Origin of the sequence: Halodesulfovibrio aestuarii DSM 17919 = ATCC 29578 (assembly GCF_000384815.1) — a bacterium.
GTDB classification, from domain to species: Bacteria; Desulfobacterota; Desulfovibrionia; order Desulfovibrionales; family Desulfovibrionaceae; genus Halodesulfovibrio; species Halodesulfovibrio aestuarii.
Map to the genome: position 1 here is coordinate 115,344 of NZ_ARQF01000021.1, position 230,686 is coordinate 346,029.

Annotated in this window: 219 protein-coding genes, 2 tRNA genes, 1 pseudogene and 2 riboswitches (2 of these 224 only partly in view); of the genes and pseudogenes, 126 read left to right on the plus strand and 96 right to left on the minus strand. The window is 45.1% G+C overall.

Going from position 1 to position 230,686, the window contains the following annotated elements:
- On the plus strand, positions 1 to 278 hold the 3' portion of the coding sequence (locus tag F461_RS0111210; RefSeq protein WP_020001254.1) for a YaiI/YqxD family protein. 181 nt of this gene lie to the left of the window's left edge; 278 of the gene's 459 nt are visible here — the last part of the coding sequence; its start codon lies beyond the left edge, outside the window; its stop codon occupies positions 276 to 278.
- 114 nt (positions 279 to 392) lie between these two features.
- On the opposite strand, the gene F461_RS18725 is transcribed toward F461_RS0111210, so the two are convergent.
- The 16 genes from F461_RS18725 to F461_RS0111295 form a co-directional block, all read right to left on the minus strand.
- Complete coding sequence (locus F461_RS18725) at positions 393 to 1,946, minus strand: DUF697 domain-containing protein (protein ID WP_020001255.1); 1,554 nt, start codon at positions 1,944 to 1,946, stop codon at positions 393 to 395.
- Positions 1,947 to 2,272: 326 nt separating this feature from the next.
- Complete coding sequence (leuS, locus tag F461_RS0111220; RefSeq protein ID WP_020001256.1) at positions 2,273 to 4,762, minus strand: leucine--tRNA ligase; 2,490 nt, start codon at positions 4,760 to 4,762, stop codon at positions 2,273 to 2,275.
- Positions 4,763 to 5,319: 557 nt separating this feature from the next.
- Positions 5,320 to 5,787: a transcription antitermination factor NusB gene (gene nusB, locus F461_RS0111230; protein ID WP_020001258.1), complete on the minus strand. Its 468-nt coding sequence runs from the start codon at positions 5,785 to 5,787 to the stop codon at positions 5,320 to 5,322.
- A 3-nt stretch (positions 5,788 to 5,790) separates the two neighbouring features.
- On the minus strand, positions 5,791 to 6,261 hold the full coding sequence (gene ribH, locus F461_RS0111235; RefSeq protein ID WP_020001259.1) for a 6,7-dimethyl-8-ribityllumazine synthase: 471 nt from the start codon (positions 6,259 to 6,261) through the stop codon (positions 5,791 to 5,793).
- Between the two features lie 135 nt (positions 6,262 to 6,396).
- Complete coding sequence (locus F461_RS0111240; protein ID WP_020001260.1) at positions 6,397 to 7,614, minus strand: bifunctional 3,4-dihydroxy-2-butanone-4-phosphate synthase/GTP cyclohydrolase II; 1,218 nt, start codon at positions 7,612 to 7,614, stop codon at positions 6,397 to 6,399.
- 64 nt (positions 7,615 to 7,678) lie between these two features.
- Positions 7,679 to 8,341, minus strand: coding sequence for a riboflavin synthase (locus tag F461_RS0111245; RefSeq protein ID WP_020001261.1), 663 nt, complete (start codon positions 8,339 to 8,341; stop codon positions 7,679 to 7,681).
- 1 nt (position 8,342) lies between these two features.
- Positions 8,343 to 9,458, minus strand: coding sequence for a bifunctional diaminohydroxyphosphoribosylaminopyrimidine deaminase/5-amino-6-(5-phosphoribosylamino)uracil reductase RibD (ribD, locus tag F461_RS0111250; RefSeq protein WP_020001262.1), 1,116 nt, complete (start codon positions 9,456 to 9,458; stop codon positions 8,343 to 8,345).
- A complete protein-coding gene (locus F461_RS0111255; protein ID WP_020001263.1) occupies positions 9,445 to 9,921 on the minus strand; it encodes a deoxycytidylate deaminase in 477 nt (158 codons plus the stop codon). The genes ribD and F461_RS0111255 overlap by 14 nt, the downstream gene beginning before the upstream one ends.
- 197 nt (positions 9,922 to 10,118) lie before the next feature.
- Positions 10,119 to 11,357 (minus strand): serine hydroxymethyltransferase, encoded by a 1,239-nt coding sequence (gene glyA, locus F461_RS0111260; protein ID WP_020001264.1) that lies wholly within the window; start codon positions 11,355 to 11,357, stop codon positions 10,119 to 10,121.
- 74 nt (positions 11,358 to 11,431) lie between these two features.
- Positions 11,432 to 12,679, minus strand: a complete 1,248-nt coding sequence (fabF, locus tag F461_RS0111265; protein ID WP_020001265.1) for a beta-ketoacyl-ACP synthase II — start codon at positions 12,677 to 12,679, stop codon at positions 11,432 to 11,434.
- A gap of 171 nt (positions 12,680 to 12,850) precedes the next feature.
- On the minus strand, positions 12,851 to 13,081 hold the full coding sequence (gene acpP / locus F461_RS0111270; protein ID WP_020001266.1) for an acyl carrier protein: 231 nt from the start codon (positions 13,079 to 13,081) through the stop codon (positions 12,851 to 12,853).
- An 82-nt stretch (positions 13,082 to 13,163) separates the two neighbouring features.
- Entirely contained in the window at positions 13,164 to 13,904 is a 741-nt protein-coding gene (gene fabG, locus F461_RS0111275; protein ID WP_020001267.1) for a 3-oxoacyl-[acyl-carrier-protein] reductase, read from the minus strand.
- A gap of 135 nt (positions 13,905 to 14,039) precedes the next feature.
- Positions 14,040 to 15,029, minus strand: coding sequence for a beta-ketoacyl-ACP synthase III (locus F461_RS0111280; protein WP_020001268.1), 990 nt, complete (start codon positions 15,027 to 15,029; stop codon positions 14,040 to 14,042).
- A gap of 53 nt (positions 15,030 to 15,082) precedes the next feature.
- Positions 15,083 to 16,123, minus strand: coding sequence for a phosphate acyltransferase PlsX (gene plsX / locus F461_RS0111285; protein WP_020001269.1), 1,041 nt, complete (start codon positions 16,121 to 16,123; stop codon positions 15,083 to 15,085).
- Positions 16,116 to 16,292, minus strand: a complete 177-nt coding sequence (gene rpmF / locus F461_RS0111290) for a 50S ribosomal protein L32 (RefSeq protein WP_020001270.1) — start codon at positions 16,290 to 16,292, stop codon at positions 16,116 to 16,118. Before rpmF ends, plsX begins: the two co-directional genes overlap by 8 nt.
- A gap of 51 nt (positions 16,293 to 16,343) precedes the next feature.
- Positions 16,344 to 16,874 carry a YceD family protein gene (locus F461_RS0111295; protein WP_020001271.1) on the minus strand — a complete coding sequence of 177 codons (531 nt, stop codon included), beginning with the start codon at positions 16,872 to 16,874 and terminating at the stop codon, positions 16,344 to 16,346.
- 196 nt (positions 16,875 to 17,070) lie between these two features.
- On the opposite strand from F461_RS0111295, the gene rpmB reads away from it, so the two are divergent.
- Positions 17,071 to 17,280 (plus strand): 50S ribosomal protein L28, encoded by a 210-nt coding sequence (gene rpmB, locus F461_RS0111300; RefSeq protein WP_020001272.1) that lies wholly within the window; start codon positions 17,071 to 17,073, stop codon positions 17,278 to 17,280.
- Between the two features lie 436 nt (positions 17,281 to 17,716).
- A complete protein-coding gene (locus F461_RS0111305) occupies positions 17,717 to 18,253 on the plus strand; it encodes an FxsA family protein (RefSeq protein ID WP_020001273.1) in 537 nt (178 codons plus the stop codon).
- A 72-nt stretch (positions 18,254 to 18,325) separates the two neighbouring features.
- Here F461_RS0111305 and F461_RS0111310 read toward each other — a convergent pair whose 3' ends face one another.
- Positions 18,326 to 20,803, minus strand: a complete 2,478-nt coding sequence (locus F461_RS0111310; protein WP_020001274.1) for a glycosyltransferase family 39 protein — start codon at positions 20,801 to 20,803, stop codon at positions 18,326 to 18,328.
- A gap of 478 nt (positions 20,804 to 21,281) precedes the next feature.
- On the opposite strand from F461_RS0111310, the gene F461_RS0111315 reads away from it, so the two are divergent.
- Entirely contained in the window at positions 21,282 to 22,682 is a 1,401-nt protein-coding gene (locus F461_RS0111315; RefSeq protein WP_020001275.1) for an MATE family efflux transporter, read from the plus strand.
- A gap of 47 nt (positions 22,683 to 22,729) precedes the next feature.
- On the opposite strand, the gene F461_RS0111320 is transcribed toward F461_RS0111315, so the two are convergent.
- Complete coding sequence (locus F461_RS0111320; RefSeq protein WP_020001276.1) at positions 22,730 to 23,026, minus strand: MTH1187 family thiamine-binding protein; 297 nt, start codon at positions 23,024 to 23,026, stop codon at positions 22,730 to 22,732.
- A gap of 196 nt (positions 23,027 to 23,222) precedes the next feature.
- Between F461_RS0111320 and F461_RS0111325 the strand changes: the two genes are divergently transcribed.
- On the plus strand, positions 23,223 to 24,176 hold the full coding sequence (locus F461_RS0111325) for a calcium/sodium antiporter (protein WP_020001277.1): 954 nt from the start codon (positions 23,223 to 23,225) through the stop codon (positions 24,174 to 24,176).
- Between the two features lie 68 nt (positions 24,177 to 24,244).
- Here F461_RS0111325 and F461_RS0111330 read toward each other — a convergent pair whose 3' ends face one another.
- Positions 24,245 to 24,775 carry a DUF2844 domain-containing protein gene (locus F461_RS0111330; RefSeq protein ID WP_020001278.1) on the minus strand — a complete coding sequence of 177 codons (531 nt, stop codon included), beginning with the start codon at positions 24,773 to 24,775 and terminating at the stop codon, positions 24,245 to 24,247.
- Between the two features lie 72 nt (positions 24,776 to 24,847).
- A complete protein-coding gene (locus F461_RS0111335; protein WP_020001279.1) occupies positions 24,848 to 25,672 on the minus strand; it encodes a nitroreductase family protein in 825 nt (274 codons plus the stop codon).
- A 429-nt stretch (positions 25,673 to 26,101) separates the two neighbouring features.
- Here F461_RS0111335 and F461_RS0111340 point away from each other — a divergent pair, with 429 nt between their 5' ends.
- Positions 26,102 to 28,258, plus strand: coding sequence for a hypothetical protein (locus F461_RS0111340; protein WP_020001280.1), 2,157 nt, complete (start codon positions 26,102 to 26,104; stop codon positions 28,256 to 28,258).
- A 158-nt stretch (positions 28,259 to 28,416) separates the two neighbouring features.
- Here F461_RS0111340 and trmFO read toward each other — a convergent pair whose 3' ends face one another.
- Complete coding sequence (gene trmFO / locus F461_RS0111345; protein WP_020001281.1) at positions 28,417 to 29,766, minus strand: methylenetetrahydrofolate--tRNA-(uracil(54)-C(5))-methyltransferase (FADH(2)-oxidizing) TrmFO; 1,350 nt, start codon at positions 29,764 to 29,766, stop codon at positions 28,417 to 28,419.
- A gap of 147 nt (positions 29,767 to 29,913) precedes the next feature.
- Positions 29,914 to 32,493 carry an alpha-glucan family phosphorylase gene (gene glgP, locus F461_RS0111350; protein WP_020001282.1) on the minus strand — a complete coding sequence of 860 codons (2,580 nt, stop codon included), beginning with the start codon at positions 32,491 to 32,493 and terminating at the stop codon, positions 29,914 to 29,916.
- 296 nt (positions 32,494 to 32,789) lie between these two features.
- Here glgP and dut point away from each other — a divergent pair, with 296 nt between their 5' ends.
- From dut to F461_RS0111385, 7 genes are all read left to right on the plus strand, one after another.
- On the plus strand, positions 32,790 to 33,278 hold the full coding sequence (gene dut, locus F461_RS0111355) for a dUTP diphosphatase (protein WP_026364741.1): 489 nt from the start codon (positions 32,790 to 32,792) through the stop codon (positions 33,276 to 33,278).
- A gap of 45 nt (positions 33,279 to 33,323) precedes the next feature.
- Positions 33,324 to 34,523, plus strand: coding sequence for an aspartate aminotransferase family protein (locus tag F461_RS0111360; RefSeq protein ID WP_020001284.1), 1,200 nt, complete (start codon positions 33,324 to 33,326; stop codon positions 34,521 to 34,523).
- A gap of 637 nt (positions 34,524 to 35,160) precedes the next feature.
- Positions 35,161 to 35,889: an amino acid ABC transporter ATP-binding protein gene (locus tag F461_RS0111365; RefSeq protein WP_020001285.1), complete on the plus strand. Its 729-nt coding sequence runs from the start codon at positions 35,161 to 35,163 to the stop codon at positions 35,887 to 35,889.
- A gap of 57 nt (positions 35,890 to 35,946) precedes the next feature.
- Entirely contained in the window at positions 35,947 to 36,759 is an 813-nt protein-coding gene (locus tag F461_RS0111370) for an ABC transporter substrate-binding protein (RefSeq protein WP_020001286.1), read from the plus strand.
- Positions 36,760 to 36,827: 68 nt separating this feature from the next.
- A complete protein-coding gene (locus tag F461_RS0111375) occupies positions 36,828 to 37,529 on the plus strand; it encodes an amino acid ABC transporter permease (protein WP_026364742.1) in 702 nt (233 codons plus the stop codon).
- Between the two features lie 11 nt (positions 37,530 to 37,540).
- Positions 37,541 to 38,233: an amino acid ABC transporter permease gene (locus tag F461_RS0111380; protein ID WP_020001288.1), complete on the plus strand. Its 693-nt coding sequence runs from the start codon at positions 37,541 to 37,543 to the stop codon at positions 38,231 to 38,233.
- A 7-nt stretch (positions 38,234 to 38,240) separates the two neighbouring features.
- Complete coding sequence (locus F461_RS0111385) at positions 38,241 to 39,092, plus strand: 50S ribosomal protein L11 methyltransferase (protein ID WP_020001289.1); 852 nt, start codon at positions 38,241 to 38,243, stop codon at positions 39,090 to 39,092.
- A 109-nt stretch (positions 39,093 to 39,201) separates the two neighbouring features.
- On the opposite strand, the gene F461_RS17765 is transcribed toward F461_RS0111385, so the two are convergent.
- On the minus strand, positions 39,202 to 41,169 hold the full coding sequence (locus F461_RS17765) for a protein-disulfide reductase DsbD family protein (RefSeq protein WP_020001290.1): 1,968 nt from the start codon (positions 41,167 to 41,169) through the stop codon (positions 39,202 to 39,204).
- A gap of 83 nt (positions 41,170 to 41,252) precedes the next feature.
- Positions 41,253 to 42,497, minus strand: coding sequence for a M24 family metallopeptidase (locus F461_RS0111395; protein WP_020001291.1), 1,245 nt, complete (start codon positions 42,495 to 42,497; stop codon positions 41,253 to 41,255).
- A 240-nt stretch (positions 42,498 to 42,737) separates the two neighbouring features.
- Here F461_RS0111395 and F461_RS0111400 point away from each other — a divergent pair, with 240 nt between their 5' ends.
- From F461_RS0111400 to F461_RS0111410, 3 genes are all read left to right on the plus strand, one after another.
- On the plus strand, positions 42,738 to 43,157 hold the full coding sequence (locus F461_RS0111400) for a CoA-binding protein (RefSeq protein WP_020001292.1): 420 nt from the start codon (positions 42,738 to 42,740) through the stop codon (positions 43,155 to 43,157).
- Positions 43,158 to 43,601 carry a YkgJ family cysteine cluster protein gene (locus F461_RS0111405; RefSeq protein ID WP_020001293.1) on the plus strand — a complete coding sequence of 148 codons (444 nt, stop codon included), beginning with the start codon at positions 43,158 to 43,160 and terminating at the stop codon, positions 43,599 to 43,601.
- A gap of 339 nt (positions 43,602 to 43,940) precedes the next feature.
- Positions 43,941 to 44,786, plus strand: a complete 846-nt coding sequence (locus F461_RS0111410) for a J domain-containing protein (RefSeq protein ID WP_020001294.1) — start codon at positions 43,941 to 43,943, stop codon at positions 44,784 to 44,786.
- 75 nt (positions 44,787 to 44,861) lie between these two features.
- Here the strand turns inward: F461_RS0111410 and F461_RS0111415 are convergent, their stop codons facing one another.
- On the minus strand, positions 44,862 to 45,311 hold the full coding sequence (locus F461_RS0111415) for a metal-dependent hydrolase (protein ID WP_020001295.1): 450 nt from the start codon (positions 45,309 to 45,311) through the stop codon (positions 44,862 to 44,864).
- 938 nt (positions 45,312 to 46,249) lie between these two features.
- Between F461_RS0111415 and F461_RS0111420 the strand changes: the two genes are divergently transcribed.
- From F461_RS0111420 to F461_RS0111450, 7 genes are read left to right on the plus strand one after another with little or no spacing between them, the layout of a single operon-like run.
- Positions 46,250 to 46,819 carry a 4Fe-4S dicluster domain-containing protein gene (locus F461_RS0111420; RefSeq protein ID WP_020001296.1) on the plus strand — a complete coding sequence of 190 codons (570 nt, stop codon included), beginning with the start codon at positions 46,250 to 46,252 and terminating at the stop codon, positions 46,817 to 46,819.
- Positions 46,819 to 47,694: a CoB--CoM heterodisulfide reductase iron-sulfur subunit B family protein gene (locus F461_RS0111425; RefSeq protein WP_020001297.1), complete on the plus strand. Its 876-nt coding sequence runs from the start codon at positions 46,819 to 46,821 to the stop codon at positions 47,692 to 47,694. Before F461_RS0111420 ends, F461_RS0111425 begins: the two co-directional genes overlap by 1 nt.
- A gap of 12 nt (positions 47,695 to 47,706) precedes the next feature.
- Positions 47,707 to 49,680: a CoB--CoM heterodisulfide reductase iron-sulfur subunit A family protein gene (locus F461_RS0111430; protein WP_020001298.1), complete on the plus strand. Its 1,974-nt coding sequence runs from the start codon at positions 47,707 to 47,709 to the stop codon at positions 49,678 to 49,680.
- Positions 49,656 to 50,180: a hydrogenase iron-sulfur subunit gene (locus F461_RS0111435; protein ID WP_026364743.1), complete on the plus strand. Its 525-nt coding sequence runs from the start codon at positions 49,656 to 49,658 to the stop codon at positions 50,178 to 50,180. Before F461_RS0111430 ends, F461_RS0111435 begins: the two co-directional genes overlap by 25 nt.
- A complete protein-coding gene (locus tag F461_RS0111440; RefSeq protein WP_026364744.1) occupies positions 50,180 to 51,136 on the plus strand; it encodes a 4Fe-4S dicluster domain-containing protein in 957 nt (318 codons plus the stop codon). Before F461_RS0111435 ends, F461_RS0111440 begins: the two co-directional genes overlap by 1 nt.
- Before the next feature lie 2 nt (positions 51,137 to 51,138).
- Positions 51,139 to 52,197, plus strand: a complete 1,059-nt coding sequence (locus F461_RS0111445; RefSeq protein WP_020001299.1) for a 4Fe-4S dicluster domain-containing protein — start codon at positions 51,139 to 51,141, stop codon at positions 52,195 to 52,197.
- Positions 52,197 to 53,036: an FAD/NAD(P)-binding protein gene (locus tag F461_RS0111450; RefSeq protein WP_020001300.1), complete on the plus strand. Its 840-nt coding sequence runs from the start codon at positions 52,197 to 52,199 to the stop codon at positions 53,034 to 53,036. Before F461_RS0111445 ends, F461_RS0111450 begins: the two co-directional genes overlap by 1 nt.
- Positions 53,037 to 53,324: 288 nt before the next feature.
- Here the strand turns inward: F461_RS0111450 and gap are convergent, their stop codons facing one another.
- The 3 genes from gap to surE form a co-directional block, all read right to left on the minus strand.
- On the minus strand, positions 53,325 to 54,326 hold the full coding sequence (gap, locus tag F461_RS0111460; protein ID WP_020001302.1) for a type I glyceraldehyde-3-phosphate dehydrogenase: 1,002 nt from the start codon (positions 54,324 to 54,326) through the stop codon (positions 53,325 to 53,327).
- Positions 54,327 to 54,350: 24 nt separating this feature from the next.
- Positions 54,351 to 55,274 carry a class II fructose-1,6-bisphosphate aldolase gene (gene fba, locus F461_RS0111465; RefSeq protein ID WP_020001303.1) on the minus strand — a complete coding sequence of 308 codons (924 nt, stop codon included), beginning with the start codon at positions 55,272 to 55,274 and terminating at the stop codon, positions 54,351 to 54,353.
- A gap of 511 nt (positions 55,275 to 55,785) precedes the next feature.
- The gene (gene surE / locus F461_RS0111470) at positions 55,786 to 56,544 is read right to left on the minus strand and encodes a 5'/3'-nucleotidase SurE (protein WP_020001304.1); all 759 of its coding nucleotides are present in this window, start codon (positions 56,542 to 56,544) and stop codon (positions 55,786 to 55,788) included.
- Between the two features lie 367 nt (positions 56,545 to 56,911).
- Between surE and F461_RS0111475 the strand changes: the two genes are divergently transcribed.
- The 6 genes from F461_RS0111475 to sucD all read left to right on the plus strand — a co-directional run bounded on the left by F461_RS0111475 (position 56,912) and on the right by sucD (position 64,834).
- Entirely contained in the window at positions 56,912 to 57,988 is a 1,077-nt protein-coding gene (locus tag F461_RS0111475; protein ID WP_020001305.1) for a 3'-5' exoribonuclease YhaM family protein, read from the plus strand.
- Between the two features lie 170 nt (positions 57,989 to 58,158).
- A complete protein-coding gene (gene tmk / locus F461_RS0111480) occupies positions 58,159 to 58,815 on the plus strand; it encodes a dTMP kinase (protein ID WP_020001306.1) in 657 nt (218 codons plus the stop codon).
- 55 nt (positions 58,816 to 58,870) lie between these two features.
- Positions 58,871 to 60,211, plus strand: coding sequence for a histone deacetylase family protein (locus F461_RS0111485; protein ID WP_020001307.1), 1,341 nt, complete (start codon positions 58,871 to 58,873; stop codon positions 60,209 to 60,211).
- Positions 60,201 to 61,562: a tetratricopeptide repeat protein gene (locus F461_RS18730; protein ID WP_020001308.1), complete on the plus strand. Its 1,362-nt coding sequence runs from the start codon at positions 60,201 to 60,203 to the stop codon at positions 61,560 to 61,562. The genes F461_RS0111485 and F461_RS18730 overlap by 11 nt, the downstream gene beginning before the upstream one ends.
- Before the next feature lie 3 nt (positions 61,563 to 61,565).
- Entirely contained in the window at positions 61,566 to 62,222 is a 657-nt protein-coding gene (locus F461_RS0111495; protein WP_020001309.1) for a lactate utilization protein, read from the plus strand.
- 515 nt (positions 62,223 to 62,737) lie between these two features.
- Positions 62,738 to 64,834: a succinate--CoA ligase subunit alpha gene (gene sucD, locus F461_RS0111500; RefSeq protein ID WP_020001310.1), complete on the plus strand. Its 2,097-nt coding sequence runs from the start codon at positions 62,738 to 62,740 to the stop codon at positions 64,832 to 64,834.
- Between the two features lie 140 nt (positions 64,835 to 64,974).
- On the opposite strand, the gene F461_RS0111505 is transcribed toward sucD, so the two are convergent.
- Positions 64,975 to 68,178: a DEAD/DEAH box helicase gene (locus tag F461_RS0111505; protein WP_020001311.1), complete on the minus strand. Its 3,204-nt coding sequence runs from the start codon at positions 68,176 to 68,178 to the stop codon at positions 64,975 to 64,977.
- A gap of 209 nt (positions 68,179 to 68,387) precedes the next feature.
- Here F461_RS0111505 and F461_RS0111510 point away from each other — a divergent pair, with 209 nt between their 5' ends.
- The 10 genes from F461_RS0111510 to F461_RS0111555 all read left to right on the plus strand — a co-directional run bounded on the left by F461_RS0111510 (position 68,388) and on the right by F461_RS0111555 (position 82,518).
- On the plus strand, positions 68,388 to 70,082 hold the full coding sequence (locus F461_RS0111510) for a peptide-binding protein (RefSeq protein WP_020001312.1): 1,695 nt from the start codon (positions 68,388 to 68,390) through the stop codon (positions 70,080 to 70,082).
- A gap of 3 nt (positions 70,083 to 70,085) precedes the next feature.
- The gene (locus F461_RS0111515) at positions 70,086 to 72,239 is read left to right on the plus strand and encodes a RelA/SpoT family protein (protein WP_020001313.1); all 2,154 of its coding nucleotides are present in this window, start codon (positions 70,086 to 70,088) and stop codon (positions 72,237 to 72,239) included.
- A 401-nt stretch (positions 72,240 to 72,640) separates the two neighbouring features.
- A complete protein-coding gene (locus tag F461_RS0111520; RefSeq protein ID WP_020001315.1) occupies positions 72,641 to 73,693 on the plus strand; it encodes a protein-glutamate methylesterase/protein-glutamine glutaminase in 1,053 nt (350 codons plus the stop codon).
- Between the two features lie 37 nt (positions 73,694 to 73,730).
- Positions 73,731 to 75,653 carry a HEAT repeat domain-containing protein gene (locus F461_RS0111525; protein WP_020001316.1) on the plus strand — a complete coding sequence of 641 codons (1,923 nt, stop codon included), beginning with the start codon at positions 73,731 to 73,733 and terminating at the stop codon, positions 75,651 to 75,653.
- A 13-nt stretch (positions 75,654 to 75,666) separates the two neighbouring features.
- Positions 75,667 to 76,545, plus strand: a complete 879-nt coding sequence (locus tag F461_RS0111530; protein WP_020001317.1) for a CheR family methyltransferase — start codon at positions 75,667 to 75,669, stop codon at positions 76,543 to 76,545.
- Between the two features lie 36 nt (positions 76,546 to 76,581).
- Positions 76,582 to 77,358 (plus strand): ParA family protein, encoded by a 777-nt coding sequence (locus tag F461_RS0111535; protein WP_020001318.1) that lies wholly within the window; start codon positions 76,582 to 76,584, stop codon positions 77,356 to 77,358.
- The gene (locus tag F461_RS19515) at positions 77,352 to 78,305 is read left to right on the plus strand and encodes a chemotaxis protein CheW (protein ID WP_020001319.1); all 954 of its coding nucleotides are present in this window, start codon (positions 77,352 to 77,354) and stop codon (positions 78,303 to 78,305) included. Before F461_RS0111535 ends, F461_RS19515 begins: the two co-directional genes overlap by 7 nt.
- A gap of 12 nt (positions 78,306 to 78,317) precedes the next feature.
- Positions 78,318 to 78,686 carry a response regulator gene (locus F461_RS0111545; protein ID WP_020001320.1) on the plus strand — a complete coding sequence of 123 codons (369 nt, stop codon included), beginning with the start codon at positions 78,318 to 78,320 and terminating at the stop codon, positions 78,684 to 78,686.
- A gap of 211 nt (positions 78,687 to 78,897) precedes the next feature.
- Positions 78,898 to 81,786, plus strand: coding sequence for a chemotaxis protein CheA (locus F461_RS0111550; RefSeq protein ID WP_020001321.1), 2,889 nt, complete (start codon positions 78,898 to 78,900; stop codon positions 81,784 to 81,786).
- A 108-nt stretch (positions 81,787 to 81,894) separates the two neighbouring features.
- Positions 81,895 to 82,518 carry a YigZ family protein gene (locus F461_RS0111555; RefSeq protein ID WP_020001322.1) on the plus strand — a complete coding sequence of 208 codons (624 nt, stop codon included), beginning with the start codon at positions 81,895 to 81,897 and terminating at the stop codon, positions 82,516 to 82,518.
- A 56-nt stretch (positions 82,519 to 82,574) separates the two neighbouring features.
- Here F461_RS0111555 and pgl read toward each other — a convergent pair whose 3' ends face one another.
- Positions 82,575 to 83,309: a 6-phosphogluconolactonase gene (gene pgl / locus F461_RS0111560; RefSeq protein WP_020001323.1), complete on the minus strand. Its 735-nt coding sequence runs from the start codon at positions 83,307 to 83,309 to the stop codon at positions 82,575 to 82,577.
- 106 nt (positions 83,310 to 83,415) lie between these two features.
- Positions 83,416 to 83,913, minus strand: coding sequence for a hypothetical protein (locus F461_RS0111565; protein ID WP_020001324.1), 498 nt, complete (start codon positions 83,911 to 83,913; stop codon positions 83,416 to 83,418).
- 222 nt (positions 83,914 to 84,135) lie between these two features.
- Here F461_RS0111565 and F461_RS0111570 point away from each other — a divergent pair, with 222 nt between their 5' ends.
- The 3 genes from F461_RS0111570 to yjgA all read left to right on the plus strand — a co-directional run bounded on the left by F461_RS0111570 (position 84,136) and on the right by yjgA (position 85,444).
- On the plus strand, positions 84,136 to 84,462 hold the full coding sequence (locus F461_RS0111570) for a hypothetical protein (protein WP_020001325.1): 327 nt from the start codon (positions 84,136 to 84,138) through the stop codon (positions 84,460 to 84,462).
- A gap of 76 nt (positions 84,463 to 84,538) precedes the next feature.
- The gene (locus F461_RS0111575) at positions 84,539 to 84,844 is read left to right on the plus strand and encodes a hypothetical protein (RefSeq protein ID WP_020001326.1); all 306 of its coding nucleotides are present in this window, start codon (positions 84,539 to 84,541) and stop codon (positions 84,842 to 84,844) included.
- Positions 84,845 to 84,922: 78 nt separating this feature from the next.
- On the plus strand, positions 84,923 to 85,444 hold the full coding sequence (yjgA, locus tag F461_RS0111580) for a ribosome biogenesis factor YjgA (RefSeq protein WP_020001327.1): 522 nt from the start codon (positions 84,923 to 84,925) through the stop codon (positions 85,442 to 85,444).
- Between the two features lie 111 nt (positions 85,445 to 85,555).
- On the opposite strand, the gene F461_RS0111585 is transcribed toward yjgA, so the two are convergent.
- The 4 genes from F461_RS0111585 to F461_RS0111600 form a co-directional block, all read right to left on the minus strand.
- Positions 85,556 to 86,668, minus strand: a complete 1,113-nt coding sequence (locus F461_RS0111585) for a response regulator (protein ID WP_020001328.1) — start codon at positions 86,666 to 86,668, stop codon at positions 85,556 to 85,558.
- 71 nt (positions 86,669 to 86,739) lie between these two features.
- On the minus strand, positions 86,740 to 87,198 hold the full coding sequence (locus tag F461_RS18735) for a hypothetical protein (RefSeq protein ID WP_020001329.1): 459 nt from the start codon (positions 87,196 to 87,198) through the stop codon (positions 86,740 to 86,742).
- A gap of 241 nt (positions 87,199 to 87,439) precedes the next feature.
- The gene (locus tag F461_RS0111595; protein ID WP_020001330.1) at positions 87,440 to 88,942 is read right to left on the minus strand and encodes an amidohydrolase family protein; all 1,503 of its coding nucleotides are present in this window, start codon (positions 88,940 to 88,942) and stop codon (positions 87,440 to 87,442) included.
- Positions 88,943 to 88,978: 36 nt separating this feature from the next.
- Entirely contained in the window at positions 88,979 to 89,632 is a 654-nt protein-coding gene (locus F461_RS0111600) for a histidinol phosphate phosphatase domain-containing protein (protein WP_020001331.1), read from the minus strand.
- A gap of 281 nt (positions 89,633 to 89,913) precedes the next feature.
- Between F461_RS0111600 and rbr the strand changes: the two genes are divergently transcribed.
- Entirely contained in the window at positions 89,914 to 90,498 is a 585-nt protein-coding gene (gene rbr / locus F461_RS0111605) for a rubrerythrin (RefSeq protein WP_020001332.1), read from the plus strand.
- Positions 90,499 to 90,590: 92 nt separating this feature from the next.
- Here rbr and F461_RS0111610 read toward each other — a convergent pair whose 3' ends face one another.
- From F461_RS0111610 to F461_RS0111635, 6 genes are all read right to left on the minus strand, one after another.
- The gene (locus tag F461_RS0111610) at positions 90,591 to 91,442 is read right to left on the minus strand and encodes a hypothetical protein (protein ID WP_020001333.1); all 852 of its coding nucleotides are present in this window, start codon (positions 91,440 to 91,442) and stop codon (positions 90,591 to 90,593) included.
- A gap of 120 nt (positions 91,443 to 91,562) precedes the next feature.
- Positions 91,563 to 91,895: an SMR family transporter gene (locus F461_RS0111615; RefSeq protein ID WP_020001334.1), complete on the minus strand. Its 333-nt coding sequence runs from the start codon at positions 91,893 to 91,895 to the stop codon at positions 91,563 to 91,565.
- Positions 91,888 to 92,226 (minus strand): DMT family transporter, encoded by a 339-nt coding sequence (locus F461_RS0111620; protein ID WP_020001335.1) that lies wholly within the window; start codon positions 92,224 to 92,226, stop codon positions 91,888 to 91,890. The genes F461_RS0111615 and F461_RS0111620 overlap by 8 nt, the downstream gene beginning before the upstream one ends.
- 216 nt (positions 92,227 to 92,442) lie before the next feature.
- A complete protein-coding gene (locus tag F461_RS0111625) occupies positions 92,443 to 93,027 on the minus strand; it encodes a bifunctional nuclease family protein (protein ID WP_020001336.1) in 585 nt (194 codons plus the stop codon).
- Positions 93,021 to 94,373, minus strand: a complete 1,353-nt coding sequence (gene miaB, locus F461_RS0111630) for a tRNA (N6-isopentenyl adenosine(37)-C2)-methylthiotransferase MiaB (RefSeq protein WP_020001337.1) — start codon at positions 94,371 to 94,373, stop codon at positions 93,021 to 93,023. The genes F461_RS0111625 and miaB overlap by 7 nt, the downstream gene beginning before the upstream one ends.
- 64 nt (positions 94,374 to 94,437) lie before the next feature.
- Positions 94,438 to 94,659 carry a hypothetical protein gene (locus F461_RS0111635; protein WP_020001338.1) on the minus strand — a complete coding sequence of 74 codons (222 nt, stop codon included), beginning with the start codon at positions 94,657 to 94,659 and terminating at the stop codon, positions 94,438 to 94,440.
- Between the two features lie 199 nt (positions 94,660 to 94,858).
- Between F461_RS0111635 and F461_RS0111640 the strand changes: the two genes are divergently transcribed.
- Entirely contained in the window at positions 94,859 to 95,062 is a 204-nt protein-coding gene (locus F461_RS0111640; protein WP_020001339.1) for a heavy-metal-associated domain-containing protein, read from the plus strand.
- A 444-nt stretch (positions 95,063 to 95,506) separates the two neighbouring features.
- Here the strand turns inward: F461_RS0111640 and F461_RS0111650 are convergent, their stop codons facing one another.
- From F461_RS0111650 to cutA, 3 genes are all read right to left on the minus strand, one after another.
- Positions 95,507 to 95,986: a ferritin-like domain-containing protein gene (locus F461_RS0111650; RefSeq protein WP_020001341.1), complete on the minus strand. Its 480-nt coding sequence runs from the start codon at positions 95,984 to 95,986 to the stop codon at positions 95,507 to 95,509.
- A 451-nt stretch (positions 95,987 to 96,437) separates the two neighbouring features.
- The gene (locus F461_RS0111655) at positions 96,438 to 97,364 is read right to left on the minus strand and encodes a carbohydrate kinase family protein (RefSeq protein ID WP_020001342.1); all 927 of its coding nucleotides are present in this window, start codon (positions 97,362 to 97,364) and stop codon (positions 96,438 to 96,440) included.
- Positions 97,365 to 97,377: 13 nt separating this feature from the next.
- Positions 97,378 to 97,689, minus strand: a complete 312-nt coding sequence (gene cutA / locus F461_RS0111660; protein ID WP_020001343.1) for a divalent-cation tolerance protein CutA — start codon at positions 97,687 to 97,689, stop codon at positions 97,378 to 97,380.
- Between the two features lie 265 nt (positions 97,690 to 97,954).
- Between cutA and nth the strand changes: the two genes are divergently transcribed.
- Both nth and F461_RS0111670 read left to right on the plus strand, forming a co-directional pair.
- On the plus strand, positions 97,955 to 98,593 hold the full coding sequence (nth, locus tag F461_RS0111665) for an endonuclease III (RefSeq protein ID WP_020001344.1): 639 nt from the start codon (positions 97,955 to 97,957) through the stop codon (positions 98,591 to 98,593).
- A gap of 151 nt (positions 98,594 to 98,744) precedes the next feature.
- On the plus strand, positions 98,745 to 99,308 hold the full coding sequence (locus tag F461_RS0111670) for a hypothetical protein (RefSeq protein WP_143154741.1): 564 nt from the start codon (positions 98,745 to 98,747) through the stop codon (positions 99,306 to 99,308).
- 199 nt (positions 99,309 to 99,507) lie between these two features.
- On the opposite strand, the gene F461_RS17785 is transcribed toward F461_RS0111670, so the two are convergent.
- The 4 genes from F461_RS17785 to panC all read right to left on the minus strand — a co-directional run bounded on the left by F461_RS17785 (position 99,508) and on the right by panC (position 103,349).
- The gene (locus tag F461_RS17785) at positions 99,508 to 100,284 is read right to left on the minus strand and encodes a DUF4344 domain-containing metallopeptidase (RefSeq protein WP_020001346.1); all 777 of its coding nucleotides are present in this window, start codon (positions 100,282 to 100,284) and stop codon (positions 99,508 to 99,510) included.
- A 329-nt stretch (positions 100,285 to 100,613) separates the two neighbouring features.
- Positions 100,614 to 101,783: a methionine adenosyltransferase gene (gene metK, locus F461_RS0111680; RefSeq protein ID WP_026364747.1), complete on the minus strand. Its 1,170-nt coding sequence runs from the start codon at positions 101,781 to 101,783 to the stop codon at positions 100,614 to 100,616.
- A 16-nt stretch (positions 101,784 to 101,799) separates the two neighbouring features.
- On the minus strand, positions 101,800 to 102,489 hold the full coding sequence (locus F461_RS0111685) for a DUF502 domain-containing protein (RefSeq protein ID WP_020001348.1): 690 nt from the start codon (positions 102,487 to 102,489) through the stop codon (positions 101,800 to 101,802).
- 11 nt (positions 102,490 to 102,500) lie between these two features.
- On the minus strand, positions 102,501 to 103,349 hold the full coding sequence (gene panC / locus F461_RS0111690) for a pantoate--beta-alanine ligase (RefSeq protein ID WP_020001349.1): 849 nt from the start codon (positions 103,347 to 103,349) through the stop codon (positions 102,501 to 102,503).
- 174 nt (positions 103,350 to 103,523) lie between these two features.
- Between panC and F461_RS0111695 the strand changes: the two genes are divergently transcribed.
- Together F461_RS0111695 and F461_RS0111700 are read left to right on the plus strand one after the other, a co-directional pair.
- Complete coding sequence (locus F461_RS0111695) at positions 103,524 to 104,123, plus strand: hypothetical protein (RefSeq protein WP_020001350.1); 600 nt, start codon at positions 103,524 to 103,526, stop codon at positions 104,121 to 104,123.
- 354 nt (positions 104,124 to 104,477) lie between these two features.
- Entirely contained in the window at positions 104,478 to 104,741 is a 264-nt protein-coding gene (locus F461_RS0111700; protein ID WP_020001351.1) for an RNA-binding regulator, read from the plus strand.
- A 49-nt stretch (positions 104,742 to 104,790) separates the two neighbouring features.
- Here the strand turns inward: F461_RS0111700 and F461_RS0111705 are convergent, their stop codons facing one another.
- Complete coding sequence (locus F461_RS0111705) at positions 104,791 to 105,471, minus strand: substrate-binding periplasmic protein (protein WP_073020874.1); 681 nt, start codon at positions 105,469 to 105,471, stop codon at positions 104,791 to 104,793.
- Positions 105,472 to 105,682: 211 nt separating this feature from the next.
- Between F461_RS0111705 and F461_RS0111710 the strand changes: the two genes are divergently transcribed.
- On the plus strand, positions 105,683 to 106,294 hold the full coding sequence (locus tag F461_RS0111710) for a DUF2238 domain-containing protein (RefSeq protein ID WP_020001353.1): 612 nt from the start codon (positions 105,683 to 105,685) through the stop codon (positions 106,292 to 106,294).
- A 147-nt stretch (positions 106,295 to 106,441) separates the two neighbouring features.
- Here the strand turns inward: F461_RS0111710 and F461_RS0111715 are convergent, their stop codons facing one another.
- Positions 106,442 to 107,659: a permease gene (locus tag F461_RS0111715; RefSeq protein WP_020001354.1), complete on the minus strand. Its 1,218-nt coding sequence runs from the start codon at positions 107,657 to 107,659 to the stop codon at positions 106,442 to 106,444.
- Between the two features lie 13 nt (positions 107,660 to 107,672).
- Positions 107,673 to 108,014, minus strand: a complete 342-nt coding sequence (locus F461_RS0111720) for an ArsR/SmtB family transcription factor (RefSeq protein WP_020001355.1) — start codon at positions 108,012 to 108,014, stop codon at positions 107,673 to 107,675.
- A gap of 200 nt (positions 108,015 to 108,214) precedes the next feature.
- Here F461_RS0111720 and F461_RS0111725 point away from each other — a divergent pair, with 200 nt between their 5' ends.
- Positions 108,215 to 108,847: an HD domain-containing protein gene (locus tag F461_RS0111725; protein WP_020001356.1), complete on the plus strand. Its 633-nt coding sequence runs from the start codon at positions 108,215 to 108,217 to the stop codon at positions 108,845 to 108,847.
- Positions 108,848 to 108,956: 109 nt separating this feature from the next.
- On the opposite strand, the gene F461_RS0111730 is transcribed toward F461_RS0111725, so the two are convergent.
- The 3 genes from F461_RS0111730 to F461_RS0111740 form a co-directional block, all read right to left on the minus strand.
- Positions 108,957 to 109,199, minus strand: coding sequence for a hypothetical protein (locus F461_RS0111730; protein WP_020001357.1), 243 nt, complete (start codon positions 109,197 to 109,199; stop codon positions 108,957 to 108,959).
- A 24-nt stretch (positions 109,200 to 109,223) separates the two neighbouring features.
- Positions 109,224 to 110,966: a YeiH family protein gene (locus F461_RS0111735; protein WP_020001358.1), complete on the minus strand. Its 1,743-nt coding sequence runs from the start codon at positions 110,964 to 110,966 to the stop codon at positions 109,224 to 109,226.
- Between the two features lie 494 nt (positions 110,967 to 111,460).
- Positions 111,461 to 113,176 carry a YcaO-like family protein gene (locus F461_RS0111740; protein ID WP_034606387.1) on the minus strand — a complete coding sequence of 572 codons (1,716 nt, stop codon included), beginning with the start codon at positions 113,174 to 113,176 and terminating at the stop codon, positions 111,461 to 111,463.
- 169 nt (positions 113,177 to 113,345) lie between these two features.
- On the opposite strand from F461_RS0111740, the gene F461_RS0111745 reads away from it, so the two are divergent.
- From F461_RS0111745 to F461_RS0111760, 4 genes are all read left to right on the plus strand, one after another.
- Positions 113,346 to 114,197, plus strand: a complete 852-nt coding sequence (locus tag F461_RS0111745; RefSeq protein ID WP_020001360.1) for a deoxyribonuclease IV — start codon at positions 113,346 to 113,348, stop codon at positions 114,195 to 114,197.
- A gap of 525 nt (positions 114,198 to 114,722) precedes the next feature.
- Complete coding sequence (locus F461_RS0111750; protein WP_143154742.1) at positions 114,723 to 115,247, plus strand: YgjV family protein; 525 nt, start codon at positions 114,723 to 114,725, stop codon at positions 115,245 to 115,247.
- A gap of 225 nt (positions 115,248 to 115,472) precedes the next feature.
- Complete coding sequence (locus F461_RS0111755) at positions 115,473 to 116,030, plus strand: cytochrome c3 family protein (RefSeq protein ID WP_020001362.1); 558 nt, start codon at positions 115,473 to 115,475, stop codon at positions 116,028 to 116,030.
- 44 nt (positions 116,031 to 116,074) lie between these two features.
- The gene (locus F461_RS0111760) at positions 116,075 to 117,466 is read left to right on the plus strand and encodes a multiheme c-type cytochrome (RefSeq protein ID WP_026364748.1); all 1,392 of its coding nucleotides are present in this window, start codon (positions 116,075 to 116,077) and stop codon (positions 117,464 to 117,466) included.
- 114 nt (positions 117,467 to 117,580) lie between these two features.
- Here F461_RS0111760 and F461_RS17790 read toward each other — a convergent pair whose 3' ends face one another.
- Positions 117,581 to 118,030, minus strand: coding sequence for a hypothetical protein (locus F461_RS17790; RefSeq protein WP_020001364.1), 450 nt, complete (start codon positions 118,028 to 118,030; stop codon positions 117,581 to 117,583).
- Positions 118,031 to 118,137: 107 nt separating this feature from the next.
- Positions 118,138 to 118,776 (minus strand): hypothetical protein, encoded by a 639-nt coding sequence (locus F461_RS0111770; protein WP_020001365.1) that lies wholly within the window; start codon positions 118,774 to 118,776, stop codon positions 118,138 to 118,140.
- A gap of 229 nt (positions 118,777 to 119,005) precedes the next feature.
- A riboswitch (TPP riboswitch) is annotated at positions 119,006 to 119,110 on the plus strand.
- Between the two features lie 87 nt (positions 119,111 to 119,197).
- Positions 119,198 to 119,300: riboswitch (TPP riboswitch) on the plus strand.
- A 64-nt stretch (positions 119,301 to 119,364) separates the two neighbouring features.
- Between F461_RS0111770 and thiS the strand changes: the two genes are divergently transcribed.
- The 7 genes from thiS to F461_RS0111805 all read left to right on the plus strand — a co-directional run bounded on the left by thiS (position 119,365) and on the right by F461_RS0111805 (position 127,121).
- Positions 119,365 to 119,565: a sulfur carrier protein ThiS gene (gene thiS / locus F461_RS0111775; protein ID WP_020001366.1), complete on the plus strand. Its 201-nt coding sequence runs from the start codon at positions 119,365 to 119,367 to the stop codon at positions 119,563 to 119,565.
- Positions 119,565 to 120,353, plus strand: coding sequence for a thiazole synthase (locus F461_RS0111780; protein ID WP_020001367.1), 789 nt, complete (start codon positions 119,565 to 119,567; stop codon positions 120,351 to 120,353). The genes thiS and F461_RS0111780 overlap by 1 nt, the downstream gene beginning before the upstream one ends.
- Position 120,354: 1 nt before the next feature.
- Positions 120,355 to 121,461, plus strand: coding sequence for a 2-iminoacetate synthase ThiH (thiH, locus tag F461_RS0111785; RefSeq protein ID WP_020001368.1), 1,107 nt, complete (start codon positions 120,355 to 120,357; stop codon positions 121,459 to 121,461).
- Positions 121,462 to 121,479: 18 nt separating this feature from the next.
- The gene (gene thiF / locus F461_RS0111790; RefSeq protein WP_020001369.1) at positions 121,480 to 122,091 is read left to right on the plus strand and encodes a sulfur carrier protein ThiS adenylyltransferase ThiF; all 612 of its coding nucleotides are present in this window, start codon (positions 121,480 to 121,482) and stop codon (positions 122,089 to 122,091) included.
- Between the two features lies 1 nt (position 122,092).
- Positions 122,093 to 122,731: a thiamine phosphate synthase gene (gene thiE / locus F461_RS0111795; protein WP_020001370.1), complete on the plus strand. Its 639-nt coding sequence runs from the start codon at positions 122,093 to 122,095 to the stop codon at positions 122,729 to 122,731.
- 211 nt (positions 122,732 to 122,942) lie between these two features.
- Entirely contained in the window at positions 122,943 to 123,941 is a 999-nt protein-coding gene (locus F461_RS17795; protein ID WP_020001371.1) for an efflux RND transporter periplasmic adaptor subunit, read from the plus strand.
- A 9-nt stretch (positions 123,942 to 123,950) separates the two neighbouring features.
- Positions 123,951 to 127,121, plus strand: a complete 3,171-nt coding sequence (locus tag F461_RS0111805; protein WP_020001372.1) for an efflux RND transporter permease subunit — start codon at positions 123,951 to 123,953, stop codon at positions 127,119 to 127,121.
- On the opposite strand, the gene F461_RS0111810 is transcribed toward F461_RS0111805, so the two are convergent.
- The 3 genes from F461_RS0111810 to F461_RS0111820 form a co-directional block, all read right to left on the minus strand.
- Entirely contained in the window at positions 127,108 to 128,121 is a 1,014-nt protein-coding gene (locus F461_RS0111810) for a zinc-binding alcohol dehydrogenase family protein (RefSeq protein ID WP_020001373.1), read from the minus strand. The two genes, F461_RS0111805 and F461_RS0111810, sit on opposite strands and share 14 nt — an antisense overlap.
- 279 nt (positions 128,122 to 128,400) lie before the next feature.
- Positions 128,401 to 129,354: a glycosyltransferase family 2 protein gene (locus F461_RS0111815; protein WP_020001374.1), complete on the minus strand. Its 954-nt coding sequence runs from the start codon at positions 129,352 to 129,354 to the stop codon at positions 128,401 to 128,403.
- A 17-nt stretch (positions 129,355 to 129,371) separates the two neighbouring features.
- Entirely contained in the window at positions 129,372 to 129,935 is a 564-nt protein-coding gene (locus F461_RS0111820) for an HDIG domain-containing metalloprotein (RefSeq protein WP_020001375.1), read from the minus strand.
- Between the two features lie 214 nt (positions 129,936 to 130,149).
- On the opposite strand from F461_RS0111820, the gene F461_RS0111825 reads away from it, so the two are divergent.
- The gene (locus tag F461_RS0111825) at positions 130,150 to 131,229 is read left to right on the plus strand and encodes a PSP1 domain-containing protein (protein WP_020001376.1); all 1,080 of its coding nucleotides are present in this window, start codon (positions 130,150 to 130,152) and stop codon (positions 131,227 to 131,229) included.
- A gap of 180 nt (positions 131,230 to 131,409) precedes the next feature.
- Complete coding sequence (gene metG / locus F461_RS0111830) at positions 131,410 to 133,356, plus strand: methionine--tRNA ligase (RefSeq protein WP_020001377.1); 1,947 nt, start codon at positions 131,410 to 131,412, stop codon at positions 133,354 to 133,356.
- Positions 133,357 to 133,532: 176 nt separating this feature from the next.
- Here the strand turns inward: metG and proC are convergent, their stop codons facing one another.
- The 8 genes and pseudogenes from proC to F461_RS19660 form a co-directional block, all read right to left on the minus strand.
- Positions 133,533 to 134,306, minus strand: a complete 774-nt coding sequence (gene proC / locus F461_RS0111835) for a pyrroline-5-carboxylate reductase (protein ID WP_020001378.1) — start codon at positions 134,304 to 134,306, stop codon at positions 133,533 to 133,535.
- A gap of 1 nt (position 134,307) precedes the next feature.
- Positions 134,308 to 134,727, minus strand: coding sequence for a nucleoside-diphosphate kinase (ndk, locus tag F461_RS0111840; RefSeq protein ID WP_020001379.1), 420 nt, complete (start codon positions 134,725 to 134,727; stop codon positions 134,308 to 134,310).
- 91 nt (positions 134,728 to 134,818) lie between these two features.
- Positions 134,819 to 136,012, minus strand: coding sequence for a divergent polysaccharide deacetylase family protein (locus tag F461_RS17800; protein WP_020001380.1), 1,194 nt, complete (start codon positions 136,010 to 136,012; stop codon positions 134,819 to 134,821).
- Between the two features lie 127 nt (positions 136,013 to 136,139).
- Positions 136,140 to 137,429 carry a S41 family peptidase gene (locus tag F461_RS0111850; protein WP_020001381.1) on the minus strand — a complete coding sequence of 430 codons (1,290 nt, stop codon included), beginning with the start codon at positions 137,427 to 137,429 and terminating at the stop codon, positions 136,140 to 136,142.
- 305 nt (positions 137,430 to 137,734) lie between these two features.
- Complete coding sequence (locus F461_RS0111855; protein WP_020001382.1) at positions 137,735 to 138,859, minus strand: murein hydrolase activator EnvC family protein; 1,125 nt, start codon at positions 138,857 to 138,859, stop codon at positions 137,735 to 137,737.
- A gap of 494 nt (positions 138,860 to 139,353) precedes the next feature.
- Complete coding sequence (locus tag F461_RS0111860) at positions 139,354 to 140,031, minus strand: endonuclease III domain-containing protein (RefSeq protein ID WP_020001383.1); 678 nt, start codon at positions 140,029 to 140,031, stop codon at positions 139,354 to 139,356.
- 809 nt (positions 140,032 to 140,840) lie between these two features.
- A complete protein-coding gene (locus F461_RS0111865) occupies positions 140,841 to 141,110 on the minus strand; it encodes an AraC family transcriptional regulator (RefSeq protein WP_082208212.1) in 270 nt (89 codons plus the stop codon).
- A pseudogene (locus F461_RS19660) lies at positions 141,044 to 141,331 on the minus strand (helix-turn-helix domain-containing protein); the annotation flags it as partial. The gene F461_RS0111865 and the pseudogene F461_RS19660, both read right to left, overlap by 67 nt.
- A 256-nt stretch (positions 141,332 to 141,587) precedes the next feature.
- On the opposite strand from F461_RS19660, the gene F461_RS0111870 reads away from it, so the two are divergent.
- Both F461_RS0111870 and F461_RS0111875 read left to right on the plus strand, forming a co-directional pair.
- A complete protein-coding gene (locus tag F461_RS0111870) occupies positions 141,588 to 143,156 on the plus strand; it encodes an ATP-binding cassette domain-containing protein (RefSeq protein ID WP_020001385.1) in 1,569 nt (522 codons plus the stop codon).
- A 112-nt stretch (positions 143,157 to 143,268) separates the two neighbouring features.
- The gene (locus F461_RS0111875; protein WP_020001386.1) at positions 143,269 to 144,081 is read left to right on the plus strand and encodes a competence/damage-inducible protein A; all 813 of its coding nucleotides are present in this window, start codon (positions 143,269 to 143,271) and stop codon (positions 144,079 to 144,081) included.
- Positions 144,082 to 144,299: 218 nt separating this feature from the next.
- Here F461_RS0111875 and hrpB read toward each other — a convergent pair whose 3' ends face one another.
- Positions 144,300 to 146,825 (minus strand): ATP-dependent helicase HrpB, encoded by a 2,526-nt coding sequence (gene hrpB, locus F461_RS0111880; RefSeq protein ID WP_020001388.1) that lies wholly within the window; start codon positions 146,823 to 146,825, stop codon positions 144,300 to 144,302.
- Positions 146,826 to 147,393: 568 nt separating this feature from the next.
- On the opposite strand from hrpB, the gene F461_RS0111885 reads away from it, so the two are divergent.
- From F461_RS0111885 to fdhF, 5 genes are all read left to right on the plus strand, one after another.
- A complete protein-coding gene (locus F461_RS0111885) occupies positions 147,394 to 149,193 on the plus strand; it encodes a formate--tetrahydrofolate ligase (protein ID WP_020001389.1) in 1,800 nt (599 codons plus the stop codon).
- Positions 149,194 to 149,277: 84 nt separating this feature from the next.
- Complete coding sequence (gene folD / locus F461_RS0111890; protein ID WP_020001390.1) at positions 149,278 to 150,168, plus strand: bifunctional methylenetetrahydrofolate dehydrogenase/methenyltetrahydrofolate cyclohydrolase FolD; 891 nt, start codon at positions 149,278 to 149,280, stop codon at positions 150,166 to 150,168.
- Between the two features lie 179 nt (positions 150,169 to 150,347).
- Entirely contained in the window at positions 150,348 to 150,830 is a 483-nt protein-coding gene (locus F461_RS0111895; protein WP_020001391.1) for an NADH-quinone oxidoreductase subunit NuoE family protein, read from the plus strand.
- Positions 150,831 to 150,840: 10 nt separating this feature from the next.
- Positions 150,841 to 152,688, plus strand: coding sequence for an NADH-quinone oxidoreductase subunit NuoF (gene nuoF, locus F461_RS0111900; RefSeq protein ID WP_020001392.1), 1,848 nt, complete (start codon positions 150,841 to 150,843; stop codon positions 152,686 to 152,688).
- 10 nt (positions 152,689 to 152,698) lie between these two features.
- The gene (fdhF, locus tag F461_RS19080) at positions 152,699 to 155,395 is read left to right on the plus strand and encodes a formate dehydrogenase subunit alpha (RefSeq protein ID WP_082208213.1); all 2,697 of its coding nucleotides are present in this window, start codon (positions 152,699 to 152,701) and stop codon (positions 155,393 to 155,395) included.
- Positions 155,396 to 155,560: 165 nt separating this feature from the next.
- On the opposite strand, the gene F461_RS0111915 is transcribed toward fdhF, so the two are convergent.
- The 6 genes from F461_RS0111915 to F461_RS0111940 all read right to left on the minus strand — a co-directional run bounded on the left by F461_RS0111915 (position 155,561) and on the right by F461_RS0111940 (position 161,679).
- Positions 155,561 to 156,025 carry an Lrp/AsnC family transcriptional regulator gene (locus F461_RS0111915; RefSeq protein WP_020001395.1) on the minus strand — a complete coding sequence of 155 codons (465 nt, stop codon included), beginning with the start codon at positions 156,023 to 156,025 and terminating at the stop codon, positions 155,561 to 155,563.
- Positions 156,026 to 156,274: 249 nt separating this feature from the next.
- Positions 156,275 to 156,955, minus strand: a complete 681-nt coding sequence (locus F461_RS0111920) for an ABC-type transport auxiliary lipoprotein family protein (RefSeq protein ID WP_020001396.1) — start codon at positions 156,953 to 156,955, stop codon at positions 156,275 to 156,277.
- An 8-nt stretch (positions 156,956 to 156,963) separates the two neighbouring features.
- A complete protein-coding gene (locus F461_RS0111925) occupies positions 156,964 to 157,887 on the minus strand; it encodes an MlaD family protein (RefSeq protein ID WP_020001397.1) in 924 nt (307 codons plus the stop codon).
- Position 157,888: 1 nt separating this feature from the next.
- Positions 157,889 to 158,665, minus strand: coding sequence for an ABC transporter ATP-binding protein (locus F461_RS0111930; protein ID WP_020001398.1), 777 nt, complete (start codon positions 158,663 to 158,665; stop codon positions 157,889 to 157,891).
- 2 nt (positions 158,666 to 158,667) lie between these two features.
- Entirely contained in the window at positions 158,668 to 159,801 is a 1,134-nt protein-coding gene (locus F461_RS0111935) for an ABC transporter permease (protein WP_020001399.1), read from the minus strand.
- Between the two features lie 180 nt (positions 159,802 to 159,981).
- Positions 159,982 to 161,679, minus strand: a complete 1,698-nt coding sequence (locus tag F461_RS0111940; protein WP_020001400.1) for a SulP family inorganic anion transporter — start codon at positions 161,677 to 161,679, stop codon at positions 159,982 to 159,984.
- A 717-nt stretch (positions 161,680 to 162,396) separates the two neighbouring features.
- On the opposite strand from F461_RS0111940, the gene F461_RS0111950 reads away from it, so the two are divergent.
- Complete coding sequence (locus F461_RS0111950) at positions 162,397 to 163,572, plus strand: amino acid permease (protein WP_020001402.1); 1,176 nt, start codon at positions 162,397 to 162,399, stop codon at positions 163,570 to 163,572.
- A gap of 90 nt (positions 163,573 to 163,662) precedes the next feature.
- Here the strand turns inward: F461_RS0111950 and proX are convergent, their stop codons facing one another.
- A complete protein-coding gene (proX, locus tag F461_RS0111955) occupies positions 163,663 to 164,682 on the minus strand; it encodes a glycine betaine/L-proline ABC transporter substrate-binding protein ProX (protein ID WP_235633747.1) in 1,020 nt (339 codons plus the stop codon).
- A 442-nt stretch (positions 164,683 to 165,124) separates the two neighbouring features.
- Here proX and F461_RS18740 point away from each other — a divergent pair, with 442 nt between their 5' ends.
- Positions 165,125 to 165,688, plus strand: coding sequence for a DUF2867 domain-containing protein (locus tag F461_RS18740; protein ID WP_020001404.1), 564 nt, complete (start codon positions 165,125 to 165,127; stop codon positions 165,686 to 165,688).
- A gap of 287 nt (positions 165,689 to 165,975) precedes the next feature.
- On the opposite strand, the gene dsrP is transcribed toward F461_RS18740, so the two are convergent.
- The 7 genes from dsrP to F461_RS0111995 form a co-directional block, all read right to left on the minus strand.
- Entirely contained in the window at positions 165,976 to 167,139 is a 1,164-nt protein-coding gene (dsrP, locus tag F461_RS0111965) for a sulfate reduction electron transfer complex DsrMKJOP subunit DsrP (protein WP_020001405.1), read from the minus strand.
- Between the two features lie 10 nt (positions 167,140 to 167,149).
- A complete protein-coding gene (gene dsrO / locus F461_RS0111970; protein WP_020001406.1) occupies positions 167,150 to 167,926 on the minus strand; it encodes a sulfate reduction electron transfer complex DsrMKJOP subunit DsrO in 777 nt (258 codons plus the stop codon).
- Entirely contained in the window at positions 167,926 to 168,306 is a 381-nt protein-coding gene (gene dsrJ / locus F461_RS0111975; protein ID WP_020001407.1) for a sulfate reduction electron transfer complex DsrMKJOP subunit DsrJ, read from the minus strand. The genes dsrO and dsrJ overlap by 1 nt, the downstream gene beginning before the upstream one ends.
- Positions 168,307 to 168,308: 2 nt before the next feature.
- Positions 168,309 to 169,871, minus strand: a complete 1,563-nt coding sequence (gene dsrK / locus F461_RS0111980) for a sulfate reduction electron transfer complex DsrMKJOP subunit DsrK (protein WP_370735303.1) — start codon at positions 169,869 to 169,871, stop codon at positions 168,309 to 168,311.
- 57 nt (positions 169,872 to 169,928) lie between these two features.
- Positions 169,929 to 170,924, minus strand: coding sequence for a sulfate reduction electron transfer complex DsrMKJOP subunit DsrM (gene dsrM, locus F461_RS0111985; protein ID WP_020001409.1), 996 nt, complete (start codon positions 170,922 to 170,924; stop codon positions 169,929 to 169,931).
- Between the two features lie 30 nt (positions 170,925 to 170,954).
- Complete coding sequence (locus F461_RS0111990) at positions 170,955 to 171,491, minus strand: RsbRD N-terminal domain-containing protein (protein ID WP_020001410.1); 537 nt, start codon at positions 171,489 to 171,491, stop codon at positions 170,955 to 170,957.
- 243 nt (positions 171,492 to 171,734) lie between these two features.
- A complete protein-coding gene (locus F461_RS0111995; RefSeq protein ID WP_020001411.1) occupies positions 171,735 to 172,652 on the minus strand; it encodes a hypothetical protein in 918 nt (305 codons plus the stop codon).
- Positions 172,653 to 172,821: 169 nt separating this feature from the next.
- On the opposite strand from F461_RS0111995, the gene F461_RS0112000 reads away from it, so the two are divergent.
- Positions 172,822 to 173,583, plus strand: coding sequence for a M48 family metallopeptidase (locus F461_RS0112000; RefSeq protein ID WP_020001412.1), 762 nt, complete (start codon positions 172,822 to 172,824; stop codon positions 173,581 to 173,583).
- Between the two features lie 145 nt (positions 173,584 to 173,728).
- Here the strand turns inward: F461_RS0112000 and sat are convergent, their stop codons facing one another.
- On the minus strand, positions 173,729 to 175,006 hold the full coding sequence (sat, locus tag F461_RS0112005; RefSeq protein ID WP_020001413.1) for a sulfate adenylyltransferase: 1,278 nt from the start codon (positions 175,004 to 175,006) through the stop codon (positions 173,729 to 173,731).
- 669 nt (positions 175,007 to 175,675) lie between these two features.
- Here sat and rpsL point away from each other — a divergent pair.
- The 42 genes from rpsL to F461_RS0112215 all read left to right on the plus strand — a co-directional run bounded on the left by rpsL (position 175,676) and on the right by F461_RS0112215 (position 204,046).
- Positions 175,676 to 176,047, plus strand: coding sequence for a 30S ribosomal protein S12 (rpsL, locus tag F461_RS0112015; RefSeq protein WP_020001415.1), 372 nt, complete (start codon positions 175,676 to 175,678; stop codon positions 176,045 to 176,047).
- 24 nt (positions 176,048 to 176,071) lie between these two features.
- Entirely contained in the window at positions 176,072 to 176,542 is a 471-nt protein-coding gene (gene rpsG, locus F461_RS0112020) for a 30S ribosomal protein S7 (protein WP_020001416.1), read from the plus strand.
- A 15-nt stretch (positions 176,543 to 176,557) separates the two neighbouring features.
- A complete protein-coding gene (fusA, locus tag F461_RS0112025) occupies positions 176,558 to 178,633 on the plus strand; it encodes an elongation factor G (protein ID WP_020001417.1) in 2,076 nt (691 codons plus the stop codon).
- A gap of 732 nt (positions 178,634 to 179,365) precedes the next feature.
- Entirely contained in the window at positions 179,366 to 179,683 is a 318-nt protein-coding gene (gene rpsJ, locus F461_RS0112030; RefSeq protein WP_010938597.1) for a 30S ribosomal protein S10, read from the plus strand.
- Positions 179,684 to 179,695: 12 nt separating this feature from the next.
- Positions 179,696 to 180,325, plus strand: a complete 630-nt coding sequence (gene rplC, locus F461_RS0112035) for a 50S ribosomal protein L3 (protein WP_020001418.1) — start codon at positions 179,696 to 179,698, stop codon at positions 180,323 to 180,325.
- Positions 180,326 to 180,337: 12 nt separating this feature from the next.
- Positions 180,338 to 180,958, plus strand: coding sequence for a 50S ribosomal protein L4 (gene rplD, locus F461_RS0112040; protein ID WP_020001419.1), 621 nt, complete (start codon positions 180,338 to 180,340; stop codon positions 180,956 to 180,958).
- A 12-nt stretch (positions 180,959 to 180,970) separates the two neighbouring features.
- Positions 180,971 to 181,261, plus strand: coding sequence for a 50S ribosomal protein L23 (rplW, locus tag F461_RS0112045; RefSeq protein WP_020001420.1), 291 nt, complete (start codon positions 180,971 to 180,973; stop codon positions 181,259 to 181,261).
- Positions 181,262 to 181,264: 3 nt separating this feature from the next.
- Positions 181,265 to 182,095, plus strand: coding sequence for a 50S ribosomal protein L2 (gene rplB, locus F461_RS0112050; protein ID WP_020001421.1), 831 nt, complete (start codon positions 181,265 to 181,267; stop codon positions 182,093 to 182,095).
- 9 nt (positions 182,096 to 182,104) lie between these two features.
- A complete protein-coding gene (rpsS, locus tag F461_RS0112055; RefSeq protein WP_020001422.1) occupies positions 182,105 to 182,386 on the plus strand; it encodes a 30S ribosomal protein S19 in 282 nt (93 codons plus the stop codon).
- Positions 182,387 to 182,401: 15 nt separating this feature from the next.
- The gene (gene rplV / locus F461_RS0112060; RefSeq protein ID WP_020001423.1) at positions 182,402 to 182,734 is read left to right on the plus strand and encodes a 50S ribosomal protein L22; all 333 of its coding nucleotides are present in this window, start codon (positions 182,402 to 182,404) and stop codon (positions 182,732 to 182,734) included.
- Between the two features lie 9 nt (positions 182,735 to 182,743).
- Positions 182,744 to 183,385, plus strand: a complete 642-nt coding sequence (gene rpsC / locus F461_RS0112065) for a 30S ribosomal protein S3 (RefSeq protein WP_020001424.1) — start codon at positions 182,744 to 182,746, stop codon at positions 183,383 to 183,385.
- Positions 183,385 to 183,798, plus strand: coding sequence for a 50S ribosomal protein L16 (rplP, locus tag F461_RS0112070; RefSeq protein WP_020001425.1), 414 nt, complete (start codon positions 183,385 to 183,387; stop codon positions 183,796 to 183,798). Before rpsC ends, rplP begins: the two co-directional genes overlap by 1 nt.
- A gap of 1 nt (position 183,799) precedes the next feature.
- Entirely contained in the window at positions 183,800 to 183,988 is a 189-nt protein-coding gene (rpmC, locus tag F461_RS0112075) for a 50S ribosomal protein L29 (RefSeq protein WP_020001426.1), read from the plus strand.
- A 1-nt stretch (position 183,989) separates the two neighbouring features.
- On the plus strand, positions 183,990 to 184,256 hold the full coding sequence (rpsQ, locus tag F461_RS0112080) for a 30S ribosomal protein S17 (protein WP_020001427.1): 267 nt from the start codon (positions 183,990 to 183,992) through the stop codon (positions 184,254 to 184,256).
- 9 nt (positions 184,257 to 184,265) lie between these two features.
- The gene (gene rplN, locus F461_RS0112085) at positions 184,266 to 184,634 is read left to right on the plus strand and encodes a 50S ribosomal protein L14 (RefSeq protein ID WP_020001428.1); all 369 of its coding nucleotides are present in this window, start codon (positions 184,266 to 184,268) and stop codon (positions 184,632 to 184,634) included.
- An 8-nt stretch (positions 184,635 to 184,642) separates the two neighbouring features.
- Complete coding sequence (gene rplX / locus F461_RS0112090) at positions 184,643 to 184,966, plus strand: 50S ribosomal protein L24 (protein WP_020001429.1); 324 nt, start codon at positions 184,643 to 184,645, stop codon at positions 184,964 to 184,966.
- 11 nt (positions 184,967 to 184,977) lie between these two features.
- A complete protein-coding gene (rplE, locus tag F461_RS0112095) occupies positions 184,978 to 185,517 on the plus strand; it encodes a 50S ribosomal protein L5 (protein WP_020001430.1) in 540 nt (179 codons plus the stop codon).
- Between the two features lie 12 nt (positions 185,518 to 185,529).
- Positions 185,530 to 185,715: a type Z 30S ribosomal protein S14 gene (locus F461_RS0112100; protein WP_020001431.1), complete on the plus strand. Its 186-nt coding sequence runs from the start codon at positions 185,530 to 185,532 to the stop codon at positions 185,713 to 185,715.
- A gap of 17 nt (positions 185,716 to 185,732) precedes the next feature.
- Positions 185,733 to 186,113, plus strand: a complete 381-nt coding sequence (gene rpsH, locus F461_RS0112105) for a 30S ribosomal protein S8 (RefSeq protein ID WP_020001432.1) — start codon at positions 185,733 to 185,735, stop codon at positions 186,111 to 186,113.
- 11 nt (positions 186,114 to 186,124) lie between these two features.
- Entirely contained in the window at positions 186,125 to 186,661 is a 537-nt protein-coding gene (rplF, locus tag F461_RS0112110; protein WP_020001433.1) for a 50S ribosomal protein L6, read from the plus strand.
- Between the two features lie 14 nt (positions 186,662 to 186,675).
- Positions 186,676 to 187,032: a 50S ribosomal protein L18 gene (gene rplR / locus F461_RS0112115; RefSeq protein ID WP_020001434.1), complete on the plus strand. Its 357-nt coding sequence runs from the start codon at positions 186,676 to 186,678 to the stop codon at positions 187,030 to 187,032.
- Between the two features lie 17 nt (positions 187,033 to 187,049).
- Positions 187,050 to 187,541, plus strand: a complete 492-nt coding sequence (gene rpsE / locus F461_RS0112120) for a 30S ribosomal protein S5 (protein ID WP_020001435.1) — start codon at positions 187,050 to 187,052, stop codon at positions 187,539 to 187,541.
- A gap of 8 nt (positions 187,542 to 187,549) precedes the next feature.
- Positions 187,550 to 187,720, plus strand: coding sequence for a 50S ribosomal protein L30 (rpmD, locus tag F461_RS0112125; RefSeq protein WP_020001436.1), 171 nt, complete (start codon positions 187,550 to 187,552; stop codon positions 187,718 to 187,720).
- Positions 187,720 to 188,169, plus strand: coding sequence for a 50S ribosomal protein L15 (gene rplO / locus F461_RS0112130; RefSeq protein ID WP_020001437.1), 450 nt, complete (start codon positions 187,720 to 187,722; stop codon positions 188,167 to 188,169). Before rpmD ends, rplO begins: the two co-directional genes overlap by 1 nt.
- 7 nt (positions 188,170 to 188,176) lie before the next feature.
- The gene (gene secY / locus F461_RS0112135) at positions 188,177 to 189,490 is read left to right on the plus strand and encodes a preprotein translocase subunit SecY (protein ID WP_020001438.1); all 1,314 of its coding nucleotides are present in this window, start codon (positions 188,177 to 188,179) and stop codon (positions 189,488 to 189,490) included.
- Positions 189,491 to 189,492: 2 nt separating this feature from the next.
- A complete protein-coding gene (gene map / locus F461_RS0112140) occupies positions 189,493 to 190,260 on the plus strand; it encodes a type I methionyl aminopeptidase (RefSeq protein WP_020001439.1) in 768 nt (255 codons plus the stop codon).
- A gap of 121 nt (positions 190,261 to 190,381) precedes the next feature.
- A complete protein-coding gene (gene rpmJ, locus F461_RS19085) occupies positions 190,382 to 190,495 on the plus strand; it encodes a 50S ribosomal protein L36 (protein ID WP_020001440.1) in 114 nt (37 codons plus the stop codon).
- 18 nt (positions 190,496 to 190,513) lie between these two features.
- On the plus strand, positions 190,514 to 190,885 hold the full coding sequence (gene rpsM / locus F461_RS0112145) for a 30S ribosomal protein S13 (protein WP_020001441.1): 372 nt from the start codon (positions 190,514 to 190,516) through the stop codon (positions 190,883 to 190,885).
- Between the two features lie 161 nt (positions 190,886 to 191,046).
- The gene (gene rpsK / locus F461_RS0112150) at positions 191,047 to 191,436 is read left to right on the plus strand and encodes a 30S ribosomal protein S11 (RefSeq protein WP_020001442.1); all 390 of its coding nucleotides are present in this window, start codon (positions 191,047 to 191,049) and stop codon (positions 191,434 to 191,436) included.
- 17 nt (positions 191,437 to 191,453) lie between these two features.
- Complete coding sequence (rpsD, locus tag F461_RS0112155; protein WP_020001443.1) at positions 191,454 to 192,080, plus strand: 30S ribosomal protein S4; 627 nt, start codon at positions 191,454 to 191,456, stop codon at positions 192,078 to 192,080.
- A 13-nt stretch (positions 192,081 to 192,093) separates the two neighbouring features.
- Positions 192,094 to 193,137: a DNA-directed RNA polymerase subunit alpha gene (locus tag F461_RS0112160; protein WP_020001444.1), complete on the plus strand. Its 1,044-nt coding sequence runs from the start codon at positions 192,094 to 192,096 to the stop codon at positions 193,135 to 193,137.
- Positions 193,127 to 193,582: a 50S ribosomal protein L17 gene (rplQ, locus tag F461_RS0112165; RefSeq protein ID WP_020001445.1), complete on the plus strand. Its 456-nt coding sequence runs from the start codon at positions 193,127 to 193,129 to the stop codon at positions 193,580 to 193,582. Before F461_RS0112160 ends, rplQ begins: the two co-directional genes overlap by 11 nt.
- A 105-nt stretch (positions 193,583 to 193,687) precedes the next feature.
- Positions 193,688 to 194,593: a selenium metabolism-associated LysR family transcriptional regulator gene (locus F461_RS0112170; RefSeq protein ID WP_020001446.1), complete on the plus strand. Its 906-nt coding sequence runs from the start codon at positions 193,688 to 193,690 to the stop codon at positions 194,591 to 194,593.
- A gap of 14 nt (positions 194,594 to 194,607) precedes the next feature.
- Positions 194,608 to 195,669 (plus strand): selenide, water dikinase SelD, encoded by a 1,062-nt coding sequence (gene selD, locus F461_RS17810; protein ID WP_082208214.1) that lies wholly within the window; start codon positions 194,608 to 194,610, stop codon positions 195,667 to 195,669.
- Between the two features lie 202 nt (positions 195,670 to 195,871).
- Positions 195,872 to 195,956 (plus strand) — tRNA-Leu (locus F461_RS0112180).
- Positions 195,957 to 196,037: 81 nt separating this feature from the next.
- Positions 196,038 to 197,351 carry a trigger factor gene (gene tig, locus F461_RS0112185; protein ID WP_020001447.1) on the plus strand — a complete coding sequence of 438 codons (1,314 nt, stop codon included), beginning with the start codon at positions 196,038 to 196,040 and terminating at the stop codon, positions 197,349 to 197,351.
- A gap of 262 nt (positions 197,352 to 197,613) precedes the next feature.
- Positions 197,614 to 198,216 (plus strand): ATP-dependent Clp endopeptidase proteolytic subunit ClpP, encoded by a 603-nt coding sequence (gene clpP / locus F461_RS0112190; protein WP_020001448.1) that lies wholly within the window; start codon positions 197,614 to 197,616, stop codon positions 198,214 to 198,216.
- Between the two features lie 11 nt (positions 198,217 to 198,227).
- Positions 198,228 to 199,478, plus strand: a complete 1,251-nt coding sequence (clpX, locus tag F461_RS0112195; protein ID WP_020001449.1) for an ATP-dependent Clp protease ATP-binding subunit ClpX — start codon at positions 198,228 to 198,230, stop codon at positions 199,476 to 199,478.
- Between the two features lie 154 nt (positions 199,479 to 199,632).
- Positions 199,633 to 202,101, plus strand: coding sequence for an endopeptidase La (lon, locus tag F461_RS0112200; RefSeq protein WP_020001450.1), 2,469 nt, complete (start codon positions 199,633 to 199,635; stop codon positions 202,099 to 202,101).
- A 171-nt stretch (positions 202,102 to 202,272) separates the two neighbouring features.
- Positions 202,273 to 203,091 carry a FlgO family outer membrane protein gene (locus tag F461_RS17815; protein WP_020001451.1) on the plus strand — a complete coding sequence of 273 codons (819 nt, stop codon included), beginning with the start codon at positions 202,273 to 202,275 and terminating at the stop codon, positions 203,089 to 203,091.
- 8 nt (positions 203,092 to 203,099) lie between these two features.
- Positions 203,100 to 203,396, plus strand: a complete 297-nt coding sequence (locus F461_RS17820; RefSeq protein ID WP_020001452.1) for a hypothetical protein — start codon at positions 203,100 to 203,102, stop codon at positions 203,394 to 203,396.
- Between the two features lie 11 nt (positions 203,397 to 203,407).
- Positions 203,408 to 204,046, plus strand: a complete 639-nt coding sequence (locus F461_RS0112215; RefSeq protein WP_020001453.1) for a FlgO family outer membrane protein — start codon at positions 203,408 to 203,410, stop codon at positions 204,044 to 204,046.
- A 73-nt stretch (positions 204,047 to 204,119) separates the two neighbouring features.
- Here the strand turns inward: F461_RS0112215 and F461_RS0112220 are convergent, their stop codons facing one another.
- From F461_RS0112220 to F461_RS17830, 3 genes are read right to left on the minus strand one after another with little or no spacing between them, the layout of a single operon-like run.
- Positions 204,120 to 204,920, minus strand: a complete 801-nt coding sequence (locus tag F461_RS0112220) for a metal ABC transporter permease (RefSeq protein WP_020001454.1) — start codon at positions 204,918 to 204,920, stop codon at positions 204,120 to 204,122.
- A 5-nt stretch (positions 204,921 to 204,925) separates the two neighbouring features.
- Positions 204,926 to 205,741: a metal ABC transporter ATP-binding protein gene (locus F461_RS17825; protein WP_020001455.1), complete on the minus strand. Its 816-nt coding sequence runs from the start codon at positions 205,739 to 205,741 to the stop codon at positions 204,926 to 204,928.
- Positions 205,742 to 205,743: 2 nt separating this feature from the next.
- The gene (locus F461_RS17830; protein WP_020001456.1) at positions 205,744 to 206,724 is read right to left on the minus strand and encodes a metal ABC transporter solute-binding protein, Zn/Mn family; all 981 of its coding nucleotides are present in this window, start codon (positions 206,722 to 206,724) and stop codon (positions 205,744 to 205,746) included.
- Positions 206,725 to 207,467: 743 nt separating this feature from the next.
- Here F461_RS17830 and ispG point away from each other — a divergent pair.
- The 7 genes from ispG (at position 207,468) to dxs (ending at position 215,938) form a co-directional block, all read left to right on the plus strand.
- Positions 207,468 to 208,547 (plus strand): flavodoxin-dependent (E)-4-hydroxy-3-methylbut-2-enyl-diphosphate synthase, encoded by a 1,080-nt coding sequence (ispG, locus tag F461_RS0112235; RefSeq protein ID WP_020001457.1) that lies wholly within the window; start codon positions 207,468 to 207,470, stop codon positions 208,545 to 208,547.
- Between the two features lie 2 nt (positions 208,548 to 208,549).
- Positions 208,550 to 210,277 (plus strand): proline--tRNA ligase, encoded by a 1,728-nt coding sequence (locus F461_RS0112240; RefSeq protein ID WP_020001458.1) that lies wholly within the window; start codon positions 208,550 to 208,552, stop codon positions 210,275 to 210,277.
- A 257-nt stretch (positions 210,278 to 210,534) separates the two neighbouring features.
- Positions 210,535 to 211,935 carry an exodeoxyribonuclease VII large subunit gene (gene xseA, locus F461_RS0112245; protein ID WP_020001459.1) on the plus strand — a complete coding sequence of 467 codons (1,401 nt, stop codon included), beginning with the start codon at positions 210,535 to 210,537 and terminating at the stop codon, positions 211,933 to 211,935.
- Positions 211,932 to 212,789 carry a M23 family metallopeptidase gene (locus F461_RS0112250; RefSeq protein WP_020001460.1) on the plus strand — a complete coding sequence of 286 codons (858 nt, stop codon included), beginning with the start codon at positions 211,932 to 211,934 and terminating at the stop codon, positions 212,787 to 212,789. The genes xseA and F461_RS0112250 overlap by 4 nt, the downstream gene beginning before the upstream one ends.
- A gap of 11 nt (positions 212,790 to 212,800) precedes the next feature.
- Positions 212,801 to 213,040 (plus strand): exodeoxyribonuclease VII small subunit, encoded by a 240-nt coding sequence (xseB, locus tag F461_RS0112255; protein WP_020001461.1) that lies wholly within the window; start codon positions 212,801 to 212,803, stop codon positions 213,038 to 213,040.
- A gap of 12 nt (positions 213,041 to 213,052) precedes the next feature.
- Positions 213,053 to 213,958 carry a polyprenyl synthetase family protein gene (locus F461_RS0112260; protein WP_020001462.1) on the plus strand — a complete coding sequence of 302 codons (906 nt, stop codon included), beginning with the start codon at positions 213,053 to 213,055 and terminating at the stop codon, positions 213,956 to 213,958.
- Positions 213,959 to 214,024: 66 nt separating this feature from the next.
- On the plus strand, positions 214,025 to 215,938 hold the full coding sequence (gene dxs / locus F461_RS0112265; RefSeq protein ID WP_020001463.1) for a 1-deoxy-D-xylulose-5-phosphate synthase: 1,914 nt from the start codon (positions 214,025 to 214,027) through the stop codon (positions 215,936 to 215,938).
- 185 nt (positions 215,939 to 216,123) lie between these two features.
- Here dxs and F461_RS0112270 read toward each other — a convergent pair whose 3' ends face one another.
- The 4 genes from F461_RS0112270 to dnaE all read right to left on the minus strand — a co-directional run bounded on the left by F461_RS0112270 (position 216,124) and on the right by dnaE (position 221,390).
- Positions 216,124 to 216,429, minus strand: coding sequence for a hypothetical protein (locus tag F461_RS0112270; RefSeq protein ID WP_020001464.1), 306 nt, complete (start codon positions 216,427 to 216,429; stop codon positions 216,124 to 216,126).
- 493 nt (positions 216,430 to 216,922) lie between these two features.
- Positions 216,923 to 217,537 (minus strand): MarC family protein, encoded by a 615-nt coding sequence (locus tag F461_RS0112275; protein ID WP_020001465.1) that lies wholly within the window; start codon positions 217,535 to 217,537, stop codon positions 216,923 to 216,925.
- A gap of 3 nt (positions 217,538 to 217,540) precedes the next feature.
- The gene (locus tag F461_RS0112280) at positions 217,541 to 217,927 is read right to left on the minus strand and encodes a 6-pyruvoyl trahydropterin synthase family protein (RefSeq protein WP_020001466.1); all 387 of its coding nucleotides are present in this window, start codon (positions 217,925 to 217,927) and stop codon (positions 217,541 to 217,543) included.
- Positions 217,920 to 221,390 (minus strand): DNA polymerase III subunit alpha, encoded by a 3,471-nt coding sequence (gene dnaE, locus F461_RS0112285; RefSeq protein WP_020001467.1) that lies wholly within the window; start codon positions 221,388 to 221,390, stop codon positions 217,920 to 217,922. The genes F461_RS0112280 and dnaE overlap by 8 nt, the downstream gene beginning before the upstream one ends.
- Positions 221,391 to 221,638: 248 nt before the next feature.
- Between dnaE and F461_RS17835 the strand changes: the two genes are divergently transcribed.
- Genes F461_RS17835 through F461_RS0112300 form a run of 3 tightly spaced genes read left to right on the plus strand, consistent with a single transcriptional unit; the run spans position 221,639 to position 223,312 of the window.
- Positions 221,639 to 221,926 (plus strand): hypothetical protein, encoded by a 288-nt coding sequence (locus F461_RS17835; RefSeq protein ID WP_020001468.1) that lies wholly within the window; start codon positions 221,639 to 221,641, stop codon positions 221,924 to 221,926.
- Between the two features lie 8 nt (positions 221,927 to 221,934).
- Entirely contained in the window at positions 221,935 to 222,741 is an 807-nt protein-coding gene (locus F461_RS17840) for an HD domain-containing protein (RefSeq protein WP_020001469.1), read from the plus strand.
- A gap of 1 nt (position 222,742) precedes the next feature.
- Positions 222,743 to 223,312: a class I SAM-dependent methyltransferase gene (locus F461_RS0112300; RefSeq protein WP_020001470.1), complete on the plus strand. Its 570-nt coding sequence runs from the start codon at positions 222,743 to 222,745 to the stop codon at positions 223,310 to 223,312.
- 204 nt (positions 223,313 to 223,516) lie between these two features.
- On the opposite strand, the gene F461_RS0112305 is transcribed toward F461_RS0112300, so the two are convergent.
- The 3 genes from F461_RS0112305 to F461_RS0112315 form a co-directional block, all read right to left on the minus strand.
- Entirely contained in the window at positions 223,517 to 225,508 is a 1,992-nt protein-coding gene (locus F461_RS0112305) for an alkyl/aryl-sulfatase (protein ID WP_020001471.1), read from the minus strand.
- Positions 225,509 to 225,631: 123 nt separating this feature from the next.
- Complete coding sequence (locus F461_RS0112310) at positions 225,632 to 226,294, minus strand: HAD family hydrolase (protein ID WP_020001472.1); 663 nt, start codon at positions 226,292 to 226,294, stop codon at positions 225,632 to 225,634.
- A gap of 338 nt (positions 226,295 to 226,632) precedes the next feature.
- A tRNA-Met gene (locus tag F461_RS0112315) sits at positions 226,633 to 226,709 on the minus strand.
- A 184-nt stretch (positions 226,710 to 226,893) separates the two neighbouring features.
- Between F461_RS0112315 and fsa the strand changes: the two genes are divergently transcribed.
- The gene (gene fsa / locus F461_RS0112320; protein WP_026364752.1) at positions 226,894 to 227,547 is read left to right on the plus strand and encodes a fructose-6-phosphate aldolase; all 654 of its coding nucleotides are present in this window, start codon (positions 226,894 to 226,896) and stop codon (positions 227,545 to 227,547) included.
- Positions 227,548 to 227,636: 89 nt separating this feature from the next.
- Here fsa and F461_RS0112325 read toward each other — a convergent pair whose 3' ends face one another.
- From F461_RS0112325 to F461_RS0112340, 3 genes are all read right to left on the minus strand, one after another.
- A complete protein-coding gene (locus tag F461_RS0112325; RefSeq protein WP_020001474.1) occupies positions 227,637 to 228,806 on the minus strand; it encodes a YibE/F family protein in 1,170 nt (389 codons plus the stop codon).
- A 78-nt stretch (positions 228,807 to 228,884) separates the two neighbouring features.
- Positions 228,885 to 230,369: an alkaline phosphatase gene (locus F461_RS0112330; protein ID WP_020001475.1), complete on the minus strand. Its 1,485-nt coding sequence runs from the start codon at positions 230,367 to 230,369 to the stop codon at positions 228,885 to 228,887.
- A 293-nt stretch (positions 230,370 to 230,662) separates the two neighbouring features.
- Positions 230,663 to 230,686: the 3' end of an amino acid ABC transporter ATP-binding protein gene (locus F461_RS0112340; protein ID WP_020001477.1), read on the minus strand. It continues 750 nt past the right edge of the window; the window shows 24 of its 774 coding nt (coding positions 751-774); its start codon lies off the right edge, out of view; the stop codon is at positions 230,663 to 230,665.

The window sequence follows — 230,686 nt, forward strand, 5'->3', positions numbered from 1 at the left end:
TTGTGAAACTTGCGAGTATGGGAGATCTTGTTGTTACAGCTGACGTTCCACTTGCAGATAAAATTGTGGAGAAGGGGGCAACCGCATTGAACCCTCGAGGTCAACTGTACACAGAAGACAATATTAAAGGTTTGCTTCGTATGCGTCATCTTATGGAAGAACTTCGAAGCGGCGGTATGGTCTCTGGCGGCCCAGCCCCACTTGGTGCGCGTGATAAGCAGGAATTTACTAACCAGCTTGATAAATTTGTAACGCGTAGGCTGAAAGAAGAAGAGTAGACATTTATTTTTAGAATGATCATGAAGCTGCGTCACATGGGAGATTCCGGTGTTGCAGCTTCCTCTTATAAAAAATTTAAAAGGCTCCTGAATATGTATTCAGGAGCCTTTTGTCTATTCAGAGGATGGGGGTTCGTCTTTCTTGCGTTTTTTCTTCGAAAAGGGATGGGATAGTAACTTTTTCGTTTGTACTGTGACGGAAGACATTTTCTTACCGGATTTTTGTACACCCCGTTTAACTTTTACATCTGCATTGCTCATAGCGGTTCCAGCCTTTTTACCAACGAAGAGTATTCCATTTACTGTTGATGAGGCAGCAACGCTTACCCCGTTTGTTGCTGAACTTGCGACGGAAGAGGCAGCAGAGGCCACACTGGAAATACCTCCGGTTACTGTAGTTGCAGTAGCTGAAAGTCCCTTGCCAGCACCTTCTGCCGCTGCGGCTGCACCTTTCGTAGCTGTTGTTGCAGCAACTGAAACGCCTTTTGTTGCTGCGGAGGTTGCTGTTACAACCCCGCTTGCAACGCTACCGACTGCACTTCTGGAAGTCTGTTTGAGCACTTTTCCTGCATTTGATGCTCCTGTCATAACTTTTTCAGTGGTGCCGGAAACCCTTTCACGTGTTGTACGAAGTTTTTCCTTTTTTCCTTTTATAGGTTCAGATGTGCTATCTGAACAATTTTTAGTTGCACTGTCTAAGTCAGACTGAGAAGAAGAGGCGATACCACGGACAGCATCCCAGGCTTTTGCCATACTGCGTTTTACTGTTTTGGATGCTCCGGAAATAAGTGATTGAGCAACTGTCGAAATAGTATCTCCGGATGTTCGCATGAACATGGCCGCAGCTTCCCGTGTGGCAGACCTGCGCTGTTCTTTTTTGCTGAGTAAGTCTTTGTCGGTATAAATGCTCATATAATTACGGGCGATAATACCGCAGCGCATGGTGAGGAGAGCATTCATTGAGCCATCAAGGATAGAGGCCGTAACAACAGATGCAACAGCCTGTGCGCCCGGAATACTTCCCATAACAGAGGTCGCTACGAGCGGACCGACTATTTGTTGCGTGTATTCTTCCACAACAATATCTTCTATCGCACCAGCAAAGAAGGCCGTTGCAGCAACGTTTTTATAGAGTGATATGAGGTCGCCCATGTGCGGACGCTGTGCATACAGTTTCGTAATTTTGTAGATAAGGTGTGTAATAAGGGCGAACACAATAAGTGTGTCCAATTTCCCGTTTTGTGCCGTTGCTGTACCGACGAAGACTCGTTTAGAGGTTTCTTCAATAAGACGATTTGCTTCAGTTTTAAGCGCAGTAATACTATCTTCAATTTCTTGTTCTGTTTTGCATGAACATCGCTGATTTTTGAGAAAGAGATTTTGTTGCAAACGGTCAATATACGCATGACGATACTCTTGGATTTGCTCTTCTGTCGGGTCTTGAGGAATAATAAGCGGTTTCGGAAAGACAAATAAGGAAAGGCCGAAATAGGTGAGTACCCCGAAGCACAGGGTAGAGAGTGACCAGAACACTACAGAAACATACGCAGGATTAATGTAAGCAACCACGTCTGCAATTGTGCGAATACCGGAAAGCAATAACGAAGCAAAAGCTATGGAAATAATAGCGCAAAAAATGAAGAGAATAATTTTGATTTTTGAATGCATTGGTGGAATCCAAAATGTCCATGCTGTAAAGCACGGGATGAAATTGTGCGTTCTATTTCTAATACCTCGCGCATTGCTTTCAGAAAGTGAAGTACTTTTTTGTCCCTGAAGACTGGGGTGATTCGTACGCGAACAAGAGTTCTTCCTAGTACGCTATTTTATGCGCACCCCATCCTTTATCTTATTTTCAATGTGGTGAAAACTTTCTGAAATGAACAATAAAAAAGAGCTACCCTATACAGTTAGGGCAGCCCTTTTTATATTCAGAAAGAGTCGTAGTTCGCCAGAGGTTCGCCGGAAAAACGCCGAGCCGAAGGCAATATAGACTAGTTTGCTACGATGTTGACAAGCTTGCCGGGAACAACGATCACTTTGCGGATAGTTTTTCCTTCGATGTGCTTCATAACGTTTGTGTCGTTTTTAGCGAGTGCTTCGACTTCGTCTTTGCTTGCAGATGCAGGCACTTCAAGGCGAGCACGAACTTTACCGTTGACCTGTACAACAACGGTAAGCACATCTTTGACCATTGCTTCTTCGCTGTATGTTGGCCACAGAGCGTGTACGAGACGTTCGCTGTGTCCAAGCTGTTCCCAAATTTCTTCACAAAGGTGTGGGGTGAATGGGGACATCAGGTTGATAACGGTACTGATTGCAGAGGAGAGAACTTTGCGACCTTTTTCGTCATCTTTTAGCACGTCTTTAGCGAGGTAGAGCTCGTTCACCAGTTCCATGATTGCTGCAATAGCGGTGTTGAACTGGAAGCGCTGTTCGATGTCATCGCCAGCTTTTTTAACGGTTTCATGCTCTTTAAGACGGATAGCTTTTGCTTCTTTGCAAGTGCAGTCATCAGCAGTGGAAGAACAAGGGGTAACCGCAATCAGTTCGCCTTCGAGTTCTTCAATGAGACGCCAGATACGGTTTACAAAACGGAAAGAGCCATCGATACCCGTTTCAGACCATTCGAAGTCACGTTCAGGTGGCGCTGCAAAGAGACAGAAAAGACGAACCGTGTCCGCACCGTAGCGTGCGATCATTTCGGTCGGGTCAACAACGTTACCTTTAGACTTGGACATCTTGGAGCCATCCATGAGTACCATGCCCTGAGTGAGCAGGTTCGCAAATGGTTCGTCAAAATCTAAGTAGCCGCAGTCACGCAGAGCTTTTGTAAAGAAGCGTGCGTAGAGCAGGTGAAGAATTGCGTGTTCAACACCACCGATGTACTGATCAACTGGTGCCCAGTAGTTAAGAGCTTCCGGAGTAAACGGAGCTTCGTGATTCTGCGCGTCAGTGTAACGTGCAAAGTACCATGAGGATTCGACAAACGTATCCATGGTGTCAGTTTCGCGACGTGCAGGTTTGCCGCATTTAGGGCAGGTGCAGTCTACAAACTCAGGAGTGTCTGGAAGCGGAGATCGACCATCTGTATGAGTCTGTACGTTCAGTGGCAGTTCAATAGGAAGATTTTCTTCTTTTTCAGGAACAATGCCACACTCGTCACAGTATACAACAGGGATTGGAGCACCCCAGTAGCGCTGACGGGAGATGTTCCAGTCGCGCAGGCGGTAGTTGACTGTTTTTTCGCCACAGTTGTTTTCCTGCAGCCAAACAGCAACTTTTTCTTTGCCCTCTTCGTTAGTCAGGCCGGTGAATTCGCCGGAGTTTATCATCATGCCCGGTGTAGAAACTGCTTCGGTCATAGTGGCCGGATCAAGTTCTTCACCTTCTGGTTGAATAACTACGTGAAGAGGCAGGTCGTATTTACGGGCAAATTCAAAGTCACGCTGATCATGTGCCGGCACTGCCATAACAGCACCTGTGCCGTAATCGACAAGGACGAAGTTCGCAACGTATACAGGAACCTTTGCGCCGTTTACCGGGTTGATGCAGTAGGCACCAGTGAAGATGCCTTCTTTTTCGAGATTGTCAGAAGTACGCTCAATGCGATCCATATTGGTGATTCGTTTTACGAATGCGCGTACGTCATCAGCATGCTCTGTACCTTCAATAAGTTTTTCCACCATTGGGTGTTCTGGTGCGAGGCTCATGAAGGAAACACCGAATACGGTATCCGGACGGGTTGTGAAGACTGGGATAATTTCTTCGGAATTTTCAACTTTAAACTGGATTTCAGCACCGATAGATTTACCGATCCAGTTTTCCTGCATGGAGATAACGCGATCCGGCCAGCCACCTTTAAGCTTTTCAAGGTCGGCAAGCAGTTCTTCTGCGTAGTCTGTGATTTTAAGGAACCACTGTGCGAGGTCACGTTGTTCTACAACAGAGTCGCAACGCCAGCAAAGGCCGTCTTCAACCTGCTCGTTAGCAAGAACAGTGTTACAAGTAGGGCACCAGTTCTGAGCCTGACGCTTACGGTAGAGCAAACCCTTTTCAAGGAATTTGAGGAAGAATAACTGTTCCCAGCGGTAGTATTCTTTATCGCAGGTGGCAAGCTCTCGACGCCAATCGAAAGAGTAACCGAGGCGTGAAAGCTGGTTACGCATATTGTCGATGTTGGAGTGAGTCCACTTTGCAGGGTGGATGTTGTTTTTGATAGCGGCGTTTTCTGCAGGAAGACCGAAAGCATCCCAGCCCATAGGATGCATTACGTTTTTGCCTTTCATACGCATAAAACGTGCTACGACGTCACCTAGGGAGTAGTTGCGAACATGACCCATGTGAATGTTGCCCGAAGGGTACGGGAACATCTCCAGCACATAGTGTTTAGGTTTGTCCGATGTGTGATCGGTGTGAAAATCGCCGTTGGTAGCCCAAGTTTGCTGCCACTTAGTTTCTATGGCTTGCGGATCATATTTCATTGCCGACAGTTCCTTTGATCTTTCGCTCATTAAAAAGGTCTGTTGCTGATGATGTGGCTTAGAGAGATGGCTTCTGCGGCAAGGACTTTGCCCTGCATCCGCAAGGGGGATGCCCTCTTAACCTCGTCTACAAAAGGTTCCAGCGTGAAATTGTGCATGGGGGCCTTTATGTATGTAAACAACAGATTTTGATTCTTATAAAATATATTTAGTTACGCAGATATTTTTTTGTCCGTTTGGAACAATTTAAAGAGTCTGGAACTTCATATTTATTTTTAATGCCTTGCAATACAAAACTACCTGTCCTTCGGCAAGAGAAGGAAGAGCTGTTTTACGCAAAAATGTTATTTTTAACAGGAGATGCCCGGACTTCTTGAAAAAGGAGTCCGGGCATAAAAAACGCTATATATGAAGGCGACTGAAAAAAAGATACATAAGGAAGCCTACGTCGTAATTATCGGGGAGAAGCCTCGTGTAATTGCGGTCGAGAGTTTTTACTCTTGCAGGTCTAGGGCAGAGCCAGCCGTTGGAGACGTTCTTATGTATATTTTAATTTCTTAGTACTTAAGTTCCAGTGTGCCTTCTTCTAAAGCTTTTGCAGCAGCGTCTAGTAGACCGTTAACAAAAGGACGAGAACGGTCATCACCATACTGCTTTGCAAGTTCGATAGCTTCGTTAATTGCAACTTTGGGTGGAATATCTTCACGGTAGAGCATTTCAAAAACTGCAAGGCGAAGCAGAGTGATTTCAATTTTACCAATACGTTCCACTTTCCAGTGGCGGGAAAATTGAGAGATCACATCATCGAGAGCGCGGTAGTTGCTCCATACGCCTTCGATAAGTTCCCAAGTGAAGCCTTCCGGCTGGCACTGGGCTTCCGGCTTGTCAGCATTGTCAGGGGAAGTCATGTAGGCTTCCTGCAAAGCTTCAATAGTCATAGCCGGAGAGAAGTTTAAGCCGTACAAAAATTGGAAAGCTTGTGCACGTGCCAACTTGCGTGGTATTTTCTTTGGTTTATTAGCCATATATTACAATTGCTCCAGAACACGGTATGTTTCAAGCATGGCGGAAGCGGCTTCAACGCCTTTGTTACCACCTTTGGAGCCTGCGCGTTCAATTGCTTGTTCGAGGGAATCACAGGTGAGCAGACCGAAACCGACAGGAATGCCGGAATCAAGGCTTACCTGAGCAAGGCCCTTTGCACATTCATTACATACGAAATCAAAATGAGGAGTGGCGCCGCGAATAACTGCGCCGAGTGCTACTATGCCATCATATTTACCGCTTGCAGCCAGCTTTTTAGCAGCGATTGGCATTTCAAATGCTCCCGGAAGCTTAACAATAGTCATATTTTCGCGGTCACCGCCATTACGGGCGAGGTAATCTACTGCGCCACCAACAAGACGATCAACAACAAAGTCGTTGAAACGGGTTGCGATGATTGCAATTTTAAGACCTTTAGCGTCGAACTGACCTTCGATAGTTTCAATATGCAGCATGGTATAATCTCCTTCTTGAGACCTACTTTTACTCCAGCAGCAAAAGTGGGTCGATAAGTATAGAACAAGCTCCCTAGCCCTGAAAAGAACTATTTTTAGGGCTAGGGAGCATATTGTTAATTTGAACGATGGTTATTACTTGGAATCATTAAGATGTTCAAGCATGTGTCCCATTTTTTCTTTTTTGGTGCGCAGGTAGTCTTCGTTGAATTCGCAGGCGTTCATTTCAATCGGAACACGTTCTACAACTTCAATTCCGTATCCTTCAATACCAACAATCTTTTTAGGGTTATTGGTCATCATGCGCATCTGGCGTACGCCGAGGTCAACCAGCATCTGTGCGCCGATACCGTAGTCACGAAGATCAGCTTTAAAGCCGAGTTTCTCGTTTGCTTCTACGGTGTCGTAGCCCTGATCCTGAAGGTTGTATGCTTTAATTTTGTTGGCAAGTCCGATACCGCGTCCTTCCTGACGCATGTACAGAATGATTCCCTGATCTTCTGCCTGAACTTTACACATTGCGTTTGCAAGCTGGTCGCCGCAATCACAACGCATGGAACCAAGTACGTCACCAGTGAGGCATTCACTATGTACACGAACGAGTACTGGCTTACTGGAGTCAATTGGTCCTTTAACAAGAGCAAGATGAGTTTCCGGCTCAAGTTCGTTTTCGTATGCGATGACTTTGAATTCACCATACTTGGTAGGCAGTTCTGCTTCTGCAACGCGTTTGACGGACAGTTCGTCAGGGCGCATGCGGTGGCGGATCAAATCACGGATGGTTGCGATTTTCATATCATGCTTTTTAGCAAATTCAACGAGATCTGGCATGCGTGCCATTTCGCCGTCATCTTTCATGATTTCGCAAATTACTGCTGCACCTTTTAGGCCGCCAAGTTTTGCAAGGTCCACAGAACCTTCTGTTTGGCCAGCACGAACAAGAACGCCGCCTTTCTGGGCGCGTAGTGGAAAAATATGACCCGGTGTGACAATGTCATCCGGTTGTACGTCGTTTGCAATAGCTGCAAGGATAGTTGTTGCACGGTCTTTAGCGGAGATCCCAGTGGTTACGCCAGTACGCGCTTCAATGGAAACGGTAAAGTTGGTGCCGAATTTGGAACCGTTGCGCTGGGTCATCATAGGTAAGTCAAGCTTGTCCACCCATTCCGGGGCAAGTGCAAGACAAATAAGTCCGCGACCATGTGTTGCCATAAAGTTGATAACTTCTGGTGTTACATGCTCAGCAGCAATAGTAAGGTCACCTTCGTTCTCGCGGTCTTCGTCGTCTACGAGAATAAGCATCCGACCTTTTTTGATCTCTTCAATGGCCTCTTCGGCCGTACACATAGGCATTGTCGCACCTCGTTGTATGTTCTTAAACTGCATGTCCCACGAAGCAGATTAATGAATGCGAAAATTAGAATCCATTCTTTCTGAGAAACTCTTCAGTAATAGAGCTGGGAGCAGATTTCTCCTGCGTCGCATTGGGCTGCCATGCTCCAAGCATACGCTGAACGTATTTTCCAATAACGTCCGTCTCTATATTAACACTGTAGCCCGGATTCCACTGAGCTATTGTGGTAATTTTTTGAGTTTCGGGGATTATGTTTACTTCTAGAAAACTGTTTCCACAAGCATTAACTGTAAGGCTGATTCCGTCCAGAGTCACAGAGCCTTTAGGAATAACCTGTGTCTCGAACTCCTGCGGGAAAGTAATCCTGTAGATTTTGGAAAGCCCTGCCGGACGAACAGAATCTACAGTGCCGATACAGTCAACGTGTCCACTTACAATGTGTCCGCCGAGACGGTCTCCCATTGCAAGAGCGCGCTCAAGGTTTACTTTGCTGCCGGATTTGAGTTTACCAAGGTTGGTAAGCCCCATTGTCTCAGCAGATGCATAAACAGTAAACCAGTCTGCGCCGAAATCTTCAACAGTAAGACACACACCGTTAGTCGCGATGGATTCACCGAGTACGTAGTCGGTTAATTCGCAGCGTGGCTTAATTGTAAGGCGAGTTTCTTTGCCCATATTCTGAACAGAGCGGACTTCGCCTTGCCCAAGAATGATTCCTGTGAACATGCTAAATTTCCTGTCGACGTAATGTTAGTATAACATCCTCGCCGCTAAGTTCCGTTTTGATAATTCGCAAGCGGAGCGCTTCGTCCATGGTTGCAATGGTTTTACCAGAAAAAATATCGGGTGCGCTGTGATCTCCGACAATTTTTGGAGCCATATGCAACTGAAATTCGTTAACAAGATTGTTCTCAAGAAGCGATAGTGCCAATTTTCCCCCGCCTTCGCAAAGGGTGTAGAGGCAGTTTTTTTCCTGACGCAGCCAGATAAGTCCTGCTGCAATATCAAGCTTGCCTTCGTGCTCCGGCAAACTGGTAACTAAACACCCGAGTGATGTTAGTCTGCTTGCAGCATCAGATAAGGCTGATTTTTCATTTGTCCAGAAAATAACTTGCTCAGGGCGCTCTTTCAAAAGTGTAAATTGTGCAGGATCTTCGGGAAGGTGCTTGGTAACAATTACAGCAAGCGGTTGCCGCTCAACACCTTCGAGACGACAGGTAAGTTGTGGATTATCTGCGTAGAAGGTGCCACCACCCACAATTACTGCATCAACTTTTTTTCTGAGTTCATGAACCCGTTTGCGGGATTCTTCACCGCTGATCCACTGGGAGTGACCTGTCCGTGTGGCAATTTTGCCGTCTAAAGTGGAGGCAAGCTTTAGTGTCGTGAACGGGTACGGGGTTTGAATCCAGGTGAGAAAATCGGAGACGAGGGTACGGCATTCTTCTTCAAGCATCCCTGTTTCAACAGAAACTCCGTTTTCCCGTAAAAACTCTGCGCCGCCTTTTGCTTTCGGATTCGGATCCTGCAAGCCGATAATTACACGTTTAATTCCGGCTTCCAAAATAGCTTTCGAGCACGGTGGTGTTTTGCCGTAGTGGTTGCATGGCTCAAGTGTAACATACATTGAGCAATTCTCTGGGGAAATGCCTTTCGCAGCCGCATCGTTGAGGCATTCTATTTCAGCATGTGGTTTGCCACAGGCAGTATGGTAGCCTTCGGCAACAATCTGTCCATGCTGAACAAGTACAGCACCGACTGTTGGATTGGGGGCTGCTGCACCGCGTCCTTTTTCAGCAAGAGCAATTGCCCAGCGCATAAAATGAGCATTAGGATGCTGCATCTGCGCCTCGAACTACGTGGTCGATTTTAATAAACGGTACCCCGGCTTCTTCAACCATGCCTGTGGCAAGTTCATCATTGTAGCCCTCAACATAGTAAACAGCTTTAACACCACAGTTCAGGAGCATTTTGGTGCAGATGAGGCAAGGCATTGTGGTGCAGTAAATTTCTGCTCCGGCAAGTGATACTCCGTGAACAGCAGCTTGAATGATGACATTTTGCTCTGCATGGAGTCCCCGGCACATTTCATGACGTTGACCGGAAGGGATGCCAAGTTCTGCGCGAAGACATCCAATATCAAGACAGTGGGATGTGTTTGCAGGGGCACCATTGTAGCCTGTTGCAAGGATGCGCTTGTCCTTAACTGCGATTGCACCGACTTTGCGGCGAGTACATGTGGAGCGCTCGGCAACCATATAGGTGATGTCCATGAAATATTGAGGCCAAGGAAGTCGCTGTTGCATTGGTATTAACTCCAACAGGGGGTGTTTCTGATAAGATAGTATCTAAAAATTTTTCAGTGACAGATACGATAGTGGTGTCACATGCCGCAGTCAAGGCACCATATATAATTTAAAAATACACCCGAAGTATAAAGGCTGATAAATTGAAAAGTTGGACAAAAAAAAGGCCGGGGAGGCAATCCCCGGCCTTGTGCTTTTTACCAAGCAAAAAGCGGGAATTGGCGCGCAAACGCCGTGACCTGCTTGTGGATGTCAGCAAGGTATGTATCGTTGTCGATGTGCTTGAGCGCATCAATCATCCATGCTGCTACTTTCTGCATGTCTGCTTCTTTCATGCCGCGGCTGGTAAGTGCCGGAGTACCGATACGGATACCGGAAGTCACAAACGGGCTGCGAGTTTCAAAAGGCACAGTGTTTTTGTTGGTAGTAATGCCAGCTTTATCAAGCGCAAGCTGTGCATCTTTACCAGTGATGTCTTTATTGGTGAGGTCGATAAGAAGAAGGTGGTTATCTGTACCGCCGGAAACAAGGTCAAAGCCTTCATCAAGAAGAGATTGGCCAAGAGTCTTAGCGTTAGCAAGAACCTGCTTCTGATAAACCTTGTACTCAGGACGTAATGCTTCGCCGAAAGCAACAGCTTTAGCAGCAATTACATGCATGAGTGGTCCACCCTGGATTCCAGGGAAGATCTGGCTGTTTAACTTTTTCCCCAGATCTTCAGTGGAAAGAATCATACCGCCGCGTGGACCGCGAAGGGTTTTATGGGTGGTGGTTGTCGTTACGTGCGCATGTGGAACAGGAGAGTTATGCAAGCCAGCTGCAACTAAGCCTGCAATGTGTGCCATATCCACAAAAAGCTTTGCACCTACTTCGTCTGCAATTGCACGGAACTTCGCAAAATCAATTTCTCTAGGGTATGCACTCGCGCCTGCGATGATAACCGCCGGCTTGTGTTCTTTTGCAAGTTCGAGAACGTTATCATAGTCAATACGACCAGTTTCGCGGTTTACACCGTACGCTTTAACGTCAAAGAACCTGCCGGAGAAGTTCACAGGACTGCCGTGTGTAAGATGTCCCCCGTGAGAGAGATCCATACCAAGTACAGTATCGCCTGCGTTGGCGATGGCATAGTAAGCTGCCATGTTAGCCTGACTGCCGGAATGCGGCTGCACGTTAACATATTCTGCACCAAAAATTTCTTTTGCACGTTCGATAGCGATGGTTTCAGTTACGTCAACGTACTCGCAACCACCGTAGTAACGTTTGCCCGGGTATCCTTCAGCGTACTTGTGAGTGAGTACGGAGCCCTGAGTTTGACGTACAGCTGTTGATACGAAGTTTTCTGATGCGATTAATTCAAGCCCACCGGTCTGACGATCGATTTCCTGAAAAATGGAACGGCCTACTTCGGGATCTTGGATAAAAACTTCATCCATGAGTGATGCCCCTTACTATTTAAATGAGGAAGAAAAAGGGCGTACATAGCTACAAGCTGCATACGCCCCCACATTTACCCGTTGAAACGCTTGAACAGCACACTTGCGTTGGTGCCGCCAAAGCCGAAGTTGTTGCTGAGCACGTACTCAGCTTGATACTTCTCTGAACCATTCCCCATGTAGTTCAGATCGCATTCAGGGTCAGGTGTATCATGGTTTGCTGTGCCCGGAACAAGACCTTTGTCAAGTGTCAGGCAGGAGAAAACTCCTTCCATACCACCAGCAGCACCTAAAAGGTGTCCAGTCTGAGACTTGTTCGCAGAAATACGCAGTTTGTACGCATGATCACCAAAGACTTTTTTCATCGCGCCGGTTTCTGCCTTATCATTAAGAGAAGTAGAAGTTCCGTGTGCGTTGATACAGTCCACAGCATCAGTCGTGATACCAGCTTCTTCAATAGCGTCGATCATTGACTGAGCCATTCCTTCGGAATCTTCACGTGGTGCTGTCATATGGTAAGCATCACCGGTAGAACCGAAGCCCACAACTTCTGCGTAAATTTTTGCACCGCGGGCCTTTGCAGAATCATATGATTCAAGCAAGAGAAGGCCAGAGCCTTCAGCAATGATAAAGCCGGAGCGTTCTCCGTCAAATGGACGGGAGGCTTTTGTAGGCTCATCGTTACGGTTGCTGCAAAGCGCTTTAAGTGCTGTAAAGCCGGACACTCCCATAGGGGTGATAGTGGATTCTGCACCACCGGTGATGATTGCATCACAACGTCCGCTTTTGATATCTTCGTATGCATGGCCGATTGCGTGGGTACCGGATGCACAAGCACTGGTAAATACAAGGTTTGGACCCTTTGCACCAGTAAAAATAGAAACTTGCCCCGGTGCCATGTTAGAAATCAGCATTGGGATCCAGAATGGGCTGATTTTGTTCGGTCCTGCGTTTGTGAGTTTGCTATGGAAAGTTTCGATGGTGTTAAGACCACCAAGACCTACACCAAGCATAACTCCAACGCGTTTAGCATTTTCGTCTGTGATTTCGTATTTGGAGTTTTCCATGAGCTGTTTTGCACATGCAACCGCAAACTGTACGAAACGATCCATGCGGCGGGCCTGTTTTGCAGGGATATGGTCGGCCGCATTAAAATCTTTAACTTCGCCTGCAATCTGTGAAGTAAACTCGCTTGCATCAAACTGGGTGATTGGGCCGATACCGGATTCACCGGCAATCAGCTTTTCCCAGCTTGTGTCAACATCGTTCCCAAGTGGGTTAATGGTGGCAACGCCAGTTACTACTACTCTTTTTTCAGTCATATGCTTCATTCCTGGGAAAAGTGCGCTGTATAAGAGATTAATTCACCCCGCTTTTCTTTTTCGGTGCGCTGACAGCACTACCTCATTTATGTGCCATCAAAATAAGCGGGTAAGGCGTCTTATGCAGTAATGCACAAGACGCCTGTATATAAAACGCTGTAACAGTGCGGACTACTGCTGTTTTGTGATGTAGTCGTATGCATCCTGAACTTTCAAGATTTTCTGTGCATCGTCGTCGTCGATTTCAACGCCGAACTCTTCTTCCATAGCCATGATGAGTTCGGTGAGGTCGAGGGAGTCAGCGCCGAGGTCTTCTACGAAAGAAGCATCGTTTTTAACTTCTTCTTCAGACACGCCGAGCTGGTCAATGATGATCTGTTTTACTTTTGCTTCTGCAGACATGGATTCCTCCAATGGATTGTTTCTTTTTTTGTTATTTTGCCTTCCCGAAAGAAAGCAGTAAAGTTTTTAGGGGTGCTAGCCCCTAGCAGTACATACCGCCGTTAACGGCAATAACTTGCCCGGTGATGTAGCCGGCACCATCTGATGCGAGGAAAGCTACTGTATTTGCAATGTCCTCTACGTCGCCCATGCGTTTAAGAGGGATTGCCTTTTCGTATTCACTGCGCACGTTTTCTGGAAGAGCGTTAGTCATATCGGTGTTGATAAAACCAGGGGCAACAGCATTTACGGTGATATTACGTGCACCGAGTTCTTTTGCCATAGATTTTGTCATACCGATGATTCCCGCCTTAGCAGAACAGTAGTTAGCCTGACCTGCGTTGCCCATCTGACCTACTACGGAAGTAAGGTTGATGATACGGCCGCAACGCTGTTTGCTCATGATTTTTGCTGCCTCTCTACAAGCAACAAAAGCCCCGCGCAGGTTTACGTTAATGACACGATCAAAGTCTTCATTCTTCATGCGGAGGAGAAGACCATCTTTAGTGATGCCTGCGTTGTTTACTAGAACATCAAGCTTCACTTTGTCTTTAATTTCTTCTTTAAAGAATGCAGCAATCTCTTCAGGGTTGCCAACATCTAATTTGAACGCTTTTGCTTTACCACCAGCAGCTTCAATGGAAGCTGCAACGTTTTGAGCCTCTTCCGGCTTAGAAACGTATGTGAGGTAAACCTGAAATCCGGCTTTACCAAGCTGCTCAGCGATTGACTTGCCAATCCCGCGCGAGCCGCCGGTAACCAGTGCTGTTGAAAGTAATTCCATATTTATTCGCTTCTGGTTAGGTGTTAAAAGCAATGCCTTATACCCTAAAGAGAGTATAACTTCAATTCCCAAAACTGCCTGTGTAACATACAAGAATAGTTAGTTTTTAGAAAGAGAGGGCACTAAATAAGATATCTAGGTTCTCAGCAGTGCTGCGCCCCAGGTAAATCCACCGCCGAATGTAGTCAGCAGAATGTTCTTACCAGGTTCAAGTGTGCCGGCTGCTTTGGCTTCTCCCAGTGCGATTGGAATGGAGGCTGCGGATGTGTTACCCATTTTGTTTACGTTAACATACACCCGTTCACTATCAATAGTGAGTTTCTTGCCGACTGCTTCGATGATTCGCATATTGGCCTGATGCGGAATGAGAATATCAATGTCGTCTGGAGAAAGGCCGTTGCGTTCCATAAGAGTGTTGCACACGCCTACCATGCTGCGTACCGCATGTTTAAAAACTTCGCGTCCTTGCATCATAACAAAGTGCTCTTCGGGAACGGGCTGACCAACTTTGTACGGGTGGGATGAGCCCCCCCCGCGGATTGTCAGCAGGTCGCATAAAGAGCCATCAGAGGAAAGTTCGATATCTACAATAGTTGTAGAGTCTTCAGTAGGAGTGGCGGAGATGACTACCGCGCCAGCGCCGTCGCCGAAAAGAACGCAGGTATTGCGATCTTCCCAGTTAGTACGGGACGACATTGTCTCGCCACCACAGAGAAGAATGTTGGAATCTTCTTCTGTATGGGCGAGAGAGCTAGCCAGTTTTAATCCGTACACGAAGCCGGAACAGGCTGCGCTCAGGTCAAGTGCCATAAGGCCTTTTAAGCCAAGCTTGTCTTCCATGATACATGCTGTGTTAGGACAGTAAGCATCTGGAGTACAGGTCGCCACAAGAATATGGGATAACTCTTCCCGGTTCATTTTCGCATCGGCGAGTGCAGCTTCAGCTGCCTGAGTAGTAAGGTCGGAAGTTGACTGACCTTCTGCCACAATGTGGCGCTGCTCGATCCCCGTGCGAGTTCTGATCCATTCGTCGCTTGTGTCGACCATCTTTTCGAGGTCGAAGTTGGTTAGAACCTTTTCAGGAACATATGCTCCAAAACCCCGGATGTAACATTTCTTTTTCATTACAGTTTCCGGAAAGCTACAAAGCGGCACAGTAGCACTGCACCGCCTCAGCTTTAGTTCTTAATAGCTCTGCCAAAGCTCGTCAGCTCTTCATTAGCGCTGATAGCTTCGACTAGGCGCTCATTTGTTTTTTTGCGTACGAAAGTAGATGCCATTTTTACGGCGTTGAAGATAGCTTTATCATTCGATGCGCCGTGACATACAATCGCGATCCCCTTGAGACCCAGAACTGGTGCGCCACCATATTCGGCGTAGTCTACTATTTTTGCAAACTTTTTAAACGCTTTTTTAGCCAGTAATGTGCCTATCTTGGCAATTGTACTTGACATTAGCTGTCGTTTTAATAGCCGGCCCATAGAAGTACTAAGCCCTTCGCTGAGTTTCAAGGCTACGTTGCCTACAAAACCGTCGCAGACCACAACATCGACTTGACCAGTGAATAGGTCACGTCCCTCAACGTTTCCAAGGAAGTTGATATCGTTGGCCAGCTTGAACAAGTCGTAGGCTTCTTTTACCTGTGTGTTTCCTTTGCCTTCCTCTTCACCGATGGAAAGAAGACCGATTCGTGGAGAATCATACTCCAGAAGATCTTTGGCAAAGGCATTGGCCATAAGGCCAAACTGGAACAGATGCTGAGGCTTACAATCTACGTTGGCTCCTACATCAAGAAGAACGATAGGGTGCTTCTCTGTAGGCATTACGCTCGCAAGGGCAGGGCGTTCAACGCCGGCAATGCGTCCAATAATAAACATTCCGCATGCGACAGTAGCGCCGGAGTTTCCAGCGCTGACTATGCCATCAGCCTTACCTTCTTTGACAAGGCGGCATGCGATTTGAATTGACGCATTTTTTTTACGGCGAAGAATATCGGAAGGCTTTTCGTCCATCCCTGCCACCTCGTCGGTGTGCACTACTTCATAGGCTACCCCTTTAAGGGGTAGCCTATCGAGTTCGGCATTGATTAGCTTTTCGTTACCGACAAGAATAACCTTTATACCGAAGGTGCGAGCAGCCTTAATAGCACCTGGGACATTAACGGACGGACCAATATCTCCGCCCATTGCATCCACGGCTATAACAGGAATGCTATGCATCGTCCTTACTGATCTGGCGACCGTTGTAAGTGCCACAAGCTGCGCAAACGCGGTGTGGGAGTGCTGCTTCGCCGCACTCGCAGTATACTACGGAAGGTACAGCCACACGGTGGTGGGAGCGACGCATGCCCTTGCGGGACTTGGATTTTCTTTTCTGTGCTACAGCCATGACAGACCTCTCTTTAATCTGCTTTCGAACGAATTCCGAAAGACGTAATCGTTATTTATTCACTTTAAGGTTTCTAAGAACCGCAAAGCGTGGATCGAGTGTTGAATCTTCACACTCGCATTTTCCAGTATTTAAATCTTTGCCGCACTCAGCACAAAGACCCTTACAGTCTTCCTTGCATAAAGGCTTAACTGGAAGGGCAATGACAAATTCTTCCCAAAGAACGCCTGCAACCTCAATTTCGATTCCAGTACTTTCATTGGCGATGCGAACATTAGGTTCGGTATCGTCCGAACTTAGCTCTTCGTCAAGTATGAATACTTCATCAAAATTTTGATTGATGCTAATGGTTGCGTCTTGAGTGCAACGGTTGCAAGGCAGATTAACAGCACCTGTCATGCTGCCGTGCAGAATACATCCCTGTTCTTGAGGGATGAGAAATAAACGGGCTGCAAGCTCTTCCTTTATAGTGTAGGGAAGAGCGAATTCATCAATGGGACCTTGCCATATGGATTGGTCGTTGATGATTATTTCCTTGCCTTCTGGAGGCAGATCCTTGATTGCTAGCCAAAGTTGTTTCATATTGATGTCCTCTTGCGGAAGGGGATTTCTACATGCGAGAGTGTTTGTTTGTCAAGAAAAGGGTTGCCTTTTTTGTACCGAGGGTATAATACACCCATCTCTTTGCTTGCGCATTTGTAGTAGGTCTTTTAGATGAGTTCTGCTTGCGTGACAATCAAAGTAATAAATTTTTTTCTTTAATATACGGAGAATCGCCATGGCTAAAGAATGTGCTATTTGCGGTAAAGGCCCACAGGTCGGTAACAATGTTTCTCACTCACACATCAAAACTAAACGTCGCTTTCTGCCTAACCTCCAGCGTGTACGTCATCAGTTCCCTAATGGTCAGGTAAGAGCTATCAACGTTTGTACCCGTTGTCTGCGCTCTGGCGCTGTTGTGAAGCCTGTAGCAACTAAGAGTGCTTAAGCTTTTTCGGCGATCCAGAATGGACAAGAAAAGAAAAAATCTCACCAGAAATGGTGAGATTTTTTTTTCTCAAAATTTATTTCATAATAAAAACTCTCACTTCCACATCACTTCCACATCGATACGCTGTTTTTCGCATTAGTTTCTTTACTAATTAGCGTAGATAGTGAACTCTACTTTTCGAAGATTCTATCTGTTTAATATATTTTTGTAGTGCGTTGCTGTGTGCAACATAATAGCATTTTTCCAGTTGGAAAGTTATTTGTTTCCATGGGTTACCGCAAATGGTGGTGATTTGCCGGGAAAATCCTGTATACTGGGGATATTGCACTATCGAGGTGGGGGACGTGACCATAAAGGGCTTGTCATTTCATTTAGAGTGACTAGTTTCTTAGAGGTACGGATAGATTGCTTAGAATTTGAAGGGCACAACAATATGTTTGGAAGATTATTTTTACTGTTTACTCTCATCCCGATTCTTGAACTATATATGCTAGTTTCAGTAGGCTCCGTCATTGGCGGCTTACCTACGATCGGGATCGTAATTATTACTGGTATCGCCGGTGCATGGCTTGCCCGAATGGAAGGGTTTAATACCATGCAGAAAGTGCGGCAGTCTTTAAATGAAGGCGCTATGCCAGCAGATGAAATGGTAGAAGGCTTGTTAATTCTTATTGCAGGATTGCTGTTGCTTACCCCGGGCTTTGTTACCGATTTCGCAGGGCTGGCATTGTTGCTTCCGTTAACGCGAAAGCCTTTTGCCCGTTGGTTACGTAAACAATTTAGTGAAGCGGCAGTGCGTGGGGGATCACAGAACCACGCAGGATTTACGTACTACACATGGCACTCTTCCGGAGGCCAGCAAAAAGATGAACAAACCGTGTACAGCAAAATTAAAAATGATGCACAGCATCAGGCTCCGCGGCAGGCAATCGTGATTGATTGTGAACCTGTCGATGATGAGCAAAAGTAGTTTTTAGTCAACGAAAAGCGCTCTTCACATTTTATGTGAAGAGCGCTTTTTTTTGTTTAGAATGAGCACAGATTAATTTTTAGGTACAACATGTTCCGGTGTGATCGGGATTGCCATTGCTGCCTCTTGTTTCACCTTGGAATCAGCAGACGTAGCTGTTGTGCTGTTGTCATTCAGTGGCTCATCAAGCGGTGCAGGCTCTTCTTCATTGTCAGTCTGCGGAGTTTCTAGCGAAGGCTTGGATGGGGCTGGAGTCACCTTTGGCTCTTCCTCAACAGGCTGCTGTGTTTCAGGTGAGACTGATTCCGGTTGCGGTTCAACAGGCTGCGGAGCAATGTATCGGCTCGCTTTCTTTTCCTGAACCGCGAGGACAAACCCTTGACCAAGATGTGGAACAACAGGGGGTAGGGTTCCAACCAGTTCTAGAGACTCAGGCTTAGTGAGCCAATTATTCCAGTCTGTAGCATGCATAATGAGCACGACATTTTTCTTGGAGTTCAGGATGGTTGTCAGTGAATGTAGATCAAACACATGCGTGATCGGAGAGGTTACAAAGTATGCAAACGGTGCAGGATCAGCATTGTAAACAACAGGTTCAAAATCTTTTTCCGCGTATTCTTCCATAGTCATGGAAATGTCTTTAGTGGAGATTAAACCGCTAATTGCAGGGGCTGACATAATAAACAGTGGCTGTATAAGCAGCGTTGCTGTCAGTGTCAGACCGATTACGCCGGCTCTGCTATTGAGTGGGGAACGGATCCAGAAAATACCGGCAGCAGCCAGCATAATTGCAGAAATGTACATCCAGCCTTGGATTTCAAACGGGATAAGCGTCGAAAAGTTAACAAGGCCGATAAGTCCTGCACCTGCACCAAGGAATACAAGGGCAAGGAATCTGTAAAAGACTTTACTGCGTAACGGTGAGAAGTTTTTAATAGCGCGTGCTGCAAGAATGGCAATCTGTGGCAGAAGTACAAGAAGCCAGACAGGCGTCATGTAGTCCAGAATACAATAGAGAGCACATGTCAGCAGAGCAGAAAGCCATAGGTAGGCTACGCCAACGTTTTCAGGATTTCGGGTCGCCAGAATGTTTTTATAGAATGTAATGCTGAATACTTTTGTCCATGGAAGCACTAGAATAACAATGAGCCACGGCAGCAGCATAAATGGCAACATGGCAAGCATATGCCACCAGTACGGTAAGTGCGTCAGGACTCCTTTGAACGGTGCTGCCAGAATGTTCGGGACAAGATTGAGCAGGTACTCCGGCTGAACTGCAAAATAAACATAGGCAAACCAGCTGAAAACAATTGTGAGGTAGATGCCGAAGCCGCCTGCAACATCCCATTCTCCAAATCTGGTAGGACGCTTGCGCCAGCAACTAATGAACATGATGCTGAACAGCGGAAGGAACAATCCGGGGAAGCCTCCGGTAAGTGTGGCTGCTGCTGCACAGATGAATCCGGCAATGAGCCAGAAGAAAGAGCGCTGGCGTTTCCAGCCCATAACAAATGCTGCATGGGAAAAAGTTACCAAGGCTGCGAAGAGCGTTTCCAAGCCATTAAGCTGCATAGTGACTGCTGGCAGAAAGGCTGCCATTGTCAGCAATCCTGCTGTCAGGCTTGTTTTTTTCCCGATGCCAACAGCACGGGCAAAAAGGTATGTTGAGAGTACAAACAGAATGCTGCTGAGCACAGTGCAGGCTTTTACCGCAAAGGTAATAGTAATGTCCGGAATTAACGCAACGGCACTTGAGAACCAGAAGTAGAGCGGCATTGCTGCGCTGTATGGTTTCCCATCCAGCATAGGGGTAAGCCAGTTTGCGGCTGTAAGGGTGTCTTTTACAACGGCAGCAGCCTGTGTCTCCTGCAATGGCCACAGGTCTCTGAAGAAGATTGCTATGCCGCCTTGCAGTGCTGCAAAAATAAAAAGCGTGAGCCAGGGCAGAAGGGCAAGACTGTTAAGAAACTTGCTTTCCGGTGCAACGTCAGGAAGCGGTTCTTTTGGCTTTTTTTCTTTCTTTGCTTTCGATTGAGGAGGAACCTCAGCTGAAGCGGTATCGTGCGAGAGCGTGGCGGTTGCAGAACTCGTAGATTCTGTTTCAGGCCGGATGGCTTCTACGCGTGTACCACCAAAACGACTGCTTACTTTGGATGCTGCTGCGGGAACAAATACTTCGTCATCGGTGTCGGATGTATCATTCTTTGTCGTCCCGTCTTCGGCCGTATCTCTTGCGTCGTCTGGTTCAATATCATCTACCTTTGAAGCGTGAGCTTCTTCAGCATCGTTGGATTTGTTTTCATATTCAAAACTTGTTGGTGGCTCAATATGTTCTGGCGAAGAAGATTGGGTGTCAGCTACTTTTTTAGAGGAGTCATCTTCTGGTGCAGGTGGTTCTTCTGAAAGAATATTCTGTGAAACAACCTCGTCTACAGTTTCTTCCTGTTCAAAAGGGGCTTCTGTCGTGTCCTTTTGCGTAGTTGCTGTAGGTCCCTCTTCAGTACCTTTTGGTTTTTCTTGTGACTTTGTAGAGTCAGAAAAGTCGCTCATGATATATCCTGTATGGTTGAGTAGCTTCAAAAAAACTAGGTTGTGCATTCAAAGTTAGCATAAAATAAACTTGATTGGATGAGAAACTCAAGAAAATACTAGGGTTAAAATGCATACGGGAAAAAGTCGAACACGTATTTAATTTACATATACAGATAACATGTTGTGCTCACAGGAAAAAGTTTTGTGTTCATCTTTTCCTTGTAAAATAAAAATTGGTTGCGTAGAACGTGTCTTCTTAAATCAATAAAAATTGATTTTACCAATTCTATTTTTATTGATTTAACTAAAGTAGCAAAAATTGATACAAGGTGTGCCGTGTAGAGTGCTTGCGTACAACAGTGCAGAATCACAACAATTGGCTTGTAGTTATATCGGGGCTTGAGTATTGGTTTCGCAACATATATTACCACGTCCTGTTTTCGTACGACTTTATTGTATTGTGTACGGTTACAGGGGATTACCTTAGGAGAAGAGAATGTTGTCTCGGTTAAAAAAACGTTGGAGCGAACCTTTCGGGTATCGTGATGTTCTAAATATTGGTCTTCCACTTGTTGTCAGTCTCGGTTCAACAACAGCAATGGAATTTACTGACAGGGTTTTTTTAAGTAATTATTCACTGATTTCTATTGCTGCTGCGTTACCGGCAGCTATGGTGAATTTGGTGTTTTTGTTATTCGCACTTGGTATTTCTGCCTATAGCTCTGTGTTTATTGCGCAATACTATGGCGCATGTAAGTATGATAAAATTGGCTCCATTGTCTGGCAGGCAATTTATTTTTGCTGCTTTGCATGGGTGTTTCTTGCAGCTCTGGCTTTGCTTGCTGAGCCATTTTTTACTTTTATTGGGCATGGGCCGGAAGTACAAAAAGAAGAAATTATTTACTTTTCCATACTTACAATCGGCTCAGGGTTTGCTTTGATCGCAAATGCAATAGGCTGTTTTTTCACTGGATTGGGACAAACGCGTCCGAATATGGTGGTAAATATAATCGCAGTGGTCATAAACATACCGCTTGATTATATGTTGATTAACGGGGTGTGGATTTTTCCGGAAATGGGCATTGCGGGTGCCGCATTGGCAACAGTTTCTTCATGGGCAATGCAGCTTGTGATGTATGCTCTGTTGGTTTTTAAGCCTAAAAACGAGACTGTTTATAATGTGATAAGCTCATGGCGTTTCGATAAGGCTCTTTTTGGACAAATGATGCGCTATGGTGTCCCAAGCGGCGTAAACAATTTTTTTGATGTGTTTGCTTTTACAGTCTTTGTTATGGTTATTGGCCGATTGGGTGAGACAGAGCTTGCGGCATCAAATATTGTGTTGTCTATCAATTCACTGGCGTTTTTACCTGTTATAGGTCTCCATATTGCAGCCTCTATTCTGGTAGGACAGGCCATGGGACGCCATGATGTTGAACAGGCGACAGTGGCTACGCATAGTGTTCTGCATATGGCCTTACTCTGGATGGGGACTTTTGGTGCAATCTTTTTGTTGTTCCCATATCAGCTGACATCGTTTTTTAAACCGGCTGATATTTCTGCCGAGCAGTTTTTCCTTATTCAATCAATGTGTCAGGTCTTGTTGGCGTATGTAGCTTTTTTCTGCATTCAGGATGCGATTGCGTTAATATTCTTCGGAGCCTTGAAAGGTGCAGGAGACACAATGTACGTAATGTGGACAATCGCATTGTGTGCCACGTTTGGGCTCGGCGTACCTATTTTTATTAGCCGTTTTGTCTTTGATGCAGGATTGCATACCCTCTGGGTAATGTTGATAGTCTATGTTTGTATTCTTGCTCTTGCTGCTTACACTCGATTCCGTTCTGGTAAGTGGAAAGAAATCCAGTTGATAGAAAGCGAAGCAACCTCCTGTTGATATTAGCTGAACGGTTGGGTGTCCCCAACCGTTCAGCTTACTAAAAACTATGTAAGTTTGGCAGTTACAGATTCTTTTTTTCCCTTCAAGCCGTTTGTCCTGCCTTTTCGGGAATCTACTTTGAGTGTGAGGTAGATTCTGTCGCAGTCCTGCTCAAGCTCCTTGTAACATGCGGAGACTGTCTGCATCACGTCCTCCCATTCTCCCTCGACCGTAGTACCCATTGGCCCGAAATCGTAGGCAAGGCCGCTTTGTTTTATGACGGTAACGACTCGCGCAACATAGGGGCTCATGCTGACGCCTTTGTCCATCGGAAAGATTGAAAGTTCTGCTATCACAGACATGGCATATCCTTTTGAGTAAAGTTAACGTACGCTTGTAATGATACGCTTGCTCGTCATATCCTTCAACATTCATCAGAATGGAAATGCAAGCAAACTCTAGACAAGTGGTGTAACTCATCATACATGACCACTTTATTTATAAGTGTGTTCAGCATCTTTTTTGCAATGCACAATAACCTTATTACTAGGTAACTACATGCTTTTACATATTGCGTATCTTTTGGCTGGCGGCCTCCTTTTATGGAAAGGGGCAGACTGGGTTGTGGATGCAGCCTCTGCCATCGCCCGTCGTTTCGGGATATCAGAACTCGTTATCGGATTGACCATTGTGGCAATGGGCACCAGTTTACCGGAGTTTTTGGTAACACTGACCGCAGCGTTGAAAGGAATTCCATCCATTTCATTCGCGAATATTGTCGGTTCTAACATTTTCAATCTCGGCATCATTCTTGGTGCCGTTGCGATGATTAAAAGTGTGTCCGGCAGTAAGTCGTTACTCCTTCGTGATATTCCGATTTTATTCGGTGTGGAATTGTTTGTACGAGTTATGGTGTCCGGTGGGCTGTTGGGTAGGTGGTCCGGTCTCATTTTAACAGGCGTATTTGTTGGCTACCTTGTTTGGATGTATCATCGCTGCAAACAGCCTACAGATCCTGAAGGCAGGGGGTTATGTGATGCGACAAGTGATAGCGAAGTAGCAACTTGGAAAGATTACATGCTGCTACCTGTTGGTCTTATTGCTGTAAGTTTTGGTAGTCAGTTTGTGGTTGATGGAGCTTCTGGCGTCGCACGCATTTTTGGTTTGAGCGAATGGCTTATTGGTATGACTATTGTTGCAGCAGGCACTTCGCTTCCGGAATTGGTGACTTGTCTCTCTGCCTCTGTGAAGGGAAAGAGCGATATGATTTTGGGTAACCTTGTCGGCAGTGACTTTTTTAATTTTGCCGGTGTACTCGGAATTACCTCTATTATTCAACCTATCGCGGTAAAACAGAGTGAATTGCTTAATATGAGCTTTGCGGTAGGTGTCGTCGGGTTGCTATGGCTGCTTATTCGAACTCAGGGAAAGGTTTCCCGCAATGAGGGAATGCTACTCTTCGCCGTGGGTATTGGCCGATGGGGGCTGGAGATATGGCGGGCTGCAATGTAATTCATAACTAAAAAGCGGGCGAATCTATATGATTCGCCCGCTTTTTTATGACTTTTTTTAAGGAAGGACTACAGCAGACCAAGCGGCTCGAGAACGTTTTCAATGAGATCGTCGGGTTCTTTCCAGCCGTGGAGGATAAAGTGGAGTGATGCCAGCATGTGTGGCTCAAGTTCAATGAAATCCGGTCCGATTTGTTCGCGCCCCTGTTCTGCATCAAGCCCGAGATTATGGGCGAGGTGCAGCAACTCGGTCATCAGATAGAAGACTTTTCCTTGTTCGCGCAGGGAATTCCGGACTTCGTCAATGCGGATTGCTGACTGAGGAATAACAATAATGCTGCCGGTATGTTCACAAAGTTTTTGTAGTTCAGCCTGAGACGAAATTGTTTCAGGAGCTTGCACGGACATTTTTAGTCTGGAAGCAAGGAGATCTGCTAATTGGCGGCGTTTACTTCCTGAGAATCCGATAAGAAAGATAATACCGTCTTGGGTTGAAAAGGTGTCGAGCTCAGTTTTTTTACCAAAAGTCATGGTTGCGTTCGCATCCGCAACTTCGGCTTTATCCTGAATAAAGTGGTCCGTACCGTTAATAACTGCCATTTTGCTTTCTCCGGTTCTGGGTGTCCATTTGTGTATGTATAATTCAGCAGCACATATTCACAGCAGAAACGGCTACAACCAGTTTACGGAAAGCTTTTTGCGCATTGGAATCCGTGGATAGGTGAATTTCGGGTAGCCGAGCATGTGACCACCACAGCAAATGTGGTTTTCTTGTAAGCCTAACAATTCTCTTAGCGGCATATAATCGTTGGCACAATAGGTAAAAAATCCTGCAAAACAGGCGCCTACACCTCTGGAGTGCGCAGCAAGTTCAAGGTAGGAGAGTGCAATAGCACTGTCTGTGTCATGCCATGTTTTGGCTTTATCCATATAAGAGACAGCAAGATGCGGAGCACCTCGCAAAATTAAGTCCTGCCCCTTTTTCCATCCGGCAATCAAGCCTGCCACGCTGTATTTTTTAGCGAGGTCAGGGTCGTTTTTTCGGATATACATCATCCAGTCAATAGTCATTTCTGCCAGTCTTCGCACCGTCTCAGGTGATTCAACCATGATCCATTGTACAGGCTGTTTGTGGCTTGCTGATGGTGCGTAGTTTGTAAGTGATGCAATATCCTGTAGCGTTTCGTGAGAAACCGGTTTGGATTTAAAAGCCCTGATAGAACGTCGGGAGCGGAGGAACTGGTCTGCCTGCTCTGTAGAAATCGTAAGTGATGCATCAATGGGAACGAAGTTCTTGTTTGGCATTGGTTCCAGTTTAACACAGTCCGCCGGACAGACTGCTACACAGTGCCCGCATTGAAGACATGCCGCTTCAGTGCCGATACGCATTTTGGGAATGCCTGTTTCTTTATCTTTGATAAGGAGCTTGTTCGGGCAAACCTCGGCACATATGAGGCATTTTTTACACTTGGTTTCATCTACAGAATAAAAAGACACGGATTTTCCTCGTTTGCTTTAAATATACAGCTTCGCATTTTTCGACGCACAAAAATAAAGTGTATTGGGGTGAATACACGTAATACCGGCGTCGGTTAACCGGTGACACGGTAGCGTTAAGAGAGTGCTACAGTGAGCACGGTTGGGAGCGAAAGAAAGAGTGTTGCACGCGAAGCAGATAGGTTGATTGAACACTTTTTTTATTCTGTAAAGAAAAAATATAGCAACACTCTTTTCCTTTATTTGTATTTTATTGATACTAGGTTTTTTTTTTGAATAATTTCAAGGAGATTTATGGAATTTAAAAAATCCTGACTTTCTCCACCTCTAAAGCACTTGCGTGTTCGAGCTTTTCCTAGCAGTGTATGCGACAGCTGATATTGTGGGCTGTTTATATAGATAGCGCCCGATTTTACTGTGGAGATTTTTGTGAAAATGAAAAAAAATATATTGTTGACTCTTTTGCTCGCAAGCATTTTGTCCGGTTGCAGCACTCCAAATCTGGTTCGCTCGAAAGCGCCTTCTGGATTGTCTATGGAAGCTGAAACAATGGGCAGGGCAAATCCCGGATACATTCAATGGCTTGAAAAGCAAGCGATGCTTACAACTTCAGGAAAATTATCAACGGTTGTTTCCGGTACAAATTTGTTTTGGCTAGGTCCGTATGAAAAGCCGCGTGTTGAGATGATGCTTAACATTGCTCCTGTATGGTTGACCTTTGATGCCACCCGAACTCTCCCTGCAGGATCCAGTTCTGTCCTTTCTGCACTCCAAAGCGAGAGATACCTGCGGACAATGCAGGACCTCGGCATACGGGGTATTCATATTAAATCCATGCGGGAAAGCGGGCTTATATGGGGAAGCCCTTCAAAACAACGTCAGCTCGGTGATGATACCGTGAGCTATCTATTTTCTAGAGGATTCGGTGACGAAAAAGGTTTTGATGCTTTTTTACAGAAAGCGAATAAGCAAGGGATGATAGTTGGTGATACCGTAGTCCCGTTTGCAACAGGACGCGGCGCTGACTACTTTTTGAGTGTCCGGGGGGTGGATACATACAAGGGATTATATTGTATGGTCGAGGTGCCGCGTGAGTTCTGGAAGAACCTTCCTGAAATAACTACACGTAGTCGTGCAGTTCTGGTGGACGATGTCTCGTTGCGCGCATTACGTAGTGCACGCATTCTGCCACCGCCTCTTGTGCGTGATTCTCTTGATCTCTCGTTAACTCCATTGAATTGGTATGCCACAGGAGTAGTACACGGGCTGGACGGAAACGGTCGTCGTTTTGTTTATCTTGGGTATGGCTCAGAAGCGCGTCCGATCTTAAACTGGAATGATCCTTCCAAGTCTGCACGTCGTCTTATTTCCGGTTCGCTTATTCAGGAGATCGGTATGCTTCATGCCGCAATGACAAGCGTGCATGTTTCCCCGTTGTATGGAGTAGAACCGACATATCCGAATGCCGATATATCCGGATTTGGTGTGGGTGATACTGCTGTGCAGGCAGCCAGAGAGATTGCGCAGGAAGTCCGGCGTTATGGTGGTTGGACATTCTTGCAGGACAACCTTCCGCTTCCGGATGTTAAAGCAGCAATGGAGCGTGGTGTTGATTTTACGGTGAACCATTCGTTTTCAACCGGGGCTCTATATGCCTATGCCACCGGCGACACGTCTATGCTCACTCAAAGCCTCTATACTGTGCTGCAGATGGGGATTAATCAAAAAAGGTTTATTAACTGTATTCAGCCGGAACAGTATATAGACTTTTCACTCCCTTTTATGTTCAATCCTAATCAAAAACAGAACTCTGAAATCAGAAGCAAATACTTAGATAATATTCGAGAAAAACTCACTGCGACTGGCGGGGATGTTTTCTTTTCCGGTCGTAAACTTTATCTGACACCGGCAGCATATGTGGCAAATATTCAAGGCATCCGTGATTACCGGAACCTTACAGAAAAACAACGGCAAGCAATAAGCGATGGTTTAACGTTACTTGGACATACTCAGGCAATGCAGCCGGGGATATTTATGCTCTCTGCTGATGAACTGCTGGGTGTATTTCCACTGCCGGCAGGGATACTTGATTATACAACTGAAGAAGATGCCTTACGCCAGAATGTTTCCGGTGCGTATGATCTGACATCTCGCGGAGGGAATAATATTCTCACTGAGATAGGGCTTCCAAAGGCGCCGACTGCTTTTGATAACATCGACACAGAAGTACATATGGCAGAATCCTTTGTCGGTAATATGCGTCGGATTATTAAATTGCGTAATGCGTTAGGAATGCAGAACGCAACATTAATGCAGATTCCGAAGGTAAAGAATAAGGGCGTGTTGATTCAAGTTTTCCAGTTACCTTCAAACAATAGTCTGAGTGCTACAGCAGCAGTGAATGTCATTAATTTTGGAGATTCGCCAGCATCGGAAGAGTTCTCTTTATTAAAAACTTTGGCCAGTGGAAACGTCGGGCTTGAAGATCTGCTGACTGGTGAAAACGTGAGCGCTGCACATAATGCTTTTTCTGTGTCAGTTCCACCGCGGACTGCACGAACTTATGTTGTTCGCAGTATAAAGTAAGAACGTTCAGTTATTGGAAAAGGGGCTTTTTGATAAGCATAATGGACTGTTGGCTGCTTATGTTTCATAGTTTCTTGATGTGACGCTAGCGCACTGCGACTTTTATTTATTCACAAAAAAAAATGTGATTCCCTAGGGAATCACATTTTTTTTGTTTGTTACAAACAGCAGTCTTCGAGTGTTTTTTTCTGTTCTTCAAACCATGCTGTAAAGGCTTCGCGTGCACGCTGTGCGTAGAGTGCTTTGCGATCCTTTTTGCGGGCTTTGCGATTCAATGCCGGTGTGAGGCCGAATTGAACATTTGCAGGCTGGAAGTTTTTCTGCTCTGTGCGTAGGTGAGTAAGCAGACCACCGAGGCAGCTTTCTGCCGGAGGTTCTGCAAGCGGCAGTTGTTTCGCTTTTGCGGCTAGCAAGGTGCCAACCCACAGACCGCATGCCGCAGACTCTACATATCCTTCCACACCAGTAATCTGACCTGCAAGATAGATTTTGGGATGAGTTTTAAGTGCAAGTTCGTTGGTCAGAGTTTTGGGCGCATTCACATACGTGTTGCGGTGGACACTGCCGTAGCGGATAAATTCTGCATTTTCCAGACCCGGAATCATGCGGAAGATTCGATCCTGTTCTTTGTACTTGAGTTTTGTCTGGCAACCTACAAGGTTGAACATGGACTTGTTCAAGTTTTCAGTACGTAATTGAACCAACGCAAAAGGACGTTCGCCTGTGCGCGGGTCTGTAAAACCTACCGGTTTGAAAGAACCGAAAGCAAGAGTCATTTCGCCGCGTTCTGCAAGCGCTTCAATCGGCATGCAGCCTTCAAAATGTATTTCTTTTTCGAAATCTTTTGTCGGGGCTTTTTCGCCTGCAATAAGTGCTTCGCGAAGCGCATGATACTCTTCTTCGTTTAATGCGCAGTTGAGATAGTCATCATCATCCGGATTGTAGCGGGAACCCCAGAAGGCAATATCCATATTAATGGAATCCGCTGCGATGATTGGAGCAATTGCATCATAGAAGTACAGATGTGTTGCATCAACGGCTTTTGCAAGGGATTCACTGAGTGCGTCACTGGCCAGTGGCCCTGCAGCAAGGACAACTGCATCGAAATCTGCAAGTTCTTCAGCTTCAAGGGATGTAATTTCTTTATGTACGAGGGTGATATTTTCATCCTCGTTGATTGCTTTGGTGATGTAGTCACTAAACAGTTCACGGTTTACAGCCAACGCTTTACCGGCAGGAACATGCGTAGCTTCTGCTGCTTCGAGCACAAGGCTGTCGAGTTCACGCATCTCCTGTTTCAGAACGCCTACAGCAGCGTCTGGCTGGTCGGAGCGGAAGGAGTTGGAACAAACAAGTTCTGCAAGTCCTTCATAGCTATGTGCAGGAGAGTATTTCTCCGGTTTCATTTCAAATATAGTAACAGCGACTCCGGCTCGGGAAAGCTTGCGGGCACATTCACAGCCGGCAAGACCACCGCCGATAATAGCAATATTGGATAGTTCTGACACAGAAGCCTCCTATGGGAATGTGCGTCAAATAGACCATTGGCTTCACTTTAGCAACTGTTTTAGAAAGGGCGAAAGTGCTGTGCATGCACCTTCGCCCCTATATATAATGTTATGATTACGTTCTTCCGCAGTGTGATATGTCGAATGTCAGGATGTTTCCTGTGGAACTGCCCAGCGAATTAATCCCAATGACCGAGGGTCAATGAGTAGCGGGTTTGTCGGGATAATACGGATTGTATAACCGAACCTGCCGGGTTTTGTCGGTGAGACTTTCCCTTCAAAATGTTGCCAGCCTTCAGGGTCAGTGTCGCCTATCGGAGTAAGCTTACGGATGTTACGGGAGGCAAATTCTCCGTTCTGTTGTACTTGTCCAAAGTAAGCTTCGGTAGAAATGCTGTCACAAGGAATGCCGTTAAGTTTAACATCAACACTTATACGGATGGATTCTCCTACAAAGGTTTCATCCATAATTTCTATGTTGGCGTTGCGCAAATCAATACCACCCCATTTCGTCATGATATCATTACGCCATTCTGCAAGTTCCCGTGCCGGCTGGAAATCATATCGGGCCAAGTTATTGTAGTTGTCGTATGCCGGTTTGTAGGCTTTACGGACGTAGTCCATGACCATGCGGTGTGAGTTGAACTCAGGTCCCAGTGTGGTGAGTGCTTTTTTCATGCGGTGAATCCACTGTCGGGGAAGACCACCGCGTCCACGATCGTAAAATTCAGGAATAATTTCAAATTCAAGTACATTGAAGAGCGTGCGGAGCTCAACATAGTCCTGATAGTCAGGATCGGAATACTCTTCGCCTTTGCCGATAGCCCATCCAATACTGTTGTCCGGTATAAATGCTTCGTCCCACCAGCCGTCAAGAGTACTGAAGGTGAGTACGCCGTTGAAAATTGCCTTCATTCCGCTGGTTCCACATGCTTCATAAGGTCTTCGTGGTGTGTTGAGCCATATGTCACAGCCTCCCAGCATATATTTGGCGATATCTATGTCATAGTCTTCCAAAAAGACCATGTGGAAGCGGTAGTCTAAGCTACGACAGGTGGATACGACTTCTTTTATGTATTTTTTGCCTTCGCTGTCCGCGGGATGCGCTTTACCTGCAAAAACGAACTGAATAGGTCGATCGACATCTTTAAACAAACGAAGCAGTCTGTCCTTTTCACGCATTATAAGGTTTGCGCGTTTGTAGGTTGCAAAGCGTCTGGCGAAGCCTATTGTAAGTGCTTGCGGGTTCAGGATTTCGTCTGCATTTTGAATGTCCTGTTTACGTGCACCGTACGCCTGTAGTTGCTTGCGAAGACGATGACGGGCAAAGTCTACAAGGCGTGCGCGAAGCCGCTCATGAGTACGCCATAATTCAGCATCGGAAATGTTGGCTGCGCGGCTCCATATTGTCTTACAATCCGGATCTTCCCGCCAGTTTGTTCCTAAATATCTATCATAAACTTCGCGCATATCATCAGCCGTCCATGTTGGGGCATGGATACCGTTTGTAAGCGCAGAAATCGGAATGTCATCATGCGGGTAGAGCGGCCAGAGTGATTTCCACATTTTTCGGGAAACGTGTTTATGTAGTTTGGATACTCCGTTGTTGAAACGGGACAGCTTGAGAGCAAGGACGGTCATGCAGAATTCTTCCTGATCATCGAACGGATTTTCGCGTCCGAAGGAAAGAAAAACTTTGAAGGCCAATCCCAAATCGCGCGCGTATTCTCTGAAATACTTCTCCATAAGTTCCGGGCTGAACCTGTCGTTTCCCGCAGGAACAGGTGTATGTGTTGTGAAGATAGAACTTGAAGCAACTATTTCTGATGCCGATTCAAAGGAAAGTCCTTTCTGCATATATGAGCGGATACGTTCAACGCCGGCAAAGGCAGAATGTCCTTCGTTCATATGGATTACTTTAGGATGATAGCCGCAGACTTCGAGCACTTTCATGCCGCCGATTCCGAGCAGGATTTCCTGCCAAAGACGCATCTCTTTATCACCACCATACAGGCTTGCGGTTATGGCGCGATGCTCGGGCCGGTTCTCAGCCATTTCGGTATCCATCAGTAACAGAGTAATGCGGCCAACTTGTGCTTTCCATATTTGTGCTCGAAGTTTTCGCCGGCCAAGGGGAATAGCAATCTGTATCTGTTTGCCGTTTTCATCTTCCATAGGAAGAATTGGAATCTGATTGAAGTCGAGGTCTGGATAGGATTCCTGTTGCCAACCGTCCGGTGTGAGGTACTGGTGATAGTAGCCGTGTTTGTAAAGCAGACCGACGCCTACCAATGGAATATTTAAATCTGACGCAGACTTAAGATGATCGCCCGCAAGAATTCCTAACCCGCCAGAGTAAATTGGCATACAGCTGGCTATACCGAATTCGAAACTGAAATATGCAACTACAGGATTCTCCGGTGATGCCTCCTCAATGATAGGTGATGGCCGTTCTTCAAAATATTCTTTGAGCGTATCGACTGTAATCTTGAGTTGCGATTGGAAAAATGGGTCGCTCGCAACTGTTTTTAAACGCTGCGGGTCTACCTGCTGAAGGAACAGTAGCGGGTTATGACTTGTTGTAGCCCATAATTGCTGGTCTATCTGTTTAAAGACATTGTCGGTATGCCCACACCATGTGAAACGGAAGTTATAGGCGAGTTTCCATAATTCTTCCAAACCTTCTGGCAGCTTTGGAATTACGTTGAATATTTTTAACGGCTGCATGCTGTTTCTCCTGCGTACAATTAGAGCATTCAAACCTTGTTATGCCATAGAGTTGCTTTTTTCGCAGCGTTTTTGATGATTAATCAAAGTGTATCAGTAACGGTTGTAGGGCTAATTAGCTGGACTTTTTTTATTTACTGCTAATATCATCTGTACTTATACCGTGAATGATGGAAACGTATCTTCGTTTCTTTACTCTCTGGCTTGTCTGGAATATTGGTTATGTTTGTTTGAACAAATACCCGAAAAGTTTTCTGGAGTTATCCGTGAGTGATCAGGAATCGTTACAGAATACAATGAGTTTGCAGTTGAACGTTCGTTTTTTACGTAATTCAGCTGCTGAATTATATGGTTCTGGTGTTGATATAAACGGCGCGTGTGGTCTGGCATATGCGACCCCGTGTTCTGCGGGCCTCGATTTGCGAGCCTGCTTTGAGGAAGAAGAAATTATGATTCCTGCCGGTGGTCGTTATGCTATCCCTGCCGGTATTGCCATTGACCCGCAGTGCAACACCGTGGCTGGATTTATTTATTCCCGCAGCGGTCTAGGTACAAAAAAAGGGTTAACCGTTAGTCAGGGTGTCGGAGTTGTTGATCCTGATTATCGTGGCGAAATTTTTATTTCTTTATTGAATACTTCCGGAGAAGATCGTGTGATTGCACGTGGTGAACGTGTCGCGCAGTTGGTTTTTCAGCCATTTTTCCGTGCTCAGATCTCCGTAGTGGATTCACTGGAGGACACTGAGCGTGGAGAAGGTGGTTTCGGACATACCGGAACTATGTAACACAACTTTATAACCCGCAGTGAGCGGTAAAAAGCGGATGATAGAATGAGTACTAGTTTTGATGCGTTGAAACATCGTGAAGAAAAGCTTTTATGCCGCACCTACGGGCGTTATCCACTTGCTATTAAGCGAGGCGAAGGCGCTCGTTTGTATGATTTCGATGGCAAAGAGTATATTGACCTGTTAGCCGGAATTGCCGTGACCAATGTAGGCCATTGTCGACCGGAACTGGCAGATGTGATGGCGGAGCAGGCTCGAAAGCTCGTACACGTGAGCAACCTGTTTTATCAGGAAGAGCAGCTTGAACTTGCAGAAAAAATTCTTGCAACATGTCATTTAGATAAAGCATTTTTCTGTAACTCCGGTGCGGAAGCGAACGAAGCCGCAATCAAAATTTGCCGACGATATACACAGCGGGTTAAAGGGCGTGATGCAGGTGAGATAATTACTTTTACCGGTGCGTTTCATGGTAGAACTCTCGCAACGGTAGCGGCAACTGGACAGGAAAAATTTGCTGATGGATTTGCTCCAATCCCTCAAGGCTTTAAGCAAGTTGCCTGGGGTGATCTGGAAGCGTTTGAAGAAGCCATCACTGACTCTACCGCTGGCGTTCTTGTTGAAGTTGTTCAGGGCGAGGGCGGAGTTCGGCCAATGACTGCCGAGTTTGCAAAAGGTGTTGAACGCATTTGCCGTGAGAAGGGTATTCTTTTTATGGTGGATGAGATTCAGACAGGGCTGTGCCGTACGGGTAAGTTCTGGGCGCATCAGCTGTTTGGACTCAAGCCGGATGTAATGAGTTGCGCAAAGGCGTTAGCCAATGGCCTTCCAATGGGCGCAATGCTGTGTACAGATGAAGTTGCAAAGGGGTTTGAACTGGGAAGCCATGCAACAACGTTTGGTGCCGGTGCCGTTCTCTCTGCTGTTGCGGCAAAAGTTATTGATATTATGGTGGACGAGAAACTTGCAGAGCGCGCTCATGAGCTTGGAGAATATGCCATGAACGCGTTTCGTGAGATAGGTAAGCGCCATCCGGGTACTATTGATGAAGTGCGCGGGTATGGTCTTATGATAGGTATTGTCCTTGCTGAAGATGGTAAGGCAATATGGGAAGCACTTATTGAAAAAGGCTTCATTTTAAACCTTACACAAGGAACTGTTTTGCGCCTTGTGCCACCACTGGTAATTTCTAAAGAAGATATTGATGTTTTTGCCGAAGTTTTAGAAGAGCTTCTCTCTCAAAAATAACAGCAATACCTTTTTTCCATTACTGCAAATCCCTGTCTTGATAGAGACAGGGATTTTTTTTTGATTCTTTATATTTTTTTTTGGAAGGAAAATTTGTAACAGTCCAATTTGTATGAATTGTTGTGTTGTTGCCGCAATTGTCGACAAATTTGTTGTTGATAACTTGCTAAAATAGCACGTCTGTTTTGAAAAACAAGGATAAAATAACAAATTTGTAAAACTAGCAAGCAGTGCTGTTTTGGGATGTATTTTGTCTTTAGCTGGTATTGTAAGAAAGGAGAAATCTTTTGAATAATCAGGAGAAGAAAGCTTTATACACTTTTTCATACAACATGTTATAATACAAAAGAAATAGTTATAATGATTGTGTAAGCAGATAGCTTAAAAAATAAAGTTTTTTACAAGAAACTTAGGTGAGTTGACAAAAAATAAAATACTCATGTAATAAGATTGGGAGGTTAGGAAGAGTTGCGTTCAAGGGGGAATTGGGTGTTATTTTTGTGAATTTTCCAGAATAGTACCCAATATTGTCCGCATCATAAAAAATCCTTCTTCTTTTAAACGTCTTCTCCTTCTTTTTATAAATAACAAAAATGGAAACAGAGCACTTTTGTGTTCGATATAGGATGTATTCATCATGGCGATGATTGAAATTAAAGATATCAACAAATGGTATGGCGACTTCCACGTACTTAAAAACGTGAGTGAAAAAGTTGAACAGGGTGAGGTGCTTGTTATTTGTGGCCCTTCAGGATCTGGTAAATCAACTTTTATTCGTTGTATCAACCGCCTTGAAGAAATCCAGAAAGGCGAGATTTTGCTTGAAGGACATTCTATCCATGCAGATGATGTTAACGTAAACGATTTGCGTACTGAAGTGGGTATGGTTTTTCAGCAGTTCAACCTGTATCCGCACCTGAGCGTTCTTGAAAACGTAACACTTGCACCGATTAAAGTTCGCAAGATGCCTAAAGGACAGGCTGAAGAACTTGCTATGAAATTGCTTGAGCGTGTCGGAATTCACGATCAGGCAAGCAAATTTCCTATTGAATTATCAGGTGGTCAGCAGCAGCGTGTAGCAATTGCCCGCGCACTTGCCATGAAACCTAAAGTCATGCTGTTTGACGAGCCTACTTCTGCTCTTGATCCTGAAATGATCAACGAAGTGCTTAACGCTATGAAAGACCTTGCGCGTGAAGGAATGACGATGCTCTGCGTAACTCATGAAATGGGCTTTGCCCGTGAAGTTGCTGATCGAGTAATCTTTATGGATGCCGGTGAGATTGTGGAAGAAGGGACGCCGGAACATTTCTTCAGAAATCCGCAGCATGAGCGAACAAAGGCTTTCCTGAAGGAAATCCTCTAGAATAATACGAGTTTGTGATTTTTACAAATTCTGGACCAGCTAAATAGGAGTAAGTATATGAAACGTTTTGTGCTGATGGCGTTGACACTATGTCTCGTACTGGCCTGCACTACTGCTTTTGCGGGTAGAATTGACGACATAAAAGCACGTGGTGCTTTGGTTTGTGGCGTTAAAGATTCCGTAGTTCCTTTTGGTTACGTTGATCAGGCATCCAGCCAGCTTGTCGGCTTTGATGTAGATATCTGTCGCGCAATTGCAAAAGATCTTGGTGTAGAATTACAGCTTAAGACTGTTACTTCCTCCACACGTATCCCGATGGTTGTAAACGGACAGGTTGATATTGCCGCTGCAACCATGACTCATAAGCATGCTCGTGATGAAGTTATTGACTTCTCCCTCACGTATTTTATGGACGGTCAAAAACTGCTTGTAGCAAAAGATTCCGGCATCAAATCTGCTGCTGATCTTGCTGGTAAAAAAGTTGCAACCGTAAAAGGTTCCACTTCTGAAAAAAATATTAAAACTGCTCAGCCTAAAGCACGCGTACTCTCTTTTGACGAGTACCCGCAGGCATTCCTTGCTCTTAAACAGGGTAAAGCTGTTGCCGTAACTACTGACTCCACCATTCTTCTTGGTTTGAAAAACTCTGCTCCAGAGCCTGCTAATTGGGCAATTGTTGGTGATTACATTGCTGCTGAACCTTATGGTCTTGGTATTGCGGAAAATGATTCCGACTTCCGTGATTTCATTAACAAAACCTTAAACGATCTGTGGCGTTCTGGTGAGTACCAGAAAATTTACAATAAATGGTTCGGCAAAGACTCAAACTACTACCTGCCTCTTACTTGGCAGATGGAATTGTGGCCATAAGCTTTAACTAACCGATAAAGAGCGCAATGGCTTCATTGCGCTCTTTATTTTACTGTTTCGAGGCTGTTTTGAATTATACGTTCGATTGGAATAAAGTTCTTTCCGGAGAACATCTGGATTGGATTATAAGTGGGGTAGGCGTTACTCTGCAGATTTCTGCGGTTTCGCTTGTCATTGCCCTGCTGCTCGGTACCACCATTGCTGTAATGCGTATGACGAAAGTTAAACCACTTATTTGGTTTAGTGCTTCGTTTACAGAATTTTTCCGTAATACTCCGCTTCTTGTACAAATATTTTTTTGGTACTTCGGCGCTGATAGTTTACTTCCGCGTTTTGTTCTGGATTGGCTCTATGAACAGGATTTTGAGTTTTGTGCCGGTGTTATTGCCTTATCTGTTTACACCGCATCCTTTATTGCAGAAGAAATTCGTGCCGGAGTAAACTCCATTCCTAAAAATCAGCTTGAAGCATCCCGTGCGTGTGGCCTCTCTTTTGTGCAGGCAATGCGGTATGTTATCTTGCCTCAGGCGTTTAGGATTATTGTTCCGCCAATGATTTCGCAGGCACTCAACCTTCTTAAAAACTCTTCCCTTTGTATGACTATTGGTGTTGCAGAACTGACCTACATGGCTCGACAGATTGAATCGTATACCTTCCGTGGTTTCGAAGCGTTTACAGTTAGTACGCTTATTTATCTGTGTATCTCGCTGATAGTTTCTTTCTCCATTAACTTCTACAACAAACGCTACTTGCGTGCTGTTAGCTACTAGGAGAATAACTTATGCAATGGGATATTGTAATAGATAACTTTCCGTACCTTCTTTGGGGCGCGTACCCGAAAGGGCCACTTGGCGGCCTTGCGCTGAGTATTCTACTTTCGCTTGGCGGTATCTTCGGTGCATTCTGGATTGGGCTTGCTGCCGGATTGATGCGTCTTTCTAAACGGTGGTTCATAAAACTGCCATCCGTTATTTACATTGAGATTATCCGTGGTGTTCCGCTGCTAATGCTCATTTTCTGGTTTTATTTCCTTGCACCGATTTTGCTTGGAAAAACGCTGCCGGAAGCAGAGTCTGCTTTGGTTGCATTTATCGTATTTACAGGTGCATATATTGGTGAGATCGTACGTGCAGGTGTTATTGCATTGCCGAAGGGACAGATGGAAGCATCTCGCGCAAGCGGCCTTACGCATTTGCAGGCTATGCGCTATGTTATTTTGCCTCAGGCTCTTAGAAATATGATCCCGTCTTTTGTTAACCAGTTTGTTTCTTTGACAAAAGATACTTCGTTGGCATATGTTATTGGTGTTGTCGAACTCACGCGTGCCGCAGTTCAGGTCAATAACCGTACTCTTTCTGCTCCGATGGAGATCTACCTTACCATCCTTGTCATGTACTTCGTGATTTGTTACGTCCTAACTGCCTTGAGTCGAAAACTCGAAAAGAAAATGGCTCGATATCAGGCAAGAGGATAATTAATTTATGGCAGATCTTGTCAGACTGGAAATACGTGTTCCTGAGCATATGCAAGATATGGCAACTATTGCTATGGTTCAGCAGCTCAATTATGGCTGGGAGGAAGAGAATCTTCCCACCGGCGAAGTTCTTTATCGTGTTCACATTGAGAATCCGGCATTTTGTGAAGAGTTTTTAACAGCTCTCTACAGTGCTGTGCCGGAAGCTGATGTAACCCGTACAGATGTCCCTAATCAGGATTGGATGAAAGCGTGGCGTGACTTCTTTACACCAGTGAAAATTGGTGAACATTTCAAGGTTATTGCTCCTTGGATGTGTGAAAAAGAGCCGCTTGAAGGCCGTACTCCTATTGTGATTGAACCGAAAACAGCATTCGGAACAGGACATCATCCAACCACTGCGCTATGTCTTGCATCTGTTTCTAAGCTTGCGTCTGAAGGACGTATTCATGAAGGACAGAAGTTCCTTGATCTTGGAACAGGCTCCGGCATTCTCGGTATTGGTTGTGTAAAACTTGGGCTTTCTGGTGTCGGTGTTGACATTGATATGCTCGCCATTGAAAACACAGAAGAAAACAAGATTCTTAACAATGTTTCTTCTGAGTCGTTTGAAGTGTATCAGGGCTCTGCTGATGCCGTGTGCGGTGACTTTGATGTTGTACTTGCCAATATTCTGGCGCGTCCTTTGATGGAAATGGCAGTGGAAATCTTTAAGCTCGTGAAGCCGGGCGGGTGTCTTGTTCTTTCAGGCTTGCTTGAAATTCAGGCAGATCAGGTTGAAGCTGTTTATAGAGATTTAGGGCTTCCGGAAGCACGCCGAATTGTTGAAGGCGAATGGGCGGCACTTATTTGGGAATAAGTTTCGAGTAGGCACAGCTAGTGTCTTTCGAACCCGTATTTATATACTGACAAAAAAAGCCTCATTGCTATGCAATGAGGCTTTTTTTGTGTCCAGTAACTGAACCTGCTTATTCGTTAAACGCTTTTTTTAGTGCATCTTCCATTTGGCCTGTGGTGAACAGGTCGCGCAGGATTATCGGTGAATATGCGTTTGTCCCCTTAGGAAAAATCGCAACTACCGGAATGGAGCTTGAGCCAAGTGACTCTAAAAATTTCTGTTTATCAGTGTTCTCCTGAGTGAGATCAACTTGTATGAAGGTAACATCAAATTCTTTTTCCCAACGGGCACGGTTTGCTGGAGTGAGTACTGTTTGTTCCAGTACCTTACAGTTCGGGCACCAGTCTGCTGTGAAGTCAATAATGAGACGTTTGTCTTGTAACTCTGAAAAGAAGCTCTTTGGGGTAAACGCTTGCCATTCTTTTGCCTGTGGCTTTTCTTTAAAAACAACAAAGACTGCAAGGGCAACACACAGCACGCAGGTTAATCGTACTAGTGTGTTGCGTTTTTTTGAAAATGATAATCCGGAGAAACGTCCCCATGCCCATGCGCTCACTGCGGTTACCCATAATACAATAAGCATGTCCGGCAGGATTTTAGTCGGGAGAATGTATAGCAGGTAGACAACGGTGCCCATGAGGAAAAAGCCTACTATGTGCGACAGGGTGCCAGACCATGCCCCGGGGCGTGGGAAGCGACCAATAAGTTCAGGGACTAAAGCCAGCGCAAAATATGGTAGTGCCATCCCTATTCCAATGGAAAGGAATATGAGAATAAGCACGCTGATTGGTTGTAAAAAAGCCCATCCCAAGACGCCACCAAGAAATGGTCCGCTGCACGGAGTTGCAAGCAGGGTAGCAAGCAAGCCCGTTGAAAAGGCACTCCATCTGTCATTACCGTTCTCTGTTCCGCGTCCCGCCAGACTGAACATTGGCAGAGGAAAGATGTCAAAAATGGAGAGCGCTAAAGCGAATATGAGAATTGTTAACCCAATAAGCAGGCTTTCATTCTGGAAGAGTTGGCCCCATGCAAGTCCAAAGCTTGTAAGCATGATGGTGAGTAAGGAGAACCACGTAAGGATGCCTAGCGCAAAGAACAGGTTGTGTTCCCGGAATACGCGTCTTCGATGAACTTTGTCAGCAACCTGTGCAGCTGCGACAAGTGTAGCTAGTTTTAAGCTGACAACCGGTAATACACACGGCATAAAATTAAGAATAAGACCTGCGAGTAAGCCGAAAAGAATAGCTTTACTCAGTGTGGAAACTTCTAACGCTTGCAGAAAGTAGCGTGGAGTAAAATTGTATTCATAAGCCGTTGTCACGTTGTTTTGTTGTATAGAGGGGACTGCGGACTTAGGCGGTTGAGGTAAACTTATAGAAGGCGAGTTGCTATTCAACTTGGAAGTAAAGGAAGAATTCGGAGAACCGGATGTTGTCGGGAGTTGGACTCCGAGTTCTTCAGCAAGCTTTGCGTTACCGTTAGTTGATGAAGATATTTTATGCGTTGCTGCATCGGGTGCATCTGGTGTGATAGCGGAGTATTTTTTCCACCATACCTGTGATTCAGCATGAGCCAGCGTTGCACCTTTCCAGTTTACAGGGATGGTTTCACGAACAGGCGTGCATCGAACATCTGAGCACAGCAGTAGAGACGCGGTGATGTCTGCATTTGTTATTGTTTCATCTGGAATCGTGATGAAAAAATCTTCTGCACCTTTGTATAGATATGTTGTCTTGTCTTTTAAAATAGGGTCGGGTGCTTTGATTCCGTCTGGGTAGCGTACTGAATTGCCCGGCATTGAAGGAGACACAGAAATTGAGGTAGGCTTACCGGTTTCGCCCTGCTTGCGCGAATAAAAATGGTATTCAGAATCTGGAGCGATGTGGAGTTTAATGATGGTGGCGTTGTTTTGGCTTGTCGAAATGAAGGGCTTAGCGGAGAAATGCACAGGTATATCGGCCGCCATACCAATCGTGGTTGTAAAAAGAACAATAAGAAAAAATATAAGAATAGAATAATGTTGAGTTGTCTGTTTCATACTCATGTTATGATTGATTTTGTATCGTTTGGCTAGCATGTTTGAGAAATTCAAACATGCTAGCCAAAAAAGTGTTGCACAAGTTATTCAATGCAAATCATATCGTATTCATCGCCTGTTAAGCAGACGCTTGAACCTTCTGTAACTTCGAATGTGTTTTCGACGCCAACCATGCCGATGCCGGGGATCCCTATTTTAGGTTCCAGCGCAATGACATTGCCTTTTTCAAGCGGTTCATCAAAGCCTGTGGCTATGACTGGATGTTCATCAATACCAAGTCCGATACCGTGCCCTAGGAATTTAACTTTATTCGCACCAAGTGCCATAAAACCATCTTCAAATCCGGCTTTTTCTGCCATTTTTAGTGATTTTTTATAGAGCTCGGATGGAATGCTGCCGGGGCGTAATTCATCGGCGATAGTGTTCTGGATTTCAATACATGTTTCTTGAGCATTACGTACTACATCAGGAATGCTTTTCTTTGCACCAGCCCAGTACACTTGCGTTTTGTCGGTGTGGTATCCTTCAAGTGCAAAGCCGATATCAACAGCAAGTGGGGAGTTGCTGCGCCATACTTTTCCTGCATACCCCATAAACGGAGCGGCAGGGTGTTCACCAATTAATCCTAGAGGGCCGTTAAAGTGGCTCGGGTAGTTGCCGGATTCGCCTGCGGCAATGTGCCCGAGGAACACATCTTCACCAAATGTATTCATACGCAACATTCCGCAATGACCTTTAGCGAAGAAAATTTCCCATGAAATATGGGCTATTTCACGTTCCGTCATACCTACATGAATTTTTTTCGGCAGATCGTGATATATTGCCTGATGGTGGCGAGCCCCGCACAGACGGAGTTTTGCTAATTCCCATTCAGTTTTGACAGAACGACCGGCAGTGAGGATTCGGTCACACGGGATAAAAGAAATATGCGGCAGTTTTTTGCGGAGCATCTCACCTACCTGCCATGTAACACCGGCAAAATCGACGGCAACGTCAGCGGCCTCTGCAGGCAAAAGCGGGGTGCCCACGTCGCTCAGGATCTTTTCGATGTCACTGAACGAACGGAACGCGTGAATCTCCTTAATGGAACTTTCAAGGCGACATCGCTCTACCCCGTGTCTGGCCAACAGAACAGGCGTTCCTTCTTTAGGGAGCCAGAATACCCCGTTCGCCAGTGTGCCTGTGAGATGGTACAGTTGAATGCGGGAAAAGATAAGCATGCCAGAAACGTCCGGCATGAAACGATCTAAAAGATTGCGGCAGCGTGCATGACGAAGTGCAAGCTCTTCCGCAGGAATTTTTTCAATAACTGGTAGAATCTTAGTCATAATCGCTCCTTGAATTGCCAGTCGGTTATATGCCAATCTGAACGAGTGAGCAATGAGCTTATGAACTGCTGGTGTTCGCAGCGAATACAGTATACAGAACTCACAGGCTGCGGTAGTTACATTTAAATATTATAGTACATGTGGGGCGTAAAATGACCATAACATACTGTGGTGTTTTTTGCTGACGCCGTGCCTCAAGGCGGACTTTGTTTGTCTTGCAACATTTTCTGAGAGGAAATTATGATTTTTGATGAAGCCATGCGCGATGCGCTTGACAATGCAAAAGTTATTGCGATTATCGGTGCTAAAGATAAAGCAGGGCAGCCTGTTAATATGGTTGGCACATATCTTATAGATCAGGGATATACTGTTGTTCCTGTGCATCCTATTCGTCAGAATGTATGGGGATTAACCACATATAAGTCTATTGCGGATATCCCTGTGCCTGTTGATATTGTAAACGTATTTCGTGCATCACAGTATTGTTCTGCCCATGCTGATGAAGTGCTTGCCTTAGGGGATAAGCCGAAGATGTTTTGGATGCAGTCTGGTATCAGAAGTCCGGAAGCCGGAAAAAAACTTGCTGCCAATGGGATTGCTGTAGTTGAAGACAAATGCATTATGGTCGAACACAGCAGGCTCGGGTTGGAGAATAAATAGATGAAAGAAGCGTTTGATTGCCAGATGTGCGGACACTGTTGTGAAGGCGAAGGCGGCATTATTGTCAGCCCTACAGACCTTACCCGCATTACCGATCACTTAAAAATGTCTGCTGAAGAATTTACCGAAAAATATGGTGAAATCAAAGACGGCAAACTGCGTATTCGTGTCGGTGATGATAATTTTTGCATTTTCTTTGTGCAGGGCAAAGGCTGTGGTGTGCATATCGCCAAGCCGGACATTTGCCGTGCATGGCCATATTTCCGCGGCAACGTGATTGATTCTGAGTCTTGGGAAATGGCTAAAGACTTTTGCCCGGGTATCCGAAGAGATGTAAGCCACGACGAATTTGCAAAGCAGGGGAGAGCGTATTTGCGCGAACATAACTTGCTTGCCAGTGATAAAAAATGTGAGGCTCGTGCTCTTATTCTTGATGACGAATAGGGTTACACCGTTTCACTGTGCGCTGTGATTTTTCTGAAAAGGCTGGATGTTCATAGGGGATGCCCTTATGAAACCGGCCTTTTTTTATATATAATGTTAGAGTATCGTGTAGCTCGTGCAAATATTGATTGTTATGTATGATGCTTGCCCGTAGTAAACGTGGTCAAGCATGTTGCCTGAATTTGAACTTCACTGTGGTTATAGGGCGAATTGATTTTTGTATAATCTGCTCAATCTATTGTTTTTTTTGATATAGTTTACACTGGTGGTTGTAATCTGCAAAAAATATTAGCAGGTTCTCTTACCTGTTGTTTTTAGTTTGTTTTCTATGGAGGAACCGTGACGTTACGCGAATGCTATAAGTTACTGAATGTACCCAACGGAGCATCGGAAGATGCAGTAAAGCAAGCATACCGTAAGCGTGCGTTTGAATTACATCCGGACTTGCATCCGGATGATCCTAATGCGTCACGTAAGTTTCAGCAGCTTAATGAGGCATATGTAATTCTTACATCTGCTGCTAAAACTGCTGGTCCTTCCCGGTCAACGGAATCCTCCGGCAAGGCTCGCTCTGCTGCTAGTGGTTATCGTTCTGAGCGTGCTTCTCGCGATGGTACCGTGCGTGACCGTGCGCGTGCTGCGTATCGGAAAGCAAAGTCTAATTTTGATGCTCAGAAAAACAAAAACGCAGCCAGTGGTGATACGTATAACAAGAAGCGTCCAGAGTTTGATGATTCTTTTTGGAGTCAGGAACAGCGTAGCTATTCAAAAGAATCTGTACTGAATGAAATTTTAAATGATCCGTTTGCAAAGCGTGTTTTTGAGGATATCTACCGCGAAATAAAGCGTGATGGAGGCAAATCCATCATCATGCCTAAAAAACGTAAATTCTCCATGCATTGGGGTGATCGTGATTTTTCTGTAGATATGACAGGCGGGGTAAAGGGATGGTTGCAAAAGCAGCTTGATGATAATCAAGTTATGCACCTGCCCATGCAGAATCTGCGCCCGGGGGCTAAAGTTCGCCTGACTCTTTCCCAGGGGCTTGGTGGTGATACAAGGCAACTGGAAATTACCTTGCCGAATGATTTTCGCGCGGGTCATCCCATTCGTCTACGTAAGCTGGGACGAAAAATCGGTGGATGGGTGGGGGATTTATATCTGACCATTCATGGCCGTATGTGATTTGTGTATATGGGAAACCAATAAAAAATCCTGTCGAAGGTTCTTCGGCAGGATTTTTTTATTGGCTGAGTTGAGCTAGAATTCTCTATCGAGCAGCAGGTGCGAAAAGTACCCGATAACAGCGGCAAGATAGAATGGCAGTGTCACGACCCATGTTTCTCGGAAAAAAATCCACGGTAGTGCAATGAGTGGGACAGGGACGAGAAGCATGGCCCACCAAGTGTGTGTCCAGCCCCTGTGTTTTCCTAAAGCCGGTAGCATGGCAAATAACCCGAGTATGGCTGCCCATTGGTAATAATGATTAACGATGAGCAAAACATCTGTAATGGCCATAATGGAGTAGAAAAAATTCTGCCCTTTCGATTCCGTGTCTGTGTCAGGAAAAAGGGATGCCATTACTGCAATGGAAAATAGTGCAGAGAGAAGCCAGGCATCGTAGGGAAGATATGAAAAGTGAACTGCGGCTGCAATTGTGCCGCCTCCTAATACTGCGCCACCTGTGAGGTGTGCTTTATATCCGGGCATAGTATTTCCTTATGAATATGCAAAATTTATCGAACAATGTACTGAAATTATATCGAGTGGTAAAGACTGTGGTAAGACCAGAAGTGTAAAATGTGTACATCTGTTATAGGTTATCCATCTGTTATAGAAGTTTTTTTAGTGTTTGAAATCATGGCGAAGCTGTTGCTTATGGGCATAATACAAACAGTGTAGAGCAGGACGGGCACGCTGCCTGTTTGCACATAAAGTGCCGGGGGGACGCCCTCGGCCAATGGAAACACTCCGAGCCTTCGGGCAGGTAAACGGGGAAAAAGAGTGAAACATCGTTTCATTTTTTTTCCCCGTTTTAACGTTCTTGCAATGGTAAAGAGTTTTGTTTGATATTTGAGTGATCACTCAAATGTTTTATGGGCAGATGATTGAATGTTCAAATCAGCACAAATTTTCAATAATTACACGTTTTCAAGTAAAATAACGCATTTATTGTGATGATAGAATCATATTCCGCTGTTTTTTTTGATTTTATTTGCATTAAATTAATTCGGAAAAATCGAACAGACGGGTTGCCAATGTTTGTTAGCAGAGTTAGTCTATAACTATAAATAGAGTGATGTTTCTAGAGCTACTTTGTTGTGATTTGGTACCCACAATATGAACCGCTCGAAGATGAAATTGTTGATATGTGAGACATTACATAGCGCTACAGTCTGAAAAACATACACGGGTTTTTGTCGCTTATGGGTTAAAGCTGCAAAAGAGGCTCGAAGTTTTTTTTGGGTAATATGCTGAAGTAACTACTTTTTGTGTTTGGCGTTTGTCTCATTCTTTGTTGCATAGCAGTCGGGGTCTGTATTGCTTCCGAGTTCTTCTATTTCTTGTATCACTCTTTGCTGAACTGGTGTTTAGGCATGTTTTTTATGCCAATTTGCTGCCTTTTTCAGTTAACATTTGGAGGAGCCATGGAAACCATCCCTCTTAACTCTCCGGATAAAGAATTCATCCGTGAAGTTCAGGAGAGAAGTGGACAGAATGTGCTAACGTGCTACCAATGTGGCAATTGCACAGCTGGTTGTCCTTATAACTTTGCGTACGACATCTCTGTGAGTCGTGTAATGCGTCTCGTACAGCTTGGTCAGCGCGAAGCCGTTCTTAAGAGTCATTCTATTTGGCTGTGTGCAAGCTGTCAGTCCTGTACAACTCGCTGTCCTAACAACATTGATGTCGCTAAAATTATGGATGTTCTGCGTCACATGGCACGTGAGGCAGGTTACGCAACAGAGCGTAATATAAAAGCATTTGGCGATGCATTCCTTGAGTCCGTCGAAAAGCATGGTCGAGTGTATGAACTTGGCGTAACCGCATCATACGTTTGCAAAACAGGCAGATTCTGGACAGACATAGATCTTGCTCCGGCGATGCTTCCCAAAAATAAGCTTTCGATTAAGCCGCATGAAATTCGTGGTAAAGAGCACGTTTCTGAAATCTTCAAACGTTTCAGAGAACGCGATATCGCCAAGGAGAACCGCTAATGTCAATTTCTGTAGGATACTACCCGGGGTGTTCCGGTAGTGGCACGTCTGTAGAATACGACAAGTCCACTCGTGCAGTCTGTAAAAAGCTCGGTATCGAGCTTAACGACATCGATGATTGGAGCTGTTGCGGATCCACTCCGGCTCATACCGTAAATCATACTCTTTCTGCTGCTCTTTCTGCTCGTAACCTTGTCCTCGCAGCTAAACAGGGGCAGGAAGAAGTGGTAACACCTTGCCCTAGTTGTCTTGCTAACCTTCGCACAGCTTCACGCAAAATCGAAGATGAGACCTACCGTCCTAAGGTGGAAGCTCTTCTTGACGAATCTTGCGAAAAAGCCGCTACAGTAGCGTCTACTTTGCAGCTTATTGTGGAAAAAGTTGGTATGGACGCTATTAAAAAAGCTGTTGTTAAACCGCTTAAAGACCTTAACGTCGCTTGCTACTACGGCTGTATCATGAACCGTCCGCCGGAACTTATGCAGTTTGATGATTCTGAAAATCCAATGGCGATGGACAATATCATGGAAGCGTGTGGCGCAACTGTACTGCCTTTCCCTCTTAAAGTTGAGTGTTGCGGTGCTGCAGGCGGTATGCCTAGAAAAGATCTTGTAACCGAACTTTCAGGACGTCTGCTTGATGTTGCAGCATCTCTGAATACCGAGATTATTGTAACAGCCTGTCCGTTGTGTCAGATGAACCTTGACCTTCGTCAGGGGCAGGTGAACCGTGCAAACGGCACCAGTTATGATATCCCGGTTGTGTACTTTACACAGCTGCTCGGTTTGGCTCTTGGTCTTTCTGCTGAAGAGGTTGGCTTGTCCAAGCTCGTAGTAGACCCGACACCTCGTCTGCGTTTTGCTGGCGTTTTATAGCAAGGAGAGAGTATGCGTATAGGCGTATTTGTCTGCCATTGCGGCAGTAACATCGCGGCTACTGTTGACTGTCCGGCTGTAGCGGAGCAAGCCAAAAAGCTACAGGACGTAGTGTTCACTACTGACACTATGTATACCTGTTCCGAGCCGGGGCAGAATGAAATTATTGAAGCTATAAAAGAGCACAAGCTTGACGGCGTTGTTGTAGCATCTTGTTCTCCACGTATGCACGAAGCAACTTTCCGCCGTGCTCTTGAGCGTGCAGGTCTTAACCGCTACATGCTCGAAATGGCAAATATCCGTGAACATGTTTCCTGGATTGGTAAAAACAAGGAACGTAACACGGTTAAAGCTTTTGAGCTCGTTTCAATTGCTGTTGCTAAGCTGCGTAATGACCAGCCGCTTTATGCTAACAAGTTCGACGTTACTAAACGTGTTCTTGTTATTGGTGGCGGTGTTGCCGGTATTCAGGCTGCACTCGACTGTGCAGATGCTGGCTATCAGGTTGTGATGGTAGAGCGTGAGCAATCCATCGGCGGCAAGATGGCAAAAATCGATAAAACCTTCCCAACCGTTGACTGTTCCTCCTGTATCTTAGGTCCAAAGATGGTAGACGTTTCGCAGCATGAAAACATCACGCTGTATGCAATGTCTGAAGTGGAAAAAATTGAAGGTTATGTTGGTAACTTTGATGTGCAGGTGCGCAAAAAAGCTACTTACGTAAACTGGGATAACTGTACCGGTTGTGGTGCATGTATGGAAAAATGCCCAAGCAAGAAAAACGTTGATAAATTCAACGAAGGCATCTCCACTTGTACCTCTATCAACATTCCTTTCCCGCAGGCTATTCCTAAGAAAGCTGCAATTAATCCTGAAGGCTGCCTGATGCTTCAGAAGGGCAAGTGTGGCGTGTGTGCCAAGATCTGTCCTACTAAATGTATCGACTTTGAGCAGAAGGATGAAATTGTAACGGAAAAAGTTGGCGCGGTTATCGCGGCTACTGGTTATGACATGTTCGACCATTCTGTATACAAACAGTATGGCGCAGGTCAGTATCCGGACGTTATTACCTCCCTGCAGTATGAGCGTCTTATGAACGCATCCGGTCCTACCGGTGGACACATTAAACGTCCATCTGATGGTAAAGAACCGAAAAAAGTTGTGTTCGTACAGTGTGTAGGTTCTCGTGATCCTGCCGTTGGCCGTCCATACTGTTCTGGTTTCTGTTGCATGTACACTGCAAAGCAGGCGATTCTCACTAAAGATCACATCCCAGATTCTGATTCTTATGTGTTCTACATGGATATTCGTTCCCCTGGTAAAGGATATGACGAATTTACCCGTAGAGCTCAGGAGCAGTATGGAGTGCAGTATCTTCGTGGTCGCGTATCCATGATCTACCCTAAAGGAGATCGATACATCGTACGTGGTTCAGATACTCTCGCTGGCACGCAGGTTGAAGTTGAAGCCGATCTCGTGGTTCTGGCTGTTGGTGCAGAAAGTGCTAAAAATGCACCTGCACTTGCTGAAAAAATGCGTATTTCCTATGACTCCTACGGATTCTTTATGGAAGCTCACCCTAAACTGAAACCAGTTGAAACAAACACCGCCGGTGTTTACCTCGCAGGTTCCTGCTTAGGACCAAGAGATATTCCAACATCCGTTGGTCAGGGTAGTGCGGCAGCAGCTAAAGTAATGACCCTGTTCTCTAAAGATAAGCTTGAAAGTGACCCTCAGGTCTCCCGCGTTAACACTTCCCGTTGCGTAGGCTGCATGAAGTGTGCTGCCACTTGTCCGTTCGGTGCTATCAAAGAAGTAACCGACCGTGCAGGTAATGTGAAAGCTGAAGTTATTGAAACAGTATGTCAGGGCTGCGGTATTTGTACCGTTACCTGTCCTCAGGGTGCTATTCAGTTGCAGCACTTTACAGACAACCAGATTCTCGCGGAGGTTAACGCCTTATGTCAGGCTCAAGTGGACTTTTAGCAGAAGGCCAAGATCTTCGTATCGTTGGCTTTCTGTGTAACTGGTGCTCTTACGGTGGTGCAGATACCGCAGGTGTTGCACGTTTTGAACAGCCTACAGATTTACGCGTAATCCGCGTACCTTGTTCCGGTCGTATTGATCCGCTGTTCATTGCACGTGCACTCATGAGTGGTGCAGATGGCGTACTTGTATCTGGTTGTCACCCTCGTGACTGCCACTATGCAGAAGGTAACTTTTACGCTCGCCGCCGCTTTGAAATGCTCAAGCAGTTCCTGTCCGTTACCGGTATTGATCCAGAACGCTTCCATTACACATGGGTTTCTGCATCCGAAGGCCAACGCTGGCAGGATGTTGTTACCTCCTTTACAGAACGTATTCACAAGCTCGGCCCGGCACCAAAAATGTCCGGTGGCACCGGTTATGATGAAGAGTGTCTGAAAGAAATCGCGGCTGCTGTCTCCTGTGGCGAACAGTGTCCGTGTCATAAGGAGAAAGCGTAATGCAGGCTCTTGCAGAACTTAAAGAACAAATCCGTCAGGCATTGCCTGATTTGGATGTAGTTATTGGCTGGCAGCAGGGGTTCGATGCATTGCATACTCGCCCCCTCTTTATCCGCTCTGAAGAAGATATTGATAAGCTCGTTGTTAACGAATTCTGCGTAGTGAACCCCGCTTCTTACCTTCGTGAATTACGCGGTGGTAAAAAGGTTGGCCTTGTGCTGAAGGGCTGTGACTCCCGTTCCGTTATCGAGCTTCTTCAGGAAGATCTTCTTAAAGAAGAAGATCTTACTATCTTTGGCTTCGGCTGTAACGGTATACTGAACCATACAAAGCTTCAGGCTCGTTTCGGTGAACTTGGTTTCATTCAGTCCATTGAAAATGACGGTGCTAACGTAACTGTTGTTGTCGGTGACAATAAAGAGACTGTTCCGTTTACTGAATTGTGTGCTGATAAATGCTTAACATGCGTTTATCCGAATACCTTGCAGTGCTCTCATTTTGTAGGCGAAGAATCCACTAAGAAACCGGAATCTGAAAAGAATAAGGCTCTCGAAGAATTTGAGAAGCTTTCTCTGGAAGAGCGATTTGCTTTCTGGCAGGACCAGATGCGCCGTTGCATTCGCTGTTATGCATGTCGTAACGCATGCCCTATGTGCGTATGTAAAGATCACTGTATCGCGAACTCTCGCGAACCAAAATGGTTGAGCGAAGAAGTGGATGTGCAGAACAACTTCATGTTCCAGCTTATTCACGTAATGCACTTAACAGGTCGTTGCGTAGAATGCGGTGAATGTGAGCGCGCTTGTCCAATGGATATTCCGATTATGCTGTTAAGACGCAAAATGGCTGGCGTTATTCGCGATGTTTTCGCTTACAACGCAGGGACCAATGCGGAAGATACTCCTCCGCTTATGTGTTTTAAAGTGGAAGAACCAACTATCGAGGAGCGGCACTAGTCATGGCTTGCAAATTTATCTCAAACGAAGATATCACATTGTGGCTTGAGGCTCTTGCTAAAGACCACGTAGTGTTTGTTCCGGTGGATGACTGCGGTTCTGTGACCTTCCGTCCACTTGCAGAAGGCCGTAAGCCGGTTCTTGACCGTGTGCCTGTGCGTTCACCAAAAGAAGCAGTTTTTCCTCAAAATGAAACCCTGCTTCTCTACAAATACGAAAAAGACTTGGAAGATCCAGAGCACTCCACTGTTCGCATTAAAGAAACTCTGCCCAAAGAACGTGCAGTAGTTTTTGGTACGCGTCCATGTGGAGCACGTGGAATGACAGTCTTTGACCGCGTGTTCGATAATGAGCGCATTCGTGACCCGTACTATGCAACGCGTCGTGAAAATACATTATTCATTACACTGGCATGTAACAAGGTCGAGTCTACTTGCTTCTGTCACGAAGTTGGTAGCGGCCCTGCAGACACTGCTGGTTCTGACGTACTCCTTACTCCTGTACAAGGCGGCTACACCGCTGAAGCTGTTACCGAACGTGGTGGACAGATGCTTGAAGCAAGTGTCTTTGCAGACGGCGGTAATAAATGCGCGGAAGCCGAAGAAGTTAAGAAAGCTACTCGCGAAATGCTTGGTGAAGCACATGACTACTCCGATGCACCAGAAAAGCTTCTTGCTGTGTTTGATGATGACGAATTCTGGGAAGAACAGGCTGCCGGCTGTATCAGCTGCGGCGCATGTACATACCTTTGTCCTACTTGCTATTGCTTCAACATTACTGATGAAGCAACCGGTACTACCGGTAAACGCTTGCGTACATGGGATACCTGCATGAGCTTCCAGTACACTTTGGAAGGTAGCGGACATAACCCGCGTTCTACCAAAGCTAAGCGTCTGAAAAACCGCGTGAACCACAAATTCTCTTATTACCCTGATACATACGAGAAGAATATTGCCTGCTGTGGTTGTGGTCGTTGCATTAAAAGCTGTCCTGCTTCTGTGGATATTCGTGCTATTGTTAAAGCAGCACAGGCTCGCGGCGCCAAGAAGGAGTCTAAATAATGAAAGCTAATCCAGTTCTGCCGGATATGGCTACCATCATGGAAGTTGTGGAAGAAACATCCAACATTAAAACCTTCCGTGTGCGTTTTAATGATGAAAATGTTATGAAGAATTTCACTTTTGAACCGGGACAGGTAGGTCAGCTATCTGTTTTCGGTATCGGTGAATCCACCTTTGTAATCAACTCTTCCCCGACTCGTATGGATTACCTTCAGTTCTCCGTAATGCGTGTCGGTGAAGTGACTTCACGTATTCATCAGCTTAAGGTTGGTGACTCTGTAGGTGTTCGCGCACCTCTTGGTAACGCATTTCCTACAGAGGAAATGAAAGGTCAGGATGTAACATTCATCGGTGGCGGTATCGGCATGGCTCCTCTTCGTACGCTCCTCGTGTACATGCTGGATAACCGTGACGATTACGGCAAGATCACTCTTCTTTATGGTGCTCGCTCTCCTCAGGATTTGAGCTATCAGGAAGACATTGCAGAGTGGATTGAGCGTGATGACATTGATGTAGTACTCACCGTGGATAACCCGGATGAAGAGTGGGGCAAGAAGCCGTACGAGAAAGCCGGCCTTATCCCGAATGTACTGAAAGAGATCAATCCTGATAATAAAGGCTACGCGGTTACCTGTGGCCCTCCAATCATGATCAAGTTTACTCTGATGGCTCTTAATGAGCTTGGTTTTAAAGATGATAAGATTCTTACTACCCTCGAAAAACGTATGAAATGCGGTGTTGGCCTCTGTGGTCGTTGTAACATCGGTGATAAATATGTTTGTGTAGACGGTCCTGTGTTCAAGTATTCAGAACTTCAGGAACTTCCTAACGAGCTGTAGTTGTTATTGTTATAGATTGATGAAGCCCCCGACACACTCTGTGTATCGGGGGCTTTTTTCTTCTATCGGCGGGCAAAGGGGAAACTTCATCCTGAAAAAAGGTCAGGAGAATGCTATGCCTTGGTTAACCACAAGACAGTAACATAGGGGTAAGGAGTGTTCTTTTTGCGGGTGCACGGCAGAGCTTTTGCCCTTGAAGACCAGCAAAAGGTATCATCGTGCCAGAGAAAAAATGACAAAAAAAGCCCGCTGCATATGCAGCGGGCTTTTTTTGTATTCAAATGAATTCTACAGGGAAGCACCGACCATTCTTAGAAGACGTGCCAGCTGGTTGGTAAAGCCTGCTTCGTTGTCATACCAGACAAGAACTTTGACCATGTTACCATCCATAACACTGGTGCAGAGGCTGTCTACAACGCCGCCATGAGTATCTCCAATATAGTCAACGGAGACAAGCGGTTCGTCGGAGTAACCCAGATGGGCCTTCATGGAGCCTTCAGCTGCTGCTTTAAGGGCTGCGTTAACCTCTTCTGCCGTGGTGTCTTTTTCGACAGTGCAGGTGAGGTCAATCAGAGAACCGTCAGGAATTGGCACACGGATAGCCATACCGTCGAGTTTGCCTTTAAGTTCAGGAAGTACCAATCCAACAGCTTTTGCTGCGCCTGTGGTTGTCGGAATCATGGACATTCCAGCCGCGCGGGCGCGACGCAGGTCTTTATGTGAACCATCAAGGATTCGCTGACCCATGGTATAGCCATGAATGGTTGTCATGAGGCCATGCTTGATGCCGAAAGCATCATTGATAACCTTAGCTGCCGGAGCAAGACAGTTTGTGGAGCAGGATGCGTTAGAAAGAACATGATGTTTTTCAGCATCGTAGGTGTTGTCATTTACACCCATAACGATGGTCGCATCCACGCCGTTGCCCGGTGCAGAAATGATAGATTTTTTAGCACCGCATGCAATATGCTCGGCAAGACCGTCACGGTCTTTAATGGTACCGGTGGTTTCTACGGCGATCTCAACTCCAAGTTCGCCCCATTTCCATTCGCCGCGTGCGCAACGGGTAACAATAATCTGTTTACCGTTTACCTTAAAGCCTTCTTCGTTTGCTTCAACTTCTCCGGCAAAGGTTCCGTGAACGGAATCATATTTGAAAAGATGAGCAAGAGACTCATTGTCTGCGCGTGCGTTAATAGCAGCAATTTCTAATTCAGGATCGTCTACGAGGAGACGAACTAGATAGCGACCAATGCGACCAAAACCGTTGATACCAAGCTTTACAGCCATGAAAAGCTCCCTAGCAGTAGTTAGTTAAATCTTGTTAGAGCAGCCCAGTACGTTTTTAATTTTGTGCTGAACCATATCTTTTACAGCCTGACGGGCTGGCTTTAAGTACTGGCGAGGATCAAAATGAGATGGGTTTTCTGCAAAATGCTTACGAATAACAGCTGTCATTGCAAGACGGATGTCTGTATCGATGTTAATCTTACAAACGCCGTAGGTTGCAGCTTTACGCAGCAGTTCTTCCGGTACACCTTTCGCAGCACCGATGTCTCCACCGTACTTGTTTGCCATTTCAACAAACTCCTGTGGCACGGAAGAAGAACCGTGGAGTACAATAGGGTACTCAGGGAGCATGTTGGTGATTTTTTCAAGGCGATCAAAGTCCAGACGAGCTTCGCCGGTGAATTTGTATGCGCCGTGACTGGTTCCGATAGCAATAGCAAGAGAGTCACAACCTGTGCGCTCTACAAATTCTACTGCCTGATCAGGATCAGTGTAAATGGATTTGTCAGACTGAACGTCATCTTCAATGCCTGCAAGACGGCCAAGTTCTGCTTCAACAACAACGCCACGTTCGTGAGCGTATTCAACTACCTGTTTGGTAACTGCAATGTTTTCTTCAAAGTCGAGGTGGGAACCATCATACATTACTGAAGAGAAGCCGCCGTCAATGCACTGCTTACAAATTTCAAAGTCCTGACCATGGTCAAGGTGCAAAGCAAGTGGGTGATCTGTTTCTACAAGTGCAGCTTCGATGAGCTTTTTAATGTAGACCTGACCTGCATATTTGCGTGCGCCTGCGGAAACCTGCAGAATAAGAGGAGCTTTTTCTTCCTGAGCTGCCTCCATGATACCCTGAATGATTTCCATGTTGTTTACATTGAACGCACCGATTGCGTAGCCTTCCTTGTATGCGCGAGCAAACATCTCTTTAGTACCGATAAGTGGCATAAATGACCTCCTCAAAAATATTATGTAGTCATGATGTTACGTATAACAAACCGTAATTCCATGATTACTGATAAAAAAACACATAAACTGAACCGTGCCACTTTGCTACATAAAGATGTGTTCGACCATGGGCGCGTATGGGTCGGGCGGTAAGTTAACCGTTTACACTGTTAGCGCATTAAAACGCCATTATGAAGTTGAAAGGGCAGGGGGTAGACTAAGTCAGATCTAGGTATGTACAAGTTGTCGTGTGGATAAATATCCGTATTGGCGACAACCATGTGTACTTTACATGTGGTGCTCTTAAAAGCAAAGTGAACAAACTGCAATAGCTAGCTGTACTTTTCTTAAAATAATTTTGTGAACAATCGTAAAATCTACTGTTGTCTACTTCTCTTGTTGTCAATTCTTTTTATTGATCGTGCCGCACTGCCGGTATAACCGCGCAGTGCGGCACGGGATACGCGGGGTAAGCTAATTCATGACTTCTGTTACTTCGTGAAAAGTCATTTTATTGATCCATGTTTAGAACGGATAAAGCGGACATAGTAACTTCATCTGTAAAATCAAATTTTAGCGGAGTCAGAGTTACGTATCCTTCTGATAATAGATCACGGTCTGTACCCGATGCAACATCTTCTGGTGGGATTTTACCATCCAGCCACCAGTAGCTGCTTCCGCGCGGGTCTGTGTTGTGTACATACCAGTCTTTCCAAGTAGCACTGGTTTGCGGGCAAACACGCAATCCTTTTGTTTCTTTTATTGGCATATCAGGAAAGTTAACATTTACGACACAACGCGTGGGTAATGCATTCCAAGGCAGGTTTTCTGCCAGTTGTACTGCAAACTCTGCTTGTTCTGATAAATCTTCCGGTCTGAAATTGTCATAGGATACTGCCATTGAGGGGTAGCCCATGCTGGCGCCTTCAGTTGCAGCGGAAACCGTACCGGAATACAGAATGTCCGGTCCTACGTTGGCTCCTGCGTTTATTCCAGAGATGACAAGATCGATTTTTTCATCAATAAGACTGGACAATCCCAGTTTGACGCAATCTACAGGAGTCCCGTAGACTCCTTTACCGCGAAATCCGTTTTCCTTGAATTCCTTGATGCGGAGCGGCAAGGCAAGTGTTACAGCATGTCCCACAGCGGATTGTTCCGTAACAGGTGCTACGCAGTGGACTGTATGCCCTGCGTTAATCAATGCTTTATATATGGTTCGTAACCCCGGTGCCTGAATGCCGTCATCGTTTGTAAGTGCAATAATCATGGGGACCCCTGGTAGTTGCTTGAGTTTGCAAATATCAAATGGTTTGACAACGTCCTGAAAAAACAGGAATCATAGTAATGTTGATAACACAAATTTTACCTGTGGTATTTAGGGGTTAGTTGTGTTGTTATCGTAATTCGCATGTTCTGGGTCTTGAGAACAGATCGCTTTTAACGGGCAGGGAGTCTTTCTCCTGTGACTCGTTAAAAGATATGCTTTGCTTTTTACACCATAGTTTCAACCTCATAAAAGGTAAATATATCGATGGTGCTTCAATAGTCCGTTACGACATGTTAGCAGCTACGAAGTTAGATTTTCTTCTGGCGGCTATTTTAGAAACGTAGTTTTCATTTCTTCAGGGTATAAGATGGACCTAAAAAAAATACAATTTATTCGCGATATTTCCAATAATGACGAAGTGCTTTCTATTTTTGCAATTACACAGGCGACACTAGCTCAGGCACGGAATGGCCCTTATTGGAGACTTGAATTATCTGATATGACGGGATCTATCGGAGCAAAGGCATGGAGTCCGCTTGCGCAGCAGTTTCCTGAAATTGCAGCAGGACAGATGTTGGCAGTAAAAGGTCGTGCCAGCACATACCGTGATATTCTGGATGTGAATATTGAGCACATGCGGATACTTTCTCCAGATGATATTGCAGAGCTGGATATGGGCGATTTTGTTGCCGCATCAGAACAGCATCCCGACGATATGTACACAGATTTGCTTGCACTATGTGCGTCTGTTTTCACGTATACCCCATGGTTGACATTTGTTGAATCTGCTCTTGCTGATGAAGAAATTTCTATCCGTTTCAAAAGTGCAATCGGTGCAAAAAATGTTCACCATGCATATTTAGGTGGTTTACTTGAGCATACTCTATCTGTGGCGCAGCTATGCATGAAACTTTGTGACCAGTATCCGGAACTTGATCGTCAGGTGCTCCTTGCCGGTGCCATTTTCCATGACATCGGGAAAGCATGGGAATTGAGTGCGGGATTAGTGAAAGATTATACTGACGAAGGCCGACTTATCGGGCATATCAATATAGGGTTGGAGAAAGTGGAACCGTATCTTGCTGTCTCCGGTCTGCCTGTGGAATTACAGATGCATTTTAAGCACTTGATCCTTGGGCATCATGGTCAGCGTGAATGGGGCTCTCCTGTACTTCCTGCTACTGCAGAAGCGCTTGTGCTGCATTATGCTGATAATATCGATGCAAAGCTTGCGCAGCTTCGTGGATTGTTTAGTGATTTTGAATATGGCGATACGGGGTGGACTCCATATCAAAATACATTGGGGCGCTTTATTTTTAAACCGAAGATGACGCCTCCTGACCCTCGTCAGTTTTTTGGTGAAAATCCTTTGCCAACGTCTCCGGAGGGAGACGTTCCGCCGCCTGAATTTTCAGCAGGGATACCATCAGACGATGACTTTTAATTTCCCTTTGCACTTATTATAAAAAAATAACTCACTAAGTCATACTAATAGCTGGTTGCGGGTAGAGGGCAGTCCCCCTTGCTCGCCGGATCGGCAGCCGTTCTCGAAAGATGAGAGAGTACGGAGAAAGATAGTGATACGACTCACTGATGACATAACAAGGATACGATATGTTTATTTCTTTGGAAGGAATGGAAGGTTCCGGTAAAAGTACTGTTTTAAAAAAGCTGCACAAATGGCTTGAATCTGAAGGGTATGATGTCGTGCTTACCCGTGAGCCGGGAGGTAGTGAGCTTGGAAAAACGCTTCGTGCTTTGCTGCTTGATGCAGAGAATACAGATATTACTAGCGAAGCAGAATTGTTTTTATATCTTGCTGACAGAGCGCAGCATGTGTCGCAGGTGATTAAGCCTGCTCTTGAATCAGGTAAGGTCGTTCTTTGTGACCGTTACGCAGACTCTACTGTCGTGTATCAGGGGTATGGCCGCGGGCTTGATCCGAACCTGTTACATTCATTTAATGAAGTTGCGACTACAGGGTTATGGCCTGATTTGACTCTGCTTTTTGATGTAGAACCTGAGATCGGGTTACGTCGTGCACTTTCCCGTAATATAGAAAAAGGACTTTCTCGGGCAGAAGGCCGTTTTGAGGCTGAAGCTATGGAATTCCATACGCGTGTGCGCGAAGGGTACTTAACTTGGGCTGCGTTGAACAATAAACGTTTTGCTGTTGTAGATGCTTCTGTGACTCCTGAAGAAGTGTTTAAACAGGTTGTTGAGCGCATGCGCACCACTATTGCAATGATGAAAACAAAAAATATTGATTAAACAACTGTTGTTGTGTCATCGATAAAGACGGGCAACAGTAGGCAGAAGAGAACGTATGCTACGAGCTAAAAATTCTTTAGGGGTTATTTTTTTCCCCGCATATGACTGGGCGATTAGCGCAACTCATCCTGAGAGGGAAGAGCGTCTTTTGTACACGCAGGATCAACTGCGTGAGGAAGGGCTTTTTGATATTGAGGGAATTTCGGAATACAAGCCACTCGTGGCTTCGTTGGAAGATGTGGAGCGCACACACTTTTGTTTCCCGAATGTGGAAAGCGTGTGCACTAAATCGCACTTGATTTCTGCCGGTGGTGCGATTCGTGCCGCCCAGCTGGTTATGGAAGGCGAAAAGGACAAAGCGTTTGCGCTGGTTCGTCCTCCCGGGCACCATGCAATGAAGTCCGTACATGGCTCACGTGGATTCTGCACTATCAATATAGAAGCCGTGATGATTGAGTACATTCGTGAAACGTATGGTCCCCTTAAAATTGCTGTTGTCGATACCGACTGCCATCATGGTGATGGTACACAGGATGTGTATTGGAACGATAAGAATGTACTTTTTATTTCCATGCATCAGGATGGCAGAACGTTGTATCCGGGGAGCGGTTTTCCTGATGAGCGCGGTGGTGTGAATGCATATGGAAAAACGTTGAATATCCCGTTGCCGCCTAATACGTCGGATGAAGGTTTTTTATATACAATTGAGAATGTTGTGCTTCCTGTGCTGGATGACTTTAAACCGGATATTATTATTAACTCAGCAGGGCAGGATAATCATTATTCAGATCCGATTACCAATATGAATTTTTCAGCACGTGGGTATGCACGGCTGAATGAATTACTTAATCCGCAGATTGCAGTGCTGGAAGGTGGGTATGCGATTCAAGGCGCGTTGCCATATGTAAACCTTGGGATCTGTCTCGCTATGGCTGGTATTGATTACGAGCATGTGGCAGAGCCGGATTTTAATCCAAAGCGTTACGCACAAACAGAACAGGTGACAGAATATATTAAAAAGTTATCTGAAGCTTTACTGGCAGGGTATTTTTCGTCATCTACACCTGATATTGATGCGTTAATTAACGATGCCGGTTATGAGCGTGACGGCGATTTTATCGTCCGCGCTAAAGATATTTATTATGATACGGATGGTATCACTGAAAGCCAGATAGAATCAGTAGTGCTGTGCCCGGATTGTTCCGGAACATTGCGGCTTGAAACATGGTCATCTGTAAATCCGTTAAGCCTTGGAGTTGAGGTGCCTGTTGGAGCCTGTGACCGTTGTCTCAATATAGGAAGACAAGTTTTGGAGCAGGCGCGAACAAATGAAAAGTATCGATATGTGCAAAGTATTAACCGCAGGGAAAAGGAGTACGTGCGGTATGGATTTTAAAAAAAATCGTTACGGCGCGGGGGTGCTTCTCCTCGCCGTTTGCTTTTGCTTGAGCTGCAATTTATTTGTGTATGCTAATGAGTTTGTGCCTGAAGATATGCAGGAACAACTGAGGAAAAGCGATGCTCTCTACCTGTCATTGCAGGATGCGTATAAGCATAAAAAGTGGAGTAAGGTTATAAAATTATTTGATGAATATACAAAATCGTTTGTCCAACCTGAGCAGAAAAATCTAAGCCACACTTCTTTTATGGTAGATAAAGAGGAGAAGCGGAAAAAAAAACGTGAGCTTGATCAGTACAACTCGTTCTGCATGAAATTGCATAAAGAGTATGTAACAGCTCATGGCTTAGCTGCAATTGCCTATGTGCACGGCAGAAAGTTTGTAGCCGCGCATGATGTCTTGAGACCGGTGCAGGATTACGCCGATGAATATGCGATTGTTCCTACAGCTCGTGGCATCATAGCCTATGTAATGAAGGACTATAATGCAGCTGAACCATTCCTGAAAACTGCGCATGTTCTTGATTCAACATTAGTTGACCCTGTGTACTATCTCTATAAGATTGCTTTGAAAAAAGGCGAACCCGGTACTGCATATTTTTGGCTGGAAAAAGCAGCCGCGTTAGAACCTGATCGGTTGGATCTGATAATGGCGCAGGCAAGACTGTTACAGAAACTTGGTCAATCGTCTGCTGCAGAGATTATGTATTCAAGACTTATTGAGTTAGATTCGAACAATTCCGTTGCCTATAATAATCGAGGCTATTGTAGAATTGCTTTAGGAAAAATTGATGCAGCATTTAATGATTTTAGTAGTGCTTTATCTATTAACGGTATGTATACCGAAGCACTGTTGAATCGCGCGGCCTTGTGGCGTACCACAAATAATTTTTTGGAAGCGTTGAAAGACTTGAATACAGGGTTACAGGTAGCGCCTAGCGATGCGCGGTTGCTCGTTTCAAGAATGCAGACGTTGTGCGATATGGGGAACTTTGCACTTGCAAAGGCGGACATGGAACAGATTCTTGTCTTTTCAGATTCCATATCTGCAGTAAACGAAGTTGGGTGGTTTTTAGCAACCTGCCCCTCTGACGCCGTTCGAGATGGGAAACGTGCAGTCAAATTATTGTTGCCGCTTGTCGAAAAAAGTAAAAGACATCCGCGGGTGTTAGATTCCTTGGCTGCTGCGTATGCAGCATCTGATCAATTTGATAAGGCTGTTGTAACACAGCAGGAAGCGTTAGCTCGCGGAATTGAATATCGTTTGCCTAATTTTCAGCTTACGAAATATGAAAAACGCCTAGCGTTGTATAATGAAAACAGACCTTTTAAAACTAGTTTGGATTAAATTATGACTAACCCAATTAATACTTTTTGGACATTACGTCTGGCAGATCTTAAACAGGCTCTTGAGAAGAACAATTTTGATGTATTTATGGCAGACTCTGTTGCGGATGCAAAAAAAGTTTTTGATGAGCAGATAATGCCTTCTCTTGAAGGAGTAAAAACTGTGTCTTTTGGTGGCTCTGCTACATTAATGGATACAGGCATTGTGGAAGCCGTGCGTGCTGATGCATCATTAGAGGTTATGGATACGTTTGATAAGTCTTTGTCAAATGAAGCGAAATACGAACTCCGTCGTCAGGCTTTGCTGGCTGATCTTTTTCTTACAGGCACAAACGCAGTGACTGAGTGTGGCAAGCTTGTAAACCTTGATATGATTGGCAACCGTGTAGCGGCATTAAATTTTGGCCCTAAACATGTTGTGTTGTTTATCAGTAGAAACAAACTGGTGGAAACAGTAGACGATGCCATGTTCCGTATTAAGGACTATGTAGCGCCAATCAATACAATGCGACTGGATATGAAAACTCCTTGTAAAAAAACGGGGCAGTGTATGGATTGTTCCAGCCCGCAGCGCATTTGTAATATCTGGACAATTACCGAAAAGTCCTTCCCTGCAAAGCGTATTAAAATTGTTCTGATTAACGAAGACGCTGGTTTCTAACAGTTGGTTTAGAATTCGGCTGCTAAAGCACTCCGGATGATAAGAGCAGTGTGTCTTTTAACTTACTGTGGGCGCACTGCTTATTTTCTCATACCCTGCCATACTGTGCTAAGCATAAAAGTATGGCTTCGACTGTACGGGGGGCACCTGTACATACTTAGAGTGCCGTATGGTGCTAAGCCCTGCGGACATACGCCCAGATACTGTATCGTTGCATTAAGATATTCAGTAAGTTTTGTTGAGGATGCTGGATGTTAGCGCTGTTTACAATAATGAGACTTTGGTCGGAACACGCTTATAGGATACCAAGGGAGGAGTGGTATTTTCTAAAAAGGCGTGTGGGGCACATTCTTTTGTTGTAGCGTTGTTGCCATATTGTGGCTTGCAGCGCTCATAGTATAAGAAGGGAACTTCTTATCGCCGACCTGTACGGGAAACCGTATTCGAACATTCTTGTCCAGCGAATGGTTCCAACACTTGATGACTGATAATTTTCATCTTACGGACGGAGCACCATGTTTCTGAACGAGCATTTGAGCAAGAAGTTGTTTGGCGAGGCTGGAATTACTACCCCAGAGGGAACTCTTTTAACACCTGATTCTATAGTTGTTCCTGATCATATGAGTCCACCGTGGTACCTTAAAGCACAGGTTCTGACTGGCGGACGCGGGAAAGCCGGTGGTATTTTGCGGGCGGATAGTCCGGAAGAATTTTACCGAAAGGCTGAAAAAATTTTTACCATGGAAATCAAAGGCAATACGGTTCCCTTCATTCGGGTGGAGCAGGCAACCGATATTGCAAAAGAATGCTACCTTTCTTTTGTGCTCTCGCGTGAGCGCAAAGACCTTCTCTTCACAGTAAGCTCAGCAGGCGGGATTGAAGTTGAAACTTCTACGCAGGCAGCTAAGCCGCTTATTCAGCGGGTTCATCTTCTTTCCGGTTTGAAAGACCATCACTTGCGAGCCGCATTTTTTGAACTTGGTGTAGGCAAAGAGCATTATTCCGGATTCTGTGATCTCGTCAAAAAACTATACGGTGTTGTAGCTAAGTATGGCCTGCTTATGGCAGAAATAAATCCGCTCGTCATTACAGTACAGGGGGAGTGGGTGGCTCTTGATGGCAAGGTTGAACTTGATGACAATGTGGTAGATCTGTATCCAGATAGTCTGGGAGACTACTATACTCCGGAGCATCATTCCCGCGAAGAAAACATCGCCCGTGAAGCAGGACTGAGTTATGTCCAGCTCAAAGGCTGGGTAGGGATTCTCGTTAACGGTGCCGGACTTGCTATGGCAACGATGGATTTGTTGAACTTCAAGGGATTAACCGCAGCAAATTTTATGGACTTGGGGGGCGCAGCAGACAGGGAGCGTATTAAGCGTGCTCTTGATCTTTTATTCGGGAATGATGATGTGAAGGTGGTTTTTATTAACCTCTTCGGCGGCATTGTTTCCTGTAAAGAGGTCGGCACCGCGTTACTTGCAGTTCTCGGAGGAAAATCTGCACCGAAACCTATTGTTATACGTATGGCGGGATTTGAGTCAGAAGAAGGTCGCGCATTGATGCAGGAGTCCTCCGTAGAAAATGTCTATATTGCCAGTGAAATGAATGATGCACTTGAGAAATTGCATACGTTAAAACCTGCTGATGCACCCACTGTTGAATTTACTTTGGAAGAAGAATTGATGCCGCCGTTGATGCCCCCGTTTACTCGAACTGAAGTTGATAACATTCTGGGATTAAATGAAAATTCTCAAATTCTTGTTCAGGGTATTACAGGTAAAGTTGCGCAACGTCATGTTGCGCTGATGCAGGAGTACGGGACTAATATTGTAGCTGGCGTCACACCTTTCAAAGGTGGGCAGGAGGTGATGGGGGTACCCGTGTATAACTCGGTGCATGAAGCAAAAAAACATCATCGTATTGATGCTTCAATTATCTTTGTACCTGCTGCGTTTGCTGCCGATGCGGTTGCTGAGTCAGCAACTGAAGAGATTCCATGGGTTATCTGTATTACTGAAGGGATTGCGCAGGCCAGCATGTTGTCTGCATTGAAAGATGTGGCTGGCACCAGAACGCGGGTCATCGGCCCTAACACTCCGGGGGTTATTGTTCCGGGACAGTGCAAAATTGGTATTATGCCAGCGAACGTTTTTACTGCTGGCAATGTAGCTATTTTTTCTCGATCAGGTACTCTGACATATGAAGCTGCAGATAGACTTTCGCAGGCCGGAATTGGTCAATCCATTTGTGTAGGGATTGGCGGTGACTCTTTTATTGGAACAAGTTTTACTGATCTTTTCAAACTGGTACGTAATGACGATAATACGCATGCAGTACTTATTTTGGGTGAAGTCGGCGGAACAGCGGAAGAAGAGCTTGCCCGCTATGTGATGATGACTGGTTTTGAAAAGCCGGTTGTATCCTTTATTGCAGCCCGAACTGCCCCTCCCGGAAAACGTCTTGGTCATGCCGGAGCTATACTGGATGAAAAGTCCGGCGGTATTGAAGGAAAACTACAAGCCATGCGTGATGCAGGTTTTGTTATCAGTCCTGATCTTGGACAGCTTCCAAAGCTGGTTAAGGAGATTTTAGACGGTAGCGCAAAATAGATAGAGCATATTTGCCCGTTTTTGTGCGTATCTATGCGTTTTTTTAAAGTCATTATGAAGACAGAATTAGCTTGTAAAGGTGAATAAAAAAAGAGGGAACCATATGGTTCCCTCTTTTTTTATCGCTTATTTTTGCTGGGCTAAATATCGAACAGCATTTCAAGATCATCTCTGGTGAGTGACTTCCATGCTTCCTTACCGGGAATAATAGAATCAGCCACACCTTTTTTCATGTCCTGAAGTTTGAGGATTTTTTCTTCAACAGTATTCTGACAAATCATTTTGTATGAGAATACCTGAGATTTCTGACCAATACGGTGAGCACGGTCAGTTGCCTGATCTTCAACAGCAGGGTTCCACCAAGGATCGTAGTGAATAACGTAGTCGGCACTTGTCAGGTTAAGACCAGTACCGCCTGCTTTCAGAGAGATAAGGAAGATAGGAATATCCGGTGAATCGTTAAACCTGTCTACCTGATCAAAACGGTCTTTGGATGTACCATCAAGGTACGCGTACGGAATATCTGCAATCTGCAACCATGAACGGATAATGTGCAGCATGGATACAAACTGTGAAAAGACCAGTACCTTATGACCTTCTGCAACAATGTCAGTAATCATGTCCTTGAATGCATCAAACTTACCGGAAGGCAGGTTTGTGGTAAATCCAGGCATGTTGAGATTGAGAAGGCGTGGGTGACAACATATCTGACGAAGTTTAAGAAGCGCATCCAGAATCGACATCTGGCTTTTTGCAAGGCCTCTTTCGTCCACGTCAGACATAACCTGTTCTTTAAGCTTGGCAGCCAAGGCGCCATAAAGCTCTGCCTGTTCTTCAGCAAGTGCACAGTACTGAACGTTTTCAATTTTAGGCGGCAGGTCTTTTGCCACTTCTGCCTTTGTACGGCGTAAAATAAATGGTTTTACGCGGGTACGCAGTTGGTCGATTGTTTCTTCGTCCCCGTCTTTGATCGGCTTTACAATGCCACGCTGGAAGGCGTGTTGTGAGCCAAGGAAGCCCGGCATTAAGAACTCAAAGAGTGACCACAGCTCGAACAGGTTGTTTTCAATCGGGGTACCGGAGAGACAGAGTCTCTGCTTGGCGTTGATCTTACGAACAGAACGGGCTGTAATTGTGTTCGGGTTCTTAATGTTTTGTGCTTCATCAAGAATGATAGAGTTGAACTCATAATTCTGTAATTCTTCAAGATCTCTGCGAAGTAAGGCGTATGTTGTTACAACCAAATCTGAGTCGTTGATTTGTTTGAACATGTTCTCACGACGGGTACCGTAGATAATAAGGCGTTTAAGTTCAGGAACGAACTTTGATGCCTCACGGTCCCAGTTGGGAAGAACAGATGTTGGTACAACAATAAGGTTAGGGCCGGTATCACCACGTTCTACCATGTGTTGAATAAAGGAAAGAGTCTGAATGGTTTTACCAAGCCCCATTTCGTCAGCAAGGATGCCGCCGAAACCATATTCGCGCAGGAAGTTAAGGTAACTGAGCCCCTGTTGCTGGTATCCTCGAAGTGTAGCCTGCAGACCTGCCGGTGGAGCAACTGTAGAAATTTCCTTAAAGGTGTGAATTTTCTCACGCAGTGTGTCCCAGAAACCATCTGTTTCAACTTCCGGAAGATCATCAAGCAGGTTGTCCAATACTGGCGCTTCATATTGTTCAAACCGCTGCTGTGGTGGTTGTTCAGGATCAAGCCCCATCGCACGCAGTTTGTGTGCAACTTTTTCAAGCCATGATTCAGGGAGACTGGTGTAAGACCCGTCTTTCAACTGAACATAGCGTTTACCCTGTGACCAAGCCTTCCAAATAAGATCAATCGGAACTTTCTGACCGTCGTAATCAACTTCGATATCAAGAGAGAACCATTTTTCATCTTCATTGGATTCCACTGTGGCATTAATAACCGGAGTGGCAAGACGAACCTTGTACTTGGAGAGCGCTTTTTCACCGAAGACCCGGTACTGCTCAATAAGTTTAGGATACGCATCCAAAAGGAATGTAATGGCTTCTTCTGGTTCCAGAAACCAGATACGGTTGTTACGAGGCTGGAAGTTCATTTCAAGCAGTTTTTCTGCGAGCGATGCCTCTTCGTCTTGCATGCGACGAATAAGGTAGGTTGTGCCCTCGAAAGGATAGCTGCCTGTCATAAATTCAGGGTTAGGGCCTGGAAGCAGGAATTCACCATGAATTGTCTCATAAAAGTTCTGGATTTCCAAAGTAAGCAGTGAGCCTTCTTCGTCAAGAAAAAGCTTCGGATTGTATGTGCCAGGAACAAAAATAGGTTCCATATGCTCCAGAAACTTTTCCGGCTCGTGTAGATCAGATGTCGGGAACTGCGTCCAGACTCGATCAAGAAATTCAGGAATATCGTCACGGCTGACATAAGGAGGATGCTGCACAAGATCCTGAACAAGTACGGAGTCCAGTGTCGTATGAACAGGGTGGAAGCCCTTTTTCCAGCAGACCCACAACGGCATTTGCCCGTGAAACGATACGTCCTCTTCAGTGATCGATAAAGGTTGCTTACCGCTTCCCTCGATCATTACTGCAAAAGTGAGCCCTGCATCTTCAAGGTTCGGTTTGAGCTTAAGCTGCATGGTTGTTGTTTCAATACGGCATGGCTTATCTGTGTCCTGCCAGAACAAGTAATACTCGTTTTTAACAGTCCATAGAAACCATGTAAGCAGCCCGTCGGGAATCTCAACACGATGCCCGAAGTAGTCGTTGTATTTACCGACTTGTTCCAGCAATTCAGCAAGACCGGGAGTCTGTTCATGCCAGTCCGGATGGTCAAGAAGTTGCTGGATTGTTATTTCGTTATGTACGCTGGACAGGCCGGATTTGTTCTGCCTCGCACGGAAGAACGAAACCTGCAGTCTGCCCGGTTCAGGGTGAAAACGGTAAAGAAGGTAATGTCTACCGGCCTCAGGTTCGAGTTCGGTGCTAAAGTAGGATCTGAAGTTTTGTCTCCAGTCAGAACGCGGCTTTGCTGGTGCAGCTTCTGTTGTCTCCCCCTCTTCAAGTGAAGGGATAAACTTAAGAGCAGCAGCGCCGACGTGACGGCACGCACCGGAAAATGCCTCAGGACAGTTACAGATGAAGTTTGTGGAATTCTCATGGAAATCCAACGAGATTTTCGGAGAATAGATCTGAAAATCTTCACCTTGAACTGTACCGGAGATATCCCAGTACCCGTCCCCTTTTTTAACACTAATCTTTTGGACTCCACCGGAGTCTAAAAGATATTGGGAACCTTCGATAATATATTCTGGAATGGTATTTGATACCAATTCATGAAGCAATTTTTTTGCGGAAGCCTCATCCATCTACATATGCTCCTTGTGGAGTATGGAACATCCCTAAAGGGGTGCCCTGCTATGTTACCCTATAGCAAGAGGGGCATAAGGTTGTTCAAAATTCAATCAGTTTTCAATAGGGTAGAAGTTTGTTAGCGTGACTTTTACCGTCTGAAATGTTTCGTCCCGTATCTACTCAGGATACTCTATCTGATGATTTTGGCAATAGTGAGGATGCTATGTATTGCGGTTTGCAAAATAGAGTGCTTTTATGCGTACTGTTATGTTTTCTCTTTTTAACAGGTTGCAGTTCTCCTGCTGAAAAAAAGCACTCTGCATCCAACTCGACGACGTCTGCTGGCAAGCAATCCGCACGAGCCGTTGGCGACAATACAACAAATATTCAGAAACCGGAATACGGTGGGCGCATTATTTTAGGCTCAATAGGCGATATAACAAATATGATCCCTATGCTGAGTTCCGATGCTGGCTCTCATGAAGTTGCTTCTCACATTTATGTGTCCCCTCTAAAGTATGATAAAGACTTGAATATTGTTCCATATGCAGCGGAATCATTTGAAGTTTTAGATGAAGGGAAAAAAATACGTATCACGATGCGTAAAGATGTTATGTGGGAAGACGGTGTACCACTTACTGCGGAAGATGTAGAATTTACATACAAATTATATATCGATCCGAATACTCCTACAGCGTATGCACAAGATTATCTTTTAGTAAAAAAGTTTACTCTTATAGATAAATACACCTTTGAAGCAACATACGAAAAGCCACTTGCCCGTATTTTGTTAAGTTGGATGCTTGATATCCTGCCTAAACACCTGCTTGAAGGTAAGGATATTTCTAACTCTCCGCTCTCTGAAAAGCCCATTGGTGCAGGCCCGTTTAAGTTTAAACAGTGGGACAGGGGAGAAAAAGTTGTTCTTGAAGCAAGTGACACATATTTTCTCGGACGGCCATATCTGGACGAAATTGTGTACCGGGTTATTCCTGATATATCGACAATGTTTCTTGAGTTGAAATCCGGCAATATTGATATGATGACGCTAACGCCTCAACAGTACTTGTATCAGACGAATAGTGAGTTTTTTAAAGAGAATTTTGCAAAGTACAGATATCTCTCTTTCGGGTATTCTTTTATGGGATTCAATTTTAGAAACCAGCTGTTTAAAGATGCACGTGTTCGAAAAGCAATTTCTTATGCAATTGATAAGGAAGGGTTGGTAAAAGGCGTTCTGTTCGGTCAGGGTAAGCCTACGGTCGGACCGTACAAGCCGGGGACATGGGCCTATAATACAAAGATAGAAGATTATGGATATCATCCTGAAAAAGCATTAGAATTGTTGAAGGAAGCTGGTTGGACTAAGAATAAAAATGGTGTCCTTGAGAGGGATGGCATACCGTTTATGTTCACCATTCTTACCAACCAAGGGAATGAAGAACGAATAAAAACTGCTACGATCATTCAAAGTCAGTTGAAAGATATTGGTATTCAGGTCACTATTAGAACTGTTGAGTGGGCGGCATTTCTCAAAGAATTTTTGAATAAGGGACGCTTTGACGCACTTATTTTGGGGTGGAATATTCTTCAGGATCCGGATATTTCAATGGTTTGGCACTCTTCACAGGCTGAAGAGGGTGGTTTGAACTTTATTAAATATATTAATCCGGAACTGGATAAATGGCTTGAAGTTGGTCGTAACACACTTGATATGAACGTGCGGAAGAAAGCATATGACCGTGTGCAGGAAATTTTGCATACGGATCAGCCTTACTGCTTCTTGTTCGTTTCATATTCATTACCGATCATTAGCAAGCGATTTAAAGGAATTGAGCCTGCACCAGCAGGTATTACGCATAATTTAGACCGATGGTGGGTTCCTAAAAGCCAGAGGCGTTACGAGGTTGCAAACTAATCCATGATCAGGATTCAGGAAATTTTAGATAAAGTAACAGAGCTGCGCCCAGATGCGGATGTGGCTTTGATTCAGAAAGCGTACGTGTTTTCTGCTGCTGCGCATGCTGGCCAGACTCGTCTTTCCGGTGAGCCGTATTTGTCGCATCCGCTTTCAGTCGCTTACGAGCTTGCCTGTATGCGCATGGATGATGTTTCCATTGCTGCGGGGTTACTGCATGATACGGTAGAGGATACGTCTGCTACAATTGAAGGTATTGATGCACAGTTTGGTGAGGAAGTTGCAGATGTTGTCGATGGCGTAACTAAAATTAGCTTGATGACGTTTGAAAGCAAGGAAGCGGCTCAGGCGGAAAATATCCGCAAAATGATTCTTGCAATGGCGGAAGATATACGCGTTCTTATTGTTAAGCTCGCGGACAGAGTGCACAATATGCGCACTCTGGACTTCCAGAAGACTCATAAGCAAAAACTCATTTCGCAAGAAACTATGGATATATATGTCCCTCTTGCGAACCGTCTCGGCCTGCACCGTATTAAACTGGAACTGGAAGATTTAAGTTTCCGGTACCTGCGTCCGGAAGTATTTAACTCCATCACTGAATGGCTGGAAGAAAATAGAAGGTCCGGACAGGATTACATTCAGAGCGTTATCCAGCTGCTTTCGTCAATGATGGGGGATAACAATATCAAGGCCCAGATTAAGGGGCGCATTAAATACCGTTATTCCATCTATCGTAAGATGGAACAACAGAACCTTACCCTTGACCAAGTTCACGATATTATTGCCTTCCGTGTTATTGTTAAGGATGTGCGTGACTGCTATGCGGTGCTTGGGCTGGTTCATGCCATGTGGAAGCCTGTTCATGGTAGATTTAAAGATTACATCTCCATGCCTAAGGCAAACATGTATCAGAGTCTTCATACTACAGTTATGGGGCCGGAAGGCGAGCGCATTGAAATTCAGATTCGTACTGAAGAAATGGATCAGATGGCTGAATTCGGTGTTGCTTCTCACTGGCTGTATAAAGAAGGTGGCGGCGGACGGTTAAAAGCCCGCGATGTTCAGCAGTTTACATGGCTTCGTGAGTTGCTTGACTGGCAGAAAATGGAAACGGACTCAAAAGAGTTTATGCGCTCTCTGAAGTTCGATCTATTTAAAGACGAAGTTTATGTATTTACCCCCGGGGGGGATGTAAAAGAACTACCTGAGGAAGCAAGTCCGGTTGATTTTGCGTACATGATTCACACTCAGGTTGGTGATAAATGTTCCGGTGCAAAGGTTAACGGCAAACTTGTTCCGCTCTCTACTCCGTTGAAAAATGGTGATACCGTTGAAATTATTACAGACCAACACAGGCATCCCAGCCGCGATTGGTTGCGTTTTGTAAAGACAGCAAAAGCACGTACCCGTATTAATCACTTTATTCGTACCGAAGAGCGCACCCGTTCCATCAGCCTTGGTAAAGAGATGTTGGAAAAACTGGGACGCCGTATGGATATCAACGTTCAGAAGGCTCTTAAAGAGGGCGCCTTTGAAGCTGTTGCGGAAGAATTTAACCTGAAGGAAGTAGATGAACTACTTTCACATGTCGGGTATGCGCGCCTTACTCCCCGAAAAGTCCTTCAGCGCTTGCAGCCGAAAGAAATTTCGGAGCCGGAAGAAAAAGAAACTGTATCCCAGCCGGAAGTAAGAGGGGAACAGACTCATGCGAATAGTGTGGGTATTAAAGGGGTTGATGATGTACTGGTACGTTTTGCGCGCTGCTGTACTCCTGTTCCGGGCGAGGCGATTGTCGGCTTTATTAGTCGCGGACGCGGGGTAACAGTTCACACGTCAGACTGTCCTAATGTACAGAATCTTGAGGCAGAGCGTCTTATTTCTGTGTACTGGGATGGAACGGAAGACAAACCGTATCCTGCACGTATAAAAATGATTTCTAAGAACATCATGGGCATGATGGCGAAGGTTAGTGACCTGCTGATGCAGGAAAAAGTGAACCTTGATGCTGGCATGTTCCATTCAATGGTCGATGGAATGTCAGAAATGGAGTTTACTGTAGAGGTGCGTGACGTTGCACATCTGTACAGAACAATTGATAAACTCCGTGCATTGGACGGAATGGTAGAAGTATCTAGACTTTCTTCTTCAGATTAATTTGCTTTTGCCGATATGAATTGTAGCCGCGGGCTGTTTGCGACTACACTTGTTACTCTGCAATGCATGTAGTTTTGTATAAAATGCAAAAGCCGCGATACCTAAAAATGGTTTCGTGGCTTTTTTATTCTTGTTACTGGATTCATTGCTGTTGCAGACAGTGAAAAGCTCTATACGGATTTGTTCTTTTTTATGTAAGCCATACTTGCATGGCTGTAGTCGGCACTGCACTAAAGTGTGCTAATAGCTCATTTTGCCTTCCAATAGAGATTAGTTGCCTATTGTAAAATAATTAGAATTCTCTATGGTGTTCTAAGGCAGGCTTTTAGCGATATGCAGTATGTTGCTGGAAGAATGTGCATACTGTACAGGTTCGTTGAAAATATGAACAGGAGATTCTGTTGATTAGGGTTGTAGTAGTAGATGACTCCGCTTTTATGCGGAAAGCGCTGACAACAATGCTGGAAAAGGATCCAGATATCAAAGTTGTTGCAACAGCACGTAACGGTGCTGAGGGACTTACTGTTATCAGACAGCATAATCCTGATGTTGTAACGCTTGATATTGAGATGCCTCAAATGGACGGCCTTACGGCGCTTCGCCATATTATGATGGAGATGCCTCGCCCTGTTTTGATGATTAGCTCCCTTACTATGGAAGGTGCAGAGTCAACTCTCAAAGCTATGGAGCTTGGGGCAGTTGATTTTATTCCAAAGCAGATGTCCAGGGTTTCTCTTGAGATCGTTAAGATTGAAAAAGATCTTCAACAAAAAGTAAAATATATATCACGCCGGAAAATTCGTGCTCCGCGTACAAGTCGACCATCGCTTGCTGTTAAAGCTACACCGCGTGTCGCACCGCCAGTTATGCGAGGGAGACCAAAGCGTGATGTTGTTGCCATAGGAGTTTCTACCGGTGGTCCTCCGGCGGTACAGAAGGTGTTATCAAAACTTCCTGCTAACTTTCCTGCTGCAATTCTAATTGCACAACATATGCCGGCAGCGTTTACCGGCCCTTTTGCAAAACGTTTGGATAGTGTTTGCAAGATTAATGTGAAGGAAGCTTCAGGAGCTGAGCCCATTGTGCCCGGAACTGCATATATTGCACCGGGGGGAAAGCATATAGTATTGCAGCAGCGTGGCTCAAGAATGGAAGTTGTGGTGAAAGAAGAGCCTGCTGATGCATTGTACAAGCCATCTGCAAACGTGCTGATTGAGTCTGTTGCTAAAGCACAGGGGCGTCGGGCTGTGGGGGCAATTTTTACAGGGATGGGGAATGATGGCTTACTTGGTATTCGTGAATTGAAAAGCAGAGGTGGGTACATCTTAGCCCAGAATGATGCCTCTTGTGTTGTTTACGGAATGCCCAAAGCCATTGTGGACGCTAAGCTGACCGATGAGATTGTGGATATTGACGATATGGCGTCAGCTCTGATGGCAAGCATCTACAAATAATGTATGCGGAATTTCCGCCAACTAAGAAGGTAAATGTATGTCTGAATGTGACAAAATTTTAAATCAGTTACGCTCTGATGAATCCGAGGTCGTTCGCGATGCTGCCTTTATTGCAGGTGCAGAGAAGATAGAGTGTGCGGTTCCGGAATTGATTCGTCATATGCAGGAAGGTAACCTCGGTGTACAGGAAGCTGCCGAACGTGCTCTTCGCGTGATTCGTGGCGAAAAAACTGTTCAGGCGGTTATTCCGCTGCTTGTTTCAGAAGAAGCTCCGGTGCGAAACGCCGCAATGGATATCTTGCGAGAAATTGCAGAAGACGATCTGGAAAGTGTAATGGGCCAGTTGGATAGCTCTAATCCGGATCTTCGCATTTTTATCTCAGATATTTTGGGTTCATCCAATAGTCTATTTTCAGTTGCTCCGTTGTGTGATGCTTTGCTTAACGATCAGGAAGTAAATGTTCGTTATCAAGCCGCAGTGAGCTTGGGTGAACTTGGTTTTTCTGATGCCGCAGACAGCTTGATTCAGGCACTTGAAGATGAGGAGTGGGTTCAGTTTTCAGTAATTGAAGCACTTACTAAGATCGGTGCCGCTCAGACATCCGGAGCATTAGTCAGAGCGCTTGGAAAGTCTACTCCGCTTGTTGCTTCCATGATTGTTGAAGCTCTTGGGGAAATGGGGGACTTGAAGATTGTTCCGCTGCTTATTGATCAGATGAAGACAGCCCCGTCTCCATTACAGAACAAAATTTGCAAAGCAGTTGTGCAGCTTTTGGGTGACAAGACTCTTGAATTGCTTCCGGCTGATAAGCGAGACCAGTTTAATAAAGCGCTGCTGGTAGCTCTTGAGGATGAGGATGAGGAGATTCAGCTCGCAGCATTACGTGGTCTTTCAACAGCAAAAGGAGACGAAGCTACACGGAAGGTGATGAGTACCGTAGCCACTTTCAATATTGATCGTGATACCGACAAGCTTATTGCTGCCGTTGAGTGTCTTGCACATATCGGTTGTAACGACGCGATGCTGGATGTGTTTCTTGAAGATAATGAACTTTCCTTGCGTGTTGCAGCGGAAGCAGTTTCCCGTATGTCAGAAAATGAGATGAAGAAAGCTGTTCCGACTATTCTTTCCATCTTTAATGACAAAGGGCTTTTCGTTCAGCGTGATCTTATTACTGTGCTTGTTAAAGCTGCCGATGCTTCAGAAGAAAAGTTTTTTCAGAATTTGTTGAAAGAGCATACTGATGAAGTGATTCTTAAAAAGGCATTGTACTTCCTTGGAGAAAATTCAAGCTCGTTGAAGTGTGCTGAAATGATTTTCGAAAAGTTGTCTCATGAATCCTTTGAAGTGAAAGATGCAGCGTTAGAAGCTGCCATTGCCATGAATAATGAGATGCTCTGGATTCGCTTTGTTTCCAGTGTGGAAAGTGAGAATGCCACAGACCGTATGATGGCTGTATATGCTTTGGGTAAATCAAAGAATGATGTGTATGTTGAATTGCTTAAAGAGGCGCTTTCCGACCCTGTTGTAGATGTCCGGCTTGTAGCGCTCGAAGGTTTGCTTGCTTTAAGCTCTCAATCTACCGTTTTTGCAGAACAGGTGCAAAGTCTGCTTCATGATAGCAATAGAGACATTCGCCTTGCTGTTGTGGATATGATTGGTAAGACACAGTCCGAAGCCTATCTGCATTACCTTATTGAAGCTCTGGATGATGAAGATGATTGGGTTGCGATACGCGCAATAGAGCATCTTGGTGAGTTACAGAACGATGAGGTTGTAGAACCGTTATTAGGTGTTTTTGCGGCAAGAAGCGTTTTGGTTCAGCATAGGGTAATAAAAACGCTTGGTAACATGGGGACAGAACGTTGTTTTGGAGCCTTGTTAACTATGATGAGGCACGAAGATCCGGAGATTTGCGAGGCAGCTGAACAGGCAGCGGATCAGATTAGAAGCAGGTAGCTAGGGGGACCATGTGTCATCACTTTTTTCAAGAACGACAAGTTTTCAGCGCGAACTTCACGCCAGTGATGAAGAATTTCGTCAAATTAGAGATCATATCTATGAGTTGTGTGGAATCCATATTGCTGACAACCGAAAGTATCTGGTCGAAAATAGACTGGCAGCGCGTCTTAAGGCTTTGAATCTCAAAAGCTTTGGCGAATATTATTACTATTTGCGGTATGATAAAAATCGTCGGGACGAGTTGAATCGTCTTTATGAAGTTATCACTACGAATGAGACCAGTTTTTATAGAAATCCGCCACAGCTTAAAGTTTTCCAAGAGGTTGTACTCAAAGACATGTTGGATGCTCTAAGGGCAAAGCGTAGCCGAAGGCTCCGTATTTGGTCTGCAGGTTGCTCTTCCGGTGAAGAACCGTACACTTTGGGCATAATTTTGCATGAGGTTCTTAAAACAGAAATTGCTTCCTGGGATATTAAAATTACAGCAAGTGATATTTCTACTGCAGTTCTTGATACCGCAAGGAGTGGAATTTATTCCGATTATGCGCTACGAACTACTCCTCCTGAAATAATTCGTAAATATTTCAAGAAGGAAGGGCGGGAATATCATCTTACAGAAAATGTAAAGAAACTCGTTCGATTCGATCAGTTGAACCTTAATGATAGGTTACAGATTAAACGTATTGAACGGTCTCAAATTATTTTCTGTAGAAACGTAATTATCTATTTTGATGATGAAATGAAGACTCGGGTTATAAGTTCATTCTATGACAACCTCCAACCTGGTGGAGCGTTATTGATTGGACACTCTGAGTCGTTGCATAATATATCCAGAGCCTTTAGACCTGAACATCATAAGGGTGCAATCGTCTACCGCAAAGATAGTTAATCTGAAGTATGGAGACACCCTTTGGAGGAGTATAGTTTGAACGCCAAAGTTCTGGCTATCGCCAACCAAAAAGGCGGCGTAGGTAAAACTACCACCACTGTCACCCTCGGTGCAGCGTTGGCACGTATGAATAAAAGAGTGTTAATTATGGATCTTGACCCTCATGCGTGTGCTTCTGTCCATTTGCGTTTTTTTCCGGATACGGTGCAACGTACGACGTATGACTTGTTTACAGCACCGCGAAAGGTTTGGCCGTTGTTGTGGAAGCAGTTAATCAGCAGGAAGGATGGACAGTATTTTGACACTGCTCCGGCTTCTATCAGGCTTTCTGAACTAGAGGTTGACTTAAAGGAAAAGCACGGAAAGGGGAGTCTGCTCAAGGCTGCACTGGAAGAAATTCGTGATCAGTACGATTATATTCTTCTGGACTGTCCGCCCCAGCTTGGAATGCTTCAGGTAAACGCGATCGTTGCTTGTGATTTGTTGATTATTCCTATTCAAACAGATTTTTTAGCATTACATGGACTGAAATTGCTTTTTGATACACTGCGTACCCTTAATAAGGTGTTGCCAGCGCCTGTTACGTATAGAGCCTTGGCTACAATGTACGACAAGCGGGCGGGGGCCTGTCGCAGAGTTCTGGATTTGCTTGGTAGAAAGATGGGGGATTTAATGTTTTCCACTGTAATTGGGGTGGATACTCGTTTTAGGGACGCAAGTGCTCTTGGAAAGAGCGTGTATGAAATTGACGCATCTTGTCGTGGAGCACGTGGATATGAGCTTTTGGCAAAAGAGGTGGAAAGCTTATGGTAAAAACTCCTGAAGAATATTTTGAAGATCATTTATTTGATGTTGTGCAGGCTGAACCTGCAAATAGCTTTACTGCAGCAGAGGCGGCATTTATGTCCAAGTATCTTGGAGTAAATGAGACGGAGGCCTTAGAGCGGCTCGGGTTGAATAAGTCCGTTGAGCCTGAGTGTGTACTTAGTGCAGTTGGTTCAGACTATGAATCTACTGCAGACGTGAACTCGTTTTCTACCGTAACACTGACAGCTCCTGCCGGACAACCCGTTCAAAAGTTGAATGCGCCTTCAACCCTTAATGTTGATAATGCAGACTCCTTGCCTGCTGAAAAAAAAGCTCCGGTTTCTGAGATTGCAGTTGCCGAACCTGTTCGGAATGATGTTGCAGATGATGCCAGTGCATCCTTCACAGACGATAGTTTTGGTGCTGACACACAGGCTCCTGTTACTGAAGAGGAAAATTGGCTTGGTACGGGCATTGAGAGAGAGCCTGATTTGCTTGAGCAACTTCGTAATGAGACTGAATTACAAATGGTCAGTTTTTTCCTTGGAAAACAAGAATTTACTGTGCCAATCAGTGCTGTTCAAGAAGTTATCAGATGTTTGCCGGCAACCAAACTTCCAGTTGCACCCCCCTTTGTTACCGGAGTTATTAATTTACGGGGGATAGTAACGCCGATTATTCAGTTGCGGGAATTACTTGGCATTGCTGGTTCAGAAGAAGAAGGGCAGTCTGATAGATTTATCGTGGTTTGTAAGCGGCACGGACTTCAGTTCGGGCTTGTTATTGATACCGTACATACTATGTATAGAGTTCCGCAAGAATCCATCGACTGGGCTGTTGAATCTCATCTTGGAATAGCGGTTCAGTATATATTTGGTTTAATGAAATCTGATGATATGCTTATTGGTATTATTTCGGTGGATAATATTGTTGAAGCCATCCTTGAAGGATAGAGAGCGCTAAAAATGAGTAAACAAATTCTGATTGTAGACGATTCAAAGACCGTTCGAAATCTTGTAGCCTTTATTATGAAAAATGAAGGTTTCAAGGTCACTTCTGCAGAAGATGGTCTTGATGGTCTGGAAAAGCTTTATTCCTGTGGAAGTGTTGATTTGATCATTACAGATATTAACATGCCGCATATGGACGGTTTTACGTTTATTGAAAATGTACGCAAGCAGGATGCATATCGCGATTTGCCTATAGTTGTTCTATCTACCGAAGGGCAAGAACAGGACATTAAGCTTGGAATGAGCCTTGGAGCAAACCTGTACATGGTAAAACCGGCACAGCCAGAAAAAATGGTTCGAAATGTTCGCATGCTGCTGGGCTAGCGAACAATCGTGATATTTTTAGCTACTGTAAGTGGTTCTTGCAGTAGCTTTTCTGTGTCATAAATGTGCTTTGTATGTCACCGGTTTGTTTTTTCGTTATGTTTTCTAATTATCTGCAGAATATTACCGATATAATACTATACAGAGAGCAGGTAGTTGTTGGGCTTGCCTGCACTAAGCGTTTTTCACTACATCCATTTGGGGACAAAGTATGAGCCAGGATTTTTTAGATCCGGAAATTTTTGCCGATTTTATTATTGAAGCAAAAGAACATCTGGAGACTATCGAGCCGAACTTACTGGAACTTGAAAAAGAACCGGAAGATATCTCGTTATTGAATGAAATCTTTAGGCCGATGCACTCATTAAAAGGTGCATCCGGTTTTCTTGGTCTCAATAAAATGAATACGCTTGCGCACCGTGCTGAGAACATTATGGATGAGTTGCGCAAGGGGGATATGGAAGCTACTCCTGCCATAATGGATGTAATTCTTGAAGCAACTGATGCTCTGCGCAAGATTCTCGATAATCTCGAGAATGAAGGTGAGGAGGGGGACGTGGCGACCGACCCGATTATTCAGACTCTGGATGCGTTGCTTGCAGGTGAAGAGCCTACTCCAGCAACTTCGTCTGTGAATGTGGCTAATGAGCCTGAGCAGGATGTTGCAGTTGAAGATACTCCTCTTGAGGCTGTGCAGGAAGAAAGCTCTATTGAGTTTGATCAAGATGAACTTGAGGTCAGTACCCGAGCCGTCGTGGATATCCCTGAAGGCGAGCCGTATGCGTTAACGTCTTTTGGTGAAGGCCACTTACGCGACTTTATTGAAGAGGCCGCAGAGAATACAGCAGATTTAAGTAATGGCCTTCTTGAACTTGAACAGAATCCAGAAGACAACGATGCTCTTGTAAATGACCTGTTTCGCTTTTTCCATAATCTTAAGGGGAACAGCGGCATTATTGGATTTCAAGAATTAAACAGTCTTACGCACGAAGCAGAAACTCTCCTTAATCGAACCCGTAAAGGTGAGCTTCCTGTGACTCAGGGGCTTATTGATACGTTGCTACGCTGCGTTGATGTTATTGATATTCTTGTAAACAGAATCGATATTGAAACCGGCCAGGTTCCAACGTTTGATCTTTCCGAAATTTTATCTGTATTGCGTCACGCAGTCGAGCATGGTGAGTTCCCAGAAGTTGTTAAGAACACACCTGTCCCAGCTTCTGAGGAAGAATCCGTAGAATGCGTGGAAGAAGTTCCTGAGTATGATAAAGAAGATATGGATATTTTTATCGTGACGATAACTCAGCAGCGTGTCGCAGTCGATCTTGCTGTTAAGGCGTTGGAAAAGGACTCCACGCAAGAAGACTATATTAACAGTCTCTACAGAAGCCTTGTTACAACACAAAATTCGTGCAGCTATATGCAGTACGATAAACCGCGAGTACAGGCAGAGCGTACCGCGGGACTTGTAGATTCCGGTCGTAATGCTGATATGGATTTTGCACTTATGCTTGATCTGTTGCTTCAGGAAATCGAAATTCTGAATGATATGGTCGATGCAGAGTTGGCAGTTTTTAATCTATCTATTGATATAGAAGCTGAATTAAAAGGTGTAGGTGAACCTTCGTCTGGCCCGCAGGATGAATTGGAGATCAGTCTAGAATTGCCGGAATCCGGCAGTGCAGATGCTCCTGTTTCTTTTGTCGCCAATGCTCTTGTGGAAGAGCCTGAGGCGATTAGAGAAGCGTCTAAACCTGTTTCAAAGCCTGCTGCAACTCCAAAAGAAACGCCAAAACAAAAGCAAAATCCAGAGCCGAAACCAAAAGTTAAAGCAGCTCCAGAGACCGCATCTGCTCCAGCTAAGGCGAAAGAGAAGGCTCCTGTAAAACAGCAAAAGCCAAAATCATCCAGTACGATCCGTGTTGATCATGAAAAACTTGATCATTTAATGAACCTAATTGGTGAGTTGATCATTAACCGAAACCGTTACACGATGCTGGCCCGTAATCTTGAAGATGGGAACGATGTAGACATTCAGGAAGTTGCCCAGTCTTTGACTGAAACAACTTACGCAATGGCACGTATTTCAGATGATCTTCAAGATACTATTATGAAGGTTCGCATGGTGCCAGTGTCTTCTGTGTTCTCCCGTTTTCCTCGTCTGGTTCGAGACCTTTCCCGTAAGAGCGGGAAAGAAGTAGACTTGATCATGGAAGGCGAAGAAACAGAATTGGATAAAAGCGTTGTGGAAGTCATCGGAGATCCACTAGTCCACCTTATTCGAAACGCAATGGATCACGGTGTCGAGTCTGAAGAAGATCGTTTAAAGGCTGGTAAGCAGGGCAAAGGTACTGTTCACCTCCGTGCATATTATCGTGGTAACTCCGTAGCCATTGAAATTGAAGATGATGGTAAAGGTATTGATCCGGAAAAAATGCGCGAAGTTGCGATCAAAAAGGGTATCATTAGTCCTGATGAAGCAAAAGTTCTTGATGATCGTGAAGCAATGGAGCTTATTTTTGCGCCGGGATTCTCTTCTGCTGAGACCATTACAGACATTTCTGGGCGAGGCGTTGGTATGGACGTTGTCCGTACTAACATTAAAAACCTTAAAGGAAGCGTTGCTATCCATTCTGAGCTCGGAAAAGGAACTCGCTTTACCTTGACCCTGCCGCTTACTCTGGCGATTATTGATGCTCTTATGGTTAATGTTGCTGGTGAAGCGTTTGCAATTCCGTTGGATGCTGTTTCTGAAACAACCAAAATTGAATCAGCGCGTCTTACTGATGTGAACGGGCGTAAAGCTGTAACCTTGCGTGGTGAAGTGCTTGGACTTGTCTATATGTCAGACTTGTTAGACTTACCGCGTTCTGAAGAAGCAGATGTACTTTCTGTTGTTGTGATCCATGATAACGATAGACGACTGGGGATTGTTGTAGACAAACTTCATGAGCGTCAGGAAATTGTTATTAAGCCGTTGGGTGAATACCTTGGAGATATTAAAGGTATTTCCGGCGCAACCATTATGGGTGACGGTTCTGTAATTCTGATTCTTGATCCGCACGAAATTTACCTGATGGCAACATCTAAAGCTTTGTAACGTTAACGAGCTATAATAAATATTGTAAGAGAGCCTCTTGAAGAGGCTCTCTTTTTTATTACGGGAAAAAGAATTGCAAGGAACCCGTCGGGATAGTATTTGCTTTGCATGTCAGATAGGTACCTAGTTCCAGATGCAACACAGTATCGTGTTGAAGATATCATTAAGAAGAGCCAGTTTATCGTTACTCTGGCGCATACGCCGTCTGTGGAGGAAGCGAAAGCATTTGTGGCTGCTGTAAAAGCTGAGTTCCCTGATGCTACACACAATTGCTGGGCGTATCAGGCCGGGCCTCCCGGAACAACGGCTATGGTCGGTATGAGTGATGATGGTGAACCGCACGGTACAGCAGGGAAGCCTATGCTCAATATGCTGCTGCACGCAGATGTAGGAGAAATTGCAGCTGTCGTTACCCGATATTTTGGTGGAACCAAATTAGGTACTGGCGGACTTGTTCGTGCTTATTCCGGCATGGTAAAGCTTGGTTTGGAAACACTGCCAACCCGTGAAAAGATTACACCAGTGCGGTTTGAAGTCATAATTGATTACAGTGCTGTTACGTTGTTCAAGCGTATGTTGCCAGACTATGAAATCAAAGTGTTGGAAGAATCTTTTGGAGCTGATGCGGCTTTTATAGTTGAAATGCCGAAAGAGCATGCTGAGAGATTTTCAGCCGCAGTTGTTGAGCTTACCAACGGTAATGCTTTGATAGACGATATTACAGACGTATGATTTTGAATAAAAAAAAGCCCTTGCTCGTATGAGCAAGGGCTTTTTTTTATTCAAAATTATCCAGTATACGCGTCTTGATCGACAATCCAGTACAGCTTGCCATTGTGAGGTTGTACACGTTGCGCAGGTAATGTTCTGTCGCTTAAAAGGTTGAGTGCCTTTGTAAGAACTTCGTGTTTTTCTTTTCCCTGAATAAGGAAAACGCAAGCTCGTGCGTTGTTTAGTACTGGTAGAGTTAGAGTAACACGCCATGCTTCCATTTCACGAATATACTGATCTGTGACCAGCCTGTTGGTAATTTCTATACCATCATATCCGGGAAACAAAGATGCTGTATGGCCATCTGATCCCATTCCTAGGAGCATAAAATCAAATCTTGGAATCTCTCCTTCACTAAGCTGAAAATGCCTGCGTAGTAGACTTTCGTATTCGTCAGCAGCGTCCTGCGAATTGATTTCGCCTTTCATTCTATAGAAATGGGTTGCCGATACCTTATGCAACAGCTCTTCTTTTGCAAGTCGATAGTTAGACTGCTGATCATCCGGCCCTACACATCGTTCATCAACCCAGTAGAAGTTAACTTTTTCCCATGGAATACCAGAACAAAACTGTGATAGCGCAAGTGTTTCAAAAAAGAGTGTAGGTGTTCGGCCACCGGAAAGTGCAACATTATATTCTCCACGTTGTGCGATAGCATCGTGACAGCGTTCAACAAATATTTTTGCAGCATGGCGGGCAAGGGCTTGCGGTGATTCTGTAACAGAAAGAGTCAGGTCAATTGTCTTAGTCATAGTGCCTCCGTATTGCTCAGCAATGGCGCGGCTAAGATGGGCACCGCAACCATTGAACGTGTGTTATACGGCATGGTTGCATACTTTGTTTACGATTAAAACGGTTTTATTGTTCTAATGTGTCTTTTCGGGGCAGGAAAGTTGTTCTTAAGAATTTTGAACTGAAAAAATTCATCGGGTTTTGGGCTATTACGTCAGGAATGATGTGGTACCATCGATACCCAAGTTCCTTAAAGTATGTCGCAGCAAGGTGTCGGTGCCCAGTTTCTTTGGCTGCAAGCAGGGCAGCATCGCGCTGACACCGTGAGGTGGAAACTAGCTTGAGGATACGCGGAGTGAATCCTCTGCGTGAGAAGATAGCTTTGATTCTTTTGAACTCTCTAAAGCGGGAAAAGGCGTCTGCTTGGCATAAAATAACACCCCATCCCAAAAGTGCAGAAAGAGTAAAAAGGACAATTGCGTAGAGCGGAACCCCGTCATTCAGGATAAAATGTGCCTCAATGTAAAGTGTTGTAGCTACAAACAACAATGTTAGCGCGGTTGCGTGTGGAAAAGGTGCAACTTTAATGTATCGAATGATAGTTGTGTATAATGGGGTTCGCACTGTTGTAGTTCCTGTGTCATGCTTACATGTAATTTACTAGTGGAAAAAACTTGTTAAGATATATTGTAATATAAGTCATGTGGTAGGAAGCAATAATTGAAAGATAATGAAGAAGTTACATAAACAAAGAAAATTGTATAACTGAGTACATTCTATACAGCATTCTTTGTGTTGCATTATAGTAAGATAAAAATCCTATTATGATAGGTTAAGGGGCAGCACATGAAACAAGTTAATGCTAGATTAGATATTATTGAAAAAATTAAGACTGAATATAACGCAACGGGTGCAATACATATTGATTCTGAAGATATAAAGCTCAACAAAGATGGAAAGGATGCATTGTATAAGAGTGCTGAAACATTAGCGGAAAGATTAGGTATGCATAGCCATAGTCTACAACAGCATCTTTATAATAATATATATTATATTGAACCAGCAGGGCCTCTTGTTGTGGCCATATCTTTACCAGAGCAAAAAATTGAAATGTTTGCGCAGATGCCTCAATCAATGTGGTCGTTTAAATTAAACAACAGGTTCGTAAACTAAAAAAATATCCCTCATACATATTGGGTAGTACCTGAACGTAATATGTATTGGCGGGCTGTTCAAGCGCGGAGATAGTATGCGATTATCAATGAGACAATACTATTTAGCAAAAAAATTGCAAACACAGCGGTTTGGGGAAATAGCCGTTCCTGTTGATCCTGAGCAGATTCTTTTGCACCATGAGGCTACAGCCGTAGTTCGGTCCGCAGCAGATCGGGTGGTAAGTGAATCGGCAGTAACGCGAGAAGAAATTATTTCCCGTTTGTTTGATAATGTGTTCAGGCTGGAACCGTCAGACACGTTAATGTTACTTATTGAGTTGCCAAGGTATGATATTGAATTTTACGTGGAGTTACCAAGCGCGTTGTGGAACTTTCGATGACACTTTTTTTGTGCGGAGAAACAGAGACTTTACGAATGTGGTTCCCTACGGTAGAAGCAGACCTCTTGGAGGTCTAAGATGGTTACAGATCATATACATGAATTGGAAGTTGAAGAGAGCGAAGAGTACATAAGCCGATCAGAAAAGAAGCGTCGCAGCACAGCTATCCAGAAAATTGGTGAAGAGTTGGCGTCTTTTCCGATCAGCGCAATTCGTTCGTTTAACCTTCCTCCTGCGTTACTGCAGGAATACGAAGAACTGCATAAGATTACGAAACACGAAGCTAAGCGCCGTAAAATGCAATATATCGGTAAAATGCTTCGTGAGGTTGACATAGAGCCAATTAGAGCACGTATTGAGGAAGTACAAGAGGGCAAGGCTGCTGTTGCTGCTGACTTTCATCACTTGGAACGTTTGCGTGAACGTTTAATTCAAGGCGACAAAGAGGCAATGGACGCAGTGCTTGAATTGTACCCGGATGTGGATATTCAAAAACTGCGTCAGCTTGTACGTAATACAAAAAAAGAGATGGAAAAGCAGAAGCCTTTGAAATCTTCTAAGTTATTATTTCGTTATCTGCGTGAGCTCGAACAAGGCTAACAACGTTTTTTGTACACAGATTGTTGTGCATAAAAATACCCCGAAAGTAGTTCTTTCGGGGTATTTTTTTGTATAGTCACTTGAATTGCGGAGTGTGATGGAATCTCTCTGTTATGGGTGTTGAACTGCCTGAAATGCCTGATAGCTGTATTTGGCTACAGAAATGATTTCAGATAATGCCGGATAGCTGTCCAGCCAGTTTACCTTTTTCTGTCTCGAGGGATGCCGCCGGGCAGGGGCACCTACAATTCTCTTATATAAAAGCTTTGCTTTTTCTTCGTGGCCCTGCTCATAGAGTTTTTTGCATATTCCTTTGGCAGCCTGTTGAGGAGCTCTTGTAAACATGCAGGCGCGTGAAATTTGTTGATGCAGATGTACTCCGGGGCTTAACTTCTCACCATGCAAATAGGCAGAAGCTGCGTTACCAAAATCCCCTTCCTGCAGAAGTGACTTTGCAGTGGCGTACAGAGGGTTGTCTTTTTGATGAGCCTCACAGAGTGGTTTGAGAGCATTCGCTGCTCCTTCGTAATCATGCTGTGCCATGAAAATTTCACCTGCAGTATTAAGCTCTTGTATGTATTGCTCGGTGTCTCTTTTACCTTTCCATGCCTTAGCACGCCCGACGTAGGCTGCGCCGTGTCTGGGATTAAGGGCAATGGCTTGGGAAAACGTTTCGATCGCGCTGTCCCAGTGGTGATTTTTCAGTAGTTTTTTCCCGCGTTCGCAAATGGTTTCTGCTGTGTCTGGCTCGGGTTTCAGTATTACTTGAGCTTCGTTGCTGCTCTGTGGTTGAGCTGCTGCTGGAATAGCCACACCATACGTATTGCGTACCGCATGAATTACCTGCTGTACCAGTCCATCCATAGTATACGGACGGGCTAAAAATGATGAGTACCCAAGAGTGAGGGTTCGCATCACAAAATCTTTGGTCGGGGAAGTAGAAACGGCAAGAACTGGAATAGATATTTGTGCTCGAATACTTTTAAGCTTATCTATTAAATACTGAGCATCGCCGTCTTTCATTTGAGCGCCGCAGATTATTATGTCAAATGATTCTATTTCACCTGACTGAGCCTTGGATAGTGAGCGGAATGTTCCAGAGACAGAGTCTACTATTAGTGCACTGCGAACTCCAATGCGAAACAGCATTTTTCTGTCTAATGCGGCTTCTGCACTGTTTCCGTTGATGATGAGTGCATGTTCAGGTTTTTTGGGTGTGCTCATGTAGCGCCTCTATGGTGTGCCTTAACAACGTAGGTTTAATGGGTCTGTGCTGGGGAAACGTACTGAAGAAATTAGTCGTGAATCGCCTGTTTTTCAGTGATGGACTCGTCAAATTCGTCAGAGGACGTAGCATGGGCATGCAGGGGAATTACTTTGCCCATTGTTCTCTCTCTCTGTTGTGTCTGGCGAGACGGGTGAACATTGTATTGTTTGCCGCAGCGCCAGCATATTTTTTTTGTGTTGCCATGAGGCAGTCGCACAAGCATCCCTTCGTCTTTGCAACATTCTGCGCAAAATGGACCGTGCCGAACACTGCCAGTCTTTAACCAATAGTAATTCCCGTCAAAAATAAGGTTCTTGGAAAAATGAAGAATGTCATCATATTCTTTGACCTGAATTTTGAGCGAGGATACTTGGTCGCAAAGCGAAATATATTTGGATTGAAGTTCCTTCAATAGATGCTTTGCTTCGCGGTTTTTTCCTTTCAAAAAAAGTTCGCTAACTTCTTTGAATTTAGAGTAGTCGAGCATTAACTGCCCCTTATGCAAGTTGTATGTTGTCTTACAACTGCTATCGGTCTGTAAGGAGAAATCTTTAAAAAACGGGAGTAGTTAAGCATTAGACTCTTATTAGATTTATCCTTCTGTACAATTAGTAAAGGCTCGAAGTCAACGAAGATGCTTGATATGCAAAGAAAAAGTAAGTTTGTCGAGGTATGCTGGATATGAAAAGGCCGCACAGTGAGGTGCGGCCTTTTTTTCTATGTGGTGGCTAGTGACTTGTGAATTTGCGTTCGAATTCTACAAACTCTGTTTCAAGGTCCCACTGTTTGCTTGCTTTTGGACTTTCTGTCAGAAATTTCTGGCATAGGCCCGTTTTTTTGTTGGTTAAAGAGTCGCTGCATTCATCGCTCATGATGTATGGGCTTACACTTTTCCATAAGCTTTTCCCTGGAAGCAGACTGTATTCAAGGCTGTTACGAATCAGTGTTTTCAGGTCGGTATAAGAAAGGTTGTAGTTATGTGCGGCGTGTACATATTCGTTGGTAATATCAATACGTGTTATCCCGCCATTTTCGGTTACAAGAACAACCGGTACTTTGTATTTTTGTAAAACCGGAAATGGGTTGTCCGATACCGAAATGGAACGCTCGACTTCTTCACAGGTAAAGGCAATTTCGACTGGGATTTTTTTGTCAGACAATTTTTTTAGTAATTCAAATGAATTATTTTCAAACATGATTGCAGAGCCATGGCTGATGCGTGTGGCACCTCCTGTGGTAACCGCCGTGCGTATTCTATCCTTAAACTTTGTTGGTTGAATCATGCCGAAGTCAAGATAGCCAGCAGTGATGATGGTCTTTACATTCGAAAATTCTGCCATGTTCTTCAGCGCCTGTATCATTTCAAGCTGCAGTTTATAGTCTCGTAGTGCAACCGGATGCTCTTCATCACCGGTAAGGGCAACGCCAACAAATCGAGAATCAGCAACCGCTGTTTTAAACGCGTAGATAAGTTTGGCAAAAACGACAGAAGGCGTTTGCGTGCGGTCAACACTGGCAATCATGCGAACCATAACAGCCTTTGTGGTGTCATTTTTTATATATTTTTCTGCGCCTGTCATAAATGATGTGAGGTGGTCTTTTTCTGTTTTAACAGATGTCATAGCCGGGATAGAAGAGAGTGCAGTGTACATTTCATCCAGAGTGCCTTTCCATTCTATCTTGGCCGCGTCACGTTCAAGTTCTGATGGTGTCCATGGCATCAGTACTTCAAGATAGCTGAGGTGCTGATATGCTGCGTTTTTTATGACCGCACCAAGAAGGTACCCGAACTGGTCAGGAGTGAGGGCGTTCAGAGAAGTGACTTTTTGTTTTGTATTAAGCGAAGAGGAAGAAAGTTCTTTAATGGCGTTCTGGTAGTTCTTTTCTGTTTCAAAGAATTTCTTAGCCGGTGACGTGCCCGGAGGGCATACCCCGTTCAGAGGAGGGACAGCAAAGTAACTGGGCAGAGTAATGCAATAGTTTTCTTTTTCTGCAAGCAATAGGTACTCTTCAGGGTAAATTGATTCTTTTAATCTGACGCGAAGGTCGCCGCCCTTTGGCATACCGGATACAAAACCACGCAACGTCAGTGGATTTGTACGAATCGTTTCATAAAATGCTTGTGTACTTTTTTCGTTTGCAGAGCTTGATTGCTTTGCAAATACAGGAGAGGTTGTCAGTAGAAGCAGGAATGTCAGTGCAGAAGCAAGAATGTTTTGAGCAGAATTCATAAAAAACTCCTGAGAGCAAAAGGTGCTGGCAAGTGGTTACAACATCATCATTTTGGAAATGATCATACGTGAGTTGTTTTCTGTTTGCTGATATTGTTCTTTAGACATTCCCGCGCCAAGAGCAATGGCACGTCGTCTATCTTTATTAATAAAGTCATATCCTCGATAGCCACCGTTGTTAATAATAAGTGGGGCTCCGGTCATGTCTGCCACTTTAGCAATATGGCCGTTAGTTAATGCGTGTTCGGCTCGGGTGGTAATTTCAAGGTAAACGTTTTTTTCTGCTGCAAGTACTGCTTCCTGTTCTGTAATAAGGCCGGGGTGAGCAAGGTAGTCTGCACCGCCTTCAATTGCAGCGAGATTAGTTCCTTCATCCACAATATCGGCAAGCGTTTGTCCATGTACGCATATAATTTGTGCTCCCAATTCTCGTGCTTCTGTGATGGTATCCGGAATGAGTTGAGGAGGGATATGCGTAAGCTCAACACCGGCATATAAATCAATGCCGGAATATAAAGAGTAGGTGCGGATCATGGGGAGAAGGCTTTCCAGCACTTGCCGCATGTTGGTTGCATCTACATGCTCGGTAAAAGCAATAGCACGATACCCTGCTGCCTTGGCAAACCGCATGGCTGCTGCGGGTGTCTGCTTTCCCATACTAAGCGAAGTATGAACATGAAGGTCAATCATTATCTAAGATCCTGTTGTTTGAATGCGTTTGGGAGTTGGGTATAGTGTGCAATAAACGCAACACGTTATTCTATACGGGGATGCAGGGCTCTTTGTCCATAAAGAGCTTACCCACAATTGTATATGCAATTACAGCAGGAGGTCGATTAATAGTATAGGTGCTTGAGACGGTATATGGTCTAATTATAATTTTGATAAAATTTCCTTGCGCATACATAGTGAATGGTATAGAAGAAAATTTATTAATGAGAATAATTACTATTTAGATAAGGAGCATATAGATGAGTAAGCTTAAGGGCACAAAAACAGAGAAAAATATCCTAACAGCATTCGCTGGTGAATCTCAGGCTCGCAACCGGTATGATTATTTTGCAGGTGTCGCAAATAAAGAAGGGTATGTTCAGATTTCTAAAATTTTTGAGGAAACTGCATTACAAGAAAAAGCTCATGCCAAGCGCCTGTTCAAATTTTTGGAAGGAAGTGAAGTTGAAATCACTGCGGCATTTCCTGCCGGTATTATAGCAGATACTGTAACTAACCTTAAAGAATCTGCTGCAGGCGAACGTCATGAGTACATGGAAATGTACCCTGAATTTGCAGAGATCGCTGCGCAGGAAGGGTTTCCTGTCGTTGCAGCTACTATGAAGTCCATTGCAATTGCAGAGAAACATCACGAGCAGCGTTACCTTGCTATGATGAACTCTATTGAGAATGGTGATATTTTTAAAAAAGCAAAGCCTGCTGCTTGGCGTTGTATTAACTGTGGCTATGTTCATGAAGGGTTAGCAGCTCCCGAAGTTTGCCCGGCCTGTAATCATCCGCAAAAATATTTTGAAGTGCGTCTCGAAAAATTCTTTATGCCATAATGGCTTGAGAGTTATATGAGTGCGCGCCATGCGTGCTATTTTAAAAAAGTAATAAAAAAGGTGAGTGGGATATGTACCACTCACCTTTTTTATTACTTTTTTGAACCGCCTGTTGCGATTCGGTCTTCAACAGCTTTCAGCAGCTCTTTTTTAAGATCCGGACGTTGCCGGACTGTTAAATATGCTTCAATAAAAATTTCTGATTCCTCTATGTTGGCATCATAATGCCTACAAAAGAGACTATGCAACACCGCATGGTTCGTGCGCTTTGTCGTTAAGAAACGCCATGGGTAGAAGCTGTCAAAGTCAAAAAAATGCAGGTCATATGTGTTGCCGTTTGGACGGACAGAAATATTTTTGTCAGTATCTTCTGTGTAGATTCCAAGATTATGCAATTCTGCCATTTTTTTCCCGAATAGGATAAAAAATGCATTACGTTGTTCTTGTGTGAAGTCATGAAGCATTTCACGGAAGTCATAGAAGTAGATATCTGTTTCTTTAAGTTTGCGCGTAAAGAGAACAGATTCTGTACCCGGATGAAACCTGTCGCCGGACAATAGCGCTAACGGTTCTGTTGTTGGGATGTTGTTTTGCATCAGGTAGCACATTGTGCTGAAGTTGCGACGGGCTTCAGAAAAAAAGAAGCAATGCAGCAGGGTATGTTTGTAATCGTTTCGGGTGTAGATTTTCGGGAAAATCTCAATACCATCGACAACGAATGAAATATCGTGAAGTGCTTCACGCTTTTTATTTTTTGAATGAAATTTTTTTGGGAGTGCTGAAGAGCGAATTTTCGACCATTGAGTCTTAAGTTCTTCAATAAATGCGTCAGAAATCTGTGGCGCAACACGCCAGACGTTCGTGTCGTCTGCAATTGCTCTTCCGTTGAAAAGCGCATTTATATTTTTGAGCGTTGTGGCTAATGGAGAGTCTGGTCTACTCATGTGTGTTCACCTGTTATGTCTGTAATCTATAATGGTTGTGGGGTCATACCACAAACAAGTATGAAAGGGTAGGTTGGCTTTTGTTGATAAAAAACAAGATGTTATTGTGTTTTTGTAAAGTTAGCGTATAGGCGGTGTTGTGACGTTGATTAGTATTATGCCTATAACCATGAGCAGAATTGGTGGAATGATGCGCGGGCTAAGATGCACGTGGAAAAATATGCGATCTACAATGAAGCTGCCTACAATGCCGCCTACCCCCCACAGTGCGTATGCAACTGACAGGTGAAAATATGAAAGGGCAGGTTTGAGCATTAAAAATGCGCAGATTACAAGGACAATAGAAAGAATTCCCCAGCGTTTTAAAGAGAATCCCCGAGAGCGTTTGATGGCCCAGTTAGCTGCAATGTCTAAAACAACTGAGCTGAGAATCCAGAATAGAGCATTAGTCATTAGAGTGCCTCACTACTTGATGCAGCCATATAAGGCCTGTAAGCACACAGCCAATGCCGATAAGTTTGAGAGGTGGCATTGGCTCATTGAACAACAAAAAACTTGTCATTGCCACTAACGCCAGTCCGACACCTTCCCAGCATGTGTACGCAATCCCCAGAGGGATACGCAGTACCGCTTTTGATAAGAGGAAATAGGACAGAGCGATAAAGGTGCTGGTGGCCAATAGGCCGGCTTGCCCGTAGTGAACATCATCAAATGCTTTAAGTGATGTTGTTCCAGCCGTTTCACTGAGAATTGCTGCCAATAAGAATAGCCAGTATCGAAGCATAATTCCTCCTGACGTTTGTGTCTGTGCAGGAATAGCCTTTTTTTTGGGATGATAGTTCATTGAGATAATCCAGAACGATGAGATATGAGATGTAGAGGGAGCCGAGGCGTCAACGAGGTATGAAATATCTGTAGGAAGCGACTATTATCCGATGCTTGGCAAAGGTAAATGAAAATAATGCATAAAAAAGCGCCCTATAAGGTAGAGCGCTTTTTGCTACATTCTATATTTGGTGTCCGGCTGCATTTTTTTTAGCAGGTCAGTAAGAGACTCGTCATCTCTTTTAGGGTCAGTAACTTGTGCGACACGCCTTGAGTCTTCCAGCGTCTTTTGACTGTCCTGTGCGGAACGCATCATTTGCGCTGCACCGTCTGTTGCTGGATCGTGTGGCTGCGGGGAATGTCCGGTTGCCGTGTCAGTTGTTTCCAAAACTGTTCTAGACACAAGAATTGGTATTCCTGCGCGCAGGGCAAGTGCCACGGCATCAGATGGTCTACAGTCTATCCGACTGCGCCTGCCGCCCATATCAACATCTAATTCAGCAAAGTATGTTCCGTTTTCAACGCGAACTATGTCTACCCCAAGTAGCTGAGCACCTAGTTCCTCTATGCTGTGGAGCATAAGGTCATGTGTCAGGGGGCGTGGAACTTCCACTTGATTCAGGAAGATGGAAATGGCCATTGCCTCCATTGCACCTATCCAGATATTCAGCATTCTCTCGCCTGCTAGATCTTTCAGAATAAGTATCGGGGCTCGGGTTTTTTTATCAAGCGAAAGTCCGGCGACTTCCATTCTTACCATGTGTCTCCTGCCTTTTCAGCAATGAGAGAGTGTCTGGTGGCTTTGACGACAGTTACAGGAAGAACTTTTCCTGTAACGTCTTCGCCTTCTGGCAGTGTAACGATCACCAACTGACCATATATATCCCGACCTTGCCAAGACACGCCCTCTGTTCCGGGATGTCTGCTGACTCCTTCGAAAAGAATGTCCAGTTTTTTACCTACCATGGATTGAAGGATACGTTCAGTATTATCAGTCTGCCAGGCTTGATAGCGTGCAAGACGGTCTTGCATTACTTTCTTTTCCACTTTCTCCGGAAGCATCTCGGCCTTTGTTCCCGGACGATCAGAGTAGTTGAAAGAAAAACTTTGTGCGTAGTCCACAATCTTTGCAATGCGCATAGTCTCAAGGAAATCTTCTTCTGTTTCTCCCGGAAAGCCGATGATCATGTCAGTCGTTAATTGGATGTCAGGGCGAACAGCTTTAAGTTTCTCGACAATGGTCAGGTATTTTTTGATATCGTATTTACGGCCCATTTTTTTCAAAATGGTATCAGAACCGGACTGTAGCGGCAGATGGAGGCGTGGGCAAAGCACATCCAGTTTACCAAATGCTTCAATAACTTCATCAGCAATATCTTTAGGGTGTGATGTCACAAAACGTAGACGCTTAAGTCCGTCAAGTTCTGCAATTTTGTACAGCAGCTCCGTAAAGGAAGTTCCGTCTCCATGGCTGTCTTGTCCGAAGGAGTTTACGTTTTGTCCGAGCAGCGTAATTTCACGAGTGCCGCGGGAAAGTAGATCCTTACATTCATCAATAATTGCCTGAGTAGGACGAGATTTCTGGCGCCCTCGGGTGTACGGAACAATGCAGTATGCGCAGAAGTTATCACAGCCGGTCATAATATTAACGAAACTGGAAACAGGAGCTTCTGAATCGCTCCAGTTTCCATCGCGATCTGGATACTCTTCGGAAAAATCAAGAAGGCTCATGCGTAAGGATGGGTCATCAACAAGACGGTCAAGTGCCTGCGGTGCAGAAGAGAGGCCATCTGTGCCAAAAACAAGACGAACTTGCTTGAACCGTTTGAAAAACCCACGGCCAACCTGCTGTGCAACACAGCCGCCTACGGCAACAATGACATCCTCGCGGCCTTTGGTCATGACATTGATACGGCCTAAAAGGCTATATACTTTCTGCTCGGGTTTTTCTCGGACAGAACATGTATTTACGATGAAAACAGAAGCATCTTCCGGATTTTCACATTCCGTAAAGCCTCTGGATGCCAGAGTACGTTTCAGCCAGTCAGAATCGCTGACGTTCATTTGACAGCCGAAAGTCATTATATGAAATTTACGTTCAATCATAAAAGTATCTCGTTATCGTCCGTGCTTGCAGACGGGCAGTGTATTATTGAGGAGAGTTGTTGAGTTATTCGTCGCGGAATCGTTCCGGTACTGGTTCTCCCGGTGCACGCATTCCGCCAATGGCAAAAAGTGCCATAGGAATAATCAGACAAAGGATTCCCCAGAAGAAAGGATTACGTCCTTTTTTGTGGGCAAAGATAGCCCCGATAATTCCTGCGACAGACCATATAAGAAACATGTAGATATATCCGGTATTGGAAAAATCAAGTGCCAGCATATCGTTCATGAACACTCTCCGTAAAAGGTATCGTTGCCGCGTGAATGCGGTGAGTATCAATACGGTATAACAGTTGCGGGTGCAAGTGGAGCCGTTTGTATTTCCTATTGGCATGGTCGGAATTACACGATATACCAGATAGGTATAATTATTTGGTGCTCTTTATGTTCTGCCGAGTATCACATTCTACAAGTTGGAGAAGAAAATTATGGCAACAATCAAAGTGTCCGGAATGAAAAGTCCTGATTGCGCTGCAACCATATCTGAAGTTGTTAAAACTGCTGACGGTGTCGAAGTGGTTAACGTTAATTACGCAACAGGTGAAGTAACTTATGGCCCAACAGAGTGTGTTGATCCTGCAATTATCGAAGAAATGATCAAAGAGGCTGGCTACGAACCGGAAGGTAATTAGTTCGAGCTGCAAGGCAGAAGAGGTCTATGAAGGCGGCTTGAATTTTTTGAGTGAATCATATGGCTTCTTACTATTGATCACGGTGTGAGAGTTGACACATCTTGTCCATGCCTTTTGCCGTTTCAGAAGTGCGTTTAATGATACGGCTCCAACATTTTTCTGCGGAGTTGTTGATTCTCATCAACTCATCCCAAGAATATAAAGGCTTAGAAGGATTACCTTCTAAGCCTTTTTTGAGGAATATAAAAAAATGCAGAAATCAAATCTGGTGGTTGGAATGCATCGGTTCGGGCAAAAAGAATTCTTTTTGAATGTATTTCTAGCAGTTCAACAAAAGGGCCTTGTTTTTTGCTGTTTCATACTCCAGAAAAAACTTTTCACCTCGAGAAATGGATGCTTTCATAGAGTGGATTGAGTGTTCAGTGCCCAACCTCTCTGTACGTGCTATACCTGTGAATACATGGATTGAAGTTTGATGAGATGGCGTTTTTCCTCCTGAATACATTCGCGAATAGCTTCTTTTTCGGAATCCGGAACAAAGTCTTCCATCTCAATAAAAAACAGCAGGGTGTCCTTTTCAAAGCTCATGGCCATTCGTATGGCCTCTTTTTCATCTTCCATTATGGCCACTCTTTTTTCCACAGCCTCGTCGGAGAAAAGGGCATGTGATTCGATCAGTCCTTGGATGTACGCACCGAATTCTTCGCTTGTGGCCCATGCTGGTAACTCGATTTGACCGAGCCGATCTGTGAGAGCCTGAAAGATTCCCTGATGTCTAGTTTCTTCAATAGCCAGATAGTGGAATAGTTCACGTGTTTTTTGGGTCTTGGCGGCCTCTTCCAGACGCAGATAAAATTCTCGGCCTTTTTTTTCTATTTCTACTGCAATCTTGGCTATTTCGTTAGCTCGGAAAAAACTTGCCATGATATCTCCTTGTCTTGGTTGTTGCGTGATACGTTCCGGACATCGTCTCTGGTGCCGTCCGGCACGTAGTATATGATGATTTGTTGAGATCTATTTTAATTGTGTACAGGAAAAGACCAAATCGTCAATGCATACGTACTTTGTATCAAAGTTGCACCTTCTATCTCTATCCTGTGTGGTTAGGATGTTGTCTTCTTTGAAGTCCAACCTACCAGATTTTACAGGGGGATTTGGATGAGAGGTACCATAACGAGACGAAATGTTGAAAGGTAGCCTTTTTTTGTAGATGGTGCTTCTACGCGTATACTATAACAAAACGGGTTGCGCCTATCTAGTCGCAACCCGAGAAAAACAGAAGGGAAGTCGCAGCGAATATTCGTGGTGGCTATTTTAACAGCTCACCACAACTGCTGGGAACATAAAAAGCTCCACAAACTCTATTGAGCAGAATTTAGGCTTTGAAAGCTTCAGCGTAACGTGCGTCGAATTCTTCTTGAGTAAAGGAATGTTCGCGGGTGCCATAGTGTTCTACACAAAAGCTTGCGCTTACTGCACCAAGCTTGGCGGCTTCTTCTACTGATTTACCGTTGATAATTCCTTTGATGAGTCCTGCACGGAATGCATCACCACAGCCTGTCGGGTCTACAACATCTTTTGGCTTTGCAATGCCAACCTCTACAGGGCTGCCATTATCAATACGGGAGCCGTTTTCTGCGAGTGTTGTGATAATGTAATCACATTTTTCCAGAAGTTGTTCTTTTGATAGGCCGGTAGCATTTTTAATGAGTTCAAGCTCGTAGTCGTTAGAAACGAGCATGTGAGCACCTTCAATGCATTCAAGCAGTTCTTCACCGGAGAATATTGTAATTTGCTGACCTGGATCAAAAATGTAGCGGATGCCGTTTTCTCGAAAATACTTAGGCAGATTCATCATGTCATCTTTGTTGCCCGGTGCAATGATTGCAATGTCATTTTCTTTGGATATGGTCGGGAATTCATAGTTACATGGATGAATCATCGCGCCCGGATGGAATCCCGTGATTTGGTTGTCGCTCTGGTCTGTTGTGATATGGCAATTGGCGGTGAAAAGATCATCAACAACACGGATTCCATCAAGTGAAATACTCTGTTTTTCCAAAACTTCTTTGTAGCGGTCAAAATCTTTACCAACAGTGGACAGAATGGTTGGTTTTTCGCCGAGCAGTGCGAGAGAGTGAGCAATGTTTCCTGCGGTACCGCCAAGTTTTTCCTCAAGACGTTCGATAAAGAAACATACGTTGAGCATGTGGATTTTGTCAGGGAGGATGTGGTCAGCAAATTTTCCGTCGAAGTTCATAATGCGGTCATAAGCGAGAGAGCCGAATACATAAATGGCCATTGAACTAATGCTCCTAGCAGGTTTCGTGTTCAATCCAGGACAAAAAGTCAGGGTTTCCGCCTGTGATTGGTAAAGATACTATACAGGGTACATCGTAGCTATGCAGTTTTTGCGCAGTTTGTGTAAGTGCGGTGACCTTGGCTTCTGATGTTTTTGCAATCAAGACAACTTCATGTGCAGATTGCACTTCATTTTCCCATTTGTAGATCGATTCTACGCCGGGAATAATATTGATACATGCGGCAAGGTTTTGTGAAACAAGCTCCTTACCGATAGACCGTGCTTCTTCAGGAGTTGAAACCGTCATATACACGAGAAAAGACATGGCATCTCCATTTTGTTGAAGTGCAGTTAACAACAAAAGGACAGTACAAAAAGTTAAGAGTGAGAGCAATTGTTCAACGTGTGTCAGTAGAAAAAGTATGAGCAGCGGTTGAAGGTAGCTTTTGCATGTTTTCATGACATTGAAACTTGCCAAAGCGTGTTTCTGCTGCAAAACTGCATGGAATTATAAGGTTTGTTTAAAAAAGTATTTTTTTAGATTGTTAATAGAAAATACGTGGCATGCCATGGGGTTGTCTGGAGAAAAAATGCGTAAGAAAGAACGGGCGCTGGAAATGTTAGCGCGATTACATAAGCGATATCCAATAAAATCGACTCATTTACATTTTTCAACAGTATGGGAGCTTTTTGTAGCCACAGTGCTTTCAGCTCAGTGCACTGATGAGCGTGTGAATAAGGTTACGCCTGTGTTGTTTGACCGTTGGCCTACACCCTACGAACTGGCAGAGGCTGATGTTCAAGATGTGGAAGAGGTTGTACGCTCTACAGGATTTTACCGTAATAAAGCAAAAAATATCGTGGCGGCTGCAAAGCGCGTTGTGGAAGTTTATGGTGGGGAAATTCCAAAAACTTCGAAAGAGGTCATCACTCTTGCTGGTGCTGCACGTAAAACCGCAAATGTTGTGCTTTGGAATGGGTACGGTATAAATGAAGGTATAGCGATTGATACTCATGTGAAACGCATAGTATTTCGCCTTGGACTGACAAAGGCGACTAATCCGACCATTGTTGAAAAAGATTTGTTACCGTTATTCCCAAAAGATGAGTGGGGTTTTGTAAACCATATGCTGGTTTCGTTTGGGCGTGATGTCTGTATAGCCCGTAGTCCACAGTGCGATCTCTGCGAGATGGAAGAGTTTTGTCCTAAGAATGGAGTGAAAAAGTAGCCATTAAATTTTTACTAGCATATGTGTGGTGATAAAATATATATTTACTCCCTTTTTGGTATGGAATTGTCTAATTAATATACTAATAATATTCATTTTATGTTAAAGTTTTATTGATTACGACGATAAGTAGTTATAGTGCATCCATTATATGCGTTTTAAATTTATAAGAAAGGCCGTCAGTATGTCGTTAGTAAACTCTTTGTTAAACAAACCGGTGGACATGGCACAATTACAAAAAACCGCGCAGACTACTATGCAAAAAAAGTCTGCCAGTGGTAGCGTGGTTTCAAATTTGTTTGTTGATCAGCAGACGGATCATTCTGAGTATCTTCAAGCACGACGTGAATCTATGGTGGCAGTTGACTCGTTGCTTGCGAGCAAAAAAGGGGCATTGACCTCACTTATAGGTACGCAAGTTCTTGCTACGGATCCAAATTCTCCAGATGGGAAAGCAAGCAGTGCCACTCTCAGAAATCGAGTTAATGCCATGTATACAAATCGGAAAAATAAAAAGATCCATAAAAATAATGACGCGTCAGTTGAAAAAAGAAATAAAGCTGAAGCAGTTCAAGACGCAGTTGAGGCTGCATTAGAAACTATTTCTGAAGCTGTGTCAGCCACATCAACACCTTCAGTTCCTTCAGTGCCTGTGAGTGAACCCGTTGCAGTAAAAGCACAGAGTGCGCCAGTTAAAATTTCTATCCGGGTCTAATTTGTGTTGTAGGTTGTCTGAAAGATCCGGTATATGAAAGCCAGAGTTCTCTGAAGAGAACTCTGGCTTTTTTGGTTAACCTACTGTGGAATAGGATAGAGTGTGACTACTGGCCTTTTATACTGTGGCAAAAGTGAATCAATAGGTGTGGTTGTTCATAGCTGAAGGGAAAGAGTAAGGGATGGCCTCGGATGGAATATTAGTCCGGCAACGGAATTTTAAGAATTTTTTCCCATAGCTTGTGATGCTTAAGAAATCTGGCAGGGCATATAGTGTCACTGTTTGTGGGAAGGTCTTCTAGCAAGTTTTGATACTTTTCAGGATTGCTTCCGTAGATGAGGCAATTGATTTCCTGAACGCGGCGAATGTCGCCTTGAATGTTTAGTGTAGATTCTGGCTCCGTTGCAAGTAATTGAAAAGCCTTTGCCGCGCTGGCTGCGATTTTAGCTCCATCTTCGTACACGCTGATAAGAAGGATTGCCGAAAGAGTATCAACGGCGTCTTCTTCCATACTTTCTGTAATACCCGTTGGCTGAGAATAAATTATTGCATGCCCTAATTCATGATATATAGCGTGGTGCAGTGTATTTAAAGCAGATGTTGCAGGATCTTTTTGGGCGACGTATTTTTTTTCAGCAAAGAGATTTTTGGTGTTGCTGAAGAATTCATATGGAATTTGAATTTCCAACTTGCCGTTCTGCAGTACAGCAAAATGGGGTCCGAGTTGGGTGCCGAACCGTAACGTCACATCTTCAGCAAGTAGATTCCAGTCTTCAACTATCTGTGCAACTTCTTCTGCAACTTCTGATTGATGAATAGTGCGTGCTGCCGCCACGTCTTCCGGTTCGGGAAGATCATATACTATGCGCAATCTGCCTTTGGCAGTGGCGGTGTCTGGAGTGAGCAAAGCACATGCGGCAAGAGTAAACAAGAGGGCTGCAATAGTGCGAAGCATGCAAAAATAATACATACGCATACTAGCACTGTACCGTTACTCTTTATGGATATCAATTTCTATTAACTTCAGTCGTTACAAACAATTATAGTGTATGGTTGTTCTTCTTTACAGGGACGTCAACGGGGGGGGATGTCACTATGGCTAATCAGGTAGTTTATAGCCCTGATCAAGCACGTGACGTGTATTGTCTCCGCTAAGGTTAGTCGAGAGCATGGTCTCTCTCGGTGGGAAGAGCAGAGTTCTCCATGTTGGAGGCATTTTGATAAAAAAGATAACTCAACTAGCTGAAAAAAAGAAAGGGTGGAGCCAGAAGCTCCACCCTTTCTTTTTTGTAATATACGTAGCAGCTAGATTTTCGCAGCAGTGCGAAGTGCGTCAACTGCGTCTGTTGCTTCCCAACGGAATTCAGGAAGCTCACGACCGAAGTGACCGTAGCATGCAGATTTTTTGTAGATAGGACGCTTGAGGTCAAGAGTTTTGCTGATGCCGTAAGGGCGCAGGTCAAATACTTCTTTAACTGCTTTCGTAAGAATTTCATCCGGAATTTCAGAAGTCCCGAAAGAAGTAGCAAGAACGGATACAGGTTCGGCAACGCCGATAACGTATGCAATCTGAACTTCACAGGTAGGTGCGAGGCCAGCAGCAACAACGTTTTTAGCAATGTAACGCCCCATGTAGGCAGCAGAACGGTCAACTTTGGACGGGTCTTTTCCGGAGAATGCACCGCCACCGTGGTGACCCATGCCGCCGTATGTGTCCTGAATGATTTTACGGCCGGTAAGACCGCAGTCTCCCATAGGACCGCCGATTACAAAACGACCAGTGGTATTGATGAAGATACGGGTAGCACTGTCGATGAGGTCTTCAGGAAGAGTCTTTTTGATAACCTCTTCGCGGATGCCGTCAACGATGTCGTCCTGAGATACGCCGTCTTTATGCTGGGAAGAAATAACGACAGTATCGATGCGGGTTGGTTTGCCGTCGACGTATTCAAAGGAAACTTCTGTTTTTCCGTCAGGGCGGAGGAAGTCGAGATCGTTATTTTTACGGGCAGCGGTGAGGCGTTCGGAAAGTTTATGAGACCAGTAAATAGGAGCTGGCATAAGGGTAGGAGTTTCGTTACATGCGTAACCGAACATCATGCCCTGATCGCCTGCGCCCTGATCTTCAGGGGCAGTCTGATCAACACCCTGTGCGATGTCTGGGGATTGTTTATCAATAGAGGAGAGTACTGCACAAGTGTCTGCATCAAAGCCCATGTCAGAGCTTGTGTAGCCGATTTCACGAATAGTGTCGCGAACTACAGTTGGGAAGTCAGCGTAGCCAGTGGTGCTGATTTCGCCGGCGATGACAGCCATCCCTGTTGTAACCAGAGTTTCACAAGCAACACGACATTCTGGGTCCTGAGCCATGATGGTGTCAAGAATCGCATCAGAAATCGCGTCAGCAACTTTATCTGGGTGGCCTTCAGTAACAGACTCAGAGGTAAAGTAATATTTACCCTTGTTGTTGATCATCATTATGGAAGCTCCTCTAATCAGATGATGTGGTTGTGATTGATTTTTTTCTAGGTCTCAGTTCTGGAGATTCAGGATTAAGAATGCCGCCTGAAATGAGAATTTTGAAGGCATCTTCGACGGAAATATCAAGCTTGATAGTGTCCTCTTGTGGAACCATCAAGTAAAAACCGGAAGTAGGGTTTGGTGTTGTGGGAACAAAAACGTTCAGCACTTCTTCTTCCGTTTTTCGTTGAATTTCGCCAACGGCGATACCTGTAACAAACGCCAATGCGTACAGCCTGTGGCGTGGGTATTCAATAAGAACAACTTGTTTAAACTCTTTTGCAGGACTTTTAAAGACGCTAATGAAAAGTTGATTCGTGGCAGAATAAAACCGGTTTATCCCCGGTAGCTTAAGAATTATTTTTTCAATTGTACGTGCTATTATTTTACCTACATAGTTGCGAACCAATAAGCCGGTGAAAACTAAGATGATAAAAACAAGTATGATGCCTGTTCCGGTTTCGGGAATTCCTAAGTATTCAAGAACTCTCATGGAGTCCGGTATCCATTTCCATGCGCTATCTGCCCATTTAAGGAGGGTGCGCAGGATGAAGACTGTTACAACAATGGGCGCTAGAAAAAGAAAACCGGCAATAAGGTTAACACGTAAAAAGTATTTTATGTGCTGCCAAAGTGTCCTTTTTCTCGGCGTTGCTGTCATGCTTTCTCCGTTTACAGGTAGAATGGCCAGTTGTCTAACAGTCTTGCTTTTCCAACGAACACGGCAACTGCACAACGTGCTTTGTCGGTGATTGTTGTGACCGGTTCAATAGAATCCGGATCAATAAATTCGAGATAATCTTCTTTGCCCAGTGGCAGATGCTTTTCCCAGTATTCGCGAATAACAGCTTTCAGCTGTTTAACATCGCGTTCCCCTTGTCTGAACGCTTCTGCACCAGCCCGTATGCCAGCATTAATATGCTTAGCTTGTGCGCGTTCCTCCTTGGTGAGGTAAGCGTTTCGAGAGCTCATTGCAAGTCCGTCATCTTCACGAATAAGTGGACCGTTTATAATAGTGGTCGGAAGGTTCAGGTCTTGAGTCAGGCGTCGGATAATTGCAAGTTGCTGCCAGTCCTTTTCACCGAAAACAGCGTATTCTGGCAGGGTTAGTATCAGAAGTTTGGTTACAACGGTTGATACGCCCCTGAAATGTGTAGGACGGCTAATAGCGCACAGTCCTTTAGCAAGCTGCGGTACCTCAACCCATGTAGCGTGGTCTTCGGCATACATGCTTCCCGGTTCTGGAATAAAAAGAATATTTGCGCCTAGTGAGCGTGCTATATTTGCATCGCTATCGTGGTCAGCCGGATAGGCGTCAAGGTCTTCGTTTGCACCGAACTGGGTCGGGTTTACAAAAAGACTGACAACAAGTTTGTCCGACTTTTCACGGGCAATGCGCATGAGGTTTTTGTGCCCTTCATGAAAGTAGCCCATAGTAGGTACAAGGCCAACCTTCAGGCCTTCGCAGCGCCATTGAAGACATATTTTCTGTAATTCAGCAGGTGATGTAACTATTTGCATATCAATTTATCCAGATATATTTGAAGACGTAATATACGTATAAAAGTAACTTGTCTAGTTAAAAAAGGATGAATGAGGGTTATAGTTATTGGTGGAGTGATCCTCTTGCTAGCGCAACTTGTTTATGTCACATCTGTAGTTCTGAAAGATTTTTAGAGAGGGGGGGGAGGTTTGATGGAAGCATTGTTTCAAGGCAAACTCGATAATTTTTGTGCGTTATATGCAGTGCTTAATGCGATGCAGCGAACTCATGGTATTAATCACTGGGAAGCGCGTAAGTTGTTTCATGCAGGTCTGCTGAGTTTTTCACGGGATGCTGAAAGTTGGGAAAATATCGTCTGCAACCGCACCGACTACATTGCAGAGGTTCAGTCCTTTATTAACTTGATACGCAGTGAAGGTACGTCAATACACTATACACAACCTTTTCCAGATGGGAAGGCCAGTATTGCTGATGTACTCAAGGTTGTTAAGGCGTGGAGTCCTGTCGAACAAGGTAAAGGAACAAGCCTTTATGAAAAGGCCGGAGGGAAAGGGGTAGTGTTGCAATTCAAACGTTTTTTACCGTTTCGTGGTGCGCCACTTATTACCCACTGGACTGCAGTAAAAGAATTTGTTGGAAGCGAAATTCGGTTCATTGATTCCAGCTTAGAGAAAAATGCAACATATGCACTTCCGCAAAATGGCTTTTGTACTCGAGAGGATGAGTTGAAGCAAAGTCAGCTGTTTATGGTTAACCCTGCGACCATTTTTTTATTGGAAGCAAGGGATTAGACTTGACCGTTGCGGCAAAGACCGGTTGTGAGAGATACATGAGCTTTTTCCAGTATGAATTAGATACTGGTTATTTTTTTCATTGGTATGTTAGTAATTGAAATATTTCATTTTCAAAAGATCAATACTTGTGCTACGGGTGTTACTCTTGGCATGACGCAAATTTTGGGTTGTCGCCTCGATGTTTAGACAAATGTTAAAGCGTAGATGCGTTATCGGCGGTTACGCTATACATAGGTAGAATGCAGTAGTCTGCACATTTCTATCGTTGGTTTGGAGAAGGGGTGGCCCTGTAGGTTTACTCCTTTTGTTGATGCGTACGCGCATTCGTTTTTTATTTTTTGGAGTTTTTTTGTGTCTAAGAACATTTATGTTGGCAACCTTGCCTGGTCTGTTGGTGATGATGATTTGCGTGATCTTTTTCAAGAATACGGTGAAGTTATTTCTGCACGTGTGATTGAAGATCGTGAAACCGGCCGCTCCCGTGGTTTTGGTTTTGTTGAAATGGAAGATAATGGCGCTCTTGAAGCAATTGATGCTCTCAATGGCAGCGTACATGATGGACGTAACCTCAAGGTTAACGAAGCTCGCCCGCGTGAACGTCGTCCTCGCTACTAAGCTATCGTAAAAGTGAAAGCCCACCATCGGTGGGCTTTTTTTTTATGCATTATTTTGAAGGTGAGTAATACAACATATCTTTATTGTAGATCTCTGTTGCTTCACCAGAACTTACAATCTCTTCCATGGCTTTTCTAAAATCATCAACAAATTGCTGCGGAACTGCATTGTTAAATAAGAATCCGTTAGGTACTTGTTTGACAATTTCGAGAACGCGCAGATCTGATGGGGTGCCACCAATGAGATGATAGTTGTATAGGATGTTTGAAATGCCACCGGCAATGAGTGGGGCACGTCCCTTGAAAAATTTGTGAACATTGTTGGGAAAGCTTGAAGCGAATTCAAAATTCTTTTCTGTATAACCGAGTTTGCGCAATAACGGCAGAATACTTGAAGCCTTTTCAACACAAATGCGGGCATGTTTAACTTTTGATGGTGTATCGAAGAGCTTTTTATTTTTTTTATGTGTAATTATCGCTACCGTAACAGCTGTTGGTGTAGTGACATATCGGTATTGTTTCCGTTGTGCTGTGATACCGACCGGGAAAAGGCAAGTGGGAACGTTAGAGTCAAAATCTTTAACGGAACGAGGCCAGGGCTGGATCTTTATAGTATGTTCTGGAAGTTCCATCTTTTCCCAGATACGTTTTATTAAGTCAGCATTATACCCTCGTAACGTACCGTTATGAGTGTATGCAAGCGGCGGGATATGTTCTGTAATAAAAAGCACAGGTCTACTGTATGCAGAGACGGGTAGAATAGAAAAAAAGAGATGGCATATGAACGTAAATTTTATAAGAATGCGAAATCGTAGCTGCATAAAATGCCCCGTAGTGTATATGCTGAACGATATTTTTGTGTGGTGAAGCTAATTTTTAATGTTATAATTTCATAATACTTTTTGCAATACATTATCGCAGCGCATATTTTTGGAGGAAGTCATGAGTCGGATTTTTACTGCACAGAATTTTCCATTTATTCTTGCCGTAGTTTTTATTTTTTTCTTTGGTATAATGGGCATCGCGCCTGTATCAAGAGAAGTGTGGGTAGCTGAGGTTATCCCTGTTGCCGGAATTTTTCTTTTGCTTTGTATCACCTTTCCGCTTTTTAGATTTTCAAACATTTCGTACGGCCTAATGGCGGTCTGGTTGTTTTGGCATACCATTGGTGGGCATTACACCTTTGCAGGTGTTCCTTTTGAGTGGGTGACAGATTTATTGGGGTTTGAACGTAATCATTTTGATAGGATAGGGCATTTTGCTGTTGGGTTTTATGCGTATCCGATTGCAGAACTGTTTGTTCGGAGAAAGTTGGCCGGTCCAATTGTGACAACTCTTTTTGCCTTATTCAGCATTATGTCCGTTGCGGCGGCGTATGAGATTGTGGAATGGCAATATGCCGTAATTGAGGGGGGCAAGTCCGGTCTTGAATTCTTAGGCAGTCAGGGTGACGTCTGGGATGCTCAAAAGGATATGCTCGCAGATACGCTTGGAGCATTAGCGACACTGATTCTTTTTTGGGTGTTCGGAAAACGGTGGGGTAGTCGGGGGTAATTTTTATAGGGAGACATGGTTGCATTTTGAGAACATAGGCATTTGGGGCTGGGGGATGTCGGTTAAGCAGCTTTGTCTTTAATGCAAAAAAAAGCGTCATGGAAAACTCCATGACGCTTTTTTTGTATTTTTTGATGTGTTGCGTCTCTAAATAACAATGTTAAATAAGAAGCCCACAAGCAGGATGCCGGAAGCAACAATAGCTACATAAATAGAGATGAGCTTTATGCTGAGCACTTTTCTAAGAATAACCATTTCAGGAAGACTGAGCGCCACAACGGACATCATAAAAGCTAACGCGGTACCCAGCGCCGCACCTTTACCCAGCAATGCAGAAACAATCGGGATGATACCTGCAGCGCTGGCATACATTGGTACACCAATGGCGACTGCAGCAGGAACACTCCACCATGCGTCTTTGCCCATGATGGAAGCCATGGCACCTTCTGGAACATAACCGTGGATACCTGCTCCAACTGCGATACCAATAACAATGTACAGCCATGTTTTGCTCAGAATATCTACAACAGAATCCCATGCGAAATCTAAGCGGTGAGCAAAGCTTGGGTATACCGGGGACTTGTTGCTACCGTCATCACGAATTTGGCGAACCCATGGTTCCAGCAAGTTCTCCAGCTTCATTTTTCCGAGTACCCATCCCGCAATAACTGCGATGGTAACGCCAGTGACAAGGTATAAGGCTGCAACTTTGAATCCGAATAAACCGTACAGTAAAACCAGTGCAATTTCGTTCACCATCGGCGCTGCAATAAGGAATGAGAATGTCACGCCAAGCGGAATGCCTGCTGCAACAAACCCTAAAAAGAGCGGTACCGCAGAGCAGGAACAGAAAGGTGTGACAATACCTACACATGCCGCAATAACATTGCCAAGAGACTCTTTTCCGCTAAGGTATTTGCGGCTGCGTTCCGGTGTAATCCATGTGCGAAGAATACCTACTGCGAAAACTACCAGGCTTAGTAACAGCAGAATTTTTGGAGTATCATATAAGAAGAACCGGATTGATTCTGAGAGATGGCTGCCAGCAGTAACGCCGGGAACCATACCTGTAAGGGCGTCCGCAATGCTTGGTAACTGGGAGTAGAGTAACCCCCATCCTATCAGGACAACTGTTCCGACAATACCGTAGAAGGAAAGTGAAAAACGTGCTTTTTTATCCTGTACGGGAGCGGAACCGCAAGCGCATGGTGATGCAAATGGGTTTATTGGCACTTCGTTTTCCTTTTGGGGAGTACCGAATGCTTTGGCTGCGAACTCTCCGCTGTTATCTGGAGTTTGGCCAGATGTGGAGCAGCAGCATTTTTCTTCTTTTTGTTTTGGTGGGGTGAATTCCAGTGGTTTCATAGTCATGCCCTCGTTAAAGAATGGTTGTTGCCTTTTTCAAGGTCTGTAAATTTTCCTGTAATGCCATAAATTCGTCGTCTGTTTTTACAGCTTGCTGCAGCAACTCTAAAAACGTTGAAATATAAATGTCAGTGCTGTCTGTTGCGAGGCGATAATGCGTCCATCCGCCAGCCTTGCGCCCGATGGTCAATCCGGCATCGGTGCACTGTTTTAAATGACGCGAAACTGTAGGTTGTGCCACGCCCACAACTCTCGCAATGTTGCATACGCAAACTTCTCCATCGAGCAGTAACCCAAGTATACGAACTCGTGTGGGATCAGATAGTGCCTTTGTAATTCTAATGAAGTTATCCATGTATTCTCCTGAATAGCCATTTAGCAATATGGCTATATGAGTATGCTGTCAATATGCTCTTATGAGAAATGTGCGGCTGTACAGTGATGCGTAAAGAGCGTATGAATTGCGGCAAATGCTTTTATACGAGAGTATTTTAGCAAAAGGTAAAATATTCAGCTAATAGAGCATCATGTTTTGATCAGGACAGGAGATAGATGATGACAGCCTGTGATCCTCAGGTAAATTTACAAGGACGTGAGAAGCTTACCCGACTCGCTGACTTTTTGTTTGAAGCGGGTATGTTGCGCAAGACTCCGCGTAGTGGGTATCAGTTTTTGGGTTCCGGCAGCGAGAACGTTGCAGAGCATTCTTTTAGAACAGCCATTGTTGGTTTTGTTCTTGCTAATGAAGCAGGAGCAGACCCTGTTCATACGGCAATGATGTGTCTGTTCCATGATTTTCATGAGGCTCGAATTGGCGACTTCAACTACGTAAACCGTATTTACAATACTAGCGACCCAAAAGCGGCATTTGAACATGCGCTGGAAGGAACCGGGCTTGAGTCTCTGGTTTTGCCGTACTGGGATGAGCTGGAAGAAGCGGAATCTCCAGAATCGAAACTTGCTCAGGATGCAGACCAGATTGACCTTATCCTGAATCTTAAGGAAGAGTTTGATTTAGGTAATAAGTACGCAGGGAAGTGGATACAGGGCGCCTTGCCGCGTCTGCGTACAGAAGTAGGTCGTGAACTTGCTCAACGTATCACTGAAACAGACCACACGGACTGGTGGTACAAAGGTCCTGACAGAAGTTGGTGGGCACGTAAGAACGGTAAAAAAAAAGCTGAGTAAGCTACATTGAAGCACATAGTCTGCGAGGGGATTCTCCTGTAGGTGAAGGTGCAATGAATATACAAAAAAAGGGAGCGGTACCATACCGCTCCCTTTTTTATTTGTTCTATTACTTCCCTTTCGGGAGATACGTTACAGTGGACCGTGCCCCCAGCTCTGCATCGGCGGTTATTTCAACATCTGTCCAGTAAATTGCTCCGGAGTTAATGTCGTTTTGCTCAATGAACGTTGCAAGAGTGTTGGCAGATTCAACATGGTTAAGCAGCATCGGAGAGAGTACGAACATAAACAGCCAGATTATGAAAGCTCCGGATACGAACGATAAAAAGCGGTTAGCGCTGCTTTTTTGCATATGGTTGTCCTTTATCGTTTTACGTTAGATCTTCGCAGTGATTTCAGGGAATACCACGTAGAACATAATGTACGCCATTGTCAGTGTAAGCATAAGGTTGAAGGTCTGACCGCAGACATACAGGATCAGCGGTTTGCCGCCTTTAAAGTAATGACCAAGCTCTCGGAAGTTTGTCGCAAGACCGATGGATACGAAGGCGAGGCAGAAGAACCAGCCACGGAAAGCTTTTGAGAAGCCGCGGATTACACCATGGTCAACCATTGCGTAGCCAACATCCGGCCCCATCGATGCGTAAATCCAAGAGAATAATACGGATGCGGCAAGGAAGCCGAGCACAAATTTTGGGAACCGGTACCATATTTCCCATGCGCTTACAGAACGGCCAGGGGTACAATCAACGCGGGCGCACCAGTAAATAGCAACACCGAATGCTGTTATGCCGATAAGCACGTTCTGGATCATTTTAATAGTTGCAGCAACGTACAGTGCTTTTTGTGAAAGGAAAGCACCAGCTGCGGCTACTGCGCCTGTGGCATCGATTGTACCACCCATCCAGGCACCACCGAGAATGAATGGCATGTCTACAGCTTTAATGAATGCAGGCATAAGTATCATCATGATGGATGTGAATACCAGAGAAAGACCAACTGAAAGGGTGAGCTCTTCTTTTTTAGCACGACAGGCTGCTGCGGTGGCAATAGCTGCGGAAACACCACAAACGGACATATCTGCAGAGATAACTATATTCAGTGTTTTCGATGGCATTTTTACCACTTTCTGACCGAAAATGAATGTGGAAATGAGCACAATCGGTGTTACCACCCATGCTACGAAAATACCGGGGATACCAATCGCTACGATTTTACTGAAGAGTACTTCCGCACCCAGAAGAACAAGTCCGGTTTTGATAAAATACTCTGTTTGAACGGCAGGCATTACCCACTTGGGGGTACCTATTGTGTTCGAGATGAGAAGGCCGAATAGTATTGCCCATGCTGCGTATCCGATACCAAGTCCTTTCATGGTACTTTGCTGTGCTGCTACATATGCGAGTGTGGCAACTGCGAAAACGAAGAAGAAGCCAATGAAGAACTTAACAGGGCTGTGTCCCATAGCTCCGCGGCCAATAGCAAAGAAGATACCGAGAACAATATACAGCAGAATAAGCCATGTAATCTGGTTGTATGCTGTTACTTTTGTTTTCTTTTTAGCTTTACCTGCTGCAAATTTTTTGTTGCGCCAATCACTGATTGCGTCTGACGCTTTCTGGTTTAGCTCTGCATTGCTAAAGCTTGCTTCAGCAGCAGCTTTCTGCGCAATAGTTGCTGTTTCGAGAGCTTCTGCAGCAGCTTGTTTAGCTTTTTCGTACTTAATAACAGCGGCGGATTTTTTATCCCCGGCCCGTTTGCTATCCATAAAGAATGTGTCAAGCAGATTAGTAGACCAGCCATGTGGTTTGCTTTGGAATTTTTTAATTATTTTTGCAATAGAAGAGGACGTTGCTTTTAAGTTCTTTGCGTCCGCAGCCTTGTAATATTCAATAGTTTTAAATGGTGCTTTGTTCGCTTCCAGCTCCATAATTGCGTTAGACGCTGCAATAGTTGTGTGTAAATTCTTTGGTTCATTAGGTAGATAAATAATGAGACCGATGACCAGAATAGCAAAACCAAGCCATATAGCCCAATAGTCTTCAAGTTTGATTAAGTCAGACCAACTGGCATGTCCTTTATCAACAACAACATCTGGTTGTTTGTTTTGTTCTGCCATTACCATTCCTCCTTATTAAAAGTAGCAATGTCATGTACGCTACAATAAACATGGGCAGTAACAATACAGACATAAGAGGAACCGTCTATTTGCCGTTATGAAAAAAGACGGGATATGCCTGTAGCATTATAATGCCGGATACCTCTGTAAACACGGGGGCAGGTGAGCAGGTGACGTAATCGAAGCAGAATTGAGGAGTGGCTGAACAAGTACAAATTAGGATAGGTGACGTGTAATAATCAGTTTAGCGATGCTCATGCTGCTAATTTATTGAATAGTATAAGATGTAAAATGGTAATAATGTCAATAATTACCTGTAAATAAAACAAAGAATGTCTATAAAAGAGAAAAAGGGGTGAGGTCTTTGTTGTAAGGCAGGCGCTGCACGGTGATTTGAATGACAGAAAAAAGCCAGAGTTTTCCTTCCGGAAAACTCTGGCTGCATTGTAAATGGAGTAGAGGCCTTCATCGGCGTTGCCTCACCGTAATTTCAGTTACTCTTCCATACGCAGATAGTTAGTAAACAGCCTGTGACTCACGCGGGTGAATGAGTCGAAATCTGCTGTTAGCTCCATGTTTGGAATGAGCGCCTTGACCACTGGGAACTGGAGGTCTTTTCGCGCAAGTTCAACATAGACAGGACGCCTGTTATTCGCGATGAGCATTTTTTCAAGCATCTGTAAGTTGCGGATAGGGTCTTCCATAGAAACGTCAGGAAGCTCTCCCTGTTTTCGTGTTTCGATGCCGTGAAGTGCTGGTGCAGACGGCGGGCTTTGCGGATATGGGTATGGGGTTTCTGTTAAGGCAGATACAATGGCCTTTCTGCCATCTAAACCAGATCCTGTACCACGGTATACTTCGCCGCGTTTGCCCATGACAAATGCATAGTAGCAGGGGATACCGAATTCAGTTGTGATGTCCTGAAACATGACATGAACGCCGCGTGCTGCGTAGTCGTTTAGCAGCATATTGAGCTTTTGGTCTTCCGTGGTGAGGATAAAGCATTCTTTTTTATTGAATGGTTTTGTTGCTTCTGCGTCGCGTTCAAAAATTTCCATAAGCGCTGCAACCTTAGCTTCTTCAAGGATGTTTCCCGAAGCAAGGCCTGTTGATCCCGGTGAAGAGAAGAGTGATATTTCATCTAAGTTACAGAACATGTACACCATCTGGACTGGTACGAGGATAGGCTCGTATCCTTCTCCATTAAGCTTTGGTGTATGGCCCTCTATCCAGTAGAGCTTTTCATCTTCGTATGGGACTTCAAGAGAAAGTAAATTAGGGTCAAATGCTGTTATTCCCTGAGCCATAAGTTCTGAATACCTGGCATGTGTAAGGGGATGCTCTTTCAGCGAGTTAAGTACACCTGTGTGGTCAAAAGAAACAAATGAAGAAGAGCGCTCTACAATTTCCATGGTCAGACCGACCCGTGCGTCTACGAGGGCAAGTCCACGGCCGTATGATGTGGCATGGCCTTGCAGGGTGTAGTCCAGAGCTCCGTTTTTAACGGTAAGATCAATATTCCAGCGGCGCAGAAGAGCAATTGGTGACAGAGATGCGATATGACGCATTTCAACATCAGCAAACAGTGGCGTTTGGTTTAACCTTTTGAGTGCGAGCTCTGTTGTGTCCTGAGCAGGGGGGCGAGTCCACGGGGTGTCATATGGTGTCTTCAGCAGTTCCTCACGAATTGTTGCGGCGGTTATGAATTCCTCAGTGTTTGGTTCATAAAGCATCGGAAGATCGAAATCTTCTGCAACATCCGGTAAGGGTAGCATTCTATGTTCGTGAATGTTTTCTTTAAATTTGGTAATCCATGCAATATGGTCGTATTTGTCTTCGCGTTTATACCAACGGATATATATAAGAGGAGTATGTTCCTGTAATTGTTCTGTGGCATCGTTTGGAAACAACGCAAGCAATTTGGAAAATTTACCGTACAGCAAACATGTTTCGTAGAGTAGTGCCGCAAGAACAGGCTTAATGACAGTGTACTCTTTTACTGCTGTGTTAAGTAGGGTTTTGAACTTTTTTTGATCAAATGTCCGGATGGTTGTGAGCAGGTGTTTGTGCATAAAATCGTCAAGCGGGTGCTCTTCAAGATATGCGAGTGCTTCATCAAAGGTCATATCTGCTGGCGGTTCACAGGAAACGTATCCAACAGTGCCTACTGTGTCAGAAAGATTAAATTTGTATTTCATTGGTGACGACATCCTATACTCCCATATGCTATGAATGAGGCGTTATAGCGTATGTTTTTACTGTGGACAATGGATGCCGTGAACAATAAATGGATACTAACACGCTGTACCAAAGTCTTTGTACATTGATGCCCTGAGCCTGCGTGCAACATACAGTTAATACTTAATATAAGGGGAAATCATGCCATATTTTGGTGCCCATATGTCTATTGCGGGTGGGTTGGAAAAAGCTGTTGAGCGTATAATGCGTGTGAGCGGAACGGCCTTACAGATATTCTCGAAAAATCAACGGCAGTGGAAATCCAAGCCGTTGGAGCAAAAACAGATAGATGCATTTCTTGGAGCTTGCGCAGAGTGGGGGAACTATCCGATTGCGGCGCATGATTCGTATCTTATCAATCTGGGTTCTCCGAAAGAGGAGGGGGTGGAGAAGTCTGTTGCAGCGTTTACACATGAGCTTGAGCGCGCAGAGCAACTAAATATTCCATATGTTGTGATGCACCCCGGTGCCCATCTGGGAGGCGGAGTTGAAGAATCCTTAGAACGGGTTGCAAAAAATCTGGATAGAGCATTGGTTGAGTCCCGTACCAATCGCGTCATGGTGTTATTGGAAAATACAGCAGGGCAAGGTACGACGCTCGGGCGATCTTTTGAAGAGCTAGCTGCTATTTTACAGAGTTCTGCTAAGGCTGATAGGCTTGGCGTGTGTATTGATACTTGTCATGCATATGCCGCTGGATATGATCTTGCGACAGAAGAAGGATATGCGGCGACATTTGCAGAGTTTGAAACAGTTGTCGGTATGAACCGGCTGAAATTTATGCACATTAATGACTCTAAAGGTGCGTTGGGGAGTCATCTTGATAGACATGACCACATCGGGCAGGGATTATTGGGAGAGGAAACTTTTGCACGTTTAGTAAATGATCCAAGATTTATTGATTTACCTATGGTGCTTGAAACTCCTAAAGGAGAGGACCTTGCTGAAGATATAAAAAATCTGGAGGTACTGTACCGATTACGTATCGCATAGGCGTGACGTATATACTAGGTAGAAGATGTCAAAAAAAATCGAGCAAACAATGTCACTAAGTGTGGTTGGGTGTGTTTGTAACTCTATAGTTTTTACTGAATAATGACTTTTTTGCTTGTCTTGGCGATATTCTCATTTTAGTAGTTACTTGCTGACATTGTTTCGCGATGTTGATGCAATAAGTGATCTGGTTTGTAGGGATGCATGCAGAAGACATTTTTCGGGGGCTAAACTCGTATGTCACTGTAAATACCAGGGTAGCTTTGGGGAGGTTCAGATGGTTGGGTTCTGTATCTTTCAGCTGTCAACGCGAAATGGTGTCAGCTTTTTTTTGTAGAACATATATTTATTATAAGAAATCTGATAATGTTTGGGGATGTGTTGTGCTGTGTTGTATAGCCAGCTAGGGTTTGGATCGAAAAAAAGATTAAATTCGGCATACTATCTTCTGGTTACTTGTACTCTGGTAACGTTTTTTATGCGGTTTGTTTTGATAAATTTATACATCGTTTTTACTCAAGGATTATGATGTCTGTATTCGTCATTTCACAAATGCTTGTTGGCGTAGCACTCGTTTTTGATCTTCTGTCTTTCCAATTTAAAAATAGGAAATATATTCTACACGCTATTGCTGCTGCATGTTTTTTTATGGCCGTACATTTTTTACTTCTTGAGCAATGGACAGCAACAGTACTGATGGGGGTATCCGGAGCCCGTTATGCTGTGAGCGGATATACAACCGAACGTAGATGGATGTATTTTTTCTGTATCCTTGCAGTGGCAGGCACCCTGTGGACATACGCAGGCTTGGTCAGCATTCTTAGCTTTGGAGCAACCTTTGTGCTCACTCTTGCAGCCTTTTCCAAAACAGATAAACGCCTGCGCGAGGTTACATTTTTTGGAGTAGCGCTGTGGATTGTACATAATATTGTTGTCTGGTCACCATCAGCTATCGCGCTGGAAAGCTTTTTTCTCATGAGTAACGTTGTTGGTTATTATCGGTATTACATTCGTCCCACGAGATCTGATTTGGTTTTAGAACAGGACTAGCTAAAAATTTTTATATTGTGCAAAGCCCCGCAGTTGATGCGGGGCTTTTTTTGTACTCTTTGCTTTGGGGTTTAGAAGAACATATCGCGAACTTTGTGCTGTCTCTTGGAAATGATGTATTTTAGAGTAACAAAGTGAGAATTATAATGCGGATGTTTATATAATATGTTAATATTGCTGAAATGTTTTTATTTTACCCTTTAAATGTTGGCAAAGGGGAGGTTTATGCCTCAGAGCAACGATAGGAAGTACCGAAAAAAACTATTGTTGGTAGGGGGTGTAGCCGGTGTGGTATTAAGTATCGTCTTAGTATTGGCCTCGGGTCATATGATTACATTGACGAATACTGATACTTTTTGTGTGACGTGTCATTCTATGAAACCGTTCAGGCAGGCGTGGGCTGCATCGGTACACGGAGGGGATAACCCACAAGGGGTTGTTGCCCAATGTGTTGATTGTCATCTGCCACATGGCACTCTCGTAGAGTACGTTGCAGCAAAGGCGTATACCGGTACACGTGATATCATAATGAATATGATTATAGACCCCTATGAGTATGACTGGTCACAGCGGCGGAAGTACCGTGAAGAGTTTACGTACGATGAATCCTGTCGGAAATGTCATGCAAAATTATTAGCACCGAAAATTGGTATTAAAGGTATTTTGGCGCACCGCGAATATTTACGGAAAGAGAATAAATTACGGTGTGTAAAATGCCACGAGCATGCAGGGCATAAGGACATGATGTATTACGTGAATAAGTATTTTAACAGGGATTCATAACTGCAGTTACAAGTGGAAACCTGAACGTGTGTGGAGGAAAAGGAATGATGATACGGAGGACTTTGGTAATCATGCTTGCAATGGTTATATGCAGCATCTTGGGTGCTGGATATGCCGTGGCTCAGGAGAGTGTGCAGAAAGTACCAAAAGCTATGTCACAGGGGGATGCAACCCTTGGAGGAATACACAAGCAGATTCTCGTACAGCGTGGCCTTTCTGAAGCGGCTAAAAAATGTATTGAATGCCATGCAAAGGAAACTCCCGGTATTGTAGATAACTGGAGAAACGGGCGCATGGCTCATGCGCAGGTTTCTTGTTATGATTGCCATGTTGTAGAAAAAACTTCTCCAATGGCCAGTCAGTGTAACGGCGTTCGGGGAACAAATATTTACACCAGTCCGATGGTTTCTTCAAAAACCTGTTCCCGTTGCCATCCTGTAGAGGTATCGCAGTTCCTTGAAAGTTCTCATGCAAAACCGGCATCAGAGCCTATTATGAATAATCCGACTTTCAATAAGTTGATGTATTACTACGAAGGTCTTGAGTTTACCGGTGTTGATCGTAACAGCCCTGAAGGCATGGCACCACGTGCTTCCGGTTGTCAGATGTGTCACGGTACTATTATTCAACTCGGTGCTGACAATAAGCCTGTCAACATGACATGGCCTGCCGGCCCCGGTCAGCGTTATCCGGACGGTTCTGTAGGGAACTGTTCTGTATGCCACACCCGTCATATGTTCTCTATTGCTGAAGCACGGAAACCGGAATCTTGTGGTACTTGCCATCTTGGGCCAGACCATCCGAATATTGAAATTTATGAGCAATCCAAACATGGTCAGATTTATGCTGCTCATGAAGCAGATTGGAATTTTGGTGCAGCACCGGATACATGGGAACCGGGAGATTATGATGCCCCTACTTGTGCTGTATGTCATTTGAGTGGCATTGGTGAATTGAGTACTACCCATAATCCTGAAACACGTCTCAAGTGGCAACTCTACAGTAAGCGTTCTGAGATTAGATCAGGCACACGCGGCGCTGGTGAAGAAGGTGCCAAACGTATGCGTTTGGTATGTACGAACTGCCACTCCACACTCCATACAGATTCAACAATGGCTACACTTGATGCTTCTGTTGCGCTCTATAATATCTACTGGGATAAAGCTGTAGCTATGAAGAAAGAACTCGCTGAGAAGAAACTACTTGGTGACGATCCTTGGAAGGACGGCTTCCAGCGGCTGATGTACTACCTCTGGCATCATGAAGGCCGTCGAGCCCGTCAAGGTGCCGCTATGAACGGGCCTGATTATGCTCACTGGCACGGCTTCTTCCAGCTCTTCCAGATGTTCATGGACATGCAGGCCATTTATGACTGGCGCATTAAAAATGGCAAAATAGAAGATCTGACTAATGTTGCCTGTCCTGGTCCTGACTAGCAGGTTCATGTCTGTACTGTACTGTACTGTAATAAAAAAACCCGCTGTAACAAGCGGGTTTTTATCGTTCTATGAATCCTGTGCGTCGGTAATAACTACATGTCGAAGATAAAGTTATTCGGAAGGAACACCTTTGAAAGAAGGCAACAGAGCTTTTTTAGCAAGCTTGGCATCAACTGTGAGGATAGGGCCTTCTTCTGTTTCGTGTACTTTGTAGTCTGTAATGACACGTAGATCGTTCGGGTGCATTACTTCTTTTTGGCGAACCATTTCTTCTACGATATCGACAAGCGTGGTCTTGGTTTCGTCAGTCAGGTCAAATTGTGCAAGAGAGCGGTGCAGGCCGTCTTCCCAACGGTCGCGTGGAAGAAAAGATGCGTTCCACGCAAATACGCCAAGACCGATGGCATTGTCGTCTCCGCTCAGGCTTTCGGATTCCGCAAGAAGCGGTTTACAAAATTTCATCACGGTGTCGGAGAAATCGTCAGCAGTAGATGCTTTACGGCGTTTTATGGCAGCAATGCGCTTTTTTATCTTCTGTTGGTCTTTTTTGGATTTAGCCATGCAGGGCTCCTTTTTCATAAGATGTCTGCCGCGTCATAGTGTTTTTATGAAAGAAGAGCAATATGCAGGCGTAAAACGCAGATGGCATCAGACTTCAACAGATGATGTTAGGCTTTTTTACGGTAGTGCATGAAAGCTGCAAGTCCGAGGAGTCCGAGTATATAGCCGATTCCGCCGAAGATATCCTTCATGCTTGCTGTTGGCTGCAGAACTTCAGCGCTAAGTTTTCCAATTTTTGCCTTCACAGGAATAAGTTCCTGTCGAACGGCGTTTCGTATGAGCGTATCAAGTTCGCTCTTGGTCAGGGTGACCGTTGCGGCGTTGTTTGTTGCTTTCTGTGCAGGTGCTTCTGCTTTCACCACTTCGCTTGATTGACTTTCTGCTACCGGAGCTGAAACAGGAGCTGCGTCTGTGTAGTCTTCAGCTTCAAGTGTCCATGCGCCCGCGTGCCCTTGGCCGGCATCCAATGCAATAATAATAGGATCCTTGGCCTTTATGGCGTCAGCAGAAAGGGTGAAAGACCATTCTCCGTTTGTGTCGGTGGTACCTTTTGCAACTGTTTTTCCTGTCTTTTTGTCAGTAGCGGTTACAGCACAATTTTGTGCCTTGTTTCCACTGGAGAAAAAAGATTCCGTATGTATTGTTGTTCCCTCTGCCCATGCAAAAATGTTTACTCTATGGGCAAAGGCGGAGGTTGTAAGAACACAGGTGATGATCAGTGCAAGTGTTATGGCTGGTAAACGCATATTGGCTCCTGCTGGGTTTGCTGAATGTTGCACCGTTAGATTGAAGGTGTATAACGGCAACAAATTATCGCGTCCGTGTGACGATATATAAAAAAGTAGCACGGATCAAGAGGTCTATGCCGAATGTGTTTTATTCATTATAATAAATGAAAATAAGGAATTATCATGGAAAAAGTGAGATTGATTAAATAAACAGCTTTACAGGATTGTTAATCCTTACTATGTATATTCCAACAGCTAGGGGGGCCTTAACAGGCTGAGAGTGAGCGTAGGAGTTCTGACCCTTGAACCTGATGTGGTTTGTACCACCGGAGGAAAGCGAAACTGTTTATGAGAACTATAAGCTTATCCGAAGGGGTAAGCTTTTTTTTATGCCTGTAGCGTAAAACGTACGACGTTTTACGGGATACAGGGTGTGTCAACATACAGCTAGGGGAGCCTTCGGGCTGAGAGTGAACGTTGTGTTCAGACCCTTTGAACCTGACGCGGTTTATACCGCCGGAGGAAGGCTAAGTACTTAACTCGTATTCTGAGCTTGCCTTCGTGCAAGCTTTTTTTATGCGATTAAAGCAGCAAAGGAACCCTATAATGCAGCTAACTGTAAATGGTCAGATGCAACTGTGCAATGACGACACAACCCTGCTTGAATATCTGCAGGGCAACGGCGTGGATGTAAAAGCGATTGTCGTAGAACTGAATCGAACCGTTGTGAAGGCTGATGATTTTGGAACTACCGTACTTAATGACGGGGATGTATTGGAAATCCTGCAATTCGTAGGAGGGGGCTAATGGAAGCGAACAACAACGACGCACTGGTTATCGGCGGAGTCAGCCTGACCAGCAGACTTTTCACCGGAACCGGTAAATATGGCTCAGATACAATCATTCCTGATGTGTGCGAAGCGTCCGGATCTCAGGTTATCACTGTAGCGTTACGAAGAGTCGACACAAACGCTGCAACAGGGAATGTAATGCAGCACATCCCTGAGCACATGCAACTGTTGCCGAACACCTCCGGTGCGCGCAATGCCGACGAAGCAGTTCGAATTGCTCGCTTGGCGCGCGCGGCCGGGTGTGGTGACTGGATTAAAATTGAAGTTATCTCCGACAATAAATACTTATTGCCGGACGGGTACGAAACCGCAAAGGCTACAGAAATCCTTGCTAAAGAAGGGTTTGTTGTTCTGCCGTATGTAAATGCGGATTTGTATGTTGCGCGCGATCTGGTGAATGCCGGAGCCGCAGCCGTAATGCCTCTTGGTGCTCCTATCGGCAGTAACCGCGGGCTGATGACAAAAGAAATGGTTCGTATTCTGATTGATGAGATTGCATTACCGATTATTGTTGATGCAGGAATAGGCGCTCCGTCTCAGGCGTGTGAGGCTATGGAAATGGGTGCAGCAGCTTGTCTGGTAAATACCGCCATCGCAGCCTCCGGAGACCCTGTGGCAATGGGGCGGGCTTTTGGTGAAGCTGTCCGTGCAGGCCGCGCTGCGTATCTTGCGCAGACTGCAACCGTATCAACAGGCACTGCTGATGCCTCATCTCCTTTGACCGGCTTTTTAGGCGGTATGTAACATGGGATTTTCTGAGATTCTTTCGCAGTACGATTCGTTGGATATGGCAACGTATCTGGCAGCAGTTACGCCTGCCGATGTGGAGAGAGTGCTTGCAAAGCACTCGTTGACGCCACTCGATTACCTGACGTTGCTTTCTCCTGCAGCGGAGGGCATGCTTGAGGCCATGGCACAGAAAGCCAATGGCATTTCTATGCGTCACTTTGGAAAGACAATTCAACTCTTTACACCACTGTATCTTGCAAACTTTTGTACCAACCAGTGTGTATATTGCGGATTTAATACTGCAAACCGTATTCCGCGATCACAACTTTCTGCGGATGAGGTACGTAAAGAAGGTGAAGCAATTGCGGCAACCGGATTGAAGCATCTCCTTATTCTAACGGGAGATGCCCCGTCTAAGTCGACAGTAGAGTATATTGGAGACTGTGCCAAAATTTTAGGCGAGTACTTCCCTTCGGTCAGTATCGAAGTTTACGCGCTGACACAGGATGAATACGCGTACCTTGAAACATGCGGCGTTGACGGGCTGACTCTTTTTCAGGAAACGTACAACAAAACGCTCTATAAAGAATTGCACCCTAAGGGGCCGAAACGTAATTATGATTTTAGACTTGATGCTCCGGAACGTGGGTGTCAGGCAGGATTTCGTTCGGTAACCATTGGTGCGCTGCTCGGACTGGAGGCAGTATGGCAGCGCGATGCATTTTTTACAGGTCTGCATGCAGGGTACTTACAGGATAACTACCCGGGAACAAGCATTGCTATTTCACCACCGAGAATGCGTCCGCATGTGGGATCATATGAACCTGCATCCATTGTGACGGACAGGAATTTAGTACAGTACGTTCTGGCGCTGCGTATTTTTCTGCATAATGTGGGTATCACTGTATCAACTCGTGAATCTGCATCACTGCGTGATAACATGATGCCGCTTGGTGTTACCAAAATGTCTGCCGGCGTTACCACTGCAGTTGGAGGGCATACGGCTGAAGATAACGGTACCGCGCAATTTGATATCTCAGATCCTCGCAGCGTTGAAGAAATGTGCAGAGCAATTGAATCAAAAGGGTTCCAGCCTGTATTTAAAGATTGGCAACCTTTTTAGTTCATGCAGGAAGATCGTATGGGTACTCATTCCGTATTGCAGGCTGGCTTGGCTCGTTATCTTACTCCAGAGCAGATGCAAAAACTTGCTTCTGTGACTGTGGGGATTGCCGGTTGCGGCGGGTTGGGGTCTAACAGTGCCTTTATGTTAGCTCGAAGCGGCATCCGGAACTTTGTCATTGTGGATTATGATGTAGTGGACTCTTCAAATCTGAACAGACAGTTCTTTTTTGAAGATCAGCTTGGGTTGTCAAAAGTTGAAGTGTGCAGGGCTAACCTGCTCCGAATAGACAATACCTTGACCATTACGACACATAATGCTCGGATAACACCACACACCGCACCGCAATACTTTGCCGGCTGTGATATTATTCTTGAAGCTCTGGACAGTGTTGACGGTAAAAAGATGATGGCAGAGTTGTATTTGTCTGATTCGCGTCTGTTTGTCTCAGCTTCCGGTATGGCAGGCTGGGGTGAACCGTATATGCAGAAACGAAAAATTCGTGATGATGCTGTTCTTGTTGGTGATTTTACAACTGATATTGCCGATCATCCGCCTATGGCGCCCAAAGTGCTTATGGCAGCCGCTATGCAGGCAGATGTAGTGCTAACGCATATTTTGGGGAAGTAGTATGAATTTTCAAGAAATTTTAGATACCGATATCTATGCATTGACCGACGAAGGTTTGTCCAAAGGCCGGTCTAATATTGAAGTGGTTGATGCCATGCTTAAGGCTGGCATTAAAGTTCTTCAATATAGAGAAAAAGACAAAAAATCTGGCGTAATGCTGGATGAATGTTTACAGATTCGTGCCATGACAAGGCAGGCAGGTTGTAAGTTTATTGTTAACGACTATGTAGACATCGCTATTCTATGTGATGCAGACGGCGTACATGTCGGACAAGAAGATATACCAGTACCTAAAGTGCGTCAGCTTCTTGGTGCAGATAAAATTATCGGGCTTTCCACCCACACACCAGAAGAATGTAAGCGTGCTATTGAACTTGGCGCGGACTACGTTGGTGTAGGGCCGATTTTCGCGACCCAGACTAAAAAAGATGTCTGTGCTCCGGTTGGATATGAATATCTTGAGTATGTTACTAAGCAACATAGCATACCGCACGTAGCCATCGGCGGAATCAAGCTGCACAATATTCAGGATGTGGCACAGCACGGTGCCCGTTGCTGTGCAATTGTTTCTGAGATTGTAGGTGCAGATGACATAACTGCAACCGTGCTTGCATTGCGTAAGGCAATGGCCTCCAAGTAACGGCTAGTTAACAAGAGAAAACAGCAAGGCTGCCCTTCGTAAAGAAGGGCAGCTTTTTTTTGTGGAATTTTCGTCATGAACTAACTCTTATTGGTTGGGGATTTTGTAAAAATAACAAGAAATCAATAAGGTAATCCTGTTGTTGCTTGTGTGTTTTAGGTACTAATTGAATATGCGTCTTGTATTCTTTGTCAGATTTGAAGGAGCGCATATGTGGCGTAAAATTTCCTTTCTTATCCTGATACTCACTCTTGTCTGTATTGAAGTTGCACATTGCGAAAAGGTCTTCGTTGCTAAGGCAGCCAAACGGCATGTGCATATGACAGGCTTTACTCGTCCGCGAACTATTATAACCGTCTCCAGTGAAGAAAATGCTCGATGTATTGCTGTGTATGCTGATGTTGGAGATGTAATTAAACCGGATGGCGTATTTGCACGCCTGAATTCTATATTCGTTGATCTTGATATCCGCCGTAATCTTGAGAAGCAGGAAGCAATTAAAAGTGCTGTTACTTATTATTCAAAAGAAGCTGAAAGGTATCGTTCTCTCATAGCTAAAGACTATGCAGCACAGACTACTCTGGATGCTCTAAAGCGTGATTTAGACTCAGCACGCGAAGAAATAGATGCCCTGAAAGTTGAAGAGATGATTTTGCGGGAGCATAAGAATCGCCATTCTATAGTTGCGCCCGTGGGGTGGCGGGTTATTGAACGGTATATTGAACCGGGAGAATTGGTTCACGACGGTGATGAACTGGCAAAAATTGGTAATTTCAATGTGTTGCTCGTTTCGTTCGCCCTTACTCCTTCCGAACTTATTACGTTGCAAAAAATGGATAAAATTGAACTGGAATTGCCAGAATTAAACCAAAAAGTTGCCGCGCGTATTGAATATGTTTCCCCTGATTTCGATTCCGAGATGCGTAAGATAGAAGTGGAATTAGCTATAGATACATTTCCTGTCGAAAAGCGCGGGGGGATTCGAGCTGATTTGTATCTTCCGATGGAAGAGGCCAAGGGCGCCATCGTTGTACCGGAAAGTGCACTGGTTCAAGGGTACGAAGAAGCATTTCTTATACGGGAGTCAGGTGAAGAAGTTCCGGTTATTGTTATGGGGGATGGATATCAGCGTGGTACCAAGCGTGTGCGTTCCAAAGACATTTCAGTTGGAGAGCGTTTTTTAACGAACCCGCCACAAACTGGCTTTTAGTGAGAGGTTATGCGTTCTGTAATTGCATTTACTCTGAATCAGAAGGTGCTGGTTAACCTTGCCTTTCTCGTGCTTATGATTCTTGGTGTCATAAGTATTTTAACTATTCCAGTAGACAGGATGCCGTATGTGAAAATGGGAAAGGTGCATATAGGTGCCTTTCTTCCCGGTGCATCCCCTTCTGATGTTGAATCTCTTGTGACAAGGAAAATTGAAGATGCGCTGGATAGTCTGGAGCAGGTTGAATACATCCGTTCCCGTTCATATCGAGAAAACAGCTCCATTCTGGTAAAGTTTATTGATGATTCAGATTATCATAAATTGTACGACGAACTGCGTTTTAAGGTGCTGTCTATTCAGAATGATTTACCAGCGGATATGGATCCGCCCACGTTTACTGAGATTGCCATTGATGAATGGCTGCCTGCTCTTAATGTTATCCTTGTAGGCAATAGATCCAACAGAGCATTAAGCCTTATTGCTGAAGAATTGAAAAATGAGTTTTCCCGTATCCCCGGTGTCAAGGATGTGCGGTTGAATGGTGAGTATTCGCGCGAATACCATGTCGACTTATCTCCTGCTAAAATGACCCAATACAAGATTACGCTGGAAGATGTGCGCAAGGCATTGTTGGATGCGAACGTTTCAATTCCTGCGGGTGATTTTGATGCAGGAGAATCTGAATACATTGTGGTTGTGGACGAACGATTCCGTACACAGTCAGATATAGAAAATGTCATCTTACGCCGGGATAACGAGGGATCGTTTGTTCGAGTTGGTGATGTAATGACCAAGGCGCAGTTTGGATATCGTGACCCTCATGTCATTACTTCCGTTAATGGAAAAGATTGTATTACGATTGCTATTATGAAGCAGAGTACGGGGAATGCAATTGCCATATGTGATACGGTTGAACAGATTGTTCAGAGGCACAAAGAACGACTTTCTGCAAACAAAGTGCAACCCGTAATTACTCAGGATCAGAGAGTATTTATTGATGAATCCATGAATGTGATGGGTTCTAACCTGCTCGTAGGTATTACGCTTGTACTGGTCATTATCTGGATAGTTATGGGGTTGCGGAATGCCGTCATTACAACCATAGGTATTCCGTTTTCTTTTTTGGTTACGATGATCTTTATGAAGGTCACCGGCAATTCACTGAATGAGATCACCTTGTTTGCATTTGTTCTTGTAGCAGGGATTATTGTTGATGACGCTATTGTGGTAATCGAAAATATTTACAGACATATTCAGCTTGGTGAGCCGTTGAAATCAGCTGTTGTCGACGGGGCTGCGGAAGTGGCTGTGCCGGTTATTTCTGCAACAAGCACTACGGTCGCGGCATTTTTACCCATGCTCATAATGTCTGGTTCAACAGGGGAATTTTTCGCTCAGATCCCGATAGCGGTTAGCTTTGCCCTTGCATCTTCTCTTTTGGAGTGCCTTTTGATTCTTCCCTTGCATTTTTATGATTGGCCGGGAGTAAAACGGTTTGCCCATGGATATACTCCACCAGTTGATCAAGCCTTTATGGTTAAACTGAAAGAATGTGCGGTTTCGATACTGCGTATATTCATGAAGCATCGTGCAAAGAGCATCAGCGTTGTTTTTATAGCGTTTCTTGGTGCACTATTTATTTTTGGGGTATCGGTTTCCGGAACACTTCCACTTCTTCGAATCAAGTTTTTTCCCGATAACTACAATATTTTTTATGTAAATGTAGAAGCTCCGGCAGGCACTTCTCTTCAGGAGGTGTCCCGTAGATTGAAAGAATTAACCGTTGAAATTGATTCTAAAGGGAAAAATGTTGTACGAGCCGCTACCGCGTTCGCCGGTTTTTATGTGAATGAAGATTACGAGCAGGTGTACGGCTCAAATTACGGAACTATCAACGTAGAGCTTCCTGAGATTAACTCAAGAGTGTTTGCGGATTACCCGACGAATGACCCGATTGCACATCTCAGCACAATGCGGAAAGAGATGACGGCCTATGCGCATAAGCATTGGGGCGATCGCTGGATTGTACGGGTTCGGGCGGAATCGGATGGACCGCCTACCGGAAAAGACCTGACTATTCGAGTTATGGGGGGTGATACACTTAACGTTGATCTGCTTACCCGTGATGTCTGGAACTATCTGAAGACAAATAAAGAATTTTCACAATACCTGGTGGATTTGAGGCCGGACACTGGCTATCCAAACAGGATTGTGCGTTTTATTCCGGATGAAATGCAAGTTTCACAATACGAATTGACTCCAAGGCTTGTGGCTCGCATGGCTGGTTCTATTCTGGATGGGGCTCTTGTGGGCGAATTCAGAGCGGATGATGAAGACATAGACTTACGGATGCAAGTGGATAAGCGTTTTTTGCGTTCACCGGAAGATGCATTGAATATTCCTGTAATAGAAGAGAATATGGGGCCTATCCGTCTTGGTGATCTTGTAAAAATTGAGACATACACCGAGCCGGGGCAGTTTAACAGATTTCAGGGAGAGCGTGCCATCACTCTGTCTGCAAATATACAGCCGGGAGCTCCATTTTCACCGCCATATGTCGTAAATAAGATTATAAAATATTATTCAACGGTGCGTACAAAATATCCCGGTGCAACGTTAAATTTCGCTGGTGAGTATGAATCAACCCAGAAGTCATATTCATCTCTTATGTTTGCCTTTCTTATTGCTCTGCTTATTATTTATATGATTTTAGCAACCCAGTTTAATTCATATGTTCAGCCACTAATTATTCTTTCAGCAGTGGTTTTTGCCCTTATTGGTGTTGTGTATGGCGTATTTCTTACGCGGACGTTATTTACCATCAACAGCTTTATCGCGACTGTCGGGGTAACCGGAGTTGTTGTTAACGACTCTCTTGTGCTTATTGCCTTTCTTAATAATCTGTATAAGAGCGGCATGCACAGGGATGACGTTGTATATGAGGGCGTGCGTGTGCGTTTGCGTCCTATTCTGCTGACGACGCTTACAACAACGTTGGGGCTATTGCCGATGGCTGTCGGTATTCCGTATTATTCTCTTAACTGGGGTACCATGGCGGCTACCTTTGTTGCGGGGTTATGTACCGCCACGTTGCTTACACTCTTTATAGTTCCTGTCCTGTGGCATATCTTTATAGGTATGCACGAGCGAATTACAAAATCTGATGCTATGGAGAAATGATGATAGCCTGTTTTCCCACCATGGTATTCGATTCTTGCCTCAGATGAGCTTTTTGAATATTTTTTGCGGTCAGGCCATAGAGTGTTTCTGTAAGTGGTGAACGAATTTGGAACGAGTCAATTAGCTGAGCAATTTTAGCAAGAATAAAGCCCTGCATCTGTAAATCAGGTGTGTCGTACATGGTGCGCACCAGTGCAAATTCCCAGCAAATGCGGACAGATTTTGTTTTGAACAGCCGAAGGTCCAATGGGCCAGCAGGGTCGTCTATGAGAACGATGGCGCCTTGCGGTTCAATTAGTTCAGACATTGTCCCCCAATGATCACTGAGGTGGGTTGTGCAAAAGATAGAGTTCACCCAATGCATGTCCAGTTCGCGTATCTGTTCCATCATGTTATTGTGATGGTTTATTACGTAGTCAGCACCCATATCCCTACACCAGTCTGCGGTTTCTTCTCGAGATGCTGTTGCAATAACAGTCAGTCCAGCCCATTTTGCTAACTGAATTGCCATGGATCCTACGCCGCCAGCACCGCCAATGATAAGAATAGTTTTTTCTGTGTTTGCGTTAGCTGCTGATATGTATTCAAGTCTGTTAAAGAGGGCGTCGTACGCCGTAAACGTAGCTACAGGAAATGTCGCTGTTTCAGCTTCTGAGCAGTTTTTGGGAGCAAAGGCAACTGTGCGCGCGTCTGCCAGCTGATATTGCGCGAATGATCCAGCGTACTTTGCCTGTCCCATGAAGTAGATGTGGTCACCTTTTTTGTAGTGTGTAACCTCGTCGCCCTTATCAACAACTATTCCACTTGTATCGTATCCGAGAACTATTTGCTCGGAACTTGGAGTGCGCATCCGTAATTTAGTATCAAGGGGATTAATCGAGGTTGCCTGTACTTTTACAAGGATTTCGTGCCCATGAGGGGTTGGGACGGTCCCTAATTTCTCGGAGAATGTCTCTTCATTGATGGCATCTCCGCCGCCTCGTGCTAGTATTTGAAGCATTATTACACCGCCTGTAGCAAGGGTTGGAGTGATTGTGCTCTTTATTCTAACAGTAAGTTCTTAGAGGATTCCAGTGCTAACTGGAAAGAATACAAAGTCTAGTTGTACTCAGCTTGCAGACAGGGAAGGAAGGTTTGCGATTGTAAAAAAAGTTCGAGTGGGGAGTGTTTGTGATTTCTTTTAATTATAGAGTGTTGTTGTGTGCAGTGCGGACATGGTTACAAAAAAGGGGTGCACGTTGGGTGCACCCCTTTTTTGGTGTTCTGCTATGTAACAGAATTATTCTGCAGGAAACTGGGAGCCGAGTTGAGTTGAGAGAATCGCTTTTGCTGATTCGCAAACAACACTGCAAGCGTAGCCACGCTTGTCTTTAGAACCGACACCCGGAATAAGGTACGCGGCGTAACGGATGGTGAAAACAATCATATCCATGCCACCAAAGAAAAGGGCGGTGAACGGACAGTAGTGTTTCCAGAAATACATCTGTTCGCTACGGGTACGTGCCTTAATTACGGCAGAGCCATGCAGCGCGTAGTCGGAGCATTCTGGCTGAAAGGAGAATTTATCGAGAACGCGTGCAGTAGCCTGCGGCACGTAGTAGATTGCGTAAGAAGGGTTCAGTGACTTAACAATACGGCGGCAGAAGTCTGCATCGGCAAGACCTGCGTAAAAACGCTCATCCAGCTGGCCGAGTTTATTAATAATGTCACTGCGCACAGCAGCGAACGTGAAAGGAACAAATTTCACTTTTGTTGGCTGTTCTGCATTACGGGTTTTGGAACAAGTACAGCCGAACATGCGCTTAAAGTTAGCGACAAGACCCGGAAGACGATCTACGGTTTTAAGGCCGAGATTGTCTGTACCAACTACTTTACCACCTGCGATAGCGCAGGAAGCGTTAGTAGCGAATTGATCCATAAGACGTCGGACGGAGCCCGCAAGAACCTCAATACGAGGATCAACAAATACAATAAGGTCGCCAGTTGCGCGTTCTACAGCCTGATTAGCTGCAGCGGCGTAGCCTTTGTTTTCCGAGTTTTGAATAAGCTCAATCTCTGGGAGAGCTGTTTTTGCAACAGAACCACAGTCATCAGTAGAAGCATTATCCACAACAATGATTTCTGCATCGAATTTGGACGCAGTTTGGTTTTCAATAGTCTGCTTAATTGAATCGAGACAGCGCCCGATGAATTTGCTTGTGTTATTTGTTACAATAACAAAAGAAAGTTTCATGATTATGAATCCTTATGCTATGTACGTTTAGCTAATCCTACGGAGTCAGCTATGGGAGTTATGGATTCAATGGCCAGTTGAAAAAACTGTCCTAAATCCAAGTCCAGTTTCTCGCACTCTTTAATACGGTCACGACTGACAGATGCAGCAAACGCTTTATCTTTCATTTTCTTTTTTAAGCTTTTAGGTTTCATGCCTTCCATGCCGTTAGGTCGAACAAGCGCATTCGTGGCAATAAGGCCGGTAACTGTTTCAGCACAACGAAGTGCCAGATCGAGTTTTGTGGTGGGGTCGTGACCCGTGTATTCTGAGTTATGTGCGAGAATAGCATTCAGTGCTATTTCTGGAAGCTTTCCTTTGAGTAGTTCTACAGATTGTTTTCCATGTTCTTCAGGTGTTTCCTTTGTGTTCGGAAAATCAAGATCGTGCAACAAACCGGTTATGGACCAGAGCGTTTCATCTTCACCAAAATGCCTTGCCAGTTCTGTCATAACAGCTTCCGTCTGCATGGCATGGTGAAGGAGGTGCGGCTCAGGTTTTTGTGACTCCAGTAGTTGAAAAGCGCTTTCACGATCAATCATTTTTATTCTCCTGAAATACATTTACAAAATCATGCGAACAATTTTTCATAAACATGAATGCGCCAGAACACAACCATATATTCGATTTGTTGACACGAGCGTCAATAAAGCCGAAAAGAAAATGTTCTTTCAATAAATAAATGCTGTCTTAGCCTATGGCTCAGCATATAACATATACGCGCTGCTTTTGCAGCCTAACGAAGAGTGGATCGTCATGTCATCAATAGCTGGTGTTAAGTTCCGAGAATATGGGAACATATACTATTTTGAGATTAAAGATCTGGAAGTCTCCATAGGGGATTGGGTTGTCGTTGATCAGGGCCAAGGGCTTGGAGAAGTCGTTGCTCTGCGGGATGACCTTCCAGAGGATGCAGAAAGTGATGAACTGAAGCAGGTTAACAGACTTGCGGAAAACGAAGACTTAGTGTGTCATCAAGAAAACGAAGGGCTTTCTCGGGAAGCATTTCAGTACTGTCTGGATTGTGTGCGTCAGCGTAAGCTTGATATGAAGCTTGTAGATGTTGAAGTATTTTTCGACCGCAGCAAAATAATTTTTTACTTCACTGCTCCTAACCGCATAGATTTCAGGGAGCTTGTAAAAGATCTTGTTAAAAATTATCGTACGCGTATCGAACTGCGTCAGATTGGTGTACGCCATGAAACGCAGATGGTCGGTGCTGTAGGCAACTGCGGCATGGTCTGTTGTTGTCGAAGATTCTTGCGTAAATTTGCTCCAGTAACCATTAAGATGGCAAAAGAGCAGAACCTGTTTCTCAATCCTGCTAAAATTTCCGGTATCTGCGGAAGATTGCTTTGCTGCCTTTCCTATGAACAGCATAATTACGAAGAGTTTCACCGCGCATGTCCAAAACTTGGTAAAAAGTACTTTACTGAGGATGGTTCTGTAAAAGTTTTGCGCGCTAATATGTTCCGCAATAGTGTGTCCTTGCTTTCCGATTTTAACGAGGAAATGGAAGTTACGCTTGAAGAATGGGCAGAAATGAACGCAACTCGTCCAGATCAGGCGTTGCAGGATGCTGCTCGTGCTGCTGCTAAAAAAGCTGCTGAAGATGCTGCTCGTTTAGAACAGGAAGCAAAAGAGGCTGCTGAAGAAGAAGCCCGCCGCGCTGAAGTTGAAAAAGAACTTGAAGAGCGTGCAAAGGAAGAAGGCGTTGATGTGGAAACCCTGCGCGAACAGGTTATCCGTAAGCCCGGTGTGAAGAGTGCGGAACCTGTGAAACGCACAAGCCGTGGTAAACGCAAACGCAAGCGTAAGCCTAAGTCCGACGATTAATCGTCGAGACAGAAATATTGAATATATCGTTGAGAAAGACTTCATTGCATTACCGTGATGAAGTCTTTCTCAACGAAAATTATAGAATGAGTGTCTGCTGCATAAAATGGTATGTGGCTAGAAAATAAAACAAAGAATCCAGCGTCCGTTACCAGCGGGCGAAGCCGTCGGGAGATTCTCTTGGAACGCTTTTATATTACGACTCCAATTTACTATGTGAATGCGAAGCCGCATCTTGGACACGCCTATACTACGATCATTGCTGATACGATGAAACGTTTTCAGCAGATGATGGGGAAGGAGACTTTTTTCCTTACCGGTACAGACGAGCACGGCGATAAAATTGTTCAGGCTGCTGATAAAAACAACTGCACTCCGCAGGAGTATGTTGATCAGATTAGCCAGCTTTTTAAAGACTTATTGCCTGAACTTGGCATTTGCAACGACCATTTTGTTCGCACAACAGATGTTGCCCATAAAAAAGTAGTGCAGGACGTATTGCAGAAAGTATACGATTCCGGTGATATCTACTTTGGCGAATATGGCGGACATTACTGTTACGGCTGTGAGCGTTTTTACACAGAAAAAGAATTAGAAGACGGTCTGTGCCCGCAGCACCAGACAAAACCTGAGTACATTGCAGAGAAAAACTACTTCTTTAAGATGTCAAAATATCAGGATTGGTTGAAGCAGCATATTCTGGATAATCCTGAGTTTATTCGTCCGGAGCGTTACCGTAAGGAAGTGCTTTCGTTGCTTGATAGCGGTGAGTTAGAAGATTTGTGTATCTCTCGTCCAAAAACTCGTCTTGAGTGGGGCGTAGAGCTACCGTTCGATAATAACTTCGTTACCTATGTATGGTTTGATGCACTGCTTAACTATGTTTCTGCTCTTGACTACCCTGACGGGGAGAATTTTAAAAAGTTCTGGCCTAGCGTGCAGCACATTGTTGCAAAAGATATCCTTAAGCCGCACGCAATTTTCTGGCCTACCATGCTGAAAGCAGCCGGTTTTGAGCCGTACAATAATCTTAATGTACACGGCTACTGGCTTGTGAACGACACCAAGATGTCTAAATCCCTTGGTAACGTTGTCGCTCCGCTTGAGATGGCAAAAAAATACGGTAACGACACGTTCCGTTTCTTCCTGTTGCGCGACATGCACTTTGGTAACGACGCGAGTTTTTCTGAAGAATCTCTTGCATTGCGTCAGAATGCAGAACTGGCCAATGACCTTGGCAACCTCTTCAGCCGTGTTCTTTCCATGGTTAAAAAATACTTCGGCGGTGTTGTTCCGCAACCTGCTGAGTACACTGAAGCAGACATGGAATTGCGTGAACTGGCATCCAATTCCTGTAAAAACTTTCAGCAGTTGTTTGATAACGTACGTTTTTCCTACGGTATTGAGTCCCTTTGGGAACTTGTCCGTGGATTGAATAAGTACGTCGATTCAAGCCAGCCTTGGACTCTTGCAAAAGAAGGCGATACTGCGCGTCTTGGTACAGTGATGTACACCATGCTTGAATGTATGCGGAAAGTGGCCTTGCACCTGTGGCCTGTAATGCCAGCATCTGCGGAAAAGCTTGTCGGGCAGTTAGGTCTTGATTTTGATCCTGCAACTGCAAACTTGCCTGCGGAGGTTGAAGCATGGGGGCTGTTGCCTGTAGGTATTGAGGTCGCGCCTGGGTCTAACTTGTTCCCGCGTGTGGATATCGACAAGCTTCGCAAGGAAATTGAAGAAGCCGATAAGGCAGCAGAACAAGCAGCGAAGAAAGAAGACGTTGCTGTGCAGGAAATTGCAGCGCCTATCGAGTTTGACGACTTTGCAAAAGTTGATTTGCGTATCGGTAAGGTTCTTGTTGTTGAAGATCATCCTAAAGCGGATCGTTTGTTCCGTTGTGAAGTTGATCTCGGCGAAGAGAAGCCTCGTCAGATTCTTGCCGGACTTAAGGAACATTTCACAGCAGAGGATCTTCTTGGTCGTCAGGTTGTAGTTGTAGCAAACCTGAAGCCTCGTAAAATCCGTGGACTTGAATCTCATGGCATGATGCTGGCGCTCAAAACTGCTGACGGCATGGAAATGCTAACCGCTTCTGGTGAAGTTCCGGCAGGTACTAAGGCTTCCTAGTTATTATTTTACTCCGGCTGCAATTACCTAAACATTGTAGCCAGTAACGGGATTTAAGACTTACTGACATATTTCCCCCGTATCATGTATGGTACGGGGGATTGTTATTGCCCAAGTCTGTTTGCATAAAAAAAGGGCGCACCCTTACAGGTGCGCCCTTACGTTTTTGCAGCGAATTATTTACTCATTTCAATGCCACGATCGTAAGCTTTAAAAATAGAGTCGATAATATTTCCGCGTACGGCAGTTCGGTCCATGTGGTTTACAGCAGCAATGGTGACACCAGCAGGTGAGCAAACCATTTCGCGAAGTACTGAAATATGATGATCGGACTCGTTCGCAAGCTTTGTAGTGCCCTTGAAGAGATTGATAGCCATTTCGGTAGCTTCGTTTCGATGAAAACCAACGCTGACGGCAGCTTCTGTTACGGCTTCAATAAAGTAAAGCACGTATGCAGGGCCACAACCGGCAATAGCGGTGAATGCATTGAATTTAGATTCAGGCAGCACCATAACCTGACCGAGTTGCTCGAACATGGTGTGAACGGCTGTCTGTTGCTTCTCTGTAAGAGACGGGTCTTCAAAACAGAAAGCAAAAATGCCTTCGCCTACCATTGCCGGAGTATTCGGCATACAGCGAATTACAGGGCATTTACCGCCGCTGCATTTTTTAAGTGTCTCCATAGAAACACCTGCTGCAATAGAAATGATGACCTTATCCCCAGTGAGTGCGGGCTGGATATCTTCGAGCACCGTTTCGACATAGTCTGGCTTGACCGCGAGCAGGATGAAATCAGCCTGCTGGGCAAGTTCGATATTAGAGTCGCACGCTGTGCACGGAACATTACCACTTGGATCGTAGCCGATAAGGGAAATGTTCTTTTGGGGCTCAAGACCGCCTAAGATAGCGGACCCCATGTTACCGCAGCCGATACAGCCGAACGTATTCATGTTAGCCAGTGATCTCCAGATTGTTAAAGAAGTAGTGAATTTCGTACTCGGCAGTTTCAGGTGCATCGGAGCCATGAACAGAGTTGGCTTCAATGTTTTCTGCAAACTCTTTACGGATAGTACCTTCTGCTGCATCTGCAGGGTTGGTAGCACCCATGATAGCACGGTAGTTTTCAATTGCATTCTCGCCTTCAAGAACAGAGCAGACCACAGGGCCTGAAGTCATGAAGTCAACAAGGCTTTGAAAGAAAGGACGTTCTTTATGAACGTAGTAGAATCCTTCAGCCTGTTCTTTCGTCATGCGAATTTTTTTCATGGCAACTACATTAAGGCCAGCATCCTGAATGTGTGCAAGGATTTTGCCCTCGAGGTTGCGTGCAGTTGCATCTGGTTTAATGATGGAAAAAGTTCTCTGAATCATTGCCAATGATCCTCCAAATAGAAAGGTAATTGAAGGATACAACTGTCGAGATGTATATATGTGGTATCCGACTTTCGTTGTATCTAGCCCGCTAGAAGTTCAGAAGCTCCGACAATTTGACAACCGCAACGCGTGGATTGCGCTGCTTTTCCCACTCTTGCAGCGCTAACAACGTGGTAGGATGCGGGTGTCCGATTGCAATGGCAGTACCTTTAGCCAATGCAATTCGTTCAGCTTTTTTAAGCTGGTGTAGAGTGCTTTGAACCTCTTTTACATTGTCGATGAAAACATTTCTCCTGAAGGCAATTAGCCCTTGCCTTTTCGCCTCATTGAAAAACACTGATTTTGCATGAGTCATACTGTCCAGAACAAAGAACCCACGTTTCTTTGCTTCCAGCGCAACCTCTCGTACCGCTTCACGGTTCTGTGTGAACTTAGATCCCATATGGTTGTTTAGCCCAACAGCCCCGGGAACAAGTTTGAAGTTGGCACGAACAGTAGCTCGAATGTCTTCAGGTGTCATATCAACATAAACGGCGCCAGGTCCCGGTTGAGCATCAGCAGACATTGGCTCCATTGGCTGATGAATGATGATCTCCCGGGAGAAAGCACTAGCTATATCTGCAATCTCTTTTGCATATGACGAACGGGGCCATATTGCGAAGGTGACAGGATAGCTTAAGCCTGCAAGCGAATGTGCTGCCGAAATACTTTCACCAAGGTCGTCTATCACAATAGTGAGATGACCGCCAATATCCAATGTTGCAGGATTTTTGTCGAAATCCGTTGCGTCAGTGATTTTGTTAAATTTAAGTAGATGGGTTTCCACATCGTTGAATGTCACGCGGTACATGTTAGTGGAAAGTTTTGTCAGAGTTGCTTTGTTTGCCCACTGTACCAACGCTGTTGCGATTGGTGTAATGAGCTCGTCAGCAGTATATTGCGAATTAATACGCAGTTGCTGGAAGTGAAATGTTTCATCGCCGAATCGTTGTTGCTCGATAGCAACAAGCTCAATACCGGAAGCAGATACATTTGCGTCTTGCAATGCCCGTAATATGGCGTAGTCAATGCGTTTAACACCTTCTTCCATGGGTGCATCAAGCCGTTCTTCATAAGGAAGTGACGCAAAGTTCACCGGCGCGCGCATTTCGGCCACAGGATCTGTTGTTGTCTTGGAGTTGCTGGAGAGTGCGTAGAAAAGAGCGACCAGCGTGAGACAGCAGATAACAGCAAGAGTATAATAAGGCCAGCGCGGCGGCTGGTTTTGTCGCGAATCAGACATCAGAGCTCCCTAAAGGAAAATTCAACTATCCAGAACTCCATACATCAGAGTTGGCTGATTTAAAAGGCGCAAAAAAGGGGAGAGCACAATTTGTGCTCTCCCCTTTTGGACCCGCTTAGTTAGCGTATTATTGTAAGCTTTGGATGCGTGGAAGTGTTTTTACAAGACCCGTGGCGAGTCTGAGCTGGTTGTCTTTTGCAAGACGTTCACGCACAGCTTTGTTTTGTTTAAAGTTGGATTTTTTCTTAGCGGCATCAACTTTTTCAAGGTGACCTTCAAGATCCTGCTCACGTGGTGCGTGAAGGAACTTCGCTGTAGAATTTTCTTTTTCCGCAGGGAGTTCAAATGGTACTACAAGGTCAGGTTCAATTCCTTTTGCCTGAATCGAAGTGCCATTTGGAGTGAAGTAACGTGCTATGGTTAGCTTAATAGCACTGCCATCGTTCAGCGGGATAATGTTTTGCACAGACCCCTTGCCGAAGCTTGGTTCACCAATAATGAGAGCACGTTTATGGTCGCGTAAGGCTCCCGCAACAATTTCGGAAGCAGAAGCAGAACCGGCGTTAATAAGGACTACCATTGGCGCTGTAATGTCTCCTGCCTGCTTGGCAGCATCAAAGTTGCGTGAGTCGTTTCCTTTGCCTTTGATAGAGACTACGGTACCACCCTGAAGGAAGAGGTCTGCAACCTTAATAGACTGGTCAAGCAGCCCACCTGGGTTATTGCGTAAATCGAGCACTACGCCTTTAATTTTGTGTTTCTTTTTGTATGCAGCAAGTTTTTCTTGAAGCTCATCTGTTGTATTTTCAGAGAAACGACTGAGACGAATCCATACGATTCCGTCATCAAGTTCACGTACTTTTGCACTTACGAGCGGTATGGAGTCACGAACAATTTCAACTTCACGCGGAGCTTTTGCTTTCTTTGAAAGAATGGTCAGCTTAACTTTGCTACCTTTTTCGCCTTTGATGCGTGCAACAGACTCGCGCAAGCCTAAGTCCTGTGTGAGTTTTCCATCTACTTCAAGAATTAGATCACCGGCTGCTAAGCCAGCTTTATCCGCAGGAGTATCTTCAATAGGTGTTACTACTCTGAGTACACCTGATTCGTCTTGGGTTATTTCTACGCCGATGCCGAAGAATTCACCAGTGGTGGATTCCTGCATGCTTTTGTACTCTTCCTGATCCATAAACGTGGAGTGCGGATCAAGAGATTGTAACATGCCATTGATGGCACCGTTAATAAGGTCTGTTCTTGGAACGTCCTGTACATAGTAACGTTCAACAAGATCCAGAATTTGGCTAAATCGCTTGAGAGACTCAAACTTGCTTTGCGCATCTGTAGCCATGCCGGGAATAGAAGAAAAAGCAAGTAAAGCTGTAGTCATGATGGCGACTAACCACATAGTTAAGCGCATTATCAAAGATCCTCCAAGTTCAAATTGATGACAAGACATCACCTAGCTGTGTTGTTGCGAAAAAACCATGCTCTTACATATTGACTAGTATGTATCATTTGGATTTTTTCTTGTTCCGTTTCATTCTCATCATCCGTAAAGCTCAAAAAAAGTTGCTAACGGTTGAAGGTTGCCTGCACGATTTTGTCTCAATTTGAACGCGTGTTGTATTCAAAAATATTAAGTCCAAACTCGCAGTTATGGGACACTGATCTTGCGGTAGCAAGGTAGTGCTTACCGGCTAGTGGCAAAACATATATCTGTAATTAATCCAATGCGGAAAGCCAGCTCTCTGGATTAATTGCTTTTTGATGAAAGCGCAATTCGAAATACATTCCCGTTCCCTCTACATCGGGGTAGAAGCCGGCATTACCAATCGTCTGTTTTTGTTTAACAATATCGCCAACCTTTAGTTTGCTGTCGGCGAGGAATGCATACAATGAATAATATTCTTCACCGTGTACTACTATTACAACGCGTCCGAAACCTCGTAGGACATCATTATGTACAACTTTACCGCTGGAAACGGCCTGAATAATGCTGCCTTTCTGTAGCGCAAGCCCAATGCCACGAACTGGAGGCTTTGCGTCAGGCTTGAATCGCTTGGCGATAACACCGTGTGCGGGCCACGGGAGGACGCCTTTGAGCAGTGGAAAGTTTGCACCTGCCTTGCTCTTTTCCTCAAGTTTATAGTTCAGCGTCTCAATAATTGAGAGAATGCTTCGCAGTGAGGATTCTGCTGAGGCTTTTTGGGCGCTGACCTTTTTTAATTGTTTATGGTGGCGGAGCTTCTGCTGTAGTAACTCGTCTTTCTTTCTGTTTATCTCTGCAAGCTTTTGCTTTGCTTTATCAGAAAGAGATGACTGTTTGACGGCAAGTAACTTTAATTTTGCTTCTTGCTCCATAAGTGTGCGTTGCTTTGCCTCAACCGTAGTATAGAGTGTAGAGGCCCATGTGTAGCGCCTATCTAACTCTCCCCAATTTTCAGGTGTGTTACTGGCAAGTACCCGACTATTAATGTACAACGGCCATAACTTTTTAACCAATGATATCAATTCGTTTTGTAGAACTTTATTTTGGGAATTCAATTCGTCGTATTCAGAGGTTAATGCTTTGTGCTTTGCACTGAGTTCTAAGTAGTTCTTTTCTTGTATTTTAATTGCGTCGGTGAGCTTTGCAATTTTTGTTTCTTCCTGACTTACTGCGCGTTGTAGCCGTTGTGCTTTACGCGTCAGGGTGGTGAGTTTTTTCTTTTTACTCTGAGCTTGTTCTTTTTCTTGTTTCAGTTTTTTGGCGAGAGTTGCAGCATTTTCAGCAAAAGCAGAAACACATGTTGATGAAATGGACAACATGATAAGAATAAGTGGGAGATACAGGAAACTTTTTTTCATTTGGTGCCTTCGGCGAGGGGGCTTTGCCCTCTACCCGCAAGGGTGTGTCTCTTGGTCACGGATAAAGGTGATATAGCTAACGCAAGATGAATTTTTTTTATCCATATACCATTGAATTGAGTTTCATGGTGTTATTTAGTCTGTAATTCTAAAGCACTGCGTATGCCTTTCTTTGACGAATGCTGCACTGTAGAACCATTGAGAGTGTTCATTTCATCCAATACGGTTAGCTTAGTAAGTGGAATGATATATAATACCTCGGAAAGATTTAATTCCTGAGTGTTGCTAACTTTATATGATGGTGAATTTCATAGTAACATTGGTCTATGTAGCGATATATTCGATCATACGGAACAATACCCGATGCGGTATAACGATCGCGTAGTTGTTTTTGTCTGTTTTTTCGTATCTGTTTTTGTAGAAGAAAGCAAAACAACAGTTAGCTGTGCGAATAACATAACTTGGAGATGTTCTTTATTTATGGGGCACATTTTTTACTCTAAAAAAATACGCAAAGGGCATGTCTCGCAGTGCGTCTTTTTTTTGAGGCACCATTTTTTAGCCACATGGACGATAAAGGCATGGTATTCGTTAAATAGTTGTGTATCGTGCGGTAGCACATCCATAAAATAATCACGAAGATCCTCGTAGTAAATATCTTCTTCAATTAAACTGTGACGATGAAAAATGCGTCTTGTATAGGCATCAACAACAAAGGAAGGGCGTTCAAATGCATAGAGTAAAATGGAGTCTGCTGTTTCCTGTCCGATGCCGTTAACCGCAAGTAGTTCTGCTCGCAATTCGTCAATAGATAGGTGGTCTAGTGCGGAGAATGAACAGCTTGCTGTGTCGTTGAACCAGCGAAGCAAATTCTGTAGTCGCTTTGCCTTTACATTATAATAACCCGCTGGGCGAATATGGCCTGCAAGCTCATCCTGCGAAAGTCCCAGCATGACTTGTGGAGTGAGTAGATTATGTTGTTTTAGGTTTTGAATGGCTTTTTCGACATTTTTCCAGTTCGTATTCTGTGTAAGAACTGCGCCAACCATTACTTCAAAGGCACTGTCGGCAGGCCACCAATTACTGCTACCAAAGGTGTTTTTCATAGCAGTAAATATATCCATAAGTAGTTTCTCACGATTCATAATGTTGCGAACTGTACGCTTATCCATACTTACTGGCAAGATTCCACTGCTTCATTGTGTTCTTTGTACAAGGCCGGAGCAATATATTTTGACGTTGAATTAACGTAACGGGCAGGTATTAATGCTTGGTAAAAATGGTTTGAGGAATCAAAGAATATATTAGGATTTTGATAGAAGCAAAAATAGTGAATTTGTAGTCATTATTGTCACTTGTTATAGGTGAAAAGAGAAATGACGAAGCAGGTTTTATAGTGATTACGTGATTGTTTAATAGTTTATAATGTAATAAAGTGATGTATGCACACTTGTTGCGTTATATGTATAAGTAATAAAGATAGAATATGGGTTGAATATTTTTAATGTTGGAGGAACGAACAACATGAGGTGTTCATGTTGGTAGTAACTTATGTTTTAATTATGCAACAAGATGAGGAACAAGCTATTTTTGATGTTGTTTCATGATGATATTGGATGTTGACACGGTGGTGCTGCATGTTTAATATAACTCTCAATGTTTCTGCTAGTGCTGAAACATTGAGATGAATTTTTTCGCTGAGGTATATCATTACGCCTATTGGTATTTCAGCGTATAATTCTTCCCTACACTTTATATGCACCCCATATAACTGAAGAGCGTCCTGTTTTTTGCAGGGCGCTCTTTTGCTTTTGATGTATGCTGGTGCTTTTCTAGAAAAGACTGAATGGTATTGTTATGTGACAATATATTAATAGTTCTTGTATTGTAGCTTTGTTGATGTTGATTTTTAAAAAATTAATATGTTGAAAACAGCAAAGTCAATTAATTACTTATTTTTTTGTAGAATAGTATAGTGATGTTACTGTAATACAATTCGAATTTCAGTTAGTAGCTCTTCAGCAGGAGTCTCGTCGATATTGTTTAGATAAATTTGAAGAGATGGTGCATCTTGCAGTTCTTCACCTGATTGAGGGAGCCATTCTCCAAACAGGACGGAATATGTGATGTATAGTGTTTCATAGGGGCCTCTATGAGTAACTGATGCATAGCGCCCTTCTGGAATCACTCGTTTGTCAATACCATCCATAATTCTGAAAGATTCCGGTATGACCATGCATCGTAGCGGCATTTTTCCAGCAGATTGTGCTTAGCATTCATGAGGGTTTCTCCTGATAAAAATTCATGTTCCGGTGACCACTTTCTATAATACTTAGGAGTGTAGTCACACCAACGTTTGAACGCACGGGTAAACGCTTCTTGTGAGCCATATCCTGCCTTCAGGGCTATATCGATAAGCTGTCTGTTGCTATAAAACAACGCATTGGCAGCGCGTTGTAATTCTAAACGTCGCTGATACTCCGCTACTTAACGTGATTATATTTCATGCAACATCAAAATATTACTATCAAAGCTCTTGCTGTGATGAATAACTTGATCAAGTGACCCCAAAGTGGCTAACGTCATATGCGGTGGAAATAACATGTCTACGTGAACAGTAGACACACCGGGGTGGGATTTGAATCTTGTTCCGATGGCTGACTTTCAGGAGTAGGCGGGCACGTTCCTCGACTGCACCTGTTCCCCGATCAACTCTCCGAACGGAAAAATGGATTATAAATTTTTCTTCATGCCAATTCTTCAACTTGATAATGTAAGCGTACGCAAGGGGCAGACTATGGCTCTTGCACAGATCTCCTGGGAACTGAATGTAGGTCAGAACTGGGCCATCATTGGCGGTAATGGTGCAGGTAAAAGCACATTTCTTTCTCTTGTGCGTGGAGATATCTGGCCTGTTCAGAACGTAGGACTCCGTCACTACTTTAATGCGGATGGAACTCCTTCTTTGTCCCCTATAGGCTTTCGTGAGCACACAACCACGGTTTCTGCCGAACTGATTGACCACTATCTTCAGCTGGAAAGAGTCATTGATGGCAAGACACTGCTTATGGCTGGTTTGCATAACACTCCTCTGATATACACTCCGCCGACACCGCAGGAATGGGACGAGATTCATTCCCTTGCCGAGCGTATGGGGGTTACCGCGCTTCTGGATAAGCCGTTGCCAGAATGTTCAACAGGTCAGGTCAAACGTTTATTCCTTGCCCGCGCAATGGCCAGCAAACCGCGTTTGGTTTTCCTTGATGAATATGCAGATGGACTTGATCGGGAGTCCAGATTGGAAATTATTGCTCTCGTCGACAGAATTGCGAAATCAGGTGTTCAAATTCTCTGTGCTACACATCGTGCAACAGAACTTCCGGCTTGCATCAACCGTATTCTCATGCTCGAAAACGGACGTATTGTTCATGCGGGGGCACGTACCATGAACAGCTTAAGTGACCCGCAGGATACTTTGATAAAGCAATCAGATTCGTTAAGAGATCAAGATAAGCATTCTGTTTTGGATGATCCCCTTGTTACGACGCCAGTAGATATTCGCCAGACAGCGGCCATGGATTTTTCTCTGCTGCCCGCTTCAAAAACTGTTGATTCTTCTGTTCCTGTCATCTCTATGAGCAATGCCACCGCAGGGATTGTACGCAATGCCAATCTTGTTGTTCAACGTGGAGAGCGCTGGATGCTTACGGGGCGCAATGGCGCAGGTAAATCTACATTGCTGCGGATGATGACAGGAGAACTTCCTGCGGCTTGCGGGGGGGAAGTACGCTGGTTCGGTCAAGAGCGCATTCCTGCTGATGGCGCGTTCAAAGATTTTTGGGCAATTAAGCAACGTATTGGCGTAGTCTCACCTCGTTTGCAGACCCTGCATCGTGTAGAAATCACCGTTCTTGATGTGGTACTTTCCGGATTCTGGCAACATATCGGGTTGCATAAATATCCCACTCCGATAATGGAACAAACTGCTTTTGAGACGCTTGCTGCGCTTGGAATTTCCAATCTTGCCGAACGTAAAGCTAATACTCTTTCCTACGGCCAGCTTCGTAAGGTTATTATTGCACGTGCACTTGTAAATAGTCCTAGCCTCTTAATCCTCGACGAACCTTTCAGTGGGTTGGATGCGCCTTCACGTCATGATATGCGCATTATACTCAATGGACTTGCCGATCAGGGGCTGACAATGGTTCTTGCTACACATCATCCTGAAGAGTCCCAGTGTTGGGCGACAAACAACGCGACTATAACCGACGGTGTCGTTACGATTTTGCAGGATTGAAAATTTCTATAGACGGCGAAAGAAACTGATTGTGGGACATGAGTAGAGGCTAGCTCCATCTTGCTATTGCGAACGTGAATATGTGTTACATGGTATTATCCAATGAGGAAGTATGAAGAAAACAGCGAATGTCGAAATCCTTATTGTGGGAAATGAAATTTTAACCGGTGACATCTTAGATACCAACTCGAATTGGTTGTGTAATCTTGTTCATGAACGTGGCGGTATAGTCGTGAGGGTGACTGTTCTGCCTGATATTCTTGATGTCGTCGCGGAGGCTGTACGCACAGCTGTAACGCGTAACGTTGACATACTTTTTACCTCTGGGGGGCTTGGGCCGACATCTGATGACTTGACGCTAAAGGCTGTCGCGGCAGGAACTGACAGAACGGTGGTTCTTCATCCAGAAGCGCTTGAAATGGTTCGAAACCAGTATGACTATTTTGTTTCCAAGGGAATACTGCCGCAAGGTGGTTTGACTCCAGCCAGAGAAAAAATGGCCTATTTACCTCAGGGCGCTGAGCCTCTTCTTAACATCGTGGGCACAGCTCCCGGTTCTTTTCTTCAGGTTGGAAAGACGTCGATTATCAGCGTTCCCGGCGTCCCTTCTGAATTGAAGCAAATTATAAATCAATCTCTGAAGGACTTCCTTGATCAAGTCTTTGGTGAAGGGGGAGCTATTTCTCGTCGGATTACTGTGCAATCTGGCTGTGAATCTCTATTAGAACCAGTACTTAGTTGTATTGTGAGTCAATATCCCGATATTTATACAAAATCGTTGGCTACTGCTATCGAGGGAAAACCGGAATTGGATATTCTCATGACCATTACAGGTGTCGGGGAAAAAGAAGTGCTCTTGAATAAAGCCTTTCAGGAGTTGTGCAGCGGGATAAGAGAACTTGGTTTCTCCATAAAAGAGAAATAATAGTGGCAACAGATTTGGATAACAAAACGTAACTGACGAAGAATCATAATTTTGAAGCATGCACCATTCGGTGCATGCTTTTTTACATTACGGGGAGACAGTTTTTTGCAATATCAATGAGTCCAACTGACAATGAAAGATTTATTTTTTGTCCGCAAGATGTAAAGAACTCACAACATACCCAGCCAAAAAAAAATGAAAAAGAAGGTAGCGCAGTCCTATTTATTCTTTAATGCTCTGTTTGTCTTACGTGTCGGTTCTGCTGTGATCGGGTCTTCCGGCCATGGATGCTTTGGGTACCGCCCGCGCATTTCTGATCGGACAGACGGATAGCCGTTTTTCCAGAAGGAGAGTAGATCACGCGTTACTTGTAATGGTCTGCCTGCTGGTGAGAGCAGATGTACTGTTAATGGAACTTGCCCGTTTGCTATAGCCGGTGTCTGCGTTGCTCCAAACATTTCTTGTAGCTTAACAGGTAATAGTGGCGCGTTGGGGTTGCTGTAGTCAATGCGGATGCTGGAGCCGGATGGTACAGTGAAATGAGTTGGAGCTATTTTTTGTAATGTAGTCTGTTGCGTCCAGTCTAACGATGCGAGCAGGATTGTTTTAAGGTCAAGCTTGCGCAGATCTGATGCGTTGCGCATCCCTGTAAGATATGGAGAGAGCCAAGTTTCCAGAGTGCTGAGAAGAGATTTGTCTGATACATCTGCCCATTCGTTTTGATTTGTTACAGAAGTAGGCTCGTGAGCGTATATGTGCATAAAGGAGAGGCGTTCTCGTAGGTGAAGAGCTTCCTTAGTCCACGGCAGGGTTTCAAGGCCAAGCTTTCGGATGCCTTCAAGCAGGGCGGCGAGTAGTCGCTCTTGAGGTACATTGGTTAATGGCTGTTGTGAGAGGATAATTTCTCCGAGTTGTTCTGTCCGGAGGGCGGTTACAGAGGCTGTCTTCTCGTCCCATTCTACAGATTCGCATTCTTGAATCCTTGATTTGAAGAGGTTGTAAATATCGTCAATATGAATGGGGGCACAACGCCATATCCGGCTTGTTGCATGTGCATCATTTAGTTCTGCTACGACGATGAATGGTGAGGCGGCGAGTGAGCTTTCTTCTGCGAGTTGTGCTTTTCGGCCATTGGCAAGTTTATACTCTGTACGGCTGTTGGCCAGTAGCTTTCCAATGCGGTCAGGATAAGCGAGCGCTAGGCAAGCGCCTGTCATGTGAATTTTGAGTGGTTCTGATGCGGGAATCTGCAATAGGTTGCAAAGATGTCGTGTAGTTTTTGCGATGGTCGGAGTGGAGAGTGCCTGTTCTACGAGATGCCGCAGGTCTGTACCATGTACTCTTTCTGATAAAACGGCTGCAAGAATGCAAGCTGTAAGCCCGTAGCCTTGCTCATTAGCTGTAATGATCATATGGGCAAGTCGTGGATGCAGCGGTAGAGCCGTAACGGCCTTGCCGTGAGCCGTAATGGAAAAATTTGTATCGAGTGCTCCAAGTTGCTGAAGGAGTGTGAGCGCCTGACGGTAATTGCTGGCTGGCGGGGTGTTCAGCCATGCGAGGGTATGGGCTCCATGTTCACCGTAAGCTCCCCATTGGGCGAGCTCAAGAGCCAGAGGAGCGAGGTCTGCTTCTTTAATTTCTGGAGAAGCAAAGGGGCGGAATGAATTTTCCTGAACTTTTGACCAAAGCCTGTAGCATATACCACTGTCTAAACGTCCAGCACGTCCTGTACGTTGGGCTGCGGCAGCAATGGAAACGGGTTCAGTGACAAGTCTGTTCATGCCTGTTGCGGGAGAGAATCTGGAGGATCGGGACAATCCACTATCAATGACGATTCTGATCCCTTCTATTGTGAGAGATGTTTCTGCAATTGAGGTGGCGAGTACTACTTTTCTGCGTCCTGCTTTAGCTGGCAGAATCGCCGCGTCCTGCTGTTTTTGTGGCAAGTTTCCGTACAAAGGAGTGATGTCTACATTCTGCGGTATGGCGGGTTGAAGCATTTCTGCTACGCGGGTTATTTCTCCTGCACCGGGGAGAAAGGCAAGAATACTACCTTCGTCGTTTGTGATAGCATACTGTATGGTTTTTACCATGTGGTTGAGCAGCGCAGGTATATGTTGATCAACACGTGTAGTGTGCGCTTGCGGCATGGGGACATGCTTGACGGTTACAGGGTAGCTTCTGCCTTTACAGCTGATGGTGGGGCAGTTGTTAAGCAATGTAGAGATTTCCTGTGTGTCGAGAGTTGCGGACATGACCAGAATACGCAGGTCATCTCGCAGCGCTTCCTGTACTTCAATCGCAAGAGCTAACCCAAGATCGCCATGCATACTGCGTTCATGGAATTCATCAAAAATGATACAGGAATATGCAGAAAGTTCTGGATCGTTTTGGATAATACGCGTGAGCACGCCTTCTGTAACAACTTCAATTTTTGTTTTGGAAGATACCTTTGTGTCGTTTTTTATACGATACCCAATGGTGTTACCGGTTTGTTCACCAAGAGTCTGGGCCAGACGTGCAGCTGCGGTTCGCGCAGCGAGCCGTCTTGGTTCTAACATTATAATTTTTTTTTCTGCTAGATGATAATTTTTTAGTAATGCAAGTGGAACCCGTGTTGTTTTTCCTGCTCCCGGAGGTGCCTGAAGCACGCAGTTCGGGGATGTCATAAGGGTCGATACAATCTCAGGCAGGCTTGAATCGATGGGAAGAGAGGGTAAATCGTCAAAAAAGTTTGTGTGCATAAACAGTATGTTGATGTGGTTTATGTGAATAATGTAACATGCTTTCTATAGCGGAGAAAGGCTTGCAACGTAAGAGAATATACAGACAATGAAAACAAAAAAAACAATGTGCAAAATTCATTTTGCAGGCTTGCGTGATTTTAACACTCAATTTTCTATTTTTCTGCAAAAATTTCTACGCATATTGACGTAAATACAATGGTGCGTGTATGTCACTTGGAACTACTTAGCTATATGCACAATGGTTGCGGGATGAACAGATGGTAGAGAGTTTAGTAAAATAAACTTTTATCCAAGATAGGTAGCCAAACTGGGAAGGCCGCTTTTCTTTCTCCTCGCATCGAGCTGCATAACGTTTCGTACGGCGGGCTGATTCAACGCTGCAATGCTTGGATTGTTTTAGCCTGTATGATTGGCTTGATGTACTACCATGCTTACACAGAATGCTTTTTTTCGAATAAGAAATGGGCGCTGTAATTGAGATCCTTATGTTGAGACGCGTAAATGTGGTGACATTCTCTGTGTAGAGCAATACCTGTTCTTTTACCTTTTAAGGGAGGGTGAAAAGATGGCCCCTGTGGAAACAGAAAACAAGACTTTGGATCCAAAAAATCATGCTGACTGGGAAGTTGCTCAGGACGCTGAGAAACGGATGAAGACCATCTATGCTATCGCAGATGAGATGGGGCTTACTGAGAAGGAACTTCTTCCGTATGGACACTACATGGGTAAAATCGATTACCGTGCAGTACTTAAACGCCTTGAGAACAAGCCCAACGGCAAGTACATTAACGTAACTGCAATTACTCCTACTCCGCTTGGTGAGGGCAAGTCCACCACAACTATTGGTTTGGTACAGGGACTTGGCAAGCGAGGCAAAAAATCTTCTGCAGCTATCCGCCAGCCTTCCGGTGGCCCGACTATGGGCGTGAAAGGTTCAGCCGCGGGTGGCGGACGCTCTCAGTGTATCCCGCTTACTCCATTCTCTCTAGGTTTTACCGGCGATATTAACTCAATCATGAACGCACATAACCTTGCGATGGTAGCTCTTACTTCCCGTATGCAGCATGAGCGTAACTACGATGATGAGAAATTGGAAAAACTTTCCGGCATGAAGCGTCTTGATATCGATCCAACCCGTGTTGAAATGGGCTGGGTAATCGACTTCTGTTGTCAGGCTTTGCGCAATGTCATTATTGGAATTGACGGCGTAAACGGACAGCGCGACGGCTACATGATGCGTTCCAAATTTGATATTGCAGTGTCTTCAGAAGTAATGGCGATTCTCGCTGTTGCAAAAGACCTGCGTGACCTTCGTGAACGTATGTCCAAAATTATTCTCGCCTATGATAAGAAAGGTAATGCGCTTACCACAAAAGATTTTGAAGTTGACGGCGCCATGACAGCATGGATTGTAGAAGCTGTTAACCCTAACCTCATTCAGACTCTGGAAGGACAGCCTGTAATCGTTCACGCAGGACCGTTTGCGAATATTGCAATTGGTCAGTCTTCTATTATCGCTGATCAGGTTGGTCTGAAACTTTCAGAATACCATGTTACAGAATCCGGATTTGGTGCGGATATCGGCTACGAAAAATTCTGGAACTTAAAATGTCACTATTCAGGGCTTAAGCCTGATGCTGCAGTTGTTGTTGCAACTATCCGCGCATTGAAGTGCCATGGTGGTGCTCCGGTGCCAGCTCCGGGCAAGCCGCTTCCGGAAGAATACAACTCCGAGAACGTAGAATGGGTGGAAAAAGGTTGTGCTAACCTCCTGCACCACGTGAATATTGTTAAAAAATCAGGTGTTTCTCCTGTTGTATGTATCAACGCCTTTGTAACCGATACTGATGCAGAAATTGCAAAAGTTCGTGAGCTTTGTGAAGCAGCAGGTGCCCGCGTTGCACTTTCCCGTCACTGGGAACATGGTGGCGACGGCGCACTTGAACTTGCTGATGCAGTAATTGCAGCCTGTGAAGACGAAACTGAGTTTACACCACTCTATAGTTGGGATATGCCTGCACGCGAACGTATTGAGCGGGTAGCTACCGAAGTATACGGTGCTGATGGTGTAGATTATTCAGTTGAAGCACTTCGGAAGCTGAAGGCTATAGAAGCCGATCCTAAGGCAAGTGAGCTTGGCATGTGTATGGTTAAAAGCCACTTGTCGCTTTCCGATATTCCTACAAAGAAAGGTGTTCCAACTGGTTGGCGTCTCACTATTCGCGATGTTCTTGTCTTCGGTGGCGCAGGGTTCTTTGTTCCGGTAGCAGGTGCCATTTCACTTATGCCGGGTACTGGTTCCAACCCATCATTCAGAAGAATAGATGTTGATCCTGATACCGGACAGGTTAAGGGGTTGTTCTAGCAAGAAAAAGCGCGCGTGCGCTATTTTGTCGGGCTCCGTGTTTAACGGAGCTCGTATATAAGCGCATTGCAAAAGGAGCAGACGATGAGTGCTGAAATTATCAGTGGAACCGAGATGCGCGCAGCAATTCTTGAAGAACTGCGCGACGAAGTAGCCGCTATTAAAGAAAAATACGATACCGTCCCCGGTCTTGTAACAATTCTTGTCGGGGAAAATCCGGCCTCCGTAAGCTACGTGACCCTTAAAGTGAAAACTGCACTTAGCCTTGGTTTTCACGAAATTCAGGATAATCAGCCTGAAGATATTACTGAAGATGAGCTTCTCGCGCTTATCGATAAGTATAACAACGACTCTTCCATTCACGGTATTTTAGTTCAATTACCGCTTCCAAAACATATTGATGAAGCTAAAGTCATCACAGCTATCAATCCAGATAAAGACGTTGACGGATTCCACCCTGTAAACCTTGGCCGTATGGTTATTGGTGATAAAGAAGGCTTCCTTCCTTGTACCCCTGCGGGGATTCAGGAAATGATCGTGCGTTCCGGTACGGAAACAAGCGGTGCGGAAGTTGTTGTGGTTGGGCGCTCTAATATTGTTGGTAAGCCTATTTCTATTATGATGGGACAAAAAGGTGTGGGTGCCAACAGTACAGTCACTATGGTACATACCCGTACCAAAGATTTAGAAGCACACTGCAAGCGCGCTGATATTCTTATTGTTGCTGCGGGGGTTCCAAACCTTGTTAAGCCGGAGTGGATTAAACCTGGCGCAACTGTGATTGACGTTGGCGTTAACCGTATTGGTACTGCAGAATCCGGTAAGGCTATCTTGAGTGGTGACGTTGAATTCCAAAAAGCCAAAGAGATTGCTGGTAAAATTACTCCAGTTCCCGGTGGCGTAGGGCCGATGACAATCGCAATGCTCATGAAAAATACTGTCGCGTCAGCATGGCGCCACCTTGGGTCTAAATAAGCCCTTTTGTGTTTCGCAGCATAAAATAGAGGAACCGATTGTTTCAATAGTTTTAAAAGGCCGTTAACTTGAATAGATGTGAGTTAACGGCCTTTTGTCCTACTGACCGTGTTGGATTTGTAAGAAGCGGCATATATGCAGTACTACAGACAAACGTTTAGTCTGTACGGAGGAAAACAATGAGCTGCTGCAGTGAAGAAATTTCTCAAGAGATGTGGAAAGAGGTTGATAGCGTTATAGAACGCCATCGAGACACTCCCGGAGCACTTATCACTGTACTTCGTGAAGCACAGAATGTTGTGGGGTGGTTTCCGCAGGTGCTTATTGAATATATTGCAAAGGGGATGAATATTCCTGCCAGTGATGTTTTCGGAGTTGTTTCATTTTACTCTCTTTTTTCTCTTAAGCCTAAGGGGCGGAACTCCATTAAAGTTTGTACCGGTACTGCCTGTTATGTAAAAGGTGCCCGCGAAGTTATTGGTCGAATTTCCGGAGAGTTCGGTATTGCTGAAGGCGAAACAACGGAAGACAGGCGATTTGACCTTGAAGGTGTCCGCTGTGTCGGCGCCTGTGGTTTGGCTCCTGCAATGGTTGTTGATGGGGATGTGCATGGTGATGTGACTGCTGATTCCGTTTTGAAAATTCTAGAAAAGTATTCTTAGCGGAGATCATATGACACATGTAACCCCTCAAAGGCTTAAAGAGATGCGGCAGGAACATGCTGCGCGTATTTCCGAGCCTAATATCCGTCATCTTTTTATTTGCGGCGGTACGGGCTGTCACGCCACCGGCAGCCTGAAAGTTAAAGATGCACTGCATGAAGAAATTGCAAAACACGGACTGAAAGATTCTGTCCGTATTGTTGAAACAGGCTGTAACGGTTTTTGTGCTCTCGGGCCGCTCATGGTCGTGCATCCTGATAATGTTTTTTATCAGAAAATGACCAGAGATGATGTGGCAGAAATTGTTAGCGAGCATCTTGTTAACAATAACCCGATAGAACGCCTTATGTATAAAGATCCGCAGTCAAAAAAGCGGGTTCCGTTATTTTCCGATATCCCGTTTTTTGCGTTGCAGAAGCCTTGGACATTGCGCAACAAAGGGATCATCAATCCTGAATCCATCGAAGATTATATAGGTCGAGATGGGTACATGGGGCTTTCCAAAGTGCTGCGTGAAATGCAGCCTTCAGATATTATTGATGAGATGAAAGTGGCTGGTATTCGTGGTCGCGGTGGTGCTGGTTTCCCTACCGGCATGAAGTGGTCGTTTGCTGCGCAGAATGACAGTGATACTAAATACGTGCTCTGCAATGCGGATGAGGGTGACCCCGGCGCGTTTATGGATCGAAGTATTCTTGAAGCAGATCCCCATGCGGTGCTTGAGGGAATGACCATTGCTGCCCGCGCGATTAATGCAACAGAAGGGTATATCTACTGTCGCTCTGAATATCCGCTTGCTATCAAACGTGTGCAGATAGCTATTGATCAGGCTCGAGAAATGGGGTTGCTCGGTGAGAATATTATGGGCACGGGCTTCTCATTCGACATTTTTATTTATCAGGGCGCCGGTGCGTTTGTGTGCGGTGAAGAAACCGCACTTATGCGATCCATTGAAGGTAAGCGCGGTATGCCTATCCCCCGTCCTCCATTTCCGGCGGCTCAAGGGCTTTGGAAGAAACCTACCGTCCTTAACAACGTTGAAACTCTTGCTAACGTTGCACAGATTATGGTCAACGGCGGCAAGTGGTATTCTTCTGTTGGCACGGAGAACAGCAAGGGCACCAAAGTCTTTGCACTTTCCGGCGATGTGAACAACATAGGGCTTGTTGAAGTACCTATGGGGACCTCTCTACGCACCATAGTGTATGATATCGGCGGTGGTATCCCTAAGAAACGTAAGCTCAAAGCTGTGCAGCTTGGCGGGCCTTCCGGCGGGTGTATTCCCGAAGAGCATATGGATGTTGTTGTTGATTATGAAGAAATTGCTAAAGTCGGTGCCATCATGGGATCCGGCGGCGTTATCGTAATGGATGACAAAACGTGTATGGTTGATATGGCACGTTTCTTCCTTGAGTTTATTCAGGAAGAGTCCTGCGGCAAATGTACCCCGTGTCGCGAGGGAACTCGCAGACAATTGGAAATTCTTGAGCGTATCTGTGAAGGCCATGGTAAGCCTGAAGATATTTCTCTTATTAAGGAATTGTCTGAAATGATTACCAGTTCCGCCCTGTGTGGACTTGGCCAGACAGCTTCTAACCCTGTTCTTTCTGTACTCCGTCACTTCCGCGAAGAATTTGAAGCGCATATCTTTGAAAAGAAATGTCCTGCCAAGCGTTGTCCTGCGTTGGTAGAGTTCAAAGTAATTGATGAGCGTTGTAAAAAGTGCGGAAAATGTGCGTCTGTCTGTCCTGTAGGGGCGGTGGAGTGGAAAAAGAAAGAGGTTGCAAAAATTAATACGGAATTGTGCGTGCAGTGTATGAGCTGTTACTCTGCTTGTCCGTTTGATGCCATAGATTAGGTGGTGACCCATGAGTACCTTAGAACTGACCATTAATGGCAAGGTGTATGCGTTCAGCCAAGGGGAAACCATTCTGGATGTAGCGCGCAGGAACGATATTTTTATTCCAACGTTGTGTCATTTGAAGAATGTCACACCAACCGGCGCATGTCGCATGTGTGTGGTGGAAGTAAAGGGCGCGCGTTCTTTAATTGCTTCATGTACTGCCCCTGCAGGGGCGGGGATGGAAGTACAGACAGAGTCTGAATCTGTTGTGAAATCACGCAAGATGAACTTGGAACTGCTGCTTTCTTCCGGGTCTCATGATTGTTTGCTGTGTCCTTCTGCGGGCGATTGTCGGTTACAGGACTTCGCATTCCGCTACGGTGCCACAGGAAAGCGTTTTGAGAGGGCAAAGCCGAAGTACCATCCTGATCATTCCAATCCATTCATAATCCGTGATTTTTCCAAATGTATTTTGTGTGGGCGTTGTGTGCAGGCATGTAAGGACGTGCAGGTGAACAACGCCATAGATTATGGATATCGCGGCAGCGACGCAAAAATTATTGCGAAATGTGACTTGCCGTTAGGTGATTCAGACTGTGTTTTTTGCGGTGAGTGCTTGCAGGTTTGTCCTGTGGGGGCGCTTAGTTTGAAGAAGGCACGCCAGAAGCCGCGAGTCTGTGAAACCGAAGTTGTTCGTACAACTTGTGCATACTGCGGCGTCGGTTGTCAGATGAATTTGCATGTAAAAGATAATATTGTGCAGATGGTTAACGGGGTGGATGCAGTTCCGAACAATGGCAGCCTGTGTGTAAAAGGCCGCTTTGGAATGCAGTTTATTAATTCAGACGAGCGGCTGACAACACCGCTTATCCGTAAAGACGGCGAGCTTATTCCTGCGGAATGGGATGAGGCGTTAAATCTGATTGCAGAAAAGTTAGGCGGGTATAAAGCAGAAAATGGTGCAGACTCCATAGGTGTTCTTGCCTCCGCCCGTTGTACTAATGAAGAAAATTATCTTTTCCAAAAATTTGCACGCGCAGTTATCGGGACAAATAATGTCGACCACTGCGCACGGTACTGACACTCTCCTACAGTAGCCGGTCTGGCTGCTGCGTTTGGAAGTGGTGCTGCGACAAACCCTATTGATGACCTGAAGAATGCCGATACGGTGCTTCTTACAGGTTCAAATATTACTGAGAACCATCCTGTGCTGGGAGCTGCTCTCAAGCGTGCAATCACACAGCACGGGACTAAACTGATTGTGTCAGACCCGCGCAATATTGATGTCGTGCGTTTTGCAGATGTCTGGCTACGGTCCCAGCCGGGGACAGATGTTATCTGGATTAACGCACTTGCGCATGTGATAGTGCGCGATGGTCTGCACGATCAGGAGTATATCGATGAACGCACTGAAGAATTCACAACCTATTCGCAATCCCTTGCGCAGTTCACTCCGGAGTACGCAGAGAAGATGTGCGGTATTCCGGTTGCTGACCTTGAAAAAGCAGCGCACCTGTACGCCAAAGGGCGAGGTGCCATCCTCTACTGTATGGGAATCACCCAGCACGTAAGCGGAACAGACAACGTAAAGGCGCTCGCGAACCTTTCTATGTTGTGCGGTAACATAGGTGTAAAAGGTGGTGGATTGAATCCCTTACGCGGGCAAAATAATGTGCAGGGTGCCTGTGATATGGGCGCACTTCCGGTTACTTATCCAGCGTATGGAAAGGTTACAGATGATGCCGTTCGTGCCCGTTTTGAAGCAGCTTGGAATGTAAAACTTTCTGCTGAAAAAGGCATGACATCACGGCAAATGTTTGATGCTGTGGAGGCCGGGGCTCTCAAGGCTATGTACCTTATTGGTGAAAACCCCGTTGTTTCCCACGCGAATTCAACTCATGCTGTGCATTGTTTAGAGAAAATTCCGTTCCTTGTAGTGCAGGATATTTTCTTGACTGAAACTGCTAAACTTGCAGATGTGGTGCTTCCTGCTGCATGTTTTGCAGAAAAAAACGGTACCTTCAGTAATACAGAAAGACGTGTCCAGCGTGTGCGTAAGGCCGTAACTCCGCCACAGGGTGCCCGTGATGACGCGCAAATTGTGTGTGACATTGCTGCTAAAATGGGGGCAAAACTGGCACCGGAAGGCGGCAAAAACCCAGCAGCTATATTTGAAGCGATGACATCCGTAACGCCTTCATACGCAGGTATAAACTACAAGCGAATTGAAGACTCAGGTATCCAGTGGCCGTGTCCTGATGCAGAAAGTAAAGGGACAGAGATTCTCCATGTGGGCAAGTTCGTTCGCGGAAAGGGAAAATTTCACCCTGTACACTATGTAGCACCTGCTGAAGTTGTTGATGAGCGGTATCCGCTAATACTTACAACGGGTCGAGTCTTATATCAATATCACACGGGAACAATGACACGTAAAGCCATCGGGCTTGCTGCGGTAGTTCCTTCTGCATATATAGAAATGAGCAGCAAAGATGCTGCTAAGTATGGAGTTGGCAACGGTGATATGGTAAAAGTATCTTCCCGTCGTGGCTCTATTAACGTTGCTGTTCAGCTTTCTGAAAAAGCAGTAGACGGAACTGTGTTTATTCCGTTCCACTTTGCTGAAGCTGCTGCTAACGTACTTACAAACAGCGCAGAATGTCCTGAATCTGGCATTGCAGAGGTTAAGGTATGTGCTGTTGCTATTGAACCAGTCGGTGACTAGACTAACGTCTGGAAACCATAACAACCACATATGGAAGAAGCGGGTCCGCAGTACTACTGTGGACCCGCTTCTACGTTGTTTTCGAAACAAAATACGGAAGGGAATGTCTGTTCGTAAATCAGAATAGATATACAGGCCGTGTCTGTTGCCTATCGTGCAGGCTCGTTATTCGGGGAGTGTGTTTGGATCAAGAATGTATGGAGTCATCAGTTTGGAACCTTTGTATACCACAAAGCTTTCCACAGAACGGATACCATCAATTTTGGCCATTTCTTCAGAATAAAATTCAAGTAGTCCATATCCGTCACGAAGAAGCAGCGTCAAAATAATATCGAACCGTCCAGTTACAACAGCACTGGAAACAACTCCGCGTAGCTGACTTAGTTCTTGGCACTTTGCAAAAAGATCGCGCTCATCAAGTAAAACACCTGTAAATACCATGGTGTGACCAGGCAGTTTTTCCACATCAAGCCGCGCGACAATATCCATCACGCCTTCTTTTTGCATTTTATTAATACGTGAACGTACGGTGTTTTCCGCAACCGCAAGTTCCTGTGCAATTTCTCTGAAAGACTTACGTCCCTCAAGAAGTTGTCCAGCGATTTGAAAGCTTAGTTTATCAATTTTCATACATTCCCTCCGGTTACGGCTTTGTTCTTTTGCAGGCATAATAAGATTTATGAATGACAAAGCGATAGTGCTCCTATTGATACTAATTTTTACAAAAAAATTCAATAACACCGGATAAAAAGTGAGTATTTCTTCATTCGGGTATCAGCGCCAGATTTAGAAATGCAGAAACGCCGTCAATATGCACGGCGTTTCTATAAGGATTGTTTGCTCCGCTCATGTAGCGCTATGCTCCAGTTATATGAAATTTTAATTTCCGTCAGAACTGTTGGGCGTTGCATTTTTTGTTTCGTGTATCTCATTCTTTTTAATAGTAGCTGTCACCCATGTATTCATATTGGAAAGAAGTGTTTCTACTGTGCTGTTGAATGATGCAACAATCGGTTCAAGTCCTTGTCCAGAGGCTGTCTGGTTTCCTGCAAAAACAGATGAAGCAACGGGTTGGGAAACTTTGTCGTTATCAATAAGCCAGCAATTTAGTGTGATGTAGATGTGTGGCGGAGTTTTTTTTGCAGTATATCGGGCATAGAATTCTTCAATACTCCAAACCAGTTTGTAGTCAGCAGATATGCCCGGTTGTGCATTGTTAAATGAACGGATTTTTTGTGTAGAGTTGAGTGAGTGGATAGCAGCACTTAGCATCATTTCAGGAAGAGCTGTCGCCCATTGTCCTTTGGCGTAGTAAAGCACTTTTTGATTTGACTGGATGACGGCAATGCCTGTTGAGTTGAGAAAAGCATTCGCCTGCGGTCGGTCCACAGCGATTGTTGGTACGGAATGTGTTGCTGTGCGGGCAGGTGTGTCTGTTGAAACCGCCAACATATAGTGTTCTGATGCAGCTGGTGGTTTTAAGCCGAGGTCAATTGCACAGCCTGAGCATACTACAAGTACTAATGACAGAATAAGTAGTCTAACGATAAGTTTGCGCATGCATGCTCCTATGGCGTTTGATATTCAGGTACTGTTTTTCCAAGCAGGAATTGCTTCGGATTGCTGTTCAGCTTTTGCGCAATATTTTCCAGCGTATCAACAAGAGTCCTGCTCTCGTTTACCAATGAAGTGAGGTCGTCCAGACCGCTTTTGCTGAAACGAGTCAGTCCGGGTTCCATATTTTTTACAAGCAGGTCTATTCGTTTCACGAGGATTCCAATTTTATTGGTCGCAGGTGTGAGTTGCGTAGAAACGTAATCATGGACAGACAGGGCTGTTTTTTCTGTTTCCGACATAGCATGCTGTGTTTGGGCTGCAGCGTTTTTGATATTGTCGAGGGCTGTCTGTATATCAGCTTCGCTTTTTACCAGCAGATTAGAGAATGAAGCTATATTGGCTAAAAAGTCTTTCACATTTTTTCGATTTTCCGGATCAACGACTTTCCTGAGATCTTCCAGAAGTTTCTTTCCGGTAGTAAGCATCTCAGGCAAGGCGCTGATGAGTTCGTTAATAGGTGATGGAACTGTTTTAATAAGCGGGATGTTTCCTTTGTACAGTGGCTTAAGTAGAGGGCTTGTTGCTGTCCCTCCGGAGATGAAAACAGCTGATTGTCCTGTAATGCCTATCGGAATAAGTTTGGCTTTCGAGTCGTCGCGGATAGGTGTACCACGAGTGACAAGAATACGTACCCGAATCTCTTCAGGCTTGTCTTTATTCAGCATAATCGCAGTAACTTTGCCTACCCGAACCCCGTTAAGGAGTACCGGGTTAGAGATTGAAAGCCCGTTAACGCTGCGCAGAAACATTATATCATAGGGCAGATCATTAGAGTCTGAACTGTTTCCGGCTCCCCAAAGTATGAACCCGAATCCAAATACAAAAGCTGAGATGATGAAGACGCCTACAATGATGAAGTGTGCTCGTGTTTCCATTCTATTCCTCCCCGCAAGGCTCCTTTTTCGCGCTTCGTCCGCGAGGCCCGTTGAAATAATCTTGAATCCATGGATATGGATTTGATGCAAGCTCTTCCACCGTTCCAATGGCATAAATACGCTTTTCAGCAAGGACGGCTACTCTGTCACAGATGGTGTTTAGTGTGTCCAAATCATGTGTAACGAGAAAAACCGTAAATCCTAGTGCATGCTGTAACGTTTTTAATAGGTTATCAAATGATCCTGCTGTGATAGGATCCAGTCCCGCTGTTGGCTCATCTAAAAAAAGTATTTCAGGATCCATCGCCAAAGCTCTGGCCAAACTTGCGCGTTTGCGCATGCCGCCTGAAAGCTCAGAAGGCATAAGGGTTGCTGATTCAACAGGCAAACCTGCCAAAAAAATCTTCAGCAACGCTATCTCCTTCCGCGTGTTACTGCTGAGTTTTGTGTATTCCTTGAGGGCAACTTCAACGTTTTCCATGACGGTTAATGAGGAATACAGTGCCCCATCTTGAAACAACACTCCCCAGCGTTGTTCGATTTTGTGTTTCTCTTTTACGTTGAGCAGATGGTATTGTTTGCCAAAAATTTCAATCTTTCCCTGCGTGTAGTTGTTTAACCCAAGAATTGTCCTAAGAAGGACGGATTTTCCTGAGCCAGAGCCACCAATAACGCCTATGATTTCTCCGTGGTAAACATCAAGATCGAGATGCTCATGAATGACCTTGGTTCCGTACTGTGTTTTTACATCGCGTAGGGAAAGAATGATGTCGTTCATGGCTAGATCCCCATATTTGCAAAAAAGATAGCGAAGCCTGCATCAATAACTATGACAGCAAAGATGGATTCAATTACGGACGTCGTTGTGAGTCTGCCGACAGACTCAGCACTTCCTGTCACCTGCATTCCTTGAAAACACCCTATTGTTGCAATGACGATAGCAAAAAATGGTGCTTTGATTATACCTACATAAAAATCCCATATGTTGAGAGTCTCGTGAAGACGGATGATGAATCCGTGGAGACCTATATCCAGTGATTGCCAGACCATGAGCGCACCGCCGAGCAGCCCCATCATATCCGCAATAAATCCGAGAATCGGAAGCATAATAAGAAGTGCAAGCACTCGCGGAAGAACTAGTGTGTCTACAGGGTCAAGTCCGGATGTTTTCATTGCATAGATCTCTTCATTAGAGATCATTGCGCCGATTTGCGCTGTAAATGCTGAACCGGAACGGCCCGCAATTACGATTGCCGTTAGAAGGATGCCGAGCTCGCGGAGGACGGATATTTGAACTAGTTGTATAACAAAGACCTGTGCGCCGAATTTTTGCAGCTGCTGTGCTCCCATGTAGGCAAGAACCATCCCAATAAGAAAAGAAAGCAGTGCAATGATGGGGATACCACGTAATCCTACATGTTCCAGATGGTAGAACAACGCAGTTGTTCTGAATCGCCGAGGTCTGATGCTGGAGCGCAGAAGGGCGGTCACAACCTCACCGAGAAATCCGATAATATTTAAGGTGATCTTACATTGTTCAATGAAGTTTCGTCCCGTATCATTGAAGATGGATATATAGAACGGTACGGGTTTGGGGGCTTCAATATCTTTTGTACGTTTTTCAACTGTTGTCAGTAGAATTTGATTTTTTTCTTCGGCTCCGGAAATAGAACACTGTTTTCCTTCAGTGACAGCTTTCCGGCGGTATTGTTCAATAAGCCATGCACCGTTAGTGTCGAGCCTCGCAATGTTTGCAATGTCGACCACAATAGAGCGTGCTGCATTCAGTACGGAGTCCATAAAAAGACGCTCAACTGAATCCAGATGTAAGGTTGTCCACGTACCGGCAAGGAAAATGCTTGTTTCCTCAGGTGTGCTCTGGACTTCAAAAGACGGGGCCTGTTGTGTTGTCATAGTTATTATCTGGGTATTAGTAGAAAATAGTGTGAGTACAATACCATACTCTGAGTGCTCTCTTGAATGCTATACACTGAAAAATACTTAATACTCTTAAAAGACAGGAGCTAATCGGAAGCAGGAGACAAAAAAAAAGCCCTGCGGCAAATGCGCAGGGCTTTGATGGAGCTATGTATTTTAAACCATAACCTGTTGGGTCGGAGAAGATGGTGGCTCCTGAGTAAACTCATGAGCTTTAGACCATGCGGTACCAAAAGAGTGACAGATGTCGTCGTTGCTGATGAAAGAAAGCAGGCCGAATCGAATCATTTGCTTTTGAATGGAAGGATCAACTCCAGAGAAGAGTACGTGAACATGAAGATGTTGCATTTGACGCAGAACTAATTCAAGAGCGTGCAATGCCGTTGCATCAATGGTGTGAACATGACGCATTCTAAAAATAATCACACGCGGTGGTTTGCGCATTAAAGAAAATGTCTGTGAAAAGCGGTCTGCACAGCCGAAGAAGAATGGGCCGTTGATTTCATAGACTTCAATATCACTATTCCACGAAGGTGAACGCTTAACAGGAGCTGCGGTTGCGCGTTCCCAGTTTTGAAATTTGGTTGCGTCGCTAATTCGTCCAATTAAAAGCAATGCTGCGAGTACAACACCGAATTGCACGCCCACAGTCAGGTCTATAAGGACCGTAAGTAAAAATGTGGAAACCATAACCGCGACATCTGACTTAGGAGCACGAAGGGTATGGATGAACTTAGGAAGTTCACTCATGTCCCATGCAACGTACGTCAGAACTCCGGCAAGGCTTGCAAGTGGAATTGCAGAAGCTACCGGCGCAAAAAACTTAACGAATAATGCGAGAACAATTGCGTGTACCATACCAGAGACAGGTGAGAATGCACCCGCGCGGATGTTTGTTGCGGTACGGGCAATTGCACCAGTTGCAGGGATACCCCCGAAGAACGATGATGCAATGTTTGCAACGCCTTGTCCAATGAGCTCTGTTGAAGAGTGATGACGTTCACCGGTCATTCCGTCAGCCACAACTGCACTCAAAAGAGATTCGATAGCAGCAAGCAGAGCGATGGTCACAGCGTCCGGAAACATCGTCACAGCGAGTGATGTAATATTGGTTGGCAGAGAAAATGATGGCAGTTCTGCGGGGATGCCACCAAAGCGTGTTCCAATAGTTGCAACATCAAGGCCGCCGAAAATCGCTACGGCAGAGGCGACTAAAATACCTGCAATATGTGATGGGAAGCGCGGGAATAATTTGCGCGTTAAGAATATTGTTACAAGCGTTACCCCGGCTACAGTAATGGAGTCCACATGCGCTGTAGGTGTTGCATGTGCCAGTGCGCTTATTTTTGGGATAAATGATGCCGGTATGTCTGTTAGATGCAGCCCGAGCAAGTCTTTAATCTGCGTTGTAAAAATAAGCAGGGCGATACCGGTGGTGAAGCCGGTTGTTACTGGGTATGGAATGAACTTGAGCAGTCGTCCTAATCCACAAAACCCCATGATAAGTAATATGACACCCGCCATACATGTTGCCACTACAAGTCCTTCATAGCCATGTCTGGCTATAATACCTGCAACGATAACAACGAAGGCCCCGGTAGGACCGCCGATTTGAAAACGGGAGCCGCCGATAGCGGAAATAATGAAGCCAGCTACGATGGCTGTAAAAAGTCCTCGTTCTGGTGAGCAACCACTGGCAATAGCAAATGCCATAGCCAAAGGTAGAGCGACAATACCTACTGTTGATCCGGAAACGATATCTTTGACAAATTGTGAAAGATTATAGCCGGAAGCAAAAGTGGTGAGCAGCGCAGGGCGAAATGTTCGCCTGCTGAAAAGAGCGTATGAACGCACAATGCATCCTCCATGAGATAATAAAACACATAGGGTGGACACAGGCGCGGTCCGGTGAAAATTCGGATCGGTCTGGAGGTCTTCGCCGTATATTGAAGATGTAGTAGTTTGAAATACTAAGTATTCAGTCTTCAGTAACTAGCTGTAACTATTAAAAATATAAAAGTAAACTGTAGGCGCTTACTCACTTTTTTAAAGCAATACGGAAGGGTAATAGTGTGTTTTAAAGAATGATGCAAGGAAGATTTGTAGATAAAAACGATAACATCGAATTAAACATTAATGTTAAAAGTAAAAACAATAATGTAAACCTACTGTACATTATTGTGAAAATTAATGTTGTAACACTGAAGAGTGTAGTTTTGCATAACATACCGAAAGCACTATTTTTTGTCAGAAACGTAAAAAATATGTATTGCAGAGCTTGACCTTGTCTTGTTGCAACGTGTACTTGGTGCTGACTATAAAGATTGATCGCGCAACTGTACAAGCTGGCATCGTTACTGTATCGCTGCACACAACTTAGTATGTTTTGCAGTAGAAAATGAGAGCAACCATCCTAAGGGCGAGCAGTACTGTCACCTTTTTACCCTTACAATTCTCACTAGTAAGAGTGTTCCAAAATCTGTTTCAAAAACGGTTGAATCAGATATTGGACACTATTGTTTGTTATCTGGTGTAGGCGCGAGCACAAATGACCTATGGGGGTTACACATTATGAAGTCACAATCTCTGGATGCAGTATGTATTGTAGCTGGCACCACTATTGGTGCGGGAATGCTTGGTTTGCCAATGGCAATTGGCTTTCTGGGCTTCAAAGTCAGCATGGTACTGCTTCTGGTCATGTGGGCTCTGGCGTTCTACACTTCCCTTCTTTTGCTTGAAGTTAATTTGCAGGTCGGGGCTGGCTTAAACGTAAATATGATGGTTAAGAAAGTTCTTGGCAGATGGGGGCAGGTTATTGCTGTTGTCTGTTTGGGTTTTCTTCTTTACGCGGTGCTTGTTGCCTACGTAACTGCAATGGGTGGTATCATTGCCCGTGCCATAGGGGTTAATGGAGACGCATTTAGTACCGGAGCCTGCTCCGTTGCATTTGCACTGGTAATGGCCACTATTATGTACTTAGGTACAAATGCCATTGTACGTTTTAACAGTTTGTTTTTCTTGAGTATGCTTGGGGCAATGGGTATTGCTTTTGCTACCTTGAGTACTACTGTAGATGTAAATGTGTTAATGGATGCTACACCGGACTACAAATATCTTGTTGGTTCTATCCCTGTTCTATTTGCTTCATTTTCTTTCCACTTCTGTATTCCTAGTATCACCACTGTGGTCGGAACAAACACCAGACAGCTGGTTCGCATTATGTTCTGGGGCACCTTGCTTCCGCTTCTGTGTTATATGTTATGGCTGTTTCTGTCTCTTGGCAGTGTACCTATGGATCAGATTGTACACATGAGAGGCGGTGTTGATTCTCTTATAAAATCCATGTGTAATGGCTCTGTGGTGATTCAGACTATTCTGTCCATTTTTGCGGCGTTTGCCCTTATTACCTCATTTTTTGGTGTGGCACTCTCCTTGTTTGATTTGATGGCAGAAACGTTACGTCGTGGTAATAGTGGGAGAGAACGTATGGGAACAACTGTTATTGTGTTTGTTCCGGTTATAATTGCATCTTTGCTTGCTCCTGGTGGTTTTATTGCAGCACTCGCTCATGCAGGTGCAGCTCTTGCAGTTATCTGTATTTTGTTGCCGTGTGCTATGAGCTATAAACTTCGCCGTGAGGCAAAAGCTGCCGCGAATAAGTTTGTATACATGACTCCGGGGGGCAGTATGGGGATCGCAACCGCAGCAGTATGTGGTGTTGTGATTCTTGTCGCTAACTACATTTAAGCGTCTTTTATCGTTACTAAAAAGGCTCCGCTTTCAAGAGAAAGCGGAGCCTTTTTTAGTATGAAGCAAGTAATGTTGGCCTTGTCGAGACTAATTTACTGTATGGCGGGCTTGTTCAAGCCAGCTGTTCCATGTGTCCTGATTGTCCTTTATCCATTCTTCAGCATGGAGATTGATGTCTTGCTGGGAGTTTTCACCTTCCATAATCTTTGTGTACTCTTCATTCAGGTCGCAAAGATCAATTGTGAATAGTTCCAAAAACTTCTTGGCTGGCGGGTTGCTCTCCAAAAACTTCTTGTTCGCAATGACACGAATGTCAGCAACGCTGAACCCCATATTAATAGGATCCGTCGCAGCACCTTCAACTTCATGCAGGCGCATTAATTTTAGTTCTTTTTTAGAGTCTGTGATTGGAATGTTAAAGGGAACGTTAATCCATATAACATCCTTCCCGGGAACTAACTTATAGATGATCCAACTTGGAGTCCAAGTATAGTAAAAGATCGGATCACCGTTTTTGTATGCCGCGAGATTTGCCGCCATTGCTACCTCATACGACTCATTTATCTGTTTGACGTGATCCTTAAGGCCGTATTTATCAATGTGCATGTTGATAACGTTTACTGCTGCCCATCCAGGAGGAGCGCCAGTAAGATCGGCCTTTCCGTCCCCGTCCTTATCAAAAGCCTTGCGTACTTCCGGACGTTTAAAATCATCCAGTGATTTTATCTTCAGGGCTGCTGCGTGCTTTTTATCAACAAGGTATCCCTGCAGCCCTTGTTTTTTTAAAACATATCCAACTGCCGAGATAGAATCATTTTGTTTTTCAAGGTAGTTATCGTGAAGTGGAAACCAGCTGTTTGGCCAGTAATCTACGTCTCCCTGTGCAACTGTATTGAAAAATTGTGTAACCGGAAGTTCTTTAGGCTTTTCTACAGTATATCCAAGCTCGCGAAGGCCTTTTTCAATAATGGTCGCGTGGAAATATCCAGTTGGCCATGTGGCACGGGCAGGTCTGATGATGATGCCTTTTCCCGGTTGTTTGTTGTGGGCAAAAGCTGGAATAGAGATGGAGACAATAAGTAAGGATAGTAGAAAGTTTCTTAGCATTGTCATTTCATCCTGCGGTGCTAAAGGTTGTCGCATATTTTAATAAGATATGCATGGGGCTGGTTGGCTCTCTACTTTAATGATAGCGTACCTTGGCGCTGGAGGCATTGCTATTGTGTATTTTGTTGCGCAGGGCTTGACCCTGTCATCATGCTTAACGCTCCAGCTCCTGAACAAACTGTTTCACTATCCTTGTCCCACAAAGACGAATTCCATTTGAAAATTTGTCCAACAACCTGTTACTATTAGATATACATATTGTGTTAGTTGAGTCTTCGTAGTTTAATAAAAATGGAAATTGTAAAAGCTGAGTGCGTTCAAGCGCAATTCTGTGGTGCCTTGGCTAACCTTTGGTGGGGGGCGTTCCCCGGTTTTGCAATGGAGTTTGTTTTATAAAAGGTACTGTTTAACTAGCATGTTTGGTTAGCGTAATGGAGGGGCAATGAAAATTAATAAATATGCAACACAACCAGATGGCTCGATGATTTTATATGATTGGAATGGGGCTGTTCACTATATAGATTCATACCAGCTTATAATGTCAAATCCTGATAAGTTATCAATTGATACGGTAGCAAACATAATTTTTGCGTCAGACCCGCCTAAATGGCAAAAAGCTCTGACTCGTTTGCGAGATTCTATTGTTGGATTCTTCGGGTTGAAAACCGGAATGCCCTCGGAATCCCCACAACCGCAGAGTGACCCCACTCAGTCTCAGCTAGTTGATAAGATAGGTTTGTTTCCTGTGATTAACCGTTCAGACTCAGAAATTGTGATGGAGCTTGATGATAAGCATTTGTTATTTCGCGCTTCATTATTAATGAGAAAGCTCCAAAACTCAGACCAGTACTCTGTTTTTCTGACAACAATAGTCCAATTTCATAATCTATGGGGCAGGATGTATTTTTTTCCTGTAAAACCATTTCATAGAATAATTGTAACACAAAGTTTGAAAAGGCTTTTAAGGCAGCATAACGAGCTAATACCTCAGGATAGTCTGCCATAAAAATCTGGCGCGTAACCGACGGTCAAATCAATGTGTTTGTTCAGGCGCTGTGACGGACGTTGTGAGTCATGCTTTATGTATTTTTCTGGAGAAGTTTGAGGGAAAATGAGAAGCTGAATGGTGAAATTATACTGGCGATCAGGCTATTCTTTTTGAGGGAGAGGATATTTTACCGTAATTCAATAACCATAGAGAATGGCTGGGATAGAACAACTTGTGTCGTTGTATAGATATAAAAAAAGGGTCTGCTCAAGAGCAGACCCTAATTTTTTTAGCGGAAGCTGGAACTACAAAGTGCCTGCTTCTTTTTTTACATCGATAGCGATCTTCCAGAGGATGGATACTACGAATGCGCCAACAGCGAAGATACCGAGAGAAATTAACAACTCTGGTACGGTTGGTGCGTAGGAAGCCCAGGTCTCAAATGGAGATGGTGCAAAACCACCGATAATGAGGCCAAGACCTTTATCAATCCAGGTAGCGAGAACGAGCATGCCGAGAGCCCATGGAAGGATCTTCATGTTTTCACGCAGGGAGGTAGGAATGAGCAGTACAAGGCTGCCAATAGCCATAACTGCACCGATCCACATCCAGTAAGTTACCCAAGGAAGACCCTGTTCAGTACCTGCGAAGAGGTAGTGAAGTGGGTGCATGTGGCCAGGAATGTTACTGTAGAATGAAGTAAATACTTCACAAAGGAACAGGAACACGTTGAGGCACATTGCGTAGGTGATGATAATGGTAAGAGTTTTAATAGCTTCTTTACCAATTTCGAATTTAGCAATTCTTTTCACGATCATGAGAAGGAGAAGAAGAAGAGCTGGACCTGCGCAGAATGCAGAAGCAAGGAATCGAGCAGCAAGAACTGCAGTAAGCCAGTAATGGCGGCCCGGGAGACCCTGAGACAAGAACGCTGTAACGGTGTGGATAGAGAATGCCCAGATTACGGAAGTGTAAATAAGGTATTTTACCCACTGTGGAGGTACAACCTGAAAGCGTTCGCATTCCAGAGTTTTCCAACCGATGATTGCGTTAAGGCAAAGGTAACCGATAAGTACCATCATATCGTAGAACATGACGGAGTTAAAGGTTGGGTGCAGCATTACGTTCAGCATACGCTGAGGCATACCCATATCAACTACGATAAAGAGCATGCACATGATTACTGCGCCAATTGCCATGAATTCACCAAAGATGATGATCTTCTTGAACTGCTTGTAGCCGTGGAAGTAAGCTGGAAGTACCAGCATAACAGCGGAAGCGGCGATACCTACGAGGTAGGTAAATTGAGCAATGTAAAAGCCCCAGGTAACGTTACGGCTCATGCCTGTAAGGCTAAGACCGTATTTAAGCTGGAACAGGTATGTAATTGCACCGACGCCGATAAGGCCACCGAGGAAAGCCAGCCACATGTAGTACTTTGGAGATCCTTTCAAAACTTTTTCGAGCATGATGGGCCTCCTAAATTATGTAGAATACACCAGGCTCAGTGCCTAATGATGGTTTACGACGAAGTGTGAAGTTCTCTTCGAGCAACTTACGAACTTCAGATTCAGGATCTGAAAGGTCGCCGAAGTGAATTTTACCCTGAGCTGCTTCAACACAAGCTGGAAGCTTACCTGCATCAAGACGTTCAACACAGAAGTTACATTTCTCAACTACACCGATCATACGGGTAGGGAACTTAGGGTTGACCTCTTTGATGTAAGGGCGAGGATCAGTGAAGTTGAATGAACGTGCGCCAAATGGGCAACCTGCCATGCAGAAACGGCAACCGATACAGCGATGGTAGTCCATAGCAACGATGCCGCTTTCAAGCTTGTAAGTAGCCTGAGTTGGACATACGCGAACACATGGAGGGTTCTCGCAATGGTTGCAGAGCATGAAGTATTCACGGTCTTCAATTTCTTTTGACTGATACTTGTTGGTTGTGTCTGTGAAGGTGTGCTCGTATGCGTCTTTCCAAATCCACTTGATTTCAGTTTTACCCGGAATATGTGGAATGTTGTGCGCAGTGTTACAAGCGTTGATGCAAGCATCAAAGTCTTCTTTGGAAGTAAACTCGCGAGTATCAATTACCATAGCCCAACGCTTAGCTTTAAGCGCAAGAGCATCTTCTTTGTAACTAGGTTTAACAGCAGCAGCTGCTTTGGTCATGCCGCCAGCAGCAAGCTGAGCACCAAGACCTGCAACAGAAAGGCTGGCAACCTTAAGGAATTGTCTTCTGCTACGTTTCATTATTCATTCCCCTTAGGCGGAACGTGGCAAGTCCAACAATATGGCTCCACGGCGTTCTCAAGGTGACAAGTGTCACAGAACTCAGCCTTATTGGTATGACAGCTCATACAGGTTTTCTGCAGGCTTGCATCCCAAGTTGCACCGTTAGAGGCTACGTATACACGTTTGCCTTCACGAAGTGCGGAGTCGCGCCACTGGTTTAACAAAGTCATGTGCTGAGAGCGCATGAATTCAACAGGCTCAATGCACTGCTTTTGATCAGTTGGCAGGCTCAGTTTTGGACCAGTGTAGTCTTTGGAAGCCAGATTGCCCCAGAAAGGGTAAGAAAAAACGGCTAAAAAGATTACCAGTCCGGAGATAACATACTTGCTGTTATACATGATTATTCATCCTCCATTCCTGGCAGTTCTTCCTGCCTGAGGTCCATAGTACGCTTTTTCTCGCCTTTCATAACAAGGGCGTTAGCGACAAGCTCGTGCAGGCCCGAAATATCCACGCCCGGTGCCCAGTAGTCGGCAAGCGGAGGCAGAGTTGCTCGGTCAATAGCACAAACACAAGACATCATGTTAACACCATGTTTTTCCTGCACGTAACGTAAAGCGTTACCGCGAGGAAGAGCACCACGCATACGGATTTCCATAATCTCATCAGTGTTGAGACCGGAACCTGCACCACAACAGAAAGTCTGCTCGCGGATGGTGTTTTCAGGCATTTCATAGAAGTTATTACATACAGCCTTAAGAACTTCACGAGGTTCTTCAAGAAGTCCCATAGCACGTGCCGGGTTACAGCTGTCGTGGAAGGTAACTTTGTGATGATCGTTGCGTGAAGGATCAAGGCGGATTTTGTTGTGCTTAATGAGGTCAGCAGTGAACTCTGCAATGTGAACCATTTTGGTTTCACGAGCGTTTTCAAACACGGTACCAGTAATTGGGCTTACTGGAGTTTCCATGCAGGAAGGTGCTGGGCCGTTCATGGTAGACATGTACTGGTTAATAACACGCCACATGTGACCACATTCGCCACCAAGAATCCATTTGGAGCCTAAGCGTTCAGCTTCAGCGTACATCTTAGCGTTCAATTTCTTCATCATGCTGGATGATGTAAAGAGACCGAAGTTACCGCCTTCAGATGCATATGTGGATAAGGTGTAATCAAGCCCGATTTCTTCGAAGAGCATCAGGTAACCCATAAAGGTGTAGATGCCCGGTTCTGCAAATGCGTCACCGGAAGGGGTAATGAAGAGTACTTCATGCCCAGGTTCGTTGAACGGAGGGTTGATAGAGATACCGGTAACTTCTTCAATATCTTCGCAGAGGAACTCTACGATTTCTTTGAAAGCATGTGGAGTAATACCAAGGTGGTTACCAGTGCGGTTACAGTTGCTTACAGGGTCCATGATCCAGTGCAGACCAAGGCCGAGTTCATGCAGTAATTCGCGAGCCATCATGGTAATTTCAGCGGTATCAATGCCGTATGGGCAGTACAGGGAGCAACGACGACATTCAGTACACTGATAGAAGTAGTAGAACCATTCTTTAATTACGTCTTTGTCGAGCTTGCGTGCACCGGCAAGTTTACCGAGGATTTTACCAGCTGTGGTAAAGTCTTTGCGGTAAACAGAACGGAGCAGCTCTGCACGCAGAACAGGCATGTTTTTAGGGTCACCGGAACCGATGAAGTAGTGACACTTATCAGCACAGGCACCACAGCGAACACAGATGTCCATGAAAAGTTTAAGAGAACGGTACTTTTCAAGGCGTTCTTTTAAACCGTTATAGATGATTTCTTCCCAGTTTTCAGGGAGGTGCCAATCTTCCTCAAGTGGATTCCAATCGTGTGGATTAGGCATTCCAAGAGGTTCCATGGTCACTTTTTTAGCTGGATATGCAACCGCGCCTTCAGTTATTTCAGGCTTGGTGTTCATCCAGTTTACTTTAGGCATATCGTAGCTGACTTTCATCAGCTCTTCAGGTGAAGGTACTTTGGCCATAACTGCTCCTTATTCTTCCGGCTGCTTTACGACCGGGAGTCCAGCCTCAACCATAGGTACCCTGAACTCGTCTTCGTATGCTTCGTAAGTGCGGTATACTTTTTCCGGGTTCCATGGGTTAACATGCAGCTTAATACGGCTGTCGTTTGCCATGTTACGGGTCGGGCTAAAGAATACACCACCAGCATGCATAAGCTTACTGAACGGGAAGTACATAAGGAGTACTACAAGGAAGAGCATGTGCACGTAGAAAATGCTGCCGATTTTTGCAAGAGCTGCTGTGTCCGGTGCGAAGTGGAGCAAGCTCATTACAAATACTTTAACAGTCGCAATGTCTACTTTAAGGAAGTAGCGCATTGCGATGCCGGTAGCACACAGGCCGAAAATCAGGAAAAGCGGGAAGTAATCGCTCAAAAGAGAGATGTAACGCACTTTTTGATTAAAGATACGACGGCCAATCAGGTATGCCAGCGCTACAAGAATTAGTGGGCCGGTCATAAACAGACGCGGAGCACCAATCTGCAGGATGCCGTCGAGCATTTCGACACCATTCACGAAGAAAGGCACCGGCTCAGCAAAGAACCTGAAGTGACGTACAAAAATAATAAGGAAAGAGTAGTGGAAGATGAGCGCGAAGAGCCACAGGAACTTAGAGGACCAGTAGACCACGCGGTCGCCTTCAATTGAAACGTTAGTGTTGCGGAACAGGGAGCGAAACAAAAGTACTTCAAGGATCATGCGTCCCCAAACACCCGCCTTATTGGTCGGGTTGTCGAGAGTGGCAGGCTTAATCCAAGGAAGAGACTTCTGTTGACCACCTGTAGTAGGAATGCTGAACGGAACAGGGCGCTTTGCCCAGTCTAAAATCCGCCATGCGAAACCTACAAGGAATACGGTTATTGCTGTGTAAGGTAAACAAACTGCCAGAACATATTGGAATCCCATCATTGATCCCATCCAGGCAAGTATACCTAATGCTATAACCGCGAGAAGTGAAATAATCATTCCGTTACCTCGCTGCTAGGCTATTGGTTGTTACGATTCCGGTTCCCCAACCGGTTTCTCCAATATACGTTCTGCTCTCTTCAAGAGCTGAAAGTGCTTCCTTTTGAATTCGTCAACGCGCATTCTCTGAACTTTGTCTCGGCATTCCGAATAAATGCGGAATCCCACAAGGGCCAGAGAATCTATCTTTGATTCTAGTTCCAGAAGATCAGCAAATTCTTCGGACTTAGAAAGTTTGGGGACAATGTGTTTTCGGATGATATTTTTTAAAACGAAGATAACAGACATTGCTTGGTCTGCTTCGAATTTTTGAACGGCGCGCACCTGAATGAGTTCGTTCATTGCCGGTGTTACGATATCACTGTCCAAATTATCATCCACGAGTGCATCGATAAGAATTGCAGTCGCTTTTTTGGTTTTATTCCCTACAGGGTTAGCAAAAGCGTCTTCCTGACTACGCAGGAATCCTACAGTATCAATGTCATAGGTACCGAAGATGGCTGAAATCCACGCATCGGTAATTTCTTTTTTATGTTCAGAAAAAATAGCTTGTACTTGGTGTCGCATAGACTTACTTCGCTTGGTATAAAAGGATTCCAGCGGGAGACCCTATAAAGCGTTTTTAACTATTTGTCCAAGTAAATTGCCAAAAAAAAGTATGACAATAAAGGACAATAGTGCTCGCCCGCTGCCTCCCTCAGTTTCAAATGATTTTTTTCACATAATGTGATTACATGGTTGCGTCAACACATTCAATTAAATTGATTGGCCAATCAGTATGCTTAAAAAGAAAAGAACTAAGGACGTTATCTACTCGCAGGATGCCGAACTGTCGTCTGTGCAGCCGGAAAAATCATCGTTAAAATCTAGTACATCCCCTTTGCTACCGTGCTTTTGCTCATTGGAGAGTAAAGAGTTGGGTACTCCATTAGTAATGAGTACAGGAATGCGTGTGACACCTATGGACGCGAGTTTCGATTTATTTCTAAAAATATTCCATAGAAGCTTCATGCGAACCATAAATGGGATGGCACGGGGAGGTGTTGTTCCGCGGATGGCACGATTGAAAGCAATATACATTGAGGTGCCGTCAGTAATGGCTTTTTGCATTAGAAATATTTTTTCAAGATCTCCATCGGATTCTGCGATCGGGTAGTAGGTAATGTTGCCTGAATCATTTTGGGCTAGAGTAGGGATCAGGTTTTTGCAGGCAGAACAGCTTGGGGAGAAAAACACTTGAACATTTGATTGGTGGTTGCCATAGACAGCCCATGTGCCTAGTTCTTCATTTACTGTTGAAAAAACGTTAGGGGTGAAGAGCAGTGTCCAAATAACCAAGACCGGAGTAACTAAAGTCGCCCGCCTTTTGAGTACAGAGCACTGCATAAAAAACAGTAAAAAGAGTATGGCTGCGAAGAATAAGCACGGAACACATGGTGCCGTGAATATCATAAGCAGCAGAAATCCTAAATCTCCAATAACCGCGCATAGAGCCAGAAACAGAGCCGTTTTTCGTAAGTTAAAGAGGTTTAGTAGAGCCAACGCAATAAACAAAGCTGTACCAATCCACCATAAGGAAATTCCGCCTAGCGAAATGTCCTTAAAAATTTCACAGCCTGTAGTAATGCAGATGGCGTCTAAATTTTGTGTAGCATTTAGTGCGCAGAAAATGGCTCCAGCAAAGGCCACAAATGCAGCGCCATATGCGGATCGCTTGGAAAGGGACATGCAAAAATCTCCAGAAGGTTTCAGTAGATCGTTGTCTTGAGCTGCCAACTCACGGAGGAAGCTTACTTGGGCCGTGAGCCTGATTGGCCGCAGATTTTGGAGACTGTACTGTGATTGCAAATGCGGGTAAAGGGATTAGCTCGATTTTTACGTTTAAGGAGTAGGCGCTTTGATTTTTAGAGAAGACGGCACCATTAAATATACGCTGACCCGTAGTAACAGGGCCAAGCATGTCCGGTTAAAAATCACACGGACAAAGGGACTTGAGATAGTAGTGCCAGAGACTTTTAAAAAGGCATGGCTCACTCCAATACTGGAGAAACGTATAGAATGGATTCGTAAAGTTGCAAAACGGTTAGAGCTGCCGGCTAGTATTGGAGAAATGCCTCCTTTAATTCCCGAAAAAATCTTTTTGAACGCCCTTAATTATGAATATGCTGTCCGATGTGTGTCACCCACTACAATTTCGACGAAACTTGTTGATGCCGAAAAGATTATACGAACAGCTACCGGAGTGCTATCTATTGAAGTCGATGGAGGCATCCTGCTTCCAAATACCGTAACAGACGAAGTGCAAGCAGAGTTGTTACGCTGTTGGCTTGTACGATGCGGTAAGGAATATTTACCTGAGTTACTTGAAGAGGCTTCGGCACAGGTTGGGATTCCATATAAAAAAGTGCAAATACGTCTTCAGAAAGGAAGATGGGGGAGCTGTTCCGGACGCGGGACGATTTCACTAAATGCACGTTTGCTGCTTCTACCGGCAGATCTGCTGCAATATATTTTATTACACGAACTGGCACATGTCCGGCACCCGAATCATTCACATGCTTATTGGAATTTTTTGGCAACACTTGATGCCAGAGCGTTAGAAAATGATCGGGCTATGAATGATGCCTGGAAACATATTCCGCTTTGTTTTTCTATGTAGTCCTTCTAGCGTAGGACGACGTTCAAGGTTCAAAATATAGGTAAGCTGAATCTGTCTATATATAATGATATGTAAAAAGATATCCTCACACATAAAAAAAGGGGATCGGTTACCCGATCCCCTTTTATAATCAGCGTAGCTAAAACTACATGGATTCGCCGGAAGCTGCACCCTGCATTTTAACTTCAACTTTCTCGGTAAGGCCTTCGTAGTATTCACGAAGGATAACGAGAACTTCGTCACGACCGAAGTGATCTGGAATTTCAGCGCCTTCGGAAAGTGCTTTACGGAGTTTTGTACCGGAAAGGATAACACGATCTTCTTTGCTGTGTGGGCAGGTACGAAGGGAAGCCATGCCGTCACATTTGTAGCAGTAGAAGGTCCAGTCAATTTTCATTGGTTTACAAAGCAGTGCTTTGCCTTCATCTGCTGGGGTAGGAATACGATCAAAGATTTCCTGTGCTTCGAAGAGACCGTAGAAGTCACCAACACCAGCGTGGTCACGACCGATGAGCATGTTGTTTACACCGTAGTTCTGACGGAAAGTAGCGTGGAGCAGACCTTCACGTGGACCAGCGTAACGCATGTCAAGTGGGTAGCCAGCCTGAATTACGTTGTCTTTTACGAAGTAGTGTTCCACAAGTGCATCGATAGCTTTTACGCGAACGTCTGCAGGAATGTCTCCTGGCTTGAGGTTACCGATGAGGGAGTGAATGAGCACGCCGTCGCAAACTTCGATAGCGATTTTTGCGAGGAATTCGTGTGAACGGTGCATTGGGTTACGGAGCTGCAGTGCAGCAACTTCAGACCAACCACGTTCTTCGAACATAGCACGAACTTCTGCAGGACGGAGGTAAACACCTTTGTATTCTTCTGGGTATTCGCCTTCGGAAAGAACTTTAACAGGACCAGCAAGGTTAACTTCTTTCTGAGCCATAACCATTTTTACGCCTGGGTGATCTTCAAGAGCGATCTTCCAGAATACGTCATCAGCAGACTCTTCGCCTTCGCCTTTGAATACTTTTTCGCATTCCCATTTTTTGTCAGCTTCGGTCATTTCGAACTTTTCTTCTACTTTCATAGTAGCGAAAGCGATGCCGTTACGAACGAGAGCGATTTCTTCACCAACAGCGATTGCGTCAGCTTCTTCTTTGGAAGCGTCAAGGGTAACTGGTACAGGCCAGAAAGTGCCGTCTGCGAGAGTGAAGTTCTCACATACGTTCTTCCAGTCTTCTTTACCCATGAAACCGTTCAGTGGGGAGAAGCCACCGATACCCATCATGATAAGGTCGCCTTTTGCACGAGCAGAGATGTCGAGCTTTTTGAGGCCTTCAGCTTTTTTTACTTCAGCTTCGAGTTCTGCGCCTTCGAGCAGGCAACAAACGAGACCTTTACCACCATGTGGGGCTACCAGTTTAGACATAACTTCCTTCCTCCGGAATATAAAAGTTTGTAACTTGTGAATTACCGATTTGGTTTTTCATAAAGCCAATCTTGTAGTCGCACTAAATAGATAGACGATTGCGCTTGTGTCTTTAAAATTCTACTTAGTGCTTGAGAATGGTTTGTGAAAAATTAGACAAAAAGTCAAGGGTAAAAATTTAACTTTTTTAACCCTGTAAATACAGTGTGTTGAGAGCATGTCTCTGTGTCAAGAAAAAATAAAATAACAGGCAGAATTCACTTGGTTGAGAATAATAGTACAAATGAAGAAAAAATAATGGGTATTTTGGGGTGGTTGGAACAGTGAAAAGCTTGTGAAAAAGAGTACAAAAAGATCAAAAAATAAAAAAAAGACGTTGGTTTTGTTAGTAACATTATTATATATGAAAAAAATAGCAAAAATTACTTGAACACCGTAAAAAAAAGACGTAAGTAGCTGATTCGAAATTTCACGGGTCTGACTGACGATGCCGAGCGGGCTGCTGGGCTGCATCGGGTCCCCGTTTGGAATAGATGAGCTACTAACTAACTTTTAGTTCTCCACTGAAGGTTGGTTGGTGCTTTTGTTGTGATTTGAGTTGCACCACACAACGGGGGCTGCTCATCCTGTACTAAGCGAACGACTTTGATTAATTCCTTTGGAGGAAAAATGCCCACTATCAACCAACTTATCCGTAAGGAACGTAAGAAGGTTGTAAAACGTAAGAAAACCCCAGCGCTGCAGGCTTGTCCACAGCGTCGCGGCGTTTGTACTCGTGTTTACACCACTACGCCTAAAAAACCTAACTCCGCGCTGCGTAAAGTAGCTCGTGTACGCCTCACCAACGGCATCGAAGTAACTGCCTACATCCCTGGTGAAGGTCATAACTTGCAGGAACACTCTGTTGTTATGATCCGTGGTGGTCGTGTAAAAGACTTACCAGGTGTACGTTACCATATCGTACGTGGTACCCTCGACACCGCTGGTGTTGCCGATCGTCGCCAGGGCCGTTCTAAATACGGCGCTAAGCGTCCTAAGTAAGCAGTTAATTGGAGTAATATAGATATGCCTCGTAAAGGACCCGTACCTAAGCGTGAGATTTTGCCAGATCCAGTATATGGAAGCCGTCTGGCAGCTCGTTTTGTTAACCGTCTTATGCTTGACGGTAAAAAGAGCACCGCAGAAAAAATCTTCTATAAAGCACTTGATGTTCTCGCTGAAAAAACCGGCGAAGATGCAATCCGCGCTTTTGAAAAGTCTATTGAAAATGTAAAACCTCATCTGGAAGTTAAGTCTCGCCGCGTTGGTGGTGCAACTTATCAGGTTCCAGTTGAAGTTCGTCCAGACCGTCAGGTTTCTCTCTCTATCCGTTGGATCATCACCTACGCTCGCGGTCGTGGCGAGCAGGGCATGGTTGCACGTCTGTCCGGCGAACTGCTTGACGCGTTCAACAGTCGTGGCGGTGCTGTGAAGAAGAAAGAAGACACCCACCGTATGGCAGAAGCTAACAAAGCTTTTGCTCATTTCCGTTGGTAATCTGAGGAGCTTGCTGTGTCTGCTAAAGTAGCTGTATCAAAACAGAGAAATATTGGTATCATGGCCCACATTGATGCGGGTAAGACTACCACTACTGAACGTATTCTCTACTACACCGGTGTATCTCACAAAATTGGTGAGACACACGACGGTGAGTCCAATATGGACTGGATGGAGCAGGAAAAAGAGCGTGGTATTACTATTACCTCTGCTGCAACTACCTGTTTCTGGAAAGATTACCGCGTAAACATCATTGATACACCGGGCCACGTTGACTTCACTATGGAAGTTGAACGCTCCCTTCGTGTTCTTGATGGTTCCGTTTGTGTGTTCGATGCTGTTGCCGGTGTTGAGCCTCAGTCTGAGACTGTATGGCGTCAGGCTGACCGTTACGGTGTGCCTCGCATCTGCTTCATCAACAAAATGGACCGCATTGGTTCCGATTACTGGCGTGCAGTTGGCATGATCTCCGATCGTCTCGGTGCTAAGCCTATCTCTCTCCAGATTCCAATCGGTGCTGAAGACCATTTTGAAGGCATCATCGATCTCGTAACCGGCGAAGCTATCTACTATGATAAAGCTACCAAAGGTGCTGAGTTCGAAATCAAAGCTGTTCCTGCTGACTTGCAGGACCTCTATGACGAAAAACGCCTTGAAATGATGGAAGCAGCAGCAGAAGAAGACGAAGAACTCTTCGAAAAATATCTCGGCGGCGAAGAACTCTCCGCTGAAGAAATTAAATCTGCTCTGCGTAAAGCTACTATTGCACGTACTATCGTACCTGTATTCTGTGGCTCTGCATTCCGTAACATGGGCGTACAGCCTCTGCTTGACGCGGTAGTTGACTACCTGCCAAGCCCTGTTGATATCCCAGCAATGGAAGGTAGCGACCCTGACAACGAAGAAGTGAAAATTCCTTGTCCATGTGATGACAAAGAACCTTTCTCCGCTCTCGTGTTCAAGCTCGCTTCTGACCCATACATCGGTCACCTTTCCTTCAGCCGCATCTACTCCGGTAAAATTGAAACTGGTATGACCATTTTCAACGCTAACACCGGTAAAAAAGAGCGTGTTGGTCGTCTTCTTAAAATGCATGCTAACAAGCGTGAGGACATTAAAGAAGCATACGCTGGCGACATCGTAGCTGTTGTTGGTCTGAAAAACGTATCTACCGGTGACACCATCTGCGCGATGGATCGTCCTGTAGTACTCGAGTCTCTCGACATTCCAGATCCAGTTATCGAAGTTGCTATTGAGCCTAAAACAAAAGCTGACCGTGACGCTCTGTCCGCAGCTCTTGCTAAGCTTGCTAAAGAAGATCCATCCTTCCGTGTAAAAGGTGATGACGAAACAGGTCAGACCCTTATTTCCGGTATGGGTGAGCTTCACCTCGACATCATTGTTGACCGTCTTACCCGTGAATTTAGCGTTAACGCTAACGTTGGTAAGCCTCAGGTAGCCTACCGTGAAACTATCACCAAGGTTGCTAAAGAAGATCACAAGTATGCTAAGCAGTCTGGTGGTCGTGGTCAGTATGGTCATGTTGTTATTGAAGTTGAACCTAACCCAGAGAAAGGTTACGAATTCAGTAACTCCATCACCGGTGGTGTTATTCCTAAAGAATACATCCCAGCTGTTGACAAAGGTATTCAGGAAGCACTCAAAAGCGGTGTTTTTGCTGGATTCCCAACTGTTGACGTTAAAGTTAACCTCGTATTCGGTTCTTACCACGACGTTGACTCCTCTGAACAGGCATTCTACATCGCTGGTTCTATGGCGATTAAAGCTGCTTGTAAGAAAGCTGGTCCTCAGATCCTCGAGCCTATTATGGGTGTAGAGGTTGTAACTCCTGAGGAATACCTTGGCGACGTAATGGGTGACCTTAACGGTCGTCGTGGTCGCGTACAGGGTATGAATACCCGTGCTAATGCTCAGGTTATTGATGCGATGGTTCCGCTTTCCGAAATGTTCGGTTACGCAACTGACCTTCGCTCCAAAACCCAGGGTCGTGCGAACTTCACTATGCAGTTCGATCACTACGAGCCTGTACCTAACTCTATTGCTGAAGAAATTGTAAGCAGTAAAGGTTAGTACCTGAGTTTTCAGGCGATATAATGCTCCGGTCATCGTAAGATGGCCGGAGCTTTTCTGGTTAGAAAGGGTAGAGTAAGTATATTTCAACATATCGTAAAAAAAATACGAAATAGGTGTTGACGTTAGAGCTTGTCTCACATATAAGTCTTTCTCGCTTGAGGCAAACATCGTTTTGTTCTTAAGCACAAAAACTCCTCCTCACAAATTTGGAGGTTAAGAATGGGTCGAGCCCATTCTGCTGTTTTTTGACATTTGCAGGCGTTTCTTGATGCTGCATTATGTCGTGCCGTTCCAGCAAGGACCGTGTTTTGCTGTAAGGTGCACATACAATTTTAAGTGTTTATACCACTTGCATCTTGGAACCCCTGCGGGCCCCCTGCGTCTATTGAATCTATCAATTGTTCGCAGGCTAGGCTGACGACATTTGGGCGTTCTTCGCAGGTAGTGGAGTAGAGGTCTTTTGATGTTGTCGGGCTAGGCTGGCTTGTCACACATCACAATCCCTCTCTTCTTTTCTCCATTATCTACGAATAACAAATTTCGGACTCGTTTCGAGTTCTCCTGTCCTCTGTCGTTACTAGGGCAAGATGCATCTGTTCAGCCGTTACTTTACAGAGATTTCATCTTGTACCGTCGTGAGGAAATTTCTGCTTATTGCAGTTTGGATCATTCCCCTCACGGAATGATCACAGGTAAGGGTCTCGTATCCCTAATATGGAGTAATAAACTATGACAACTGTTAGCAGTGATCGTATCAGAATTAAGCTTAAAGCTTACGATTACCGCATCCTTGATAAGGCTGTGGCTGAAATCGTTGATACGGCGCGCAACACGGGTGCAGGGGTTGCTGGTCCAATTCCGCTCCCAACAAACATTCACAAGTTCACGGTCAACCGTTCTGTACACGTAGACAAAAAGTCTCGCGAGCAGTTCGAAATGCGCATCCACAAGCGTCTTATGGATATCCTTGAGCCTACTCAACAGACCGTTGATGCTCTTGGAAAGCTCAGTCTACCTGCTGGCGTGGACGTTGAGATTAAACTCTAGCGAGAGGTAATCATGACTGAGAAATTAGGAATCTTGGGCCGCAAAGTTGGCATGACCCGTATTTTCGCTAACGATGGTTCTGCTGTTGCAGTTACCGTTATCGAAGCAGGTCCATGCCCTGTAATCCAGAAAAAAGATGCGGCTACTGACGGATATAATGCAGTTCAGATTGCATTTGGCGAAGCTAAAGAAAAGCATGTAACCAAGGCAATGCGTGGTCATTTTGCAAAAGCTGACCGCGGTTTGTTCCGCAATACATGCGAAATTCGTCTTGAGGAAGCACCAGAACTGGAAGTTGGTCAGGAGCTTTCTGCAGATATCTTTGCTGCAGGCGAAAAAGTTCGTGTGACCGGCACTACAATTGGTAAAGGCTTCCAGGGCGTAATGAAGCGCTGGAACTTCGCTGGTATGCCTGCGTCCCACGGTCACGAAAAAGTGCATCGTTCCCCAGGCTCCATTGGTCACGCAACGTTCCCAGGTAAAGTGTTCAAAGGCAAAAAAATGCCTGGTCACATGGGTAACGTTCGCCAGACTACATCTAACCTCGAAGTCGTCGCTGTTCGCGCCGATGAGAACCTCATCCTGGTTAAGGGTGCAGTACCTGGTCCTAAGAACGGCCTCGTACTGGTACGTAAGCAGTAAAGGGGTACTACAGTGGCTGTTGTAAAATTATACGATCAGAACAAAGCAGAAGCCGGTGAAATCACCTTGGCTCCTGAAGTGTTCGAGGTCGAGGTAAAACCCGAGATCCTGAACCTTGTTGTACGCGCTCAGCGTGCAGCTAAGCGTGCAGGCACCCACGCAGTTAAGGGCCGCTCCGATATTCGTGGCGGTGGCGCTAAACCTTGGCGTCAGAAAGGTACTGGCCGTGCTCGTGCTGGTTCTTCCCGTTCCCCAATCTGGCGTGGTGGTGCTGTGACTTTTGGTCCTCAGCCCCGCGACTATGGGTTTAAGGTAAATAAAAAGGTTCGTCGCCTTGCTATTAAAATGGCTCTGTCTTCCCGCCTTGCTGGTGAGAATCTCTTGGTCGTTAATAGCATCGAACTGCCTGAAGTAAAGACTAAGCTCATGGCTGGTGTTACTGAGGCTCTCGGTTTGAACAAAGCACTCATCGTAGCAAAAGACCTCGATGAAAAGCTCGTTCTTTCCGCACGTAACCTCCCAGGTATCACCGTACAGTCTGTTGAGCAGCTGAACGTATACGACGTGCTCCGTCATAAGCAGCTTGTTCTGCTTGAAGGCGCTGTTGAATCCGTTCAGGAACGACTGAAGTAGAGGTAGGGTCACATGAATTATACTAAGATCCTCATCAAGCCGCTTGTCTCTGAAAAAGCTACTTTCCTCAAGGAAGAAGCTCAGCAGGTTACATTCTTTGTAGCGCCATCTGCTAACAAAATTGAGATCAAGAAGGCAGTAGAAGAAGCCTACAATGTTAAAGTTGCAGGTGTTAACGTAGTGAAACGTCGCCCACAGCCTAGAGTGCGTCATGGCCGCACCGTCGGTCAGATCTCTGGCTTCAAAAAGGCGTACGTGACTCTGGCCGCTGGCGAAAAAATCGAATTCTTCGAGGGAGTGTAAGCAATGGCTGTTCGTAAGCTTAAGCCTACTTCTCCGGGTCGTCGCTCCCAGACTATTTCCCTTTTCGAGGAAATCACTCGTAGCACCCCAGAGAAGTCTTTGACTGAAGGCCTGTCCAAAAAAGCAGGTCGCAACAACTACGGTCGTATTACTCAGCGTCGTCGTGGCGGTGGACACAAACGTCTTTACCGTATCATCGATTTTAAACGTAACAAGTTCGATATTCCTGCAACTATTGCACATATCGAATACGACCCAAACCGTTCCGCTCGTATCGCTCTTCTGCACTACGCAGACGGCGAGAAGCGTTACATCATTGCTCCAGTTGGCGTAAAACAGGGTGATGTTGTTGTTGCAGGTGAAACTGCAGACATCAAACCTGGTAACGCTCTTCCAATGAGCAAGATTCCGGTTGGTACAATTATTCACAACATCGAGCTTGCTCCAGGCCGTGGCGGACAGTTCTGTCGTGCTGCTGGTGCATATGCACAGCTCGTTGCTAAAGAAGGTAAATACGCACTTCTGCGCATGCCTTCTGGTGAAGTTCGTAAGGTTCTTTTGACCTGTATCGCAACCGTTGGTCAGGTTGGTAACGTAACTCACGAAAAAATTCGCATCGGTAAAGCTGGCCGTAATCGCTGGCTCGGTAACCGTCCGAAAGTTCGTGGTGTTGCAATGAACCCTATCGATCACCCACTCGGTGGTGGTGAAGGTCGTAGCTCTGGTGGTCGCCATCCGGTTACCCCTTGGGGCGTACCTACCAAAGGCTACAAGACTCGCGACAAGAAGAAAGCTTCCAATAAGCTTATCGTTAAGCGTCGCGGTCAGAAGTAGGAGTAGAAAATGCCTAGGTCTCTTAAAAAAGGTCCTTTTGTCGACGACCATCTTCTCCGAAAAGTTGAGAAGGCTCAGGAAAGTGGCGATCGCCGCGTGATCAAGACTTGGTCCCGTCGTTCCATGATTCTTCCTGAAATGGTAGGCCTTACCTTTGCGGTTCATAACGGTAAGAAATTCATCCCTGTATTCGTGACTGAGAACATGGTTGGTCACAAATTCGGTGAATTCTCCCCGACCCGCACGTACTACGGCCATGCTGCCGACAAAAAGAGCAAGGCTAAACGCTAGGGCAGGTGAAGTAATATGCAAGCTCAAGCTACCGCCAAGTTCGTACGCGTATCTACACGCAAAACCCGTCTTGTTGCTAAAAACATCGTGGGTCTGCCAGTAGAAGACGCTGTAAATATCCTTAAGTTCACCCCGAACAAAGGTGCAGCCGTTATTTTTAAAGTGCTGCACTCTGCAATCGCCAACGCCGAACAGGTGCCTGGCTCTGATGTGGATGCTCTCGTGGTGAAACAGGTTATAGTCAACGAGGGTCCAACCTGGAAACGCTTTATGCCTCGTGCACAGGGTCGCGCAACTCGCATCCTGAAGCGTACCAGCCACATCACTGTCATTCTCGAAGAAAGTTAGGATACAGTTATGGGACAAAAAGTACATCCATATGGTTTCCGTCTTGGTTTTAACAAGAACTGGAGATCTCGCTGGTTCAGCAAAAAAGAATATCCTGCCTTTGTCTTCGAAGATAGCAAAATTCGTAAGTACGTAAAAAAGGCCCTGTATCATGCAGGTATTGCTGACATTGAAATCGAACGCGCTGGCGGAAAAGTTCGTCTTATCCTTAGCACAGCACGTCCGGGTATTGTCATCGGCCGTAAGGGCGTAGAAATCGAAAAGCTTCGTGCTGATCTTCGTGGTAAATTCCAGCGTGAATTCTCCATCGAAGTTAACGAAATCCGTCGCCCTGAAACTAATGCACAGCTTGTAGCTGAAAACATTGCTATGCAGTTGGAACGCCGTGTTGCTTTCCGCCGCGCTATGAAACGCACTGTTTCCATGGCACGCAAGTTTGGTGCAGAAGGTATCAAAGTATCTTGTGCTGGCCGTCTGGCAGGCGCTGAAATCGCTCGTACCGAATGGTACCGCGAAGGTCAGGTTCCGCTTCAGACTCTGCGCGCTGATATCGACTACGGTTTTGCAGAAGCTTCCACCACTTACGGTATCATCGGTGTTAAAGTCTGGATCTACAAAGGCGAAATCCTTGACAGTGAGGTAGGGCAGTAATGCTTCAGCCTAGAAAGACTAAATTCCGTAAGCAACAGACTGGCCGCCTTAAAGGCAAAGCCACTCGCGGTAATACCATTGCTTTCGGTGACATCGGTTTAAAAGCGCTCGAACATGGCAAACTCTCTAATCAGCAGATTGAATCTGCTCGTATTGCGATGATCCGTCACATTCGACGCGGTGGTAAAGTTTGGATCCGTATTTTCCCGGATCACGTGAAAACCTCTAAGCCTCTTGAAGTTCGTCAGGGTAAAGGTAAGGGCGCACCATGTGGTTGGTACGCACCTGTTAAGCCTGGTCGTATCCTGTACGAAATCAAAGGTGTTGATATCGAACTTGCTAAAGAAGCACTGAAACGTGCATCTTACAAGCTCCCTATCAGGACTACTATTGTGGTTAAGGAGGGGCTCTAGTATGAAAGCCGCAGAACTTAAAAAACTTAGCGTTGAAGAACTCAACACTAAGCTGGAAGAAGCTCGCAAGGAACTTTTTGACTTGCGTTTCAAGCATGCAACTGCACAGCTTGATAATACTTCCGGTATTCCTGCTACAAAACGTGCAATTGCACGTATTTTGACCATTTTGAAGGAAAAGGGAGCGTAAAATGTCCGAAGCTATTGAACAGCGGAAGGGTCGCGCGCTCGTTGGTACTGTTGTGAGTGACAAGAACGACAAAACTATTGTTGTTCGCGTTGAGACACTCGTAAAACACCCGCTTCTCAAGAAGTACATTCGTCGTCGTAAGAAGTTTACTGCTCACGACCCTAACAACGAATGCGCAATGGGTGATAAAGTGAAAATCATCGAGTTTCGTCCACTCAGTCGCAACAAACGCTGGCATCTCGTTTCTGTTTTGGAAAAAGCCGTTTAGGGGTTTGCTATGATTCAGGTAGAATCCACTCTTGAAGTAGCGGACAACTCCGGTGCCAAAAAAGTTGCTTGTATTAAAGTACTCGGCGGTTCAAAACGCCGTTATGCTTCTGTAGGCGACATCATCGTAGTATCCGTGAAAGAGGCTATGCCTCATTCCAAGGTGAAAAAAGGTGACGTGATGAAAGCTGTTGTTGTGCGCACGAAAAAAGAAATTCGTCGCGTAGATGGCACTTACATCAAATTCGACACCAACGCAGCAGTAGTGCTGAACAAGCAGGGCGAACCTGTAGGTACACGTATCTTCGGACCAGTTGCTCGCGAACTTCGCGGTAAAGGTTTTATGAAGATTGTATCTCTCGCACCTGAGGTATTGTAGGAGAAACCATGAAACAGTATCGTATCCATAAAGACGACAAGGTCATGGTAACCTCCGGTAAGGACAAAGGCAAAATCGGCAAAGTTACCAAGATCCTTCGTAAGAAAGATCGTGTAATTGTCGAAGGTGCAAATATGGTTAAACGCCACACTAAGGCGAACCCATATGCGCAGCAGCCTGGTGGAATCGTCGAAAAAGAAATGCCTATTCACGTTTCTAACGTGATGGTCATGTGCGGTGCATGTGCTGAACCTACTCGCGTAGGTTACCGCTACACCGAAGACGGTAAAAAAGTGCGCTTCTGCAAGAAGTGTAACGAAATCCTTGGGTAGGGTGAAAGACGATGACCCGTCTGAATAAGATCTATAAAGAAAACGTGGTGCCGGCCTTGCAGAAAGAGTTCCAGTACAAAGGACCTATGCAGGTTCCCGGGCTGGAAAAGATCTCCCTCAATATCGGCCTTGGTGAAGCAAGCACTAACAACAAAATCCTCGAAGATGCTGTTGTAGCGCTTACCGCCATCGCTGGTCAGAAGGCCGTTGTTACTCGTGCTAAGAAGTCTATCGCTGCATTTAAACTGCGTGAAGGCATGCCGATTGGCTGCCGTGTAACTCTTCGTGGTGCTGAAATGTGGGATTTCCTCGATAAGCTCGTTAACTTTGCACTGCCTCGTGTACGTGACTTCCGCGGTATCCCTGATCGTGGTTTTGATGGTCGTGGTAACTTTACCCTCGGTATCAAAGAACACACAATCTTCCCTGAAATGGAAGCAGATCGTGTTGATAATGCCTTTGGTATGAACATCACCATCGTTACTACCGCTTCCTCTGACAAAGAAGGCAAATTCCTGCTTGATCAGCTCGGAATGCCTTTCAAGAAGTAAGGAGAACCATAGATGTCACGTAAATCTCTTGAAGTAAAAGCTGCGCGCAAACCTAAGTTTAGCGCGCGTGCATACAATCGTTGTCCTATTTGTGGACGCCCACGCGCATTCATGCGTCGTTTCGGCATTTGCCGTATCTGCTTCCGCCAGATGTCTCTGCGCGGTGAGCTGCCAGGCGTTCGTAAATCGAGCTGGTAAGTCACAAGGAGTTTTAGATGCTGACTGATCCTATTGCAGACATGCTTACACGTGTCCGCAACGCGCACTTGGCCCTTCATAAGGAAGTGAGTGTGCCGCGCTCGAAGATGAAGGAATCCATTGCCTCCATCCTCAAGGCTGAAGGTTACGTAAACGACTTCTCTGTTGAAGATCGTGAAATCAAGATCACTTTGAAATACGTAAAAGGTAAAGCTGTAATCGCTGGCCTCAAACGTATCTCTAAGCCAGGTCGTCGTGTTTACGTAGGTGCACAGGACGTTCCGGCCGTTCAGAACGGTCTTGGTATTTGTATCCTGTCCACGTCCCGTGGTGTACTAGAAGGAAACGCTGCTAAAGAAGCTAATGCTGGCGGCGAACTCCTCTGTGAAATCTGGTAGCGGGTGCAGTCATGTCACGAATTGGTAAGCAGCCTGTAGCAATCCCTTCCGGTGTTGAAGTTAAGATTGCTGGCGAAGCTATTAATGTTAAGGGCCCTAAGGGCAGCATTTCTACACCTGTAGAAGCTACCCTTAATTACGAAATTGCCGACGGCAATGTAGTAATTACTCGCAAAGATGAGTCCCGCGTAGCACGTGCACAGCACGGCCTGCGTCGTACTCTCGTTGCTAACTGCATCGAAGGAGTAAGCAATGGCTTCTCCAAGACTCTTGAAGTCAACGGTGTTGGTTACAAAGTTGCGGTAAAGGGAAAAAATGTTGAACTTGCAGTTGGGTTCTCCCACCCTGTAGTTATGCCTCTTCCAGCAGGAATTGAAGCAAAAGCTGAGGGTAACAAGCTGACAGTAAGCGGCATCGATAAGCAGCTCGTAGGCGAGTTTGCAGCTACCGTTCGCCGTGTACGTCCGCCTGAACCTTACAAAGGCAAGGGCATTAAATATGATAATGAGCAGATCCGCCGCAAAGCCGGTAAATCTGCAGGTAAATAGGCAGGTCTAGACATATGAAGTCCAAGAACGAAAAAAGGTTGCGTCGTAAAGTTCGCATCCGGAAAAAGATTTCAGGCTCTGCTGAATGTCCGCGTCTCGTTGTCTTCAGGTCTAACCTGCATATCTACGCTCAGCTTGTGGATGACTGCGAAGGTAAAACCATTGCAGCCGCTTCCACTCTGACTCTTAGTAAAGACGGCGATGCTCTTAAATCCAACAAGGCTTCTGCAGCCAAGGTTGGCACAGAAATCGCTCGCCTTGCTAAGGAACAGAAAATCGAGCGCGTAGTGTTCGACCGTAACGGCTACATCTATCACGGCCGCATTCAGGCAATTGCTGATGCAGCTCGTGAAGCAGGCCTGAAATTTTAACAGGTATAGGTATAGTCATGGAACAAAACGAACTCGGTTTGATTGAAAAGATTGTCTATCTCAACCGCGTTGCGAAAGTTGTAAAGGGCGGTCGCCGTTTCAGCTTTTCTGCATTGGTTGTAGTTGGCGACGGTCAGGGCAATGTAGGCTTCGGCCTCGGTAAAGCACAGGAAGTTCCTGAAGCTTTGCGTAAAGCCTCTGAGCGTGCAAAAAGGGACATGGTTCAGATCTCATTGGTTGACGGTACCTTGCCTTATGAGGTATTAGGTCGCTTCGGCGCTGGTCGTGTACTTTTGAAGCCTGCTTCAAAAGGTACTGGTATTATCGCTGGTGGCCCGGTGCGTGCGATCATGGAAGCTGTTGGTGTAACTGATATTCTTGCAAAAGCTATCGGTACCAACAACCCACATAACGTACTCCGTGCAACCATGGCTGGTCTGACATCCCTGCGCAGTGCTGACTATGTTGGTTCATTGCGTGGTAAGAAGCTCGAAGCTCCTAGGAAGTAGGTATAGCCATGATCAAGGTTAAACTTGTACGTAGCCGGATCGGCTCTCTCCCTAAACAGCGTGCTGTACTGGACGCTCTGGGCCTGAAAAAGATCCGTCAGGAAAAACAGTTTAAGGACAATGCTGCAGTGCGCGGTATGATTGCTAAAGTTTCTCATATGGTGGAGGTTACGGAGTAATGCAACTTCATGAACTTTTCCCGTTTAAAGAGGAACGTAAGCAGCGTCGTCGTATCGGTCGTGGCTCCGGCTCTGGCTGGGGTAAGACTGCAGCAAAAGGTCATAAAGGTCAGAATGCCCGCGCTGGCGGTGGTGTTCGTCCAGGTTTCGAAGGTGGCCAGATGCCTCTGGCTCGTCGTCTGCCTAAGCGTGGGTTCTCCAACGCTAAGTTTAAAGCAGTATACGACGTGATCAACCTTGATCGCCTTGCTGAAGCATTTGAGGGTCAGACTAACATCACCCTCGAGGACATCTACGCACGCGGTCTTGCACAGAACGGTGCAGCTGTTAAAATTCTCGGTCGTGGCGAAATTTCCGCTGCGCTGACTATTGAAGCTCACAAGTTCACTGCTTCTGCACTTGAAAAAATCCAAAACGCCGGCGGCGAAGCCAAGGCGCTTGAAGGGTAGGTAAAACGTGGCGCTCAGTGGTGTTGATAATCTGGCGAACCAGCCAGAACTGAAAAAGAAATTGTTGTGGACCTTCTTCTTGCTCGCTGTATACCGTATCGGTATTCATGTGCCTGTTCCAGGTGTTGACACGGCAGCGTTGTCTGATTTCTTTGCCAGCGTTCAAAACACCCTGTTCGGCCTGTTTGACATGTTTTCCGGGGGCGGACTTCGTAATCTGTCGATCTTCGCCCTCGGCATCATGCCCTATATATCTGCCTCTATTATCGTACAGCTTTTGCAGGTAGTTTCACCAGAGCTTAAGCGTATGGCAAAAGAGGAAGGGGCTTCTGGTCGCCAGAAGATTACCCAGTATACTCGTTATGGTACTGTCCTCATTACCATTATTCAGGGTTTGGGTATTGCTGTTGGTCTGGAAAGTATGACCAGCCCAATTGGCGCACCAGTTGTACTAACAGCCGGATGGGCTTTCCGACTCACCACTATCATCACGCTTACCGCAGGTACCGTTTTGATTATGTGGATAGGCGAGCAAATTACTGAAAAGGGTGTGGGAAATGGTATTTCCTTAATCATCTTCGCCGGTATTATTGCTGGTCTTCCGGGTGCCCTGCTTAGATCCTTTAACCTCGTTGGTGCGGGTGAGCTCAGCATTTTTGTTGGGATTATCATTCTTGCCATCATGGCTGCCGTTTTGGCATTTATTGTCTTTATGGAGCGTGGTCAGCGTCGTATCCCTATTCATTATGCCAAGCGTCAAATGGGTAGGAAAATGGTCGGCGGTCAGACAACTCACCTTCCACTGCGAATTAACACCGCTGGTGTTATTCCTCCTATTTTTGCATCTTCCCTGCTTATGTTCCCGGCGACGATCGGCACATTTGCACCAGATGTAGAGTGGATTCAGCAGTTCTCAGCATGGTTCGCTCCACAGACAATTGTATATAACATCATTTTCATTGCTCTCATTGTATTCTTCTGTTTCTTCTATACTGCAATTGTTTTTGATCCAAAAGATATTGCAGAGAACTTGAAGAATTCAGGTGGCTTTATTCCTGGCATCCGTCCAGGTGTAAAAACAAAAGAATACATTGATAAGGTTCTCTCCAGAATTACCCTTTGGGGTGCCTTTTACATCGCAGCTATCTGTGTTCTTCCAATGCTCCTCATTGCAAAGCTTAATGTACCGTTCTATTTTGGCGGCACAAGCCTCTTGATCATTGTTGGCGTAGCAATGGACTTTATGTCACAGGTAGAATCTCACATGATCTCTCGCCAATATGAAGGACTTATGAGTAAGTCCAAAAAAGGTAGAAAGTAGAAGTGAAAAAATACCGCGGTGTTTTTTTAAAAAATGAAAAAGAGATAAGTCTCCTTAGAGAGGCTAATCGAATTGGTGCTATCATTCTTGACGTCCTGGGTGAACATGTTCGCCCAGGCGTTAAGACTATTTTTTTCCATGAGCTGACAATGAACTTGTGTAAACAGTTCAATGTTAAGCCTGCGTTTCTTGGTCTCTATGGTTTCCCATATTCTTTATGCTGTTCAGTTAATGAAGAAATCGTACACGGTTTTCCGTCTGAACGGGTGCTTAAAGAGGGAGATATAGTTTCTTTTGACGTGGGCGTCCTTGTTGAAGGTTTTTATGGTGACAACGCCAGAACTTTTGCGGTAGGAGCTGTATCGGAAAAAGCACAAAAGCTTATCGATGTAACTCGTGAATCTCTCATGAGGGGGATTGAGCAAGCTTGCCCTGGAAATAATCTTAATGATGTTTCCAGAGCCATTCAGGAACATGCTGAATCTAATGGATTTGGTATTGTACGTCGCTTCGTTGGGCACGGCATTGGCCGTAAGCTTCATGAAAAGCCGGAAGTTCCTAACTTTGTCCCGCAGGGTAATTCGGGGCTTCCCTTGAAAGCTGGGATGGTAATTGCCATCGAGCCGATGGTTACTGAAGGGTCATATGAAGTTGATATCCTCGACGACAAATGGACTGCAGTAACCAAAGACAGAAAGCTTTCAGCTCATTTTGAGCATTCTATTGCTATTACATCAGACGGACCAGTTATTCTGAGTTTGTCTGATTAATTGAGTCAATACATGTTATTTGTGTTGACTACTTGTGGAACTTGGTGTTACTGACCTCAGTTCTGGGCTTAGTAAAGCTCAGCTTTTGTTGTGTCAGAAGATCCAGACTATGGAGTCAAAGATGAAAGTCAGGCCTTCAGTTAAGAAAATGTGCTCTAAGTGCAAGGTTATCCGGCGCAAGGGCATCCTGAGAGTCATTTGCGAAAATCCCCGACATAAACAGCGTCAGGGCTAAGCATACCAGGAGTAAATTGTGGCTCGAATTGCAGGTGTAGATCTCCCAAGAGGTAAGCGTGCTGATATCGCTCTTACCTACATCTTCGGCATTGGTCGTCATACAGCTCTCCAGATCCTCGACACCGTAGGTGTTGACTGGACACGCAATATTGATGATATCACTGCGGAAGAAGTTAACGAGATCCGTAAAGTTATTGAGCAGGACTACAAGGTAGAGGGCGACCTCCGCCGTGAAGTTTCTTCCAACATTAAACGTCTCATGGACTCCGGTTGCTACCGTGGTCTTCGTCACCGTCGCGGTCTTCCTGTGAACGGTCAGCGTACGAAGACTAACTCACGTACCCGTAAAGGTCCACGTCGCGCTGTTGTTGGCAAGAAGAAGAAGTAAGTCCATCCTCATGTAGGATCAGGCGTGGAATCTCTCCCGAGCTAAGGACGCTTTCAAATGATGCAACTCCTTAGACCCGGCGTATCACGGCTTAGTCATACTAAGCTCGTATGAGGTTCCCAACCCCATCTATCAATTAATCTAGTTGAGAGAGTATAGTTATGGCTAGACCCAAGCGTACGGGCAAGAAAAAAGAAAGAAAGAATATTCCCGTAGGGATCGCCCATATCCAGGCTACCTTCAACAATACCATTATTACCTTTACCGACACACGTGGTAACGCAGTAAGTTGGGCATCCGCAGGCCAGTCAGGCTTTAAGGGTTCCCGTAAGTCTACTCCGTTTGCTGCTCAGGTTGCAGCTGATACTGCAGCTAAGAAAGCGCAGGAAAACGGAATGCGTACAGTCGGTATCTACGTCAAAGGTCCAGGTACCGGTCGCGAAGCCGCCATGCGTGCTATCAACGCTGCTGGATTCAAGGTTGCGTTCATTCGTGACGTGACCCCGATCCCTCACAATGGCTGCCGTCCACCTAAGAGACGTCGCGTCTAATACAAGAGGAGATTGTTTTGGCTAAATATAATGGTGCTAAGTGTCGCATTTGTCGACGCGAAGGTTCAAAGTTATTCCTGAAAGGCGATCGCTGTTACACTGATAAATGCGCGTTCGACCGTCGTCCATACGCACCTGGACAGGCAGGTCGCTCACGCAAAAAAGTAAGCGATTACGCAGTTATGCTGCGCGAAAAGCAAAAAGTTCGTCGTATGTACGGCATTCTTGAAAAGCAGTTCCGCAGCTACTTTAAAAAGGCAGACATGCAGAAAGGCGTTACTGGTGAAAACCTCCTCGCTCTTCTCGAACGTCGCCTTGATAACGTGGTATTCCGTCTCGGCTATGCTAACTCCCGTCAGCAGGCTCGTCAGATGGTTCGGCATGGCGTATTTACACTCAACAACCGTCAGGCAAACATTCCTTCTATGCAGGTGAAAGTTGGTGACGAAATCGTTGTTGTAGAAAAACATCGTAAAGATCCAGTTCTGGCGGAAGCTCAGGAAGTTATCGCTCGTCGCGGTTGTCCAAATTGGCTGGAAGTTGACGCCCCTAACTTCAAGGGTTCCGTTAAGGCTCTGCCTCAGCGCGAAGACATTCAGTTCCCAATCAACGAACAGCTGATTGTCGAGCTCTACTCCAAATAAGCGGGTTTAAAGCATGCTCATCAAACAAGGCGACAGAACTATTAATACTCGCAACTGGTCTGAGTTGGTTAAACCGGACACCATTGCGCGTATCGGCGAAGGCAACACCCAGTACGGTAAGTTTGTATGCGAGCCGCTCGAACGCGGATACGGTAACACCATTGGCAACTCGTTGCGACGCGTGTTACTTGCATCCCTTCAGGGCGCTGCCGCTGTTGCAGTAAAAATGTCAGATGTGCATCACGAGTTCACTACTATTGAAGGTGTTCTTGAGGATGTTACTGATATTGTACTGAATCTTAAATCAGTACGTTTTGCTATGGATACGGAAGAACCTCAACGTATTGAGTTCACCGCGAATAAGCAGGGCGCTGTAACTGCCGAAGCCATTAAAGGCAACCAGCACGTGATGGTTCTTAATCCGGATCAGCCGTTATTCACTCTGACCGAGGACAAAGACGTTACTTTTGAACTCGAAATCAGAATGGGTAAAGGTTACGTGCCAGCAGACATGCATGAAGGACTTAGCGATGAGATTGGTCTTATCAAGCTTGACGCAAGTTTTTCTCCAGTTCGCAAGGTTGCCTATACTGTTGAGCAGGCCCGTGTCGGCCAGATGACCAACTATGACAAGCTCATCCTTGAGGTTTGGACTGATGGTTCAGTTTCACCTGAGGATGCCATTGCCTACAGTGCAAAGATCATTAAAGAACAGATTTCTGTTTTCATTAACTTTGACGAACGTATCTCTGAAGAAGAAAACGAACAGGCGTCTGCTGATAGCGGTCTGAACGAAAATCTCTTCAAAGGCATTGATGAGCTCGAACTTTCTGTTCGTGCCACTAACTGCCTTAAGAGTGCAAATGTTGCTTTAGTTGGTGAACTTGTTCAGCGCACTGAATCTGAAATGCTTAAAACCAAGAACTTTGGTCGTAAGTCTCTCGACGAAATCCGTCGTGTGCTTGGCGAAATGGAACTTGATTTTGGCATGCAAGTGGATGGCTTTGAGAAGAAATACCAGGATTGGTTGAAGAGGAAGCAGCAAAATGAGGCATAGAAAATCTGGAAAGAAATTCAGCAGAACCCCTGCACATCGCAAGGCTATGTTCCGTAACATGGCAACGTCTCTGTTGACTCATTACTCTCTTCGCACCACCGTGGTTAAAGCTAAAAGCCTGCGTGGCGTTGTTGAGCCCCTGATTACTCTTGCTAAACGCAACGATCTTCATGCTCGCCGTCAGGCTTACAAAGTTCTTGGTTCTCACCAGCTCGTTAAGGTTCTGTTCGATGAAATCGGACCGCTTTTCGAAGGTGTACCAGGTGGCTACACACGTGTTATCAAACTCTCTACTCCACGTAAGGGTGATAACGCACCAATGGCTGTCATTGAACTTATTCGCAAGCCCGGTGCAGAAGACTCTGTCTCCGCAGCTCCTATGAGCAAGGAACAGAAAAACGAAGCAGTTAAGCAGGCTGTTGAAGCCGCTACCGCAGCTGAATAATCAGCGCGAACTGAATCGTACTATGCATATTAAAGGCCGTTGTTTTTACAACGGCCTTTTTTTGTGTTTGTTGCAGTATATTTTTTTTCGATGTATTCAATAGCTATGATTGATTACAGAAAGCTAGAAGCGTTTTGCAAGGTTTATGAGTTGCAAAGTTTTTCCCGTGCAGGGAAAGATCTTTTTTTATCGCAACCGACCATTAGCGCGCATGTTTCAGCACTCGAGTCTGAGTTAAACGTCCCGCTTCTTGATAGAATGGGACGCATTGTTTTACCTACGGAAGCAGGTACCATTCTGTATAAGTACGCCAAGCAGGCTTTCTCCTCTTTAAATGCAGCTCGAGCCGAAATTGCGCAACTGCATGATGAGATGGCTGGAGAAATAGTCATTGGTGGCAGCACAATTCCGGCCCATTATTTACTGCCTAACGTGATGGCGAAATACATGTTGAAAAATACCAACGTAGATGTTTCGCTTAAGGTGGCAGATTCTGAGGCCATAATTCACATGTTGTCCGATGGAGAACTTTCGGTTGGCGTCGTCGGCGCATTTGAAAATGATCCTGAATTGACCTTTATACCAATTGTTGATGATGAACTGGTGGTTATTGCATCACCTTCCTATGTATCTTTGAAGGAGCCGCTGACAGCTGAAACCCTTGAGGAGCATAGCTGGGTAATGCGTGAGCGTGGATCTGGTACACGAAAGTCCTTTGCGAACGCCCTTGCCGAACACAATGTGGATATCCGTTCACTTCCTTCGGTCGTGCAAGTTGAATCAACCAACGCTGTTATTCAGTTTGTTAAGGCCGGGATGGGTCTTTCTATTACCTCAAAGCTGGCTGTCTCTGCAGAGGTTGAGCGTGGGGATCTGATTATACTGCCTCTTTCAAATATGAAACTTAATCGGCAGTTCTTCTGCGTATATCATAACCGTCGTCATTATTTCCCGGCTATCCATAGCTTTATTCAATTCTTAAAGGATGAAACCCGCTCAATGCGTGGGTAACGCAGGTACTGTGTATGAGTAAACCTACTATAAAAATGGTGGATACTGTTAAGGCTGCTGGTTGAGCTGCTAAAATTGCTCCAGGGGACCTGGAGGAGATTTTACAGTCCCTGCCACGGGCTACAGAAAGCGAAAAGGGTAGGGTTCTCACTGGTACGACAAATAATGAAGATGCAGCTATTTTGTCTTTTCCGGCAGGGAAAGCTATAGTGCAGACTCTCGATTTTTTTACTCCTATTGTAAATGATCCGTATCGCTTTGGTCAGATCGCTGCAGCGAACTCATTGTCGGACGTATATGCCATGGGGGGGACTCCGTGGTGCGCTATGAATATTGTTTGTTTCCCTGTAAAAAGCATGCCGAAAACAATGCTGAGTGAAATCATTCGTGGTGGGTATGACAAAATAGTTGAGGCTGGTGCAGTGCTCGCAGGTGGGCATAGTGTTGAAGACACAGAAATAAAATATGGTCTTTCTGTAACAGGTTATGTTGAGCCGGATGCCTATACCTCCAATGCAGGTTTACAGAAGGGGGATATTTTAATTCTCACCAAACCGGTTGGAACCGGAGTGCTTGCCACAGGTATTAAGGCCAGCTGGGATGGCTGCGATGAAATGGAAGAGCTGCTCTATAAGTGGTCAGCAAAACTGAATAATGTCGGTGGCGAGTTGATTCAGCATATGAGACTTAAAGCCGCAACAGATGTTACTGGTTTTGGGCTTGGCGGGCATATAATAGAGATGGCTCAAGCATCAAAAGCATTGGTTGCTATTGACTCTGAGGCCATACCTGTGCTTGATAAGGCCCTTGAGTTGGCTAGCATCGGGTTGGTGCCTGAGGGCAGCCATGCAAACAGACTTCATTGTATAAATGCTACAGAAGTTGCTGAGGGTGTTGACTCTTTGCGGGTTGATCTTATATTTGACGCTCAGACTTCTGGTGGACTTGTTTTGGCAGTCCCCAAAGCCCGAGTTGAAGAAGCTGTTTTGTTCCTTACAGAACGGGCCGAGATGGCTGCTGTGATCGGCGAAGTGCTAAAAAGCGGCACAGAGTGCGGGACATTACTTATTCGTTAGTAATAATGACGTAAAAATGTTTGTAAGTAGCTTCGTCTACTTAGAGCTTTTTTTCACAAGAAATGCTAATAATCGCATTTTTATGCTTGAACTCTGTGCGCAGCAATGGTAAATGTCTGCGCCTTCGACATGTTACCAACCAAGCAAACGAGGAAGGACATACAAATCCTTCTTCCGGTAAATGTCATACATATGATTGAATGCGAGAGTGGCGGAATTGGTAGACGCACCAGATTTAGGATCTGGCGGTTAACCCCGTGAGAGTTCGAGTCTCTCCTTTCGCACCATATATTTTTATCCGGTACTTAACATTGTTGGTGACCGGAGAATTTTTCTAATTTTCCACTGGACAAGAAGGAGCGTGTGCCATGGAATATAAAGTAGAAGATCTGTCTCCGGTTAAGAAGCAGATTAATATTACTGTTCCTGTGGACGAGGTTAATGCTGCACTTGCTGCAACAATCGCAATGTACCGTACCAACGTAGACCTCAAAGGTTTCCGTAAAGGTAAAGTGCCTTCCAGCGTAATCGAAGGTCGCTTTAAGAAAGAAGTTTATTCTGAAGCAACTCAGGACCTCGTTAACGTTCATATCAACGAAGTAATCGGTGAAGGCGAGCTTTCTCCGGTTTCACGTATTGACTTTGACGGCGGCGAGCTCGTTCGTGATGAAGAGTTCTCCTACGCAATCTCCTTCGAAGTTATGCCTGAGTTTGACCTTCCAAGCTACGAAGGCATTGAAGTTGAAGAAGAAAAAGTTATCGTAGACGAAAAAGAAGTTGATGAAGTAATCGACCGCATCCGTGGCAACATGGCTGAAAATGTAGTAATCGCGGAAAACCGCGCTGCTAAAGACGGTGAGATTGCAGTAATCGACTTTGCTGCTTATGAAAACGGTGAGCCTCTTGAAGGCGTATCTGCTGAAAATTTCCAGATGACTCTTGGCGACAAGCAGGCTCTCGAAGATTTCGAAGCTCTCGTAAAAACAATCACTGTTGGTGAGTCCGGCGAAGGCGACGTTACCTTCCCTGAAGACTTCATCAACCCTGAGTTCGCAGGTAAAACTGTGACCATGAAAGTGACTGTACACGCTCTTCAGGAGAAAAAACTTCCTGAACTCAACGACGAACTCGCTAAGAAAGCTGGCGGCTTCGATTCTGTTGAAAAAATGCGTGAAGCTGTTGTAGAATCTTACAAAAGCAGCCGTCTGCAGCTTAACAAATCTCAGGCTCAGAAAACCATGCTTGATTCCCTGCTGAAAACTGTAGACTTCCCGCTTCCAGATTCCATGGTTGACGGTCATGTAGACAGCCTCATTCAGGAACGTATCGAACGTCTCGAGCGTCAGGGCAAGTCTGTTGAATCTCTTGGCAAAACTCCTGAAGAACTTCGTGCAGAAGTTCGTCCAGAAGCAGAAGAGATTGCAAAAACTCAGGTTTTCCTTATTGCAGTAGCTAAGAAAGAGGGCGTTGAAGTAACTGACCAAGAAGTTGATATGCAGCTTCACCAGATCGCAATGCGTGCTGGTCAGGAATTTCATGTTGTTAAAGATTACTACTCTAAAAACAACCTTCTCTTTAGCCTCCGTGACCGTCTCCTTGCTGATAAAGCAATGGATGCAATCTACGAAAAAGCTAACGTTACTGAAGTTGAGCCAAAGAAAGAAGAAGAAAAAGAAGACTAAGTTCTCTCTTTACCTTCTTCAGACTAGACAATCTAAACGGGGCGGCATCTATGCCAGCCCCGTTTTTTGCATTATATAGTAAGTTATCACAAATTGAGTCTCTTTGCTTCTTGAGCAGTTGGGTCAACTTCTGCTAGGTTGTTATAAGTCCGTTTGTAAGAACGGGTGGTACGCATCAGTTATATTATGTTGCGTGCATTCGCTGCCCTTTCTTTTTCCAAGCCTACAACATATACTTTTTTACCACTGTTAGGAGTGCGTTATGGCAGTGCCTATTGTTATTGAAACCACCGGTCGGTCTGAACGTGCCTACGATATTTACTCCCGTTTGCTTAAAGACCGGATTATTCTTCTTGGAACCCCTATTGATGATCAAATCGCCTCTTTGATTTGCGCTCAACTCCTGTTCCTTGAGTCAGAGAATCCTGAAAAAGAAATTTATATGTACATTAACTCCCCTGGTGGAGTTGTCACAGCAGGAATGGCAATCTATGATACTATGCAGTATATTTCTTCTCCTGTTGCAACTCTATGTATGGGACAGGCTGCAAGTATGGGGGCTTTGCTTCTGGCTGCCGGTGCTGCTGGTAAACGCTACGCATTGCCGCATAGCCGAATTATGATTCACCAGCCTCTCGGTGGATTTCAGGGGCAGGTAACGGATATTGATATTCATGCCAAAGAAATGTTGCGGTTAAAAGATTCCTTGAACGGTATTCTTGCACATCACTCAGGGAAACCAATCGAAACTGTTGTGGAACATACAGAACGTGATTACTTCATGGGTGCGGAGCAAGCAAAGGATTTTGGTATCATCGACGAAATCCTCGTATCCCGTAATGACATTCTCAAAACAGAGAAGTAGTGGAATACCCTATGGATAAAAACTCTACCGAACAAAACGAAGAGCTTAGTTGTACATTCTGCGGCAAAGGTCAGGATCAGGTTGCTCGTCTTATCGCAGGGCCTGAAGTCTACATTTGTGATGAATGCATTGCTCTTTGTAACGAAATTATCGCGCAGGAAAGTGCTGAAATCATAGAAGATGACGGTCAGCTACTTACTCCTGAGGAAATTAAGAGTAAGCTCGACGAGTATGTTATCGGGCAGCATCAGGCTAAAAAAATTCTGTCTGTTGCTGTGCACAACCACTATAAGCGCGTGTTCTTTGAGCACAAACTTGGTGATGTTGAGCTTGAAAAAAGCAACATTCTTCTTGCCGGTCCATCCGGCAGCGGTAAAACCCTGCTTGCAAAAACTCTTGCGCGTGTTCTGAACGTTCCGTTTGCAATTGCAGATGCAACGACCCTTACTGAAGCAGGGTACGTTGGTGAAGACGTCGAAAATATTCTTGTGCAGCTTTTGCAGAATGCTGATTATGATATCGAATCTGCTGCAAAAGGTATTATCTACATCGATGAGATTGATAAAATCTCCCGCAAAGGTGACGGACCTTCCATCACCCGTGACGTTTCCGGTGAAGGTGTACAACAGGCATTGCTTAAAATTATTGAAGGCACTGTAGCAAACATTCCTCCAAAAGGTGGCCGTAAGCATCCGCAGCAAGAGTTTATCCGCATGGATACCTCAAATATCCTGTTCATTGTCGGTGGTGCGTTCATTGGTCTTGATAAGATCATTGAAACACGCATGAGCGGCAAAGCAATGGGCTTTGGTGCGAAGATTACTGCTAAGGAAGAGTTGTCATATTCATCCTTACTGAAACAGGTACAGCCGAACGACCTTGTCAAGTTTGGCCTTATTCCAGAGTTTATTGGACGTATCCCTGTAATTACATGTGTTGAAGAACTTGGTGAAGACGACTTGGTGCGTATTCTTACTGAGCCTAAAAATGCACTTGTACGTCAGTATCAGAAATTATTTGAATTCGACAAAGTTTCGTTGCGAATTACCACGAACGCACTTAAGGCAATTTCCCGTCAGGCCATAGAGCGTAAGACAGGCGCACGAGGGTTGCGTAACGTTATGGAAACTATCATGCTGGAGATTATGTACCACCTTCCTTCCCTTAAGGGAGTTAAGGAGTGCGTAGTAAACAAATCGGTAGTTGAAGAAGGAAAAGAGCCAATGCTCATTTATGAGAATGAGGCGAAAACTGCTTCTTAATTAGATGGTTATCAAAGTGCATCGCATGAATGTGTGATGCACTTTGAGTATATTCAGCTGAAGCAATTGACAATTCGGCACCGTGACTTACCTATCTCAAGGTGCCTCTTGTCTTCCTTGCGGAAGAGTGCATGGCACGAAACGAGGAGGATATATGACTGAGACTGGAACAAGCGACGAAAAGCGTCTTGCTACCATTCAACTCCCACTGATGTCCCTGCGGGAAGTAGTAATGTTCCCGCGTTCGATTATTCCTTTGTTTGTTGGTCGAGAGGCCTCCATCAAAGCTATCGAGCATGCTATTGCTGATAGTAGTAAAGAAATTTTTCTTGTTGCCCAGCGTGAGCCGGAAATGGAAGTGCCTGATGCAGAGGATCTTTTTGAGATCGGTACTGTTTCTAAAGTACTTCAGATGCTCAGGTTGCCTGACGGTACCATTAAGGTACTGTTTGAAGGGTTGTACCGTGCGCGCTGGACATCTGCCGGTGTTGAAGCGCTTGAGGCAGAAGAAGAGGGCGAAGAAGAAGTAACTTTTGTTCTCGCCGACGTTACTCCGATAGATGAAAATGACATTGAAGGTACAGAGGCAGAAGCTCTTGCCCGTGCTTGCCATGAATCTCTGGAAGAGTACGCAAAAATTAATAAAAAACTTGCTCAGGAAACCCTGCTCGCTATCAACGCAGTAAGTTCTGTTGGCAAATTGGCAGATGCCATTATGCCGCACCTTAAGGTTGATTACCGTATGAAGCAGGAAGTGCTGGAGCACACAGATCCTGTGCAGCGTCTTGAGAAAGTGTATGAGCTTCTTCAGGGTGAAATTGCGATTACATCTATGGAAAAACGCATTAAAAATCGCGTTAAGCATCAGATGGAACGTAACCAGAAAGAATATTATCTCAACGAGCAGATCAAGGCGATCAATAAAGAAATGGGTCGCGACGATGACCCGCAGGAAGAACTCAACGAGCTTGAAGCAATTCTTCATAGCAAAGACATGCCTGATGAAGCCCGTGATCGCGGCTTGCGTGAGCTTAAAAAGCTGCGCGGCATGCCTGCTTCTTCAGCTGAGTACACCGTTGTTCGGAACTACATTGATTGGATTGTAGACCTTCCTTGGAACAAGCTTAAAGATACTCCGATTGATATTGATGAAGCACGCACAATTTTGGATGAAGATCATTTTGGTCTTGAAAAGCCGAAAGAGCGTATTCTGGAATTCCTCGCAGTACAGAAGCTTGCTACCAAGCTGAAAGGCCCTATCCTTTGCCTTGTGGGCCCTCCGGGTGTTGGTAAAACTTCACTTGCTCGTTCTATTGCACGTGCGACAAACCGTGATTTTGTACGCCTGTCTCTTGGCGGTGTGCGTGACGAAGCGGAAGTACGTGGGCACAGACGTACGTATGTCGGGGCGTTGCCGGGTAAAATTATTCAGTCTCTTAAGCGAGTGGATTATAATAACCCGCTCTTCTGTCTTGATGAAATTGATAAGATGAGTACTGACTTTAGAGGTGACCCTTCTGCGGCACTGCTTGAAGTACTTGATCCGGAACAGAACGGCACTTTTAATGATCACTACCTTGATTTAGACTACGATTTGTCTCAGGTATTTTTCATTACTACTGCCAACAGCTTGCAGTCCATTCCGCTTCCGCTTCAGGACAGAATGGAAATTATTCAGCTACCGGGCTATCTTGAGACAGAGAAAAAACGTATTGCACGTGATTTCCTGCTGCCGAAACAGATTGATCAGCACGGCATTAAGAGTAGCAACCTGCGTATGTCTGACAACGTGATCATGGATATTATCCGTTACTACACTCGTGAAGCTGGTGTGCGTAGCTTGGAACGCGAAATTGCATCCATTTGCCGTAAAGCAGCTATGCGTGTTGTAGAAGCAGACGATATGGATAAGCTTATCTCTATCACGACTCAGAACCTTTCTAACATGCTCGGTGTTAAGAAATACCGCTACGGTGAAAGGGAAGATGAAGCACAGATTGGTGTAACTACCGGTCTTGCATGGACAGAGCTGGGTGGTGAGCTGCTGTTGGTTGAAACCGCAATTATGCCGGGCTCCGGTAAGGTTTCTACAACTGGTAAGCTTGGTGAAGTTATGACAGAGTCTGCTCAGGCTGCTCTCTCATACATTCGTTCACGCTCCAGTCTGTTTGGACTGAAACCTGACTTCCATAAGTCCATTGACATTCATGTCCACGTACCTGAAGGCGCGACTCCTAAAGACGGCCCTTCTGCCGGTATTACCTTGTGTACTTCTATCGTGTCTGCTCTGCTCGGTATTCCAGTACGTAACGATATTGCTATGACTGGTGAGATTACCCTGCGTGGTCGTGTTCTGCCGATTGGTGGATTACGCGAAAAGCTTCTGGCTGCCCGTCGTGGTCTCATTACAACTGTGCTTATTCCGAAAGATAACCAAAAAGATCTTAAGGATATTCCAGCTGATGTTCTTAAAGGTATGACGATTGTTCCCGTTGAGAATGTCGATGAAGTGCTTCCGTATGCACTCGACTCTGCGGAGCTTTATCAGGGAAAGTGCCAGACAAGGGAGCTTCTTGACTCTCTGAAAATCTGTGAACCTGAAGCAGCACAAGTTACACACTAACTGCTCACATTGAATACAAAATATAAAAGACCGTCCGTTGGGCGGTCTTTTTTTTTTGCTCCAGAGAGCTATGAGATTCTATTTAAGTTTTCCTACCCGACGCCGATAGTAAAGTAACTCGGCAAATAATGAACGCACCTGAACTGGTACGAACTGATATGGAGGACTGGCATGTCTAATGCTTTTCGTGGCGTAGTTATCACGCTCTTGGTTATTATAGTTGGCGTCCCGAAAGTGTGGGCAGATGAACCGCCACAACAAAAAGTGTATGGTGCTGTTGAAAGCATGGTGCCTGAATCGGTAGATGCTACGTATCAGGAAGATACATCCCTTACCTCGGTTACACCTGTCGTTAATTATGATAACGGCGTAATGCTTCCGGATGGAACAGGTGGTATGCTGTGGCGCAAAGGCAAGGTAGAGCCGGATGTGCCGGCGGTTGATAATGCCCGTGAAGTAAAGCTGAAGGTTCGTGAGCTTGCAGACCAGCTGTTAACCAACCTTGATATGGAAACTTTCAAGAATGCAAGCATACTTCCGGTTACTTTTGTAGAGCAGGATAATTTTGAGCGGAGTTCAGCATTCGGCCGCTATATTGCTGAGGCGCTTATTTATGAATTCAATCAGCGAAATGTGCCTGTAAAAGAATACCGCATCGGTAATGAGATTAAAGGCCGGAAGAGTGAGGGTGAGTTCATGCTGACCCGTAACCATCGCACGTATGTAAAGAATAGAAGGTCATTGGCAATTGTCGGTACCTACTATCAAGTAAAAGGCAGTGTGTTTGTCAACGCGCGTATTGTGCGGGTTTCTGACAACTCTGTATTGCGAACAGCACAGCTTGTGTTCCAGCAGTCAAGTGTTGTCCGAAGAATGTTGGCAGATACCGGTCCGAAGTTAAGTTCCGGATTTGTTTCAATGCGCGATTTTGAAACTATGACAAGGGCAAATGATCTGACAGCTATCGATCTTGGCGAAGACCTGCATTAGGAGCTGACATGAAACGTGTATTACTACTCTCATTAATGGTTGCTCTTTCAGGATGCAGTGCGCTGACAAGCAGCAAGCCTGTGGCGGTGCAGCGTCCTGCTGAATATAAGGTAGTTGCTTCTCCTTACAGCAGCAATTCAATGCAAAATTTATATTTAGGCAGACAGTATGTCGCGCAGCAGCGGTATGAGTTGGCACGAGAGCATTTCCTGCTCGGGCTGGCGTCTGCAGAACATGAAAATATGCGTGAGCAGCTCGTTTCTGAGATTACAGCTGTAAACCGCTTACTCGAAACGCTTCGGTAGAGGAGGGTAAAATGATTCGTTGTATTCTTACCACACTGGTTATGTTTGTGTGCCTGCTGCTCCCGTTTGCCGCTTCTGCCGGAACATATGAAGATTTTATTGCAGCAAAGCAGAAAGCGACAGAGGCTGCCCCCGTTGAGAGGAAAACAATCCCTGTTGTTGCAGATACACTTGCGATGCAGCTTGATGCACAGTTGCGGCAGAGATTAGATTTGGATGAAGGTGACGTCGAAGGATACGATGTTATTGTAACCACCCCTGTAGCACTTAATGATTTGGAAGAGACCAGCTCGCTTGCCCGTCAGATGGGTGAAGAGCTTTCCCGCTGGTTTGTCACTTCCGGTTACAAAGTGCAGGAAATCCGTAAAGGTCGCTCCGTTCTTTTTGAACCACGTGGTGGTGAATTTGTGCTCAGCCGCCGTACTCATGTACTTGCTAATGAAAATGTACGGGCAACGATTATTGTTGCAGGAACTTACACACAGACATTGAATCGTGTGCGATTCAATATGCGTTTCATTCATGCACCAACGAATGAGGTACTTGCAATGGCGACACAAACTTTGCCATTGAATGCAGAAATGCGTCTGCTTACAGTTGGAAGTAATGATAAACGTGGCATTGTTCCGAGCGTCGGTACAACCTTTTAAGAAAATTGATATTTGATGAGATGGAGCCCCTGCACAATGTTGTGCAGGGGCTTTTTTTGATACGGTGGCTGAGCTACTTGCAGAGTTGTTCAAAGCCGACCACTGTAAAGAATGTGACGGAAGCTACTGCAATGATGCTGGCTCCTGATGTAAGGTTGAACCAGTATGCGATAAAAAGTCCAAGCATGCAGAAGAGCATACTCCAGAAGACAGCAGCACCCATCATGGTCGCAAGACTGTGCGCTTTCCGTTCTGCGATAAAAGGCGGAATAGTCAGCAGGGCAATGACAAGGATAAGTCCCACCACGCGGATGATCATAACAATTGATAATGCCGCCATGCATACAAGCAGTGTGTGCAGGAGTGAAGCTGGCAGCCCTCGGGATTCTGCATATTCCGCATCAAAAGAAATGCTGAGCAAGCCGGGGTATGCAAGAATTGTCACCCCGACAATAAAAATATCCAGCCCAAACATGAGCCAGAGATCAAAAGAGGATACGGTAAGGATGGAGCCGAAAAGAAAGCTCATCAGATCAACATTGTACCCCGGAGTGAGGTCAATAAGAATAATGCCGAAGGCCATACCTGCTGCCCAGAGAACACCAATGACGGTGTCTGCTTTTTCTTTGTACTTTCTGGCTATAGTGGACATAGCAACAGAAGAACCAAGAGTGAATCCTAGCGTGCAGGGTAGTACTGGCAGCCCGAAGAAAAAAGCTAAACCAACTCCTCCATAGGCGGCATGAGCAACACCACCGGCAAGAAAAACAAGGCGGTTAAGGACAACAAGCGTGCCGACGATGCCGCAAGCAACGGAAGCTAACAATGCGGCAGCAAGGGCATTCTGCATGAAGGGGAGTGTAAGTATGTCCATAGCACTTATCCCTCGGTATCCGGCAATGTTATTGAGAATGGTTTAAATGAGAGCATTTGCGGAACGTTATTCATAAAGGCTCCCATCGGGCATGTGTTGTCGTGTGTGCCATATAAATGAGCAAGGAAGTCCGGTGTAATATTGTTTCCATCGTGATATGACAAACTGCGGTTTACAACTGCAATGCCGGTAAATGGTGATGCCGCAATGGAAATGTCGTGGCTGACGACAATGGTTGTAATGTCGTCCGGAAGCTTCGCAAGAAATTCATAAAAACAGAATTTACCACTTGGATCAAAGTTTGCGGTTGGTTCATCCAAAAGCAGCAATTTCGGGTCTGACATAAGCGCGCGGGCAACAATAACCCTTTGGCGTTGCCCTCCGGAAAGATTGCATAATCTTTCTTTTTCTTTTCCATTAAGACCCACTTTGCGTAACGCTTCAACAGCTTTTGCTTCATTTAGCTGACGTTGCTTTCGTGAAAACGGAAAGAGCAGTGGGCTGGTGATGGCTCCCATCATTACAACATCAAGTAAATTGGCAGGAAAGAAATCCTTTGTAGTGGCGTACTGTGGAACATATCCAATGTATCGTACGCATTCCGGCGGTTTTCTTCCAAAGACCGTTATGTTGCCGGCCTGTGGTGTGAGGAGTCCCAAAATGCATTTTAATAGCGTGGTCTTTCCACCGCCATTTGGGCCCAGAATGGCAATATACGCCCCTTTTTTTACTGTGAAGTTTAAGTTGTCCAGCACAGTGTAACGGGAAGCATTAGGATATGCGTAGGTCAGTCCGGATATATCGATAACTGGTTGGTTCATGACTACTCAGAAAGGATAAAAGATGCTGCGAGTTTTTTAGAAACTTCGCGTAAATTTTCTTCCCAATTTTCCGCTAGCGGGTTCGCAACTATTATAGAGGCGTTAATTGAGTCTGCAATAGCCCTCGCGCTTGATTGCGAAAACTGAGGTTGTACAAAGATAGTACGTAGATTTCTTTTCTTAGCAATGCTTGTGATTTGCTCAAGAACTTTAGGTGTCGGTGCTTTTCCCTCAAACTCAATCGGGATTTGAATAAGGTTGTACGTCATTGCGTAATATCCCCATGACGGGTGAAACGTCATAAAGGCACGCTGTTCTGCTGGAATGGGTTTAAAGAGTGTGTCAATTTCTTCATCCAGTTCATCCAGTTTCTTTGTAAAAGCGCGTGCGTTAATACGATACAGTTTGGCGTGTTCCGGTGCTACCTTGCTAATGGCAAGGCGCGTGGGTTTTGTCATCGCCTTCACCCAACGTGGCGAAAGCCATACATGTGGATCAAGCATACCTTTGTGTTCATGCATTGCATGATTGTGTTCAGTATAGTCCTCTGGATGGCTGGCTTCCTCGTTTCGGTAATCGTGCAAAATAGTACCGCGCGGGCTTGCGTCAATATCCATTGCATTCGCAGCCATTGGAAGTTTGCGAAGTTTTTTTTCTACATGAACAATTTTGAGTTTTGGATTTGTAGACTGAATGCGGGGAAGCCATGTGCGTTCAAATGGGACACCGATGGCAAGGTATACATCAGCCTTGGCTAGTGCCGCCATTTGGCGAGGTCGTGGTTCATACGTTGCAGGGCTGGCGCCGGGCATAACCATAACCTCTACATCCACAGTGTCACCTGCAATTTGTTCTACAAAATATTTTTGTGGAAGAATGCTGACAAAAATCACAGGCCTTTTTGCTAGCGCTGAGTTTGAGAATGGGGCGGCAAATAGAAGTGCAACAAATAGAAATAATAGTGCTTTTTTATGTAGCTGCATATTGGCTCACTTTGACGTGTGGAGAAGTAAAAAGGTTGTCAGCTCGGATGGCTATTGAATTGTAACGTATTTATTAGATACAAGGCAATGTGGCTGTGTAACCTATAACCTTAGTATTGATGACAAAAAGATTGGTTTAACCATATCGATGGTCTTGATCTGCAGGTTCGTGGTCATGACGTGCTCAGCGCAGTCTGCATGGGTGGGGTATGCATGTAGACTCGATTTTTTTTACTTCAAAAAATGGAGAAGATAGTTAACGAACATATCTTCCTTATTGTGATTTTAATCTACATAAGACTTTTTGTGATAATAGTATTCAATCCTGACTTGTCAATACAAAATCGATCTACCATTAGACTTGGCTTGCTATATGAAATGCAGTAATGAGAATGGATTGTTTTTGAAACATTCCTTGGGAAGTTATGATAGGAAAGTAGAGCATGTAAAATAAAACAGTTGTTTATTTGTAAGCTCTTGTATGTTTGTCATAAGGGTGTGTTATTAGATTGTAGTCAATTTTTTCTGCTGGCTTTTTGAAGGGTGCAAGACGGAAGGGGAGGGAGAGGCAGACGTAATGGTTTACGTCTGTGTTTTTTCCTTATGATATAGCGGATTGTAGCTGGCATGGCATATGATTTACAATAAGTAGCAGCCGTTAAAAGCGTAGGCAGCCATACGCGTAGGTATAGCAACGTGTTTGTTTTTGAGCAGCTCTGCATAGTAAGGAGTAAAAGGAAGTTATGTCCTTAGAAAGAAGAAAGACTCGGGAAGTGACCGTAGGGTCACTTAAAATCGGCAGTGAGCATCCCGTAGTTGTGCAGAGCATGACTAACACAGATACTCGCGACGTAGAGTCAACCGTTGCTCAGATTGAAGAACTTGTAGAAGGCGGGTGTGAACTCGTGCGTGTTGCAGTTCTGGATGAGCAGGCAGCATGGGCAATTTCCCGAATTAAGGATCAGGTCTCTGTTCCGCTTATTGCTGATATTCACTTTGATCACAGACTTGCTATTAAGTCTTTGGAAGCTGGTGTTGATGCGTTACGCATTAATCCGGGTAACATTGGCGGTGCGGCAAATGTGGATAAAGTGGTAGATGCTGCCAAGGCACATAATGCTGCTATCAGAGTTGGAGTCAACAGTGGCTCTGTAGAAAAAGCATTACTGGAAAAATTTGGTGGTCCCACTCCCGAGGCCATGGTAGAGAGTGCTATGCACCATGTTGCTATGCTTGAAAAACGGAAATTTTTTAACACCAAGATTTCTTTGAAGTCTTCTTCTGTGATGCATACCATTGATTCCTACAGGTTGCTTGCAGACAGATGTGATTATCCGTTGCATATCGGCGTAACAGAGGCGGGCACCCTGTTGCGTGGAGCGATAAAATCTTCAGTAGGTCTTGGTGTATTGCTCTGGCAGGGCATTGGTGATACTTTGCGCGTTTCCCTTACGGATGATCCTGTTCAGGAGATGACTGTAGCTTGGGAGCTTTTGCGTGCTCTTGGTTTACGTGACCGCGGGCCGGAGATTATTTCCTGTCCTACATGCGGCAGAACCGAAATTGGTCTTATTAATCTTGTTGAAGTCGTTGAAAAACGTCTTGAAGGCGTTATCGACCCTATCAAAGTTGCCGTTATGGGCTGCGTTGTTAACGGGCCGGGCGAAGCTCGCGAGGCTGATATCGGCATTGCCGGTGGCAGAGATAAAGGGATTATTTTCCGTAAAGGAAAAGTTATTAGAACGGTTAAAGGCGGAGCAAATTTGCTTAACGCCTTTATGGAAGAATTAGACAATTTTCTTATAGAACGAAATAAAGGATAGCTATGCGCTGGAGTCGTTTCTACATTCCTACGCTTAAGGAAGCACCTGCTGACGCAGAAGTTGTCAGTCATAAGCTGCTTACCCGTGCGGGTATGATCCGTAAACTTACATCCGGTATCTACACTTATATGCCGCTTGGTTTACGTTCCATCACCAAGGCTTCTGCTATTGTCCGTGAAGAAATGGACAAAGCAGGCGCTAATGAAGTGAGTATGCCAATGGTGCAGCCTGCCGACTTGTGGCAGGAATCTGGACGCTGGGATTTTTATGGCAAGGAATTGCTTCGCCTGAAAGATCGTCACAACCGTGACTACTGTCTTGGACCAACTCACGAGGAAGTTATTACTGATCTCGTGCGTGGTGAAGTGCGTTCCTACCGCCAGCTGCCTATGAATCTTTACCAGATTCAAACTAAGTTCCGTGATGAGGTTCGTCCTCGTTTCGGTCTTATGCGTGGTCGTGAATTCATCATGAAGGATGCTTATTCCTTCGATAAGGATCAAGATGGTCTGGATGAAAGCTACAAAGCCATGTACGCAGCATACAATGCGATTTTCACACGTATGGGACTTCAGTTCCGTCCGGTTGAAGCAGACAGCGGCTCCATCGGTGGCAGCTTCTCTCACGAATTTATGGTGCTCGCAGAAACAGGCGAAGATACTATTGTAGTATGTGATTCCTGTTCTTATGCAGCAAACGTAGAACGTGCAGAGATTCTGTGCTCTGGCGAAGAGTGCGACGCTCTTGAGACTCCAATGGAAGAAGTTTCTACTCCAAATGTACGCACCATTGAAGAAGTTTCCGGCTTCCTCAACGCACCTGCTACGGCATTTATTAAGACTCTTCTTTTTGATGCAGACGGTGAGCCTGTGGCTGCGCTTGTTCGTGGTGACAGAGAGCTTAACGACGTAAAACTCAAAAATCTGATTCAGGCTGACACTCTTGAGATGGCAACTCCTGAACAGGTTCGAGAGTGGACTGGCGCTCCTGTTGGTTTTGCAGGCCCTGTGAAACTCAACATCAAGCGTATTTACGCAGATAACGAACTGCGTTTTGCTACTGACTGGATTGTTGGTGCAAACAAAGCAGACGCACACCTTCAGCACGTTTGTCTGAAGCGTGATGTTGAGCTTACCGGCTATGCAGACCTTCGCGTTATTACTGAAAATGACGTATGTCCTAAGTGTGGTAAAGAAATCAGCCTCACTAAAGGCATTGAAGTAGGTCACGTATTCAAGCTTGGCACTAAGTATTCAGAGTCTCTTGGCTGTACTTTCCTTGATGAGAACGGCAAAGATAAAGTTATGCTCATGGGTTGTTACGGCATCGGTGTTTCCCGTGTTGTTGCTTCCTGTATTGAGCAGAACCATGATGAAAACGGTATCTGTTTCCCGCCTCCGCTTGCTCCTTTTGAAGCACTTGTTGTCAACCTCGACATTAAGAGTGACGAAGTGAACGACAAGGTAGATGAAATCTACACCTTCCTGAAAGAGCAGGGCATCGATGTTCTCGTTGATGACCGCAAAGAGCGCCCGGGCGTTAAGTTTAAAGATGCAGACCTCATCGGTATCCCAATGCAGATCGTAGTGGGCGGCCGTGGTCTTAAAAATGGCATCCTTGAAGCTAAAGATCGTCGTACCGGTGAGAAATCAGAACTGCCTGTTGAAGGCTTTGCTGAAGCATTCAAAGAGTGGAAAGAAAAAGTATACGCAGGGTGGAACATCGGTTAATCCGCCGTTCCAGTCTACATGCATACTTGTCTGATCTACTAGCGCAGTAATCAGAATAAATATGCAGTAGCTGTTATATTTGATACAATATTATGCTCCTGTTGCGCATCCACGCAGCAGGAGCGTTTTTCTAGCCTTAGCTTTCATTGCGCTAATTTGATTGCCGAATGTCTAAGCAGCTTCGTTTATTCGGGGCAAGGGAACAGTGTCCCTTTGCGGATGCAAAATGGAGCCTGCCCGTCGGAGACTAAAAATTAATGAGTCAGATTTTTACAGTCCGAGAATTAACTGACGCCCTTAAGAAGACTCTTGAGGGTGCGTTTCCGTTTGTGTGGGTACGAGGGCAAGTTTCCAACCTTTCGCGTCCAGCGTCCGGCCATATGTATTTTTCTCTCAAAGATGCAGACGCTGTGTTGAATTGTGTCTGGTTTAAGGGGAACCAACGCGGCGATGAGCGGTTCGATCCTCTTACTGGTGAAGTTTTTGAAGATGGCCCGCGTCCAAGTCTGGCTCGCACCATGCAGAATGGCACAGAGATCATGTGCGCGGGCAGACTGAATGTGTACCCGCCGCGTGGCAGCTATCAACTTGTAGTTGAACTGGCGCAGGATGTGGGACTTGGTAAGCTCTTTATGGAATTTGAAGAGCTGAAAAAAAAGCTGAGTGCTAAAGGATTCTTTGAATCCATGCGTAAGCGTTCGCTTCCGTATCATCCGGAAAAGGTGGCAGTGATTACGGCTCCTTCCGGTGCGGCTATTCAGGATTTTTTGCGTATTTCCGGTGCACGCGGCTGGGGGGCGCAGATTCGTATTTATCCTGCTCTTGTGCAGGGGGAGCTTGCAGCCGGGCAGCTGGCAGCGCAAATGGATCGAATTAATGCCGAAGGGTGGGCAGATGTTATAGTGCTTATTCGTGGCGGCGGCTCTCTTGAAGATCTATGGGCGTTTAATGATGAAACACTCGCTGAAAAAATTTTTGGTTCCGCAATTCCAGTTATCGCCGGTGTGGGGCATGAAGTTGACACGACTATTGCCGATATGACTGCGGATGTCCGCGCAGCCACACCAAGCCATGCCGCACAGTTGTTGTGGCCTGAACGCTCAATGCTGATTCAGTCTCTTGATGAGTTGGAAATCCGGCTTGCACGCAGAATAGAACAGCAGTTGGGCTCTAAGGAGCACAGCTTGACGACACTTGAGCGTGGATTGGGCTGGCTGTCCCCGCTTCAACGGTTGAAGCGTCTTGATGAGCAGTTTGTCGGGTTGACTGATCGTCTTGACAGGGCAATAGCGTTGAAGCTTGAGACTGCCGAACGTACAGTGAGTTATGGCGAAGAGCGAATAAAAAGAGCTTTTGGTGAATCTTCTATAACCTATCAGTTGCAGACGGTTCAAAGCTTGCAGCGCCGGTTGCATTGGGCAGGCGATGGCTTGCTTATAACCGCAGAACGTACGCTTGATCGTGCAGCTATTATGTTGGAAAGTCTTGATCCGCGTAAGCCACTGGAACGAGGCTACAGTCTTGTGCAGAAAGCGGACGGTACGTTTATTCGTAGCGTTGATGATGTGGCAACAGGTGAACATCTAAATGTAATGGTTGCAGATGGTTCCCTAGGGGTTCAGGTTGAAACGTTGGAAAAAAATAGGAGTGAAGGATGATTCGTCATGCAGTATTGTTGATATGTTTTGTGCTACTCAGTGCTGGTTCGGCATTAGGGGCACTCCGTATTGATCTGCCTGAAAAGGCAATGAACGGCAGGGCGTTTCTTGTTACAATACATACTGATTCCCAAGGCCCTGTACTGTTGAAATGGGATAAGAAAAATGTTTCCGTTAACTGCGAGAAAGATAGCAACGAGTACAACGGCGTAGCGTTGTTATCGCTTCCTCGTGATTTTTCAAAGAAGACGTTGCAAATTTCAGCGGTAGAAGAAACACTCGACGGTGTTAATACTGTTACGCGTACCATTCCGGTACAGCATAAAAAGTATCGCGAACAGCATCTTACCGTAGATAGAAAATATGTTGAGCTGAGTAAGAAAAATTTAGATAGATTTTATGCAGAGCGGGAAACCGTTCGGGGTATGATGAAGTCCCTTAGCGCTAATCGTATGTGGGATGCTCCCTTTGTTCGTCCTGTGGCTGGTGGTGTAAGCAGTGAGTACGGAGTGCAGCGATTTTTTAATGGTAAGCCGCGTAAGCCGCATAGCGGTATTGATTTGCGCGGTAAAAAAGGAACACCGATTAAAGCTTGTGCAGACGGTGTAGTCCGCATTGCCGCCTCGCATTTTTTCTCTGGTAATTCTGTATACATTGATCATGGGCAGGGTGTTGTGAGTATGTATTTTCATATGTCAAAATTACTTGTGCATGAAGGGGAAACGGTTAAGAAGGGGCAGAGTATCGGCGAGGTTGGAGCAACCGGTCGTGTTACAGGACCTCATCTGCATTTTGGATTGAGAGTCTCAGGTGTGCTTGTTGATCCACTCCCGCTTTTGGCAGATAAGAAATAAGAGAGTGAGTTATGGCAGCAAAAAAGAAAAATTTTGAAACGCAGTTAAAGCGGCTCCAGACTATTGTTGAATCTTTAGAGAATGGTGAGCTTGCGTTAGAGAAAAGTGTGGCGTTGTACAAGGAAGGTATGACTCTTTCTAAAGAATGCCGTACCCAGCTGGAAAACGCGCGTAATGAAATTCGCCTTTTCACAGAAGAGGGTGAAGCGCCGTTTGATGAAGAAACAACCTCTGCGATCATAACAGACTAGGTGGAATTGATAATGACTACGATGAGTGTGCAGGAGTTTAAATCCGTACTGAAGACAGAGGCTTCTTCTGTTGAAGAATATCTTTCTACCTGTCTGCACAATAGAAATATTCCTCAACGGTTGCTGGATTCAATGGAGTACAGCCTGCTTGCTGGTGGCAAGCGTTTGCGTCCTGTACTGTGCCTTGCGGTTGCAGCCATGTTCGGCGTCAAGAAAGAGCAGGTAATGCCATTTGCTTCTGCTATTGAATGCATTCACTCCTACTCGCTTATACACGATGACTTGCCAGCTATGGATGATGATGACTTGCGCCGCGGTAAGCCTTCCAACCACAAGGCGTTTGACGAAGCAACAGCCATTCTTGCCGGTGACGGTCTGTTAACAGAAGCTTTTGTTTTGATGACAGAGACTGCGGAGAATCTTCCTGCGGCTTCTGTATTAACTGCGCTTAACACCATGGCGAGTGCTGCAGGTTCCGGCGGTATGGTCGGTGGTCAGCAGCTTGATATGGATTTTACCGGCCGCAACGATGTTTCGCTTGAAGAATTGCAGACTATGCACGCAATGAAAACAGGTGCGTTGATTCGATGCTCCTGTGAGTGTGGAGCCATACTGGGTGGTGCCGGTACTGAAGATCAAGAACGCATTCGCACGTATGGAGCAAATATTGGCGCAGCGTTTCAGATTGTAGATGATATTTTGGATGAAATCGGAACTGAGGAAGAACTCGGAAAGCCTGTGGGTAGCGATATAGAGCAGGGGAAAAATACGTATCCAAGTATGCTTGGTATTGAGAAAAGCCGTGAACTTGCCCAAGGGCTTGTAAATAGTGCTGTTAAGCAGCTTGCCGTTTTTGACGGAAGTGACGCTCTTTTCCTGCGTACTCTTGCCCAGTACATTGTTGACAGAGTTTCATAAAGAGTACACTACCTTTGTCAGCATGGTTTGACGCTTCATTCCTAACTCATAGCACCCGGATTTATAATGTCTGATAAGAGCCAATCTTCTCCTCGTCTACTGGACAGCATTAATTTGCCGTCTGATGTTCGTAAGCTTGATCAAGCCCAGCTTGTTCGGCTTGCCGGGGAGTTGCGTGATGAGATAATTTCCGTAGTTTCCCAGACAGGTGGGCATCTTGCTCCTTCACTTGGAGTTGTAGAACTGACTCTTGCCTTGATGTCTGTTTTTGATTTTGACCATGACAAAGTGGTATGGGACGTAGGGCATCAGGCGTACGCCTGGAAGCTTTTGACCGGACGTAAGGATGACTTTCATACACTAAGAACAAAAGATGGTGTGAGCGGTTTTCCTAAGATGTCTGAAAGTCCGTATGACCATTTTGGCGTGGGACATTCCTCAACTTCCATCTCAGCTGCATTAGGTATGGCTGTTGCGCGTGATCTTTCCGGTAAAAAAAATGAAGTAATTTCTATTATCGGGGATGGTTCCATGACTGCCGGCCTTGCTTTTGAAGGACTCAATCAGGCAGGCCACATTGATAAGAAAATGCTCGTTATTCTTAACGATAACGAGATGTCTATCTCTAAAAATGTTGGTGCCATGTCCCATTTTATGTCCCGCAACTTGTCTTCTCGCTGGGTGCGTAGATTCAAGAAAGATATGGAGACAATCCTCAACGCGGTTCCTGCTATTGGCGAAGAGATGCTTAACTACGCCCGCCGTAGTGAGCATAGCTTAAAGAGTTTCTTTACGCCCGGAATGCTGTTTGAAGCGTTCCAATTTAACTACATGGGACCAATTGACGGACACGACATCAAAGCATTGCAACGAGCATTCAGGCTTTATCAGGATTTGGATGAGCCGGTGCTGCTGCATGTTCTCACCAAAAAAGGCAAGGGCTATGCTCCTGCTGAATCCAACCCGACTTTCTTCCATGGTGTTGGCCGGTTTGAGCCGGAAACCGGTCAGGCTCGAAAGGTTGCTCAGATTAACTCTGTGCCGACGTATACAGACGTGTTTGGTGATACCTTGTGCCAATTAGCGAAGCAGGATGACCGTATTATGGCGATTACTGCGGCTATGCCTGAAGGGACTGGAACGGCCTGTTTTGAAAAAAAATTTCCCGAGCGCTTTATTGATGTAGGCATTTGTGAACAGCATGCTGTAACTTTTGCAGCAGGGCTTGCTACACAGGGGTATCGACCTTTTGTGGCCATTTACTCCACCTTCATGCAGCGCGCGTATGATCAGATTGTGCATGATGTCTGTTTACAGAATCTGCCTGTAACGTTCTGTCTGGATCGCGGTGGGCTAGTGGGTGAAGATGGCCCTACTCATCACGGTGTATTTGATTTGAGTTTTATGCGTCACATTCCGAACATGACTGTACTGGTTCCTTCCAGCGAAGCAGAGTTGGCGGACTGTATGGCAACCGCACTCACTCATGACGGGCCGGTCGCTATCCGGTATCCGCGTGGTGCAGGGTATGGCGTTCCACTGAAAGAAAAGCCGGAACCGTTTGCTCTTGGTACTGGTGAAGTGATGATTCAGGGGGAAGGTGTTGCGGTTGTCGCTGTCGGTTCCCGCACATACCCTGCGATTGAAGCCGTGAAGGAATTTGCGGCGGAAACAGGAAAGCAGGCAACCGTGTTTAATGCACGTTGTGTAAAACCGTTGCCGGAAAAACAGTTGCTTGAACTTGTGAATACGCATCATTCTCTTGTCTTGCTCGAAGAAAATACTCTACAGGGTGGTTTTTCCTCTGCTGTGCTTGAGTTTTTATCAGATAGCGACGCACTTGGTAACTGTAAGATCAAGCGTCTGGGTATTCCGGACGAGTGGGTTGAGCACGGCACGCAAATTGAATTGCGCGAGCAACTTGGTATTAATACAAGTGGTATTAAAAAAGTTGTTCAGGAATTGTTCGATAAAAATTAGATATAAGTGGTTGTGGGTGAGGCGCTATCGCACCTATGGCTGTATAAAAACAGATATTGATGAAGCCGGAGCAGTATGCTCCGGCTTTTATATTTGAAAAAGCCAGAGAGTGGATATTCTCTGGCTTTTTACTTGAGACATGGTCGTATGTCTGATTGTGCTTAGGCTTTATGTCGCTAAAGAGATTAGCGGTTTGTGATATGGGTTTCATCGTGCGCTATGTGAGAGGGTTGGGCGCAGTATTTGTATGTGAAGTACGTGTTATAATCGCTTCCGGCTTCGGTGAGAGAGTCTTCACTGGTTGGTGAGATTGAAGGTGTCTGTTTTCGTGCTCGTCCGAGTGTTACATAGTTATCGGAAGGAATGTGCTGAAAAAGACACTGTAGGTCTTTATGGTCGGTCTCAACGCTTTGTTCATCGGTGCAGCTCTGTATATCAATATTTGTATAGGGAACTGTTGTTATATCTACGGTACTAGTTAAAAATGTCATAATTACCTCATGGCACATGCAATGAAGTTTTTGTATTGAATTATCATGCATGTGTATTTTTTGTGCATAGTAACTATGTAGTTGGTAACATGATGGCCACATTACAATGCACAGTGCATCGAATATATAACGGATAGAGTAAAAATCGATCTACAACAGCGTAGTTGAGCGACCTCATAATAATGTGACCATCATGTTACATGTAAAGAACATTACACATCTTCTAAAGCAATAGGTGTACCAAAACTTCGATCATGGTATTTCAACCAGTTGCAGCCATCATACTTTGAGAATGAAAGGTTGTGTGCAAATTATCTACTAAGATGTGTATGTATTTGCACATACTGGGAGTGAGGGATCGTACTTATGTGCATTTGTTGCGCAGCGATTGGTTATAGTCCATAGGCGCGTAAACTAGTGGTGGCCGGAGCCTGATAATAGAAAAGCCTCTCTTACATGCGTAGGAGAGGCTTTTTGTGGGTATGAGTATGTTTTAGAACGACACTACGAACATGCGGATGCCGTCTTCAAGCATTTGGACTGCCATAAAGATGAGAATTAGTCCCATAAGGCGCTCTGTTGCCCGTAAGCCTCGTTGACCTAATATTTTGGTAAGGGATGAGGCGCAGAGCAGAATTATTGCGGTAACAACCCATGACAGGAAAATAGCTGTTAACAGTTCTGCATTACCGTGTGTGCTTTCCTGAGAACGGGCTGCATAGAGCATAACTGCAGCCAGCAAGGATGGGCCTGCCAGTAGAGGAACTGCAATAGGAACAATGAACGGATCTTTTTCAAGGTCTGTTGAAGATCCATTTCCTTGTGGAAAGACCATTTTCATGGAAATGATGAGCAGGATAACACCACCCGCAATACGCAACGTAGAGTGGTGGATGTTAAGCAGACCCAGAAGATTGTCACCAAGGAACGTGAATAACAGGATGATTCCGAGCGCGATAACAAGCTCTCGAAACATTATTCGTTGTTGCTGCTTAGGCGTAAAGGCGCCTAGCATTGGTAAGCACATTGCCGCGTTACCCAGAGGATCGAAGATCAAAAAGAGTGTAACGGAGATTTCAAAAATTACCTGCCAGTTCAAATCCATCATGCCCTATAACTCCAGATATGTCGCAGACTGTGCAGCTTTTTCGGATACAGTTACAGAGTAAACACGTACTCCGTATGACTCAATACGTTTACCCAACTCTTGATAAATGAAACGGGCAAGATTTTCGGAAGAAGGGTTCATGGTATCAAACGGAGCGGTACAGTTTAAATCTTTATGATCAATAAGCTCTGTCACTTCTTTCAGCTTTGTTTTCATTACCTTGAAATCAAGCAAAATTTCAACATCTTCAGAAAGCTTGTCGCCTTCTACAACAGCTTCAACCGCAAAGTTGTGTCCGTGAATGTTTTCGCATTTACCATCGTAGTTGCGAAGTGCATGTGCGGCTGCAAAATCGGAACGCACAGTAAGCCGCCAGATACCATTAGCCATGGACAACTCCTTTCCAATTGGCAAAGTCTTTTTCGAATTGAGGGCCCGGATGAATAGAGTATGCTTCATCCAGACTGAAAATTGCATCAGAATCACTTATCATAGCCCGCACATAGACTGGTACCGGACCGTTGTGTTTTACTAAAATTTCTTTGAGGTCTGCGATGGCCTGCAAACAAAGTTTATTATGCGGTATGTCAATTGTTGTCGGCTCAAGGTTGCATTGACATGCTTCAGTGAGAGACTCAACTTTTTCACATAACAGCTTAATTTCTTTTACTGCATCTTCGTCGTCAGAATCTTCGTTGTTCTGCTGGTCACTGATTCGTGCAGTTAACAGCAGTGGCTCTTCGCTGAGGAACAACTCTTTACCTTCAGCATACGCCTCGGGAAATACAACAAGTTCGCCGGAAGCTGTAAGGTCTTCAATATCCATGAAGGCCATTTTGCTGCCTTTCTTGGTAATATGCTCTTTCATGGCAGTTACCAGAATGGCACATTTGATTTCACCGCCTTGTTCAAGGTCCAGAGCTTCTTCGAGAGGCTGCAAATGCAGGCGGTGCAGTTCGCGACGGAATGGCTGCAATGGGTGACTTGTTAAGTAGAACCCAAGAGCATCTTTCTCAAATCGCAATTTTTGCTCGTCATCAAATTCTTCAAGAGTCTGCTCTTCGCAATCAAATCCGATTCCGCCAATAACCTTTGGTTCTTCGGCGATCATAGTGAACAAAGAAACCTGATTAGAATCTTTGTCTTTTGCTTTTTTCTGCGCTTTGGCAACAACGTTGTCCAATGCAGCGAGCATGCCTCGGCGGGAAACGCCGAAGCAGTCCATTGCTCCACCTTTAATAAGGTTTTCCAGAACACGTTTGGTGACTTTGCGAAGGTTAACGCGGCAGGCAAGATCCAGCATGGATTGAAATTCTCCGTCAGCTTCGCGTGCCTCCACAATTTCTCGGATAGCTTCGTCACCTACCGTTTTAATGGCACCAAGGCCGAAAATAACTTTGCCTTCGTGTACAGTGAACTGGCGGCGCGATGCCTGTACGGTTGCTTGCTCTACGGCAACATCCATGTCGCGACATGCTGCAACATATTTAAGAACTTTATCCTGGTTCCCCATTTCAGAAGTCATAAGGGCAGCCATGAATTCTACTGGATAATGAACCTTGAGGTATGCCGTCCAGTAGGAAATAAGCGCGTACGCAGCAGAGTGGGATTTGTTGAAGCCGTATGCTGCAAACTGTTCCATGAGGTCGAAGATTTCTTCAGCCTTTTCTTTTGGAATCTCGTTTTCAGCTGCACCGGCAACAAACTTGGTACGCTCCTGCGCCATAGCGTCTGCATTCTTTTTACCCATTGCACGACGCAGCAAGTCCGCACCACCAAGGGTGTAGTTGCCGACAATCTGTGCAATTTGCATAACCTGTTCCTGATATACGATAACCCCGTATGTCGGCTTCAGGCAGTCTTCAAGAGATGGCAGCGGGTATACCACAGGGACTTCGCCATGCTTACGCTTAATAAATTCGTCAACCATACCGGAGTTCAATGGCCCCGGACGGTAGAGGGCGAGCATAGCAATAATGTCGTCGAAGCAACTCGGTTTGAGCATGCGCAAGTAGGTACGCATTCCGGAAGATTCTACCTGAAAAATACCGTCTGTGTCGCCGCGCTGGTACAGATCGTATGTCGCTTCATCATCGAATTGGAGTGTGTCGAGATCTGGTTGCGGTTTACCCGCAAAGCCGATGTTATCCACAGCGTCCTGAATAACGGTCATAGTGCGCAGACCGAGGAAGTCGAATTTTACAAGGCCGACTTGCTCAACCTTCTTCATGTCAAACTGTGTTACCCTGCCGCCTTTTTTATCTCGATACAATGGCAGGTATTCGACCATTGGTTTGTCGGAAATAACAACACCCGCGGCATGGGTGGAGGCGTGGCGGCAAAGGCCTTCCAGGCGTTGGGAAATATCGATAAGTTTTGTAACAGTAGGATCTGTACGGTAGAGGTCTGCCAGTTCAGGTTCTGCCGCCAGTGCTTTTTGGATGGTCATTTTCATTTCATCAGGGATAAGCTTGGAAATCTTATCACCTTCCTGAAATGTCAGTCCCTGAGCGCGGGCAACATCTTTGATTACCGCTTTTGCCTTCATTTTACCGAAGGTGGTGATCTGCGCAACTTTGTCTTCGCCGTACCGCTCCATTGTATAGCGGATAACTTCACCTCGACGGCGTTCGCAGAAGTCAACGTCGATATCCGGCATAGATACACGTTCAACGTTCAAGAATCGTTCGAAGAGTAAGTCGTACGGGAGAGGGTCAAGGTTGGTAATGCGCAGTGCCCATGCAACAATAGAACCCGCAGCAGAACCACGGCCCGGTCCGACAGGGATGCCGTTGTCTTTTGCCCAGTTAATAAAGTCCTGTACGATAAGGAAGTAGGCTGGGAATCCCATGTCATTAATAACTTTAAGCTCAAGCTCAAGTCGATCCCAGTAAGCTTTCTCGTCGATTTCGTATGGAACAACATCTATACGCTTTTGTAGACCCTCACGACACATGCGGCTGAATTCGTCAGCCATAGTCATGCCTTCCGGCAGTTCGTATTCAGGGAAGTAGTATTCCCCCAAAGTGAGCTTGATATCGATCTGGTCGGCAATTTTTATTGTATTAGAAATAGCTTCCGGAACATGGGCAAAGGCAGCTTTCATCTCTTCAGGAGATTTATAGTACAGTTCTGTTGTTTCGAAACGCATGCGGCGTTCGTCCTGCACTTTTGCACCGGTCTGGATACAAAGGAGAGTGTCATGTGCTTCAACGTCTGTTGCGTTCAAGTAGTGGCAGTCGTTGGTTGCCACCAACGGAAGTCCGGTGCGTTTGGACAGCTCAATGAGTTTTTCGTTGAGTTCATCCTGTTCTTTTAACCCGTTGGATTGTAACTCAAGATAGAATCTGTCCGGGAAAATTTCAGCATATTCCTGTGTAATCTCTTCTGCTTCTTCCATTGTGTGATTGAGCAGATACCGAGGGACTTCACCTGCAAGACATGCGGAAAGAGCAATGAGGTCGTCGCTGTGCTGGCGTAGTACCTCTTTACTTACACGCGGCTTGTAGTGGAAGCCGTTTACACAACCTTCTGTTACAATTTTACAAAGATTTTTGTACCCGTTTTCGTTTTTAGCAAGCAGCACCAGATGGTAGCGTTTTTTTGCAAATTCACCGGTTTTTTCTGTGTGATCGCCGTGCGAAACATATACCTCGCACCCGATAATTGGTTTAAGACCGGCTTTTTGAGCCATGAGGTAAAAGTAGACAGCACCGTACATGTTGCCATGGTCTGTAATGGCAACGGCAGGCATATTGAAATCAGAAGCTTTTTGACAAAGGTCTTCTAAACGGATAGCGCCATCAAGAAGGCTGTATTCTGTATGGCAATGTAAATGTACAAAATCTGACATGGTTCGCAACTAAGGTGGAAGGTTTCTGAGCAGTCTTTATAGAATCAGTTTTACGGAATAACAGGTACTAGTTAGTATCAAGTGAACGTAGCAGAATCACCACAGTGGGACAACTGGATTTCCCCATGTCTACTTGTACTGTTTTGAAAAAATAGAAGAATATTTTTTTATATGTACTTATGTACGCTGTATGAAGATAATCCCTCTTCGCATACATTCGAAGAGCAGGTGTAATACCGGAGGTTGTAGTGTTTGAAAAGTTCTTATCGTGGATTCAGGCTGTTGCCGAATCAAAAACTTTTGATGAAGCCATAACTAATTTTATTTCAACCAAATATGGGCAGTATGCGCTCATATTTGTTTTTTTTATGTTTATCATTATCTATCTACGAGTCCTCTTTGGCCCAAAAGGTTTTTTTAGAGAGAAAAAGTGGGACGAGTGGAATGATGAGGCAAAAGCCGAGCGTGAAGCGGAAAAAGCTGCGCGAGAGGCTGAAGCAAAAATACGTGCAGAGAAAATCGCTCAAAAAAAATAGAGACAGACATGGTTCCGGATATCACACTGTACCAAAAATGGTTTGAGCAGTATGTCGTGCCTTATGCTCAGGCAGATAGTGAAGATCGGCAATATATTGATCTGAAACGTGATCATACGTTGCGTGTATTCGATAATGCAAAGCAGATTGCTGCTTCCTTATCATTAACTTCGCGGGATATGAAAGTCGCGCTGTTAGGTGCGCTGTTCCATGATGTCGGGCGGTTTGAGCAGTTTAGGATGTATAAAACCTACAGTGACCGGAACTCCGTGAATCACGGCTTGCTTGGCAGTCGTATATTAAAATATGAAAATGTCTTAGCGAAGGAACCGAAAGAAATACAACATGCTGTAAGGGCAACTGTCGCGATGCACAATAAGCTTGCTCTTCCTAAGGGGCTTCCAGAGCATATTCGCATAGCCACAAATATCGTGCGTGACAGTGACAAACTGGATATTTTCCCTGTGCTTGTTTCTAATTTTACACATGATGGTTCAAAGAGTGATGTTGTAACAATGGGGCTTGAAGAGGGGGCAACAAAATATACTCGTCAGGTGTTGTACAAGCTTTTGCATGGTGAATCGATACGATATGATGATATGCGGTATGTAAACGATTTTAAGTTGCTTCTTGCCAGCTGGGTGTTTGGATTGGAGTATGGTGTTTCCATGCAGTTGTTACATCAACGCGGCATAATGGAACGTTTGCTTGATACCTTACCGGCGTTACCGGAAATGGAGAAGGTTAAGCGCGTTGTGCGTGAGGAAATGGAACGGGTGTTGGCTGAAGATTGTTTTGGAGAAGAAGGGGAATAGCATGAATGCCATAACCACTTTTTTATGGAAGAAGATTCTCGCAAGTACTGTTGAGCAGGCTGTGCGGCTTGTGGGTAAGGCACGTGCCCGTCGCGTACTTCTTATTGGTGAAAATACAAACGCGTTGTCACATGCCTTGAGTGATTCAGTAGAGCAACTTGAAGTTCTTAATCATAATGCGTTGCATACCTTGCTTGTCCGTTCACAAAAAAAAATACAAGCTGGGCGACCATTTTTAGACGCTAAAGACGGTTCGTTTGACCTGTGTCTTGTGAGTTTTGGTTTGCATCAAGTTGAGCCGGAAGTGGCAGAGCAGATTGTACGGGAATGTATGCGAATTGCTCCAACTGCATTGCTTATAGACTTTGCCTTGGCTGAACGGAATATAGAGTTGCCTTCCCAATATATCTGTTCGATTGCGGAACAGTTTCTTCATCGAGGACATTGGGATATTTATAAAAAGTACATACGCGTTGGTGCGTTGCACGGCATCGCGCATCGGGCGCAGACAAGTGAGTTTTCTAACATTACAATATGGGGTGGTGGCATTCGCTTGTTGTTGGTCGGGTAATGCGTGAATTTATATCCCGCTTTTTTTATTTTTATTTAAAAGGGTTGCAGTACACCTTTTGGCTAATCTTTTTCTCCTGAGATTTTCTGGGGGAAGAGGGCTGTGTTCCTTTGCGGGATGCAGGGGCAAAACCATGCCCGCTGAAGGCAACAGTTTTTCGCTAAAAAGAAAGGCACGACAGGGCGTCGTGCCTTTCTTTTTGTATTATTTTTTAGATAGCGGCTTGTTCGGTGTCACGATGTTAAACCAGAACGGGAAGTTGTCGAGCATCCCCAGAAGGTCATGAAGTTTTTTCTCGTCGCCTCTAACTGTGACTTCTTTGCTTTTTAGTGCATCATCGAGTGTGGTTTCCTGGAGGAATACCTTGTTAAGTAAGGCTCGTGGAATGTCTATAGAGAGGTCTGCCTTATCAGCAGTGCCGATGCGATTGGAGAGTGCTGAGTTACGAAGTTCCAGAACGTATTTTTCAGACGAATCAGTGAGAGCCAGATTGATTGTAATTACCTTGCCAGCGGCTTTTTCCGGATTCAAGCGTATCGCTGTGTAGTCAAGTAACATACTCGTATCTACAGCTTTAATGATATCAGGTGCCGCTGTGTTTGGAGTAGGCAGTTCCTTTACTCCATTACGTAACTCTTGCGCACCCGTCAGGTAGAAGTTGCGCCAAGGGCCGGATTCAGCTTGATAACCCAGTTGCTCCAGTGCATCCGCAACCAGCATGCGGGCTTCTTCATTTGAAGGATCAGCAAACACAACATGGTTGCCGACTTCTGCTACCCAGCGATATTCACCTTTTTCGTAAGCCTTACGTGCTTTGGTAAGTATTTCTTGCGCGCCGCCCATATATTCAACGTATTTTTTAGCAGCTTCAACAGGTGGAAGCACATGCAGGTTAGATGGGTTACCATCAAACCAGCCAAGATAGAATACGTAGGTTGCTTTTACATTATGATATACGGAACCATAGTACCCGCGCATTGCCCAATGTTGAGCCAATTTTTCCGGAAAGTGAATTTGTTCTGCGATTTGATCCGGTGTGTAGCCCATGTTGGCAAGACGGAGGGTCTGGTCGTTGATATACCGGTACCCATCCCGAGCCATTGCTAAATTTTCAATAACGGCGTCATGTCCCCATACAGGCCAGTGGTGCATGCCGTAGAGAATTTCTGCATCTTTTCCCCATAGTTGAATAGTTTCATTGAGATACTTTGACCATGCAAGAGGGTTACGAATTTTTGCACCACGCAATGTGTACGTGTTGTGTAATGTATGGGTGCAGTTTTCTGCGGCAGAAATGGCTTTAAGCTGTTTTACGTACCAATGCATTTCAGCAGGTGCTTCTGAGTCTGGAGCCATAAGAAATTCGAAATCCAGTCCGTCAATACTCATTTTTTGACCGGTTTCTTTGATAAGGTCTGTAGGGAGAATAAGGGTGATGGTCCCTGTGGATGTTGTAGTGCCGAGACCAGCGCCGACCTGTCCTTGCGGGGATGGAGGGAGCATGTTTCCATACATGTATGTAGCTCTGCGGCTCATAGCATTACCAGCATATAAGTTTTCAGAAACGGCAGCTTCGGTAAATCCTTCCGGAGCAATAATTTTCACTTTTCCGTCTCTTACATCTTTTTCGTCAATGATGCCGCGCACCCCGCCATAATGGTCAACGTGACTGTGGGAATAGAATACAGCGACAACCGGCTTTTTCGGGCGGTGGGCGTAATAGAGATCAAGCGCTGCTTTTGCCGTCTCTGTTGAAATGAGCGGGTCTATAACGATAATGCCTGTGTCGCCTTCAATGATTGTCATGTTTGAAAGGTCAGCATTGCGTATCTGGTAGAGCCTGTCACAAACTTTGAATAAGCCACCCTGCATAACCAGCTGCATTTGACGCCATAAGCTAGGGTTTACAGTCTCTGGGGATTTTTTTTGTTCAAGAACAAATTTGAATAGCTGCATGTTCCAAACGACACGGCCTTTGGCGTCCTTAATAATGCCGTTGTTTGGTAATGGCGCAACAAGACCTTTAGTGGCATCTTTAAAATCCTGTTCGTTAGCAAAAGGCAGAATTTTTAGCCATTGAGCGTTCGCTGCTTTTGTAATGTCACTTGCAGGATTTGGTGAAACATTTGCAAGCGTAGTGTTCGAAAGAAAAGGAATGGCCAGCCAGATAAAAAAGAATAGCCGTATGCCTTTCATGTTACTCTCCTGATAAACTTTAACGAGGTCACAGCGTGATTGTAACGTCTAGGGTTTATCAGTCAGTGATATTCTCAGGGCTTTTTGCTGGCTGTGTCTTGTATCAAGTTGGGAGCTTGATCTTTAACGGGATGTTATCTGTAGAAAAAGATCCCAGCAATCTGCTGCAATGAAATCCGGATGTTCAGCTTCAAGCTCTTCCCGCGTGGCTTCCCCTGTACATACTCCGGCTGTGAGTGTTCCTGCCGCCTTGCCGGTGTGAATGTCCATAATGTGGTCGCCTGTCATTATTGCTTCTTCAGGTTGGCAGCCGACAAGTGCGAGTGCTCTATGCAGATGATCCGGGTCTGGTTTTACCATCGGTACATCGTCACGGGTGAGTACAATGGGGCAGTACTCATCAACATCCGGAAAAACAATATGTACTGCTTCTGTGCAGTTGCGGGTGACAATACAAGGGATGATGTCGCGTTTCAGCAGTTCCGATAGTAACTTGCGCCCCCATGTAAATATGTCGCTTCGTGCAGCAGCTTCAAGTTCAACATCTTTTGTGGCACTGATTGCGGCTTTTTCTATTGCCTCTGCAATAGATAGTTTTTCCTGTGCCGCCTGTTTTTGGGCCATATCAAGCCATTCAAGAAGAGGGAGCCCATTGAGATCCGGAAGGTTGGGGTACACCCCCTTGACCGCAGTATGTGCCCGTTGCTTCATTTCATTAAAATTAATGGTCGGGATAGCAAGGGTGCCGTCGAAGTCGAAAACAACAGCTTTGAGTGAATGTATCATGTTTTTCCTCGTGTCAGAGCGAAGGGCTCTCGATGCGGCGTGTAGTTAATCGTAAGCCGGAACAGTTGTATTTTTATAGGGCGCACTCTGGAAGGTCAATACGGCAGTTGCGGCGGTATAGGTACTGTTTTGCCAGACGGGGTGTTGGTATACATAAATTAATACGATGACAAACGCTGGCACGTCATATGGTGTTATAATTCGTGTCGGGATAGTAGGGAAAAGTGAAGCAGGACATACAGGGAATACTAAAAGACGTGGAGAGGTGAGGCGTATATTCTACAGAGAAATGCGTGTCAGGCAAAAAAAAAGACCCTTAAAAAAGGGTCGTAATTTTATGGTAGCGAGGGAGGGAATTGAACCCCCGACACTGCGGATATGAGCCGCATGCTCTAACCAACTGAGCTACCTCGCCATCAAATCTAAACCATGTGTAAAAACATGATCGCTAAGTGCGAGATGTTTTTTGAATAAAACAGGCGGGAAAGTCAAGCTAAAAAATAAAAAAGTACGGAGAGCATGAACTGGTTATACGTTCTGGAGGACGCATGCAGACACGGTTCATGGACGTACTACCAAACAATATCCAGAGGGAGATTATGGAGTTTTTTATTGATACCGCTAGTATAGAAGAAATTACAATTGCCCAAGAGCAGGGTCTAATTGATGGAGTGACTACTAATCCCACTTTGCTTTCACGTGAGGGCATAGACTGGCGTGTTCGAGCGCAAGAGATTCTAGAAGTAGTGAAGGGGCCTGTTAGTCTGGAAGTTGTTGCGGAAGACGCTCCGGGCATGATTGCACAGGCGCACGATCTGAAAAAAATGGGTGATAATGTTGTCGTAAAAATTCCTATGACACCGGAAGGGTTAAAGGCCATTAAAGCGCTTTCTGATGAGGGTATTGATACAAATGTCACGCTGGTTTTTTCATCTTTACAGGCGCTGCTTGCTGCGAAATCTGGTGGTGCATATGTCAGCCCGTTTATCGGTCGTCTTGATGCTATCGGCAGTAGTGGTATGAATTTGGTGGAAGAAATCCGTACCATTTATGATAACTACGGATACTCCACCAAGATTCTTGTCGCGAGTGTCCGTCATCCTGTGCATGTACTTGATGCGGCGTTGATCGGTGCGGATGTGGCAACAGTTCCTTTTGCTGTGTTACAGCAGTTTGTACATCATCCGCTTACAGATAAAGGTCTGGCTAGCTTCCTTGGTGACTGGCATAAGCTGACAGGCGGTAATTGGTAACCGGATAAAGAGGCTGACGGAGCGGGCTAATGTTCTGACTGGTTGGTCTGGTTTCAGGTAGAGATGTAGTGTCGCCATACTGCGCCGCGCTACGGATTTTGTAATACAGTGCTCAGTTGCTTTTGCGGTTGAGCACTTTTTCTTTTTTGTGTGAAAAGAATTGCCCCGATACTTGCAGTAAACGGTGCGACAAGAACAAGCCCAAAACTTCCAACGAGGGTTTTGACTACTTCCGCTGCAACGTAAAGCATGTTGAACATATTGATGACGGGAATCCCCTGCGCCATAAATGCCATGAGTAAGGTCACATAGCCGCCTGAATAGGCAAGGAGCAGTGTGGTTGTCATAGTTCCTACAACTGCGCGTCCAACTCTGAGGCCGGAAAGTAGTGCTTCCCTTCTGCTGATTGAAGGATGGGTATCCACTACCTCTTGCAAGCTTGCAGCTACATCCATTGCTAAATCCATGACAGCGCCGGACGCTGCAACAAAGATGGCAGCCACATATATTTGTGTAATATTAAGATGCGCGTAGCCTGCATAGAGCAATGTTTCTGCAAAAGGCATTATCGCGCCATGCAGTTTGAAGGCGGAGGTTGCCCATATTGCCAGAATACAGCTGCTTGTTACTCCGAGCATTGCTCCCAGAAATGCCACTGTTCCCATGCGGCTAAGTCCTGCTACAAGAAAAATGATTGTCCCTGTAAGGATTGCTACAATGGCCAGCGCAAGCCAAATAGGATCAATGCCGAGCAGCAAGGACGGAATGAAAATTTTCCATAGGACAAGTCCGGTGAAAATAAAACTGAGTAGAGCCTTTGCGCCGGTTTTTCCACCAAAAAGAATTAATAGTAGTGCAAAAAGGCAAAGCAATCCTAACTCAAGACCGATCCGGTAATGATCCTGAGGGACGATGGTGTCTATTTTTCCTTCGGGGGTATGAGTGACAACAAGTAGCGCGGTGTCCCCCACGGAAAATGCTTTGTCTATGTCCAACCGCCCCATGAGTGGGTTCGTTACAGTGAATATTTCGCCTTTATGTGCACCTTCAAGCATCTTCACATCAAGAATCTGGACCCCCACCGTGACCAGTGAGTGTCGTTGAAGCTGACTGTTGTCTACAGAAAGAACAGCTCCCTTATATTGATCCGCAGTGTCGTCGATTCTGTCATCAAACGGCGTCGGGATATTCCATAGAACTATAGAAAGGAGCAGGAAAACGCCAATAAGGATGGTGTCACGTGTTGTTGTCTTTGTCATAAGATTCACCTTGCTATGGGGAGAAAGGAAATGGCGGCACAGGGGGTGCACCGCCATTTCTGGAGTCATGGACTGATGTTACTTAGAGGCTACGCTTACTTCTGGAGCAATTCCCATGACAGCCATAATCTTTTTGGCGATTTCAGACTGGTGATAGTTGTTTCTAAAACTTTCTGCACCAACACCAATTGCGCTGGTTACAACCGGAGTGCCTGTGTGTTTAAAAGATGTCCATGCAAGACCGGCTTTGTTGTTTATAGTGTGGGTTACGGCTACAACAAGCGGGTCATAGCTCCCGTACAGGATGGCTGCCTGTGGTGAATTATTTTGGATAAGGTGGCCTGCCATGGATTGGACAAAGGCTTCTTGAAGGTTTGCAACCTCGAATGGCTTAAGCACCATAGCGTCTTTTTTAGGGTCGCCTTTGAATTTAAGACCGAAGTATTTTGTGATCTGAGGTTTAAGGTCTTCAAATGTGTTCTTACCGTGTGCAGAATTTTTAAACGGCTCCATGACTTCCTGAGTGAATTTTTCAAAGGAAACATTCTGCGCTGCAAGGACATCAAAATGGCTTTCGTATTTTGTTCCTGCAAAACCAAGAGTCATACCGCCTGTTTCATGGTCACCTGTAACAACGATCAGGGTATCGTTCGGGTGCTTTTTGTAAAAATCCACAGCTTCTTTTACTGCGTTGTTAAAGGCTACGGTGTCCATTATTGCGGCTTTTGCATCGTTCGCATGGCAAGCCCAGTCTATTTTACCGCCTTCAACCATCATGAAAAATCCCTTTGGATTGTCGAGCAGTGAGATGCCTTTAGCCGTGAATTCTGCAAGAGAAATATCCTGTGCACGTCGGTCAATTTCGTACGGAGTTGCACCGGCATCCTGTAACCATTCGTTGTATGTCAGTACCTTGCCGCTCTTTGGGGATAATTTATCAAAGCCATTACGGGTTGAAACAATTTTGTACCCGGCTTTTTGAATAGCGTTGAATGCGTTGCCGCGAGCTTCGATACCCTTACGGGTGCCCTTAGGATCTTTCAGACCGCCCCCTGCAAAGTAATCAAAATTGGAAGCTGCAAGGGCGTGATCGATATAATGGTACTGGGAGCGTTTCGGGACATGAGCATAGAATGCAGCAGGTGTTGCATGGTCAATGGAAACACTGGATACAATTCCCACTTTCTGACCTTTGTCATGCGCCATTTCTGCAATGGTTTTTACGTCTTTTCCTTGAGGGGACATGCCGATCATACCAATGTTTGTGATTTGACCGGAACTCATTGCAGTTGCGGCGGCAGCTGATCCTACAATAAATCTGTTATTCGCCTGTGTTGTTGTGATGCCCTGAACAGGGAAGTTGTCAAAGGTCAGTTTTTCGCCGGTAATTGCTTCTGTAGACATTTTTTGCGCAATGCCCATGCCATCACCGATGAAGAGAAACACGTATTTAGCTGGTTTTCCAGAGTAGTATTCTCCGGCATGAGTTGTACAGACTGAGCTTGTCAGCACAATAAGTGCACAAGTAATTGCTGCAATAGAACGTAGGGTTAAGAAACGCATCACGAACTCCTTGAGCTTGATTCTCGGGCAACGGTGTAAAATGCATGTTGCCTGATAAAAGCTGTTCGACGCTATTGAGTCACATACATATGGTTTTGCATGCTTTTGGCGCACAAAGCGCAACCTCTAAAAAGTATTGCGCTTTTTTTGCAATCTGCATGTTACTTGGTGATGGCGTTGAAAAAACTTTTTAGTGAAGAATGTTAAGGTGTTGTGACGTGAGTAGGTTTTGCTGAATCAAAAAAAGAGAAGCGGTCAGGCTTCTCTTTTGAGTTGGATATGTATGCGGGCTGTTAGTGATTCAGGATTTGCTCAAG

What these genes read in the sequence shown, in the direction of transcription:
- F461_RS18725 (WP_020001255.1), bottom strand. Translation starts at nt 1,946, where the DNA reads ATGCATTCAAAAATCAAAATTATTCTCTTCATTTTTTGCGCTATTATT.
- leuS (WP_020001256.1), bottom strand. Translation starts at nt 4,762, where the DNA reads ATGAAATATGATCCGCAAGCCATAGAAACTAAGTGGCAGCAAACTTGG.
- nusB (WP_020001258.1), bottom strand. Translation starts at nt 5,787, where the DNA reads ATGGCTAATAAACCAAAGAAAATACCACGCAAGTTGGCACGTGCACAA.
- ribH (WP_020001259.1), bottom strand. Translation starts at nt 6,261, where the DNA reads ATGCTGCATATTGAAACTATCGAAGGTCAGTTCGACGCTAAAGGTCTT.
- F461_RS0111240 (WP_020001260.1), bottom strand. Translation starts at nt 7,614, where the DNA reads ATGCCTATGTGTACGGCCGAAGAGGCCATTGAAGAGATCAAAAAAGGT.
- F461_RS0111245 (WP_020001261.1), bottom strand. Translation starts at nt 8,341, where the DNA reads ATGTTCACAGGAATCATTCTTGGGCAAGGCGAAGTCCGCTCTGTTCAG.
- ribD (WP_020001262.1), bottom strand. Translation starts at nt 9,458, where the DNA reads ATGCAGCATCCTAATGCTCATTTTATGCGCTGGGCAATTGCTCTTGCT.
- F461_RS0111255 (WP_020001263.1), bottom strand. Translation starts at nt 9,921, where the DNA reads ATGCAACAGCGACTTCCTTGGCCTCAATATTTCATGGACATCACCTAT.
- glyA (WP_020001264.1), bottom strand. Translation starts at nt 11,357, where the DNA reads ATGGATGAAGTTTTTATCCAAGATCCCGAAGTAGGCCGTTCCATTTTT.
- fabF (WP_020001265.1), bottom strand. Translation starts at nt 12,679, where the DNA reads ATGACTGAAAAAAGAGTAGTAGTAACTGGCGTTGCCACCATTAACCCA.
- acpP (WP_020001266.1), bottom strand. Translation starts at nt 13,081, where the DNA reads ATGTCTGCAGAAGCAAAAGTAAAACAGATCATCATTGACCAGCTCGGC.
- fabG (WP_020001267.1), bottom strand. Translation starts at nt 13,904, where the DNA reads ATGGAATTACTTTCAACAGCACTGGTTACCGGCGGCTCGCGCGGGATT.
- F461_RS0111280 (WP_020001268.1), bottom strand. Translation starts at nt 15,029, where the DNA reads ATGAAAAAGAAATGTTACATCCGGGGTTTTGGAGCATATGTTCCTGAA.
- plsX (WP_020001269.1), bottom strand. Translation starts at nt 16,123, where the DNA reads ATGCATAGCATTCCTGTTATAGCCGTGGATGCAATGGGCGGAGATATT.
- rpmF (WP_020001270.1), bottom strand. Translation starts at nt 16,292, where the DNA reads ATGGCTGTAGCACAGAAAAGAAAATCCAAGTCCCGCAAGGGCATGCGT.
- F461_RS0111295 (WP_020001271.1), bottom strand. Translation starts at nt 16,874, where the DNA reads ATGAAACAACTTTGGCTAGCAATCAAGGATCTGCCTCCAGAAGGCAAG.
- rpmB (WP_020001272.1), top strand. Translation starts at nt 17,071, where the DNA reads ATGGCTAAAGAATGTGCTATTTGCGGTAAAGGCCCACAGGTCGGTAAC.
- F461_RS0111305 (WP_020001273.1), top strand. Translation starts at nt 17,717, where the DNA reads ATGTTTGGAAGATTATTTTTACTGTTTACTCTCATCCCGATTCTTGAA.
- F461_RS0111310 (WP_020001274.1), bottom strand. Translation starts at nt 20,803, where the DNA reads ATGAGCGACTTTTCTGACTCTACAAAGTCACAAGAAAAACCAAAAGGT.
- F461_RS0111315 (WP_020001275.1), top strand. Translation starts at nt 21,282, where the DNA reads ATGTTGTCTCGGTTAAAAAAACGTTGGAGCGAACCTTTCGGGTATCGT.
- F461_RS0111320 (WP_020001276.1), bottom strand. Translation starts at nt 23,026, where the DNA reads ATGTCTGTGATAGCAGAACTTTCAATCTTTCCGATGGACAAAGGCGTC.
- F461_RS0111325 (WP_020001277.1), top strand. Translation starts at nt 23,223, where the DNA reads ATGCTTTTACATATTGCGTATCTTTTGGCTGGCGGCCTCCTTTTATGG.
- F461_RS0111330 (WP_020001278.1), bottom strand. Translation starts at nt 24,775, where the DNA reads ATGGCAGTTATTAACGGTACGGACCACTTTATTCAGGATAAAGCCGAA.
- glgP (WP_020001282.1), bottom strand. Translation starts at nt 32,493, where the DNA reads ATGCAGCCGTTAAAAATATTCAACGTAATTCCAAAGCTGCCAGAAGGT.
- dut (WP_026364741.1), top strand. Translation starts at nt 32,790, where the DNA reads ATGAGTTTGCAGTTGAACGTTCGTTTTTTACGTAATTCAGCTGCTGAA.
- F461_RS0111360 (WP_020001284.1), top strand. Translation starts at nt 33,324, where the DNA reads ATGAGTACTAGTTTTGATGCGTTGAAACATCGTGAAGAAAAGCTTTTA.
- F461_RS0111365 (WP_020001285.1), top strand. Translation starts at nt 35,161, where the DNA reads ATGGCGATGATTGAAATTAAAGATATCAACAAATGGTATGGCGACTTC.
- F461_RS0111370 (WP_020001286.1), top strand. Translation starts at nt 35,947, where the DNA reads ATGAAACGTTTTGTGCTGATGGCGTTGACACTATGTCTCGTACTGGCC.
- F461_RS0111380 (WP_020001288.1), top strand. Translation starts at nt 37,541, where the DNA reads ATGCAATGGGATATTGTAATAGATAACTTTCCGTACCTTCTTTGGGGC.
- F461_RS0111385 (WP_020001289.1), top strand. Translation starts at nt 38,241, where the DNA reads ATGGCAGATCTTGTCAGACTGGAAATACGTGTTCCTGAGCATATGCAA.
- F461_RS17765 (WP_020001290.1), bottom strand. Translation starts at nt 41,169, where the DNA reads ATGAAACAGACAACTCAACATTATTCTATTCTTATATTTTTTCTTATT.
- F461_RS0111395 (WP_020001291.1), bottom strand. Translation starts at nt 42,497, where the DNA reads ATGACTAAGATTCTACCAGTTATTGAAAAAATTCCTGCGGAAGAGCTT.
- F461_RS0111400 (WP_020001292.1), top strand. Translation starts at nt 42,738, where the DNA reads ATGATTTTTGATGAAGCCATGCGCGATGCGCTTGACAATGCAAAAGTT.
- F461_RS0111405 (WP_020001293.1), top strand. Translation starts at nt 43,158, where the DNA reads ATGAAAGAAGCGTTTGATTGCCAGATGTGCGGACACTGTTGTGAAGGC.
- F461_RS0111415 (WP_020001295.1), bottom strand. Translation starts at nt 45,311, where the DNA reads ATGCCCGGATATAAAGCACACCTCACAGGTGGCGCAGTATTAGGAGGC.
- F461_RS0111420 (WP_020001296.1), top strand. Translation starts at nt 46,250, where the DNA reads ATGGAAACCATCCCTCTTAACTCTCCGGATAAAGAATTCATCCGTGAA.
- F461_RS0111425 (WP_020001297.1), top strand. Translation starts at nt 46,819, where the DNA reads ATGTCAATTTCTGTAGGATACTACCCGGGGTGTTCCGGTAGTGGCACG.
- F461_RS0111430 (WP_020001298.1), top strand. Translation starts at nt 47,707, where the DNA reads ATGCGTATAGGCGTATTTGTCTGCCATTGCGGCAGTAACATCGCGGCT.
- F461_RS0111435 (WP_026364743.1), top strand. Translation starts at nt 49,656, where the DNA reads ATGTCAGGCTCAAGTGGACTTTTAGCAGAAGGCCAAGATCTTCGTATC.
- F461_RS0111440 (WP_026364744.1), top strand. Translation starts at nt 50,180, where the DNA reads ATGCAGGCTCTTGCAGAACTTAAAGAACAAATCCGTCAGGCATTGCCT.
- F461_RS0111445 (WP_020001299.1), top strand. Translation starts at nt 51,139, where the DNA reads ATGGCTTGCAAATTTATCTCAAACGAAGATATCACATTGTGGCTTGAG.
- F461_RS0111450 (WP_020001300.1), top strand. Translation starts at nt 52,197, where the DNA reads ATGAAAGCTAATCCAGTTCTGCCGGATATGGCTACCATCATGGAAGTT.
- gap (WP_020001302.1), bottom strand. Translation starts at nt 54,326, where the DNA reads ATGGCTGTAAAGCTTGGTATCAACGGTTTTGGTCGCATTGGTCGCTAT.
- fba (WP_020001303.1), bottom strand. Translation starts at nt 55,274, where the DNA reads ATGCCACTTATCGGTACTAAAGAGATGTTTGCTCGCGCATACAAGGAA.
- surE (WP_020001304.1), bottom strand. Translation starts at nt 56,544, where the DNA reads ATGATTATTGCACTTACAAACGATGACGGCATTCAGGCACCGGGGTTA.
- F461_RS0111475 (WP_020001305.1), top strand. Translation starts at nt 56,912, where the DNA reads ATGGACCTAAAAAAAATACAATTTATTCGCGATATTTCCAATAATGAC.
- tmk (WP_020001306.1), top strand. Translation starts at nt 58,159, where the DNA reads ATGTTTATTTCTTTGGAAGGAATGGAAGGTTCCGGTAAAAGTACTGTT.
- F461_RS0111485 (WP_020001307.1), top strand. Translation starts at nt 58,871, where the DNA reads ATGCTACGAGCTAAAAATTCTTTAGGGGTTATTTTTTTCCCCGCATAT.
- F461_RS18730 (WP_020001308.1), top strand. Translation starts at nt 60,201, where the DNA reads ATGGATTTTAAAAAAAATCGTTACGGCGCGGGGGTGCTTCTCCTCGCC.
- F461_RS0111495 (WP_020001309.1), top strand. Translation starts at nt 61,566, where the DNA reads ATGACTAACCCAATTAATACTTTTTGGACATTACGTCTGGCAGATCTT.
- sucD (WP_020001310.1), top strand. Translation starts at nt 62,738, where the DNA reads ATGTTTCTGAACGAGCATTTGAGCAAGAAGTTGTTTGGCGAGGCTGGA.
- F461_RS0111505 (WP_020001311.1), bottom strand. Translation starts at nt 68,178, where the DNA reads ATGGATGAGGCTTCCGCAAAAAAATTGCTTCATGAATTGGTATCAAAT.
- F461_RS0111510 (WP_020001312.1), top strand. Translation starts at nt 68,388, where the DNA reads ATGTATTGCGGTTTGCAAAATAGAGTGCTTTTATGCGTACTGTTATGT.
- F461_RS0111515 (WP_020001313.1), top strand. Translation starts at nt 70,086, where the DNA reads ATGATCAGGATTCAGGAAATTTTAGATAAAGTAACAGAGCTGCGCCCA.
- F461_RS0111525 (WP_020001316.1), top strand. Translation starts at nt 73,731, where the DNA reads ATGTCTGAATGTGACAAAATTTTAAATCAGTTACGCTCTGATGAATCC.
- F461_RS19515 (WP_020001319.1), top strand. Translation starts at nt 77,352, where the DNA reads ATGGTAAAAACTCCTGAAGAATATTTTGAAGATCATTTATTTGATGTT.
- F461_RS0111545 (WP_020001320.1), top strand. Translation starts at nt 78,318, where the DNA reads ATGAGTAAACAAATTCTGATTGTAGACGATTCAAAGACCGTTCGAAAT.
- F461_RS0111550 (WP_020001321.1), top strand. Translation starts at nt 78,898, where the DNA reads ATGAGCCAGGATTTTTTAGATCCGGAAATTTTTGCCGATTTTATTATT.
- F461_RS0111555 (WP_020001322.1), top strand. Translation starts at nt 81,895, where the DNA reads ATGTCAGATAGGTACCTAGTTCCAGATGCAACACAGTATCGTGTTGAA.
- pgl (WP_020001323.1), bottom strand. Translation starts at nt 83,309, where the DNA reads ATGACTAAGACAATTGACCTGACTCTTTCTGTTACAGAATCACCGCAA.
- F461_RS0111570 (WP_020001325.1), top strand. Translation starts at nt 84,136, where the DNA reads ATGAAACAAGTTAATGCTAGATTAGATATTATTGAAAAAATTAAGACT.
- F461_RS0111575 (WP_020001326.1), top strand. Translation starts at nt 84,539, where the DNA reads ATGCGATTATCAATGAGACAATACTATTTAGCAAAAAAATTGCAAACA.
- yjgA (WP_020001327.1), top strand. Translation starts at nt 84,923, where the DNA reads ATGGTTACAGATCATATACATGAATTGGAAGTTGAAGAGAGCGAAGAG.
- F461_RS0111585 (WP_020001328.1), bottom strand. Translation starts at nt 86,668, where the DNA reads ATGAGCACACCCAAAAAACCTGAACATGCACTCATCATCAACGGAAAC.
- F461_RS18735 (WP_020001329.1), bottom strand. Translation starts at nt 87,198, where the DNA reads ATGCTCGACTACTCTAAATTCAAAGAAGTTAGCGAACTTTTTTTGAAA.
- F461_RS0111595 (WP_020001330.1), bottom strand. Translation starts at nt 88,942, where the DNA reads ATGAATTCTGCTCAAAACATTCTTGCTTCTGCACTGACATTCCTGCTT.
- F461_RS0111600 (WP_020001331.1), bottom strand. Translation starts at nt 89,632, where the DNA reads ATGATTGACCTTCATGTTCATACTTCGCTTAGTATGGGAAAGCAGACA.
- rbr (WP_020001332.1), top strand. Translation starts at nt 89,914, where the DNA reads ATGAGTAAGCTTAAGGGCACAAAAACAGAGAAAAATATCCTAACAGCA.
- F461_RS0111610 (WP_020001333.1), bottom strand. Translation starts at nt 91,442, where the DNA reads ATGAGTAGACCAGACTCTCCATTAGCCACAACGCTCAAAAATATAAAT.
- F461_RS0111615 (WP_020001334.1), bottom strand. Translation starts at nt 91,895, where the DNA reads ATGACTAATGCTCTATTCTGGATTCTCAGCTCAGTTGTTTTAGACATT.
- F461_RS0111620 (WP_020001335.1), bottom strand. Translation starts at nt 92,226, where the DNA reads ATGCTTCGATACTGGCTATTCTTATTGGCAGCAATTCTCAGTGAAACG.
- F461_RS0111625 (WP_020001336.1), bottom strand. Translation starts at nt 93,027, where the DNA reads ATGGTAAGAATGGAAGTCGCCGGACTTTCGCTTGATAAAAAAACCCGA.
- miaB (WP_020001337.1), bottom strand. Translation starts at nt 94,373, where the DNA reads ATGATTGAACGTAAATTTCATATAATGACTTTCGGCTGTCAAATGAAC.
- F461_RS0111635 (WP_020001338.1), bottom strand. Translation starts at nt 94,659, where the DNA reads ATGAACGATATGCTGGCACTTGATTTTTCCAATACCGGATATATCTAC.
- F461_RS0111640 (WP_020001339.1), top strand. Translation starts at nt 94,859, where the DNA reads ATGGCAACAATCAAAGTGTCCGGAATGAAAAGTCCTGATTGCGCTGCA.
- F461_RS0111650 (WP_020001341.1), bottom strand. Translation starts at nt 95,986, where the DNA reads ATGGCAAGTTTTTTCCGAGCTAACGAAATAGCCAAGATTGCAGTAGAA.
- F461_RS0111655 (WP_020001342.1), bottom strand. Translation starts at nt 97,364, where the DNA reads ATGGCCATTTATGTATTCGGCTCTCTCGCTTATGACCGCATTATGAAC.
- cutA (WP_020001343.1), bottom strand. Translation starts at nt 97,689, where the DNA reads ATGTCTTTTCTCGTGTATATGACGGTTTCAACTCCTGAAGAAGCACGG.
- nth (WP_020001344.1), top strand. Translation starts at nt 97,955, where the DNA reads ATGCGTAAGAAAGAACGGGCGCTGGAAATGTTAGCGCGATTACATAAG.
- F461_RS0111670 (WP_143154741.1), top strand. Translation starts at nt 98,745, where the DNA reads ATGCGTTTTAAATTTATAAGAAAGGCCGTCAGTATGTCGTTAGTAAAC.
- F461_RS17785 (WP_020001346.1), bottom strand. Translation starts at nt 100,284, where the DNA reads ATGCGTATGTATTATTTTTGCATGCTTCGCACTATTGCAGCCCTCTTG.
- metK (WP_026364747.1), bottom strand. Translation starts at nt 101,783, where the DNA reads ATGATCAACAACAAGGGTAAATATTACTTTACCTCTGAGTCTGTTACT.
- F461_RS0111685 (WP_020001348.1), bottom strand. Translation starts at nt 102,489, where the DNA reads ATGACAGCAACGCCGAGAAAAAGGACACTTTGGCAGCACATAAAATAC.
- panC (WP_020001349.1), bottom strand. Translation starts at nt 103,349, where the DNA reads ATGCAAATAGTTACATCACCTGCTGAATTACAGAAAATATGTCTTCAA.
- F461_RS0111695 (WP_020001350.1), top strand. Translation starts at nt 103,524, where the DNA reads ATGGAAGCATTGTTTCAAGGCAAACTCGATAATTTTTGTGCGTTATAT.
- F461_RS0111710 (WP_020001353.1), top strand. Translation starts at nt 105,683, where the DNA reads ATGAGTCGGATTTTTACTGCACAGAATTTTCCATTTATTCTTGCCGTA.
- F461_RS0111715 (WP_020001354.1), bottom strand. Translation starts at nt 107,659, where the DNA reads ATGAAACCACTGGAATTCACCCCACCAAAACAAAAAGAAGAAAAATGC.
- F461_RS0111720 (WP_020001355.1), bottom strand. Translation starts at nt 108,014, where the DNA reads ATGGATAACTTCATTAGAATTACAAAGGCACTATCTGATCCCACACGA.
- F461_RS0111725 (WP_020001356.1), top strand. Translation starts at nt 108,215, where the DNA reads ATGACAGCCTGTGATCCTCAGGTAAATTTACAAGGACGTGAGAAGCTT.
- F461_RS0111730 (WP_020001357.1), bottom strand. Translation starts at nt 109,199, where the DNA reads ATGCAAAAAAGCAGCGCTAACCGCTTTTTATCGTTCGTATCCGGAGCT.
- F461_RS0111735 (WP_020001358.1), bottom strand. Translation starts at nt 110,966, where the DNA reads ATGGCAGAACAAAACAAACAACCAGATGTTGTTGTTGATAAAGGACAT.
- F461_RS0111740 (WP_034606387.1), bottom strand. Translation starts at nt 113,176, where the DNA reads ATGTCGTCACCAATGAAATACAAATTTAATCTTTCTGACACAGTAGGC.
- F461_RS0111745 (WP_020001360.1), top strand. Translation starts at nt 113,346, where the DNA reads ATGCCATATTTTGGTGCCCATATGTCTATTGCGGGTGGGTTGGAAAAA.
- F461_RS0111750 (WP_143154742.1), top strand. Translation starts at nt 114,723, where the DNA reads ATGATGTCTGTATTCGTCATTTCACAAATGCTTGTTGGCGTAGCACTC.
- F461_RS0111755 (WP_020001362.1), top strand. Translation starts at nt 115,473, where the DNA reads ATGCCTCAGAGCAACGATAGGAAGTACCGAAAAAAACTATTGTTGGTA.
- F461_RS0111760 (WP_026364748.1), top strand. Translation starts at nt 116,075, where the DNA reads ATGATGATACGGAGGACTTTGGTAATCATGCTTGCAATGGTTATATGC.
- F461_RS17790 (WP_020001364.1), bottom strand. Translation starts at nt 118,030, where the DNA reads ATGGCTAAATCCAAAAAAGACCAACAGAAGATAAAAAAGCGCATTGCT.
- F461_RS0111770 (WP_020001365.1), bottom strand. Translation starts at nt 118,776, where the DNA reads ATGCGTTTACCAGCCATAACACTTGCACTGATCATCACCTGTGTTCTT.
- thiS (WP_020001366.1), top strand. Translation starts at nt 119,365, where the DNA reads ATGCAGCTAACTGTAAATGGTCAGATGCAACTGTGCAATGACGACACA.
- F461_RS0111780 (WP_020001367.1), top strand. Translation starts at nt 119,565, where the DNA reads ATGGAAGCGAACAACAACGACGCACTGGTTATCGGCGGAGTCAGCCTG.
- thiH (WP_020001368.1), top strand. Translation starts at nt 120,355, where the DNA reads ATGGGATTTTCTGAGATTCTTTCGCAGTACGATTCGTTGGATATGGCA.
- thiF (WP_020001369.1), top strand. Translation starts at nt 121,480, where the DNA reads ATGGGTACTCATTCCGTATTGCAGGCTGGCTTGGCTCGTTATCTTACT.
- thiE (WP_020001370.1), top strand. Translation starts at nt 122,093, where the DNA reads ATGAATTTTCAAGAAATTTTAGATACCGATATCTATGCATTGACCGAC.
- F461_RS17795 (WP_020001371.1), top strand. Translation starts at nt 122,943, where the DNA reads ATGTGGCGTAAAATTTCCTTTCTTATCCTGATACTCACTCTTGTCTGT.
- F461_RS0111805 (WP_020001372.1), top strand. Translation starts at nt 123,951, where the DNA reads ATGCGTTCTGTAATTGCATTTACTCTGAATCAGAAGGTGCTGGTTAAC.
- F461_RS0111810 (WP_020001373.1), bottom strand. Translation starts at nt 128,121, where the DNA reads ATGCTTCAAATACTAGCACGAGGCGGCGGAGATGCCATCAATGAAGAG.
- F461_RS0111815 (WP_020001374.1), bottom strand. Translation starts at nt 129,354, where the DNA reads ATGAAACTTTCTTTTGTTATTGTAACAAATAACACAAGCAAATTCATC.
- F461_RS0111820 (WP_020001375.1), bottom strand. Translation starts at nt 129,935, where the DNA reads ATGATTGATCGTGAAAGCGCTTTTCAACTACTGGAGTCACAAAAACCT.
- F461_RS0111825 (WP_020001376.1), top strand. Translation starts at nt 130,150, where the DNA reads ATGTCATCAATAGCTGGTGTTAAGTTCCGAGAATATGGGAACATATAC.
- proC (WP_020001378.1), bottom strand. Translation starts at nt 134,306, where the DNA reads ATGAATACGTTCGGCTGTATCGGCTGCGGTAACATGGGGTCCGCTATC.
- ndk (WP_020001379.1), bottom strand. Translation starts at nt 134,727, where the DNA reads ATGATTCAGAGAACTTTTTCCATCATTAAACCAGATGCAACTGCACGC.
- F461_RS17800 (WP_020001380.1), bottom strand. Translation starts at nt 136,012, where the DNA reads ATGTCTGATTCGCGACAAAACCAGCCGCCGCGCTGGCCTTATTATACT.
- F461_RS0111850 (WP_020001381.1), bottom strand. Translation starts at nt 137,429, where the DNA reads ATGCGCTTAACTATGTGGTTAGTCGCCATCATGACTACAGCTTTACTT.
- F461_RS0111855 (WP_020001382.1), bottom strand. Translation starts at nt 138,859, where the DNA reads ATGAAAAAAAGTTTCCTGTATCTCCCACTTATTCTTATCATGTTGTCC.
- F461_RS0111860 (WP_020001383.1), bottom strand. Translation starts at nt 140,031, where the DNA reads ATGGATAAGCGTACAGTTCGCAACATTATGAATCGTGAGAAACTACTT.
- F461_RS0111865 (WP_082208212.1), bottom strand. Translation starts at nt 141,110, where the DNA reads ATGCCGCTACGATGCATGGTCATACCGGAATCTTTCAGAATTATGGAT.
- F461_RS0111870 (WP_020001385.1), top strand. Translation starts at nt 141,588, where the DNA reads ATGGATTATAAATTTTTCTTCATGCCAATTCTTCAACTTGATAATGTA.
- F461_RS0111875 (WP_020001386.1), top strand. Translation starts at nt 143,269, where the DNA reads ATGAAGAAAACAGCGAATGTCGAAATCCTTATTGTGGGAAATGAAATT.
- hrpB (WP_020001388.1), bottom strand. Translation starts at nt 146,825, where the DNA reads ATGCACACAAACTTTTTTGACGATTTACCCTCTCTTCCCATCGATTCA.
- F461_RS0111885 (WP_020001389.1), top strand. Translation starts at nt 147,394, where the DNA reads ATGGCCCCTGTGGAAACAGAAAACAAGACTTTGGATCCAAAAAATCAT.
- folD (WP_020001390.1), top strand. Translation starts at nt 149,278, where the DNA reads ATGAGTGCTGAAATTATCAGTGGAACCGAGATGCGCGCAGCAATTCTT.
- F461_RS0111895 (WP_020001391.1), top strand. Translation starts at nt 150,348, where the DNA reads ATGAGCTGCTGCAGTGAAGAAATTTCTCAAGAGATGTGGAAAGAGGTT.
- nuoF (WP_020001392.1), top strand. Translation starts at nt 150,841, where the DNA reads ATGACACATGTAACCCCTCAAAGGCTTAAAGAGATGCGGCAGGAACAT.
- F461_RS0111915 (WP_020001395.1), bottom strand. Translation starts at nt 156,025, where the DNA reads ATGAAAATTGATAAACTAAGCTTTCAAATCGCTGGACAACTTCTTGAG.
- F461_RS0111920 (WP_020001396.1), bottom strand. Translation starts at nt 156,955, where the DNA reads ATGCGCAAACTTATCGTTAGACTACTTATTCTGTCATTAGTACTTGTA.
- F461_RS0111925 (WP_020001397.1), bottom strand. Translation starts at nt 157,887, where the DNA reads ATGGAAACACGAGCACACTTCATCATTGTAGGCGTCTTCATCATCTCA.
- F461_RS0111930 (WP_020001398.1), bottom strand. Translation starts at nt 158,665, where the DNA reads ATGAACGACATCATTCTTTCCCTACGCGATGTAAAAACACAGTACGGA.
- F461_RS0111935 (WP_020001399.1), bottom strand. Translation starts at nt 159,801, where the DNA reads ATGACAACACAACAGGCCCCGTCTTTTGAAGTCCAGAGCACACCTGAG.
- F461_RS0111950 (WP_020001402.1), top strand. Translation starts at nt 162,397, where the DNA reads ATGAAGTCACAATCTCTGGATGCAGTATGTATTGTAGCTGGCACCACT.
- proX (WP_235633747.1), bottom strand. Translation starts at nt 164,682, where the DNA reads ATGCTAAGAAACTTTCTACTATCCTTACTTATTGTCTCCATCTCTATT.
- F461_RS18740 (WP_020001404.1), top strand. Translation starts at nt 165,125, where the DNA reads ATGAAAATTAATAAATATGCAACACAACCAGATGGCTCGATGATTTTA.
- dsrP (WP_020001405.1), bottom strand. Translation starts at nt 167,139, where the DNA reads ATGCTCGAAAAAGTTTTGAAAGGATCTCCAAAGTACTACATGTGGCTG.
- dsrO (WP_020001406.1), bottom strand. Translation starts at nt 167,926, where the DNA reads ATGAAACGTAGCAGAAGACAATTCCTTAAGGTTGCCAGCCTTTCTGTT.
- dsrJ (WP_020001407.1), bottom strand. Translation starts at nt 168,306, where the DNA reads ATGTATAACAGCAAGTATGTTATCTCCGGACTGGTAATCTTTTTAGCC.
- dsrK (WP_370735303.1), bottom strand. Translation starts at nt 169,871, where the DNA reads ATGCCTAAAGTAAACTGGATGAACACCAAGCCTGAAATAACTGAAGGC.
- dsrM (WP_020001409.1), bottom strand. Translation starts at nt 170,924, where the DNA reads ATGATTATTTCACTTCTCGCGGTTATAGCATTAGGTATACTTGCCTGG.
- F461_RS0111990 (WP_020001410.1), bottom strand. Translation starts at nt 171,491, where the DNA reads ATGCGACACCAAGTACAAGCTATTTTTTCTGAACATAAAAAAGAAATT.
- F461_RS0111995 (WP_020001411.1), bottom strand. Translation starts at nt 172,652, where the DNA reads ATGTCCCTTTCCAAGCGATCCGCATATGGCGCTGCATTTGTGGCCTTT.
- sat (WP_020001413.1), bottom strand. Translation starts at nt 175,006, where the DNA reads ATGTCTAAACTGGTAGCCCCACATGGTGGTAAAGGTCTCGTTTGTTGC.
- rpsL (WP_020001415.1), top strand. Translation starts at nt 175,676, where the DNA reads ATGCCCACTATCAACCAACTTATCCGTAAGGAACGTAAGAAGGTTGTA.
- rpsG (WP_020001416.1), top strand. Translation starts at nt 176,072, where the DNA reads ATGCCTCGTAAAGGACCCGTACCTAAGCGTGAGATTTTGCCAGATCCA.
- rpsJ (WP_010938597.1), top strand. Translation starts at nt 179,366, where the DNA reads ATGACAACTGTTAGCAGTGATCGTATCAGAATTAAGCTTAAAGCTTAC.
- rplC (WP_020001418.1), top strand. Translation starts at nt 179,696, where the DNA reads ATGACTGAGAAATTAGGAATCTTGGGCCGCAAAGTTGGCATGACCCGT.
- rplW (WP_020001420.1), top strand. Translation starts at nt 180,971, where the DNA reads ATGAATTATACTAAGATCCTCATCAAGCCGCTTGTCTCTGAAAAAGCT.
- rplB (WP_020001421.1), top strand. Translation starts at nt 181,265, where the DNA reads ATGGCTGTTCGTAAGCTTAAGCCTACTTCTCCGGGTCGTCGCTCCCAG.
- rpsS (WP_020001422.1), top strand. Translation starts at nt 182,105, where the DNA reads ATGCCTAGGTCTCTTAAAAAAGGTCCTTTTGTCGACGACCATCTTCTC.
- rplV (WP_020001423.1), top strand. Translation starts at nt 182,402, where the DNA reads ATGCAAGCTCAAGCTACCGCCAAGTTCGTACGCGTATCTACACGCAAA.
- rpsC (WP_020001424.1), top strand. Translation starts at nt 182,744, where the DNA reads ATGGGACAAAAAGTACATCCATATGGTTTCCGTCTTGGTTTTAACAAG.
- rplP (WP_020001425.1), top strand. Translation starts at nt 183,385, where the DNA reads ATGCTTCAGCCTAGAAAGACTAAATTCCGTAAGCAACAGACTGGCCGC.
- rpmC (WP_020001426.1), top strand. Translation starts at nt 183,800, where the DNA reads ATGAAAGCCGCAGAACTTAAAAAACTTAGCGTTGAAGAACTCAACACT.
- rpsQ (WP_020001427.1), top strand. Translation starts at nt 183,990, where the DNA reads ATGTCCGAAGCTATTGAACAGCGGAAGGGTCGCGCGCTCGTTGGTACT.
- rplN (WP_020001428.1), top strand. Translation starts at nt 184,266, where the DNA reads ATGATTCAGGTAGAATCCACTCTTGAAGTAGCGGACAACTCCGGTGCC.
- rplX (WP_020001429.1), top strand. Translation starts at nt 184,643, where the DNA reads ATGAAACAGTATCGTATCCATAAAGACGACAAGGTCATGGTAACCTCC.
- rplE (WP_020001430.1), top strand. Translation starts at nt 184,978, where the DNA reads ATGACCCGTCTGAATAAGATCTATAAAGAAAACGTGGTGCCGGCCTTG.
- F461_RS0112100 (WP_020001431.1), top strand. Translation starts at nt 185,530, where the DNA reads ATGTCACGTAAATCTCTTGAAGTAAAAGCTGCGCGCAAACCTAAGTTT.
- rpsH (WP_020001432.1), top strand. Translation starts at nt 185,733, where the DNA reads ATGCTGACTGATCCTATTGCAGACATGCTTACACGTGTCCGCAACGCG.
- rplF (WP_020001433.1), top strand. Translation starts at nt 186,125, where the DNA reads ATGTCACGAATTGGTAAGCAGCCTGTAGCAATCCCTTCCGGTGTTGAA.
- rplR (WP_020001434.1), top strand. Translation starts at nt 186,676, where the DNA reads ATGAAGTCCAAGAACGAAAAAAGGTTGCGTCGTAAAGTTCGCATCCGG.
- rpsE (WP_020001435.1), top strand. Translation starts at nt 187,050, where the DNA reads ATGGAACAAAACGAACTCGGTTTGATTGAAAAGATTGTCTATCTCAAC.
- rpmD (WP_020001436.1), top strand. Translation starts at nt 187,550, where the DNA reads ATGATCAAGGTTAAACTTGTACGTAGCCGGATCGGCTCTCTCCCTAAA.
- rplO (WP_020001437.1), top strand. Translation starts at nt 187,720, where the DNA reads ATGCAACTTCATGAACTTTTCCCGTTTAAAGAGGAACGTAAGCAGCGT.
- rpmJ (WP_020001440.1), top strand. Translation starts at nt 190,382, where the DNA reads ATGAAAGTCAGGCCTTCAGTTAAGAAAATGTGCTCTAAGTGCAAGGTT.
- rpsK (WP_020001442.1), top strand. Translation starts at nt 191,047, where the DNA reads ATGGCTAGACCCAAGCGTACGGGCAAGAAAAAAGAAAGAAAGAATATT.
- F461_RS0112160 (WP_020001444.1), top strand. Translation starts at nt 192,094, where the DNA reads ATGCTCATCAAACAAGGCGACAGAACTATTAATACTCGCAACTGGTCT.
- rplQ (WP_020001445.1), top strand. Translation starts at nt 193,127, where the DNA reads ATGAGGCATAGAAAATCTGGAAAGAAATTCAGCAGAACCCCTGCACAT.
- F461_RS0112170 (WP_020001446.1), top strand. Translation starts at nt 193,688, where the DNA reads ATGATTGATTACAGAAAGCTAGAAGCGTTTTGCAAGGTTTATGAGTTG.
- tig (WP_020001447.1), top strand. Translation starts at nt 196,038, where the DNA reads ATGGAATATAAAGTAGAAGATCTGTCTCCGGTTAAGAAGCAGATTAAT.
- clpP (WP_020001448.1), top strand. Translation starts at nt 197,614, where the DNA reads ATGGCAGTGCCTATTGTTATTGAAACCACCGGTCGGTCTGAACGTGCC.
- clpX (WP_020001449.1), top strand. Translation starts at nt 198,228, where the DNA reads ATGGATAAAAACTCTACCGAACAAAACGAAGAGCTTAGTTGTACATTC.
- lon (WP_020001450.1), top strand. Translation starts at nt 199,633, where the DNA reads ATGACTGAGACTGGAACAAGCGACGAAAAGCGTCTTGCTACCATTCAA.
- F461_RS17815 (WP_020001451.1), top strand. Translation starts at nt 202,273, where the DNA reads ATGTCTAATGCTTTTCGTGGCGTAGTTATCACGCTCTTGGTTATTATA.
- F461_RS17820 (WP_020001452.1), top strand. Translation starts at nt 203,100, where the DNA reads ATGAAACGTGTATTACTACTCTCATTAATGGTTGCTCTTTCAGGATGC.
- F461_RS0112215 (WP_020001453.1), top strand. Translation starts at nt 203,408, where the DNA reads ATGATTCGTTGTATTCTTACCACACTGGTTATGTTTGTGTGCCTGCTG.
- F461_RS0112220 (WP_020001454.1), bottom strand. Translation starts at nt 204,920, where the DNA reads ATGGACATACTTACACTCCCCTTCATGCAGAATGCCCTTGCTGCCGCA.
- F461_RS17825 (WP_020001455.1), bottom strand. Translation starts at nt 205,741, where the DNA reads ATGAACCAACCAGTTATCGATATATCCGGACTGACCTACGCATATCCT.
- F461_RS17830 (WP_020001456.1), bottom strand. Translation starts at nt 206,724, where the DNA reads ATGCAGCTACATAAAAAAGCACTATTATTTCTATTTGTTGCACTTCTA.
- ispG (WP_020001457.1), top strand. Translation starts at nt 207,468, where the DNA reads ATGTCCTTAGAAAGAAGAAAGACTCGGGAAGTGACCGTAGGGTCACTT.
- F461_RS0112240 (WP_020001458.1), top strand. Translation starts at nt 208,550, where the DNA reads ATGCGCTGGAGTCGTTTCTACATTCCTACGCTTAAGGAAGCACCTGCT.
- xseA (WP_020001459.1), top strand. Translation starts at nt 210,535, where the DNA reads ATGAGTCAGATTTTTACAGTCCGAGAATTAACTGACGCCCTTAAGAAG.
- F461_RS0112250 (WP_020001460.1), top strand. Translation starts at nt 211,932, where the DNA reads ATGATTCGTCATGCAGTATTGTTGATATGTTTTGTGCTACTCAGTGCT.
- xseB (WP_020001461.1), top strand. Translation starts at nt 212,801, where the DNA reads ATGGCAGCAAAAAAGAAAAATTTTGAAACGCAGTTAAAGCGGCTCCAG.
- F461_RS0112260 (WP_020001462.1), top strand. Translation starts at nt 213,053, where the DNA reads ATGACTACGATGAGTGTGCAGGAGTTTAAATCCGTACTGAAGACAGAG.
- dxs (WP_020001463.1), top strand. Translation starts at nt 214,025, where the DNA reads ATGTCTGATAAGAGCCAATCTTCTCCTCGTCTACTGGACAGCATTAAT.
- F461_RS0112270 (WP_020001464.1), bottom strand. Translation starts at nt 216,429, where the DNA reads ATGACATTTTTAACTAGTACCGTAGATATAACAACAGTTCCCTATACA.
- F461_RS0112275 (WP_020001465.1), bottom strand. Translation starts at nt 217,537, where the DNA reads ATGATGGATTTGAACTGGCAGGTAATTTTTGAAATCTCCGTTACACTC.
- F461_RS0112280 (WP_020001466.1), bottom strand. Translation starts at nt 217,927, where the DNA reads ATGGCTAATGGTATCTGGCGGCTTACTGTGCGTTCCGATTTTGCAGCC.
- dnaE (WP_020001467.1), bottom strand. Translation starts at nt 221,390, where the DNA reads ATGTCAGATTTTGTACATTTACATTGCCATACAGAATACAGCCTTCTT.
- F461_RS17840 (WP_020001469.1), top strand. Translation starts at nt 221,935, where the DNA reads ATGGTTCCGGATATCACACTGTACCAAAAATGGTTTGAGCAGTATGTC.
- F461_RS0112300 (WP_020001470.1), top strand. Translation starts at nt 222,743, where the DNA reads ATGAATGCCATAACCACTTTTTTATGGAAGAAGATTCTCGCAAGTACT.
- F461_RS0112305 (WP_020001471.1), bottom strand. Translation starts at nt 225,508, where the DNA reads ATGAAAGGCATACGGCTATTCTTTTTTATCTGGCTGGCCATTCCTTTT.
- F461_RS0112310 (WP_020001472.1), bottom strand. Translation starts at nt 226,294, where the DNA reads ATGATACATTCACTCAAAGCTGTTGTTTTCGACTTCGACGGCACCCTT.
- fsa (WP_026364752.1), top strand. Translation starts at nt 226,894, where the DNA reads ATGGAGTTTTTTATTGATACCGCTAGTATAGAAGAAATTACAATTGCC.
- F461_RS0112325 (WP_020001474.1), bottom strand. Translation starts at nt 228,806, where the DNA reads ATGACAAAGACAACAACACGTGACACCATCCTTATTGGCGTTTTCCTG.
- F461_RS0112330 (WP_020001475.1), bottom strand. Translation starts at nt 230,369, where the DNA reads ATGCGTTTCTTAACCCTACGTTCTATTGCAGCAATTACTTGTGCACTT.